The 230,686-nt window shown below is 44.8% G+C and carries 231 protein-coding genes, 2 tRNA genes and 9 pseudogenes (2 of these 242 running past the window's edge); 121 read left to right on the top strand and 121 right to left on the bottom strand.

Translation table 11 applies throughout. The features are described 5' to 3' along the window. Both M5J74_RS01975 and M5J74_RS01970 read right to left on the bottom strand, forming a co-directional pair. Window positions 1-820, bottom strand: the 5' portion of a protein-coding gene (locus M5J74_RS01975) for a DMT family transporter (protein WP_106217477.1). The gene continues 146 nt to the left of window position 1, outside the view; only the first 820 of its 966 coding nucleotides appear in the window; it begins with the start codon at window positions 818-820; the stop codon falls past the left edge of the window. 136 nt (window positions 821-956) lie between these two features. After that, entirely contained in the window at window positions 957-1,991 is a 1,035-nt protein-coding gene (locus M5J74_RS01970) for a hypothetical protein (RefSeq protein WP_250015143.1), read from the bottom strand. A 194-nt stretch (window positions 1,992-2,185) separates the two neighbouring features. On the opposite strand from M5J74_RS01970, the gene M5J74_RS01965 reads away from it, so the two are divergent. Then, a complete protein-coding gene (locus M5J74_RS01965) occupies window positions 2,186-2,518 on the top strand; it encodes a hypothetical protein (RefSeq protein ID WP_015152454.1) in 333 nt (110 codons plus the stop codon). Between the two features lie 44 nt (window positions 2,519-2,562). Here M5J74_RS01965 and gndA read toward each other — a convergent pair whose 3' ends face one another. Continuing rightward, on the bottom strand, window positions 2,563-4,059 hold the full coding sequence (gene gndA / locus M5J74_RS01960; RefSeq protein ID WP_250015141.1) for an NADP-dependent phosphogluconate dehydrogenase: 1,497 nt from the start codon (window positions 4,057-4,059) through the stop codon (window positions 2,563-2,565). A gap of 192 nt (window positions 4,060-4,251) precedes the next feature. Continuing rightward, the gene (locus M5J74_RS01955) at window positions 4,252-6,456 is read right to left on the bottom strand and encodes a transglycosylase domain-containing protein (RefSeq protein WP_250015139.1); all 2,205 of its coding nucleotides are present in this window, start codon (window positions 6,454-6,456) and stop codon (window positions 4,252-4,254) included. 184 nt (window positions 6,457-6,640) lie between these two features. On the opposite strand from M5J74_RS01955, the gene folK reads away from it, so the two are divergent. Together folK and M5J74_RS01945 are read left to right on the top strand one after the other, a co-directional pair. Then, complete coding sequence (gene folK / locus M5J74_RS01950) at window positions 6,641-7,159, top strand: 2-amino-4-hydroxy-6-hydroxymethyldihydropteridine diphosphokinase (protein WP_015152450.1); 519 nt, start codon at window positions 6,641-6,643, stop codon at window positions 7,157-7,159. Window positions 7,160-7,310: 151 nt separating this feature from the next. Beyond that, entirely contained in the window at window positions 7,311-7,862 is a 552-nt protein-coding gene (locus tag M5J74_RS01945) for an NUDIX hydrolase (RefSeq protein ID WP_015152449.1), read from the top strand. A gap of 116 nt (window positions 7,863-7,978) precedes the next feature. Here M5J74_RS01945 and M5J74_RS01940 read toward each other — a convergent pair whose 3' ends face one another. From M5J74_RS01940 to M5J74_RS01885, 13 genes are all read right to left on the bottom strand, one after another. Further along, a complete protein-coding gene (locus M5J74_RS01940; RefSeq protein WP_127024597.1) occupies window positions 7,979-8,614 on the bottom strand; it encodes a hypothetical protein in 636 nt (211 codons plus the stop codon). A 186-nt stretch (window positions 8,615-8,800) separates the two neighbouring features. Continuing rightward, the gene (locus M5J74_RS01935; protein ID WP_015152447.1) at window positions 8,801-9,679 is read right to left on the bottom strand and encodes a serine/threonine-protein kinase; all 879 of its coding nucleotides are present in this window, start codon (window positions 9,677-9,679) and stop codon (window positions 8,801-8,803) included. Window positions 9,680-10,136: 457 nt separating this feature from the next. Next, window positions 10,137-11,123 (bottom strand): tetratricopeptide repeat protein, encoded by a 987-nt coding sequence (locus M5J74_RS01930; RefSeq protein ID WP_250015137.1) that lies wholly within the window; start codon window positions 11,121-11,123, stop codon window positions 10,137-10,139. A gap of 101 nt (window positions 11,124-11,224) precedes the next feature. Continuing rightward, on the bottom strand, window positions 11,225-11,698 hold the full coding sequence (locus tag M5J74_RS01925) for an allophycocyanin (RefSeq protein ID WP_106171632.1): 474 nt from the start codon (window positions 11,696-11,698) through the stop codon (window positions 11,225-11,227). Window positions 11,699-11,858: 160 nt separating this feature from the next. Next, window positions 11,859-12,341, bottom strand: a complete 483-nt coding sequence (locus M5J74_RS01920; protein ID WP_106171630.1) for a 2Fe-2S iron-sulfur cluster-binding protein — start codon at window positions 12,339-12,341, stop codon at window positions 11,859-11,861. A gap of 30 nt (window positions 12,342-12,371) precedes the next feature. Beyond that, window positions 12,372-13,040, bottom strand: a complete 669-nt coding sequence (locus M5J74_RS01915) for a V4R domain-containing protein (protein ID WP_106545317.1) — start codon at window positions 13,038-13,040, stop codon at window positions 12,372-12,374. A gap of 55 nt (window positions 13,041-13,095) precedes the next feature. Beyond that, on the bottom strand, window positions 13,096-13,581 hold the full coding sequence (locus M5J74_RS01910) for a hypothetical protein (RefSeq protein WP_015152442.1): 486 nt from the start codon (window positions 13,579-13,581) through the stop codon (window positions 13,096-13,098). A gap of 12 nt (window positions 13,582-13,593) precedes the next feature. Beyond that, a complete protein-coding gene (locus tag M5J74_RS01905) occupies window positions 13,594-14,115 on the bottom strand; it encodes a hypothetical protein (RefSeq protein ID WP_106217467.1) in 522 nt (173 codons plus the stop codon). Next, entirely contained in the window at window positions 14,112-14,834 is a 723-nt protein-coding gene (locus M5J74_RS01900; RefSeq protein WP_106217466.1) for a V4R domain-containing protein, read from the bottom strand. Before M5J74_RS01900 ends, M5J74_RS01905 begins: the two co-directional genes overlap by 4 nt. Window positions 14,835-15,113: 279 nt before the next feature. Beyond that, window positions 15,114-15,245 carry a hypothetical protein gene (locus tag M5J74_RS32465; protein WP_256498657.1) on the bottom strand — a complete coding sequence of 44 codons (132 nt, stop codon included), beginning with the start codon at window positions 15,243-15,245 and terminating at the stop codon, window positions 15,114-15,116. A 72-nt stretch (window positions 15,246-15,317) separates the two neighbouring features. Next, window positions 15,318-15,542, bottom strand: a complete 225-nt coding sequence (locus M5J74_RS01895; RefSeq protein ID WP_250015135.1) for a DUF167 domain-containing protein — start codon at window positions 15,540-15,542, stop codon at window positions 15,318-15,320. Window positions 15,543-15,835: 293 nt separating this feature from the next. Continuing rightward, on the bottom strand, window positions 15,836-16,381 hold the full coding sequence (locus tag M5J74_RS01890; RefSeq protein ID WP_250015133.1) for a DUF2231 domain-containing protein: 546 nt from the start codon (window positions 16,379-16,381) through the stop codon (window positions 15,836-15,838). 110 nt (window positions 16,382-16,491) lie between these two features. Continuing rightward, window positions 16,492-17,232, bottom strand: coding sequence for a DUF2993 domain-containing protein (locus tag M5J74_RS01885; protein ID WP_015152437.1), 741 nt, complete (start codon window positions 17,230-17,232; stop codon window positions 16,492-16,494). 368 nt (window positions 17,233-17,600) lie between these two features. On the opposite strand from M5J74_RS01885, the gene M5J74_RS01880 reads away from it, so the two are divergent. Then, complete coding sequence (locus M5J74_RS01880; RefSeq protein WP_015152436.1) at window positions 17,601-18,641, top strand: hemerythrin domain-containing protein; 1,041 nt, start codon at window positions 17,601-17,603, stop codon at window positions 18,639-18,641. Between the two features lie 244 nt (window positions 18,642-18,885). On the opposite strand, the gene M5J74_RS01875 is transcribed toward M5J74_RS01880, so the two are convergent. Then, window positions 18,886-19,056: a hypothetical protein gene (locus M5J74_RS01875; RefSeq protein ID WP_250015132.1), complete on the bottom strand. Its 171-nt coding sequence runs from the start codon at window positions 19,054-19,056 to the stop codon at window positions 18,886-18,888. Window positions 19,057-19,515: 459 nt separating this feature from the next. Between M5J74_RS01875 and M5J74_RS01870 the strand changes: the two genes are divergently transcribed. The 4 genes from M5J74_RS01870 (at window position 19,516) to M5J74_RS01855 (ending at window position 26,474) form a co-directional block, all read left to right on the top strand. Continuing rightward, window positions 19,516-22,662: a peptidoglycan DD-metalloendopeptidase family protein gene (locus tag M5J74_RS01870; RefSeq protein WP_250015130.1), complete on the top strand. Its 3,147-nt coding sequence runs from the start codon at window positions 19,516-19,518 to the stop codon at window positions 22,660-22,662. 11 nt (window positions 22,663-22,673) lie between these two features. Beyond that, window positions 22,674-25,868, top strand: coding sequence for a hypothetical protein (locus tag M5J74_RS01865; protein ID WP_250015128.1), 3,195 nt, complete (start codon window positions 22,674-22,676; stop codon window positions 25,866-25,868). Between the two features lie 67 nt (window positions 25,869-25,935). Then, window positions 25,936-26,196, top strand: coding sequence for a hypothetical protein (locus M5J74_RS01860; protein WP_250015126.1), 261 nt, complete (start codon window positions 25,936-25,938; stop codon window positions 26,194-26,196). Beyond that, window positions 26,193-26,474, top strand: a complete 282-nt coding sequence (locus M5J74_RS01855; RefSeq protein WP_250015124.1) for a hypothetical protein — start codon at window positions 26,193-26,195, stop codon at window positions 26,472-26,474. Before M5J74_RS01860 ends, M5J74_RS01855 begins: the two co-directional genes overlap by 4 nt. Before the next feature lie 122 nt (window positions 26,475-26,596). On the opposite strand, the gene M5J74_RS01850 is transcribed toward M5J74_RS01855, so the two are convergent. Genes M5J74_RS01850 through M5J74_RS01835 form a run of 4 tightly spaced genes read right to left on the bottom strand, consistent with a single transcriptional unit; the run spans window position 26,597 to window position 28,872 of the window. Then, window positions 26,597-27,646: a hypothetical protein gene (locus M5J74_RS01850; RefSeq protein ID WP_250015122.1), complete on the bottom strand. Its 1,050-nt coding sequence runs from the start codon at window positions 27,644-27,646 to the stop codon at window positions 26,597-26,599. 3 nt (window positions 27,647-27,649) lie between these two features. Further along, on the bottom strand, window positions 27,650-28,234 hold the full coding sequence (locus tag M5J74_RS01845; protein ID WP_250015120.1) for a hypothetical protein: 585 nt from the start codon (window positions 28,232-28,234) through the stop codon (window positions 27,650-27,652). A 5-nt stretch (window positions 28,235-28,239) separates the two neighbouring features. Beyond that, complete coding sequence (locus M5J74_RS01840) at window positions 28,240-28,503, bottom strand: hypothetical protein (RefSeq protein WP_250015112.1); 264 nt, start codon at window positions 28,501-28,503, stop codon at window positions 28,240-28,242. A gap of 12 nt (window positions 28,504-28,515) precedes the next feature. Further along, window positions 28,516-28,872 carry a hypothetical protein gene (locus M5J74_RS01835; RefSeq protein ID WP_250015110.1) on the bottom strand — a complete coding sequence of 119 codons (357 nt, stop codon included), beginning with the start codon at window positions 28,870-28,872 and terminating at the stop codon, window positions 28,516-28,518. 957 nt (window positions 28,873-29,829) lie between these two features. Between M5J74_RS01835 and M5J74_RS01830 the strand changes: the two genes are divergently transcribed. Next, on the top strand, window positions 29,830-30,105 hold the full coding sequence (locus tag M5J74_RS01830) for a hypothetical protein (protein WP_250015108.1): 276 nt from the start codon (window positions 29,830-29,832) through the stop codon (window positions 30,103-30,105). A 12-nt stretch (window positions 30,106-30,117) separates the two neighbouring features. On the opposite strand, the gene M5J74_RS01825 is transcribed toward M5J74_RS01830, so the two are convergent. The 4 genes from M5J74_RS01825 to M5J74_RS01810 form a co-directional block, all read right to left on the bottom strand. Then, window positions 30,118-30,573 carry a hypothetical protein gene (locus M5J74_RS01825; RefSeq protein WP_250015106.1) on the bottom strand — a complete coding sequence of 152 codons (456 nt, stop codon included), beginning with the start codon at window positions 30,571-30,573 and terminating at the stop codon, window positions 30,118-30,120. A gap of 65 nt (window positions 30,574-30,638) precedes the next feature. Next, window positions 30,639-32,174 (bottom strand): AAA family ATPase, encoded by a 1,536-nt coding sequence (locus M5J74_RS01820; RefSeq protein ID WP_250015105.1) that lies wholly within the window; start codon window positions 32,172-32,174, stop codon window positions 30,639-30,641. 320 nt (window positions 32,175-32,494) lie between these two features. Continuing rightward, a complete protein-coding gene (locus M5J74_RS01815) occupies window positions 32,495-32,842 on the bottom strand; it encodes a hypothetical protein (RefSeq protein WP_250015103.1) in 348 nt (115 codons plus the stop codon). After that, a complete protein-coding gene (locus M5J74_RS01810) occupies window positions 32,839-33,000 on the bottom strand; it encodes a hypothetical protein (protein ID WP_250015101.1) in 162 nt (53 codons plus the stop codon). Before M5J74_RS01810 ends, M5J74_RS01815 begins: the two co-directional genes overlap by 4 nt. A gap of 181 nt (window positions 33,001-33,181) precedes the next feature. Here M5J74_RS01810 and M5J74_RS32460 point away from each other — a divergent pair, with 181 nt between their 5' ends. Beyond that, window positions 33,182-33,316 (top strand): hypothetical protein, encoded by a 135-nt coding sequence (locus tag M5J74_RS32460; protein WP_256498656.1) that lies wholly within the window; start codon window positions 33,182-33,184, stop codon window positions 33,314-33,316. Between the two features lie 24 nt (window positions 33,317-33,340). Beyond that, complete coding sequence (locus M5J74_RS01805) at window positions 33,341-33,700, top strand: hypothetical protein (RefSeq protein WP_250015099.1); 360 nt, start codon at window positions 33,341-33,343, stop codon at window positions 33,698-33,700. Between the two features lie 270 nt (window positions 33,701-33,970). On the opposite strand, the gene xerC is transcribed toward M5J74_RS01805, so the two are convergent. Beyond that, a complete protein-coding gene (xerC, locus tag M5J74_RS01800) occupies window positions 33,971-35,140 on the bottom strand; it encodes a tyrosine recombinase XerC (protein WP_250015097.1) in 1,170 nt (389 codons plus the stop codon). 91 nt (window positions 35,141-35,231) lie between these two features. Then, window positions 35,232-35,318, bottom strand: a tRNA-Ser gene (locus tag M5J74_RS01795). Between the two features lie 129 nt (window positions 35,319-35,447). Between M5J74_RS01795 and M5J74_RS01790 the strand changes: the two genes are divergently transcribed. Continuing rightward, window positions 35,448-35,810, top strand: coding sequence for a 2Fe-2S iron-sulfur cluster-binding protein (locus tag M5J74_RS01790; RefSeq protein WP_015152435.1), 363 nt, complete (start codon window positions 35,448-35,450; stop codon window positions 35,808-35,810). A gap of 21 nt (window positions 35,811-35,831) precedes the next feature. Here M5J74_RS01790 and M5J74_RS32455 read toward each other — a convergent pair whose 3' ends face one another. Then, window positions 35,832-35,966 (bottom strand): hypothetical protein, encoded by a 135-nt coding sequence (locus M5J74_RS32455; protein WP_255409948.1) that lies wholly within the window; start codon window positions 35,964-35,966, stop codon window positions 35,832-35,834. Between the two features lie 36 nt (window positions 35,967-36,002). Between M5J74_RS32455 and M5J74_RS01785 the strand changes: the two genes are divergently transcribed. The 7 genes from M5J74_RS01785 (at window position 36,003) to M5J74_RS01755 (ending at window position 41,620) form a co-directional block, all read left to right on the top strand. Then, window positions 36,003-36,401, top strand: coding sequence for a thermonuclease family protein (locus M5J74_RS01785; protein WP_250015095.1), 399 nt, complete (start codon window positions 36,003-36,005; stop codon window positions 36,399-36,401). A gap of 17 nt (window positions 36,402-36,418) precedes the next feature. After that, entirely contained in the window at window positions 36,419-37,249 is an 831-nt protein-coding gene (locus M5J74_RS01780) for an inositol monophosphatase family protein (protein ID WP_106166189.1), read from the top strand. A gap of 97 nt (window positions 37,250-37,346) precedes the next feature. After that, window positions 37,347-38,306 carry a J domain-containing protein gene (locus M5J74_RS01775; RefSeq protein ID WP_106545312.1) on the top strand — a complete coding sequence of 320 codons (960 nt, stop codon included), beginning with the start codon at window positions 37,347-37,349 and terminating at the stop codon, window positions 38,304-38,306. 10 nt (window positions 38,307-38,316) lie between these two features. After that, window positions 38,317-39,594 (top strand): ATP phosphoribosyltransferase regulatory subunit, encoded by a 1,278-nt coding sequence (locus M5J74_RS01770; RefSeq protein WP_250015094.1) that lies wholly within the window; start codon window positions 38,317-38,319, stop codon window positions 39,592-39,594. An 82-nt stretch (window positions 39,595-39,676) separates the two neighbouring features. Continuing rightward, window positions 39,677-40,660 carry an ROK family protein gene (locus M5J74_RS01765; RefSeq protein ID WP_250015092.1) on the top strand — a complete coding sequence of 328 codons (984 nt, stop codon included), beginning with the start codon at window positions 39,677-39,679 and terminating at the stop codon, window positions 40,658-40,660. Then, complete coding sequence (locus M5J74_RS01760) at window positions 40,657-40,863, top strand: hypothetical protein (protein ID WP_250015090.1); 207 nt, start codon at window positions 40,657-40,659, stop codon at window positions 40,861-40,863. Before M5J74_RS01765 ends, M5J74_RS01760 begins: the two co-directional genes overlap by 4 nt. After that, complete coding sequence (locus tag M5J74_RS01755; protein WP_106166186.1) at window positions 40,811-41,620, top strand: creatininase family protein; 810 nt, start codon at window positions 40,811-40,813, stop codon at window positions 41,618-41,620. The genes M5J74_RS01760 and M5J74_RS01755 overlap by 53 nt, the downstream gene beginning before the upstream one ends. An 89-nt stretch (window positions 41,621-41,709) precedes the next feature. Here M5J74_RS01755 and M5J74_RS01750 read toward each other — a convergent pair whose 3' ends face one another. Next, entirely contained in the window at window positions 41,710-42,576 is an 867-nt protein-coding gene (locus M5J74_RS01750; protein ID WP_015152428.1) for a 6-carboxytetrahydropterin synthase, read from the bottom strand. A 559-nt stretch (window positions 42,577-43,135) separates the two neighbouring features. Here M5J74_RS01750 and M5J74_RS01745 point away from each other — a divergent pair. Both M5J74_RS01745 and M5J74_RS01740 read left to right on the top strand, forming a co-directional pair. Beyond that, window positions 43,136-44,359 (top strand): hypothetical protein, encoded by a 1,224-nt coding sequence (locus M5J74_RS01745; RefSeq protein ID WP_250015086.1) that lies wholly within the window; start codon window positions 43,136-43,138, stop codon window positions 44,357-44,359. 332 nt (window positions 44,360-44,691) lie between these two features. Next, window positions 44,692-45,120, top strand: a complete 429-nt coding sequence (locus M5J74_RS01740; RefSeq protein ID WP_015152426.1) for a hypothetical protein — start codon at window positions 44,692-44,694, stop codon at window positions 45,118-45,120. Between the two features lie 8 nt (window positions 45,121-45,128). On the opposite strand, the gene M5J74_RS01735 is transcribed toward M5J74_RS01740, so the two are convergent. Further along, the gene (locus M5J74_RS01735) at window positions 45,129-46,184 is read right to left on the bottom strand and encodes a potassium channel family protein (RefSeq protein ID WP_015152425.1); all 1,056 of its coding nucleotides are present in this window, start codon (window positions 46,182-46,184) and stop codon (window positions 45,129-45,131) included. Between the two features lie 493 nt (window positions 46,185-46,677). Between M5J74_RS01735 and M5J74_RS01730 the strand changes: the two genes are divergently transcribed. From M5J74_RS01730 to M5J74_RS01700, 6 genes and pseudogenes are all read left to right on the top strand, one after another. Next, window positions 46,678-46,917, top strand: coding sequence for a hypothetical protein (locus M5J74_RS01730; RefSeq protein WP_015152424.1), 240 nt, complete (start codon window positions 46,678-46,680; stop codon window positions 46,915-46,917). 59 nt (window positions 46,918-46,976) lie between these two features. Then, on the top strand, window positions 46,977-47,201 hold the full coding sequence (locus M5J74_RS01725) for a hypothetical protein (protein ID WP_015152423.1): 225 nt from the start codon (window positions 46,977-46,979) through the stop codon (window positions 47,199-47,201). A 306-nt stretch (window positions 47,202-47,507) separates the two neighbouring features. Continuing rightward, window positions 47,508-48,164: a phosphoribosyltransferase gene (locus M5J74_RS01720; RefSeq protein ID WP_250015084.1), complete on the top strand. Its 657-nt coding sequence runs from the start codon at window positions 47,508-47,510 to the stop codon at window positions 48,162-48,164. Window positions 48,165-48,292: 128 nt separating this feature from the next. Then, a pseudogene (locus M5J74_RS33215) lies at window positions 48,293-50,343 on the top strand (FAD-dependent oxidoreductase). Window positions 50,344-50,530: 187 nt separating this feature from the next. After that, window positions 50,531-50,824: an ATP-dependent Clp protease adapter ClpS gene (gene clpS, locus M5J74_RS01705; protein WP_233222595.1), complete on the top strand. Its 294-nt coding sequence runs from the start codon at window positions 50,531-50,533 to the stop codon at window positions 50,822-50,824. A 53-nt stretch (window positions 50,825-50,877) separates the two neighbouring features. Beyond that, window positions 50,878-51,168: a DUF2103 domain-containing protein gene (locus M5J74_RS01700; RefSeq protein ID WP_106166181.1), complete on the top strand. Its 291-nt coding sequence runs from the start codon at window positions 50,878-50,880 to the stop codon at window positions 51,166-51,168. Between the two features lie 69 nt (window positions 51,169-51,237). On the opposite strand, the gene M5J74_RS01695 is transcribed toward M5J74_RS01700, so the two are convergent. The 3 genes from M5J74_RS01695 to miaA form a co-directional block, all read right to left on the bottom strand. Further along, window positions 51,238-51,561 (bottom strand): hypothetical protein, encoded by a 324-nt coding sequence (locus M5J74_RS01695; RefSeq protein ID WP_039717311.1) that lies wholly within the window; start codon window positions 51,559-51,561, stop codon window positions 51,238-51,240. A 143-nt stretch (window positions 51,562-51,704) separates the two neighbouring features. Continuing rightward, entirely contained in the window at window positions 51,705-52,370 is a 666-nt protein-coding gene (locus M5J74_RS01690; protein ID WP_250015078.1) for a DUF2459 domain-containing protein, read from the bottom strand. Window positions 52,371-52,373: 3 nt separating this feature from the next. Then, window positions 52,374-53,351, bottom strand: coding sequence for a tRNA (adenosine(37)-N6)-dimethylallyltransferase MiaA (gene miaA, locus M5J74_RS01685; protein ID WP_371933987.1), 978 nt, complete (start codon window positions 53,349-53,351; stop codon window positions 52,374-52,376). Between the two features lie 128 nt (window positions 53,352-53,479). Between miaA and gyrB the strand changes: the two genes are divergently transcribed. From gyrB to lipA, 3 genes are all read left to right on the top strand, one after another. Beyond that, on the top strand, window positions 53,480-55,417 hold the full coding sequence (gyrB, locus tag M5J74_RS01680; protein WP_015152415.1) for a DNA topoisomerase (ATP-hydrolyzing) subunit B: 1,938 nt from the start codon (window positions 53,480-53,482) through the stop codon (window positions 55,415-55,417). A 41-nt stretch (window positions 55,418-55,458) separates the two neighbouring features. After that, window positions 55,459-56,358, top strand: a complete 900-nt coding sequence (locus tag M5J74_RS01675; protein ID WP_250015075.1) for a tRNA (5-methylaminomethyl-2-thiouridine)(34)-methyltransferase MnmD — start codon at window positions 55,459-55,461, stop codon at window positions 56,356-56,358. A 105-nt stretch (window positions 56,359-56,463) separates the two neighbouring features. Beyond that, window positions 56,464-57,333 carry a lipoyl synthase gene (lipA, locus tag M5J74_RS01670; RefSeq protein ID WP_371934103.1) on the top strand — a complete coding sequence of 290 codons (870 nt, stop codon included), beginning with the start codon at window positions 56,464-56,466 and terminating at the stop codon, window positions 57,331-57,333. A 199-nt stretch (window positions 57,334-57,532) separates the two neighbouring features. On the opposite strand, the gene M5J74_RS01665 is transcribed toward lipA, so the two are convergent. Both M5J74_RS01665 and M5J74_RS01660 read right to left on the bottom strand, forming a co-directional pair. Next, a complete protein-coding gene (locus tag M5J74_RS01665) occupies window positions 57,533-58,228 on the bottom strand; it encodes a TrkA family potassium uptake protein (protein ID WP_015152412.1) in 696 nt (231 codons plus the stop codon). A 140-nt stretch (window positions 58,229-58,368) separates the two neighbouring features. Continuing rightward, complete coding sequence (locus M5J74_RS01660; RefSeq protein WP_015152411.1) at window positions 58,369-59,703, bottom strand: TrkH family potassium uptake protein; 1,335 nt, start codon at window positions 59,701-59,703, stop codon at window positions 58,369-58,371. 131 nt (window positions 59,704-59,834) lie between these two features. On the opposite strand from M5J74_RS01660, the gene M5J74_RS01655 reads away from it, so the two are divergent. The 3 genes from M5J74_RS01655 to psb35 all read left to right on the top strand — a co-directional run bounded on the left by M5J74_RS01655 (window position 59,835) and on the right by psb35 (window position 62,084). Then, entirely contained in the window at window positions 59,835-60,686 is an 852-nt protein-coding gene (locus M5J74_RS01655) for a methyltransferase domain-containing protein (protein ID WP_106217460.1), read from the top strand. Next, window positions 60,686-61,708: a homogentisate phytyltransferase gene (locus tag M5J74_RS01650; RefSeq protein ID WP_106170130.1), complete on the top strand. Its 1,023-nt coding sequence runs from the start codon at window positions 60,686-60,688 to the stop codon at window positions 61,706-61,708. The genes M5J74_RS01655 and M5J74_RS01650 overlap by 1 nt, the downstream gene beginning before the upstream one ends. Window positions 61,709-61,859: 151 nt before the next feature. Further along, window positions 61,860-62,084, top strand: a complete 225-nt coding sequence (gene psb35, locus M5J74_RS01645; protein ID WP_041462317.1) for a photosystem II assembly protein Psb35 — start codon at window positions 61,860-61,862, stop codon at window positions 62,082-62,084. A 175-nt stretch (window positions 62,085-62,259) separates the two neighbouring features. Here the strand turns inward: psb35 and M5J74_RS01640 are convergent, their stop codons facing one another. The 7 genes and pseudogenes from M5J74_RS01640 to miaB all read right to left on the bottom strand — a co-directional run bounded on the left by M5J74_RS01640 (window position 62,260) and on the right by miaB (window position 69,160). Next, window positions 62,260-62,682, bottom strand: coding sequence for a TerB family tellurite resistance protein (locus tag M5J74_RS01640; RefSeq protein WP_015152407.1), 423 nt, complete (start codon window positions 62,680-62,682; stop codon window positions 62,260-62,262). A 64-nt stretch (window positions 62,683-62,746) separates the two neighbouring features. After that, a pseudogene (gene rsmB, locus M5J74_RS33210) lies at window positions 62,747-64,367 on the bottom strand (16S rRNA (cytosine(967)-C(5))-methyltransferase RsmB). A gap of 103 nt (window positions 64,368-64,470) precedes the next feature. Further along, entirely contained in the window at window positions 64,471-65,382 is a 912-nt protein-coding gene (locus tag M5J74_RS01625; protein WP_015152406.1) for an NADP-dependent oxidoreductase, read from the bottom strand. 27 nt (window positions 65,383-65,409) lie between these two features. Then, window positions 65,410-66,282: an oxidoreductase gene (locus M5J74_RS01620; RefSeq protein WP_250015068.1), complete on the bottom strand. Its 873-nt coding sequence runs from the start codon at window positions 66,280-66,282 to the stop codon at window positions 65,410-65,412. 268 nt (window positions 66,283-66,550) lie between these two features. Beyond that, window positions 66,551-66,946, bottom strand: coding sequence for a VOC family protein (locus M5J74_RS01615; protein WP_015152404.1), 396 nt, complete (start codon window positions 66,944-66,946; stop codon window positions 66,551-66,553). A gap of 121 nt (window positions 66,947-67,067) precedes the next feature. Continuing rightward, entirely contained in the window at window positions 67,068-67,709 is a 642-nt protein-coding gene (locus tag M5J74_RS01610) for an antibiotic biosynthesis monooxygenase (RefSeq protein ID WP_015152403.1), read from the bottom strand. Window positions 67,710-67,795: 86 nt separating this feature from the next. Beyond that, entirely contained in the window at window positions 67,796-69,160 is a 1,365-nt protein-coding gene (gene miaB / locus M5J74_RS01605) for a tRNA (N6-isopentenyl adenosine(37)-C2)-methylthiotransferase MiaB (RefSeq protein ID WP_015152402.1), read from the bottom strand. A 211-nt stretch (window positions 69,161-69,371) separates the two neighbouring features. Here miaB and M5J74_RS01600 point away from each other — a divergent pair, with 211 nt between their 5' ends. The 5 genes from M5J74_RS01600 to M5J74_RS01580 all read left to right on the top strand — a co-directional run bounded on the left by M5J74_RS01600 (window position 69,372) and on the right by M5J74_RS01580 (window position 73,253). Then, a complete protein-coding gene (locus M5J74_RS01600; protein ID WP_250015066.1) occupies window positions 69,372-70,406 on the top strand; it encodes a glycosyltransferase family 2 protein in 1,035 nt (344 codons plus the stop codon). Window positions 70,407-70,466: 60 nt separating this feature from the next. Beyond that, window positions 70,467-70,652: a hypothetical protein gene (locus tag M5J74_RS01595; RefSeq protein WP_015152400.1), complete on the top strand. Its 186-nt coding sequence runs from the start codon at window positions 70,467-70,469 to the stop codon at window positions 70,650-70,652. After that, window positions 70,639-71,031: a type II toxin-antitoxin system death-on-curing family toxin gene (locus M5J74_RS01590; RefSeq protein ID WP_106168887.1), complete on the top strand. Its 393-nt coding sequence runs from the start codon at window positions 70,639-70,641 to the stop codon at window positions 71,029-71,031. Before M5J74_RS01595 ends, M5J74_RS01590 begins: the two co-directional genes overlap by 14 nt. A 118-nt stretch (window positions 71,032-71,149) precedes the next feature. Beyond that, window positions 71,150-72,655, top strand: a complete 1,506-nt coding sequence (locus tag M5J74_RS01585; RefSeq protein ID WP_250015064.1) for a UbiD family decarboxylase — start codon at window positions 71,150-71,152, stop codon at window positions 72,653-72,655. A gap of 367 nt (window positions 72,656-73,022) precedes the next feature. Continuing rightward, on the top strand, window positions 73,023-73,253 hold the full coding sequence (locus tag M5J74_RS01580; RefSeq protein WP_250015063.1) for a hypothetical protein: 231 nt from the start codon (window positions 73,023-73,025) through the stop codon (window positions 73,251-73,253). Window positions 73,254-73,378: 125 nt separating this feature from the next. On the opposite strand, the gene M5J74_RS01575 is transcribed toward M5J74_RS01580, so the two are convergent. Continuing rightward, window positions 73,379-73,864: an allophycocyanin subunit alpha-B gene (locus M5J74_RS01575; RefSeq protein ID WP_015152396.1), complete on the bottom strand. Its 486-nt coding sequence runs from the start codon at window positions 73,862-73,864 to the stop codon at window positions 73,379-73,381. A 77-nt stretch (window positions 73,865-73,941) separates the two neighbouring features. On the opposite strand from M5J74_RS01575, the gene rlmD reads away from it, so the two are divergent. The 3 genes from rlmD (at window position 73,942) to M5J74_RS01560 (ending at window position 76,493) form a co-directional block, all read left to right on the top strand. After that, window positions 73,942-75,357 (top strand): 23S rRNA (uracil(1939)-C(5))-methyltransferase RlmD, encoded by a 1,416-nt coding sequence (gene rlmD, locus M5J74_RS01570; RefSeq protein ID WP_250015062.1) that lies wholly within the window; start codon window positions 73,942-73,944, stop codon window positions 75,355-75,357. Beyond that, window positions 75,347-75,538, top strand: a complete 192-nt coding sequence (locus M5J74_RS01565; protein ID WP_250015060.1) for a hypothetical protein — start codon at window positions 75,347-75,349, stop codon at window positions 75,536-75,538. Before rlmD ends, M5J74_RS01565 begins: the two co-directional genes overlap by 11 nt. Before the next feature lie 499 nt (window positions 75,539-76,037). Further along, on the top strand, window positions 76,038-76,493 hold the full coding sequence (locus M5J74_RS01560) for an anti-sigma regulatory factor (protein ID WP_106167451.1): 456 nt from the start codon (window positions 76,038-76,040) through the stop codon (window positions 76,491-76,493). A 155-nt stretch (window positions 76,494-76,648) separates the two neighbouring features. Here the strand turns inward: M5J74_RS01560 and M5J74_RS01555 are convergent, their stop codons facing one another. Then, window positions 76,649-76,942: a DUF6439 family protein gene (locus M5J74_RS01555; protein WP_015152393.1), complete on the bottom strand. Its 294-nt coding sequence runs from the start codon at window positions 76,940-76,942 to the stop codon at window positions 76,649-76,651. A 44-nt stretch (window positions 76,943-76,986) separates the two neighbouring features. Between M5J74_RS01555 and M5J74_RS01550 the strand changes: the two genes are divergently transcribed. From M5J74_RS01550 to M5J74_RS01535, 4 genes are all read left to right on the top strand, one after another. Next, window positions 76,987-77,364: a hypothetical protein gene (locus tag M5J74_RS01550; protein WP_015152392.1), complete on the top strand. Its 378-nt coding sequence runs from the start codon at window positions 76,987-76,989 to the stop codon at window positions 77,362-77,364. A 117-nt stretch (window positions 77,365-77,481) separates the two neighbouring features. Continuing rightward, window positions 77,482-78,870, top strand: coding sequence for an asparagine--tRNA ligase (gene asnS, locus M5J74_RS01545; protein WP_250015058.1), 1,389 nt, complete (start codon window positions 77,482-77,484; stop codon window positions 78,868-78,870). A gap of 111 nt (window positions 78,871-78,981) precedes the next feature. Beyond that, window positions 78,982-79,224 (top strand): type II toxin-antitoxin system HicB family antitoxin, encoded by a 243-nt coding sequence (locus M5J74_RS01540; RefSeq protein ID WP_015152390.1) that lies wholly within the window; start codon window positions 78,982-78,984, stop codon window positions 79,222-79,224. A gap of 333 nt (window positions 79,225-79,557) precedes the next feature. Then, complete coding sequence (locus M5J74_RS01535) at window positions 79,558-80,283, top strand: gamma-glutamyl-gamma-aminobutyrate hydrolase family protein (RefSeq protein ID WP_015152388.1); 726 nt, start codon at window positions 79,558-79,560, stop codon at window positions 80,281-80,283. Window positions 80,284-80,390: 107 nt separating this feature from the next. Here M5J74_RS01535 and hisIE read toward each other — a convergent pair. Continuing rightward, window positions 80,391-81,043, bottom strand: a pseudogene (gene hisIE, locus M5J74_RS01530) (bifunctional phosphoribosyl-AMP cyclohydrolase/phosphoribosyl-ATP diphosphatase HisIE). A 24-nt stretch (window positions 81,044-81,067) separates the two neighbouring features. On the opposite strand from hisIE, the gene M5J74_RS01525 reads away from it, so the two are divergent. Next, entirely contained in the window at window positions 81,068-81,220 is a 153-nt protein-coding gene (locus tag M5J74_RS01525; RefSeq protein WP_158631846.1) for a hypothetical protein, read from the top strand. On the opposite strand, the gene M5J74_RS01520 is transcribed toward M5J74_RS01525, so the two are convergent. Continuing rightward, window positions 81,221-81,409 carry a ChaB family protein gene (locus M5J74_RS01520; RefSeq protein ID WP_015152386.1) on the bottom strand — a complete coding sequence of 63 codons (189 nt, stop codon included), beginning with the start codon at window positions 81,407-81,409 and terminating at the stop codon, window positions 81,221-81,223. Between the two features lie 104 nt (window positions 81,410-81,513). On the opposite strand from M5J74_RS01520, the gene hemL reads away from it, so the two are divergent. Continuing rightward, on the top strand, window positions 81,514-82,824 hold the full coding sequence (gene hemL / locus M5J74_RS01515; RefSeq protein ID WP_106167454.1) for a glutamate-1-semialdehyde 2,1-aminomutase: 1,311 nt from the start codon (window positions 81,514-81,516) through the stop codon (window positions 82,822-82,824). Between the two features lie 216 nt (window positions 82,825-83,040). On the opposite strand, the gene M5J74_RS01510 is transcribed toward hemL, so the two are convergent. Then, the gene (locus M5J74_RS01510; protein ID WP_041462315.1) at window positions 83,041-83,439 is read right to left on the bottom strand and encodes a response regulator; all 399 of its coding nucleotides are present in this window, start codon (window positions 83,437-83,439) and stop codon (window positions 83,041-83,043) included. A gap of 311 nt (window positions 83,440-83,750) precedes the next feature. On the opposite strand from M5J74_RS01510, the gene gyrA reads away from it, so the two are divergent. The 3 genes from gyrA to M5J74_RS01495 all read left to right on the top strand — a co-directional run bounded on the left by gyrA (window position 83,751) and on the right by M5J74_RS01495 (window position 88,295). Next, window positions 83,751-86,264 (top strand): DNA gyrase subunit A, encoded by a 2,514-nt coding sequence (gene gyrA, locus M5J74_RS01505; protein WP_250015054.1) that lies wholly within the window; start codon window positions 83,751-83,753, stop codon window positions 86,262-86,264. A gap of 92 nt (window positions 86,265-86,356) precedes the next feature. Beyond that, the gene (locus M5J74_RS01500) at window positions 86,357-87,430 is read left to right on the top strand and encodes an ABC transporter ATP-binding protein (RefSeq protein WP_015152382.1); all 1,074 of its coding nucleotides are present in this window, start codon (window positions 86,357-86,359) and stop codon (window positions 87,428-87,430) included. A 1-nt stretch (window position 87,431) separates the two neighbouring features. Further along, window positions 87,432-88,295, top strand: a complete 864-nt coding sequence (locus M5J74_RS01495; RefSeq protein WP_015152381.1) for a glycosyltransferase family 2 protein — start codon at window positions 87,432-87,434, stop codon at window positions 88,293-88,295. Here M5J74_RS01495 and cobN read toward each other — a convergent pair. After that, entirely contained in the window at window positions 88,292-91,855 is a 3,564-nt protein-coding gene (gene cobN / locus M5J74_RS01490; protein WP_371933986.1) for a cobaltochelatase subunit CobN, read from the bottom strand. The genes M5J74_RS01495 and cobN overlap by 4 nt on opposite strands. 638 nt (window positions 91,856-92,493) lie before the next feature. Between cobN and M5J74_RS01480 the strand changes: the two genes are divergently transcribed. After that, the gene (locus M5J74_RS01480; RefSeq protein WP_250015051.1) at window positions 92,494-94,518 is read left to right on the top strand and encodes a GAF domain-containing sensor histidine kinase; all 2,025 of its coding nucleotides are present in this window, start codon (window positions 92,494-92,496) and stop codon (window positions 94,516-94,518) included. 47 nt (window positions 94,519-94,565) lie between these two features. On the opposite strand, the gene M5J74_RS01475 is transcribed toward M5J74_RS01480, so the two are convergent. Then, window positions 94,566-95,054, bottom strand: a complete 489-nt coding sequence (locus M5J74_RS01475) for a hypothetical protein (protein ID WP_250015049.1) — start codon at window positions 95,052-95,054, stop codon at window positions 94,566-94,568. Between the two features lie 5 nt (window positions 95,055-95,059). Beyond that, window positions 95,060-95,377, bottom strand: a complete 318-nt coding sequence (locus tag M5J74_RS01470) for a DUF6152 family protein (protein WP_199197539.1) — start codon at window positions 95,375-95,377, stop codon at window positions 95,060-95,062. Between M5J74_RS01470 and M5J74_RS01465 the strand changes: the two genes are divergently transcribed. Continuing rightward, entirely contained in the window at window positions 95,376-95,546 is a 171-nt protein-coding gene (locus M5J74_RS01465; protein ID WP_181245437.1) for a hypothetical protein, read from the top strand. The two genes, M5J74_RS01470 and M5J74_RS01465, sit on opposite strands and share 2 nt — an antisense overlap. Here M5J74_RS01465 and M5J74_RS01460 read toward each other — a convergent pair whose 3' ends face one another. The 9 genes and pseudogenes from M5J74_RS01460 to M5J74_RS01415 form a co-directional block, all read right to left on the bottom strand. Continuing rightward, window positions 95,547-96,416: an NAD(P)-dependent oxidoreductase gene (locus tag M5J74_RS01460; RefSeq protein ID WP_250015047.1), complete on the bottom strand. Its 870-nt coding sequence runs from the start codon at window positions 96,414-96,416 to the stop codon at window positions 95,547-95,549. A gap of 102 nt (window positions 96,417-96,518) precedes the next feature. Next, complete coding sequence (locus M5J74_RS01455) at window positions 96,519-96,938, bottom strand: hypothetical protein (protein ID WP_015152375.1); 420 nt, start codon at window positions 96,936-96,938, stop codon at window positions 96,519-96,521. Between the two features lie 65 nt (window positions 96,939-97,003). Further along, window positions 97,004-97,660 (bottom strand): serine/threonine protein kinase, encoded by a 657-nt coding sequence (locus tag M5J74_RS01450; protein WP_015152374.1) that lies wholly within the window; start codon window positions 97,658-97,660, stop codon window positions 97,004-97,006. 92 nt (window positions 97,661-97,752) lie between these two features. Further along, window positions 97,753-98,001, bottom strand: a complete 249-nt coding sequence (locus tag M5J74_RS01445; RefSeq protein ID WP_015152373.1) for a DUF6737 family protein — start codon at window positions 97,999-98,001, stop codon at window positions 97,753-97,755. Window positions 98,002-98,028: 27 nt separating this feature from the next. Next, a complete protein-coding gene (locus M5J74_RS01440; protein WP_015152372.1) occupies window positions 98,029-98,322 on the bottom strand; it encodes a ferredoxin in 294 nt (97 codons plus the stop codon). A gap of 123 nt (window positions 98,323-98,445) precedes the next feature. Then, window positions 98,446-99,849 (bottom strand): NAD(P)(+) transhydrogenase (Re/Si-specific) subunit beta, encoded by a 1,404-nt coding sequence (locus M5J74_RS01435; protein ID WP_015152371.1) that lies wholly within the window; start codon window positions 99,847-99,849, stop codon window positions 98,446-98,448. Beyond that, window positions 99,846-100,139, bottom strand: a complete 294-nt coding sequence (locus M5J74_RS01430; RefSeq protein WP_015152370.1) for an NAD(P) transhydrogenase subunit alpha — start codon at window positions 100,137-100,139, stop codon at window positions 99,846-99,848. The genes M5J74_RS01435 and M5J74_RS01430 overlap by 4 nt, the downstream gene beginning before the upstream one ends. Window positions 100,140-100,227: 88 nt before the next feature. After that, window positions 100,228-101,399, bottom strand: a pseudogene (locus M5J74_RS01425) (Re/Si-specific NAD(P)(+) transhydrogenase subunit alpha). A gap of 531 nt (window positions 101,400-101,930) precedes the next feature. Then, on the bottom strand, window positions 101,931-102,281 hold the full coding sequence (locus M5J74_RS01415) for a hypothetical protein (protein WP_250015045.1): 351 nt from the start codon (window positions 102,279-102,281) through the stop codon (window positions 101,931-101,933). A gap of 122 nt (window positions 102,282-102,403) precedes the next feature. On the opposite strand from M5J74_RS01415, the gene M5J74_RS01410 reads away from it, so the two are divergent. The 9 genes and pseudogenes from M5J74_RS01410 to M5J74_RS01365 all read left to right on the top strand — a co-directional run bounded on the left by M5J74_RS01410 (window position 102,404) and on the right by M5J74_RS01365 (window position 108,723). Further along, on the top strand, window positions 102,404-102,916 hold the full coding sequence (locus M5J74_RS01410) for a DUF2808 domain-containing protein (RefSeq protein ID WP_015152368.1): 513 nt from the start codon (window positions 102,404-102,406) through the stop codon (window positions 102,914-102,916). Window positions 102,917-103,053: 137 nt separating this feature from the next. After that, window positions 103,054-103,188, top strand: a complete 135-nt coding sequence (gene rpmH, locus M5J74_RS01405) for a 50S ribosomal protein L34 (protein ID WP_015152367.1) — start codon at window positions 103,054-103,056, stop codon at window positions 103,186-103,188. A gap of 150 nt (window positions 103,189-103,338) precedes the next feature. Continuing rightward, entirely contained in the window at window positions 103,339-103,752 is a 414-nt protein-coding gene (gene rnpA / locus M5J74_RS01400; protein WP_015152366.1) for a ribonuclease P protein component, read from the top strand. Beyond that, window positions 103,739-104,131 carry a PH domain-containing protein gene (locus M5J74_RS01395; protein ID WP_015152365.1) on the top strand — a complete coding sequence of 131 codons (393 nt, stop codon included), beginning with the start codon at window positions 103,739-103,741 and terminating at the stop codon, window positions 104,129-104,131. Before rnpA ends, M5J74_RS01395 begins: the two co-directional genes overlap by 14 nt. 152 nt (window positions 104,132-104,283) lie before the next feature. Further along, the gene (gene yidC, locus M5J74_RS01390) at window positions 104,284-105,435 is read left to right on the top strand and encodes a membrane protein insertase YidC (protein WP_015152364.1); all 1,152 of its coding nucleotides are present in this window, start codon (window positions 104,284-104,286) and stop codon (window positions 105,433-105,435) included. 3 nt (window positions 105,436-105,438) lie between these two features. Further along, window positions 105,439-105,957, top strand: coding sequence for a R3H domain-containing nucleic acid-binding protein (locus M5J74_RS01385; RefSeq protein WP_015152363.1), 519 nt, complete (start codon window positions 105,439-105,441; stop codon window positions 105,955-105,957). Window positions 105,958-106,039: 82 nt separating this feature from the next. Beyond that, the gene (locus M5J74_RS01380; protein WP_015152362.1) at window positions 106,040-106,549 is read left to right on the top strand and encodes a DUF177 domain-containing protein; all 510 of its coding nucleotides are present in this window, start codon (window positions 106,040-106,042) and stop codon (window positions 106,547-106,549) included. An 11-nt stretch (window positions 106,550-106,560) separates the two neighbouring features. After that, window positions 106,561-108,074 (top strand): annotated as a pseudogene (locus M5J74_RS01375) (AAA family ATPase). Between the two features lie 157 nt (window positions 108,075-108,231). Beyond that, the gene (locus M5J74_RS01365) at window positions 108,232-108,723 is read left to right on the top strand and encodes an SH3 domain-containing protein (RefSeq protein WP_250015039.1); all 492 of its coding nucleotides are present in this window, start codon (window positions 108,232-108,234) and stop codon (window positions 108,721-108,723) included. Window positions 108,724-108,768: 45 nt separating this feature from the next. Here M5J74_RS01365 and M5J74_RS01360 read toward each other — a convergent pair whose 3' ends face one another. The 3 genes from M5J74_RS01360 to M5J74_RS01350 form a co-directional block, all read right to left on the bottom strand. Further along, window positions 108,769-109,224 (bottom strand): Fur family transcriptional regulator, encoded by a 456-nt coding sequence (locus tag M5J74_RS01360; protein ID WP_015152359.1) that lies wholly within the window; start codon window positions 109,222-109,224, stop codon window positions 108,769-108,771. A 244-nt stretch (window positions 109,225-109,468) separates the two neighbouring features. Further along, complete coding sequence (gene sigC / locus M5J74_RS01355) at window positions 109,469-110,719, bottom strand: RNA polymerase sigma factor SigC (RefSeq protein WP_015152358.1); 1,251 nt, start codon at window positions 110,717-110,719, stop codon at window positions 109,469-109,471. A gap of 440 nt (window positions 110,720-111,159) precedes the next feature. Next, the gene (locus M5J74_RS01350) at window positions 111,160-112,131 is read right to left on the bottom strand and encodes an NAD(P)H-dependent glycerol-3-phosphate dehydrogenase (protein ID WP_051033319.1); all 972 of its coding nucleotides are present in this window, start codon (window positions 112,129-112,131) and stop codon (window positions 111,160-111,162) included. A gap of 315 nt (window positions 112,132-112,446) precedes the next feature. On the opposite strand from M5J74_RS01350, the gene M5J74_RS01345 reads away from it, so the two are divergent. Next, window positions 112,447-113,865: a protein-glutamate O-methyltransferase CheR gene (locus tag M5J74_RS01345; protein ID WP_250017192.1), complete on the top strand. Its 1,419-nt coding sequence runs from the start codon at window positions 112,447-112,449 to the stop codon at window positions 113,863-113,865. Between the two features lie 131 nt (window positions 113,866-113,996). Here the strand turns inward: M5J74_RS01345 and M5J74_RS01340 are convergent, their stop codons facing one another. Then, window positions 113,997-114,533, bottom strand: coding sequence for a P-loop NTPase family protein (locus tag M5J74_RS01340; protein WP_015152355.1), 537 nt, complete (start codon window positions 114,531-114,533; stop codon window positions 113,997-113,999). A gap of 329 nt (window positions 114,534-114,862) precedes the next feature. Between M5J74_RS01340 and rph the strand changes: the two genes are divergently transcribed. Continuing rightward, on the top strand, window positions 114,863-115,591 hold the full coding sequence (gene rph / locus M5J74_RS01335) for a ribonuclease PH (protein WP_106167560.1): 729 nt from the start codon (window positions 114,863-114,865) through the stop codon (window positions 115,589-115,591). A 256-nt stretch (window positions 115,592-115,847) separates the two neighbouring features. Here the strand turns inward: rph and M5J74_RS01330 are convergent, their stop codons facing one another. The 4 genes from M5J74_RS01330 to M5J74_RS01315 all read right to left on the bottom strand — a co-directional run bounded on the left by M5J74_RS01330 (window position 115,848) and on the right by M5J74_RS01315 (window position 117,497). Then, a complete protein-coding gene (locus M5J74_RS01330) occupies window positions 115,848-116,654 on the bottom strand; it encodes a hypothetical protein (RefSeq protein WP_250015037.1) in 807 nt (268 codons plus the stop codon). A 302-nt stretch (window positions 116,655-116,956) separates the two neighbouring features. Next, the gene (locus M5J74_RS01325) at window positions 116,957-117,103 is read right to left on the bottom strand and encodes a hypothetical protein (protein ID WP_250015036.1); all 147 of its coding nucleotides are present in this window, start codon (window positions 117,101-117,103) and stop codon (window positions 116,957-116,959) included. Next, the gene (locus M5J74_RS01320) at window positions 117,100-117,312 is read right to left on the bottom strand and encodes a type II toxin-antitoxin system HicB family antitoxin (RefSeq protein WP_015152352.1); all 213 of its coding nucleotides are present in this window, start codon (window positions 117,310-117,312) and stop codon (window positions 117,100-117,102) included. The genes M5J74_RS01325 and M5J74_RS01320 overlap by 4 nt, the downstream gene beginning before the upstream one ends. Continuing rightward, complete coding sequence (locus tag M5J74_RS01315) at window positions 117,312-117,497, bottom strand: type II toxin-antitoxin system HicA family toxin (RefSeq protein ID WP_015152351.1); 186 nt, start codon at window positions 117,495-117,497, stop codon at window positions 117,312-117,314. Before M5J74_RS01315 ends, M5J74_RS01320 begins: the two co-directional genes overlap by 1 nt. A gap of 774 nt (window positions 117,498-118,271) precedes the next feature. On the opposite strand from M5J74_RS01315, the gene bchB reads away from it, so the two are divergent. From bchB to M5J74_RS01290, 5 genes are all read left to right on the top strand, one after another. Beyond that, complete coding sequence (gene bchB / locus M5J74_RS01310; RefSeq protein ID WP_250015034.1) at window positions 118,272-119,798, top strand: ferredoxin:protochlorophyllide reductase (ATP-dependent) subunit B; 1,527 nt, start codon at window positions 118,272-118,274, stop codon at window positions 119,796-119,798. 121 nt (window positions 119,799-119,919) lie between these two features. Then, window positions 119,920-122,076, top strand: coding sequence for a glycine--tRNA ligase subunit beta (gene glyS, locus M5J74_RS01305; RefSeq protein WP_250015032.1), 2,157 nt, complete (start codon window positions 119,920-119,922; stop codon window positions 122,074-122,076). Window positions 122,077-122,757: 681 nt separating this feature from the next. Continuing rightward, the gene (locus M5J74_RS01300) at window positions 122,758-124,227 is read left to right on the top strand and encodes a hypothetical protein (RefSeq protein ID WP_015152346.1); all 1,470 of its coding nucleotides are present in this window, start codon (window positions 122,758-122,760) and stop codon (window positions 124,225-124,227) included. Window positions 124,228-124,376: 149 nt separating this feature from the next. After that, complete coding sequence (locus M5J74_RS01295) at window positions 124,377-125,903, top strand: hypothetical protein (protein ID WP_015152345.1); 1,527 nt, start codon at window positions 124,377-124,379, stop codon at window positions 125,901-125,903. A gap of 165 nt (window positions 125,904-126,068) precedes the next feature. Next, entirely contained in the window at window positions 126,069-127,139 is a 1,071-nt protein-coding gene (locus M5J74_RS01290) for a glycosyltransferase family 4 protein (RefSeq protein WP_106546552.1), read from the top strand. Between the two features lie 91 nt (window positions 127,140-127,230). On the opposite strand, the gene M5J74_RS01285 is transcribed toward M5J74_RS01290, so the two are convergent. From M5J74_RS01285 to M5J74_RS32450, 18 genes are all read right to left on the bottom strand, one after another. Beyond that, window positions 127,231-128,667 (bottom strand): O-antigen ligase family protein, encoded by a 1,437-nt coding sequence (locus M5J74_RS01285; RefSeq protein ID WP_015152343.1) that lies wholly within the window; start codon window positions 128,665-128,667, stop codon window positions 127,231-127,233. An 85-nt stretch (window positions 128,668-128,752) separates the two neighbouring features. Next, the gene (locus M5J74_RS01280; protein ID WP_015152342.1) at window positions 128,753-129,709 is read right to left on the bottom strand and encodes a glycosyltransferase family 2 protein; all 957 of its coding nucleotides are present in this window, start codon (window positions 129,707-129,709) and stop codon (window positions 128,753-128,755) included. Window positions 129,710-129,736: 27 nt separating this feature from the next. Beyond that, a complete protein-coding gene (locus M5J74_RS01275) occupies window positions 129,737-130,717 on the bottom strand; it encodes a glycosyltransferase family 2 protein (RefSeq protein ID WP_106216865.1) in 981 nt (326 codons plus the stop codon). A gap of 16 nt (window positions 130,718-130,733) precedes the next feature. Beyond that, window positions 130,734-131,855, bottom strand: coding sequence for a hypothetical protein (locus M5J74_RS01270; protein WP_015152340.1), 1,122 nt, complete (start codon window positions 131,853-131,855; stop codon window positions 130,734-130,736). Between the two features lie 105 nt (window positions 131,856-131,960). Further along, window positions 131,961-133,286 carry a lipopolysaccharide biosynthesis protein gene (locus M5J74_RS01265; RefSeq protein ID WP_250015030.1) on the bottom strand — a complete coding sequence of 442 codons (1,326 nt, stop codon included), beginning with the start codon at window positions 133,284-133,286 and terminating at the stop codon, window positions 131,961-131,963. Window positions 133,287-133,584: 298 nt separating this feature from the next. Next, window positions 133,585-134,412: a heterocyst development glycosyltransferase HepC gene (hepC, locus tag M5J74_RS01260; protein ID WP_106546557.1), complete on the bottom strand. Its 828-nt coding sequence runs from the start codon at window positions 134,410-134,412 to the stop codon at window positions 133,585-133,587. Between the two features lie 447 nt (window positions 134,413-134,859). Next, complete coding sequence (locus M5J74_RS01255; protein ID WP_250015028.1) at window positions 134,860-136,035, bottom strand: glycosyltransferase family 4 protein; 1,176 nt, start codon at window positions 136,033-136,035, stop codon at window positions 134,860-134,862. A 1,034-nt stretch (window positions 136,036-137,069) separates the two neighbouring features. Then, the gene (locus M5J74_RS01250; protein WP_250015026.1) at window positions 137,070-138,305 is read right to left on the bottom strand and encodes a glycosyltransferase; all 1,236 of its coding nucleotides are present in this window, start codon (window positions 138,303-138,305) and stop codon (window positions 137,070-137,072) included. 132 nt (window positions 138,306-138,437) lie between these two features. Then, window positions 138,438-139,214 (bottom strand): PIG-L deacetylase family protein, encoded by a 777-nt coding sequence (locus tag M5J74_RS01245; RefSeq protein WP_250015024.1) that lies wholly within the window; start codon window positions 139,212-139,214, stop codon window positions 138,438-138,440. 172 nt (window positions 139,215-139,386) lie between these two features. After that, window positions 139,387-140,391, bottom strand: coding sequence for an NAD(P)-dependent oxidoreductase (locus tag M5J74_RS01240; protein ID WP_106546559.1), 1,005 nt, complete (start codon window positions 140,389-140,391; stop codon window positions 139,387-139,389). 30 nt (window positions 140,392-140,421) lie between these two features. Further along, window positions 140,422-141,780, bottom strand: coding sequence for a DUF4910 domain-containing protein (locus tag M5J74_RS01235; RefSeq protein WP_015152332.1), 1,359 nt, complete (start codon window positions 141,778-141,780; stop codon window positions 140,422-140,424). 216 nt (window positions 141,781-141,996) lie between these two features. Next, complete coding sequence (locus M5J74_RS01230) at window positions 141,997-142,809, bottom strand: sugar phosphate nucleotidyltransferase (protein ID WP_015152331.1); 813 nt, start codon at window positions 142,807-142,809, stop codon at window positions 141,997-141,999. 119 nt (window positions 142,810-142,928) lie between these two features. Next, window positions 142,929-143,471, bottom strand: coding sequence for a dTDP-4-dehydrorhamnose 3,5-epimerase (rfbC, locus tag M5J74_RS01225; protein ID WP_015152330.1), 543 nt, complete (start codon window positions 143,469-143,471; stop codon window positions 142,929-142,931). A gap of 16 nt (window positions 143,472-143,487) precedes the next feature. Further along, on the bottom strand, window positions 143,488-144,762 hold the full coding sequence (locus M5J74_RS01220; protein WP_106166052.1) for a class I SAM-dependent methyltransferase: 1,275 nt from the start codon (window positions 144,760-144,762) through the stop codon (window positions 143,488-143,490). Window positions 144,763-144,847: 85 nt separating this feature from the next. Beyond that, window positions 144,848-145,879 (bottom strand): NAD(P)-dependent oxidoreductase, encoded by a 1,032-nt coding sequence (locus M5J74_RS01215; protein WP_106546562.1) that lies wholly within the window; start codon window positions 145,877-145,879, stop codon window positions 144,848-144,850. Window positions 145,880-145,894: 15 nt separating this feature from the next. Then, complete coding sequence (gene lhgO / locus M5J74_RS01210) at window positions 145,895-147,124, bottom strand: L-2-hydroxyglutarate oxidase (RefSeq protein WP_250015023.1); 1,230 nt, start codon at window positions 147,122-147,124, stop codon at window positions 145,895-145,897. Window positions 147,125-147,235: 111 nt separating this feature from the next. Continuing rightward, complete coding sequence (gene rfbF / locus M5J74_RS01205; RefSeq protein ID WP_250015021.1) at window positions 147,236-148,009, bottom strand: glucose-1-phosphate cytidylyltransferase; 774 nt, start codon at window positions 148,007-148,009, stop codon at window positions 147,236-147,238. A gap of 370 nt (window positions 148,010-148,379) precedes the next feature. Beyond that, on the bottom strand, window positions 148,380-148,505 hold the full coding sequence (locus M5J74_RS32450; RefSeq protein WP_256498652.1) for a hypothetical protein: 126 nt from the start codon (window positions 148,503-148,505) through the stop codon (window positions 148,380-148,382). A 385-nt stretch (window positions 148,506-148,890) separates the two neighbouring features. Between M5J74_RS32450 and M5J74_RS01200 the strand changes: the two genes are divergently transcribed. The 8 genes from M5J74_RS01200 (at window position 148,891) to M5J74_RS01165 (ending at window position 164,667) form a co-directional block, all read left to right on the top strand. After that, window positions 148,891-150,069, top strand: coding sequence for a response regulator (locus tag M5J74_RS01200; RefSeq protein WP_015152325.1), 1,179 nt, complete (start codon window positions 148,891-148,893; stop codon window positions 150,067-150,069). Between the two features lie 107 nt (window positions 150,070-150,176). Continuing rightward, the gene (locus M5J74_RS01195; RefSeq protein ID WP_015152324.1) at window positions 150,177-150,539 is read left to right on the top strand and encodes a response regulator transcription factor; all 363 of its coding nucleotides are present in this window, start codon (window positions 150,177-150,179) and stop codon (window positions 150,537-150,539) included. 62 nt (window positions 150,540-150,601) lie between these two features. Further along, the gene (locus M5J74_RS01190; protein WP_015152323.1) at window positions 150,602-151,180 is read left to right on the top strand and encodes a chemotaxis protein CheW; all 579 of its coding nucleotides are present in this window, start codon (window positions 150,602-150,604) and stop codon (window positions 151,178-151,180) included. Between the two features lie 92 nt (window positions 151,181-151,272). Then, a complete protein-coding gene (locus M5J74_RS01185) occupies window positions 151,273-154,587 on the top strand; it encodes a methyl-accepting chemotaxis protein (protein WP_250015019.1) in 3,315 nt (1,104 codons plus the stop codon). Between the two features lie 141 nt (window positions 154,588-154,728). Then, window positions 154,729-158,235, top strand: coding sequence for a methyl-accepting chemotaxis protein (locus M5J74_RS01180; protein ID WP_250015017.1), 3,507 nt, complete (start codon window positions 154,729-154,731; stop codon window positions 158,233-158,235). A 79-nt stretch (window positions 158,236-158,314) separates the two neighbouring features. Further along, window positions 158,315-161,797: a hybrid sensor histidine kinase/response regulator gene (locus M5J74_RS01175; protein WP_250015015.1), complete on the top strand. Its 3,483-nt coding sequence runs from the start codon at window positions 158,315-158,317 to the stop codon at window positions 161,795-161,797. Between the two features lie 107 nt (window positions 161,798-161,904). Then, window positions 161,905-162,420: a chemotaxis protein CheW gene (locus M5J74_RS01170; RefSeq protein ID WP_015152319.1), complete on the top strand. Its 516-nt coding sequence runs from the start codon at window positions 161,905-161,907 to the stop codon at window positions 162,418-162,420. Window positions 162,421-162,567: 147 nt separating this feature from the next. Then, entirely contained in the window at window positions 162,568-164,667 is a 2,100-nt protein-coding gene (locus M5J74_RS01165; RefSeq protein WP_015152318.1) for a M3 family metallopeptidase, read from the top strand. Between the two features lie 31 nt (window positions 164,668-164,698). Here M5J74_RS01165 and M5J74_RS01160 read toward each other — a convergent pair whose 3' ends face one another. Then, window positions 164,699-165,979, bottom strand: a complete 1,281-nt coding sequence (locus M5J74_RS01160; RefSeq protein WP_371933985.1) for an aspartate aminotransferase family protein — start codon at window positions 165,977-165,979, stop codon at window positions 164,699-164,701. Window positions 165,980-166,213: 234 nt separating this feature from the next. On the opposite strand from M5J74_RS01160, the pseudogene M5J74_RS01155 reads away from it, so the two are divergent. Then, window positions 166,214-167,277 (top strand): annotated as a pseudogene (locus M5J74_RS01155) (TrkA family potassium uptake protein). Between the two features lie 28 nt (window positions 167,278-167,305). Here M5J74_RS01155 and M5J74_RS33205 read toward each other — a convergent pair. Continuing rightward, complete coding sequence (locus M5J74_RS33205; RefSeq protein WP_015152315.1) at window positions 167,306-167,512, bottom strand: hypothetical protein; 207 nt, start codon at window positions 167,510-167,512, stop codon at window positions 167,306-167,308. Between the two features lie 292 nt (window positions 167,513-167,804). Here M5J74_RS33205 and cbiT point away from each other — a divergent pair, with 292 nt between their 5' ends. Next, entirely contained in the window at window positions 167,805-168,407 is a 603-nt protein-coding gene (cbiT, locus tag M5J74_RS01150; protein WP_015152314.1) for a precorrin-6Y C5,15-methyltransferase subunit CbiT, read from the top strand. Window positions 168,408-168,492: 85 nt separating this feature from the next. Continuing rightward, window positions 168,493-169,380, top strand: coding sequence for a phosphatidate cytidylyltransferase (locus M5J74_RS01145; protein WP_015152313.1), 888 nt, complete (start codon window positions 168,493-168,495; stop codon window positions 169,378-169,380). A gap of 32 nt (window positions 169,381-169,412) precedes the next feature. Here the strand turns inward: M5J74_RS01145 and M5J74_RS01140 are convergent, their stop codons facing one another. After that, window positions 169,413-170,120 carry a DUF2993 domain-containing protein gene (locus M5J74_RS01140; RefSeq protein WP_250015009.1) on the bottom strand — a complete coding sequence of 236 codons (708 nt, stop codon included), beginning with the start codon at window positions 170,118-170,120 and terminating at the stop codon, window positions 169,413-169,415. Window positions 170,121-170,298: 178 nt separating this feature from the next. Here M5J74_RS01140 and M5J74_RS01135 point away from each other — a divergent pair, with 178 nt between their 5' ends. Both M5J74_RS01135 and M5J74_RS01130 read left to right on the top strand, forming a co-directional pair. Then, on the top strand, window positions 170,299-171,078 hold the full coding sequence (locus M5J74_RS01135) for a pseudouridine synthase (protein ID WP_015152311.1): 780 nt from the start codon (window positions 170,299-170,301) through the stop codon (window positions 171,076-171,078). 31 nt (window positions 171,079-171,109) lie between these two features. Further along, window positions 171,110-171,913, top strand: a complete 804-nt coding sequence (locus tag M5J74_RS01130) for a RodZ domain-containing protein (protein WP_041462308.1) — start codon at window positions 171,110-171,112, stop codon at window positions 171,911-171,913. A 163-nt stretch (window positions 171,914-172,076) separates the two neighbouring features. Here the strand turns inward: M5J74_RS01130 and M5J74_RS01125 are convergent, their stop codons facing one another. The 8 genes from M5J74_RS01125 to M5J74_RS01090 all read right to left on the bottom strand — a co-directional run bounded on the left by M5J74_RS01125 (window position 172,077) and on the right by M5J74_RS01090 (window position 179,909). Further along, window positions 172,077-172,823: an SDR family oxidoreductase gene (locus M5J74_RS01125; protein WP_015152309.1), complete on the bottom strand. Its 747-nt coding sequence runs from the start codon at window positions 172,821-172,823 to the stop codon at window positions 172,077-172,079. Window positions 172,824-173,043: 220 nt separating this feature from the next. Further along, a complete protein-coding gene (locus M5J74_RS01120) occupies window positions 173,044-174,303 on the bottom strand; it encodes a DNA double-strand break repair nuclease NurA (protein WP_015152308.1) in 1,260 nt (419 codons plus the stop codon). Between the two features lie 97 nt (window positions 174,304-174,400). Continuing rightward, window positions 174,401-175,186: an HAD family hydrolase gene (locus M5J74_RS01115; protein WP_250015008.1), complete on the bottom strand. Its 786-nt coding sequence runs from the start codon at window positions 175,184-175,186 to the stop codon at window positions 174,401-174,403. Window positions 175,187-175,372: 186 nt separating this feature from the next. Beyond that, window positions 175,373-175,444: transfer RNA gene (locus M5J74_RS01110), tRNA-Gln, on the bottom strand. Between the two features lie 62 nt (window positions 175,445-175,506). After that, window positions 175,507-176,124, bottom strand: coding sequence for a DJ-1/PfpI family protein (locus tag M5J74_RS01105; RefSeq protein ID WP_106166886.1), 618 nt, complete (start codon window positions 176,122-176,124; stop codon window positions 175,507-175,509). Between the two features lie 224 nt (window positions 176,125-176,348). Next, the gene (locus M5J74_RS01100) at window positions 176,349-178,112 is read right to left on the bottom strand and encodes a R3H domain-containing nucleic acid-binding protein (protein ID WP_015152305.1); all 1,764 of its coding nucleotides are present in this window, start codon (window positions 178,110-178,112) and stop codon (window positions 176,349-176,351) included. A gap of 49 nt (window positions 178,113-178,161) precedes the next feature. Continuing rightward, the gene (gene ldpA, locus M5J74_RS01095; protein WP_250015006.1) at window positions 178,162-179,319 is read right to left on the bottom strand and encodes a circadian clock protein LdpA; all 1,158 of its coding nucleotides are present in this window, start codon (window positions 179,317-179,319) and stop codon (window positions 178,162-178,164) included. A 101-nt stretch (window positions 179,320-179,420) separates the two neighbouring features. Beyond that, entirely contained in the window at window positions 179,421-179,909 is a 489-nt protein-coding gene (locus tag M5J74_RS01090; RefSeq protein ID WP_015152303.1) for an NAD(P)H-quinone oxidoreductase subunit N, read from the bottom strand. A gap of 696 nt (window positions 179,910-180,605) precedes the next feature. Between M5J74_RS01090 and rplC the strand changes: the two genes are divergently transcribed. From rplC to prfA, 31 genes and pseudogenes are all read left to right on the top strand, one after another. Beyond that, window positions 180,606-181,244 carry a 50S ribosomal protein L3 gene (gene rplC / locus M5J74_RS01085; protein WP_015152302.1) on the top strand — a complete coding sequence of 213 codons (639 nt, stop codon included), beginning with the start codon at window positions 180,606-180,608 and terminating at the stop codon, window positions 181,242-181,244. Between the two features lie 91 nt (window positions 181,245-181,335). Then, entirely contained in the window at window positions 181,336-181,968 is a 633-nt protein-coding gene (gene rplD / locus M5J74_RS01080) for a 50S ribosomal protein L4 (protein ID WP_015152301.1), read from the top strand. Then, window positions 181,961-182,275, top strand: a complete 315-nt coding sequence (locus tag M5J74_RS01075) for a 50S ribosomal protein L23 (protein WP_015152300.1) — start codon at window positions 181,961-181,963, stop codon at window positions 182,273-182,275. The genes rplD and M5J74_RS01075 overlap by 8 nt, the downstream gene beginning before the upstream one ends. Window positions 182,276-182,353: 78 nt before the next feature. Next, on the top strand, window positions 182,354-183,217 hold the full coding sequence (gene rplB, locus M5J74_RS01070; RefSeq protein WP_015152299.1) for a 50S ribosomal protein L2: 864 nt from the start codon (window positions 182,354-182,356) through the stop codon (window positions 183,215-183,217). 122 nt (window positions 183,218-183,339) lie between these two features. Next, a complete protein-coding gene (gene rpsS, locus M5J74_RS01065) occupies window positions 183,340-183,618 on the top strand; it encodes a 30S ribosomal protein S19 (protein WP_015152298.1) in 279 nt (92 codons plus the stop codon). 80 nt (window positions 183,619-183,698) lie between these two features. Continuing rightward, window positions 183,699-184,055: a 50S ribosomal protein L22 gene (gene rplV, locus M5J74_RS01060; protein WP_015152297.1), complete on the top strand. Its 357-nt coding sequence runs from the start codon at window positions 183,699-183,701 to the stop codon at window positions 184,053-184,055. Window positions 184,056-184,160: 105 nt separating this feature from the next. Continuing rightward, complete coding sequence (rpsC, locus tag M5J74_RS01055; RefSeq protein WP_015152296.1) at window positions 184,161-184,907, top strand: 30S ribosomal protein S3; 747 nt, start codon at window positions 184,161-184,163, stop codon at window positions 184,905-184,907. 62 nt (window positions 184,908-184,969) lie between these two features. Further along, on the top strand, window positions 184,970-185,389 hold the full coding sequence (rplP, locus tag M5J74_RS01050) for a 50S ribosomal protein L16 (RefSeq protein WP_250015004.1): 420 nt from the start codon (window positions 184,970-184,972) through the stop codon (window positions 185,387-185,389). A gap of 3 nt (window positions 185,390-185,392) precedes the next feature. Continuing rightward, window positions 185,393-185,626, top strand: coding sequence for a 50S ribosomal protein L29 (rpmC, locus tag M5J74_RS01045; RefSeq protein ID WP_015152294.1), 234 nt, complete (start codon window positions 185,393-185,395; stop codon window positions 185,624-185,626). 6 nt (window positions 185,627-185,632) lie between these two features. Continuing rightward, the gene (rpsQ, locus tag M5J74_RS01040) at window positions 185,633-185,920 is read left to right on the top strand and encodes a 30S ribosomal protein S17 (RefSeq protein WP_015152293.1); all 288 of its coding nucleotides are present in this window, start codon (window positions 185,633-185,635) and stop codon (window positions 185,918-185,920) included. After that, the gene (rplN, locus tag M5J74_RS01035) at window positions 185,917-186,285 is read left to right on the top strand and encodes a 50S ribosomal protein L14 (protein ID WP_015152292.1); all 369 of its coding nucleotides are present in this window, start codon (window positions 185,917-185,919) and stop codon (window positions 186,283-186,285) included. The genes rpsQ and rplN overlap by 4 nt, the downstream gene beginning before the upstream one ends. Continuing rightward, complete coding sequence (rplX, locus tag M5J74_RS01030) at window positions 186,285-186,647, top strand: 50S ribosomal protein L24 (RefSeq protein WP_015152291.1); 363 nt, start codon at window positions 186,285-186,287, stop codon at window positions 186,645-186,647. Before rplN ends, rplX begins: the two co-directional genes overlap by 1 nt. A gap of 105 nt (window positions 186,648-186,752) precedes the next feature. Further along, on the top strand, window positions 186,753-187,301 hold the full coding sequence (rplE, locus tag M5J74_RS01025; RefSeq protein ID WP_015152290.1) for a 50S ribosomal protein L5: 549 nt from the start codon (window positions 186,753-186,755) through the stop codon (window positions 187,299-187,301). An 18-nt stretch (window positions 187,302-187,319) separates the two neighbouring features. Next, on the top strand, window positions 187,320-187,724 hold the full coding sequence (gene rpsH, locus M5J74_RS01020; RefSeq protein WP_015152289.1) for a 30S ribosomal protein S8: 405 nt from the start codon (window positions 187,320-187,322) through the stop codon (window positions 187,722-187,724). Between the two features lie 84 nt (window positions 187,725-187,808). Continuing rightward, complete coding sequence (gene rplF, locus M5J74_RS01015; RefSeq protein ID WP_015152288.1) at window positions 187,809-188,348, top strand: 50S ribosomal protein L6; 540 nt, start codon at window positions 187,809-187,811, stop codon at window positions 188,346-188,348. Window positions 188,349-188,350: 2 nt separating this feature from the next. Beyond that, window positions 188,351-188,710: a 50S ribosomal protein L18 gene (gene rplR, locus M5J74_RS01010; protein ID WP_015152287.1), complete on the top strand. Its 360-nt coding sequence runs from the start codon at window positions 188,351-188,353 to the stop codon at window positions 188,708-188,710. Between the two features lie 87 nt (window positions 188,711-188,797). Then, window positions 188,798-189,325 (top strand): 30S ribosomal protein S5, encoded by a 528-nt coding sequence (rpsE, locus tag M5J74_RS01005; protein WP_015152286.1) that lies wholly within the window; start codon window positions 188,798-188,800, stop codon window positions 189,323-189,325. A 68-nt stretch (window positions 189,326-189,393) separates the two neighbouring features. Beyond that, window positions 189,394-189,840 carry a 50S ribosomal protein L15 gene (rplO, locus tag M5J74_RS01000; RefSeq protein ID WP_015152285.1) on the top strand — a complete coding sequence of 149 codons (447 nt, stop codon included), beginning with the start codon at window positions 189,394-189,396 and terminating at the stop codon, window positions 189,838-189,840. Between the two features lie 62 nt (window positions 189,841-189,902). Beyond that, window positions 189,903-191,210, top strand: a complete 1,308-nt coding sequence (gene secY / locus M5J74_RS00995) for a preprotein translocase subunit SecY (RefSeq protein ID WP_015152284.1) — start codon at window positions 189,903-189,905, stop codon at window positions 191,208-191,210. Next, entirely contained in the window at window positions 191,210-191,776 is a 567-nt protein-coding gene (locus M5J74_RS00990; protein WP_015152283.1) for an adenylate kinase, read from the top strand. Before secY ends, M5J74_RS00990 begins: the two co-directional genes overlap by 1 nt. Window positions 191,777-192,021: 245 nt before the next feature. Beyond that, the gene (infA, locus tag M5J74_RS00985; RefSeq protein WP_006196724.1) at window positions 192,022-192,246 is read left to right on the top strand and encodes a translation initiation factor IF-1; all 225 of its coding nucleotides are present in this window, start codon (window positions 192,022-192,024) and stop codon (window positions 192,244-192,246) included. Window positions 192,247-192,356: 110 nt separating this feature from the next. After that, entirely contained in the window at window positions 192,357-192,470 is a 114-nt protein-coding gene (gene rpmJ / locus M5J74_RS00980) for a 50S ribosomal protein L36 (protein ID WP_015152282.1), read from the top strand. 100 nt (window positions 192,471-192,570) lie between these two features. Further along, on the top strand, window positions 192,571-192,951 hold the full coding sequence (gene rpsM, locus M5J74_RS00975; RefSeq protein WP_015152281.1) for a 30S ribosomal protein S13: 381 nt from the start codon (window positions 192,571-192,573) through the stop codon (window positions 192,949-192,951). Window positions 192,952-193,017: 66 nt separating this feature from the next. Next, entirely contained in the window at window positions 193,018-193,410 is a 393-nt protein-coding gene (rpsK, locus tag M5J74_RS00970; RefSeq protein WP_015152280.1) for a 30S ribosomal protein S11, read from the top strand. 212 nt (window positions 193,411-193,622) lie between these two features. Next, window positions 193,623-194,570, top strand: a complete 948-nt coding sequence (locus M5J74_RS00965; RefSeq protein WP_039714880.1) for a DNA-directed RNA polymerase subunit alpha — start codon at window positions 193,623-193,625, stop codon at window positions 194,568-194,570. Window positions 194,571-194,636: 66 nt separating this feature from the next. Next, window positions 194,637-194,987, top strand: a complete 351-nt coding sequence (rplQ, locus tag M5J74_RS00960) for a 50S ribosomal protein L17 (protein WP_015152278.1) — start codon at window positions 194,637-194,639, stop codon at window positions 194,985-194,987. Window positions 194,988-195,007: 20 nt separating this feature from the next. After that, a pseudogene (gene truA / locus M5J74_RS33200) lies at window positions 195,008-195,924 on the top strand (tRNA pseudouridine(38-40) synthase TruA). Between the two features lie 72 nt (window positions 195,925-195,996). Further along, a pseudogene (gene rplM, locus M5J74_RS00945) lies at window positions 195,997-196,448 on the top strand (50S ribosomal protein L13). Beyond that, window positions 196,448-196,870, top strand: coding sequence for a 30S ribosomal protein S9 (gene rpsI, locus M5J74_RS00940; protein WP_015152275.1), 423 nt, complete (start codon window positions 196,448-196,450; stop codon window positions 196,868-196,870). Before rplM ends, rpsI begins: the two are co-directional and overlap by 1 nt. Window positions 196,871-196,973: 103 nt before the next feature. Next, window positions 196,974-197,225 carry a 50S ribosomal protein L31 gene (gene rpmE, locus M5J74_RS00935; RefSeq protein ID WP_015152274.1) on the top strand — a complete coding sequence of 84 codons (252 nt, stop codon included), beginning with the start codon at window positions 196,974-196,976 and terminating at the stop codon, window positions 197,223-197,225. Between the two features lie 109 nt (window positions 197,226-197,334). Continuing rightward, complete coding sequence (gene prfA, locus M5J74_RS00930; RefSeq protein WP_015152273.1) at window positions 197,335-198,435, top strand: peptide chain release factor 1; 1,101 nt, start codon at window positions 197,335-197,337, stop codon at window positions 198,433-198,435. Window positions 198,436-198,699: 264 nt separating this feature from the next. Here prfA and M5J74_RS00925 read toward each other — a convergent pair whose 3' ends face one another. Next, window positions 198,700-199,098: a transposase gene (locus M5J74_RS00925; RefSeq protein ID WP_199755463.1), complete on the bottom strand. Its 399-nt coding sequence runs from the start codon at window positions 199,096-199,098 to the stop codon at window positions 198,700-198,702. Window positions 199,099-199,551: 453 nt separating this feature from the next. On the opposite strand from M5J74_RS00925, the gene M5J74_RS00920 reads away from it, so the two are divergent. Beyond that, entirely contained in the window at window positions 199,552-200,526 is a 975-nt protein-coding gene (locus M5J74_RS00920; protein ID WP_250014998.1) for a hypothetical protein, read from the top strand. A gap of 5 nt (window positions 200,527-200,531) precedes the next feature. Beyond that, window positions 200,532-201,023, top strand: a complete 492-nt coding sequence (locus M5J74_RS00915) for a hypothetical protein (RefSeq protein WP_250014996.1) — start codon at window positions 200,532-200,534, stop codon at window positions 201,021-201,023. A gap of 232 nt (window positions 201,024-201,255) precedes the next feature. On the opposite strand, the gene M5J74_RS00910 is transcribed toward M5J74_RS00915, so the two are convergent. Next, window positions 201,256-201,486 carry a hypothetical protein gene (locus M5J74_RS00910; protein WP_015152271.1) on the bottom strand — a complete coding sequence of 77 codons (231 nt, stop codon included), beginning with the start codon at window positions 201,484-201,486 and terminating at the stop codon, window positions 201,256-201,258. Between the two features lie 238 nt (window positions 201,487-201,724). On the opposite strand from M5J74_RS00910, the gene M5J74_RS00905 reads away from it, so the two are divergent. The 3 genes from M5J74_RS00905 to secG all read left to right on the top strand — a co-directional run bounded on the left by M5J74_RS00905 (window position 201,725) and on the right by secG (window position 205,555). Continuing rightward, entirely contained in the window at window positions 201,725-203,428 is a 1,704-nt protein-coding gene (locus M5J74_RS00905; RefSeq protein WP_250014994.1) for an ABC-F family ATP-binding cassette domain-containing protein, read from the top strand. Between the two features lie 234 nt (window positions 203,429-203,662). Next, the gene (gpmI, locus tag M5J74_RS00900) at window positions 203,663-205,261 is read left to right on the top strand and encodes a 2,3-bisphosphoglycerate-independent phosphoglycerate mutase (protein WP_250014992.1); all 1,599 of its coding nucleotides are present in this window, start codon (window positions 203,663-203,665) and stop codon (window positions 205,259-205,261) included. A gap of 60 nt (window positions 205,262-205,321) precedes the next feature. Then, entirely contained in the window at window positions 205,322-205,555 is a 234-nt protein-coding gene (secG, locus tag M5J74_RS00895; RefSeq protein WP_015152268.1) for a preprotein translocase subunit SecG, read from the top strand. Between the two features lie 50 nt (window positions 205,556-205,605). On the opposite strand, the gene M5J74_RS00890 is transcribed toward secG, so the two are convergent. The 14 genes and pseudogenes from M5J74_RS00890 to M5J74_RS32440 all read right to left on the bottom strand — a co-directional run bounded on the left by M5J74_RS00890 (window position 205,606) and on the right by M5J74_RS32440 (window position 219,397). Next, entirely contained in the window at window positions 205,606-206,778 is a 1,173-nt protein-coding gene (locus M5J74_RS00890; protein ID WP_015152267.1) for a glycosyltransferase family 4 protein, read from the bottom strand. A gap of 159 nt (window positions 206,779-206,937) precedes the next feature. Then, window positions 206,938-207,066, bottom strand: a complete 129-nt coding sequence (locus M5J74_RS32445; RefSeq protein WP_256498651.1) for a hypothetical protein — start codon at window positions 207,064-207,066, stop codon at window positions 206,938-206,940. Then, a complete protein-coding gene (locus M5J74_RS00885; protein WP_106218725.1) occupies window positions 207,056-208,732 on the bottom strand; it encodes an MFS transporter in 1,677 nt (558 codons plus the stop codon). The genes M5J74_RS32445 and M5J74_RS00885 overlap by 11 nt, the downstream gene beginning before the upstream one ends. Further along, window positions 208,719-209,678 carry a DNA repair protein RecO gene (gene recO / locus M5J74_RS00880; RefSeq protein ID WP_106166650.1) on the bottom strand — a complete coding sequence of 320 codons (960 nt, stop codon included), beginning with the start codon at window positions 209,676-209,678 and terminating at the stop codon, window positions 208,719-208,721. Before recO ends, M5J74_RS00885 begins: the two co-directional genes overlap by 14 nt. Window positions 209,679-209,746: 68 nt before the next feature. Then, window positions 209,747-210,457 (bottom strand): deoxyribose-phosphate aldolase, encoded by a 711-nt coding sequence (gene deoC, locus M5J74_RS00875; RefSeq protein WP_106166651.1) that lies wholly within the window; start codon window positions 210,455-210,457, stop codon window positions 209,747-209,749. A gap of 165 nt (window positions 210,458-210,622) precedes the next feature. Continuing rightward, on the bottom strand, window positions 210,623-211,927 hold the full coding sequence (locus tag M5J74_RS00870; RefSeq protein WP_250014990.1) for a DNA cytosine methyltransferase: 1,305 nt from the start codon (window positions 211,925-211,927) through the stop codon (window positions 210,623-210,625). A 117-nt stretch (window positions 211,928-212,044) separates the two neighbouring features. After that, window positions 212,045-213,223 carry a cysteine desulfurase family protein gene (locus M5J74_RS00865; protein ID WP_127022853.1) on the bottom strand — a complete coding sequence of 393 codons (1,179 nt, stop codon included), beginning with the start codon at window positions 213,221-213,223 and terminating at the stop codon, window positions 212,045-212,047. Between the two features lie 141 nt (window positions 213,224-213,364). After that, window positions 213,365-214,639 carry a glycosyltransferase gene (locus tag M5J74_RS00860; protein ID WP_250014989.1) on the bottom strand — a complete coding sequence of 425 codons (1,275 nt, stop codon included), beginning with the start codon at window positions 214,637-214,639 and terminating at the stop codon, window positions 213,365-213,367. 162 nt (window positions 214,640-214,801) lie between these two features. Further along, window positions 214,802-216,034: a glycosyltransferase gene (locus tag M5J74_RS00855; RefSeq protein ID WP_250014987.1), complete on the bottom strand. Its 1,233-nt coding sequence runs from the start codon at window positions 216,032-216,034 to the stop codon at window positions 214,802-214,804. A gap of 29 nt (window positions 216,035-216,063) precedes the next feature. Further along, window positions 216,064-216,867, bottom strand: a complete 804-nt coding sequence (locus M5J74_RS00850; RefSeq protein WP_250014985.1) for a bifunctional 2-polyprenyl-6-hydroxyphenol methylase/3-demethylubiquinol 3-O-methyltransferase UbiG — start codon at window positions 216,865-216,867, stop codon at window positions 216,064-216,066. 66 nt (window positions 216,868-216,933) lie between these two features. Then, complete coding sequence (locus M5J74_RS00845; protein ID WP_250014983.1) at window positions 216,934-217,671, bottom strand: class I SAM-dependent methyltransferase; 738 nt, start codon at window positions 217,669-217,671, stop codon at window positions 216,934-216,936. After that, window positions 217,668-218,186, bottom strand: a complete 519-nt coding sequence (locus M5J74_RS33195) for a polysaccharide biosynthesis C-terminal domain-containing protein (RefSeq protein WP_371934102.1) — start codon at window positions 218,184-218,186, stop codon at window positions 217,668-217,670. The genes M5J74_RS00845 and M5J74_RS33195 overlap by 4 nt, the downstream gene beginning before the upstream one ends. 24 nt (window positions 218,187-218,210) lie before the next feature. Continuing rightward, window positions 218,211-219,037 (bottom strand): annotated as a pseudogene (locus tag M5J74_RS00840) (lipopolysaccharide biosynthesis protein); the annotation flags it as partial. Window positions 219,038-219,271: 234 nt separating this feature from the next. Next, complete coding sequence (locus tag M5J74_RS32440; protein WP_256498650.1) at window positions 219,272-219,397, bottom strand: hypothetical protein; 126 nt, start codon at window positions 219,395-219,397, stop codon at window positions 219,272-219,274. Between the two features lie 421 nt (window positions 219,398-219,818). Here M5J74_RS32440 and M5J74_RS00835 point away from each other — a divergent pair, with 421 nt between their 5' ends. Both M5J74_RS00835 and M5J74_RS00830 read left to right on the top strand, forming a co-directional pair. Further along, window positions 219,819-220,286 (top strand): MarR family winged helix-turn-helix transcriptional regulator, encoded by a 468-nt coding sequence (locus tag M5J74_RS00835; RefSeq protein WP_041462686.1) that lies wholly within the window; start codon window positions 219,819-219,821, stop codon window positions 220,284-220,286. Between the two features lie 168 nt (window positions 220,287-220,454). Continuing rightward, window positions 220,455-221,726, top strand: a complete 1,272-nt coding sequence (locus M5J74_RS00830; protein WP_127022859.1) for an MFS transporter — start codon at window positions 220,455-220,457, stop codon at window positions 221,724-221,726. A 43-nt stretch (window positions 221,727-221,769) separates the two neighbouring features. On the opposite strand, the gene M5J74_RS00825 is transcribed toward M5J74_RS00830, so the two are convergent. Continuing rightward, complete coding sequence (locus M5J74_RS00825) at window positions 221,770-222,150, bottom strand: hypothetical protein (RefSeq protein WP_015152254.1); 381 nt, start codon at window positions 222,148-222,150, stop codon at window positions 221,770-221,772. A gap of 241 nt (window positions 222,151-222,391) precedes the next feature. On the opposite strand from M5J74_RS00825, the gene M5J74_RS00820 reads away from it, so the two are divergent. Continuing rightward, entirely contained in the window at window positions 222,392-222,922 is a 531-nt protein-coding gene (locus M5J74_RS00820) for an orange carotenoid protein N-terminal domain-containing protein (RefSeq protein ID WP_015152253.1), read from the top strand. 495 nt (window positions 222,923-223,417) lie between these two features. Here M5J74_RS00820 and M5J74_RS00815 read toward each other — a convergent pair whose 3' ends face one another. From M5J74_RS00815 to M5J74_RS00785, 7 genes are all read right to left on the bottom strand, one after another. Next, the gene (locus M5J74_RS00815; protein ID WP_015152252.1) at window positions 223,418-224,155 is read right to left on the bottom strand and encodes an ABC transporter ATP-binding protein; all 738 of its coding nucleotides are present in this window, start codon (window positions 224,153-224,155) and stop codon (window positions 223,418-223,420) included. An 84-nt stretch (window positions 224,156-224,239) separates the two neighbouring features. Continuing rightward, complete coding sequence (locus M5J74_RS00810) at window positions 224,240-225,445, bottom strand: ABC transporter permease (RefSeq protein WP_250014981.1); 1,206 nt, start codon at window positions 225,443-225,445, stop codon at window positions 224,240-224,242. An 86-nt stretch (window positions 225,446-225,531) separates the two neighbouring features. Next, complete coding sequence (locus tag M5J74_RS00805) at window positions 225,532-226,902, bottom strand: efflux RND transporter periplasmic adaptor subunit (protein ID WP_015152250.1); 1,371 nt, start codon at window positions 226,900-226,902, stop codon at window positions 225,532-225,534. A gap of 64 nt (window positions 226,903-226,966) precedes the next feature. Further along, window positions 226,967-227,122, bottom strand: a complete 156-nt coding sequence (locus M5J74_RS00800; RefSeq protein ID WP_250014973.1) for a hypothetical protein — start codon at window positions 227,120-227,122, stop codon at window positions 226,967-226,969. 456 nt (window positions 227,123-227,578) lie between these two features. Next, a complete protein-coding gene (locus M5J74_RS00795; RefSeq protein ID WP_250014971.1) occupies window positions 227,579-227,767 on the bottom strand; it encodes a hypothetical protein in 189 nt (62 codons plus the stop codon). Next, the gene (locus M5J74_RS00790; protein ID WP_015152249.1) at window positions 227,768-228,985 is read right to left on the bottom strand and encodes an ABC transporter permease; all 1,218 of its coding nucleotides are present in this window, start codon (window positions 228,983-228,985) and stop codon (window positions 227,768-227,770) included. Window positions 228,986-229,076: 91 nt separating this feature from the next. Then, window positions 229,077-230,399: an efflux RND transporter periplasmic adaptor subunit gene (locus tag M5J74_RS00785; protein WP_106217945.1), complete on the bottom strand. Its 1,323-nt coding sequence runs from the start codon at window positions 230,397-230,399 to the stop codon at window positions 229,077-229,079. A 248-nt stretch (window positions 230,400-230,647) separates the two neighbouring features. Between M5J74_RS00785 and M5J74_RS00780 the strand changes: the two genes are divergently transcribed. Then, window positions 230,648-230,686 carry the beginning of a hypothetical protein gene (locus M5J74_RS00780; RefSeq protein ID WP_250014969.1) on the top strand. Its footprint extends 216 nt past the window's final position, so 39 of the gene's 255 nt are visible here — the first part of the coding sequence; the start codon lies at window positions 230,648-230,650; its stop codon lies beyond the right edge, outside the window.

Genomic DNA, 230,686 nt, shown 5'->3' with positions numbered 1-230,686 from the left:
GACTGCTAGAACCAATTATCGAGGCAGCGGTTGCACCAATTGCGCGAATACCAATATTATTCAAAATGTGTCCGAGAAAACTCACCAATCCTGAAAAGATTCCGCCAATCCATAAAGGAGTCCAGGCAAGATTGGTATAGGGAAGTTGCCAAAATAGCAAGCTCATGCCAGAAAATAGCAGCGTGGTGGCAAAACTGATCCAGGTGAAGGGAATGGGATGCAGTTTTTCAAAGCATTTTTGGGCAATGACTGTATAAAGAGCATAAACAACTCCAGAGCCGACGCTGGCAAGAATACCGATCGCAATTGCATAACTATTCTGAGTAGGCGTAGATTGAGGAATTGTGAAGGCACTACCTATTAAAATGATGCCCATAACGACCCAGCGAAACAGTGTTGGGCGATCGCCAAAAAACTGCCAAGCTAGTAGCGCCGTGAATATGGGATAAGTAAAAAATAGCGTCATGGCGATGCCAGTTGGAATCAACCCAATGGCAACGTAGAGTGAGGCAACATAGACAAACATCAATCCTCCACAGCCAAATGCCTGCACCAGAACATCGCGGCGATCGCGGTTGAATAAGTTTTGGCATTCTTTCCATGCAGACGGGTACAACTTGGGTGCGAGAAATGCCATGAGTGGAACCACTAACAGCATTCGCATGAACATCAGCAAGAACGAATGAGGCAAATCGGGTTTAACGTATCCACCCAAAAGAAATAAACCGAGAACGAGATGCTCTGCAAATAGAACTCGAACGGTGATGTTGTGGAAAGATAAGACAAAGGAAGATAGGAGAACTATCAGAATGCCCAGCACAGTCAAAAAGTCGAGCGACTTCCCGATCTTAACTGCTGAATCTACAAAGCAAGTCAAAAGTTAAAAGTCAAAAGTCAAAATGTCTAAGGCAAATAGCATTAATTGCCCTGATAATGCAAATTGAATATGTGACAGCTTAGTAGGATTGGCGATCGCCTGTTTGTGTTTCTCCCAATAACTGTGGCGTAGGCGTAATATCTACAACTCGGTGTGGTGTTGTATCCCACTCTACTATTTTAGAAATGCGCTTGCCCAACTTCAAACCCATCTGTTGACCTGGAGAACCAAGCACGATTTTACCAACAGCCCCTCCTACCGTTACTGTTGCGGTTTCACCGACAAACTTTTGAGTTGTCTGAACGAACCATTGCTGAGTCGTTGCTGGCGATCGCTGGGGATTGGTTGCAGTCGCCGTGTCTTCTCCTAGCTGAGCGCCAATAGCTCCACCTAAAATTGAACCAAAAACTGCCCCTGTTGGACCTAAAACTACCTTACCCGCAACTGCGCCAAAAATTTGCCCAGTAGTTTCGCCCATTTTTTCGCTTGCTCTCTTTTGCAGGGTTTGAGCAATTTTTTCTGCTGTTAGTCCAGTTCCTTGAATATTAGCTAATGATACAAACTGGTCAACATGATGAACGGTTTCAGCGCCAATTTGAGCGCCAATAATGCTACCAACAAAAACACCAATCTGACCTCCCAAAATAGCACCTGCGGGTCCCATGACGATCGCTCCCGCTGTAGCACCGATAGCGCCGCCAAACATATCTCCTACCGCTCCACCAACCAAAGTTGCACCAAATGTTCTCAACTGTGACTGAGCCGCGTCAGGCTGGCGATCGGAATTCATGCTATCTGATATATTTGTACCTAAATCTATTTGTAAATTGCTTACCTGTGCGATCGCTGCTAGCAATTCCAAGGGCGGGATAGGAGTGCTTGCAAACTGAGTTACTTCATAAGTAATAGTCAGACAACCCACTGTAGGATTGACTCTAATGCTTTCAACAAATGCTAAAGATCGAATTTGCTGCTCTAATTGAGCATAAGCTGCATCTTCGATTGGCTGGAGCAAGCGCAATCGCAACCGTCCCGCCACTGCGTGAGCGATCGCACTCCTAACTTTAACTACAGTACTTTCCTCAGCAGCATATAACTCAACACCAAGGGACATACATTATGTCTTCCCTAAGATAGATTTTATCTATTGTATATTTAGTCGCGAAGAAGTGAGTAGTGGTAGTTGATAGTTGGTTGTCGATCGCTGTTCCCTGCTCGATCGCTGTTCCCTGCTCCCTAATAACTGATACACTGAGAGTATGAATTAAATCACGTTCTCATCCTCGCCCAGTTTTGAGGTGAGTGGCAATGAAAGCTAAGATTCTTGCACTGACTGCATTACTGACAATTTGCACCGCAGCACCCGCGAAAGCCGAAACTGGCGTAGATTTTGGTGTCACGATTGGCGATCGCGCGGGAATTATTGTCGTTCCCTCCCGATGGCGCGACCGTGACTATCATCGACACTACAGACGCGATTGGCATCGCCGCCCGCGCTATCGACTTTATCGTCCTGATTGGTATGGGTACGATCGCTTCTACGATCCTTATAGATATGGTAAAAGATATCACCGCCGCTACAGGCACGGACGATACTACTATCCACGCCGCAATTCCGTGCAAATCAGGATTGGTTTTTAAGTAAATACTTGTAGGGTGCGTTATCAACGCACCCTGTATCTTCCCTAACGACTTCCCGTTGGCTGAGGAGTCGTCGGCTGATCCGCTTGTAGCGGTTCTGGGGTAGAAGTTTGTACCGATTCCTCAGAGAACTTCGTCCACTCGGTATGGAAGAAGCCTTCTTTGTCAGTACGTTCGTAAGTGTGAGCGCCGAAGTAGTCGCGTTGAGCTTGCGTCAGGTTTTGGGGCAAGCGATCGCGTCTGTAGCTGTCAAAATAATCTAACGACGCACTAAATGCAGGTACGGGAATGCCGAGTTTCGCCGCCGCTGCTAAAACTTCCCGCCATGCATCTTGGCGATCGAGAATTGTTTGTTTAAACTCTGGAGCCAATAGCAAGTTGGGTAAGTTCGGATTTTCAATGAAAGCACTCTGAATTTTACCTAAAAATCCAGCGCGAATAATACAGCCGCCTTTCCAAATTCGCGCCATTTCGCTCAAATTCAGGTCATAAGAATACTCTTTGGATGCTGTCGCTAACAGCGCCATTCCTTGAGCATAAGAGCAGATTTTAGAACAATACAATGCATCCCGCACCATATTGACGAATGACTTCGGATCGCCTTGATACGTTCCTGTAGGACCAGGCAGCATTTGAGATGCAGCTACCCGCTCTTGCTTGTACGAGGACATAATCCGGGCGTTTACCGCTGCCGTAATTGTAGGAATACATACTCCAAATTCCAAAGCACTTTGCACCGTCCAGCGCCCCGTGCCTTTTTGTCCGGCAGAATCGAGAATCATATCGACCAAGTGATTTTTGGTGTCGGGGTCGATATAGCGAAAAATATCTGCGGTAATCTCAATTAGGTAGGAATTGAGTTCGTCGGTAGTATTCCACTCGGCAAAAATTTCGTGCAGTTGCCGATTATCCAAACCTAAACCATCTTTGAGGAGACTGTAGGCTTCGGCAATCAACTGCATATCGCCGTACTCAATGCCGTTGTGAACCATTTTGACGTAGTGACCTGCGCCCCCAGGACCGATATAAGTCACGCAGGGACCGTCTTCTACTTGAGCGGCAATTTTATTAAAAATCGGTGACAAATATTCGTAGGAACTTTTCGTTCCCCCTGGCATTAAGCTAGGACCATTCAATGCCCCTTCTTCACCTCCACTTACGCCCATACCGATAAAGCGGAAGCCTTCTGGTTCTAATTCGCGAGTGCGTCGCGCCGTATCGTCATACAGCGAGTTGCCCCCATCAATGATAATGTCGCCTTCATCCAACAAGGGTTTGAGCTGCTGAATTACTGCATCCACTGGCGCACCAGCTTTAACCATAATCAAAATCTTGCGGGGGCGTTCTAGCGCATTGACAAATTCTTCTAGAGAATAGGTAGCGACGGCGTTTTTGCCCTGCGCCCGTTCCGCCATAAATGCATCAGTTTTTTCGGGAGTACGATTGTAAACTGCGATGGGAAAACCATTACGCTCGACATTTAGGGCAAGGTTTTCACCCATTACCGCTAGTCCAATCACACCAAAGCTTTGCTGTGCCATAAGATTCTACGCTAAGCTCTGCACTTTCCAAGGAAGAGTTCCCCTTCAGTCTAGCTCGTCATGTTTTTTTGGACTCTTACGAATTCCTTAAACGTCAGTTGTCAGTTATCAGTTATCAGTGAGGAGTGGTAATTGGTAATTGGTAGTTGGTAGTTGGCAAGAGAACGCTGATAGCTAGTCGCTGATAACTGGTCACTGGTCACTGTCAAGGGTTGGTTGGCGTGGAATGCGGTTTTGGCGCAAGCGATCCATGAGTCGATTGTAGCGTTGTGGATCGGCGGGGGTTTGACGCTGCAAGCGCGATCGCCAAAGACTGCCCCGCAGTTGGCTTTGTCGATCGCGTCTGCTTCTTCTGCGGGTAGGTTGGTAATTTTCTGAGTTTTCTCCTTGGCGTAGAGAACCACCTTCGCTATTTTGGTCGGTGATTTTGCCAATCGATATTCTTCTGGGTTTAACTGGTTGTCGTTTAATCGTAGGTTTGCGGTTGTCTAAGTTAGGTAAAGCGGCAAATTTCTCTACTTCCATGCCTTCCACGGCTTGCACCATAAACCGATTCCAGGCATAGGCTGCTGTACTGCTACTACCTGCCGTGGGTTGATTGTTATCGTTTCCTAACCACACTCCGGTTACGAGTTGGGGAATATAACCGACAAACCACAAATCGCGGGCTTTATCCGATGTCCCAGTTTTACCTGCAACAGAACGATCTACCAAAGCTGCCGCACCACCAGTTCCAGCAGTGATGACATTTCTTAACATCCAAGTTGCGATCGCCGCGCTGTCTGGGTCTAAAACGCGCCGAGATGTAAACTTGGCATCGTAGATAATATTACCACTGCGATCGCGGATTCGCCGGATGCCATGAGCTTCTGTATGCATTCCCCCAGTTGCCAAAGAACCATAGGCGCTGCTCAATTCCAACAAATTGACTTCTGCCGAACCTAAAGCTAAAGAATAAGCAGGGATTAAAGGCGATTTAATTCCCATCGATTGGGCGAGTTTAATTGTAGGGTCGAAGCCTACATCCATTAACACCTTGACTGCGACTACGTTAATTGAAGCAGCCAGAGCATCCCGCATCGACATTTCGCCCCGAAATCTCTCGCTGAAGTTTTTCGGTTCGTAACCATCGACTTTGAAGGGAGAGTCAAGGTATTGTTTGTAAGGAGAAAGACCGCTAGCGATCGCAGCTGTATAGACAAATCCTTTAAATGTCGATCCTGGTTGTCTTTGGGCTTGAGTAGCGCGATTGAACTGATGTTTGCCGAAATCCGTCCCCCCCACCATTGCCCTGACTTCGCCGTTACGGGGATCGATCGCCACTAGTGCTGCTTGCCCGAATCTTTGCCATTTCCCATTCTCGGTTACAGTTTTTAACACAACTGCTTCCGCTGCTTGCTGCCATTTAGGATTGAGGCTAGTTTCTACAGTCAGTCCGCCTGCTTTAAGGACATCCGCAGGAACGTATTTGGGTAGTTCTCGTTGAATGTAGGTAGTAAAGTAAGAAGCTTTAGCTTGAAGCCGTTTAGGAGAACTTGTTTTTACCGTTAAAGGTGCATTTTTCGCTGCCATCGCCTCAGATGCATGAATGACTCCATCCTCCTGCATCCGCTGCAATACCATGTTGCGCCGCCCAATTGCTGCCGATTTATTCACTGTAGGAGAATAAAAATTTGGTGCTGGCGCTAATCCGGCAATTGTTGCCATCTCAGATAGTGTCAGCTGGTTAACTGACTTGCTGAAATAAACCCAAGCCGCATCTGCTACGCCATAAGCCCCTTGTCCCAAATAAACTGAGTTGAGATAACGCTCTAAAATTTGGTCTTTACTTAAATTCTCCTCAATCTTCATGGCAACGCGGATCTCTTTCAGTTTGCGCCACAAACTCCGCTCTTGATTTAAAAAGAGAATTCGTGCTAATTGTTGGGTAATAGTACTACCACCCTCCACCAAATTAGCCGAACGCAAATTCGCCCAGACTGCCCTGAAAATTCCCTGGCGATCGAAACCGCGATGTTGATAAAAGCGCCTGTCTTCCGAAGCAATAAAAGCTTGAACTAGAGGTTTGGGAATTTGCTCTATTTTCAACGGTTCTCTAGTTGCAGGTCCTTGCTGCTGTAAAATTGTGCCATCTCCAGCCGCGATCGTTAGGGTTTGACTCCGCACAGTAGCCAATAGTTCATTGGCTGGTGGTAGACTACCCTCTATAGATAACCAAACACTACTCAATGCCGCTAGCCCGCCGCCAAAACCCACAAGCAACCAAAACCAGAACCGAAAATAGAGGGGTTTGTAGCGAGATTTAATAGACGATTTCTGGGAACTGCCTGAAGATCGCCCATGATGGCGATCGGAAAATTTTCCAGATGGACTTTGCCCTGTTGAATCTGGTTCCATCAGCTTTGGTTGCTCACTCCTCAAAATAGCGGATAAATCCGATCGCACCAACGCGATCGCGCGTAACTACTACGAATCCCATTTCAAAGCTATAACCGTCTTGCATATTTTAATCCCTGTTTAAGATTTGAGTCTTAAGTGACACACTATTAAACAGTTATCAGTTGTCAGTTATCAGCTATCAGTGACCAACTACCAACTACCAATTACCAATTACCAATTACCAATTACTAATTGCGCGATCGCCCTGGGAAGTAATCTTGGTGATTCTTTGGCTATTGTGGAGGCTGCTTTAGCAACTTTAGCCGAGATGCCTGAGATTGCGATCGCAGCAAAGTCTAGCTGGTATCGCACGAAAGCAGTGGGACCACCTCAGCCAGACTATATTAATGGTTGTGCAGTACTTCAGGTTCAACTGTCTCCCCAGGAATTGTTAGATATTCTACTGGCAACTGAAGCAAAATTTGGGCGCGTGCGCCAAGAACGTTGGGGCGCGAGGACGCTTGACATTGACCTGCTGTTGTACGACGATCTTATTCTCGATACTCCTAACCTTACCCTACCTCATCCCCGCATGAGAGAACGCGCTTTTGTTCTCGTCCCATTAGCAGAAATTGCCCCCAATTGGATCGATCCTGTATCTGGTAAAGCGATCGCCACGCTACTTCAAGCTGTAGACTGTACTGGAGTCAGTTATCAGTGAACAGTTATCAGTGAAAAATGGTAATTGGTAGTTGGTAGTTGGTTGACAGTTGACGGTTGTTAAGTGGTGCGTATTTTAAATGCAACTTGTGACTTGCGACTTGTGCTTGTCCCAATGCGTGAATTTTGAATTTTGTTCCCTACTCCCTCACATGATGCAAGAACCGCCACAATTGCTCAAACATCGCCTGTTTTACCAAGGGCGTAAATTTAGTTTTGAAGTCAATCGCTATCGTTTACCTAACCAAGTTGAAGGCGATTGGGAATGCGTCCGTCACCCGGGAGGCGCTTTAGCTGTTCCTATTACTCCAGAAGGTAAATTAATTTTATTGTGGCAATATCGCTTTGCCACACAAGGCAGAATTTTAGAATTCCCTGCCGGGACTGTAGAGCCAAACGAAGAACCGTTTGACACGATTCAAAGAGAAATTGAGGAAGAGACAGGCTATCGCGCTCAAAAATGGCAAAAACTAGGACAATTCTTTCTTGCCCCTGGTTATTCTGATGAAATTATTTATAGTTTTTTAGCGCAAGATTTAGTTCCTTTGGATGCGCCTCCTAGTCAGGATGCGGACGAAGATATAGAAACAGTCTTCATGACGCCCCAGGAATTTGAACAAGCCATTCTCGTCGGACAACCAATAGATGCTAAATCTATTGCTAGTTTTGTCCTAGCTAAACCGTTTTTATTTCCTTCCCAATAAATAACTTTGTGTTGGGGAGTCGGGAGTGGGGTTTAGTGAGTGGCTTGTGGCTAGTGACTAGTGGAATCAGATTCAATTCTTGTCACTAGTCACTGATGACTGATAACTGTTAACTGTCAAACTTGTGCCGATCGCGGTTTTGCAGCAACCCAGTGAGAGTAAGAAGTAACTTGAGTAATTAATACCCCTTCCGGTAATTCACCAATTTTTTTATATTCAATTGTAGTTGTAAAGTCGCGGATGAACTGAGCGACTTGACAGACGTAGCCAACGATCCATTCTTGTAACCAATTGAGTTGTTCGACATTGGCTACATCCTTTCCTTGTCCAGCAAAGGTGATTTTGCCAAACCGATCAAATTCAAATAAATTTAGCCATTCAAAATCAGGACGAGTTGATTTCCATGTGTTGATAGTCAACGTGCGCCCTATGTAATTGATACTATATTCATTCAATTGAACCAGGGCTTGAACTATATCTTCAATCTTGACAGCTACTCGCTTAAAACCTAATATCCATAAGATCTGGCGTTTAATCTCGCCTAATCCTTGATAGTTATGGGGACTTTCTACAGAAATTCTTTGATGATTGGCTACTAACACTTCCAGTTTTTCAACTTTAGTAGAAATTTCAGTAGTATCGGCATAAAGAGTTTGTAAAAGTTGTTCGATCGTTTCTTCCAGATAAATTCCTCTTAAAAGCTTTTCTAAAGTTTCTTGTGTGTTGAAACAAAAGCCGGCTTTTTGACTCAAGATTGTTTTCAATTCCTCTTCGTTTTGTAGCAAGAGTTTACGAATATAATAACAAGTCGAGAATCCAGGTTTAACTAAGTAGCTCATGATATTAATTGATAGTAAAGGTAACGTGATGTCGTCAAAAAATAAGTAGATTCTTAAACAAAAAATGTGGCGATCGCAATTGATTAGCTTATTAGTTTACTAGGCTTGCGTACTATTTAGGTAAGAGAATGAAGGAATATTAGAAGGTATATTTAGAGGAGGAATATTACCGTACGTTACTTTTTCTACTTCTATGGCTAATTGCACTGACTTCATCATCTCAGCTGCTGATGGAAACCGCTTGTTAGGGAATTTTTGCATGGCAGTGGAGATTGTAGAACGTAGTAAGAGCGGAACAGCGCTAGGAATTTCCACAGCTTGATTCATGTGAGCTGTCATCAATTCTCCTGGCATTCCTGAAAAAGGACGAAAACCCAAAACCAACTCGTACAGCATGACTCCAACTGCATAAAGATCTGACGCTGGAGAAGATTTACCATAAAATCTTTCTGGAGCCATATATGCAGGAGAACCAGTACAGATAATTTTATCTGTAGAAATTTCTTGACAAACTCTTGCTAAACCAAAATCAGAAATCCGAGCTAAGTAGCTAGTAGAACCTATACTAATTAAAATATTTTCTGGCTTAATATCGCAGTGAACGACACCACGAGTGTGTGCGTGTCCCAGTCCAGCAAGAATATCTGTAATAAATTTCAAACCGTGAATGAGATTAAAGTCATCGCTTTGCATGAAATTACGCAAAGTTCCGGCTTCGCAATAGTCCATAACCAGAAATCTTGCATTTTTTATATGCTCTATACCTTGGAAAGAAATGATATTTGGATGCTGCAAGCTAGATAAGAAATGTAATTCTCGTAAAAACTTTTTCGTGGGAAACTTTTGTTGGTCGAGTTCTTTAAGTGCTACAGTTTTACCATTTTTTTTATCAATAGCACAGTAGACTCGTCCGAATTGCCCTTGTCCAACTAGCTTTAAAATATGATATTTGGAGGAAATTGGTAAAGTTTCACTCATAGTTTTTAGGATAAAAAGTATCTTAATTTTTGTGTCGGTTACAACGATTAGAGCGATATAATGCTTTGTATCAAATCTGTTATGACTGCTCTGCTATCTGCTAGTTTTAATTTTAGATATTAGTCTTTTAGCGGAGTTTCTATAAATGCTTGAAATACCAAAACAGGCTCGATCCACTGACTGACAGCTCAAAAATTGAAAATAACTGAGAATTGGGGTCATGTAACCCCAATTCATTTTGGTCAACTTTGCTTTAGTCAGGAGTTACGCACAAGAAAATCTGAGATCTCGATCCCCCTGGTTCCCCTCTTAAAAGGGGGGCTTAAAGTCCCCCCTTTTTAAGGGGGTTTGGGGGATCGACTGCGTAAGTCCTGCTTAGTTTTGGACTAAACAAAAATGACGTTACATAGATCGGGCAGATTTCGTTACGGCGCGATCGCCTCCCAATTGACCTAAATTAAGAGAACAAAGACTCTAAGGCAATATCTTCAAACGATCCTGCCATTGAGCTTTCGTAAGCCACCTCTGTGAGCGCTTCTGCTTCACTAGGCGAATCTAAATCGTGAAACTTCTTACCGAGGTCGCGAGCAATTTGATATTTATCAATCTCACCGCTCTCAAAGAATAGTCTGGCGGCTTCGCGTAAATCCCTTACTGCTGCTTTTTTATCACCGAGATCGGCATGGGCAAGACCGCGACTTTGAAAAGCTTCTGCATATTGAGGATTAACTCGAATTGCTTCTGTAAAATCGCCAACTGCTGCTTCGCGATCGCCTAAGCGTTGGTAACTCAAACCGCGATTGAAGAAAGCATTAGCAGAAATCGGATTGATCCGCAAACTTTGAGTGCAAGTCTCGATATCGCGCAAAGCATCTACAGTTCTAGCAATCTTAGCTTGTTCGTTCATTAAACGGTTGTTTTGCTCCTGTACTAGCATATTAGTTTGTTGCTGGAGCTGCTCTAGCTGCTGGTTGAGCGTTTCTAGTTGCGTTTGTAACTGATTTTGAATGTTTGCGTCTTGCTGTTGGAGTTGAGCAAGAGTGCGATCGCTATTTTCTCGCGCTTGTTGCAAGTTATTATTTGTTAGCTGAAGGTGTTCGTCCAACAACTTAATTCCAGCTTGAGCTTCACCATGCTTTTTCTCTGTTTGTTGCTCAAATGTACCTAATTCTTCACTCAGTCTTTCCAGATTAGATTGAGTTTTTACCTGCTCTTGTAAAACTTGAGCGATCGTGGCTAAATTGTGTTGTTTTAAATAATCTAACAGTATCCGTCGATTGGTTAAATTGAGTGCGACAGTAACAGAGAGTGGAATTGCAGCAACTGCTGCCTGATTTAGCATAAAAGAAGCGATCGCGCCACCAATTGAACCAACGACCGACGCGATTTCTACCTTTTCTAACCAAGGATATTTATTTGCTGGTGCTGTGAAATTATCTTGCATAGTAACTTATTGTGAATTTTCAATTAAGGAAATGGTAAGGGGTAATGGGTAATGGGTAATAGTAATTGACTAACAACCAACTACCAATTACCAACTACCAGTTATGTTTTACCCAAAATCACTTGGTTGAGTCCTAAAACTGGAGATGCAAGCGCTGCTTCTTCAGTAGATAGAAACTGTTTCATCAACTCGTTTAGTAATGGATAAGTGATGTTAGCAATATGTCCGTATTTATAAGCACGAACGATAGTTTGATACCAAAGCAAGCAACTTTCTCGCAGGCGATCGAGATCGCTACTCAACACAGTTGTGGCTGTGTAACGTATCATATGTTTCAGATCGCGTTGGCAGGTTGAAACATTGAGCTTATTGTTACCTTGCCCAAACAGATTCTCGTTAGCAGCCCACTTTGCCTCCAACTGACTGAGAACTTCTGCCTCAGCAGCTTGAATTTTCTGATATGCACTTACACGAGAATCAAGAGACTCAATGTAATCTTTAAGAAACTGAAGTTCTTCTGAAGTAGCGTAGCGACCGTCCGCTTCTACGGTCAAGCGGGCTAACTGACTCAACATAAACTTTTCTACTCCTGGGCAATAATATTGACAACACTATTCGGTTTTAGCCTTGCTAGATATGAATTGCTGAAATTACTATTCTGCAATGTTTCTACAATCCAAAATCTGAAATTCAAAATCTGAAATCCAAAATCTAAAATCTAAAATGGTATGGCGCTTAGGTATCGCTGGCATGATTTAGATATTCGGTAACCTCACTACGAGTATCTTGAAGTTGAGTAATCATCGAACGGGTAACCAACTTACCTGCTTCCACGAGAATTCTACCGTCTAGAGGGTGAAGGATATTTTGTTCTGCCCGCGTGCCAATGAGAGACTCAATATCATCAATTGCACTGACATACGTACCAGAAGGTAATTCAACGACTACGCCTTCACCAATCACTAAAGCTTGACAAGCGAGGCGAGAATTATTGTTAGCAGAAGTAATGACCTCAATGGTACGCCGTTCGCGTCGGCTAGGTGAAGACAAGCCTTCCATGCCACTTTTGATGTAAACATGACAGGTAGCACACATTCCTCGACCGCCACACTCATGTAACACATTCAGTTCATTTTTTAACAGAACAGATAGGATGTTGCCATTCGTTTGAATGGAAGTTTCTTCACCGATTGGTTCTAGTCTGACAGTCTTTGCCATGTTTTCCTAATTGGCTAATTGCTAATTACTTCATTGATTGGAACTATTGCAGAGTCGGTGCATGATAATTTCATGCTCTTGCTGTTCTTCTAACCAAGCATCAGCTGGTTTGATTCGTTGTGCTAAACCTAGAACAAAGTGATTGTACTCAGCTCCTAGAGATTCGCAGGTTGTTTGCAGACAGTGGAGTTCTCGACCTGTCAGTTGGCTGAAGAAAGCACGGAGGATACCTGCTTCAAAGTGACATACTGGTCGTTTGCTTTGGGGTGCTTGCTTGGCGTAGGGAGAATTCTGAGTTTTCACCACCAAAAATCCTTGTTGGTAGTAGCTCAAATCTAATTCAAAAGTTCCCCAGCCATGAGCTTTCCAACACTGTCTGAGACACTGGGTAAACTCAACCATCTCCATTTCGTTGATCGGCTTGGAGTAGTACTCGCTAACTTGTTCGATAAACCGAGCGTAGAAATTTTTGCCCCACCAGCGTCCGCAATTAGCAAGCACTACACCGGAAGCTTGACCTGTTTCTTGGTTAAGCGCGGTATAAATCGATTGAATCAGCGTGTCTGGAATTGCTATGAGGCGATCGCCGTGGCGATTTTCCAGTAAACCTGATTCAAAATCACCCTGAATGTAGGCATCAAAGGCAAAATAATTTCCTGGTAAGCGTTCGTCTTTGATTAAATCGGCGACAGTAATCATGATTTTGTCTGTTGCTTCTGCTTGTTTGATAGTGAGTTATGCTGACGAGTGATACTTATGCTGGCACTGTGGCTGCACTACAAGTTCCCATGACAGCTTGTTCCACTTGAGCTAAGAACGGTTGCAGCAGAGCCATTTGTTCCTCAGCCAAAATTTCTGGCAGGCGAGTTATGAGGAACTGATAAAGGGTTGTATCAATGCCTTGTGTTTGGTGAACTTGAATGATGTCCGTCAGCCATTCCAGCAAACGATGTTGGAGAAACATGGGATTATTCAACAGCATTGCCATTGCACAGTAACGTAGCGTTCCCAGCCAATTTTTTAAGGCGCGTTCGATGGTTTCTTGTTTGTGTTGGGGAAAAGCTACGAGCAGTTGGTCGGCGATCGGTTGAAAAATAGCAATTTCGTTATCCCGCAGCACTTCATAAACTTGCAAGCGTTGGGCAAAGGATGAAACATGATGCTTCAAAGCAACTATTTCTTCTAGCCTAAGATAGCGTTCTTCAGCATCATCAAGTATGGCTCTGATTTCTGGGTACATAAATTTGCAGCTTTAGAATAGATCTGATAAGTCTGAAAAGGTCGGTTCGGGAGCTAAAGGTGGCGGTAGCTTAGTCGCAGACTTGGGCAGAGTTCCAATTTCTGGATTCCCTTCCCAAGGAAGATACCCAAAACAATCTCTGACTCGTTGTTTCATTCGGGCATAGGGGTCTAGTTGTCCCCAGTTAACATCCTCAACTGGTCGCCCTTGCCAATTGCAATGGCTGAAGAATTTTTTGACGGAAAGCCGCAACCAAGCTGCATGAGGATTGGCGATGGGAGTAAAATGCTGTAGCGGCGATTGATTTTGTAGTGGCGCTGGAATCGGCGCATCGCTCTTAGCAGGCTGTTGTCCTCCTTCCCAACCGCAAAGCCGCAAGAATTGTTGAACTGTCAAGCATTCCCAAGAAGAGAGGAATTCCTCGCTAAGTTGATGTTGCGGGTAATCGGCATCCTCAATCTCTTGTCCGTCCCAGTTACAAGAGTGCAAAAATTGCTGTACCGATTGGCACAGCAAAGCATTTCGATTCCTCATCCTAACCGTTCTCCATGACGCAGCCGCTTTTCAATATCGCGAGCTGTAGCACCTTCGTTGTGCCAGAAGGCAGCAGCATCAATTCGGTCTTTTGTACCCAAGAGGAATTTACAGTATGTTTCTCCCATTGAGTAGCACTGAATTTCAATGCAACTCAAGGTTTTTTTAACGAGATCGCTGAAGAATCCAGCAAATAATCCCGCATAGATATGACAAACTGGTTTACCAACATCGCCCAACGTTCTAGCTACGGCAGAATCGAAGATGTTGACGAACATGAACCCGTTTTTATGGTCGCTCATATCGACTTCCCAGTTGCCCCAGCCTTGAGCGGTGAAGGGCCACCACCATGCTTCTAGCATGTACAGGGAATTGACTTCTTTGACGTTCTTGCCATATTCCTGCTCAAACCACTGTTGAAAGAATTTGGCATCCCTGATTCCCCACTCGAAGCCAATGTTGTACATCAAGACTGTAGAAGCACTACCGACTTCTTCTTCCAATCCCTCAATTAATCCTACGATGAAGTCTTCTGTGGCAAATAGATGGCGCTGGTCGTGCCAATCGGTGACAATGCCCGTGTTCGGTTGAAATTGGAAGTAGTCATCAAAGCTGTAATGGTCGTGCTTCTGGGGATACTTCTTCTTTAAGGAATATTCTGCTTGTGTACCTGGTTTTGAGTGAGTAGAAAAGAGCAAATTGTCGGACGAGATAACCATTTAAAAAATACTCCTATGCATGAAAAATCGGGTGATTCTTCCGTGTAGTTTCTAGCGCGAGGCTAACTTTTTATAGCGTTAAAGCCTACAAAGTTCCCTGTTTTACATATTTAACTTTTATATTTAACTGTGCGTCAGTTAGGCGAGCATCCTTGAATTCACTGATTTTTCTATTAATTTTCTGTAATATTAGGATGATTACGCGATCTTACGGAATACAGTTATCAGTTATTGTCGGGGTAGGTATGAAGCACAGATTTACTCGCTAAGGCTGTCCATCTATTTGCTAAACTCGCCCGTACAGTTATCAGTTGTTAGTTGCCAGCGATCGCCTAATTTTGCTGTTTGGTGGAAGATGACTATACTTGCTGCATAATTATTTTTGTAAATTCTGTTTGTTGAGTGCTTCAATTAAAAGTATAGATTTTCGACGAAACTGTTTCTGCATTTGTATGGATATTTTTATTTATGATTTCCAATATTTCAATTCAAGTCAATTTCAATTAATTTTTGACGGGATACCAAGCCGGATTTAATTTTAATTCGAGTTTTTGGAATTTCAAATTTTTTAGCTAATAGTTGAATTAATTCTTGGTTAGCTTTACCATTTATGAGCGGAGATTTCAAATGAACCGTTAAACTGCCATCAGGTTCTTCTTTAATAGCTGGATGCTTGGAATTTGGTGCCACTTTAACTTTCTTCTGCATTTTCTTTCGTCTCTAATTGCCGCAACCACAACCATCCTAAAAAACAGCCTAATATATACTAGGGAAAGTTCCACCAAGAAAAGATGGAGCCGAGTCATGCCTGCTCTAAGAGAGTAGAGCAGCTCTTTTCCAACAGAGAAGGAGGTCACAATAAAAGAAAGCCCATCGTAGAAACGACGAGCATTGAAATAGTTATGTATGTGGTTTGAGTAGAGTTCGGTAACATGGACTCAAAACTAAAGGTAAGCGGCGATCGCAAATATTAGCTTACCTCAAGAATAGATATTTGCTAACTATGGTTCTGAACGGCTACTGTTGCCAATTACAGCAATTTTATGTCGATAGATTAGCTCTGCGCCATACCAGCCGGACAGTCCTAAAAGTGTTGCAGTAATGAGTGAAAGTGTCAAGCCTGTAGGCAAAATAGCCCCTACTACATTGTTAAGCCGGAGTAAGAGATTAATACCCGTCAAGACAATAATAGTAATGTTGAGAACCAAATGCGCCAAACCAGCAGTACGCTTACGCACGCGATCGATTCTCAAGAAGTCCATCAAACCTGTCAGGGCTGCTGGTAAAGTCGTGGCAAACCCAGCCACTACTAACCAAAAAGATGCTCTTGCCCAGAAAGGGTCTTTATTCAACCAATAGACTGTATCAGTGACAGCCAATGCCAATAGAAAAGCGATCGGTAAGGTCACAAGCAATGGGTGGATCGGATGACCCAACACTGCCACTGTACTAGGTATACCAGGATCGCGGTATTCGCGCTCGTCATTCTCAATCAGGGCAGGAATGTCAGGATATGGTGGCGTTCCTGTTTTTTGTTGTGTGTCCATAAGAGTGAGTGGTTATGGGGAGCCAGTGCGTTGCGGGAGTTACCCCGTTATAGCAACTGACGTTTAGGGGTTAGGGGTTAGTGCTAACCCCTAATACCTCAAATTACAGGTTATGCTGATGGAATTTGCGTAACATTAGCCTCTGCAATTAGGGCGATCTTTCCTGCTTCGACCTGTAAATTTTTGATACGGAGGGAGATCCCTTCGAGGTCAAAGTTGCTCAGATTCAAAATTTCACTGGTTGCATCTACTAAAGCCTTAGTTAACTCTGGAGATTGTGCTTGTTCGTCTCCATATTGCACGTCTTTTAAGGTGACAGTTTGCCCTCCAGATGCAACTTCCGGTACGGCAGTAAAAGCTACTTGCTTTGTTTCGTTAGTTTCCTGCAAGCGGATGTTGGCATTCAGGGACACTTTTCCTTCACCTGGTAGTTGGAAATCTACCTGCTGCGGAACTACGGTCATCTGTTGCCCGTTAATCTCAATTTTTGTGGCTTGCAGTTGCTGACGGATGTACTCGGAGTTGAAAGCGCGATTGATGTCTGCTGCTGTCAAAACCACGCGAGCCTTACCTTGGGTTGGTTGAGTAAGTTCGATTTTACCCATTGCCGCACTGAGGGGGTTAATGGCAACGCTATCCACCTGCATATCCATCTTTTCTACTCGCAGGTCTTTTTGCATCACCATTCCTTCACCTGCGATCGCCACCGAGTCTACTTGTCCTTGCAATGCTTTGAGCGGATCTGTTTTAATATCTACATCTAACTTTTCTACTTCATCGAGTTGACTAGACAATCCGATTTCTGCTGCTTTATTCAGCGCTTGTTCTCCCAATCCTTGTTGTTCTGACATCCGAATCTTATACCCTTAGTTTGCTCCTCTTGAGTCAATCTAACGATTTGTCAAACGTTGTGTATCTGTCTTGTGGTGGAGGAGATTCTACGTTGAGTCAACCTATATCAAAACGTCAGCAGATTTTTAGTCAATAGACAAATCTTCCTTAAACAAATTTTAATTTTTTTCTGCTTGAGAAAGCCTGACAAGAAATATCACCTATAAGCCGAATTAATTAGCTATCTCTGAGCCTTTTTCCACCTTTTGACTGGTTTTTTCTAACTATGCTACCGATCCATCAAAAGAAAGATGGAATTGGGCAATCTGCGTGACAACCTAAAAGATGTAGCCGATACATCCAAAAATCTTGAGAGGAACTGGAAAAGATGGTCGTAACATTAGACGATACCAAGCGTTCTGCTATTGCGGTTAAACTAGCTGACGTGAAAGCTCTACAAGAGTTAATTATTTCTAACGAAGAAACACTGCTAGGACAAATCAACGATTCGGAAATTCAAAAGCGGCTTCAAGAAATGCTCGATTCCGATCGCAAGAACTTGGGCGTTATTGAGACTGTCATCGTACAATATGGCATTCAGGGAGAACCCAGAAAGGTTACACAAGAGCTAATCGAAAAGACCAAGCAAATGATGCAAGGGTCTGAATTGTCTTTGTATGACAAGTTCGCTCAGCACGAACTGCTCAAACACGGACAAGCAATGACTGGTATCATGCTGCACAAAGCTGCTCAAGTCGTAGGTGCAGATGTCGATATAGCGTTCGGTCCTTTGAATACAGTTAACTTTGAAAACAGAGCGCACCAAGAACAACTCAAAGGGATCTTAGAGCAAGTTGGGACTCGCGAGCTGACTGGCAAGGATGCAGACCAAGGGCTGTGGGCGCGCGTACAAGATGCGGTTGCGGCTTTCTCTGGCGTAGTCGGTAGTGCCGTTACCCAAACTTCTGATAAGAAGGATATGAACGTCCAAGATCTGATTCGCGCAGATCACAGCAAAGTGAATACACTGTTCACCGAGTTGTTGCAGAGTGACAATCCTCAGAAGATCCAAGAGTACTTCGGTCAAATTTACAAAGATCTGTTGGCTCATTCGATCGCAGAAGAGGAAGTAGTCTATCCTAGAGTGCGTGCTTTCTATCCAGAAGACAAAGTTCAAGAACTCTACAGCGAGCAAGCTGAATTCAGAACCAAATTAGATGAGATTAAAGCGATCGATCCTTCTAATTCGCAGTTCAAAGATAAAGTTAAGCAACTGATGGATGCTGTGGGCGATCACATTCGTCAAGAAGAGTTCGACATGTTTACCGCAATTCGTAACAACCTCAGTAGCGACCAAAGCGAGCAAATGGCTAGCGACTTCAAAGCTGCTAAAGCCAAAGCGCAACAAGAAATGGGCGTTGTCAGCTAGGCTGATGCGGTAAGACCACAGATTAATTTTAGTGGAACGTAAATTTAGTAGGGGCGCATATTTGTGCGCCCCTACTTTTAATCGACGTATGACATTTCAACGGAGAGGGTGGGATTCGAACCCACGTTGAAGTTGCCCCCAAACAGCATTTCCAGTGCAAAGCAAAAATATACACCGAAGCCCAGCTAGATTAGACTTCAGTGTATATCAGTCTTTAGGATGATAGACAAGTTGGTAGAAATCTTTATATTTCTTCCTTTGGTACTTTGTACTCACCGGATTGATTACCACCCGTATCGCTCTCAAACTTGAGATTAGCACCGCTACCCCAATTGGTCTTAGGGTCACGCTTGTGGTGTGGAATTTGTGCTTCAAAGCGTTTGGGGGTGTTACCTGGACTTGAACCTCTAGACACTTGAACCTCTAGACATTGTTTTTACTCCTATTTTCCTATTGGTCTTGGAATTGTTTGGCTGTGTTGTCCTAGTGGGATAAATCGCATTTCTATTCCTCCATTTCTTTATTCATATCTTCTAGTCTCTCACCACATAAAGCTACTCTTATGCATCTCCTAACAGCTAGACCGAAGCTAATACCATTCTCGAATGCATACTGATTTACTAATAATATCAATGGTCGATTCAAGTAAAGAGAAATAACAGAGCTTTCCTTTTTTGTGTGTCTGGCTATGCTAAACCGATTCCCCATATCAATAACTTTGTGTAGCTTCTTACATTAATTATAGTTCAAAAACATAGACCATTAATAGTCAATTTGCTGCTTAAGGTTGTTCGTTGGCATGGACTACTTGTTTGCCTATGTTTTTGTCAATTAATAGTAGATATAATTAAAGTATAGTTTACAGTCCACTATTATGAGTAATGGCTTTGATCCTTACCAATTACGTGTTATCGGGACTGATAGAGCTACCGTTACACCGATAACTACAGATAAAGTAGATTACGCAAAGCTACCAGCCTACAACGATCAGCTATTACCAAAAGCAGGTGAATCGTTGCAGAAAGGCTATCAGTCTTTATCTACTACTCTCCAACAAGAAATGGAGATGAATAGACAGCTTACGCAAGATGCAATTGCAAGAAGTGATGCTAGAGTAGCTGCTGCTTATCGTGCTGCCGATGTAGCAGGAAGAAACCAACAAACTGCATCACAAAACCTTGCTGGCATTGCTCAAACTTTGTATAACCAATCTGAATTAGAGTTTCGTAAAAAGGAGACGAAGAAAAAAGAACTTCAGCAACGACAAGCTAATTTGAAAGACGTGTTGAAAAAGCATGTCATGGATAGGCAAAAAGCTCAGTTTGAAAAAGAGAAAGCCCAGCAGCAAGTAAACTTTACCGTGTCCTACGGAGAGATGCAGGATTTAGTTAATTCTGCTCCTAGCATCATTGCTGAGAATGGCGCTACCTACTACAGACAGAAAGTAAGAGAAACTGTCACGGCTAGGGATGTGTCACCCGAAGATACTGTAAAGCTGATGCAATACGGAAATGGTCCACTAGAAGCTATTTCCAGCAAATACAACGAGCTGAACTTTGACAATGCTCAGAAGATGAGCGGTCATCTAGTCGATCAAAGCGTAGCACTGCTTAAGATTAAGAATTCTGGCGTGTTAGCTCGAATAGTCAATACAGAAGCCGATATTACTCCTCTACTCCAAGAATATGACAGTAACTTTCAAAAGTTTGCTGAAGAACATCCAGAATTAGATGGGATGCAATTATCTGCTATTCGTGCTGAGTCTTTGCAGGAGCTAGAGAAATCAGTCCGCTTAAGTGCGGACAAACACGCTCAGGTAGAAGCGAAGATTAACAACAGCCAAGCATTCATGAATGAGCTTGCCCCATACTACGAGGCTAAGAAGCTTGGAGAGATTGGTCCTAATGAATACGCAGCTATTCAATATCAACTATCCCAGAAGTACAGTATTCCTATTGAAACAGCTAGAGAGTTAAGCGATCCTTATGCAGTTGAAAAAGAATACGAAGAAAACCTAAAGACCAGAGATAACATCTACCAGCTACAGTCTCAGGGTGTTGCCAGGGATTTAAACACGGTAGAAGTTACAAATCAATGGATAGGGCATATGGCTTATACCTTAGCTGAAACCCCAGGAGCATTGGAATCAGCTAAGAAGAATCCACGCATGAAGGATATACGGGCATATCAGCAGGCGTTTGGTGTAGCTGAAGAATACAAAGAATTCAAACAGAAAGAGATCGATCTAAGACAGCGTAAGATCCAAAAGACAAAGGAGCTTGCTGCATTAGACGAGCAGATAGTTAGATTTGAGAATAGCAACGATCCAAAGGTAGCTGCTGATTACAAAGAAAAGATCAAGCAGATGTTTGGATATGAAGCCCCTGGAGATTTATCTGACGATGCTAAAACTTCTATTCGTCAAACATACGATCTAACACGCAACTCTATTCTGGAAGAGATTGCAAATATTGATAACGAATATCTTCGAGCCAAACAAAGACTAGAGCCTTACGGATTGCATCAAGGTAAACAGTCACACGATCAGATGTATGCCAAGTACAGAGCAACAATCGACCAGACCAATACACTGATGAACTCAGTACCACAGTCACCCAAAGCTACAACCCCAGGAGCCAACCCAAATTTTAGTTCTGGGCGTGCTAGTGGTGTTGCAATGAAAAGATTGCAAGTGGAGAGTTCGTCGATTATTACTCCGTTTAGAGCTGATGCCCAAGTCACTGTAACAGATCGTTATGGTGGTACTGGATCGCCCAGACACGGACGTAATAGACCTCATGGTGGAATCGATCTAGCTGCTCCTGCTGGTACGCCCGTGATTGCAATTATTGGTGGCGAAGTAGTCAATAAAGGCTTTGACCCTGCTGGCTATGGTAACTACGTAGATATCAGGGGGGATGATGGTGTCATTCAACGATTTGCCCACATGGAAGGTAAATCTTATGTTGTGGAAGGGCAGAGGGTACAGCCTAATCAGGTAATAGGACGTGTGGGTAGTACGGGAAATTCTAGAGGTCCACATCTTCACTGGGAATTTAGACGTGATGTTAACGGTGGATTTGAAAACACTGTAGACCCAGAGCTAGAGGCAGCAAGGTTAAATCAAGGTTATGGAACTGTACGCCCTAGAGGTAGTTCCAAAGGCTGGGAAGTAACATATAACCCCTACGAGGGAGGACACCCAAACAACATCAATCCCATCCCTGCTGACGCTAAACCCTTGATGGGTGGCTTCTACATTAGGGGAGATAAAATCTACGACAGGTATGGTAAGCAGCCAGCTAGACCAGTTAACAACGTCTATCACAATGGCAATCCGATCAGGAATAGCTACGAGCCAATTGGGAAGGATAACTTCAGTGCTGCTAGGGATAACACCCCAGATAAGAATTATGGCTATGCCGTCCTAGCTAGGGATAAGGAAGCTAGGAAAGCACTATCAGAGATAGCTACAGATTTAGGAATTCCAGCTATATGGATAGCTGATATCGTGCAGTATGAATCTGGATGGGAACCTAATGCGGATAACGGTGTTGGGTATTCGGGACTGATCCAAGTAGGTGATGCAGCAGCCTCAGAGCTAGGATACACCAGACATGAAATTATGAAAATGTCCCGTGCCGATCAGCTAAGGAAGGTAGTCAAACCTTACCTACAGAAGTTTGGTACTGCGCGTTTGAAGACTATAGAACATGTCCTAGCTGCAATCTGGGGTGGTGATGGTTTCTTGAGACGCATAGAGAAAGACCCTAAAAAAGCTGATGCGGTATCAGACGGTAACATTACCTGGGGTGAATACAAGTTGGGCTTAGGTCGCCATGCTGGGAGACAATACGCTACGACTAATTCCAGTCGTGCTAGGCGTGTAGCCAAAGTCATACACGAAAAATATACCTCTGGCTGTACCGTATGCAATCAGTTGGTAGCTAGTAACTCTTCCTTGATCCCACATGAGGGACAGTTTGTGTCTGGTCAGTTGGATATTGTAAACATTGGTTAAGGTAAAACATCATGGGACTAATTGACGATTTAAGAAGAAGCAACGATCCAAGGAATGATGTAAACGTCCAGGTTCCTCCACCTCCTCCACCCCAACCACCAGCCCCGCCTGCACCACCTGCGCTTCCTGAAGAGGATGCAACGTCTCCTTATATTTCCTACGACCAGCCAGAGCCTAGCTTGCAGGAACAGCTACTACTGCCAATGCAGGATTCTGATGTGTCCTATGGGTTGGAAATGCCTCCCACAGTACCTAGAGATGGTCTAGAGGGTGGGCTACTAAGCGGTACTATTCCTACCATGCCTGCTGCTGAGCCAGCCCCACCACCAATTGATGATAGTGTTTACATTGCTGATTCCGTGTATGGTGCTGAAGCAAACTTACAGATTCAAAAGGAACAGTTAGCTTTTCAAAGCCAGCTAGACAGGGATGCACAAAGTATCATCCTGAGAGAGCAGCATTTTCCCGTGTTGTATGAGCGCCCTAGCTTCACTGCCTATAACGAAAATATGAAAGAGCGCATTAGATTGATGCGTGAAAAGGATGCTGCTGCTAGGGCTGCTGCTGAAGATGTACCACAGATTCCACCAGGACAAGGAGTAAGTACGTCATCCAAACAACCACAATTTGATTCCACCAGAAATCCACTTAAATCCGGTGAAATACCAGGGTATCAACGTACAGATGTGTCATTCGATCCTATAAAAGGGACTGTGCAAGGTTTTCAGGAAATAGCTAAGAATCCACTCGATCCTAGAAACTACCTCCAGTTTCCCGTATTGTCTGCTACTGGCGGACAGTGGGGAGAGTGGGGGAAGGGCGTACTAGGTGGACTTTTCTACACCCTCAGTCTGGGAGAGAACGTAGCCAAAGGAGCATTAACCGACATATACAATCAGGTTACGGGAAACAAACCACCTACATCCAATCAGCCACCAGCAACAGTACAAGCAGTAATAGGTAAGAACTATGACTTCTCCCAAGAAAAGACACCGGAAAAGCCACTAGGGTTTGTAGGTTCTGAAACAGCGCCCAAGACAATTACAGAACTACAGAATCGTTCCGTACTCTACAACCTAGTCGCTAACCCTTGGACGTGGGGTGGAATCAAAGCAGTAAAGAAAGCAATCACAGGTAACGAAAACATCAACGTCCCAGATTTTGTTCTTGAAGGATTAGACGGTAAGCCAATCATCAAAGTACCTGGCGGGAAGATGCTTCAGGGTGTTGAAGCTACGGGAGGCTTTATTGCTGATGTGGCTGCTGGTGCTTTAGTAGATAGAGGGTTAGGCGATGTAGCCAAGGTAGCTAACAAATTTAGAACCGTAGAAGAAGCTACGACAGAAGCTATCAAGAAACCAGCATCCAATCTACCAAAGCAACAGGTAAAAGCAGTATCCCCAGTCAACCAACCTCCAGGTTTATTGAGTAGTGGAGGTGTGGTACAGCCAACAGTAACCAAGCCAATAGCCAAAGTGGTAGTAGAACCACGTCCTACGGCTCCTGTAGTACCTAACACTGCTGCTGTGATGGAGAAGGTAGCAAACCCCCCTACTGCCTATCGAGTTAATTCAGATTTACTACATAAGATTCCAAGGTCTAACGAGCAGCTAACGCAAATGGGTAAGTTTGTGGGCATAGTTCCACCTACTAGGACTACACCATACTCTACGGCTCGGCTCAATGTCATGACACAAAACCCAGAGCTAGAGAGTGTTATGTCGAAATATGGTCCCCCTCTAGACGAAACAAAGCTGCTGCCTCAAGAACCACCTACAGTAGTCATTCCCGATCCCGTTCCACCTACCAAAGAAGCATCTAGAAAGCTGGTGATGGAGAAGTTAGAACAGATGAAGACTGCATCGCCAGAGGAGCAAGTCAAGCTACGACACGACATAGACCGACTGCTAGATAACGAGACTAACGTACCGGACGTGTTACAGCCTGGGGTGCTGCGGGAAGTACAGAAGGAATTACCGAAGGAACTACACGCCAGTAGTCCAGAAGGAATGATATCGACTCAGAAATATTTAGTTGCCAAACAAGAATATACCGATGCTTCTGCTATCGAAGCCAAGCTCAGAAGTGAATTTTCTGAAGAACAGGAAATCATGATGCGTGGAATGGATAGCATGATAGACGAACCAAACATCGGCAGACAGGTTTTACTTGAGCAAGTACCAACACCCAAGCCTAGAGACTTCATAGAGGATGGTGGTGAAGTTATCCCACTCAAACGTACTCCCTCACCAATAGCTACAGAGTTGGCTGAGGGTGTCAATAGCCTACGGCTGTATCACGGCTCTAAGGTGAGCGATCTTAACTTGACGCTAGACATGGTAGATCCAATTGAAGGAGCTGCTAGATCTGAATTTGGACCAGCTATTTACTTAACTAGCGATATGGAGGAAGCAGGAGAACACGCCAAGAAGTTTATCAATGACAACCTACCAGCAGCTAATCGTCAATTCGATCAAGTTGGATCGGTGTATGAAGTTACTACCAAGATCCACAATCCATTAGATGGTATGGTAGCTCCTCCTAGAGAAGTCGATATCGTGTTTAGAACGGCAGTAAAAGAGTTCTTTGGTGATGAGGTAGCACAGGAATTCAGCGAGAAGATAGCAGGTAAACCGCTGTCACGCTACTACACCTCCCTTGATGAGATTGTGGGCGATATCAATCCTCATGAATTTCCTGAAGCAAAGGTTCTATCCTTCCAACGCTTAGTAAACCAGGACTTGAGGAATATGGGCTATGACGCGATCGTTGTGAAAGGGAACTACAAAGATAGAGGAACGATAGTAGCCATTCTTGATAATGGTGCTACTCGCGGTATAACGGCTATCAATGACGCTATTACAGCAGGACGAGGCACGATGATAGAGCAGGCTACTGAAGGGTTTAACGTAGCTGTCAGACACAGGGATCTATACCCTGATGACGTGTTTGCTCAGGTGCAGCTTAAAGAGGCTACATCCCGCCTACACTCCCATTTGGTACAGCAGACTGTAAGAAACATAGATGAGGCTGAAGAAGCTGCTCTACGTGCTGCTCATAGGATGGCTGATAGTGAAGACGAACTAATGGAAATCGCTCGAATTGATAAGCAGCAGAAAGAGGTTGTGTCTCTCCAAATGGCTGAAAGACAAACCAAGAAGCAAATTGCTGAAGATGCTAAGCCAGATGTAACGCACTGTATCTAATGTGGTCTAGTCCACTTTTTCAAGCTAGTATATATGTATAGCCATTCAATAGCCATTGAATAACACTATGAAAAGAGAAAAATATGCAACGTACTTGAATGATGAGCTTGGAAGCTATGTCAAGCGTATCCAAGCAGAGTACGACCTCAAGTCAATATCGCTAGCGATAGAACTAATCATCTCCGATCACAAGCTAGCTGGTGAAATGGTTGAGAAGGAAACGAAGAATTTTCAAAGTGAAAAACCTTCATCCCACAACCAAAGCATCAACTTAGCCGACCAAATAGCCATTCTCCATAAACGACTACTTCAAGGGGTGCAGTCATGATACCAGGAGCAGCAAAAGCATTACTTTACCTCTCGTCAGCAATTGAAGCTGATACAACAGAGCAGAGAATGCTGTCAGTAACTCTTTTAGAGGATTACTTATTTCAAAGTAGACTCAACTTAACAAGAATTCTAGATGACTTCTTCATCGAAACCAAATTAGGGGAATGGTCTTTAGTCATCGAAAAAGAAAATCAAACACCATTTCTAAGCGTGTTGTCTGCGTGTGATAAAGCAAAGAAAATCAGGAAGAAAGTTGACCATAAAAAAGAGGTGTAGCAGTAACAGACTCACACCTCCAACCCAACGAACCAACTTTCTATTTTCAATTGTAGACCGCTTTTAAAGCCTCCTAAATTACTGAAGGAGGCTAATTAATTTGTGCAAATGCACTGGGGTCATTACTTCTGTACTAAGCCGTTGGCATAGGCATAGTAGATCTGATCGATATTCTTCTCGTAAGTAGCCATGTCCATAGAATCAATTTCAGATTGGGTAAACATGGGCTTCTGACCTGGTGGTTGAGCTTTACCCCTACTACGCTCAAATGTAGGTACGGCAGGAGCTTTAGGCTTACTGAGCTGCTGTCGTTTGGTTTCTAAGTAAGTCCAAATGACATCAATACCTTGCGGAGTATGTTCCAATGCTTGGATCTCAGGTGGTAGGTAAGGGAATGCTTCTCTCATTTGATCGAGACGATGATTGTATTCATCAGCACTAATCCCTTTCCACAAATCATTCTTCAACTTACTCTCTACCTGCTCCACGTAAGCCCTATATTCCTTCTCCTGCTTAAGTTGCTGGTATTCGTTAGGGTCTACTTGTGATTCAAGATTTTGTTTATCGTGTAGCTGCTGGTGTTGGGCTTGTAGGGATTGTTGCTGGCGTTGTAGGCTTGCACGATTTTGTAACTCCCTTTGCTTATCAGGACGAGCAGCAATATAGTCCAGATACGCCGATACTTCACGCTCTGAGATTCCATACCTCAACCTCGAAAATTCTAAAAATTGTTCGTCTGCTACAGGGTATTGCTCTTGAAAGTATTCAGGAAGAAACTTATCTACGAAATCCTCATCCTGAGTGGCACTCGTCCACATATCATCTAAGAAGTCGATATAAGCTTCTCCATATCTACCGACTAGGTTTTGAACTACAGAATCTAATCTCTGGACTTTCTTATCGTCGAGATGTCCTAGCCCTGCTTCTTGCTTGGATGCACGATCTTGAAAAGCCTGCTGATAGACAGCATCAGCTTGCTTGGCATACTCTTCATCAGATAGCTTGCTGATGTGGTCGTAGAGTGGATTTGATTCCTCTACAGGCTTATCTACTACACGAGTGATATTGGCTTCAGTAACGCGCATTACGTTCTGTTGTGGCGCATCCTCAAGAGGAGCATTGCCATAGGTGTCAGCTTCTCCATTCTGCGGTAGCCATTCTTGGTTGGTCATACTCTAAGCCTTCCTCTCTTGCTTTTGATAGTTATCAATGAATTCGTGTAGGTAGATCTCTAACGCTTGTGATACCCCGTCACTTAAATCAATCTGGTGCTTCTTACACAAAGCCTCAAACTTTCTGAGTAGCGAGACACTACTCATGAAATTAGTGCAGGTGCTTTTCTCTCTGGAAAATTGAATGTGTGCTTTGAATACAGGTATGGTCTTACGAGGAATCTTAGTTACACCCATCATCGGGTATTTGAAGTTGGAGAGAGCAGAGTTGAAGTTTCTTCTTTCTTGCTTCAAGTACCATTCGTGACGCGGCTTGAAAGGCTCCTGACGTTCTATGCCCTTGGTTAACTCCAAGAAGGCTTCTATAGCCGCGCAGACAGCAACATCAAAGGTAGTGTTGTTGTGTTGAACGAAGGCTTTGAGATAGTGCAGCAGGCTATCGGAAAGACACACAGAAGTAGAGATAGAAGTCTCTTGCTCTAGTGCCTGTGTTTGTTTATCAAGTTCTTGTTTCTGCATTCTCCTCTTTGCGCGTCCATTGGTAGGTTCTAGAGGTATGGAAGTTTTACCTAAGTTGACTCTGGGCATAGTTTTCAGTCATCCTGTCCTTTCAAAGAGGGAGCATCGAATTTAGTGATGCTGACACTACCATCTATAGCCACATTCCTTATAACATCAGGGTTATAGTACTGTTTCCAGTGTGGTGGAAGCTGACAAGGATGGTACTTCTTCCCACGGATCGTAATGAAGCCATTGGAATCAGGTGTGAGATCGTTATCGGTAGATATCAGGTCTTTAGGTACTGGTGTCGTGTTGCTATTGACTGTTTTACTGGATTCAGCTTTCTTTCTGGGCATTACACACCTCCGTTATTTTAGTAGTTGGTTGATAATCTCTTCTCTCATGCCATAAGCCTTGAGAATGTCTCTAAGATGCCTATCCCCTGCTCTACGAGCTTTGAGTTCCTTCTCGAATTTGATTCTTTTGCTAGTCTCTAGTGCTAAACGTTTTTGTATTGACTCGACTGTCTGTACGTCATATTGCTCGAAGTCAAACACCGTGAGATTATGGTACACGGTCATATGCTCCGATACTGCGTGCTTGATAAACTCAGCTACACTATCGAATCCTTCTGCCTTTGCTCCAAATGCTACGAGCTTCCTGAATTCAGGAGAAGCATTGAGCTTGATAGGTTCCTTAGAGTTGACATCGAATTCTTTAGGCATGAATATAGCATGGCTATTGAATGGCTATCAATATTGTAGCATTGGATATTGCTGGAAAATAGGTATGCATAACCACACAACCTCAACTATGAGAATGAGGTGCTATGCAATTAGTTGCATATAGTATCTCATAATTCTTTCATAATGTATGGGATTGAGTTCATCATCGCCATGCTTTTCGATGATTATCATAGAGTATTATCTATGGATTATCCTAGTTCAACACACATCTGCATACTGCATACAAGGTTACGATAATGGAAATTTGCGTAACCTAGATTATTGAAAGCCATACACTGCAATACTTTCACTCCCCCCTGATAATTATTGATTACCCTACGGGGGGAAAGATTATCTTGGCTGTACTTGCATTACCATTACTAAATTTGTGCTACCAAATCTGTGCAATCGACTTCGTTCAGCTCGTGTTTCCACACTCACTTCACTCATTACACAAACAAAATTTATGCTACGTGTATTGACACACTCATCTGTCCCAGCTTTACGCTCCGTCCACTACCCCCTACGCCCCTGGAGTGGGGCTACGGGTATCTTGGAAGGACTACGCTTGCTGTTACAGATTCGTGTTGGAGGGAAGAAGGGAGTGTTACAAGTCAGACGCAGTAACACGACTAGAATATCTAAGATATTGAATCTTTGATTATCAGTCGGAGGGACGCAACACTGCGGAACCATTATTAAGACTAAGATTATCTGTCAGCTAATGGTCGTGTCAAGAGGTAGTAGACACTTTATCAACTGGCACAGAGTATAAATACTTCTCGCAAAGTTTGCGGGGTGGATATAAGTCAAGGTTTGATGAATTAATGAATATATAACTAGAAAGTTATACTTATTTGTCAATTTGGATACATTTCTATTGGATTAAGCAAAGATTGTGTTGAGACAGCATATGCAGTTTCAATTACTAAAAACTATAAAATAAGGTTCAATCACATGACAGTTTCTCCAGATAAGCAAAATAGACCTATTCGCATTACATCACCAGCTATTAGGGTTACTGAAACAGAAGAAGAAATCTCAATTGAATTTCTGTCTCTGGAAGATTTGCGTAGTTCATCTCCTGAAACAGCAAACGTTGCAGGTGGCTGCGATCTTTCTGGAAGTTATCCAAACTATGGTTGCAGGAAGACATCCTGTACTAGAAGCTGTGCAGTGAAAAGCAAAACAGAATCCAGCGGAATAAAAATCTACTGGTGTGATTGTGAATAGAAGTTTGGAGCGTTATTTAACTTTCCCCACTCTTTCCATCCTCATCCACGTGTTAGAGCTGGGATACCTATAGACTTGTACCTTATCATTGCCAATCTGCATCAACGTATATCTATCGCTGATGAAGTTGTCTTTGTAATAGTGAGGATGTGGAAGATCTTTGCTAGTCAGGATCGAGATCTCATTTACATTCCAGAACTTCTGCATGTAAAACCACAGGTCATATGGCGTGTCCTCGTCCAATAGCCCCTTAGCTACTTCCTCATTGGGACACAGTAGGACAAAGTTAGTCCCTCCCAGCTTTCCATATTCCTGGAAGTACTGCCATTTACCGCAGTAGATGACAGCTCCGATCAATGCTGCTAAATATGAGTCGTGTATCCCTATGTAGTCGTAGAACTTATCAAATGCAGCTATCTCTAGCTCTGTCTGCGGTCTTAAGGATAGATGTGGTGTGGGGTCTTCCATTGAATTGCCTTCCAGCGTGTAGTAATGGGGTGTAAGGGGTCGCTAGCCACGACCCCCATATTTATCTATGTCAAGAGCTTCTTGGACTTTCTAGGCTCTTGTGTTGGCTCGTAGTCAGCGGACATACCCAGAACTTTCTTGGGCTTATTCTTTCTCTGCTGTTGTGCTTTGCTGTACACGACATCAATCTCTTCTTTGCTATTGATCCTGATGAAGTCGTCGATGTGCCAGTCTAGCTGATGCGATCCAGCGTATTTCTCATGATCTTTAAATTGTAAGTGGAACGATAGCCTGTTGAACTTACCAACACCATCCTCCTCACCTAGACCTATCAACACCATCGGTACTTTGACGTACTCTTCCAAGTCATTCGCTGCTCTAGGATGCAATATACACATCTGACCTATCTCTGTAGGCTTTTCTATTTTGTAATCGTCGTCTTCATCTTCTACACCATCATCATCATTGGTACACAAATCAGGTATAGGGGTGGGGGGTTGTAGCATTGATAAATCTTCATTCTCAATAACACTATCTTCTATCTCATCATTGCTACAAGAATTCTCATGTTGTAGCATTGTTGGAGATATTGATATATATGGATTAGAGGATGATTGATACAAGTCTATCCCCCCCTCCTTAATATCATCTACTGAGGTGTGTTGTTGAGAATTATCAATGCTACAAGTCATAGATAATTCACCATACCCATAGAACCATTTGAGCTTGTGGTGTTTGGAAGTTGGGATATCTGGCTTGATTTTGTTTATCTCGCCATTCGTAACCATTCGGTCTAGAGCCTGACGGGTAGTGTGGTATTTAACTCCCGTACCATTACTGATGGTGTTTGCATCGTGTGGTGTACCAAAGTTAGACATCAAGAATTGACGTACCTTTTCCACGTCTGAGGCTGAGGTTGTGTTATCTCCTTCGATTTCTCCTACGTAATCGAAGCATGAGCCGTGTTCTAGCCACTCACTAGAGTGCATTAGGTTGATGTGGTACTTGAAGGGTGCTATGCCTCTTCCAGTAACCATCAGTACCTTATTTGTGTCTATCTCTAGGCTTTCTTTTTTGTCTCTCATCAGCATTACGCCAGAAGAGTTACTGACTATCCCACCATGACCAGACACTCGATTAGTCCCGAATGCTTCTTTTTTCTTGTTGAGATGGTGTAGTAGTAACCCTCCTGTATTGAACTGGTTACAAAATTTGTGCAACCAGGATGAGAATTCTCCAGCAGCAGAGTGATTCTCGTCAAATCCAGAGCTGTCTAATATTCCGCGTAGGCTATCCACGATGATAAAGTCAGGCTTGAAGAATTCAGCTATTCCCTTGACTTCATTCTTGTTGTGTAGTCCGATAGCGTCTTCTTTAGAGATGACGTGAATATTAGCTAGAGACTCTCCTAGAGTGCTGATGGGGTGTTCTTCAAAGCGTTCCATAATTTCGTCTAGGACTTCATCCGTACTCCACCACAAAACTCTCATTGGAGCTACGGGGTGTATCAAATCTCCTATAGGCTGTCCGGCAAGTCCTGCAAAGGCTAAGTCGGTAGCGAAGCTCGATTTACCTGTCTTAGGTGGAGAAGCTAAAACCATGCTTCTCTTACGCTTTAGTAAGCCGTTAAACAACCACTGGTCATTGGATTTAACGGGTGTGTTAATGAGGTCAAGTAAGCTTCTACCGATTGTCTTCATACTGTTAGAATTTGAATAAGTGGAATTGAGATTGTGTGATTGTGAGTCGTTAGGTTGACTGGAAGTGTTGGAACTTTGAATGGGATGACTGAAGTTTGACATTTCCTACGTTTCCTTTGTGAGTTGTGAGTCATACGGTCAATTCTCCTAACTAACGCTTGGTGTAATCTCCTTGAATTATGGCGTACTCTTCCTCGGTACGCCTATTTTATTTCTTAGCCTTAGACTTTCCTTTCTTCCTCCTCTCGCTTTAAATCATCTAGTACGAACATGATTACATCATGTACTTCTCTCCTACTAATGCCTATACGATTTCCGAAGGCGTGTACCTCGTCGAAGGATTGATTTATTATTTCTAAGTATCTTTCATTATTAACCGCTAGGTTAACTGCTTTTCTGATACTTTCATCAGCTTTAGCAAGCACCTCTGAAAAGGCTAAGAAATAATTTCCTAATCTTTCTTTAGCATCTGGTCTAGTGTCGTGTTCTAGGTAAGTAGCAGCCCAATCATCTACTGCTTTATCAAACCTTTCAAACTCTTTGATGAACTCATTAGCATCTTCTTTCATTGAATTTTCCCTTCCTTTCTGGCTTTTCTAACTGCCTCTTTGCCAAGCGATTCTAGTAAGTTACTGATAGACCGACTCTCTAGCTTGGCTAGTGCTTCTAAGTCTTTTCTTACCTCTTCAGTCACGTAAACTGATAATTTCTTCTTGTCAGTAGCCAAGTTTTACCTCCTTGGTTTTCTTGTACTACTATCATAGCATGGGTAACTCTAGAGTGGAGTCACTTACCTAATCAGGCAAGCACTCAGAGAATACCTAGCTAAGCCTAAGATTGTGGGTAATATCAGAGAGATAGTCACTAAGTATTCCAAGGAATGGGATTGTACTGTGAATTTCAATGAGATGTTGTCTGAGCTAGGTAGACTCTATCGTGTTAAGGGTAAGGGTGACTTCATGCGCGATGAGAATAACCACATCTATATTCCACCTGAAGAGGAGCATTTGGTAGGGTTAGCAATTACGTATCAATTAGTTTAATTACCAAGAGTTAGGAGAAAAGAAATGGAATCGTTAGTAGTTATTACACATGTTGATGGTACGTTGGTAGTAGATTCAAGATTGATTGCTCAAGAGTTAGGTATCGAACATTCAAGCCTAATGAAAACAATCTACAACTACCAATACCAGATAGAGGTTACGTTTGGCGCAGTCCGATTTGAAATCGAGCAGGGTAAACCATTACCACAAGGGGGATTTGCTCAATCAGCTAAGTTCTGCTACCTCACTGAAGACAAGACAACCATAGGTATAAATGCAGAGTCGGGAAACGCGACGGAGGTAGAAATACCTTATAATCAAGTACTAATCAATGAATCGGGTCTATACTCTCTCATCTTTAGTAGCAAGGATAGCTGGAGTTGATGAGTCAACAGTAAGACGCTTCGTAACTGCGGCACAATGGGAACCTAAAAGGGCTGAAATCCCTACTGCTACTGGATTAAAGACTGCGGCATTACTAAACGAAGACCAGATAAGTGAGGTGTTAGAGAAGTACAATCCACACATTAGTAGAGACTATTAGAACCTACCAAGCAACGATAGAATCAGCATTTGGAACCGTGCGGTTTGAAACGGAGGGGTCTAATGGATTACCTGGCTATTCTGTATTCTGTTATCTCACTGAAGACCAAGCTACATCACAGGCACTTGCACCCGATCCAGCACACCACAATAGTGAGTCATGATCATTTCAGCGGAATTACCTACCCACTTCCCTACTTGTGTTGGTGTAACTCCTGCTTCAATAGCCATCGTGATGAATGTATGTCGAGTGTTGTATTGTGGTCTGTACCTCTCCACCTTCCCTTCCTTTACCAGCTTCGACACGATACCTTCGTAGTGTTTCCCTTTGATAGTCGTTCCCTTCCAACACATCGCGCTGAAAGTGTGTGAGTTGATTACATCCCCAGTCAGCGACTTAAACACCAACTCTTCTTTTTTATAGTCCTTGGGTCTAATGCTCAAGAGAAATGCTTGTAGCTGTGGATTGCAGGGGAATCTACGGGCTTGATGCGTCTTGGTATCCTTTTGTATCCCACGGCTGGAAACGTTGACTATAGCCTCGCTAAACACGATTCTGAGGCAATCCTTACTGATGTGTTTCCACCTCAACCCTACGGCTTCACTAGTCCTACATCCAGTCATGAATAGAAACTTCACGAAGTTAGCGTAGTGCTTGTACTTGGGGTGTTCTTCAAAGGCTTGAATAATAGCATCCCTTTCTTCTTTGCTGAAAGGATCGATATCTTGTTCTGGCGCGGTGGGAGCATCTATCTTCCCAGCCATCCCGATAAATGGATTTCTATCGATCAGATTTGAATCCAATGCCCAGTTACAGCAGGCATTTAACTGCGTTAACACCCTCTTAGCCGTGTAAGGGCTAGTTGTATTCAACAGGTAGTCTCTGATCGCTACAGCCCCTTCTAGACCCTTGTACGGGCATTTCTCAATATGACTAGCAATCCGCCTGTAATTCAATTTCAGCGTAGTCTCAGATACCTGTGGTGTCCGGTATTTAACGTATCCTTCCCACAACTCCGATAGAGATATTGATTTCCCAATTTCTATCACGGTTGATAGATACGTTCCACCATCCCGTGGTTTGTATCTCTCTAGTGTGATATCCAGCTTTCCAATAGCAATATCATTTTCGATGATTACTGCTTGCTGCCTAGCCTGCCTCCATCCTTCGTCACTGTCCGGCAGTCTAGTATAAATGTACTTCTTTACTCCCAATACCTTAGAAGGCAAGTACAGACGTAGCTTGCCCCTAAATGACTCAATCCCTACCTCGATATCCATAAACCCGCTCGATAGATGGCTTGATAGAAATCTAGAGCTAGGAGCGTCCATATGTTTTTACCTGACAAAGGCTGAAAGCATTGATATGCAACGGAGAGGGTGGGATTCGAACCCACGTTGAAGTTGCCCCCAAACAGCATTTCCAGTGCTGCGCCTTCAACCACTCGGCCACCTCTCCAGGTGTCGCGATCTCCCATCATACAATAGAAAAGAATATTTTCAAACCAATCTAAAATCGTGTCACTTGCTCTAACGGATGAAACCTCCGCAAGGCAGTGGCTCCAAAATCTAAAATTCAAAATTGCTTATGACACATACAATTCGGATACACGATCGCGCCAACGGTACAATTCATACTGTCGAAGTCCCCGCAGACCAATACATTTTGCGATCGGCAGAACAACAAGGGGTAGAATTACCATTTTCTTGCCGTAATGGTGCTTGTACGACTTGCGCTGTCAGAGTGTTATCGGGAGAAGTGTATCAGCCAGAGGCAATGGGACTTTCACCAGAATTACGCGATCGCGGTTATGCTCTGTTATGTGTTAGTTATGCTCGTTCTGACATGGAAGTAGAAACCCAAGACGAAGATGAAGTTTATGAACTGCAATTTGGGCGTTATTTTGCCAAAGGTAGAGTTAGGTCGGGATTACCTTTGGATGAGGAATAGTCATCAGTTATCAGTTATCAGTTAGTGAGTAGTAGTTTCTCCCGTGTCTTCCTTGTCTCCCTTGTCTTTCTCCCACTCTTGTTTATTCAGGGTTGTCAGTTTCGTGCGATCGATAACGGAATGCCAGCGCAGGTTGTGCGTGTAGTCAGCGGACAAACTCTAGAAGCCATAAGTAGAGGGGAGGCTTTCAAAGTGAGACTTGCGGGAATTGAAGCCCCAGATATCCAGCAACAGCCTTGGGGACACGCAGCTAAACAGCAGCTAGAAGCAACGGTCAACGGCAAGACAGTTACCTTAGAACTTGACGGACAGCCAGATAAATTTGGGCGACAGTGGGCTTATGTGTGGCAAAATGGCAAATTGTTGAACGAGCAACTACTGAAAGAGGGATATGTTTTGTGGGATGGGCGATCGCGCGATCGTAAGTATGACGAGCGCTTGGAAAAAGCACAAGCCTGGGCAAGAATCATGGGGCGTGGCGTGTGGGATGTGAAACAACCAATGCGGCAAACCCCGACTGAATTTCGGCAAATGGCGGGAGTCGGGGAGAAGAGGGATAAGGAAGACAAGGGGGACAAGGGAGAATATTGACAAATGACAAATGACAAATGACAAACGATCGACAACTCCAAACATTCTTAGATGTTGCTACAGAAGCCGCCTTAGCTGCGGGTGCGGTTTTGCTGAGCTATTTAGGTAAGTTAGAAGAAGTTAGAGAAAAAGGACGGGGTGGAGATTTAGTAACTGCTGCCGATAAAGCATCAGAAGTGGTAGTTTTAGAAGTCTTACAGCGGCATTTTCCCGATCATGCCATTCTAGCGGAAGAATCGGGCAAGCAGGGGAATGCAGACAGCGAATTTTGTTGGGCGATCGATCCTTTAGATGGAACGACAAATTTCGCGCATCAATATCCTTGTTTCGCCGTGTCAATTGGGTTATTAGTGGCTGGAGTTCCACAGGTTGGAGTCATTTTCGATCCTTATCGTGATGAATTGTTCCGAGGGGCAAAGGGGGCGATCGCGACCTGTAACCGCAAACCTATAAGCGTTTCAACCACAGCCGAACTGAGTAAGTGTCTTCTGGTAACTGGTTTCGCCTACGATCGCCGCGAAACAGCTGATAATAACTATGCCGAATTCTGTCATTTGACTCATCTGACTCAAGGAGTCAGGCGCAGCGGCGCAGCAGCTTTAGACTTAGCTTATGTTGCCAGCGGGCGCATCGATGGCTACTGGGAACGGGGAATTTCTCTGTGGGATATTGCTGCTGGAATTGCCATTCTCAAAGCAGCAGGGGGTCAAGTCAGTGCCTATGATGGTAGCCCAATCGACCTAGCAACTGGCAGGATTTTAGCCACGAATGGACTAATTCATTCAAGTCTCAGCCAAGAATTACTTCAAGTGCCACCACTCTCAACTTGGAGTCATTATAATCCCTAGCCACAATCTGGGAATTATTAGATTGGTGGTGATAATTAAACCACGCTAATACCACATTCCAGCGATCGTGCAATAGGCAGAGGTGAGACAAAAACATATGTCTTTTAAGATTGATGGCGGATTATTTTTATTTGACTTCACAGATTGCCATGCAATTTTGGGCGTTCCAATTGATGCCGACTTTAAAGAAATTCGCAAACGCTATTTGATTATTGCTCGCTGCTTACATCCCGATACTTGCACGGCTAAAAGTATTTCAGATAAACAAGCGGCAAATCATATTCTGTCTAAGCTTGTCAATCCCGCTTATAAAAAATTATCCCAGGATTACAGTCGTGTTGAATACATGGTGATGCTGCGGGAGATGGGCAAGCGGTTAGCTCAGGAAACAACCAGCATTTCGCTCAAAAACGAACTATCGATCCAGCTTCAACACAGCACAGATATCGACCAAGTCTATCAAAAAGCGATCGCTGAAGTGACAAAACAACAGTATGAATCTCTCGAAAGAATTATCCCTATAATTAGTCAAATCAGCGAATTAAACCTAGTCTACTTAGGGCGTAAAGGTGGTACTGGATTTATGGTTGCTAGAACGACTGTGCCATCTGTGGTTCCCAACCAACATTCTCGACCGGCAGCATCTTCGCCTCCCCCAACTGAGCCAGAGTCACCTCCATCGCCAGCTGAACCCTATCTTCGTCGCGCCCAGTCTTTAATGGAAAAGAATCTCTTCGCCCCAGCGAGTGTAGAGCTGAAAGATGCGCTGAAGCTAGAGCCAAATAATAGTCGCTGTCATAGCTTAATTGGCACGGTTTATTTGAAGCAGAATCAGGCTACTATGGCTAAGGTACATATTAACAAAGCCCTACAATTAGACCCTAAAGATCCGATCGCCCTAGAAGGAAAACAACTGTTAGATCGGCTAGCGAGTAAAGCTGGCACTCAAACAGCCTCTTCTGATAAAACTGCATCTAAAACTGCGTCGAAAAAACCATCAGAGCCATCTGGAAGTGGGGGAATGTTTGGCGGTCTATTTGGAGGCAAGAAAAAATAAACAAAAATCAATGGTCTACCAATCACCTGCGGGAGCAAGAGATTTATTACCCTTAGATGTGGCTCAGAAACACTGGGTCGAAGAACGGTTGCAGCAGGTATTTCATCGTTGGGGCTATCACCGCATCATTACTTCAACTCTCGAACGGTTAGATACGCTGATGGCTGGAGGAGCAATTCAGCGATCGACGGTGATCCAAGTTCAGGATCGCGAGGAAGAATTGGGGTTGCGTCCAGAATTGACAGCCTCGATCGCTCGCACTGCTGTAACTCGGATGGCAGGAGCGACCTTTCCGCAACGCCTCTACTACAACGCTAACGTCTTTTGTCGCACGCCCGATAGCAGTCACAACCGCCAGTTGGAGTTTTATCAAACTGGGGTGGAGTTGCTGGGTAGCGAAGGATTGCTGGCTGATGCTGAGGTGTTATTACTGCTGGCTGAGTGCTTGAATGAATTGGGCTTACACAACTGGCAGCTGATTCTGGGCGAAGCGGAAATTACCCAATCACTATTGGCTTCTTTCCCCGCATCTGGGCGCGATCGCGTTCGACAGGCGATCGCTCACCTCGATCGCGTCACGCTCGAAACTCTACCTTTAAGCGAAGATCTACGAGCTAGAGCTTTAATGATGCTCGATTTGCGCGGACATCCCGCAGATGTATTGCAAAAAGTCACAAAATTAAGTTTAGACGCACCACAACAAGCAGCTGTACACCGACTCAAATCGCTAGTTGAGATTTTGGATCGATGCTTTAGTGTAGACTCAAACCAAAACTCGCAAAACTTTCCAATCATTCTAGATTTGAGCATGATTCGCACCTTTGACTATTACACGGGGATCGTGTTTGAAGTCATCGGCAATGCAGCGATCGACAATCTAACAGCTCAACCGCAAATTTTAGGGCAAGGAGGTCGTTACGACCAACTTTTAGGACTGTATCATCCCCAAGGTAAAACAATTCCGGGGGTTGGCTTTGTCCTCAACACGGAAGATTTACAACAAGCCTTACTGTCTGCCGATCGCTTACCGCAAGCCACACCCGCTAGTGATTGGCTCGTTGTCGCTCGATCGCCAGCAGCTTACGCGGCTGCTTTTGCCTATGCAGAAAAGTTACGCTGTACTCCTGGGTTGCGAGTCGAAATGGACTTAGGCGATCGCCAACCAGAGGAAATCCGCACCTACGCCCGCCAGCGCCGCATCCAACAAATTGCTTGGCTCAAAGATGACGGTTCCGCTGAGATTGAAACGCTGAAGGGGGAGCAGGGACGAGCTGGGAGCAGGGAGTAGGGAGGACAAGGGAGACAAGGGGGACAAGGAAGCAGAGGGACAGAGAAGAATTCACCAACTACCAATTACCAATTACCACTCAATGAATCTAATTCTGGCGCTAGATTTTGGTGGAACTAAACACGCGGCGGCGGTGGTAGCTTCAGGAGAAAAACACCAGTTGAGTGACAAAAGGGTTTTTTCACCGCCAAATCCTCATGCTCAATCCGATCTAGAGATAATGTTGAGTCTGGCACGGGAACTGTTAGCAGGTAGAGAACCAAGGGCGATCGGTGTCAGCTTTGGTGGACCTGTGGATGCTGCAAGCGGTAAAGTCAGACTGTCGCACCACGTCAGCGGATGGGAGAATATACCTTTACAGGAGATCCTAGAGCGAGAATTTGGCGCTCCTGCTAGTGTAGACAACGATGCGAATGTCGCGGCATTGGGCGAACATCGCTATGGTGCGGGGATGGGTTATAACAGTTTGCTTTATATTACTGTCAGCACGGGTGTAGGTGGAGGCTGGATTCTCAACGATCGCCCTTGGCGAGGAATAGAAGGAATGGCAGGGGAGATCGGACATGTAGTCGTCGATCCGACTGGTCCTGTTTGTTTGTGCGGTAAGCGTGGATGCTTAGAACGACTGGCTTCGGGTCCCTACATCGCCCAACAGACCAAGGATCGGTTAAATTTACATCCAGATAAAGGGAAGCTGTTGCGATCGCTTTGTCACGATAACCTAGATGAGATAACGGGACTGATGGTCAGTCAAGCCGCTACCCAAGGAGATGAAATTGCGATCGAGGCATTAGAAACAGCGGGTTGGGCTTTGGGAGTAGCGATTGGCAACGTCGCCAACCTCATCAATCCCCAACGGTTTATTTTAGGTGGTAGCGTCACCAAAGCAGGCGATCGCTTTTGGAATGCTATCCACCACATAGCGCGAGCCACAGCATTACCCGAAGTCCACTTCGAGATCGTCCCCGCCGCCTTGGGAGATAAAGCGCCACTTTGGGGTGCAGTCGCTTTAGCAGAAGATGTACTGATGAGGGAGCAGGGACGAGCTGGGAGCAGAGAGCAGTGACCAGGAGAAAGAGAGCTGAGGAAGCTGAGGGAGCCCAGGGAGCTGAGGGAGAAAAAATTACCAACTACCAACTACCAATTCCCCACACCCCACACCCCATACCCTACAACCTGTTCATCACACCCCACACCCTTTCTTCACTGATAACTGATGCACGGCTACATTTCCCCGAATCGATTTTTTCCCTATCTTTCTTGGGCTGACATTCAAAAGATGCCGGATAAAGAAAATGTCGTCATCATTCAACCTGTAGGGGCGATCGAACAACACGGTCCCCATTTACCGTTAATTGTGGACGCTGCAATTGGTACGGCAGTTTTAGGCAAGGCATTGTCTCAATTAAGCGATCGCATTCCCGCTTATGCCCTACCACCCTTGTACTACGGTAAATCGAACGAACATTGGCATTTTCCTGGCACGATTACCCTAAGTGCGTCAACTTTACTTGCGACTTTAATTGAAGTTGCTGAAAGTATTTACCGTGCCGGATTTCGCAAATTCGTGTTGATGAATTCTCACGGCGGACAACCCCAAATTATGGAAATTGCCGCACGGGATTTGCACGTCAAATATGCAGATTTTCTCGTATTTCCCCTCTTTACTTGGCGAGTTCCCCACATTGCCGGAGAGTTACTTTCCGATCGCGAGAAAGAGTTTGGGATTCATGCCGGTGATGCTGAAACTAGTGTGATGCTGTCGATTTTACCAGAACAAGTCAAAATGGAAGCGGCTGTGACAGAATACCCTCACGGCTTACCTGAAGATAGTCTGCTTTCAATGGAAGGGAAATTACCTTTTGCTTGGGCAACCCGCGATCTGACGCAGACAGGAATTTTAGGCGATCCGACCGTAGCGACAAAAGAAAAAGGCGATCGCATCCTTGCCTCGGTCGCTGATGGTTGGGTTCGAGTCATTGCAGACATCTATGCCTTTCAGCAACCACAAGCTTGGAAGCAGTAAACGGTTAGCAAGCGATTGTCAAGATAGATAGCGATCGAGATGCTTTGATTTAGATCGAGCGCGATCGCTACCATTTCTACTTCTACGACTTAAACTTGGGCTAACGCTGGTTCTCTAGTTGCGCTCTTGATTGAATCAGCTGGAGTACAGTAGACTTCGCAAGAATTATTTGGACTTTCAATCAACTTGACCTTGTGTAGTTCTGCGCCTAACTCTCGCACTGGCTGTTGCAGCACATTTGAGATATATACGGCGATATTTTCTGCCGTAGGCACGACTTTGGCAAAGTAGGCAATATCTTTGTTGAGAAAAGTATGGTCGAGTGGTTCAATAACCAAGTCTTCGATCGCTTGGTTCAATGCACTCAAATCTACAATCATGCCCGTACGAGGGTGAATTTCCCCCTTTACAGTCACTTCTAAGTGGTAATTGTGACCGTGACCGTTTGGACGAGCGCATTTTCCGTAAATTTCTGTATTCTCTTGTTGGTTGAGATCGGGATGAGCTAACCGATGAGCGGCGCTAAAATGAGTGCTAATAGTTAAGTATGCTTCCATGCCATTTCCTTGATATTCTGCCCAAAGTTGAGGATGTTCAAATAACTGAATTTTGACTATCGGTAAGTGTGAGGCAAGCTTTTGCCAGATGACGCGGGCGATATTTTCCGTTGTTGGCAATGTTTGCTGAAATTCTTGCCAAACGTCATTGAGATAGGAAAAATCTAGCTGGCTAGTCACTTCTCGCTTAATTACGTGCTTGACATCAGACAGGTTTAAAACCATGCCATATTCATCTAACTCTCCGAGAAGAGAAACAAATAAGACGTAGTTGTGTCCGTGACCTGGAAAGCGGGAACATAAGCCAAATTGTTGCTGGTTCTCTGTTTCGCTCAGCTCTGGCAACCAATAGCGATGGCTGGCGGAAAATTGAGCGCGGCGGTTAACTATACATTGCATGAGCGCACAGGGAGCAGTATGTAAAATTTCGTAAACTTAACACTTTTACTAGAATAGACCAATTGCTACCGCGATAGCAATGAGTTGGTAGTTGGTAATTGGTAGTTGGTAATTGGTAGTTGGTAATTGGTGAGTTTTATATTCTGAGATATAAACGGACGATTGGATTTAAAGTAAATCATAATAATTTCAATTTTTGGCTCAATAATTTGAGTAATATGAGTCGATTGATTATTTTTTAGTTTTCTGAAAAGTTATTTTTTGGAAAAATATTTAACTCATTCATTAAATGAAATACTTTTTATAGCCACGGGAGAAAAGAGGGATGACGGTACAGCTAAAGAATAAAATCGCGATCGCCCACAATAGAAATAGCCTCGTTGATAGATCGACTTTAACAATTGAGCATCAAAATCTTGAGCGTTGCCAAATTTTTTATATAAAATAGTGCATCTAGCCGGAAAAAGCTTTGGTGAGTTTGTGTCTTTAAATATTGCAGGTTGTTAAATTTTAGGTTCTTGAATTTTATCTAACGACTGAGACACAAAGGATATAGAGCATGGAAAAACAGGAGGAAGATCTATCCGTACAAGTATTGTGGTTGCAAGTATGGGGATTGGCAGGATTGCAAGGGGCGATCGCACTAACTTGGTTGATTTATAGCGTGTATTTGCCTAAATTGCTGGAAGAATCTTACTTTCCCGCCCCTGTTAGTTCTGCTCTACTTGTGGTTGGAAATGGATTGGCAGTGGTACTAGAACCTTTGATGGGAGGCTTATCCGATCGCGATAAACAGCAGTTTGGTAGCCGTTTTCCGCTCATAGCAGCAGGGATCGTTTTGGCATCAACTCTATTTATAGCAATTCCGACTGTGGTTGTTTTCGGCAAGGGTGTAGGTGAATTTCGTTGGGTGTCAATCGTGGTATCGGTAGCTTGGACTCTGGCAATGATAATATTTCACAGCCCAGCAATATCTTTACTAAGAAATTATGCCCCTCCAGAGGGATTAGTGCTAGCTAATAGTTTGTTAGTTCTCGTAGCCGGATTATTGACAGCTTTTAGACCAGTTGCTCACAATTTAGTGTTAAATTTAGATACTATTTTTGCTTTTGCGATTGGTTCGTTTTCATTGCTAGGTACGGCAGCTATTTTAAGATATGTCAATTTGCCAGAAACGTTGGCAAGGGCAAATTTAACCGTTAGAGCAGCAATAGAACACAAAAGCACAGACAATCCACCACTCAAAATCGCTTTAAGTTTAATTTTTTTAAGTGGGATGGCGATCGCTTGGGGAACGCAGTTTTTGACAGTTACTTTGTCCAAAATGCTGATGCTACGACTAGAAATTAATAACGTGGACTGGTTGATGGTAGGAGTGGGGATTATGCTGGCACTTGCAGCTCCGCCAACTGCTGATTGGACGCTGCGGCTAGATAATCGACGTGCTATATGTATAGGTGCGATCGCGACTGCTATCTTATTACAAATTGCAGTATTTATTCCCAGTTGGTTGACTTTGATTCTTGCCATCCTCGGGTTACTAGTTACTTTTAATCTTGTACTGAATGGTGCAATTCCTTTTGTCCTGATGTTAGTAGCACCGCATCAAGCTGGAATTGGCGTAGGAATGTACTTTGGTGGTATAGCTGGGGCAGAAAGTCTATCAGGATTGCTCCTTCCCCCAGAGCAAAGCGTTATCCCTTCTGTAGGAGCCATTGGTGGGGCGATCGCTTTTCTGTGCTTGGCTGCCTGCGTAAGAGTTAGTGGCAGGTGGCGAATCTAAAGTTTCTTCAATATTCATAAATTCTTTGTTTGAAAACATATAGTTTAGCTAGCAATTTTTTATAATATTGGTAATAAATTTGAAACAGTCTTTTCATTCAAACGCCTCGCTTTAGGAAAAACTCAAGTTTGTGGGGTAACAATTTAGTTTGGCTAGAACTTTAGTTTGGCTAGAACTTTAGTTTGGCTATAGCTTGGTAAGGTATCATCCTTGTTTGAAAAAAAACATTTGATAGCAAAGCGATACGAAGTACAGATAACTGATTTGAATACTCCTCAATCTTGACGAACAACTGAAATTAAAATAATTCCTTCACTTGAGAGGAGAATTTTATGGTTGGCTTCAACTTGAAAAAATCCGGTCAAAAAACATTAAAAAAATCTCAGACAAACACAGCTAAGATATACCAGCCATTCGAGAGCGCAATTTTAACTGTTAATCCAGGCGATCGCATTGCTAAAGAGCCACAGACTTTGGTGGACAAAGCTAAACAAATTGCTGTAGATGCACCTGATATTACAGGTGACTGGATTAAGGTTCCAACTTATTTTATTTTTGAATATCCGAATGGCGAAAAAAAAGCATTACATCACGTCAAAGATGCCAAAGAAATTTCTGATGCAATTCGTCTAGCTCGATTTGAAGAAGATGAAAATCTAATTATAGAACCACACAAACCGCATAATGTTAACTTAATCCCTTTCATTCTGGTAGTGCTATTAGTTCTATTTACTATTCCCATACTGATCGGAATATTTTAGGTAGCACGTTATAAGTCTACTGCTAAATAATTGCTGAGGGTTGTTAAAAGGGGTTGCCATTTCCGCCGCAAAGCAACGTATAATTCTGCACCTGCTTCTCGATCTGTTGCTGTTTCTATACCCTCAGCACTCAATCTTTCCACGGCATCATAATATCTTTTTCGCCAGACTAGTTCCATTTGGCGATCGCATTTTATCCGGTGTTTGGGTAGAATCGATTGAGATAGCTCGGAGAGAATATGCGTACTGCCACCCCACAATTCTGCTACTGCTGTAGAGTGTAATAGAGAACGATATTTTTCAGCATTTAATGCGCTTTTAATCAGGCTTGCCGTGTCTATTGCTAAGAGTATGACTCGCGGTAGAGTATAATATGTTTCGCGAAAGCGGAAATAAATCAGTACTGGATAGGAATGTTGTAGCTCTAGTAACTCAATCAAATCTCTCGCCATATTAGAAAGATCCTGCTGAATCCCACTGAGTTCGCCACTAGCTCCCAGTCTTGCTAATAACTCTGCTGCATCCCCCGTGCCATCGGTGCGATGGTATAAGCTGAGAGCAAATGTATTGCGGGTAATTAAAGCATTATAGACTGAGAGTAAGTAGGTAATTGTAATTGTAAAACTAGAAAATCCCAGTGCTGCTTCTAATAAAGTTAGTAATCGATAAGTAGCTGTTTTTGGAACTAGATCGCCTGTTCCTAAAGTAGTGAAAGAAAAGCCGCTATAGTAGAGTGCGGTAATAAAATCAGTGGGCGTTTTTCCTTCGCTAGCTTGAATTGCCGAACCTAATTCGGGGAAAATAATTAAAGCAAATCCACTCATAAGTGAAGCCGCCCACACTGCTAAAATAGCAACTATCATAATAGAACCACTATGAGCAAGTAGGCGATCGCTTTTGCTAGGAATGACTTGCGTTACTAGGCGCAAAAAACACCATATTCCTCGGTTCAAAGGCATACTAACAACACTACTACCGAGGCGATGAAAAAGTACAGTTAGATAAATGTCTAAAAGAGTTAAAATAATTATCCCCGTACCAGCCAATTGTATTAATAAATCCATTCCCTATCGTTTTTATCAACTTTGCTACCATTAGTTGTTCGTAACTAATCGTACTGCATTTTACAGTATTTCACTCCGACTGTACTCTTTCTAGAGGATTAAATTTGCATGTTAAAAGAGAAGGATAAATACATCAAACTTTTTAAACTTGGCAGTATAACTATAAAATCAAATTATGCGATCGCCGATCTAGTTAACTGACTTCCTGCAGTTTGGATAGAACTTAATCATTGAGTAAAGTTTACAAATACTAATAATTGTTATCGATTGAACGTGTTGCTAAAGCATAAAACTCATCCTTTCGGCTACGTTCTTGTGTTGATATTTTTGAACTAGAGATAGATTGAGATTAGCTTCATTTGAATTAGAACTAAATATATCAGTTTCGTCAGAGTAACTACTAAATTTTTTGCTCAATTTTTTACAAATTTGTCAAAACTTTAGTTGTAAGAGTTACAGAATAGAGATTTTTATCAGTCAGGAGGTTAGAAGAATGGCTGGTCAAATGTGTTGGTTTCCTTGCTTAGGTGCTGAAAGCGAAAAGATTTTATATCTACGGCGATCGCCAGATAAACCTTGGCAACCTTATACGAGTTGTCCTGAATATTCTGTTCCCGACTACAAAATAGATGGCGGCTCAAAAGGATGGGCAACTTATCAAAAATTACATAAAGCAGGTTGGCAATTAATTTCTACAGCTCAAGCTCAGAGGACAAACCTAGCAATTCGATAAGCTCTGCTATGAATTCACGATCGCCGTCCAATTGAATAATCAAAATCTTAGGAAAGAATATGAAAAGTAAACTTTGGGTAGAGCATCATTCGCTACCAAAATTCAGTCGCGAGCGCGTAGTTCGATTTATCGGTGGTAGTGGTAAAATCAAGCAATATAAACCTACTGCTGGAAGCTGGTCTTATACTGTTGAAATGGATATGGGAACCCCGCCAGAAATGGGCAGAATAGGTTTTGAAACGACAGTCTTATTAGATGAAGCAGATATTCAAGGAGTAGAGTAAAATCAGAGCTAGATTTCTTCCCTACACTTTTATGTTGGGCTGAATATTCTTCTGAAAGCTCGCCTTAAAACAGATAGAATCAGTTGTTGTGTGAAGACAAAAAAACTCATACTTTTGGTTAAAGACAGAAGCACTTTCAGTCTTTTACGGTAAAAATGTAATAAAAGAAGGTTCATCGCGCTCGACTTGTAGCTAGAGTAGACAGCAAATACAGAACGCAAAAGCGAATGGTAAATCTTGGAGCCGCAAATAGAAAGAAATAACTCCTAAGCTAATAAATATGCAGCTTCAGGACAGGAGAATGCTATGTTATTCCAAAATCGAACTACAGCAGGTCAAGCCCTAGCCGATCGATTGCTAGCCTATGCTAACCGTAGCGATGTATTAGTACTAGGATTGCCTAGAGGTGGTGTACCAGTCGCCTTCGAGGTAGCACAAGCATTACACGCACCCTTAGATGTGTTTTTGGTACGTAAGCTGGGTGTCCCCGGGCAAGAAGAATTGGCAATGGGGGCGATCGCCTCTGGTGGTGTGAGAGTGCTGAACTACGATATTATTGAAGCGTTGCACTTGTCTGAAGCAGAAATCGATCGCGTTACAGCCAGACAGCAACAGGAATTAGAGCGACGGGAACGGCTCTATCGGCAAAATCTTCCTTTTCCCCAACTGCGCGATCGCACGGTCATTTTAGTAGATGATGGTCTGGCAACAGGAGCAACCATGCGGGCAGCTGTGAAAGCACTACAATTACAGCAACCTGCGGCAATTGTCATCGCCGTGCCAGTTGCTTCTCCTGAAACTCAGCAAGAATTAGCCACTCAAGTCGATGAAATTGTCTGTGTAGAAACACCCGCACCTTTTTACAGTGTTGGTTCTTGGTACGCTGAGTTTCCCCAAACTACTGATACTCAAGTGCGCGAACTATTGCAACAAGCTGGCACAGTCGCTAGAAATGTATCGTAGTACTTTAATTGTTAGCTGAGCGATCGCTACCTAGTTTACTTTCACTTACAAAAAACTTGTCACCTCAGCCGTGCAGTGCTAACGTCGATAAGCCAGTTAGCTTTTGGTAGCAAGCCAACTCCAAACTTATGCAGCGCAGACGCTTAGCGGCTTTTATCAGTCTTGTTTTAGCCTCCTTTACTCCACCCCTCATCCCTTTTTCCGTCCTCTCCGCACCACCTAAAACCCCCAACCAAACGGTAGAATGCGAAATTCTCGTTACGGGTGCAGGACTTGCAGGTGTCGCCACTGCATACGAGGGATTGCTAGCAGGACGGACTGTCTGCATGACTGAAATTACCGATTGGATGGGAGGACAAATTTCGACTCAGGGAACTTCTGCCTTGGACGAACGCAGAACTCAACGGTTGCAGTTGTTTTTCTCTCGTGGTTATTTAGAACTAAGAAAACGCATTGCTGATAAATATAATGGCAATTTAAATCCTGGTGATTGCTGGGTGAGCGATTCTTGCTTCCTGCCTCACGACGGTCACGAAATTCTTTATGATATGTTGCAGGATGCGGCAAAAAAGGGTCGCGGTCAGCTGAAATGGTTTCCTGCCACTGTGGTGAAGGAACTGGAAATTAGCCGCGCTGGATCGCAACAAGCTATTCAAGGCGCGATCGCAATTCAACATCGTCCCGCTGCTGGCGTGCCACCTCTCAATACCCTACCTCTATCTCAAACAATTGAAGACTCCTATCGCTACGAAAATTCAGCTCGGTTGAATAAGGAAATTTTGCGGTTTGTACCTTTGGAAAGGAGCGAGGAGCGAGGGGTGAGGAGTGAGGGAGTATCTAAGTGGTATGTGGTGGATGCAACGGAGACGGGAGAATTAATTGCTTTGGCAGATGTCCCTTATCGTCTGGGGATTGATGCCCGTTCTTATTTAGAACCTTCTGCCTCTAGTACGACTAACGATCCCTACTGTACTCAAGGCTTTACTTATACTTTTGCGATGGAGGCGACTAAAGACCCTATAGGTCACAACATTCCTCCACTTTACTCTCAGTATTCCGCTTATTATAGTTACGAACTGCCCCGTTTAGCAAGCTTTCCTTTAGTATTTACCTACCGTCGAATTTGGAGTCCGAAAGACGGCGAACCCATGTCATTCGGGGCATTAATTTTGAAGCTCCCGTACCAGATGATATTTCCATGCAGAATTGGACGTGGGGCAACGATTACCGTCCTGGCACTGCTGCCGATAATTTAATCTATACTCGCGCTCAGTTGCAGGCAAGCGGTCAACTCCTACCTGGAAACTGGTTAGGAGGACTGAGAACAGAAAGCTTGCGTAAAGCGGAAGAACACGCGATCGGTTACTTTTATTGGTTGGTGACGGGTACAACCGATTCGCAACTGGGGGACGGGGTGAAACAACCCCAACCAAACAATCGCTATTTATCTGGACTAGATTCGCCGATGGGAACGGTACACGGCTTGTCTAAGTATCCTTATATGCGGGAAGGACGACGGATTATTGGTAGACCGAGTTGGGGACAGCCAGAAGGCTTTACCGTTTGGGAAATTGATATTTCTCGCCGCAACTACAATGACGATTACTACCGTCAGACCTTATCCCCCCAGATGTATCGCCGTTTGAAAATCGCTTTGGCAGGACTGGAAACCATCAATGCGATCGCCAGTACTAAGCCACCCGAACAAATTGCCCGACGGACTCGTTCCACAATCTTTCCCGACTCAGTAGGGATCGGTCACTATGCAATCGACTTTCATCCTTGCATGACCAAAAGTCCCCCCGAACTTCCAGGAAACACCGAACGAGAAGGGGAACGCCAAGGTGCGGGTGAAGCCTATCCCTTCCAAATTCCCTTACGGGCGATGATTCCTCAAAAGATCGAGAATTTACTCGTAGCTGGAAAAAGTATTGCTACCAGTCATATCGCCTCCGCTGCTTATCGGGTGCATTCCTTTGAATGGTCTGTAGGCGCAGCCGCCGGAACTACCGCTGCTTTTAGCTTAGAAAAAGCGATCGCCCCTTATCAACTCGTAGACGACTTACCCAGACGAGAACCCCTACTCGAACAACTGCAATATCGCCTCCAACAAAACAATAATCCTACAGCCTTCCCAGATACATCCATTTTCAATCTAGATTGGGATGATTGGCGGTGAACAGTTGTCAGTTATCAGTGACTAGTGACTAGTGACTAGTGGCTGGTGACTAGATATGAAAAGATAGTCGCTCACCAATTACCCATTACCAACAACCAACCATTCCTTGTTATCTTGAGAGAATGTATTTTTGTGAAGTTCTGTCTGTCGTGCTATGAACAGGGTAGTTTCTACAACAGTTTACGGGATGGCAACAGCACCGACGATCGCACCTGAGAAATCGTCTAAAGTCGTCAGCAAGCTATATCCTAATTACAAGGTAATCGTGTTGGATGACGATTTCAATACGTTTCAGCATGTAGCTGAGTGTTTGATGAAGTATATACCAGGTATGACGGGCGATCGCGCTTGGGAATTAACCAATCAAGTTCACTACGAAGGTCAGGCGATCGTTTGGGTGGGACCGCAAGAACAAGCAGAACTCTATCATCAGCAACTTCGGCGTGCTGGCTTAACTATGGCTCCTCTGGAAGCAGCTTAGGACAATTAATGATTAAATATTAAAATGAAATATTAAAACTTATTAACCTAATTATGAGTAATGCCAACGGCAGGCTGGTCTGGAATCACTCAACCCACATCTCAGGCTTAATTCCAGTGTTAGAACGCCTGACTCGCATTGATGGAATTCAAACAATTACCCCTGGAGTCATTGGACGGGTAAAAGGTCACTCTCCCAAAATGCAACTTCGTATTTCCGTGCCGATTCGTGGTGGATTTAAACTCATAGCACGCCAAGGCAAGACTGTACAAGAAGTATTCATCCTGACAACTCTCAGCCAGGATGAATTAGTAACAGCAGTGACGAATGTTTTGAAATCGTGAGTGGTAGTTGGTAATGGGTAGTGGGTAGTGGGTTGACAGTTAACTGTTAACTGTTAACTGACAACTGATTTACTCTTCTACTTGTCGCACGGCAAATCGATGTAGGGGTAGACAAAGAATACAAGCAAAGGTAAGAAAGTAGGACAAAGCCGCAGTGAGTTTTAAACTCATTAACAAAACTTCCCAATCTGGTAAGGTAATTTTTTGCAATCCCAAACAGATGCAGTAAAGCAACCAGTAAGTAAAGCTCATCTGCAATAGATTTTGCTCTGCTTCTTCTAGTTCGTTTACCTCTGCTGAATTAGCTCCTGAAAGCAATAGCAGACCAGCAATACAGGCAATGGCAGATATAAAAGCGATCGCGTCTGAAAAGTTTAAATTTTGTATCTGCATATATGTATATCCAAAACTTTCAATTCCCATCAGTCTAAAGGAATAGTGTTTCGGTATACAAAATCAGTTACAAACTGCAACAGAAATAGGTAGTTTGATTAAAATCTTGTAATAAATGTAAATCAGTCATTGGTCATTAGTCATTAGTCATTAGTCATTTGTTGTTGGTTGTTGGTTGTTAGTTGTTGCTCAACAGTCACTGGTAACTGGTAACTGGTAACTGGTAACTGGTCACTGATTTGAAAGTTTGCCCATAAGACAAAACCTTCAACGCGACAGCCTAAATCTTGCAGCCAGCGAACTAGTTCGTGATTGCTATTGTGTATTACGGTATAAGTGCGATCGTAGGGAACTAGGGTCATTCCCGTGTGAGAATTTTTTATTTGCAGAGTAGCGGGGCGATCGAAATATGAATTTAAGACCTTTAGCAAGCGATCGACTTTTGCTTTTTCTACAGTAATGCTCAGCAAAGAACTATCTTTTTGAGTAGCTAATAAATCGAAGCGATCGCAGTTTTTTAACTTGCGTCCTAAAGCTCCTTGAGTTGGTAAAAATAATGCTGCTGCTCCGGTCAACCAATCTTGTTGATTTAAAGCAAAATATCTCCAGTCACCATAGGCATATTCCAGACATTTATCGCGATTAATAGGTAGAACTAATCTTCCGTGAAAGCCATAATCAACGAGATAAATACTAACTGGATTAATGAGATTAGCAGGAGGTATAATAGTAACAGGAGAACAAATCCATCCTCCGAGGATAACGCTGGTAATTGCTAAGACAAAAAAAGCAAAGCGGCGTGTTTTCACATTTTAGAATCGCGTGTTTTTTTTCAGATTTAGTTGAGCCATAAAATCCTGAATTCGCTGCCACACTCGTTCTACTAAATCGGGACTGTCAGCATTAAACCATTCAATTTGAGGATATGCTCGAAACCAAGTTCGCTGTCGTTTAGCAAATTGTCGCGTATGCAATACAGTTAATTCTTTTGCTTCCTCTAGGGAGATATCTCCAGCTAAATATTGCTTGAACTCTTGATATCCTAGCGTATTGAGTAAAGGTAAATCCATGCGGTATTTTTGACACAAATACTCAACTTCAGCCACCAAACCATCAGCCACCATTTGTTCTGTACGCTGAGAAATTCGCTGAGTCAAGGCATTCGATTCACAGTCCAAACCAATTTGTAAAATTGGATAACAGGGGGGATCTTCTCCCTGTTGTGTTGAGATTGGACGACTAGTAACGTAGAATACTTCCAATGCTCTAACAGTTCTGGTTGGATCGTTGGGATGAATTTTAGTTGCAGCTACCGGATCGACTTGCTGTAACATTGCATAAAGCTGCTTTTGACCCAAAGATAGAAGTTGCGATCGCAATTTTGGCTGTGGTGCTACTCTAGGAATCTTCATTCCCCGCACGATAGAACGGATGTACAACCCAGTCCCCCCAACTAAGAGAGGGAATAGGTGTAGAGACGTTGCATGCAACGTCTCTACACCCCTCCATTTTTCGATTAATCCCTGTGCTTGTTCCTGATACTCCGCCACGGTAAAAGTTTCAGTGGGATCGCAAATGTCAATTAAATAGTGAGGTATGAGTTGTTGCTGGCTAGGAGTAGGTTTAGCCGTGCCAAGATTAAATTCGCGATAAACTTGACGCGAATCGGCACTGATAATGACAGAATTAAGTCTTTGAGCGATAGTTATTGCCAACCCTGATTTACCCGTGGCGGTTGCTCCACAGATTGTAATCAAGCCAAATCTATGCGAAATATCAGTTTGGTACATCCCCTAGATAAATTGCTCTTTAGAATGCCCTAGAGCCGTCTTTAAGCCTATTGTGTTAGAATTTTGGTACGATTTCTTATTTTAGATATCATTGGTTAATTTAACCTCATTATCGGAGACTCCCTTGCATGACGAGCAGCTACAGCGCCGAGCAAATTCAAGTTTTGGAAGGTCTGGAACCCGTCCGCAAACGACCAGGGATGTATATTGGAACCACCGGACCGAGGGGACTCCACCATTTAGTATACGAGGTGGTAGACAACTCCATTGATGAGGCTCTAGCAGGATATTGTACTCACATAGAAATCGACTTAAACGCTGACGGCTCAGTACAAGTAGTCGATGACGGTCGAGGTATTCCCACCGATACCCATCCGCAGACGGGGAAATCGGCACTGGAAACCGTGATGACAGTATTACATGCTGGAGGTAAATTTGGTGGTGGTGGTTACAAAGTTTCTGGCGGTTTGCACGGAGTTGGGATTTCTGTTGTCAACGCGCTATCGGAATGGGTAGAAGTTACAGTTTGGCGGGATAAAAAGGTACATACCCAACGCTACGAACGGGGCGTACCGATGGGAGAACTGCAAACCAAGTCTTTTAAAGAAGCGAAGACAGGCACTGGAGTTAGATTCAAACCCGATGCAGAAATTTTTACAGTTGGTACGGAATTCGACTATATCACGCTGGCTGGTCGTCTGCGAGAGCTAGCGTATCTAAATGCAGGGGTAAGAATTACCTTTACCGACCACCGTTTAGAACTACTCAAAAGCCAAGAACCAAAAGTTGAGACTTACGAATACAAGGGTGGGATTCGCGAGTACGTCAGCTACATTAACAACGACAAGCAAGCCTTACACGAAGAAATTATTTTCGTGCAAGGGGAACGCAACAACGTCCAAGTTGAAGTCGCTTTGCAGTGGTGTACGGATGCCTATACCGACAACTTGTTAGGCTTTGCCAACAACATCCGCACGGTGGATGGCGGAACGCATTTAGAAGGGTTGAAAACAGTTTTGACGCGGACGCTCAATGCGATCGCCCGCAAGCGAAATAAAATCAAGGATAACGAACCCAACCTCAGCGGCGAACACGTCCGTGAAGGGTTGACAGCCGTGATTTCTGTCAAAGTCCCAGATCCAGAGTTTGAAGGGCAAACTAAGACAAAACTCGGCAACACGGAAGTGCGGGGGATTGTTGACTCGTTAGTTGGGGAAGTGCTGACGGAATATTTAGAATTTCGCCCCAGCATTGCTGATTCGATCTTAGATAAAGCAATTCAAGCATTCAAAGCTGCTGAAGCCGCACGCCACGCACGGGAATTAGTGCGGCGTAAATCAGTACTAGAGTCTTCGCCCCTACCAGGAAAGCTAGCAGATTGCAGTTCTAGAGATCCTGGCGAATCGGAAATCTTCATTGTGGAAGGCGATTCAGCGGGTGGGAGTGCTAAACAAGGACGCGATCGCCGCAACCAAGCTATCCTACCTTTACGCGGTAAAATTCTCAATATTGAGAAAACCGACGATGCTAAAATCTACAAGAATACCGAGATCCAAGCATTAATCACCGCTTTAGGCTTGGGCGTAAAGGGAGAAGAATTCGATTCATCCCAATTGCGCTATCACAAGATCGTGATTATGACAGATGCTGACGTGGATGGAGCGCACATCAGAACTTTGTTGCTAACATTCTTCTATCGCTATCAGCGACAACTGATCGAGCAAGGCTTTATCTATATTGCTTGTCCGCCACTTTTTAAAATAGAAAGGGGACGCAATCATTACTATTGTTATAGCGAGCGCGAAAGAGATCAAAAAATTGCTGAATTTCCTGCCAATGCCAACTATACGATCCAGCGGTTCAAAGGTTTGGGTGAAATGATGCCACAACAGTTGTGGGATACCACAATGAATAATGAAACCCGCACCCTCAAACGAGTAGAAATCGAAGACGCAGCCGAAGCAGACAGGATCTTTACCGTATTAATGGGCGATCGCGTTGCCCCTCGACGCGAATTCATCGAAACTTATGGTTCTCGCCTCAACTTGGTAGAGTTGGATATTTAGGGTATGGGGGACAAGGGAGATAAGGAAGACAAGGAGGACAAGTGAGCAATTCTAGCCACCAGCCACTAGCCACCAGCCACTCCTCCTACTCCCCCCAAATCACAGCCGATGGTTCTTACACGTTTTTCTCAGCCGAATTTGGCGAAGCATATCACAGTCAGTTTGGGGCGCGTCAGGAAGCTGAGTTTAAGTTTGTGGAACCGACAAAACTACGGCAAAAGGCGCGGCAACAAAAATCTTTACGATTATTAGATGTATGTTATGGGTTGGGTTACAATACAGCCGCTGCTTTAGCAGCTATCTGGGAAGAGAATCCCAATTGTGAAATAGAAGTTGCAGGATTGGAGTTAGATCCAACAGTACCCCAAGCGGCGATCGCCCACAATCTCCTCGATAACTGGTCGCCACTTTTACCCCAATTAACCCAACTTGCAACAACGCATCAAGTTACAAGCGATCGCCTGCAAGCAAAGTTACTACTTGGCGATGCAAGGCAGACGATTCAAACATTACAAGCATCTGGTTTTCAGGCAGACGCAATTTTTCTCGACCCGTTTTCTCCGCCTACCTGTCCTCAATTGTGGACGGTGGAATTTTTAGGGTACGTGGCTCGATGTATGCATAAGAGTGGAATTTTGGCAACATATTCCTGCGCTGCATCCGTGCGATCGGCTTTGCAAGTAGCGGGGTTAAAAATTGGTTCCACATCACCCGTAGGTAGGCGATCGCCTGGTACTGTAGCTAGTTGGCATGATTCTGGCTTACCTTCCCTTTCTCAGGAAGAACGAGAGCATTTACAGACTCGTGCGGCAATCCCCTATCGCGATCCTCAGTTGTGCGATCCAGCAGAGATAATTTGTCAACGAAGAGTTCAAGAGCAACAAACCAGTTGCTTAGAACCAACTTCCCGCTGGCGCAAGCGAAGAAGTAGAGACGTTTAGCAAGTCAGTGACCAACTACCAATTACCAATTATCAACTACCAACTACCAACTACCACTCCCTAACTTGATAAAATCTAGACTAGGAACCTTAGTTGAAGTTAATTGTGACTGTTAAGCCAGAGTGGTTACGGGTAAAAGCGCCGCAGTGGCAGCGCGTCGGTAAAGTTAAAGACATTTTGCGGGATTTAGCCCTCAATACTGTCTGCGAAGAAGCCTCATGTCCTAATATTGGCGAGTGTTTTAATGCAGGTACGGCAACATTTTTGATTATGGGACCAGCTTGTACCCGTGCTTGTCCTTACTGCGATATTGATTTTGAGAAAAAACCTCAACCCCTAGACCCCACAGAACCACAACGCCTAGCTGAAGCAGTTCGGCGGCTGCGGCTCAATCATGTCGTGATCACTTCCGTAAATAGAGACGATTTATCGGATGGGGGTGCATCTCAGTTCGTTGGCTGTATTCAAGCGATTCGTGAGGTATCGCCTCAAACTACGATTGAGGTTTTGATTCCCGATTTATGTGCGAATTGGGATGCTTTGGCGACGATTTTACAGGCGCAACCAGAAGTCTTAAATCACAATACAGAAACCGTTCCCCGCCTGTATCGGCGAGTACGTCCCCAAGGAGACTACGATCGCTCCTTAGAATTGTTAAGGCGATCGCGTACTTTAGCTGCTTCTGTCTACACCAAATCTGGTCTGATGGTAGGACTGGGAGAAACCGATACGGAAATTCGCCAGGTGATGCAAGATCTACGGGCTGTCAATTGCGATATCCTCACGCTAGGACAATATCTTCAACCCAGCCAAAAGCATTTAAAAATAGATAGTTTTATTGCTCCAGAACAATTTGATGCTTGGCGGGAGTATGGTGAATCTTTGGGTTTCCTACAAGTGGTTTCTTCACCTCTCACCCGTAGTTCCTATCACGCCGAACAAGTACGGGAGTTAATGCAGCGTTATCCTCGCTAAAAAGCGATCGCGCGTCTCTACAAATAAAAACCAAAAAAAACCCTCCCGTCGTGGTGCGGAAGGGTTACCTTGAAGTGTGGTGTGAGGAGCAGACATAGAGTCTACTTACAAACATGCTAATGAGTGAATGTGACAAAAAAGTGACACAGAAATGGCGATCGCATGAAAAAAATTATGACATCTATAGATGCAAGCCAAGTTAAATTGGCAAGCGATTAATATCCCTATTACAACCAATTACAACCATAGCAGAACCCTTCTCTAAGCGTTTTCTAGGATCGGGGTTGATTTCAAATTTGCCATCTTGACTCACCGCTAGCAAGTTTAAACCATAGCGGTTGCGAATTTGTAGATCGCCGATTGTTTTGCCATGAAATTCGTCAGGTACGATGACTTCAACAATGCTATTATCTGGGTCAAGGTCGAAGCGATCGAGAATAGCTGGTTTGGTGAGCGATCGCGCTAACTCGCATCCTGCTTCATACTCAGGAAAGACAACGTGATCCGCGCCAACGCGATGTAACAATTTGCAATGAACCCCTGAAGATGCTTTTGCCACAATATGCGGTACGCCACCTTCTTTCAAGTTCAGCGTCGTAATAATACTTTCTTGTATATAGTTACCAATCGCAACAATGACCGTATCAAACTCGTAAATTCCCGCTTCTTTTAACGCTACAGAGTCAGTAGAATCGAGTTGTACGGCGTGAGCTGCAATATGTTCGCTCATGACCTGATTGACGTTTTTCTCATCAATGTCCGTTGCTAATACCTCATAACCCAACCGATGTAGAGTAGAGCAGACAGCACGCCCAAACCGTCCTAAGCCAATGACCGCAAACTGGTGGTTATCTTTGCGGAGACTGCGAAAAAAACCTAAAGACGACAGATTCACACGCTTATACCTTTGCTTCAATCAACCTTACTTCTTATGTGAAGTAAAGTTACTAAATCGTTCCAACTCAAATATATACCTTTACCACTCGAAAACAGCATATTTGCTTAAATCTCTTGGTATATCTCGTTCGTAGCGATTTAACCTACAAGTAAATTTTCTTCGGGATAGTGGATAGCAGTAGGGCGAGGATCTCCTAGTACGGCTCCTATGAGTAACAAAATACCCACCCGTCCGATAAACATGGTGGCGATTAAGACTAACTTAGCCGCAGCAGAGACATTAGCGGTGATTCCTGTCGAAAGTCCTACAGTAGCAAAAGCAGATACGACTTCAAACAAGATTTGAATAAAATCTATGTTCGGGTCAGTCAAGGATATCAAAATTGTTGCTAGTATTACCGTGGCGATCGAACCAACTAGTACGCCAACAGCTTTTAAAATCAGGTTAAGTGGAATTTGACGCTCGTAGAGTAGCACGTCCTCTTTCCCTTGTAGAATTGCCTTGGTACAACTAGTTAACACGCGCAAAGTTGTCGTTTTTATACCTCCACCCGTACCACCTGGACTTGCACCAATAAACATAAAAGCAATAGTAAGAAATAAGCCAGCATTAGTCATTTTGCCAATATCAATTGTGTTAAATCCAGCCGTTCTGGGAGTCACAGACTGAAACCAAGCAGCTAATATTTTATTTTGCCAACTGAGATTACCGAAAGTATTGGGATTTCTCGATTCAATTAAAAAGAAAGCAACCGTACCTGCAATCAATAAAATCAAACTCGTGCTAATTGCTACTTTTAAATCTAGCGAAAACACGACTCTTTCTGACTTGCGTTGGAGGCGATCGCGCAAATAAATATAAATTTGAAAAAGGACTCCGTATCCAATACCACCAAAGATAATTAATCCTGTGACGACTAAATTTAATAAAATTGACGATTGAAAACCGATAAAACTATCTTTAAATAAACTGAAACCAGCATTGTTCCAAGAGTTTACGCTATGAAAAATAGCTAACCAAAGGGCGCGATCGAGTCCATATTGAGGTGTGAAAACTGGTAAAAGTAGAAAGATTCCTGTAATTTCAAAAATCAGGGTTACGCCAATAATCGAACGGATTAAATCGGCACTATTAGATAACCCCGTTCGGTCGAGTGCTTGTTGGATTGCCACTTTATCGCGCAACCCAAATTTCACTCCAATCAAAACTAATAAAAAAGTGGTGGCTGTCATGTAACCCAAACCACCAATTTGCACTAAAGCAACCAAAATTACCTGTCCAAAAAATGAGAAATAAGTTCCCACATCTACTACAGATAGCCCAGTGACGCAAACAGCAGAAGTAGACGTAAACAGTGCCACAATTGGGTTAGTCCAATCACCGCTACTAGAAGAAAAAGGTATCATCAGCAGCAGCGTTCCAACAGCGATCACCGCTAAAAATCCTAAAGAAATAGTTCGAGGAACAGTCATTATTTTTGGTAATTGGTAATTGATAATTGTTATTTGGTAGTTAGCAAGAGGAATTAATTCCGAATTCCGAATTCCGAATTCCGAATTCTTTATGGTAGGCTAATTGCGGGTTACGTTAATACTGAGTTGTGATGAGTGCGACACTTTACGAGCGGATTGGGCAATTTTACGATTCCTCCTCTAGTTTGTGGGAACAGGTGTGGGGGGAACACATGCATCATGGCTACTATGGCACAGATGGAAAACAGAGAAAAGAGCGGCGACAAGCACAAATCGATCTGATTGAAGAACTGCTGCAATGGGCAGATGTAGAGCAAGCACAGCATATCCTCGATGTCGGCTGCGGTATAGGTGGTAGTTCGCTGTATCTTGCCCAAAAATACAATGCCCAAGCCACGGGAATTACTCTTAGCCCATTTCAAGCGAATCGAGCGACTCAACGCGCTCAAGCGATGGGTTTGAGTCAAAAAGCCGAATTTTTAGTTGCAAATGCTCAGAATATGCCTTTTGCGGATAACAGCTTTGACTTTGTTTGGGCATTAGAAAGCGGCGAACATATGCCCGATAAGGTTAAGTTCATGCAAGAGTGCTACCGCGTGCTGCAACCTGGGGGAAAGCTAGTCATGGTGACTTGGTGTCATCGCCCTACGGATGCTAAGTCAGGAGGTATTCTGACAGCAGACGAGCAAAAGCATCTGAACGAGATTTACCAGGTGTATCACTTACCTTACACGATCGCCTTACCGGAATATGAAGCGATCGCCCGCAATCTTAATTTAAACAGCATCCGTACCGCAGATTGGTCAACTGCCGTAGCGCCGTTTTGGGATGTAGTCATCGATTCCGCTCTTAATCCCACGGCAATATTAGGTTTAATTTTATCTGGGTGGGAAACAATTCAAGCAGCACTGTCTCTGGGGCTGATGCAGCGGGGCTACCAGCGTGGTTTAATTCGATTTGGCTTGTTGTGTGGGATTAAGTAATGAAACGTACCGTCAAGACGCAGAGAACGCCGAAAGTAAGGCGATTAAATTTGGCTGAGTGGCTTTACGCTTTTTGGAAGTTCTCGCGTCCCCACACCATTATCGGTACGAGTTTGAGCGTCTTAGGAATGTATTTAATTGCCTTTGATGCGCAGATCGCTCTTTCCCAACTCCCGACTAATGTACGGGCGAGTTTTGCCGATAGTTCTCTCATCGAACGCATGGTTCATTGGCTAAACCCGCCCCTACAGCCACTGTTATTGGCGTGGATTGCTTGTCTGTGCGGCAATATTTATATTGTTGGCTTGAATCAACTAGAAGATGTTGAAATTGACAAAATTAATAAACCCCATTTACCAATAGCATCTGGTGATTTTTCACAGCGTACAGGTCAAATTTTGATAGCCATAACGGGAATTTTGGCGTTGGTATTAGCTGGGGCTGCTGGATGGTATTTATTTGGCATGGTAGCAATAAGTTTAGCAATTGGAACAGCTTATTCTTTACCACCAATCCGATTGAAAAGGTTTCCTTTTTGGGCAGCTTTATGCATTTTTTCTGTTAGAGGAGCGATAGTTAATTTAGGATTATTTTTGCATTTTAACTGGTTATGGCAAGGAGTTTCAGGAATTCCTAGCTCGGTTTGGACGTTAACTTTATTTATTTTGGTATTTACCTTTGCGATCGCAATTTTTAAAGACATTCCCGATTTGGAAGGCGATCGCCAATATCACATTACAACTTTTACCATTGCTTTAGGGAAAGAAAAAGTTTTTAACCTAGCACTTTGGGTAATAACTACATGTTATATAGGTATAATAATTGCCGGAATTCTAGGACTTCCCTCAGTCAACTCAACTTTTCTCATCAGTACCCACTTATTACTCTTAGCTTTGCTATGGTGGCGCAGCCGTCAAGTAAACTTACAAGATAAAAGCGCGATCGCCAGTTGCTATCAATTCATTTGGAAACTCTTCTTCTTAGAATATATTTTGTTTCCGGTAGCTTGTTTGTTGGGTTAGTTAGGTAATGGGTAATTGGTGGTTGATAACTGGTCACTGGTCGCTGGTCACTGGTCACTGTTTGCTGCTTCTTTCCTGGGGAGGATGGAAATGGTACTCTGTTTGTATAGGGTCTAAACAGTAGTATTAGCAATTTGAGGAAATTATGACTATGCAGATATTAATGCAAGCAGCAGCAGATGCGGCAGTAAATCAGCCCCACTTTCCAATCTCTGCAACTCTAGTATATGTAGTTGGTTTTATTGCTGCTGCGACAATTGGTTCAGTTGCTTGGTATAATTCCAAGCGTCCTGTAGGTTGGGAAGATAAAGAGCGTCCCAGCGTAGTCCCAGAAGTGAAAAAAGAAGAAACTCCCGGAGTTGGCGAACCAAAATAAAAGTCAAAGGTCAAAAGTCAAAGGTCAAAAGTCAGTGTAGAGACGTTATATGTAATGTCTGTACAGAGTTATTAGTTATCAGCGATTAGTGACTGGTGAGGAGTGACTAGATCGAGAATTCAGCTACTAACCACCGATCGCTAGCCACTAGCCACTCATAACAAATGACCAACGACTAATTTTGAGTCTCTACCCAACGACGGTAGAGATTTTGGATCGCGTGAATTGCGGAATTGTGCATGGAATGATGCTCTGTTTCCTCTGAATGAGAAGACTCTATTTTGTTAAGCAATTGAGCTTCTTCTACGGCAACGTCGCCATCACTATAAATTAAGCCGCTAATAGCTTCAATCAAACTTTGGTAAGCTGTTTCACTAGGGCGATCGCCTAAATATGCTTGAATCCATTCATAACATTCTGTAGGCTGTACTGTTCGGAGTTCGTTGAGTAAAGGTCGAATCTCTGGATCGTCAGCCAAATTTTTTGCTTGAGCGACTTGCTGAAGATATTTTCTTTCCTCCGGTTGAATTTTGCCGTCCAACCAAGCAGCACCGATCAAGATTTTCATTAAATTTTTGGTATTAGAATTATTAGTCATTTTTGGTAATTAGTAGTTGGTTAGTCTTGTTTCTCTTTTCCAGTCACTAGCCACCAGCCACTAGTCACTGCTCCCTTCTCTTCAATCGAACCATAAAAAAGCCATCCATTTGATGCTGATGGGGAAATACTTTTAGCCAACCTGCGGTAGTGGAAAATGGAGTTGCAGGAGAATTGGGTGGAAGAGGATCGATTTGCCATTGGGAATGGCTTGATAAAAACCATTCCACTACTCTTTCATTTTCTAAAGGATGAAGAGTGCAAGTGGCGTAGACAAGAATGCCACCAGGTTTCACCCAGGTAGCCGTGCGATCGAGTAGTTCTTTTTGTAGGTTAGCAAGTTCTTGCACTGATGCGGGTGTTTGTCGCCAACGAGCATCGGCGTGGCGGTGCAAAGTTCCCAATCCAGAACAGGGAGCATCAAGCAACACGCGATCGGCTATATTCGTAAATTGAGTCAGAGAACGGCTATCGCCGGGACAAATTTTGATCGATCGCAATTGTAGGCGTTCGGCATTTACTTTAAGCTTATTCAAACGAGATGTCGTGCGATCGCAAGCCCAAATTGTTCCACGATCTTGCATCAATTCGGCTATGTGAGTTGTCTTACCTCCAGGTGCAGCACAAGCATCAATGACAACTTCCCCCGCTTGCGGATCGAGTACGTGACTCACAAGTTGAGCGCTACTATCTTGGACAGTCCACCATCCCGCACTATATCCAGGTAAATTCTGAATTGCACCAATACTTCCAGTCAACCTCAAGGCTTGGGGTAGATGGGGAAGCCGAGTTACAGACACCCCTGCTGCTTGCAACTGCGTTTCTACTTCTTCGATAGAAGTTTGTAAAGTATTAACTCGTAGATCGATCGCTGGCGGTTGATTAAACCATTCACATAGTTGTTCTGTTTCTACCAAACCCAACTGTTCCAACCACAATTCAATGATCCAATTAGGGTAACTGTGTAGAATTCCTAGTCTTTCAACTGGATCTTCTGGTAATGGGTAATGGGTAATGGGTAATGGGTAGTTGGTAGTTGGTTGTTTTTCCCCCTTGTCCCCCTTGTCCCCCTTGTCCCCTTGTCTCCCTTGTCTCCCCCCTCTGCCTTGTCCCCCTTGTCCCCCTTGTCCCCCTTGTCCCCCTTGTCCCCCTTGTCCCCCTTGTCTCCCTTGTCCCCCTTGTCCCCCTTGTCCCCCTTGTCCCCCTTGTCCCCCTTGTCTCCCTTGTCCCCCTTGTCCCCCTTGTCTCCCTTGTCCTCCGACTCCCGACTCCCGTACGGACGGGTTTGGAAACCCCCCCTACCGACTCCCGTAAAAACTGACGCAAAATCCCATTGACAAATCCCTTCAATCCGGCAAAACCATTAGTTTTCGCCAATTCCACTGTCGTGTTGACAGCGGCAGAAGAGGGAATTTGAGTCAGATAACATAGCTGGTATAAGCCAATGTGCAGAATTGTGCGTAAGTCGGGGGGTTGTTGATGAGATTTTTTTTTAGCTAAGCGATCGATCAGAACGTCGAGCGATCGCATTCTTCTGACGCTACCGTAGACTAATTCTGTTACCAAACGGCGATCGTTAGGATTTAAATTCGATTGACTAAGTACCCGATCTAAAGCGACATCTGCATATGCATCGCGATGTACTGCCTTGAGAGCGATAAAAGCTAGTTGGCGAGGATTTTCCATGCGCGATTATAAGTTAGCTCGATCGAATACACCAACTCATTTAAGTATAGGTACTAGTATGCAGCGACTTGGCGATCGGAGAAAAATTTAGTGCTTTCTTCCTTTAGTCAACCCGCAGCACGATTTTACCGCGCGTCCGTCCGCTTTGGCTTAACTGGTGTGCTTGTGCGGCTTCGCTCAAGGGTAGTACGGTTTCGACATACGGTTTAACTTGCCCTGAGTCGATGAAAGTGGTAATTTCATCTAATTGCGCCGCATTTGGTTGTACGTGGGTAATCGCAACTCGCACGCTGGCACTTTCTGGTGGTGAACCGACAATTGAAACGAGTATCCCATCTGGTTTGAGAACTTTGAGCGATCGCGCTCTTGTTTCACCACCAATTGTATCTAGAACCACATCGAGATCGCGCACGACATCTTCAAATGGTGTTGCCTGATAATCTATGACTTCGTCTACTCCCAATTTGCGGATAAATTCAGTATTCCGAGTAGAAGCCGTACCGATAACACGCGCACCCTTGGCTTTTGCTAATTGTACGGCGATCGATCCTACTCCACCAGATGCGGCATGAATCAGAATTTTTTGTCCTGCCTCTAAGTGCGCCGTATCAAACATTGCCTGCCAGGATGTCAGCGCTGCCACTGGTAAAGCTGCTGCTTGAATAAAGTCGATACTTTTGGGTTTTAGCGTGACTTCCGATTCTCTAGCAGCAATGTATTCAGCATACGTACCTTCCCGCCGCAAGCTAGCGTAGCCGTACACTTCATCTCCTGGCTTCAGTCGCCGTACTGCATCACCCACAGACTCCACAACTCCCGCAACATCAGCACCGAGAATATGGGGCAAATTGAAGGTTTTACCCACATATCCCTCGCGAATCTTCCAATCTACAGGATTTACTCCTGCTGCATAGATCCGAATCAAAACTTCATCTGCTGCGGGTTGAGGTAGCGGCACGTCTTCGTACTTCAAGACATCTACGCCACCATAAGCGTGCATCCGAATTGCTTTCATAAGTTGTATGGAGTATGTATAGAACAGTTAACCTCCAATCGCGCCGACAGCTGCCCCTTCATAAGCTGTATTCACGGCTACGTCTTTCCAAGCCTCCATCTCTGCCTTGACTGATTCTAGTTTTGTTTCAATTGCATCCACGGCATCTGCACCTAAAGCGAGTCTTAAAGGTGGGTTATCGCTATTTACGGCTTGAATCATTGCCTCGGCTGCTTTAACGGGATCGCCTGGTTGCTTGCCATCCATATCTTGCAGCCACTGACGGAGACCACCAACTATAGGTTCGTAGTCGGCAATTTGAGTATCGGCTAAAACGAGCGATCGCCCGTTGAAATCCGTCCTAAACGCCCCTGGTTCGACAATGATAATTTTAATCCCTAACGACTCTACTTCCTTGACAAGTGCTTCAGACAAGGCTTCTAGAGCAAACTTAGTCGCGCAATAGATCCCAGCGCCAGGAAAAGACACGAAACCACCTACCGAAGAAAGGTTGAGAATGTATCCACTGCGGTGCTGTCGCATCGAGGGTAGCACTGCTCGCATCATGTTCAGCGCCCCAAAAACATTCGTTTCAAACTGGCGGCGAGTTGCTTCATCGCTGAGTTCTTCCAACGCCCCCATCGTACCGTAGCCAGCATTATTTACCAATACGTCAATGCGTCCGAATTTAGCGATCGCCGTTTCTACTGCTGCCTTGACTTGTGCTGGCTGAGTCACGTCTAGCTGCACTGCTAGAGCGCGATCGGGATATTTTGTCTGAATATCTTCAACATGTTGGGGATTTCGTGCCGTTACTACGACTTTCTCGCCCCGATCTAATACTGCTTGGGCGATCGCTCTCCCGAACCCACTAGAACTACCTGTAATCAACCACACGCGAGAATTTTGCACAGATGTCATAAAACTCTCCAATTGCTGAATTGGTTTACTCTATGGCGCGATTGAATTGTCAGTTGTACGTTTTGGTTTGAAATTTTTAACCAAACTCAATTTGGTGCGATACAGCTAGCTGAGAACAAGAAAAGTATCGCTTAATTTTTACACTCGCTACTTTCTTAATTTCTGCTTTGTATTTTCAACGAGCGATAGTTCCTCATGCATATTTCAAGGTAGAACAATGAGAGCTATATTGTCAACTCAATTGCAGACCTATCGATCGTCAACTCGATTAAATCATATATTGATAAATCCCAATTAAGTTTCCATCAGGATCGCGTATATAAGCAGTTTTGAGATCGTAACTAGGATTAGCCATTGGCTCTCTAGTAAATTTAATTCCCTTTTGTTTTAATTCGTGACAAACTGTTTCTACATCGGCAACCACAAAAACTAACACGGCACGATCTTGACATTCTGCGTGAAGTGGGAGGCGATCGCTGCCAATTATTTCTGCCATTTCTTGCCGTTGCGAGATTGCTAGTTTCATATCTCCAGCGGCAAATTCAGCGTACCCTTCCTGAGTAGCATCTACTATTACCTTAAATTCCAAAATATCTCGATAGAAAGCAAAGCAAGCTTTCAGATCGGTAACTAAAAGTCTAGTGTAAGAGGTACGAACTTGCATAATTCAGTTATCAGTTGTCAGTTGTTAGTGTAGAGACGTTACATTTAACGTCTGTAGAAAGTTATCAGTTATCAGCAATCGCTCTATGAGCTTTTGACTTTTAACTTTTAATTTTTGACTTTTACTCATGAGGTTCGGTGAAAACGACTTCGTACAGGTGAAATTCGTTTTCTGATAAACCTTGCCAATATTCCCGCACGGGAGCAAATTTTGGTTCTTTGACTAGTAGTTCAAAATTATCGAGAGTTTGCCAAAATCCATAATTCATCGTGCGCGTTCCGTCAAGCGAACGGTGAAAATTTGCAGATAATAGATCGGGGTGTTCTAACGCAATTGTGACGTTTTCTCGCTCTAGCTCTATCAAGCGAGACTGATTTTCTGGCTTCATTCTAAATTCTCCCAGGTGAATTAAGCGCCCTGGAGAAATTGTGAGGTCTGCTGATTCCGGTAAAGAAATCGTTACCTCGTATACACGGGAGTCTAGTAAATGAAAATTGGCTAATTTAGCTGCTCCCCGCGCTTGTATTTCAGAGTTATTGAGGAAAGCTTTGTAATCTTCTAGAGTTTTCCACTGAGCGTAGTTTAGGACTCTGATACCGTCTAAACTTTTGTGGAGACTCGATGAAACAAAACCAGGTTGGTGCTTTACATCTGCCTCCACGAATTCCACAATTGTATTTATTAGTTCCTGCTGTTGTTCTGGTTCTACAGCAAAAATAATGATGACTGTAATAACCTCGTTGTGTTTGGCAATAGAAGGCATTTTTAAACCTCTACTCAGCTACAGCAATCCTCAATCGATCGCACCTTCGGTTACAGTCAGCTTTCTACACTGATAAGTGTCAACTGTCAACCAACTACCAATTGACGCGCCTCTATCGGTTCTCCTGTCAAACTGAAAGCCCGTACTTCGGTAATTTTGACTGTAACTAATTGCCCCTTAAGCTGGATAATATCGCCATCAAAGAACGTCAAACGATTTCCTCTGGTTCTTCCCATCACTTGCTGGGGATTTTTGGGGTTTTGGTCTTCTACTAAAACTTCCTCAACTCTACCTAAATAACGCTGCGATCGCGCTTGGGCTGTGGTGGCAACTAAATGATTTAATCTTTGCAGGCGATCGCTCTTGACTTCTTCACTTAATTGTGCATCCCACAAAGCAGCGGGAGTCCCGGGACGTGGGGAATAAGCGGCTGTATTCAAATGGTCGAAACCAATATCTGCCACTAATTTGAGCGTATTTTCAAACTGCGCTTCAGTTTCCCCAGGAAAGCCAACAATCGCATCAGCGCTAATTGAAGCATCGGGCATCAATTGCCGAATTTTATCGATAATCCGCCGATATTTTTCGTGGGTGTAACCCCGTGACATCCGTTTGAGGACTTCATTATCGCCCGATTGGAAGGGAATGTGAAAATGCTCGCATACCTTGGGTAACTCCGCACAAGCACGAATTAATCGTTCGGTGAAATAACGCGGGTGGCTGGTAGCAAAACGGAGGCGATCGACTCCTGGTACGTCGTGGACGTAGTAGAGTAAATCTGTCAGCGTGTGTAAGTGTCTGCCTTCTGGGGTTGTTCCTGGTAAGTCGCGCCCATAAGCATCGATATTTTGACCGAGTAAGGTAATTTCTTTATATCCCTGCTTGCCCAACTCTACCATCTCGGCTTTAATCGCCTCCGGCGTGCGAGACTGTTCTACACCACGCACGTTGGGAACCACGCAGTAAGTACAGCGTTCGTTGCAACCGTAGATAACGTTAACCCAAGCTGTTACGGTGCTATCGCGGCGCGGTTTCGTAATATCTTCGACAATTTGAATCGGTTCTGTTGCTACAACTTGATTGCCGTCGAATACTTGTTCTAACAATTCTTCTAAACGGTTGGCGTGTTGGGGTCCCATGACGAGATCGATTTCCGGTACTCGTCGCAGCAGTGTTTCGCCTTCCTGCTGTGCCACGCAACCAGCAACAACTATTGTCAAGTCTGCTTGTTCCTGCTTGCGCTTCGCCTGTCTGCCTAAGTAGGAATAAACTTTTTGCTCGGCGTTGTCCCGAATCGTGCAAGTATTGTAGAGGAGTAAACTTGCTTCATTCGGGTCTTCTGACCACTCGAAGCCCATATCCTCAAGGATGCCAGCCATGCGTTCGGAGTCAGCCTTGTTCATCTGGCAGCCAAAAGTGGTGATGTGATAGCGGCGGTTAGGAGCGATCATTACGTGCAGACAAGTTCGGATTTAGCTTTACATTTACCCATTATAGATTTTTGAACTATAGATTTTTACACGGATTTTTACGGTTCTAGCTCGACTCGCAGCTAAGCCGCAAGCTATTTTAGTAAAAAATATTACTGCAAGGAAGTTTTTCTTACGCAACATTACCGTATGATAAATCTTACTACCCCTAAATTGGGTGCAAAGCTCAAAGATGACAAAAGTTTCTGTTATTGTTTTGGTTTACAAGAGTGAGCCATATATTGCAGCGACAATTCATTCAGTGTTGGCACAGACTTACAAAAACTTTGAAATTCTAGTCATTGATGACGGTTCGCCCGATCGCAGTGTACAAATCTGTCAGCAATTTGACGATCCGAGAATTAGAATTATTCGTCAAGAAAATCGCGGCGTACCAGCGGCACGAAACACGGGAATTCGTCATGCAAAAGGAGAATATATCGCCTTTTTAGATGGAGACGATTTGTGGCTGCCGCAAAAATTAGAAAAACAAATTGCGCATTTAGAATCATCTCCTTTTGTTGGCATGAGTTTTTGTCGTTCTAGTTTTATCGATGAACGTGGTAAGTGTTTAGGAACTTATCAAATGCCAAAACTAAAAGGAATTAACTTATCATATCTAATTCGTTGTAATCCAATTGGAAATGGTTCGGCAGGAGTCATACGTCGTAAAGTTTTAGAAGATATCAAATTTACGCATCAACAACATGGCAATTTTGAAGATCGCTATTTTGACGAACAATTTAGGATATCGGGAGGAGAAACCGATTTTTTACTACGGATTCTGATTCAAACTCAATGGAAAATTGAAGGTATTCCCGCAGCTTTGACGCTATATAGAGTCAATTCTGGAGGGATGACAGCAAACTTATTGAAGCGGTTAGAATCTGCCAGCCAAGAAATTGAAAAAACTCGTTTGTACGCCCCAGAATTAAACTTGCGTTGGCGGGGAGTAATAAAATCTTATTACATCAGGTATTTAGCCCGCAGTGCCGTCCGGTTTCGGAAAGGAAAAACAGCTGTTAAATTAATTCATCTAGCTTTAGCTAATTATGGGAAATTAATATTTGAGGAACCCTATAGAACTCTCTCAACCCTAATAGCCGCTTACTTGCTCCTGCTACTACCGCAAAAATTATATAATCGAATTGAGACTTTAGCTATAAAGGCGATCGGCACTATCCAAGAACGAAAAATTAAACAAGATACGTTAAATATTCGTCATTGAAAATGACAAAAGTGAAAATCATCAATTACCAATTATCAATTACCACTTACCAATCGCAAAATGAATACCAGAGAAAAAATTATCCAAGAAATTGATTCCCTCAGCGAACCTCAGTTGCAGGCAATTTTAGAATCGATCTACTCACTGAAGCGAAAGTCGGAAACAAATCATAGCAAGGCAGTACAAGCTTTCTTAGTTTCTCTTGAAGAACGTCAGGAGGTTTACCGTCGCCTTGCAGAATCCTGAATTTTTAGAACTAAATGATATTTTGATTATTCACCAAATTTTACTCGAACAGTTTGGTGGTCTGCCTGGTATCAGAGATGAAGGCTTACTTGAATCTGCCATCTTCCAACCAAAAGCAACTTTCTTTGGTGAGTTACTGCATCCTACGATTCACGCACAAGCAGCTGCTTATCTCTATCATATTGCCAAAAATCATCCATTTCTAGATGGCAATAAGCGTACTGCTTTTGGTGCAATGGAAGCGTTTTTGCGTTTAAATGGCTGCAATTTAAGCTTTTCTGATGAGCAAGCCTACCAAATAGTACTACAAGTAGCTCAAGGTGAAATTAGTAAGGAAGAACTTACCTTACTATTAAAACAACACATAAAGCCACAGTAAGCGATCGCCAGATATTTCTCGCTCGATTTGTCATATTTTCTCATAATTATAAATAATAGTGGGAGGTGCGATCGCAGACCAACAGACAACCACTCACCACTCACTACTCACTTTCCATATGAGAAATTTGCGGGGATTCATCAAACTTCTAGAAGAAAGAGGACAATTGCGGCGAATTACCGCATTAGTCGATCCCGATTTAGAAATTGCCGAGATTTCTAACCGGATGTTACAACAAGGTGGTCCTGGTTTATTGTTCGAGAACGTCAAAGGTTCGCCCCATCCCGTAGCAGTTAACTTGATGGGGACGGTAGAAAGGATCTGCTGGGCGATGAACATGCAGACACCCCAAGAATTAGAAGAACTGGGGAAAAAGCTGAGTATGCTGCAACAGCCAAAACCACCGAAGAAGATTTCTCAAGCGGTAGAATTTGGCAAGGTGTTATTTGATGTTGTCAAAGCCAAACCAGGAAGAGACTTTTTTCCCGCTTGTCAGCAAGTCGTGGTTCAAGGCGACGAACTCGATTTAAATAAACTTCCCCTAATCCGTCCCTATCCAGGGGATGCAGGCAAAATTATCACGCTGGGTTTAGTCATTACCAAAGATTGCGAGACAGGTACGCCTAACGTCGGCGTGTATCGCTTACAACTACAATCGCGTAACACGATGACCGTACATTGGTTATCGGTACGGGGTGGGGCAAGACATTTGCGTAAAGCCGCAGAAAAAGGTAAGAAATTAGAAATAGCGATCGCCCTTGGTGTAGATCCTTTAATTATCATGGCGGCGGCTACTCCTATCCCTGTCGATTTATCAGAATGGCTGTTCGCCGGACTTTATAGCGGTTCTGGAGTGAACTTAGCAAAGTGCAAAACCGTAGATTTAGAAGTTCCCGCCGACTCCGAATTTGTCTTAGAAGGAACCATTACCCCAGGGGAAGTTTTACCCGATGGTCCTTTCGGCGATCATATGGGTTATTACGGTGGATTGGAAGATTCGCCCTTGGTGCGTTTCCACTGCATGACTCACCGCCAAGATCCAATTTATTTGACCACATTTAGCGGTCGTCCGCCAAAAGAAGAAGCAATGATGGCGATCGCGCTCAATCGGATCTATACTCCTATTCTGCGGCAACAAGTTTCTGAAATTGTCGATTTCTTCCTCCCAATGGAAGCTTTAAGCTACAAAGCCGCGATTATCTCCATTGATAAAGCTTACCCTGGGCAAGCGCGGCGGGCAGCTCTAGCTTTTTGGAGTGCCTTACCCCAATTTACTTATACTAAATTCGTGATTGTGGTGGATAAGGACATCAATATTCGCGATCCGCGTCAGGTAGTATGGGCAATTAGTTCTAAAGTTGACCCTACCAGAGATGTGTTTATTTTGCCCAATACACCCTTCGATAGCCTCGATTTCGCCAGCGAGAAAATTGGTTTAGGCGGACGCATGGGAATTGATGCAACTACCAAAATTCCCCCTGAAACAGAACATGAATGGGGCGCACCTTTAGAATCCGATCCTAATGTAGCAGCAATGGTAGAAAGGCGTTGGAGTGAATATGGTTTGGCAGATTTGCAACTAGGAGAAGTCGATCCAAATTTGTTCGGTTACGATATGCGTTAAATCGGTTTCGTAGGGGCACACAGCTGTGCGCCCCTACAAGTTATGGTGTAGATTGCGATCGCTAAATTGAATTCAATCAAAATTTTTATTGGAAAAAGCGATCGTAATCATAGCTTGTCGTAATCTAAAGGCTGTGCTAATCCTTCGGCAATTTCTTGTTTAGCCTGTTTAGCAGCAGCAATCAATTTGGGTTGAGTTTTCGCAACTAAATTATCCCACTTAAGCTTATCTTCTGAAGGCTAGTAAGTATCTACAACTAATAGTTAGGATGAGCATTGCCCATACGATCTTTACTTCTCATCACTAGAGAAATCTATACATTTCTTTGCGCCTTTGCGTCTTTGCGTGACATTAATAGCTTAAATCTATGCAAGTAGAAAATATGTCTGAGAAATTTAAATCGCAACTTCAGCAAATGACAAACGAGGAACTGATAGACTTTGCCCTAGAACACGTAGGAGAAGAACACGACAGCATTCGCAAAGCTGCACTACAAGAACACTATTTGAGAATTAAAGACGATCCTAATACAGTTACCGCTCCACCAGGAAACATTGAAATTTTAAAATCATACCTATCGCGACTCCAAAACAAATAAAAAAAGTTTCCCCACCACTTGCTAGCAACCTGACATAAAACCTGCCACAGTCACTACCAAGAGTGGGGAGACATTTGCTGATATTAAACCAAAACAAATTTGAGCTACTTTAGCAAACTCAAAAACTATGACATCGCCTGAATGATATAGTCAAAATAAGGTGCTGCTTCTGCTGCTTCTTCCGCACTCAATAGAGACAAAGAAGCATTCTTCAAACAGCGAATTGACTCAACCATACCAGGAACGGGAACGCCCAGAGAATTATACATTTCTCTGACACCGACCAAACCGATCTTTTCAATCGGCTCTTTATCCCCAGCTAGCACGCCATAAGTAATTAGACGCAGATACCAGCCGTAGTCCCGCAAACACAGCGCCCGCTGACGTTCGCCATAGGCATTTCCACCAGGGGCGATAAAGTCAGGACGTTTTTGCCACAGTTTTTTACTTGCTTCCTGAACGATTTTCTTTTCGTTTTCGGCTAGGGTTGCGGCGATGCGCATCCGCTGTATGCCTGTTTGCAAAAAGTTTTTAATGTTTTCGAGTTCGCCAGCGCTGGGATAGCGCAGCTCATCATCGGCTTTGAGAATAACTTGGCTTACTACACTCATGATTATAGGTAATGAGTCAGAATATCATTTGTAGTTTAGCGATTTCATGTCCCCCAAATAAAGGGATCTTTTCAGTTATGTCTGTTACAAGGGGACAAAATTTACAAAACATGAGCGATCGCACTCCCGACCGCTGGCAACAGGGCGACTTGGTAGAAGTATCCATTACCGATCTAAATGATAGTGGTGATGGGGTGGGGCGTGTCAACAGTAGGGTTGTCTTTATTCCCGACACTACCCCAGGCGATCGCGCTAAGGTGCGTTTGGTGCGTGTCAAGCCGCAATACGCCTACGGTAAACTCCAAGAACTACTCGAATCTTCTAGCGATCGCATTCGTCCGCGCTGCATCGTAGCTGATAAATGCGGCGGCTGTCAGTGGCAGCATATCGCCTACGAACATCAACTGGAAGCCAAGCGCCATCAAGTTATCCAGACATTAGAACGAATTGGCAGCTTTGTTAATCCCCCTGTCGATGCTGTTTTAACAGGGAATGCCGATCTCGGTTATCGTAACAAAGCTACATATCCTTTAGGAAAATCGGCTACAGGACAAATCCAAGCAGGCTACTACCAAAAAGGCAGCCATCAGTTAATTAACCTAAATCAATGCCCCGTCCAAGATCCTCGCCTCAACCCTCTGCTAGCAGAAGTCAAACAAGACATTCAACAGCGGGGATGGCGGGTATATGACGAAAAACACCACAGAGGACAAGTACGCCATTTAGCCTTACGAATCGGTCGCCGTACGGGAGAAATGCTGCTAACTCTAGTAGTAAAAGATTGGGACTTACCTGGAATTGAAACCCAGGCGCAAGAATGGTTAAACAGGTATCCGCAGCTAGTCGGAGTCTCGTTAAATCGTCAAAGCGATCGCACCAACGTTATTTTTGGCAGTGAAACCCGATGTATTGCCGGACACCCGTATCTACTAGAAATTTTTGCGGATTTAAAGTTTCATGTGCTACCCGATACATTCTTTCAAGTGTATACGGAGGTGGCTGAGGCACTCTTGCAGGAAATTACTCAACACCTGAATTTACAAGGTGACGAAATCTTAGTAGATGCATATTGTGGCATTGGCACTTTAACCTTACCCCTAGCCCAAAAAGTGCGACAAGCAATCGGTTTAGAAGTTCAATCCGCCGCTGTTGAACAAGCCCAAAACAACGCCCGACTCAACCAGATTACCAACACTACATTTCAAGTCGGAGAAGTCGAAAAACTGCTGCCCCAACTCGAAACGACTCCAGATATTGTACTGCTCGATCCACCCCGCCAAGGATGCGATCGCGCCGTCATTGAAACTCTACTGCAAACCCAGCCGCAGCGGATCGTCTACGTCAGTTGTAAAGCCGCCACCCTTGCCCGCGATTTAAAATTGCTCTGTCAAAATGGCAAATACCGCCTTACCAGAGTCCAACCAGCCGACTTTTTCCCCCAAACCGCCCATGTGGAGTGTGCAGCCTTCTTGGAGAGGGAGAGTGGGGTGTAGGGTGTGGGGTGTGGGGACAAGGAGGACAAGGGGGACAAGGGGGACAAGGGGGACAAGGGGTCCCCGCGACCGAAGGGAGTGGGGATTAGGGGGCGAAGGGGGACAAGGAGGACAAGGAGGACAAGGGGGACAAGGGGGACAAGGGAGACAAGGAAGACAAGGAAGAATTTCTAGTCACTAGCCACCAGCCACTAGCTACTGATAACAATTACCCATTACCCATTACCCATTACCAACTCCCCTATTAGGTATAATTACGATAGATCCGCATAAATGTGTAGGATAGAAGATAACAAAGATGCTAATATTGATTAAGAGGCAGCTGCCAATTTTAATCTCGATCAATACAATTCAAGTGAAAATACAGTCAACGCATATATAACGCATATATAAGGTTGGCTGTTGTTTTTGAAGGTTGGCAGATATCCAAGGGGCTATATGCTGTTGAGGAAGAAAGGCTGGATTCGCTCGATTGGTTGTCTATATGGAGTGGCGATCGCAGATCGTACGCACAAGTTTTTTACAGCTTCGCAGTAGTTCTTTCAGCTATTGCACGTCAGCAACGTTTGCTTTGACTGCACACAAACGAAGTAAATCGTACCTAGCGTTTGTTAATTCGTTATGTTTGTCGCTCAGCAAGTTCGTGTCATTAATAGCCGGAAGCTACGGAGTTTTTTGTAGTGATTACTATCTCATCGCGTCCAGTTGGGCGTAACTGGAGTACGATTAGCTTTGCCTCTACGCTCTATTTGTGTTCTATCCTCGATTTACTCTTAGCAGAAGTACCGTGTCGGTTGCAAGCAGAACTACGCCTGGGTTTGCAGGAAGCACTAGTTAATGCAGCTAAACACGGGAACAAGCTAGATCCCGGTAAGGTTGTCATCGTCCGATTTTCTTACACGGACGACCATTACTGGTGGATTATTTCCGATCAAGGTTGCGGTTTTGAGCGTCCTTGCTGTGAGTGCGACACTCTCGATCCTGAAGCGTATTTGCCTTCAACAGAATCGGAAAACGGTCGCGGTACTTGTATTTTATACAAAATATTCGATCGCGTAATTTGGAATGCAGCCGGAACAGAACTCAGACTTGGTAAGCAAATGGGTAGCCGCTTCCGTTTACCTCTGCTTAATTAGGGGCAAGGAGTGAGGAGCGAGGAGCGAGGGGAATTCAAAATTCAAAATTCAAAATTTGGAAGTCGGAAAACCTCAGAAATTTCTCCTCTGCTCCCCTGCACCTGAAGAAGCTCCTTTGTCCCCCTTGTCTACCCTGTCTCCTGGTTCTTTCTCCCTTACTCCTCACTCCTCACCCCTTTTTGATGAGTAGGGCAAGGTGGAGCAGAGATCGAGCGATCTAACCAGCCAACTGCCTGTTGTAACCTTGGTAATGCTTCTTCTGGTTGGTCTTTAAGTAAAAAGACGATCGCCGCCGCTGCTTGTTCGTTGGCTCTAGCTTTACGATTAGACTTAAGCTTGTGCCACTCATCAGGGGAAATTGACAACCTTTCCAGCAAAGCTTGGGCTAGTTCCTGCGTGCTAAATTCGCTTAACGATGATTTTCGATCCAACTTGGTAGGTTGAAGCATACTGGTGGGCATATTAGTTTCGATCGCTAATCTAACAAATATCGATGCAACCGCCACAGCCATCAGAATCACCTGCACCATCAGAGGATGAGTTGGAAAACTCGATCGCCGAAGTTGAGCGATCGCTTGTTGCCCTGAAACAACGCTACGCTCAAGTAAAACAAGACAAACAGCAGCAAGCAGAACTCCAGCAGCAATTAAAACAGGTTAAGCGAGACATCGAGCGATCGCGATCGCCACACTCAAAAGTACAGTTAAAGGCAGAACTAAAGCAAATTCAAGCACAACTAGAAACTATAGAAGTCAACCTCGAAAGCCAATTATTTTCTTGGGGAAGCCTGAAAGCCCCTTTCTGGCAAGCTGTCCGCTTCGGTGGCTTAGGAGTTATTGTAGGCTGGATATTAAAGTCATGTACTGGGTAATGGGTAATTGGTAATGGGTAATCGGCAAGTCAAAAGTCAAAAATGAACGGTTAAAACGATTGACTACCCACTACTCCCTACTCCCTACTCCCTACTCCCTACTCCCTACTCCCTTTTATGAAGCGACGCATTATTGAAATTTTACGCAACGGACAATCAGATGAGTCTGTGACAGTTCAGGGTTGGGTACGCACCAAACGCGATTTAAAAGGGTTTGCGTTTGTAGAAGTGAACGATGGATCGTCCCTGGCAAGTTTGCAAGCGGTACTGAAGGCGGAAATGCCAGACTACGAAGCAACTCTGAAGCAGATTAATACAGGCGCTTCGGTGGAAATTAGCGGGGTGCTAGTGCCTTCGCAAGGTAAAGGGCAAAGAATTGAATTGCAAGCCGAAACCGTAAAAGTGTTCGGTGATGCCGATCCCGAAACATACCCATTGCAGAAAAAACGCCACTCATTTGAATTTTTGCGGACAATCGGACATTTGCGATCGCGTACCAATTCGTTAGGGGCAGTTTTTCGCGTCCGTAACGCCTGTGCGACGGCAATCCATCAGTTCTTTCAAGAACGGAGTTTCTTGTGGGTTCACACCCCTGTGATTACCCGTAACGATTGCGAAGGCGCGGGGGAACTATTTACAGTTACGAGTTTGGATCTGAAAAAGATTCCGCAGACTGAAAACGGCAAAATCGATTACAGCCAAGATTTTTTTGGCGGACAAGCTTTTTTAACTGTCAGCGGACAATTAGAAGCTGAAGTCATGGCGATGGCGTTTAGCAACGTCTACACATTTGGTCCTACATTTCGGGCAGAAAATTCTAATACATCTCGACATTTAGCAGAATTTTGGATGGTGGAGCCAGAAATGGCTTTTTGCGATTTAGTGGGAAATATGGATTTAGCAGAAGCGTTTTTAAAGCATATTTTCAAATATGTTTTGGAAACTTGTCCAGAAGATATGGAATTTTTCAATCAGCGAATTGATGATTCTGTGTTGGCAACGGCTGATAATATTATCAACAACCAATTTGAACGAATTACTTATACAGAGGCGATCGCGCAGTTAGAAAAAGCTTCAAAAACCTTTGAATATCCGGTTGAGTGGGGATTGGATTTACAATCGGAACACGAACGTTACTTAGCAGAAGAGTTATTTAAAAAGCCAGTTATCGTTACCGATTATCCGAAGCAGATTAAAGCCTTTTATATGCGGGTAAACGATGACGATAAAACCGTTCGTGCTATGGATGTTCTCGCGCCTAAGATTGGCGAAATTATTGGTGGCTCTCAACGGGAAGAACGGTTAGAAGTTTTAGAAAAACGGATGCAATCTCAAGATATCAATCCTGACGATTTGTGGTGGTATTTAGACTTGCGCCGTTATGGTACTGTGCCTCATGCTGGTTTTGGTTTGGGGTTTGAAAGGTTAGTCCAATTTATGACGGGTATGGGCAATATTCGCGATGTCATTCCCTTCCCGCGTGCGCCATTGAGTGCCGAGTTTTAATTTTGTGGTGGGCATTGCCCACCCTACAGCTAAGCTGTCTATAAACATGATTGAGGTTGAGCAAGTGGTTAGTGGCTACTGAGATTTAGATACATTGTTTGAGTAAGACAGATGCTGATAAAATATATTGAAACTGCAATGCATCAAGCAACATATGAGTTGCTAGAAGATGGAACTTTTTACGGTAGAATTCCTGATTGTCAAGGTGTGTGGGCAAATGCAGAAACTCTAGAAGCTTGCCGAGACGAGCTACAAGAGGTTTTAGAAGGCTGGATTCTTTTGGGGTTACAGCTTGGACATCAGCTTCCCGTGCTAGATGATATCGATCTTTCTTTTAAAAAGGAAGCTGCTTGATGCCTCTTTTTGGACCAATTAGCCGCAAAGACTTAATTACCTGCTTGCGTGCTTTAGGTTTTGATGGATCTTATTCAGGCAAAAAACACCAATTCATGATAATAAGGAACCCTGCGCCTACGAATACCTAACCCTCATAGAGGTGACATTAGTAAAGGGTTGCTGGCTCAGATTTTAGCTGAAGCAGGTATTAGTCGCGACGAATGGGAAAGTATTTAAAGTTAGCAGTAGAAGTAGGCAGCGTTACCAACCTACTCGCTGCGATCGGGCAAAATAGCAAAAGGGATGGCAGAATAGCAAAATGCTGCGATCGTACTTAAACTAAAACGTAAGATGAAGTTTCAACCGCCTCTGATTGGCATCACCACATCGGGACAGATGCTTACAGGCAATTTCTCTCTATCTAAATTTTATGTGGAAGCAATACGCTCGGCAGGAGGTGTACCGATACTAATTCCAGCGGGAGAACCTAACCTCGCTGCTATGTTTGCTCAGTTAGATGGTTTAGTTTTCTCTGGTGGAGGTGATATCGATCCCGACATGTATAATGGGGTGTGTCATCCTACGATTTACAATATCGACCCAGAACGCGATCGCTCGGAAATTTCTCTAGCGCAATTGGCTTTGGCTACTGAAATACCAATTTTGGGTATTTGTCGCGGCTTAGAAATACTAGTGGTAGCTACTGGTGGCAGCCTGATTCCTCACTTACCCGATGAGTTTGGCGAAGTTATAGCCCATCGAGCTGACCAAGCGCTTTCAACTGAGCATACTGTAAAAATTGCTCCAGATACTCACTTAGCCCAAATTGTCGGTACGTTAGAAGTACCTGTCGTTTCTTGGCATCATCAAGCAGTTGGTACTATTCCCTCTGAGTGGCGGATTGCGGCAAAAGCACCGGATGGAGTCATCGAAGCTTTAGAACACGGAAATCATCCTTGGGCGATCGCGCTACAATGGCATCCTGAAATGTCTATTCAAGATTCATCCCAATATCGGATCTTTCACGCTTTTGTCACTGCGGCAAGAACGAGAATGGGAATGTGGAAAACTGCTTAATCAACGAATAGGGTGTGGGGTGTTGGTAAATGGTAATTGGTAATTGGTAATTGGTAATTGGAAAGTCGTAAATTGAACTTCACTGGTAACTGGTAACTGGTAACTGATTAGCGGCGGCGCTGTTGGAGTTTGCGGTAAACGTCTTTCAAATCAACGTGGTGATGTGCTAGGGCGACTAAAGTATGGTATAGCAAATCTGCTACTTCCCCGCGATCGCATCTGGTTCGTCGTCTTTAAATGCCATCACCACCTCAGCCGACTCCTCGCCAATTTTCTTTAAAATTTTATTGTCTCCCCCTGCTAAGAGCTTGCAAGTGTAAGAACCTTCTTGAGGACGATCGCGGCGATCGCTAATGATGGCAAATAATTGAGACAGAGTGTCTGCTGGTGGTGGAACAATCTGTCCATCTTCGCGGTGAAAACAACTCCGTTCCCCTGTATGGCAAGCAATATCACCTATTTGTTCGGCACTGATGAGAATTGCATCGCTATCGCAATCGTAACGGAGCGATCGCACTTTTTGGATGTGTCCTGATGTCGCTCCTTTATGCCATAGTTCTGTACGGGAACGACTCCAAAACCAAGTCTCGCCAGTCTCCAAAGTTTTTTGCAACGACTCGCGATTCATCCACGCCAACATCAACACCGTACCGTCTAAATAGTCCTGGACGATGGCTGGTACTAATCCGCGTTCGTCATAGCGAATTTTGTCCAGCGGAATAGCTTGAGCAAAAGAATTTAATTCTGGATTGGAGGACATATAAGAACCCTGACACGATCGACAGTGGCATACTCAATTCAAGATACCACTGCCGATCTATTATCAGTTGTTGATTGTCAGTTATTGATTGTCAGTTCTCAGCCAGCAGCGATCGCTGGCTGGAAGAGTTGGGAGTTAGAGTGTTTCACCCACCACGCACCACTCACCACTGAATGATTAAACACTTGTGACTAAATTTCTGGCAGAATAGATCTTTACGGCAGTTAGAGCTGCTTTATGAGCTTGTGCTGTTTCTCCATACCATTGAATGGTTGAATTATAAGCAGCTCGATACAAATCTTGTGCTGCTTCAGGTAAGCGATCGCGGATTTCCGCAGGTAAATCTTGATTGGTTCGGTATAACATAATTTTATTCTTTTTTTATCGTGTAATTTATTACCTTAGGTGTTTTGAATTGAACCCACAAACCCCAAAAGACAGAGTTTTAATATTCAACTTAGGAGAGAACCTTGGTTAATACCAGCATTAAAACCACCAAATCAGAAGAGATTTTTGCCGCTGCTCAGAAACTCATGCCCGGGGGCGTTAGTTCTCCAGTCCGAGCTTTTAAATCTGTAGGCGGACAGCCGATCGTATTCGATCGCGTTGAGGGGGCATATATTTGGGATGTCGATGGCAATAAATACATCGATTATGTCGGGACTTGGGGTCCCGCCATTTGCGGACACGCTCATCCAGAGGTGATCGCTGCTTTACACGCCGCCTTAGAAAAAGGTACGAGCTTCGGTGCGCCTTCTGTTTTGGAAAACGTGCTAGCGGAGATGGTGATTGATGCCGTCCCTAGCATTGAAATGGTACGCTTCGTCAACTCTGGTACGGAAGCTTGTATGGCAGTCCTGCGCTTGATGCGGGCTTTTACAGGACGAGATAAGATTATCAAGTTTGAAGGCTGCTATCACGGTCATGCCGATATGTTTCTGGTGAAAGCTGGTTCTGGGGTTGCTACCCTCGGTTTACCAGATTCTCCAGGTGTACCTAAGTCTGCTACCAGCAATACTCTGACTGCGCCTTACAACGATCTAGAAACGGTCAAAGCATTATTTGAAGAAAATCCCGATGAAATTGCTGGTGTCATTTTAGAGCCAGTTGTCGGTAATGCTGGCTTTATTTCTCCCGATGCCGGCTTTTTGGAAGGATTGCGAGAAATTACCCGCGATCGCGGTGCGTTGCTCGTGTTTGATGAAGTCATGACAGGCTTTCGGATTGCCTACGGTGGCGCTCAAGAGAGATTTGGCATCACCCCTGACTTAACTACGTTGGGTAAAATTATCGGTGGCGGTTTGCCTGTAGGCGCTTACGGCGGACGCAAAGATATCATGTCTATGATTGCCCCAGCAGGTCCTGTCTATCAAGCTGGAACGCTTTCTGGTAATCCCCTAGCAATGACAGCAGGGATTAAAACTTTGGAATTGCTGCAAAAGCCTGGGACATACGAAGCGCTCGATCGCATCACGAAAAAGTTAGCTGATGGAATGCTGCAAGTTGCCAAAGAAACAGGACACGCCGCTTGTGGCGGGCAAATTAGCGGGATGTTTGGTTTCTTCTTTACCGAAGGACCAGTACATAATTACGAAGACGCTAAAAAGGCAGATTTAATCAAATTCAGCCGTTTCTATCGCGGGATGTTAGAGCGAGGAATCTATCTCGCGCCTTCTCAATTTGAAGCTGGCTTTACCTCTTTAGCTCACACCGATGCGGATGTAGAGCAGACTTTAGCCGCTGCTAGAGAAGTGCTAATGTCAGTGACCAGTTACCAGTGACCAGTGACCAGTGATTAGTGACTCCTGAGTAGTAGCCACTCGCTTTCACAAGTTAACCTGTTGTAACGAAAGCACACCTTTTCCTTTCTTCACCACCGCGATCGCCCAGCGCCTTCGCGGTTTGTTTTCACATCCTGAATTAGTACATCTGTATTAAGATAAAAAACAGAGAGTTCAAGGACTGCAACTCACTCCCTGCTCCCTGCTCCCTACTCCCTATTCTTTCGGCAACATCGCCCAAATTTGTTCGACAAACTGCTGGTGATCCACGACTGGTTTTGAAATGTAACCGTCTGCACCGCTTTGGCGCAGAAAGTTTTCGCGATCGCCTTCCATAACGTGGGCTGTGACGAGGATAATTGGTAACTTAGCAGTTTGCGGATTTGACTTTAGCATTTGGGTAATCTTGATCCCATCCACGGCTTTACCCTGATAAACGCTGCGCGAAAGAGAAACATCCATCAAAATAATATCGACTTGTCCAGATGTCGCAATCTCCATGACCTCTTCTACATTTTCCGTATGCTTTGTCTCTAAGCCACCACGTTTTGTCAAAATTTTGGCAAAAACGCGAGCATTTATAGGGTCATCCTCTACAATCAAAACGGTTTTCATCATAACTTTGTTACAGGAGATTGCATATTAAATTGACAGCGGACGTAAGCTATGACAGCATTCTCTGGCTGTTGTTAAGGTACGAATAAAATTTTCCTTTAGTAGAATTGCATACTTAAAGCGAAAAAACAGGAGTGGGTAGATTGAAATCTAAGCGCGATCGTCGCTAATCCAGAATAATACTGGGAATTACTCATCGGCTACTATTAGTATCTTTTTGTAAGCAAATAAATTAGGATGCTGAGGGTAAGCTTTGTAAAGATACTATTAAATTTTTGGCGTTTGTCGTTATCAAGTAGGAAACATCACTCATGGCAAAACAATTAAACCTTCTCCCAGCGGGACAGGTGATTCCCACAGCCCTGCATACAGAAATGCAACGGTCTTATCTGGAATATGCCATGAGCGTAATTGTAGGGCGGGCATTACCAGACGTACGTGATGGCTTAAAACCAGTTCACAGACGAATTTTATATGCCATGCACGAACTGGGATTAACTCCCGATCGCCCTTATCGTAAATGCGCCAGGGTAGTAGGTGACGTACTCGGTAAGTACCATCCCCACGGCGACCAAGCGGTATACGATGCTTTAGTCCGTCTCGTACAAGACTTTTCCAGCCGCTATCCCTTGCTGGCGGGACACGGTAACTTCGGTTCGGTAGATAACGACCCACCAGCAGCAATGCGTTACACCGAGACTCGCCTCGCACCAGTTGGGAATGAGGCGATGCTGACTGAAATTGGCGAAGAAACAGTTGATTTTATCGGCAATTTCGACAATTCCCAACAAGAACCAGTCGTATTACCAGCTCAACTACCGTTTTTATTGCTCAACGGTGCGTCAGGAATTGCTGTGGGGATGGCGACAAATATTCCTCCCCATAATTTGGGAGAAATCATCGATGGTTTAGTTACGCTGATCGACCAACCAGAATTATCAGACGACAAGCTATTTGAGTTAATCCCTGGACCCGACTTTCCCACTGGGGGCGAAATTATTGGCAGTACGGGAATTCGCGAAGCTTACACCACTGGACGAGGTAGTATTACCATCAGAGGGATTGCTCAAATTGAAGAAATTCAAACTGGGGTCAAGCGATCGCGCCGCACGACAGCAATCGTCGTGACAGAATTACCCTATCAAGTTAATAAAGCAGGTTGGATCGAAAAAGTCGCGGAATTAGTTAATCAGGGTAGGATTGAGGGCATTGGCGACTTGCGAGATGAAAGCGATCGCCAAGGGATGCGGGTAGTGATAGAACTCAAACGAGATGCCGATCCGCAGGTTGTTTTGCGCCAGTTGTACCATCACACTTCCCTGCAAACAAATTTTGGGGCAATTTTCCTCGCTTTAGTAGATCAACAACCGCGTCAACTTTCCTTAAGACAGCTATTACAGGAATTTTTAAATTTCCGCGAACAAACTCTGATTCGGCGCTACACTCACGACTTAAATCGCGCCGAAAGTCGCGCGCATTTGGTAGAAGGGTTGCTGACAGCTTTATCCCATTTGGATGAAGTTATTACAATTTTGCGGCAGGCAAGCGATGGTAGTACGGCTAAAATCACCCTGCAAAATGAGTTGCAATTGAGCGAAGCCCAAGCCGATGCAATCTTAGCAATGCCCATGCGTCGCCTGACGGGTTTGGAACGAAAGAACCTGCAAACTGAATTTGAATCTCTCAGCGAACAGATTCAAACTTTGCGACGGTTGTTAAGCGATCGCCACGAGTTATTAAAAGCATTGAAAAAAGATTTGCGATCGCTCAGACGTAAATTTGCCGACTCTCGCCGGACTCGCATTGGCACTCAAGAAGCAGAAGAACAGAGCAAGAAAAGCTCATCAATTCCGAATTCGGAATTCGGAATTCGGAATTCGGAAGAAGTTGCTTTAGAGTTTACCCAAAAAGGGTATGTCAGAAGGTTAGCTGTTAATGGTAATAAGCCAGGAAGGAAGCCGAAGTCAGACAACGGTTTGATGGAAAATGACTTTGTGATTCAAACCACAACCGCTAAGACAGATGAGAATTTAGTCGTGTTTACCAGTGGTGGAAAGGTTTACCCGTTGCAGGTGGGCGATATTCCTCCTAGTAGCGGGCGATCGCTACGGGGTACGCCATTGATTGGTTTGCTGCCAGGATCGGCTGCTAACGGTACGGAAAGTATTGTGACTCAACTGCTATTACCCGCAGAAACAGAAAACATCCAAGCGCTGTTCATGACTCAATTAGGACGAGTGAAGCGCTTAGCTGCATCGGAGTTACAAAATCTGACCAATCGCGGTTTGACAGTGGTGAAGTTCAAGGATGAAGACCGCTTGTTAGGCGTGCAACCGATCGAACCAGGACAATTTTTGATCCTCGCTTCAGCGGGAGGTAGGCTGTTAAGGTTTGGTATAGATGACGAGCAATTGCCAATTCTAGGACGCACGGCAATGGGAATGCAAGGCTTGCGGCTGCGAAAACAAGAAGAAATGGTTGGCGGAGTGGCAATAGACGATCTCAAAACTAATTTGTTGCTCGTCACCCAAGAAGGATATGCGAAGCGAATACCCGCCCATGTATTGCGTCAAGGCAATCGCGGCGATATTCCAACTCAAGCTTTAGCTTTTAGCAGCAAATCGGATCGGCTGGCAGGAATTGTATCGGCAACAGTAAGTGAGGTCGCTTTGCTTACCAGCAATCAACGGATCGTGCGCCTACCTGTAGATAAAATAGGCAAGTGGGGCAAAGAAGGTACGGGCGATCGCCTCCGCGATATTAAGGACAACGAAAGAATTGTCTCTGTTATTGCCATTCCAGCTACCAACTCATTGATAGAGTAATATTTTTGAAACACAAATCCCAACTCCCATGTTCAAATCCAGTGAGTTTTACAATTTTGACTTTTGACTTTTCACTTTTGACTTACTGAATCGTGATCCAAGTTGCTTTAGAAAACGTCAGTAAGATTTACGGCAAAGTCCAAGCCGTGCAGTCTGTCAGTCTCGACGTGCAGCAAGGAGAATTTTTCACGCTGCTGGGGGCTTCTGGTTCGGGAAAAACAACTTTATTGCGGCTGATTGGCGGTTTTGAAACCCCCGATACTGGCTGTATTTACATTGGGGGCAAAGATGTGAGTCGTCTGCCTGCCTATAAACGTAACGTCCATACGGTGTTTCAGGACTACGCCTTGTTTCCCCACCTATCGGTATTTGAGAATGTGGGTTATGCTTTGCAGGCAAAGCGATCGCCTGTGGCAGAAATTAGCCAACGAGTTACGGAAGCTTTGAAACTCGTCCAACTCGCAGAAATGGCGCAGAGGCTACCTGCTCAACTTTCCGGCGGACAAAAACAACGGGTAGCTTTAGCACGGGCAATTGTCGATCGCCCTGACGTATTACTTTTAGACGAACCGCTTTCAGCTTTGGATGCCAAAATTCGGATGGAACTGCGGCAGGAATTGAAACAACTCCAACGTCAGACAGGAATTAGTTTTATTTATATCACCCACGACCAAGAAGAAGCCCTAGCTTTGAGCGATCGCATAGCAATTTTGAAATCTGGCAAGCTATTACAAGTCGGCACGCCTTTAGAAGTCTACGAACAGCCTGCCGATTTATATGTAGCTGAATTTATCGGACGGGCAAATTTTCTCGATGGCATGTTGTTAAGCGTAGATGGTAATCGGGGAAGAGTGCAAATTGGTGAGACAGCAGTAGTTGAAGGAACAGTAGTTGAAGGAACGACCGCAGCGATTTCTCCTGGTAATGCAGTACGATTAGTCGTGCGTCCAGAAAATATTTGCCTAAATCACGCCAATATTGGTCATGCAGCCACAATTATTCAAAGTCAATATCTCGGTTATGCTACGAGTTATTTAGTTCAGGCGATCGGACTCAATTTTCATGTCATGGAACTGCGACGACGCGGAACTAGCCCCTACAAAGAGGGAGAACGAGTTTTTATCTCTTGGGAATGGATGGAAGCATTGATTTTTTCTACAAACTAAGATGCCAAAACTCAGTATTATCATACCGACACGCGATCGCCCGCAACTATTACCGCGTGCAGTGCAAAGTGCTTTATCGCAAACCATGACAGATCTTGAAGTCATTGTCGTGGACGATGCTTCGACTCAACCGGTGGATTTACCAGCAGATCCGCGTTTGCGAATCATTCGTCTATCTACCCCTCGTGGGGGTGCGGGGGCGCGGAACGTGGGTACGGAAGCGGCGCAGGGGCGCTGGATTTCCTATTTAGATGACGATGACTGTCTTTTACCCGAAATGGCAGTTGTATCCTTAGAGGCGATCGCCAAAGCAACTTTACCTCCACCTGTCGGCGTTATTTCTGGGATCGACGTGGTTGATGATAGCGGGAAAACTCTAGAAACTCGCCTTCCGCCTCCCAGTCGTCCCCGTGGCTGTCATTTTGCTCTAGAAGTTTTGGAACCAGGCAAATCTTACAACACCAAACAAACTTTAGTGGTGGAACGGGATGTCATTTTACAGATAGGAGGCTGGGATGAAACGTTTCGTTCCCGCGTCCATACCGAGCTTTTTTTGCGGCTGAATCCCGTCTGTTCGATCTTGGGTTTACCCATCGTCACATATCAACTTTACGAGCATCCAGGGGCGCGAGTGTCCCGCAATACAAAATTGCGTCAGGAAAGTTTTCAACGTTTGATTGACAAGCATCAGGCAATTTTTCGCGCTCATCCGCAGATGTTTGCAAATTTTGTCTACGATCACGCCCTAATGTCCTATCGGATGGGGCAAAAATCCCAAGCCTTATCCAGTGTTATTTGGGCAATACAGATCGATCCGTTACGGACGATGAAAAAGACGATAAAACAGCTAGTGCAACGCTTTTAATTTTCTTCGATCGCTCCTTCTGCTTGATGGGCGATCGCTCGTAACTTATCTATAATCTCTGGTGTCACTTGCCACAATCCTCGCTGCTTGGCTTCAATTAACCTTTCTGCCATATCTCGCAATGCCCAAGGATTTTTTTGCTGCACGAAGTCTTGGACGGCTGGATCGAATAAATAAGCTTCGGCAATGCCTTGATACATATAATCTTCAACGCAATGAGCTGTAGCATCGTAGGCAAATAAATAATCTACTGTTGCTGCCATTTCAAAAGCCCCTTTATAACCGTGACGCATCACCCCCGCAATCCATTTTGGATTAACGACGCGGGAACGATATACCTTGGCAATTTCTTCTTTTAAATCACGAATGCGAGGGTTTGCCGGAATAGAATTGTCACCAAAATATGTCTGAGGATTTTTACCGCGAACGGCGCGCACGGCAACAGTTAAACCACCTTGAAATTGATAGTAATCGTCAGAATCGAGCAGATCGTGTTCGCGATTGTCTTGGTTGTGCAAGACAATTTGCATTTCACCCAAACGTTGCTCGAACGCTTCTGGGGCGGCTCGTCCTTCTGAATTACGGGAATAAGCGTAGCAACTCCAATTGATATAAGCATGAGCTAAATCGCGATCGCCCGTCCAATTTTGCGCTTCAATTAATCCTTGTAACCCAGCTCCATAAGCCCCTGGTTTAGAACCAAAAACACGGTAAAGCGATCGCTCTTTTGCCTGTTCGGGTGTCAATCCTGCCGAGTACCAAAACTGGGTTTCGTGTTTCACTTTGGCAGCAAGCGGATTTTGCTCTGCTGGTTCGTCCAACTGCGACACGGCAATAACGGCACTATCAAACAAATCGATTAAATTAGGAAAAGCATCGCGGAAAAAACCAGAAATTCTTAAAGTCACATCCACGCGCGGACGCGCCAACACCGATAGAGGCACAATTTCAAAATCTACCACCCGCCGAGAAACCCCATCCCATACCGGACGCACTCCCAGCAAAGCCAACGCCTCAGCAATGTCATCTCCCCCAGTCCGCATAGTAGAAGTTCCCCAAATCGACAAACCAAGAGTTTTGGGATATTCTCCGTTTTCCTGCGTGTAGCGTTCGATTAAAGCTTCAGCTGCTTTACGTCCGATGTCCCAAGCTGTTTCTGTCGGAATGGCGCGGATATCCACCGAGTAAAAATTTTTTCCCGTTGGTAATACTTCTGGACGACCTCTCGTCGGCGCACCCGATGCCCCACTAGGAACGTATCGCCCATCTAAACCACGTAATAAATTGGTAATTTCCTGTGGAGTTTGTGCTAAAGCGGGTAAGAGGCGATCGCGAATCCAATTTAAGGTATTGGTAATGGGTAATGGGTAATGGGTAATTGGTAATTGGGTTTTTTCTCCCTCAGCTCCCGAGAGCCTCCCCAGCTCAAGAGCAGCTCTTTTCTCCGACTCCCGACTCCCGACTCCCGATTCCCCAATCAATACTTCCACCAACTCAGCCGCATACTGTTCTAACACTTCGATCGCATCGCCGATTATATGACAGGGTGTTTGAGTTTTTGCTGATAAAATTCGAGCGCTTGTCTCTGAAAGTTGAGTGCTGAAATCTGTCGTGAGGGGATCGAAATCTAATTCCCAGGCTTGAGCAATTGCGCGAGTGATTCCTGGTTGGTAGGAATTAGGTTGACGGGCGATCGCTACAATTAAATCTCGTAATTGTTCTCCTTGCGGGCATTGTCCAAATATATGCAAACCATCGCGAATTTGAGCTTCTTTGAGTTCGCATAAATAACCGTCGAGTTGGTTAATGGTTAATGGTTGTTGGTTGTTGGTTGTTGGTTGTTTTTCTCCCTCAGCTCCCTCAGCTCTCTTTCCCCCCGACTCCCGCTTCATGCCCAAGTCTAAGTGTAAATTTTCCTGAACGATTAATTGCCAAATGCGATCGCTAATGGCTGGCAATCGAGTCGGATCTAGACTTTGAGCTTCGTAATACTCGTCAACTAAACTTTCTAATTGGTGTAGCGCTCCGTAGAGTTCTGCCCGCGTCATGGGAGGCGTTAAATGGTCGATAATCACTGCTTGAGCGCGGCGTTTTGCTTGCGAACCTTCCCCAGGATCGTTGACGATAAACGGGTAGAAATGGGGCATAGCACCCAAAGCAATTTCAGGATAACACTGACTTGATAGCGCCACACTTTTACCTGGGAGCCATTCCAAATTACCGTGCTTGCCTACATGTACGATCGCATCAGCACCAAAATGCTGTCGCAGCCAATAATAAAAAGCCAAATAAGTATGCGGTGGTTCTAAGTCAGGCGCGTGGTAATTTAATGCCGGATCGCGATCGTATCCCCGTGCTGGTTGAATCCCCACGAAGACGTTACCGAGTTGAATGCCTGGAATTGGTAATTGGCAATTGGTAGTTGGTAGTTGGTAATTGGTTGTTACTCCCTCAGCTCCCTCAGCTTCCTCAGCTCCCTCAGCTCTCTTCTCCCACCGATTGACAATCTCCTGCTGCGCTGCTTCGGGAAGGGTGGCAAAATATTGTTGATACTCTTGCCAACTCAATTGCTGTGGAAGCGATCGCCACTGACTATCAGGATCGTTTGTGACTCCAGATGTCAGGCGTTGGATCAGTTCGTCTCCAGTTTGCGGTAGATTTTCTACTTGATATCCCGCTTGTTGTAAAGATTTGAGAATTTCTATACAACTAGCAGGAGTATCTAATCCAACTCCGTTTGCCAAACGTCCGTCACGATTGGGGTAGTTTGCCAAAATGAGAGCGATTTTGCGTGCTGCTGGCGGACGAGAACGCAGCTGCACCCAACGCTGAGTTAGTTCAGCAACAAATTCAAGGCGATCGCGCACCGACTCGTAAACGACTACATTCGTCTCTAGAGCTGTATTCCAGCTCTGTACTGCTTTAAACGACACAGCACGGCTAATAATGCGCCCATCCACTTCTGGTAGTGCCACATTCATGCCGATATCCCGTGGCGATAGCCCTTGAGAACTTGTCTCCCAGGTTGAAATTGAACTGCTACTAAAAATAACTTGCAGTATTGGTATATCTAGTTGTTGCCACAAGTTAGCGGCAGTCGGGAGTCGAGAGGAGCCAGTCGCTTGCTCATTTTCCCCCGCTCTTGCGAACTGGCGTTCGGGAGTCGGAAAAATACGTGTCAGAGAAAAACTCGTTGTATTTAATAAGACTTGAATTTTTGCCTCATCTTTAGGCTGGAAGTAAGATAGGACATCTGCTTGCACTTGTGGATCGCGCAGCGAAGAAACGAAAACTGGTACTGGTAATAGATTTCTAGCTACTAATGCTTGACAAAGATCGTCAATTACACCCGTGTTACCTGCTAAATAGTGAGCGCGGTAGAACAGAATGCCAATTTTTGGTAATTGGTAGTTGGTAATTGGTAGTTGGTAATTGGTAGCTGGTAATTGGTAATTGGTAATTGGTTGCTCACTACTAGCTCCCTTGTCCCCCTTGTCCCCTTGTCCCCATTTTGAATTTTGAATTTTGAATTTTGAATTTTGTCTCCGACTCCCTTCCACCCATATAGCCCCACACGCGGAACCACCTGCGGAGGTTGAGGATTGTATGAAGTATGAAGGCAGAAATCGGCAGTGAATAGCAGCGCATTGACGGCATTTTCTACTCCACCTTCTAGAAAGTATCGCCACAGTCGATCTCCCACTGCTAACGGAACAGTCGAATGTGCGATTAAATCGGGGTCGATCGCGTCATCTCCTGGGATAACTATCAGTGCTGCACCAGTCCGCCGTGCTGTTTCCCGCACCACTTCTAAACCATAAGACCAATACGATCGTCCCCCCAAAAGCCGTAGTATAATAACTTGAGCTTTTTCTAAAACGTCTTCTGCATAAGTATCTATAACAATCTGTTGCTGTAATTGCAGCAAATTAGCAACTCGAAAAGTAGGAAAGCCCATCGGTAATTTAGTCGCTGCTGCTGCCAAAGTTTGAATATCGGTATCGGTAGCAGTAAGCAATACCAAAGGAGCTGGAGTTTGGGCAAACAAAACGACACCATCAATTTGAGGATTCCAATCTCCAGGGGTGGTACTGATACGATGCATATAACTCTCTGTTCGGCTTAGACTAGTGGTTAAGCTGCATGGGAAAACTTTCTTAGCCTATCATCCAAATCTTATCTATCTCAATCTGCGAAAATGTCTAGTTCTCAGGACTTGAGCTTCCATCAACTTTTGCCCCTGACAATTTTTCAGCAATTAGGGCAACTTCTTCAACAGATGGCTCAAGAATTGGGAAATGAGGCTTTGATAGTTACAGAAGAAGCACTGGTTTCAATTCCGACACGACCTGAAGCAACAGATCTGTTTACATTAGTCGTGTCACAACAATTTAGCGCTTTGCTAGTAGCAGAAAGAAGACAGGAGACAGGAGATAGGAGACAGCAAGAAGAACTTACACTCAAAGAGTCAATAATTTTAAACTCAGTCAATTCGGAACTTGGTACAGAAGCTTACGTTACACTGCAAGAGCGAAACTCCGAATTACTCAACGTCAAATTAACATTTGAGCCAGCAGCGATCGCCCAATTTTTGCAACACCTCAACGGCTGCTTAGAAGACAATTCTCTTGCCCGCGCTACTCTAGCTCGATACAGCCAAGTCATTCAACCCAACAACGCTACCCTTCAAGGGAAATTTACGTTAATGTTGCTATCCGTGCTAGCCCCAAGCTCGCACCAAAATGACGCACAAGAGTCGATTTACCCTTTTGTTTCGGTCTGCCAACCTGTAGAAGAGGCTTTGCACCAACAAATTGCCCACGAGCGTTTGCTCAACCAAGTGACGACTCAGATCCGTCAAAGCTTGGAATTACCGATCATCATCTCAAATGTAGTAGAACGAGTACGAGAGTTTTTGCAAGTCGATCGCCTAGTAGTTTATCAATTCGAGCAACAAGAATCAGCGATCGGGGAGCAGTTACCAGTTATCAGGGAGCAGGGAATCTTCAATTCCGAATTCCGTCAGCCGAAGGCGAAGCGAAGCGTTATTCCGAATTCCGAATTCTCCACTCACGGCTGTGTCATCTACGAAGCCCGTGCTAGCGCGTCAATTGATTCCGTACTCAATTATCGAGAAGAAAATTGCTTCGTTCCCGCTTCTGGGTGTTGGGAGAAATATCGCCAAGGTTTTACGCTGGCGATCGCAGATGTTGACAAAGCTTATGTTTTATCGTCTTGCTTGCTTGCCTTTTTGCAGAAAATTCAGGTACGAGCCAAGCTAATCGCTCCAATTGTATTTCAGCAACAACTTTGGGGTTTACTCATCGCACACCAATGCTACGAACCGCGCTCTTGGCAGGAAAATGAGAAAAATTTACTGCGGCGAATAGCGGAACAACTAGCGATCGCGATCTATCAAGAAGAGTTAATGCGATCGTTGAAGCTGGAAAAACAAACCCTAGAACAAAGAGTGATCGAGCGGACACAAGCATTGCATGATGCTCTACTTGCAGCTCAAGCAGCTAGCCGCGCTAAAAGTGAATTTCTGGCTACAATGAGCCATGAATTACGCACTCCCCTCACTAGTGTCATCGGGATGTCATCTACCTTACTACGTTGGCCCTCAGGAGAAATGAGTCAGCGCCAACGTCAGTTCCTACAAACAATTCACGATAGTGGCGAACATCTTCTAGCACTTATCAACGACATTTTAGAACTGACGCAGTTCGAGTCAGGCAAGGCAGTTTTAAATTTAAGCGAATTTGCTTTAGCGCAACTAGCGGAAGCTAGCTTGCGATCGCTGAGCGATCGAGCAACGCGCCAAGCAGTTAATATCATGCTCGATCTCAAAATCTCTCCCGACTATCGGCTGTTTGCCGATCCCCAACGAGTTAGTCAAATCTTATGGAATCTACTCAGTAACGCGATTAAATTTACTCCCGAAGGAGGAGAGGCAATTTTAAGGATTTGGAGCGAAAACGACTTTGCCGTAATTCAAGTAGAAGATACGGGAATTGGCATTGCTGAAGAACATTTACCTCTGATTTTTGAAAAATTCCAACAACTCGATTCTCCTTACCAGCGTCATTACGATGGGACGGGACTGGGTTTAGCCTTAACCAAACAACTCGTCGAACTCCACCAAGGTCGGATTGAAGTTGAATCGACTTTAGGTAAGGGTTCTATTTTTACTGTTTGGTTGCCTAATAACAGGGAGCAGTAATCAGTGACCAGTTGTCAGTCAACAAATGACCAATGACCAATGACGAATCAAATATAAGCAATCAGGCGACCGCAAACGATCGCCACAGCCCAGAGCAAGAGGGAGAAGATCGCGATCGCTCTCACCCCAACTGGCGCTCGAATACCTCGATTCCACCGCTGAATTGACCTGGAGTAGTATAGGTGAAACATAGCTGCATTAACACCAGCAAGGGCGATCGCCCCTAGTTTCAAACGAAAGGCAGGATTAGCCGCGATCGCTTCCGCGTCAGATGCAAATAAGAGGAAACCTGTCAAGAGGGCGGAGCCAAAACCGATGTAAGTCCAGGGTAAAAGATGCCCTGCCATGTCAGTCACTAGCAAATGGCGAGAAAAGCCTAGCAACCGCAGGTCGAACATGGCGATCGCTCCCACTAGAATGGCAAAGCTGATAATATGCCCGATTTCGACTGCTGGATAGAGCCACGCCCACTGTTGCATTGCCGCAGACAAGGCACTCTCTTGGAGCCAAGTCAACCAGCTTTGATGCTCAAGCATACTGTTTAGCGCAGCGGTATAGTTTTGTCGCCGACTATAATCTGCTCTGCTCGCATCTCATTTTTCTCGCTACGGTGAGGATAGCCTACGACGTTAACCGTTTCTCCAACCTGCAATTGCTTTGGTGGTAGTCCTCGGTTTTGCAGTCGTGAGGGTGGTGCAAGGACGGCTTCCCATAACTGCTCTTTGGTTTGCAGTTGTAAGACAACATGTGGGTTATCGTAGCCTATTGCTTGAATTTTTCCTGACAGATTGAGCGTTTTACTGTTATCGTATTCGCTCCATCCGTGGTGCGCTATTGCCGTGCTTGTCCAAGTAGCCATGAAGATTGCTACACAACAAGCCGTAATTATCATCCGCATCATTTTCGTTTTCAGCATTTCTCTAGCCTCCGACAAGCGTAAGGTACTAGCGGATAATTTTGCGATCGCATTAGGGTCTAGTATGACTGACAAATATGACGTGGATGTGTCAGTTCCAAGTGGAGTCTAATTATGAATTATCTGAAGGCGCGATCGCCTCATATAAAGCAGAATAATCTGTATCGGCTAAGCCTCGATCGATCGCAATTTCTAGTATTTGCCGGACTCCTTCTAAATGATTTACGTTAAGTCCTTGAGATCGCGCTTCGGAAATAAATAAATTGGTATCTTTGAGTAAATGCTTGGTGGGAAAATTGGGATTGTCGTAATTGCGATCGAGCATTCGCTGTAATTTTTTATCAAATGTGGGTGCGTAAAGGGCGCTTTGACGAAGGATTTGCATGAAAATCTCCACATCAATTCCCTGACGCTCGATTAAACTTAAACTCAGGGCAAAGGCACTCGTGAGAGAGGCTATGAGTTGATTGAGTGCTAGTTTCACAGCCGCCGCACTCCCGACATCACCGATATGCAATGGTTCGGAACCAAAGTTTTGTAGCAAACTTAACCACTGCTGAAACTGTGCTGGCGAACTTCCTACCATCACGAGCAATTTTCCGGCTTTTGCTTCGGGAATACTTCCTAGTACGGGTGCTTCGAGGTAATCGCCTCCAGCAGCAACTACTTCTTGTTGAATTTCTTTGCTATCGGTGGGGGTAATAGTTCCCATTTGGATGATAGTACGTCCCGCCAAGTGTTGCTGGGTAGCTGGAGATAACAAGACATCCTGAATAGCACTAGCATCGGTCAACATCAAAATAATACACTCGCAGGCAGCTAACACCTCATCTGGACGAGTTGCGATCGCCACGCCAGCCGATTTGAGCGGAGCTAATTTTTCTGGGGTACGATTGTAGGCAACCAGCTCTATATTGGCAGCTAATAACCTTTGTGCCATCGGCAATCCCATCAACCCAGTCCCGAGAAATCCTACCTTCACTACTTTCCCTCCCAATATAGGGATATTACATGTAACGTCTCTACATGTAACGTCTCTACATGTAACGTCTCTACATAATCTACAATCTCAAATCCTCAAGTCCTATCGCCAATAAGGACGACCTTTCCAAAATACTCCAATGACAATAGCAATCAACTGCATTTCGTTGTTGTATATACTGACTAATCTTTCGGGAATGGGTAGAAATGACCTGACTAACAAGCAGAGAGTCAAACACAACACCAAAGCCCACAGCACGCCAGTGTTAACAGTTATATTGGCGAAAAATTTTTCTAGTAGGTAAACTGCTAATGCTCCAACACCGACAACGCCAGCAAATTGTACTATGACACCTAAACTGCCACCATACATTAAGCCGACGATCCGTGCTAATGCTGGCGATAAGTCAGAGCCGACAATAAAAAAGAAATCTATAACGACAACAATCAGCGTTACAAGGATAGAAAGTAGGAATAGCGATCGCCACGGTAAAAATTTTAAGCGCCGGAGAGGACTTGACATAGTTTAGAGCTGTTATTTAAAGTACTTGAATCATCAACTACCAACTACCAATTACCATCTACCAATTACCAATTAGAAACAAAACGACGATACAAACGGTAGGACTTGCGGACAATATTTAAAATAAAATAAGGCATTCGCAGCCGTAGTGGGTAAAGAATCGGCAGATACAGCCAGTAGTAAGCTTTCTTTAAATCTTGCCATGCCGAGCAAGCTTCTTCGTGCAAGAAGTCAGAAACATCGACTACAAATCCCCTGCCTTCCCACATCATAATATTCCGACCGTGGACATCGTGGGGATGCAGTTTGCGCTTACGGGCGTAGTCTAAAGCTGCGTCGATGTCTTTAATGACTTGCTTTGGAATTGGTATTCCCTGGTGCATACAGTCGTATAGAGTCATGCCATACAACCGCTTCAGAACTAACCAGCCTTCCTCAGCATATAAACATTCAGAAAAAGCAGGATGGGAACCCAAACGGTGGTAAACTTCTACTTCCTCCGTCCAACCCGGACGATTGGGTGCATAGACCTTCACGACTCGATCTGGCTGGCTGGGGTGATAGAATACTGCGGCATAATTCCCCGTTCCTAGTAATTGCCAAGGAGAAGGAACTTTACTGACGACTACAGGGTTATGGGGTTCGATGCTGTCAATCTGTAATCCAGGCAGTAATTCCCGCTCGCTCAGCTCGATTAACCAATCCAGATGCGTTTGTTCCATATACAGTTTGCCAGGGATGGCAAGATTGCTCCCATGCTAACTTGGTGCAGTGCGAGTGTTCTTGTTCGATCGCTTGCCACCGCGATCGCAGTCTATTCATCGTTAGGTGGCAGTGCGTCCAAAATACCATTTTGTATGACTACCCTGGGGTAAATGAAGAGAAAAAAAGTCATCCAGGTGAGTACGGGTATGGCAACGAGAATCGTCAGCCACCAAGTTTTAACTAACAACCAACTACCGCTAATGAGCGTTACACCTGTAAGGAAAATTGACCAAGGCTGACACCACCAAGGCTTATAATTCCAAACGCTGACGGGTTTGCGATCGGGGAGTTGATGCATGGGATTAACTTCTGATGGGATTAACTGCTAATGATGAAACTTCTTGTACAGCATAGCAGTGACGGGTTTCCCCTCTCTAAGGTGGCGTTGGGCGATCGCCAAAACTTCATCAGCACGTACCCCGCAATACCAAACCTCTTCTGGCAAAACTAATACCATTGGTCCCATACCGCATTGTCCCAAACAACTACTACTCTCGATTTCCACCCCAGGAACTAACTGCGCTTGAAATGCTGCTAGCACCTTACGCGCACCTTGCTTGCGACAAGTACGGTTTTGACAGACTAAAACTCGCTGACGAAAATTAGCTCCATTCCCCATGAATTTATCCAAACACAACACGTAGGGGCGCAATATGTAGGGGCGCACAGGTGTGCGCCCCTACATGAAACCAATTATGATGAAATTTGCCTTCAGCTGCGCAAGAACCAAAATTTCAAATTCCTACAGATGCTTCACTTCCGATACTAACTTCGCTACGGCATCTTTAGCACTACCAAAAAACATCATGGTTTTGTCTTTGTAGAATAACTCATTGTCTACCCCTGCAAAACCCGTACTCATGCCTCGCTTAATCACGATTGTATGCTTTGCTCTGTCTACTTCTAAAATCGGCATTCCATAAATCGGACTCGCGGTATCGTGCCGTGCGGCAGGATTGACAACATCGTTTGCACCAATTACCAAAGCCACATCAGTTTGATCGAACTGGGGGTTGATATCATCCATGTCGTACAACTGGGTGTAAGACACGTTTGCTTCTGCCAACAACACGTTCATGTGTCCCGGCATCCGTCCCGCTACAGGATGAATGGCATATTTGACTTCTACACCCAATCTGTCTAGTTGATCGGCAAGCTCCCGAACGGTGTGCTGTGCTTGAGCTACTGCCATCCCATAACCAGGAACGATCACTACAGAACGAGCATAACCCAACATCATTGCGGCTTCTTCAGCATCTACAGAACGGGTAGCTCGATCGCCTGCGGCAGCACCACCAGCACCACTAGCCGAGCCACCGCCACCAAAAGCACCGAATAAAACGCTAATCAGGGAGCGGTTCATCGCTTTACACATGATCTCCGTCAGGATCAATCCCGAAGCGCCTACCAATGCACCAGAGATGATCAGCACGTTGTTCATGACTACGAAACCAGCCGCACCTGCTGCTAAACCAGAAAAGGAGTTCAACAGCGAAATCACCACAGGCATATCGCCTCCACCGATGGGGACGACGAACATCACCCCTAGAACCAGGGAAACAGCGACTAATCCCAAAAATACGGGTAAATTAGTCGGATCGACCAACAAAAAGCCGCTACCTACGATGTAACTAATTAGCAGCAGAGCGTTGATTGGTTGCTGCAAGGGAAATGTAATCGGGGAACCACTAATCAGTCCTTGTAGCTTGGCAAAAGCCAGCATACTACCCGTGAAGGTGATGCCACCGATAAAGACATCTAGCAGCATGGAGATATTGGCATCGAGCGGCACTGGTTCGGCAGTTCCCAACAATCGCCAAAACTCGGCAACTGCCACTAAAGCAGAAGCAGCACCACCTAAACCGTTGAGCAAGCCTACCATTTGAGGCATTTCAGTCATTTGGACTTTGTAAGCCGCGATCGCACCTATTGCCGAACCGATCGCCAAAGCCACTACAATCATTTGATAGTTCAACACCTGGCGATCGAGCAGCGTTGCCACGATCGCCAGTAGCATCCCGATCGCCGCCAACAGATTACCGTTACGCGCTGTTGCAGGCGAACTCAGTTTTTTCAAACCAATAATAAATAAAGAGGCAGCAACTAAATAAGTTAGCTGAATCCCAGTTGGCAGAAAATCGCTCACGCTTTCACCTCTTTTTTCTTAAACATTTGCAACATGCGATCGGTGACTAAAAAACCACCGACAACGTTAATTGTGGCTAAAATCACGGCAATCAAGCCCAAAATCACTGATAAATTTGATTCTTGAGGACCAGAAACCAGCAAAGCACCGATCACCGCAATCCCTGAAATTGCGTTAGAACCAGACATCAAAGGCGTGTGCAGTGTCGGCGGGACTTTATTAATCACCTCAAATCCCGCAAACGATGCCAAAACAAACACAAATAAAGCGGCAATTAAAGCTTCTGTCATGAATTAATCCTCCTTTTGGTAGTCGGGAGTCGGGAGTCGGGAGTCGGAATTATTTTTGACTTTTGACTTTTAACTTTTGACTTTTGTTTTACCCATTACCAATCCCCACTAGTGTTGCCAAGGCTTCCTTTACCCGTGAATTGCGAATTTCTCCAGCGTGGGTAATACAGGCTGCTTCGATGATGTCGTCTTCAAAGTTGAGCTGAAGGCTTTTATCTTCTTTATTAATCATCAACTGCACCAGTGACAGCAGGTTTTTGGCATACAATTGGCTGGCGTGGATGGGTACGGATGAGGGGAGATCGATCGTGCCGATGATGGTAACACCATTGCGCTGTACGTCTTTTCCTGGCTCTGTGCAAGCACAGTTACCACCTTGTTCTGCGGCTAAATCGACCACTACCGAACCTGGCTTCATCTGCGCTACCATTTCTTCTGTCACGAGGATCGGTGCTTTTCTACCAGGGACTTGTGCAGTGGTAATAACTACGTCTGATAGCTTGACGTGTTCCGCGATCGCTTGTTGAGTGCGCTGTTTTGCTATTTCCGAAACTTCCTTTGCATAGCCGCCAGCAGCTACAGTTTCTTCTTCTAACTGCACTTCAACAAACTTGGCTCCCAAGCTTTGGACTTCTTCTTTCACCGCCGGACGAATATCAAAAGCTTCTACAACTGCTCCCAGTCGTCTTGCAGTGGCGATCGCCTGTAATCCTGCTACTCCCGCACCAATTATGAATACTTTGGCTGGGGCGATTGTCCCCGCCGCTGTTGTTAACATGGGAAAGTACTTGGGTAAAGCTGCCGCTCCAATTAGCACTGCTTTGTAACCCGCGATCGAAGCTTGAGAAGACAAAGCATCCATGCTCTGCGCTCTAGTCGTGCGGGGGATCATCTCCATGCTAAAGGCTGAAATTCGCCGTTCTGCTAGCCGCTTGGCGATCGCAGGTTCTCCCAAGGGATTGAGGAAACTAATTAATACAGCTCCTTCCCGTAACATTTCCACTTCCGAGCGTCCATCTTCGCGTTCTTGGGGACTCCTACTTTCAGCAACACGTCTGCTTCCCACCACAGATATCCCGGATCGCTAACGATTTTGGCTCCTGCGGCTTCGTAGGCTGCATCCGAGAAGAAAGCGCGATCGCCAGCTCCCGCTTCTACCCACACCTCTACACCTTGTTTTACCAATCGGGCAACGACATCTGGTACTAGAGCGACCCGACGCTCTCCAACTTCGATTTCTTTTGCCACCGCTATTTTCATGACTTCTCCGTTAACACAACAGCTAAATTCTTCCTCTCGCGCGATCGCAAATCTTTGCGCTTTGTTAGCAGTTTTCTCGCGATCGAGTAATACTTAATCTCCCTACTCCTCTTTTACCAATTGCAATCTATTTTTGGCATCATAACAATGCAAAAATTGCAGATCTTGCGATCGATCCTCACATTTTTTCGATCTTATGTTGCGCTTCAAAGCTGAGATCTACCTCTTTAACTTCTTTTAGGAATTGCCAGATGAAAGTGAATGACTACCTCTGCTGACAAGCCTGCTGTAATCTTTTTTCTTAACATATCAAGCAATTGTAATAGCACCCGATTTAGTCTGCGTTTTGTTCGGGTTTTGTCTAGAACTAAGATAAAACTATTAAATAAAACTTGCTCAAAAGGTATCTTGATGACTGTAGCGTAGACAACTATCAATTGTGTGACTCAACAACTCAATTTTTATAACAAAAAGTTTATATTTCGTAATTTGTAATTTGTAATTCGTAATTGAGCGAGCAATTGTCAGTTATCAGTGACCAGTAAAGAATGGGGGGTGGGAAGTGTGGGAGGACACAAGGGAGAATTTTTTCCCCCTTGTCCCCCTTGTCGCCCTTGTCTCCCTTGTCCCCCTTGTCGCCCTTGTCTCCCTTGTCCCCCTTGTCGCCCTTGTCTCCCTTGTCCCCCTTGTCCCCTTGTCCCCCTTGTCCCCTTGTCTCCCTTGTCTCCCTTGTCCCCCTTGTCTCCCTTGTCTCCCTTGTCCCCCTTGTCTCCCTTGTCTCCCTTGTCTCCCTTGTCCCCTTGTCCCCTTGTCCCCCTTGTCCCCCTTGTCTCCCTGCTCCCTGCTCCCGACTCCCGACTCCCTGCTCCCTGACAACTGCAACTAATAACTAACACGCAGCGTCTGTAGAGAGCGAGCGAGTTCTAGTAAATTAGACTTAGTAACGCACTATTCTTGCTTGTGAGGAGTGCGGCTCATTACAATTGTTGTCCGAAGGAGATTTTATGCGTCGCCTACTTGCCTCGATCGCCGTTTCTGGCTTATTACTAACTGGGTTGCCCCTTGTATCATCCGCTCAGGGTACATCAGGATTTACTCTCTGGAGTGGCGTAAAGCGCGAGAATCAACTCCCCTACAAATTAGACTTTGGCGGACAAACTAGCGGCTGGGATCGCTATCGGTTGAGAATTCCACAGAAAAAGCTGAACTTGGCAGTATCGCAGTTTTCTATTTCCTACCCGGACTATTTTAAAGGTAAATTTGACACCGATCGGATTGAGGTGCGGATTAAAGGCGATAAAGTGCCGTTGCAAGAAGTTGTTTGGGATAAGGAAAATCATAAAGTCGATATTTATCCTAAAGAACCCGTTCCAGCTGGTAGCAGAGTGGAATTGGTCTTCTCGAACGTGAAAAATCCTAGCTCTGGTGGTACTTTCTACTTTAACTGTCAGATTCAAACACCTGGAGACGTACCGCTACTGCGCTATCTGGGAACGTGGATCGTTACTATCAGTTAATCGGCGATCGGCGGTTGTTGTAGAGACGTTACTCGTAACGTCTCTACAACAACTATCTGGTTACGAAGGTTTCATGCTAAAATTGCAGATTGTGACTTTTTTAGCTAAAAATTCCGAATAACTGAGAGAGCAGATTTATGAAACGCACGCTGGAAGGTACTAACCGCAAAAGAAAGAGAACATCTGGGTTTCGCGCTCGGATGCGTACCCCCGACGGACAAAACGTGATTAGAGCGCGCCGCAGAAAAGGTCGTCATCGCCTCACTGTCTAAAGTCCCTAATAGAAGTGACTGAATCAGTGAGTAGTGAGTGGTAATTGGTAATTGGCGCTTTTGCAAGAGACAATTAACTAGCTGCTGACAACTTTTCCCTACTCCCTGCTCCCTGCTCCCTACTCCCGTTCTTCACTGATAACTGGTCATTTGGGTTTGTCAAAAGTAAATCGGCTCTCAAGTAGAGAAGACTTTCGCGCCGTATTTCGAGCTGGAATACGGCGCAACAGCGATCGCATGACTTTGAGAGCTTTGCGAATGCAAAATGCCACAACTTCAGTAGCAGATGGCAAGCTAGCCACAGCTACGCATAAAGTAGGTGCGCCTACACGGATCGGTATTTCCATCAGCACAAAAGTGAGTAAAAAAGCAGTCGTTCGCAATCGGATTAAGCGACAACTGCGGGTTGCCTTTCGCTGTCTATTGCCGCGAATTTCACCTGGATGGTTACTGGTAGTTATCGTTCACCCATCAGCAGCACGACAGGAGTGCGTAACCAAACAATTTCTGCAAGAATTAGAGCAGTTATTGGTAGCAGCCGAGGTGCTTAATGGGAATTCGTGAAGAAGTTTACTACGAAGGTGGTCCTCACGTTGGGGATCTAATTATTAACCTGCTCATCGGGCTGACGCTGATTGGTATCCCCTTAACAGTTGGTGCAATTGTACGGGCATTGTGGTTGCGCTACCGCATCACAAATCGCCGTATTTCTGTTACAGGCGGCTGGATGGGGCGCGATCGCACCGATATCATTTATGCTGAAATTGTCAAAATTGTGAAAGTGCCGCGTGGCTTCGGTTTATGGGGCGATATGGTACTAACTTTAAGAAACGGTAGCCGTTTGGAAATGCGATCGGTTCCCAAATTCCGCGAACTATACGACTATATCAGCGAAAAGGCAGCCGAAAAAAATCCTCAAGTCAAAACCAAAGCTACAACTTGAGAATATTATGTAAGCAATTAGTAGTTCTCTGTTGTTAGTTATCGATCGCTTGTCATTGGTTGGCAAATGACTGATGACAAATGACCGATGACTAAAATCGGATAGATTAGATTCAGACGAATGACAAATTATTTCAGGTTGACTTCAAGATAATGGATTTTGGTATAGGGTTTCTTTCCAACAACGTCATGTTGCCGATCCTAGATTTTTTCTATGGGATCGTGCCGAGCTACGGGTTGGCGATCGTAGCCTTGACACTGGTGATTCGCTTTGCGCTCTATCCGCTGAGTGCCGGATCGATTCGGACGATGCGCCGCACGCGAGTTACTCAACCTTTGATGCAAAAGCGCGTCAAAGAGATTCAAGAGCGTTATAAAGACAATCCTGCCAAAATGCAGGAGGAAATGGGCGCTGTTTACAAAGAATTTGGCAATCCATTGGCAGGATGTTTGCCAGTCTTACTGCAAATGCCCGTACTGTTCGCCCTATTCGCGACGCTGCGGGGCTCGCCGTTTTCGGATATCAACTACAACGTCAACCTGCAAGTCTTTCCCCAAGAACAGATCGAACGCATTCAGCCGCAGGCTTTTACCACTCCGCCGCAAAACATTTACATAACCGATGGCGTTCACGCTCGCGTTGCGGCGATCTTGCCCAGTGGTAATAAATTGGTGGTCGGGGACAAAACTAAAATTGATTTTCAAACTCCAGAGGGCAAGCCTTTCTCAGCCCTAGCAGCAGAGTATCCCGACACCAATCTCGTCCCCAAATGGAAAGTCACTAAAGGGGAAGAAAGGATAAAAATTGATGAAAACGGTACTATCGAAGCCCTCCAACCAGGTGATGTGACAATTCAAGCAACAATCCCTGGACTTGCAGCTAACAAGGGCTTTTTATTTATTGATGCCCTCGGCAGAGTTGGCGCTTTTGATGAAGACGGAACGATCCATTGGGATATTGTGGCAATGGTGATTGGTTTTGGTCTAAGTCTCTATCTCAACCAAGTGCTATCCGGTCAAGGTTCTACCTCTAACAATCCCCAACAAGATACAGTCAACAAGATCACCCCAATTATTTTCTCAGGGATGTTTTTGTTCTTCCCGCTACCTGCTGGCGTGTTGATGTACATGCTGATTGCGAATATATTCCAAACACTCCAGACATACATTGTTTCCCGCGAACCCCTGCCAGAAAACTTACAAAAGCTTGTCGAAGCAGCAGATGCTAAAGCAGGAGACGATGCAGGTCGTCAGTCGCTTCCTTTTGAACCAGGGCGGAAGAAAAAAGAGAAACCTTCAGGCTAAATCATGAGTGACGAGCAGATCGGGCAGCGGGGTCAGCAATGGCTAGAGCAACTCCTGCAACTGTCAGGAGTCTCTACTCAAGTTACAGCTAAACTGCAAACCCCAAAGACAGCAAACAGCGACCCAGAAGAACACGATAGTTATTGGCTGACAATCGAGCAGACTAGTTTACCACCAGAGCAAGTCCAAGCTTTGATTGGTGCGGAAGGTTCGGTTCTAGATGCCATTCAGTATCTTGCTAATGCTACCCTGAATTTAAATCAACCTCAGGAACGGCAAGCCGCTTATATAATTGAGCTGGATGGCTATCGTTTGCGGCGACAAGCAGAAATTCAAGCGATCGCCACCTCAGCGATAGAACAAGTCCGTACCACAGGACAAGAGGTGGAGATCAAATCTCTTTCGTCCGCTGAAAGGAGGCAAATTCATACTTTTTTGAAGGATTTTCCCGATTTAGAAAGTTTCAGTCGTGGCAAAGAACCGCATCGTCAGTTGGTGATTCGCACGATCGGTAGTAGTTAGACTGGAAATGAATTCGGAATTCGGAATTCGGAATTCGGAATTAAGGATTTGAGATTATTTAATTTACAACTTGGCAAGCCCTATGGAGGCAATTTACATTCCTCATCTGACCACAGCACCGCAAAAAACTAGGGTCATCGAGGTTGATGAGTTCTTACCCGATCTAGACACCCTAACTCCGGTGCGTGGTCAGGTGCGCGTGCAACACGGTGGCAACTACTTAGAGGTTTCAGCTCAGGTAGAAACCATCGTTACCTTAACTTGCCATCGCTGTTTGCAACAGTACAACCATCGCCTGAAAGTAGAAGCTTCAGAAATTATTTGGCTAGATCCAGAAGCAGGTAAAGAAGAAACTGCGATCGAGTTAGAAGTCGCATTTGAAGATCTGGTCGAAACTTTACAGCCTACAGGTCATTTCGATCCTGGGGAGTGGTTGTACCAGCAGTTATGTCTAGCCATGCCTCAGCGTCAGTTGTGTGACAGTCTGTGTCAGGGCATTCAACTATCGCCGCAGCCAGAAGAACCGTCAGAACCATCAAGCGATCGCCGCTGGGCATCTTTAGAATCCTTGAAAAATCACTTGTCTAATTAGGGACACCTGATATGAGCTTCCGCGAAGAGTTTGCACTGTTGCTACGCGCCCGCTACCCGATCGTCTATATTCCTACCTATGAGGAAGAACGAGCCGAAGTAGCAATTCGGGAAGAAGCCCGCATCCAAGGAAATCGCGCTGTCTATACTTGGGATTTTGTCGATGGCTACCAAGGTAATCCTAACGATGCTGGTTTCGGTCGTCGCAATCCTCTACAAGCTCTAGAATTTGTCGAGAAACTGCCTGCTTCGGCTCCGGCAGTTTTTATTTTGCGTGATTTTCATCGCTTTTTAGAAGATGTTTCCGTGTCGCGCAAACTCCGCAACTTAGCGCGGGTACTCAAATCGCAACCGAAAAATATCGTCTTGCTGTCGCCACGAATCGTCACTACGGAAGAATTGGGTGAAGTTTTAACCATTTTAGAATTTCCCCTACCCGCAGCCGCTGAGATTAAGTTGGAGGTAGAACGCCTTTTGGCAGCCACAGGGCAATCTTTAGAGGCTAAAACGGTAGATGAACTCGTGCGTTCGTGCCAAGGATTATCGATCGAACGGATTCGGCGGGTACTAGCAAGAGCGATCGCCTCTCACGGAGAGATTCAACCGGAAGATGTCGAATTGGTTTTGGAAGAAAAGCGCCAGACCATTCGCCAAACTCAAATTCTTGACTTTTACCCTGCCACTGAAAAAATTTCGGATATTGGCGGTTTAGACAATCTCAAAGATTGGTTGTTACGTCGGGGTGGAGCATTTAGCGAACGCGCTAGGGCATATGGTTTACCCCATCCACGCGGACTGATGTTAGTTGGAATTCAGGGAACGGGTAAATCGCTAACAGCTAAGGCGATCGCCCATCACTGGCACTTACCTTTGTTACGCTTGGACGTGGGGCGATTATTCGGTGGTTTGGTCGGAGAATCGGAATCTCGCACCCGACAAATGATTCAAGTCGCAGAAGCTCTATCTCCCTGTATTCTCTGGGTAGATGAGATTGATAAAGCTTTTGCCGGGTTGGGAGCAAAAGGCGATGCTGGCACGACTAGCCGCGTCTTTGGAACATTTATCACTTGGTTGGCAGAAAAAACTTCTCCCGTGTTTGTCGTTGCTACTGCCAACGATATTCATGCTTTACCACCCGAGATGTTGCGTAAAGGCAGATTCGACGAAATCTTTTTTGTTGGTTTACCGATTCAGGAAGAACGCAAAGCAATTTTCACCGTCCATTTATCTCGCCTGCGATCGCATAATCTCAAAAGTTACGATCTCGATCGCCTTGCCTACGAAACTCCTGATTTTTCTGGGCAGAAATCGAGCAAACAATCGTGGAAGCCATGCACATCGGCTTCAGTCAAAATCGAGACTTTACTACTGACGACATTTTAGAGGCGGCGAGTCAAATCATTCCTCTTGCCCGTACTGCCCAAGAACAAATTCAGTTTTTGCAAGATTGGGCAGCGGCTGGAAAAGCCCGTCTTGCCTCTAAACACAGCAGCCTGAGCAACCGAATTCAGCGGCAATTGCAGTAGAACAGTTATCAGTTATCAGGGAGCAGGGAGCAGAGGGGCAACTACCAATTACCAATTACCCATTACCAATTACCAATAATTAAAAAATCTACTACATTCAGACGATTATGCTAGGATTCGTGCTGTAGTGATTATGGGACAATAGTAGGGTATCGCCATGACTTTGGCAGGAGCAGCTAAATTTGTCCTGGGTGTTAGCTTAGCGCTGGCGATCTTGGCTGGTGGTAGCGCCGCAATTGCTTTATATTTTATGTATAGAGTCACAACTCATCCGCCTAAGCCGACTTTTGCTAACGAACTCAACCAAAAACCAAAAGCTGTGCCTGCTCCGAAACAGCAAGCACAGCCTGAAATATCTAATCCCGATAATACTAATAACGCTGAATCTACGATCGAGAAAGCGGATTCTGACACTAATTCTACTGAGCCTCTAGCGCCAGGAACCTATAGAGCTAGGGTGTCTTGGGAAAAAGGCTTAAGTCTCCGTGCCGAGCCTGGAGCGGGTGCTGAACGCATCGGCGGGTTGGAATACAATCAACAAATCGTAGTTTTAGAAGCAAGTCCAGATAAAAATTGGCAAAGAGTTCGCTTATCGGATAGCGATCGCGAAGGCTGGATCAAAGCAGGTAACATTGAGAAAATCCAGTGAAGAGCAAGCTGCGCTCGACAACCGACAACCAATAACACCAAGATTCTAGATCGGCAACAACGCTCTTTGACAAGAAGGACAAACAGCATGAATTGTTAGTTGGCAATCGAGCAAATGATACCCTTCCTTTTCAGCTGTTTTTGAGCCAATTTTTAAGATGGAATCGTTTTTAAACTCGATTGTTTTATTGCACCTAACACAAATTAAATGGTGGTGGTGGTGAGGGTAAGGCTGATTGATCTCGTAATGTTTATGTCCCTCTCCTAACTCCAGCTCACGCAGAATTCCCATCCGCGCCATTAACTTTAGAGTGCGATAAATCGTTGACAGACTGATTCCTGCTGTTTGAGTTTCTAATTGTTGGTAAAGCTCTTCCGCACTTAGATGTTTTCCTCTAGGCAGTTCTTGAAAAACCTGTAGGATCGTTTCGCGCTGCGGTGTGAGTCGCCAACCCCGCTCGTTGAGTTCTGCCTTAAGTGAGGTAGCTGAGTATGCAGTCATAACCACCTTTTTAAGCAAGCTTAATAATTGATAAGTATAGTCAATTATTGGTTGAAGTGTCAACAAGCTATAACTATTGAGAATGATTTTTAAGAAAAGAGAGTCGTAGTTTACAGATAATAAAAATCTTCTGGCTAAAAAATAGGCAGAAGAGGTGAAGAACGAAGAATGAAAGTGAATCTAACTAGGTTGTAAAAAACACGGTCACGATCCTTCACCCGATCGATGTTGTTAGCTCAAATTGTTAGCTCAAGGACTCTAAGTAATCCCGCACGCGATTGCGTCGTTTGGGTTGTCGTAGCTTTTGTAGTGCTTTAGATTCAATTTGACGCACTCTTTCCCGTGATAAGTCTAAAGCGCGTCCAATTTCGGCTAGAGAGTAACAGTGTCCGTCTCCCAGACCAAAGCGCATCAAAATAACATCCCGTTCGCGATCGGTTAAATCTGCTAAAAGTTGCTGTAAATCTCGATGGAGAGCTTCACGCATGAGCAACTCTTCAGGGGAAATACTGTCGTTTTCGAGTAAATCTCCTAACTCAGTATCTTTTTCCTTCCCAACTTTTGTTTCCAAAGATACGGAACGAGGAACTCTCAGTAGCACTTCCCGTACTTGAGGCGCAGTCATCTCCAATTCGAGCGCAATATCTTCGATTGTAGGGGTACGACCTTTTTCTTGCGCCAGTTTTCGCTGAGCTTTCTTAATTTTATTCAGTTTTTCTGTAATGTGAACTGGAAGACGGATGGTACGGCTTTGGGTGGCGATCGCGCGGGTAATACCTTGACGAATCCACCAATAAGCGTAGGTGCTGAAGCGATAACCTTTGGTAGGATCGAACTTTTCTACCGCTCTTTCTAACCCCAGAGTACCTTCTTGAACCAGATCTAGCAGTTCCAAACCGCGATTTTGATACTTTTTCGCAACTGAAACAACTAGGCGTAAATTCGCCTTGATCATGTGTTCTTTGGCATGAATCCCGTCGTTTTGAATTTGCTCTAATTCTTCGACGGTAATTTTGGCAATTTCAGCCCAACGGCGCTTCCCAACTGCCAAAGCGGGTTTGAGTTCCATCACGGATATACCAGCGCTAGCAGCCCATCGTTCTAAAGAGGGGCGGTGTCCTAGCTCGGAGGTCAGGCGCTCTTGGGCTTCAATTAGGGTGATGTATGTTTTGATAATCGAGTCGTCCTTTGCTGCATGACTGACGCACAGCGCCCGCATTCGCAAATAACGCTGCACTTTTTGAGCTTCGGAAACTTCTTCATCTCTTTCTAGCAGGTGGACGCGACCGATCTCTTGCAGGTATAAACGAACTAGGTCTGTAGTCCGACGGGTAACACCAGGTTGTAGGCTCTCCCGCTCGTTAGAGTCAATATCCAAAGTCAGCAGGTCATCTACGCCCAGATCGGTATCATCTTCTGGATAATCTGACCGAAAGCGCTGGGGTGCTGATTGGGGTTCGTAGGCTGCGTCCGCGTAAAAAGATAGTGCTTGCATAGGGGTTATCTCAACTGCTCCAGGTGACAATAGACTTCACTCGGTTGCTTCTTGTTGCTGATGCTATTGTTCCCAGCGATCTTGGCGAACTAACATCTTGCTGCTAGATTTACGAGGAAACTTGACGATCGCGCCCACTAACTTCAGGAATAACTCCAAATTTTCTAGTGAATTCAAGTACGAACTGATACTGCTACGGATGTTAGGATTGCGGATACTTAAAGCAGCAATTTGGTTTCAATATCTTGTTGAAAGGCTGAAAAGTATCGGAAAATAAGCGTTTCAAGAATAAACGCGATTTAAGATAAATGTGTGAGATCGCACCCCAGTGTAAACTACAATTTTTGCCTGAGAAATTTCGGAGAATCAGCCGCGATCGCGTAAAGTTTTATGAAATTTGTGTGGATTTACGTAGGAGCGATTCGGTCGAACCATCGCCTCTACAATAATTCCGATTTGAGGTCGCGCAGCATCAGTGCTTCCAGCGCTTGCTTGGGTGTAATTTCCGCTTGCAGGAGACGATAAACTTCAGCCGTAATCGGCATATAGATGTCTTGCTGGCGAGCGCGTTGCATGAGTACCTGAGTCGTATTCACGCCTTCAGCTGTTCCTTCTAGGTGAGCGAGAATTGCGGACAGGGTTTTACCTTGGGCGAGTTGATATCCAACTTGATAATTACGACTGAGGGGACTGTTACAAGTTGCCAGCAGATCGCCCAAACCAGATAGACCGTAAAAAGTTTCTGTTTTTGCTCCCCAGCTGTTGCCGATGCGGATAATTTCCGTCAGTCCACGGGTAACGAGTGCAGCTTTAGCATTTGTACCCAACTGCAAACCATCGCAAACACCCGCCGCGATCGCCATCACATTTTTCAGCGTTCCCCCCAACTCTACGCCCAAAGGGTCGGAATTGGTATAAACGCGGAACTGCGGTGAAGAAAATACTGCTTGCACTGCTACTGCGGCGTTGTCGTCAGTACTACCAGCAACAGTTGCAGCGGGTAATCCTTGTTGAATTTCCTTGGCTAAATTAGGACCGCACAGTACAACTACCGAGCGATCGGGAAAAGCCGCCTGCCAAATCTGGGCTGGGGTGAGAGTTGTGACCGGATCGAGTCCTTTGGTTGCCGTGACAAAAATTGTTGTCGGCAAGAGTGGTAAAGTCTGAATTTCTCGAACGACTGTTGCTACACCCTGCATTGAGACAGCAGAAACAACTACATCCGCACGTTCGATCTCGCTAGGCGAAATTGCCCCATCGCGCCGCGATCGCACTTGCACGCGATGACCATTAGCTGCTGCGAGAGATGCTAACGTCGTTCCCCAAGCCCCAGCACCTAGAACCACCACCGATCTTGGATTTTGAGTTGAGTGTTGGCGATCGCTAGCGAGAGACTGGGATTTTGGATGAATCACAAATCTAAAATCTCAATTATGACTCAATTTTTAGAGCGGATTTTACCTGAGAGCCTCGCTCTCTAGTCTAGGTTAACTCGATCGATCCGCCCCAGTCTATTGAGGGTAACGAAAGAAAACTGGTAGAGCGACACAATGTCAGTGTCAGTAGCATAGAGACACCATACTCGGTCGAACTCCACAATGGGACGTTCCATGTCGAAAGTTTGGGAGTTGAGTCAGGAGCAACCGCGATCGGCTGGCTATTTTCGCTGAAGTCGCAATAAGTTTTGTATTAAGAATTTTAAACTACCAAGATAAACTTTAAAATTTATTAATGAAGCCCCCGAACTCGATCGAGATTTTGAAGCGTTATTAGACTACCTCAAACGCAACCAGAGTTGTGACTTTACAGGCTACAAACGCCCTACCTTAATGCGGCGTTTCTCTTGCCGAATGCAGCAGCTCCACATTGAGCGCTATCAGGACTATTTACAGTATTTGCAAAGCCATTCTCAAGAGTGGATTGAGCTTTTAGACTCCATACTGATTAACGTTTCTAGTTTCTTTCGCGATCGCGAAGCTTGGGATTATCTAGCCAGCAATATCGTGCCTCAAATTATTGCTAGCAAACAGCCTGACGAACCGATTCGCGTTTGGAGTGCGGGCTGTGCTTCTGGGCAGGAAGTTTACAGTTTACTCATTTTGTTTGCAGAAGCTTTGGGAATTGAGTCGTGTTTGCAGCGAGTTCAACTCTATGCTACCGATGTGGATAAAGTTGCCCTTCAACAAGCCCGACAAGGGGTCTATCGCGCGAATGAAGTGAAAGGACTTGCTCCAGATTTACTCAAGAAATACTTTGAGCCAACCGAGCAAGGCTATGCGTTCGATCGCAGACTTCGCCGTAGGGTCATCTGTGGTTGTAATAACCTAGCTGAAGATGCACCGATGTCCAAAATCGATTTGCTGGCGTGCCGTAATACCCTAATGTATTTCAATCCAGATATCCAAGCAAGAATTCTGGTTCGCTTTCATTTTGCGCTGAAAAACAACGGCTTTCTCTTTCTAGGTAAGCATGAAACACTGACCGCTCAAAGACCGATTTTCATGCTAGACAATATCAAGCATCGAATTTATATCAAAGGACTACATTTGGAGTTAGGCGATCGCCTCTCAATCACTCCTAAATTTCGCCTAAAGGAAGCTAGCGATTCACTAGTCTCCCAACTATGCTTTTGGCAAGCTGCATTTGAGACAAGTCCTTTTGCTCAGCTATCGGTCGATCTGAATAATCGTTTAGTTGCTGCTAACGAACAGGCAAACTTTTTATTTAGATTAACGCTCTCCGATTGGAGCCTTCCGTTTTCAGAACTTTTACCCGGAAAGTTAGTGAGTTCCCATGTTGCGATCGGCAAATTTTACTGCGATCGTCGTCCAGTCAATTTGAAAAATATTAAGTGGATAACTTCAGAAGGAACAAAGTATCTCGATATTTTTATCGCACCTGTTTTCAGCACAAATAATGATTTGCTGGGAGTTAACTTGACGTTCATCGATGTCAGCGATCGCCAACAAATCATAGAAAAACTAGAATACAAATATTCGGAATTAGCCAGAGTTTCGGAAACATGTCAGGAAACAAAAACGGCACTTGATACAACTCGCATTGAGCTGGAAGAGACTCACAAAGAATTAGAAGCCTTACATCAAGAAATACAATTTATCGAAAGAGATATGCAATTTAGAAATTGATGGCAATTGCGATCGCTCTGCCTGACTTCATATCTTAAATTACGGGACTGGTACGTCTCGAACGCGCGACATAGCGCTTTAGGAGGCACTATTTATATAAGAAATTCACAGGCATTCTAGCCTAGAAAAACTTACATCTGGTGGCTGCGCCGTACTTCTGTAATCTGATCTGCCACATCGAGTACGGGTTGAGGCATATTCGAGCCAGTCAAAATCACATCGACGTGCTTGGGGCGATTTTGAATAAAATCTAAGACTTCTGCCAGAGGGATTAAGCCAAATTCGACAGCCACGCTTAATTCATCTAATACTACCAATGAGTACTGCCCTTGGGAAACAACTTGGCGCGTATGCTGCCACAGTTCTTGTAAAGAACGGTTTTCGGATTCGTCTAATTGTGGCGTGTCAATGCAACGGGGAAGATTGCAGCGAATCCAATCCAAGTTTTGCCCCAACTTAACTGGATGACAATGACCCTGATTTATCCCACCTTTAAGAAATTGGACGATGAGCGCTGGAGTCCCTTGACCGGAAACCCTTAAAGCCTGTGCCATCACGCTTGTCAAAAAGGTACGACGAGAGCAAGTAAAGACTTGTACTAATCCTTCAACTGTGTATGGTGGTTGGCAAGGAGAATGAACGGTTGGGGTCTCTAGCTGAGCAATCATAAAGTCACTTTTATCCAGATGCTTGAGTTAAAGCTGAGTTCGGAGAAACTGCAATATGCGATATATAGTGTAGTCTTGCAGAATACTCCTTAGTGAAACACTACATCTATGTTTTAGTCAATAGGAAACTATCCTCTGGGTCGCAATATCGCTACTATAAGTCCCAGTTGGCGGAGATTCTGTTGCAGCATTTTGACTTTTGACTTCCCAGCATAGCGATCGCCCTCCACATGTTCCACGCCAAAAGTTTACAAAAAATTAAGCCTAGCGAAAGTGTTAACTGTATGCTCGACCCTGTATTCTGATTTAGGTCACTACAGCTAAGAACCATGACCTGGGAGCGTTTGGATAATCGGTTAGCAAATCAACTGCGTCCTATCAGTTTTACACGGGATTTTACTCGTTTTGCCACTGGCTCTGTTTTAGCTCAGTGCGGCGATACTCAGGTGTTGTGTAACGTATCGATTCAGCCTGGAGTCCCTAGATTTTTGGAAGGTTCGGGCAAGGGTTGGCTGACGGCTGAATACAGAATGCTTCCCACTGCTACCCACCAACGCCAAGAACGAGAAACCTACAGGCTGTCTGGACGGACGCAGGAGATTCAAAGGTTAATCGGACGCAGCTTGAGAGCCGGACTCGATTTAGAAGCATTGGGAGAGCGTACAGTCACCGTAGATGCTGACGTATTGCAGGCGGATGCAGGTACGAGAACCACAGCAATTACAGGCGGGTTTGTGGCGCTTGCCGATGCGATCGCCAAGCTTTTAGAACGGGGAGATCTGACGCGATCGCCCATCCGTCACCAAATCGCCGCCGTTTCTGTAGGTTTGCTTGAAGGTGTGCCATTTCTAGACCTCAACTACCAAGAAGATGTCGCTGCCGATATCGATTTCAACGTGGTCATGAACGACCAATTAGAAATTATCGAACTCCAGGGAACCGCCGAAGCAGGTAGTTTCAGCCGCACTCAATTGGATCGAATTATGGATTTGGCAGAACTTGGAATTAAAGATTTACTAGCAGCACAACGTCAAGCCTTGGGCGATTTCAATCTTTAGGTGCAAGCTATTGTTGATAGGTTAAAAACATAAGGGGGCGGGATAGAATATGGTTCGCAGTTGTGGTATTATCTACTTTATAATGGGAATATTTTTGATTTTTAAAAAAATGCTTAGATTTCCATTATGAAGTAAACCATCTAGGTAATTGATAATATAGTATCACGAGCGATCGCATTACTAATTACATATTTGTACAGGAATATTGTCATAGAAATCCTAGAGTAGGGTGAGCAACGCCCACCTTACTAAATGATTATTTCACGCCGTCTAAATCGGTAGAAAGCGTCTTCAAGCTAGTCAAAACAGTATCTCGTGGAGGCTGTGCTTTGCTCAGTCCAGAATTCACATCTTGCACCCCTGCTTCTAGCCTTTGGTAAGTATCGGGAGATTTTTGTTTCACGCTACCACCAAACTCATACCAGGTTTGGCGAGCAGCACCAAAAGCAGTTTTTGCAGTTGCAAAATCCTGCGATTCTACAGCAGTAGTTGCCTTAGCCAGTTCATCTTTCATGGCTAATAAGTTGCTTTGAATAGCCGTAGCATTGCTATTTGCTGTCTCCGTGGTGCTAGTGTTAGTAGCAATTGCAGAAGTGCTATTAGTTACAAGACTATTGAATGCAGTTGAAAGTCCCTGCAATTCTGTCGTGAGTTTTGCCACATTTGGCGAACCCGATTTCAGATCTGTGGCAATAGTTGTAATTTTCTCGCCAATCGTTTTGGTAGCATCGGGGGAGACTGTCTTCAGAGTACTTTCTAATCCTTTCCAGCCATCTTGCAGCTTAGTAAATTCCGTTTGTGCTGCTGTAAAGTTACCAGCTTTTACAGCAGATAAAGTTTGCGCTGCGCCGTCAGTCAAAGGACTAATGGTTTCTTTAAGATTTCCCAAATTACCCAGCGCGCTAGTTGTTTTGCTAGCCACATCTTGTGCTTGCTGAGCCATGTTTTGAGCTTGATTGGCTTTGTCTTTAAGTTGTGAAGCTTGTTCCTGTACTCCGGTACAGGATGCGAGGAATAGCGAAGTAGCTAGAGTTAAACCTAAATTTGGGCAAATTTTCTTCATAATTCAAGATTTTGTCAGAATTTTCACTCTAGACGAGCATCTTACAAAATGAATTATGGTTTGCATATAGTTGATTGATTAGCTTGATTTATCAGTCATTTTTTCATTTCAAAATAAAAACTGCTTAGATTTAAAATGCCGCAAATTGCAGTACATGTATGACTATTTTGCTAGGATTTGAGCGTTCTAGCTAAGCAATCGATTGGAATTTCTTATAGAATGCTTTTAAGAGAAAGCTTATAAGAAAATCTTCAAGTTTTTTAGTTAAAATTTGCCCGAACTTTTGAATCTAAAAACTCGAATCAGAATCTCCCTTTATTTCCCTGGATGCGATCGCCTAGATGTAAAGATTTATACATTAGCTGTAAGCGATCGCTACAGGTTCGACTCGATAATAAGTCTTTCGTCTGATGGTGATGACTCAGCCGTAGCAAGATAAATTTAATCAAGCTGCTACTTCAATATAAACAGATGACGTAGACGGCTGAGGAATTTTGTAACCTTCTAACTTAAGTCCCTCTAAATGAAACTCTATTGCTTCGCGCATATTTTGCTCCAACTCTTCACGAGTTTCACCAGTGGAGACACACCCAGGTAAATCGGGTGAATATGCTGAATAACCAGTTGTTGTTTCCTCAATAATAATTAGATACCGCATTACTTTAAACCTGCCTGCTTTAAAATACTATCTAATGTTCCTGGTGCAAGATCGTCGCTCAGCTTTCCTGGAACAGTAACTAAGCCAGATTTTGTAGGGTGTTTGTATTGACGATGGCTACCTCTAGTTCGAGCTAAATACCAACCATTTTCCCCGATAAGTCTAATTACTTCTCTAACTTCCATTCGCTAAGCGTAGAAATGGATATGAGATCGAACAATAATTTCATATAAATATTTATCAGACTGGTTTTATCCTACAAGTTGGACATATCTAAAAAACGCTCTGCTCTCTTATATGAATTTATAACAACAACTGACAGAAATATACAGACTCCAGGCACTGCAAGTTGAAGCAGAGTATTTCAGCAATCGATTGGCAATTATCAAAATCAAAAGCAAACCTAATATCTCAGCTCCCAAAGTGAAAATCCTGTCCAACTCAAGAAAAAATCCAGCCAATTTTCTTCTAGATAAATTTTAAAAACTTGAAGATAGTGGTGAAAGGGAAATGTTTTTTATTAGCTAATAGTGTAGCAAGCATAGAACCAGCAGTTATCTAGTGTGGTTTTAAGGGTAACTTCCGAACAGTTTGTATCGTAAATTCCCAAGCTACAGAAACAATATTAACCTCGAATGTGAATAAGTTAAAATCACCCATTACTTTACTCCTCGAAATGAAGCAAAAGATATAAATACAATCTTAGTCAAAGACTTTCAAGGCAGCATTTTGAATACAACAGAATATAACTAAACATCAAGAATCATTGCGGGAATCAAGCGATCGCTTGCCACTTGAACATCCCAATTCATTGTCCCATCATAATTACAGCCATTCTTCCTCGCGTACAGTCATTCAACGCCCCGTGTTTAGTGCGATCGCAATGTTTGCGACAATCAACAAACAAACGGACTTTAATATTCAACGATTCGCATTTCACAGAGGGGAGTATCGTAGATATGAAATTGGCTTACTGGATGTATGCTGGTCCCGCACATATAGGAACCTTGCGTGTCGCTAGCTCGTTCAAAAACGTCCACGCAATTATGCACGCGCCTCTAGGCGATGACTACTTCAACGTCATGCGATCGATGTTGGAGCGAGAAAGAAATTTTACCCCAGTTACAGCTAGCATTGTAGACAGACATGTCCTTGCCCGTGGTTCTCAGGAGAAGGTAGTAGATAATATCACCCGTAAAGATGCGGAAGAACACCCAGACCTGATCGTATTAACGCCTACCTGTACCTCCAGCATTTTACAAGAAGACCTCCAAAACTTCGTCGAAAGAGCGTCGTTAGAAGCCAAGGCTGACGTATTACTAGCAGATGTCAACCACTACCGCGTCAACGAACTACAAGCAGCCGATCGCACTTTAGATCAAATCGTCCGCTACTATATCGAAAAGGCACGCAAAAAAGGCGAACTACCAACAGCCAAAACCGAGAAGCCTTCAGTCAATATCATCGGTGTGTCTACTCTAGGTTTCCACAACCAACACGACTGCACCGAGTTGAAGCGGTTAATGGCTGACTTGGGAATCAAGGTAAATGCTGTTATTCCCGAAGGTGCTTCCGTCCACGAATTGAAGAACTTACCCCGTGCGTGGTTTAACCTCGTCCCATATCGGGAACTCGGCTTGTTGACAGCAAATTACTTAGAGCAAGAATTTAGCATACCCTATGTCAATATTACTCCGATGGGCGTAGTCGAGACTGCTCGTTGCCTACGTAAAATCCAGCAGGTTATCAATGCTCAAGGTGCTAATGTTGACTACGAAGAGTATATTAACAACCAAACTCTCTACGTATCTCAAGCTGCTTGGTTCTCGCGTTCGATTGACTGCCAAAACTTGACGGGTAAAAAAGCTGTCGTATTTGGCGACAACACCCACGCCGCCGCCATAACTAAAATTCTCGCACGGGAAATGGGAATTCACGTTGTTTGGGCTGGAACTTACTGCAAATACGATGCTGACTGGTTCCGCGAACAGGTCAGCGAATATTGCGATGAGGTGATTATTACAGACGATCACGGCGCAATTGGAGACGCGATCGCCCGTGTCGAACCTTCTGCTATATTTGGGACTCAGATGGAACGCCACGTAGGTAAGCGGTTAGATATTCCTTGTGGTGTCATTGCTGCGCCAATCCACATTCAAAACTTCCCCATCGGCTATAAGCCTTTCGTCGGTTACGAAGGCACGAATCAAATTGCCGATTTGGTGTATAATTCGTTTACCTTGGGCATGGAAGACCACCTGTTAGAAATCTTTGGCGGACACGACACCAAGGAAGTTATTACCAAGGGAATATCGGCTGATTCGGATTTAGCTTGGACGAGAGAAGCTCAAGCAGAACTAAATAAAATTCCTGGCTTCGTGCGCGGAAAAGTCAAGCGGAATACCGAAAAATTTGCCCGCGATCGCAATTTTACCGAAATCACTGTCGAAGTGATGTACGCCGCTAAAGAATCTGTGGGTGCGTAAGATTAGTAGGGTGCGTTAATTAATGCACCCTACCAATCGTCCATCATACCCAATAGGATTGCAGGCACGGTAAACTGTTGAAACTAGGTCTTTTATGAAGCCTCGCTCAATCTAGGGTGCTATGCCTAATTTCCTATTAGAAGTCGGAACCGAAGAACTCCCCGCCAGTTTTGTCGATAGCGCAATCGCGCAATGGCGATCGCGTATTCCCCAAAGTCTTACCAATCATAATCTTACGGCAGAAGCAATCGAAGTTTACGGTACTCCCCGCCGCCTCGCCGTACTCATCAAAGGTCTACCATCGCAACAACCAGACCGAGACGAGGAAATTAAAGGACCACCCGCGCAAGCTGCATTTAGAGACGGGAAACCCACAAAAGCTGCTGAAGGCTTTGCCAAAAAGCAAGGGGTAGAATTAGATGCTTTAGAAATTCGTCCTACGGATAAAGGCGAGTTTGTGTTTGTCCGCGTCTCTTATCCAGGTCGTCCTGTCGCAGAAATCTTGTCTCAACTCGTCCCTGAGTGGATTTTCGGCTTAGAAGGGAAGCGGTTTATGCGTTGGGGAGACGGCGATTTAAAGTTTTCCCGTCCGATTGTGTGGTTGGTCGCTTTATTAGATACAGAAGTCTTACCAATTCAAATTGAAAATAGTTCCGAAATAATTAAAAGCGATCGCATTTCGTGGGGACACCGCGTTTTACATCCAGAATCAATATCCATTCCCCAAGCCACTGATTATGTCTCTTGCTTGCGTTCTGCTTTTGTCGATGTCGAGGTCGAACAGCGCAAAGCAAAAATTGAAGCACAAGTCAATGCGATCGCGCAACAATTAAATGGTAGCGTTACGATCTATCCCGAATTATTAGCAGAAGTGACGAATTTAGTTGAATGGTCTACTGCTGTAGTCGGAAAATTCGACTCAGAATTTTTGAACTTACCTCCAGAAGTGATTACTACGGTAATGGTAAGCCACCAACGATATTTTCCCATATTTCAGGTAGGGGCGCACAGCCGTGCGTCTCTACTACCGAATTTTATTACTATTTCTAATGGAGATCCTGCTAAATCGGATATTATTGCCGCAGGTAACGAACGAGTGATTCGCGCCAGGTTAGCTGACGGACAATTTTTCTACAAAACCGATTTGGCAAAACCTTTAGAAAGCTATTTACTGCAACTGGAAAAAGTTACATTTCAAGAAGATTTAGGCTCAGTTGGCGACAAAGTTGGACGCATTATTAGTATCGCGCAGCAAATTAACGAACAGTTGCAAGTAAGCCAACAAGAACGCCACCAAATCGAACGCGCTGCTAGCTTGTGTAAAGCAGATTTAGTCACCCAAATGGTGTTTGAGTTCCCAGAATTGCAAGGCGTAATGGGACAAAAATATGCTATAGAAAGTGGTGAACCGGAAACCGTAGCTACAGCTATCTTTGAACATTATCTACCACGTAATGCAGGCGATCGCCTACCTGAAACTTTAGCAGGTCAAGTTGTCGGAGTTGCCGATCGCCTCGATACCATAGTCAGCATTTTCGGCTTAGGAATGCTACCTACAGGTTCCTCCGATCCTTTTGCTCTGCGCCGTGCGGCAAATGCGATCGTTTCTATTACATGGGCGGCTAATTTACCAATTAATCTTTACCAATTATTAGAGCAAACGGCAAGAGATTTTATTAAAACTTATGCCAAAACTAGTATGGAGACGTTAAACGCATCTCTACAGGAATTTTTCATTCAAAGAATTCGCACGCTATTACAAGAAGAACGAAGTATCGACTACGATTTAGTCAATGCCGTACTGGGAGAAAGCGACGCTGAATACAGATTACGGGCATTACAAGACTTATTAGATGTACGCGATCGCGCTCTTTTCTTACAATCTATTCGTAATAACGGCACTCTAGATAAAATCTACGAAACCGTCAACCGTTCCACCCGTCTCGCGGCTCAAGGAGATTTAGATTTCACGCAGTTGCAGCCAGAAAACTTAGTCAAGCCAAAACTTTTTCAAAAATCTTCCGAGCAAGCTTTCTACGATGCTTTATTGCAACTCGTTCCCCAAACTCAAGCCGCTAGAGAATCGCGGAACTATCAACAATTAGTAGATGCTTTGATTCAAATTGCTCCTACTGTTAGCAATTTCTTCGATGGAGAACAAAGCGTTTTAGTTATGGATGCCGATCCAGAAATTAGGCGCAATCGCTTGAATCTACTCGGTTTACTTCGCAATCATGCTCGCGTGTTGGCAAATTTTGGCGAAATTGTAAAGAACTAAAACATTAGGCGATCGCTCGATTAAGTTAGTAGCGATCGCAAATTTACAAGATTTTACTAGGCTTTGTACGGATGCAGAGCCTAAATTTTTTTATTTTAAAAAATTCCAAGATTGTATTCTTACAATTTTAAAATTTCAAGATAGCTATAACTATATTTCCAGTGAGATTGCTCAATAATATGCTCTGCATCCCTCGATTTAACAGTATTTTCACTAGTAGTATTTTTACGATAAAAGTTATATAAAACAAGGCTATCGGGGAAATCTCGGCTAGTAGGTAGATCAGTAAAATTCCTCTTGAATCCACATCTGAGTAAGCCTACTTTAGTTGTAGATTGGTCATGTAAAGCTCTTGTAAAGCATTCTGCTTTTTTCAGAAACTTCATTACCAAGTCCAAGTGTAATGACTTAAATTCTTTCCATTTCACTACACTGCTCTATTGCATAACCATACTGAAATAGTTCTTTCTTTAACTACTGGAAAAGCTATTTGCATAAAGCGCTGCTTCACTTTCCTTAGCCAGCTAACCCTTCCCTCTAGCTTGCCAATCTTGCAGCGCGATCGCCAGCAATAAAGCAGCTTTCTGCACGATTGACTTCTCGTCTACTCAAACCGCATTGAGTAGCAGATGAAGTGCGATCGTCAACTCGTGCTGCATTAATTCCATTTAGAGGTAAACAATGAAATTCTACCAGAAACTACAAAACATAGCTCCAAAAAAGTTATCAGAACGACAAGCTAAATCGTCTAAGTCAATTGTTTCAGTATTAATTGCTTCAGCTCTCCTCTACACGTTGCCAGCAGCAGCCTTGACAAGTTTTCTGGGCATGAATAACGGCACTGGCTACAACATGGACTCAGGATACGTCGATCGCTCCATCCAACACACCAAAAACCTGGGATTAGAAGTCGTCCGTATGGGTATGGATAGCGTTTGGGGTAATACGGAGGGTGCAGGGTTTCATTGGTCGGGCAGAGATATGGTTGTCGATAAATATCGCAATGCTGGACTCAAAATTCACGCCGTGTTATCAGCACGGATGCACGTCAATCGAGACGGTAACTACGAGAAATGGAAAGCAAACTTCCGCTATTTTACTCGTAACGTCATGATGCGCTACAAAGGCAAAATCTTTTACTACATCATCGATAACGAACCCGATCTCGACTATGGCAACGGTAAAATGTCAGCTCAAGAATGCGTTGACATGACTCGGATTGCCTACGAAACAGCCAAATCCATCGATCCTAATATTAAAATTGAGTCGCCACCCGTGATGGGAATTGAATCCGGTCTGCTCAATGAGATGTTAGATCGCGGCATCGATAAGGTCAGCGACTATATCGGCTTGCACGCCTATGGCGGACAGATTTCCGAGAATCGTCTCGGTCATCCTTGGAGAGTCATGGAAGCACGCGGCATCAGAAAGCCCCTTGCTATTAGCGAATCGGGATCGATTAACGAGTATTGCAACGGTTCCCAATTTGAAACCGAAGACTGTCGCCGCCGCTGGTTCCTCATGTTCGGGCTACAACTAAAAAGATTTGGTTACGACCACGCCATCCTATTCGATCTCGACGGTCACGATAGCTGGGCTGTTGCGCCAGACTTTAACCCCACGAAAGCTTATTACCAAATTAAAGATTTACGTCTAAATAAGACTTTCTCGAATGGCGGTTTTGAGTCAGCGAATAACGTTGAAAATGAGTGGACTCCTGCCGATAACAACGACGAGTGGATTTATAAAGGGACTTCACCTCATATCAACTTCGTCCAGAATGATAGCAATCAAGGAGGGCGTAACGGCAGTAAAGGCTATGTCAAGTTAGAGAGCGGTCGGGCTGGATCTGGCACGCCAATTAGAATCCGGCGAATTTTAGGCGATATGCCAAAAAACAAGAGGGTAGCAATTGGTGCTTGGGTCTATGTCAGTGGCGGAGCCTCAGCAACGCTAAAAGCTTTGGGGTATGACTTTAGAAATGGTGATGCCGAGATCTCGAAGACTTCAACTCAGAAAAACGGTTGGGAGTATTTAGAAATTACCGTTCCTATCTCCAGATATTGGGCAGTAGTCGAACTGGGAACGACGGGAACTGGCAGAGCAGGCGACTCTGTGAAGTGGGATGACGTGAGCGTCCGCGTACTCTAAGTGCGGACGTGCCATAGCTTAACTTAGATTTTCTCAGCTTACCCGTGGAAAAGGCGATCGCCTTTTCACGGGTAAGTTATTATTTATGATGTTATCGTGACAGCAAAAAACTCTCAAATCGATTGCATAATAGCTCGACACTAATTGAAATGTTGAAGAGATCTAAAAAAAATTCGACTAAGTTTAAACAACCTGCTCGTCGTCGCTTGGGATTTAAGCTTTTATTGAGTGTCATTGCTGGGTTGATTATTTTTAGTTTAATTTCTATTTATCTCATTCCAAATTTATTCTCTGTCACATCTAATAAACCTCCAGCGCGATCGCCCAGCGCTAGTGTCAGAGCTACTCCCAGCGGTCCATATCTGGGAATTAATAACGGTACTGGCTATAACACCGATCCAGCATATGTGGCGCGATCGATCAAACATACGAAGGATCTAGGCTTAGGCTTAGTTCGTATGGGGATGGATGGTGTTGGTGGTAAGACGGAAGGCTCATCCTTTGATTGGTTTGCTAGAGATATCGCCGTGCAGAAGTATCTCGATGCAGGGCTGAAAATTCATACAGTTGTATCTCCTCGATTGGGAGTCGATCGAGATAGCAACTACGAGCAATGGCAAGCGAACTTCAATTATTTCGTTCGCAATGTCATGGCACATTACAAAGGTAAAATTTTCTATTATATTATTGACAACGAACCAGAATTAGACTACGGCAATGGCAAGATGTCAGCTCAAGAGTGCGTAGACATGACTCAGATTGCCTTTAAAGCTGCTAGAGCCATTGACCCGAGAATTAAGATCGAATCACCCCCAATTTCAGGAATTGAATCCCATATCCTAGATGAAATGCTCGATCGCGGCATCGATAAGGTGAGCGATTACATCGGCTTACATGCCTATGGCGGACAAATCGCCGACAATCGTTTCGGGCATCCTTGGCGATCGCTAGAAGCACGCGGCATCAGAAAACCGCTTGCCATTAGCGAAGCCGGAGTCATTTCAAGCTGGTGTCCTGGTTCGGCGGCTGAGAAAGAAAACTGTCGTCGTCGGTGGTTTGCGATCTTCGGGCAACAGCTCAAAAGATTCGGTTATGACAACGCCATACTATTCGATCTTGACGGTCATGATGAGTGGGCGATCGCCCCAAATTTTAAGCCCACCACAACTTATCAGAAAATCAAAAGTATGCGTCTGAACCAACCACTCGCCAATAAAGGTTTTGAGTCTGCCAACAATCCTGAGACTGAGTGGGTACATTTTGGTGCTGGCGACATCGGCGATATGGGACCTTTACCTTACGTAACTTTCGTGCGTAACGATGCTCGTGGAGCGCACAAAGGTAAGGGTTACGTCAAATTGGATGGCACCGCAGCGGGTACGCCAGTCCGAGTCCGACGAATTGCCGGTCAGCTGCCACTAGGCAAAAAAGTGGCGATCGGTGCTTGGGCATATGTCAACGGCAATGCCAAGGCGACGCTCAAAATTCTCGGCTATGACGATCGCGACGGAGATGCAGAGATGTCAAAAACTGCCACCAAGAAAAATGGTTGGGAATATTTAGAAATCACCTTACCCATCTCCCGAGACTGGGCAGTCGTAGAGTTAGGAACCACGGGAACTGGAAAAAAAGGAGACTACGTGAAGTGGGATGATGTGACTCTCCGCACGTCCTAAGCTTGCGCATAAAACGCTCAAAAAATAGACAAATCGCAGCTACTATGGTGAAGGATTTATTTGCTTCTAGTTTATGCATAAATAACCTTCACTTTTTCAATCTTGTTCGTGCATATGGCACGCATTCATAACTTATCTGACATTGTAGAAATTGTAGGGATATAAATGCACGTACTGCATATTTTGAATCACGTGCTAGAAGCTGGTAACGGCATAGTTAACGTAGCGGTAGATTTAGCGTGTTTGCAAGCACAGGCGGGTTGCAAAGTGGGTGTAGCTTCTGCTGGGGGAGGCTATGAGAAGTTACTCATGCAACATGGTGTCAAGCACTTCAAACTAGACCAGACGAGAAAACCAATCGAGTTGATCGAAGCTGCTAGAGGTTATCGAGCCATTGTCAAAGAGTTTGACCCCAACATCGTTCATGCTCATATGATGACGGGAGTTGTCTTAGCAAGTACTTTGAGATTTCAGTCGCAATACGCTCTCGTATCGACGGTACATAACGAATTTCAGCGTAGTGCTGTTCTGATGGGTTTGGCAGATCGCGTCATTGCAGTCAGCAAGGCTGTGGCAGACTCTATGGTACGGCGTGGTATTCCAGAGCAAAAACTGCGGGTGATATCTAACGGTACGCTAGGTAGCCCTCGGACTTGCCAACTCAAAGAGTGCGTCCCCGTAACTCTAAAACACCCAGCGATCGTGACCGTGGCGGGAATGTACAAACGCAAGGGGATTGCTGAGTTAGTTGCTGCCTTTGCCCAAATTGCTGCTGATTTTCCTACAGCTCATCTTTACTTAGTTGGGGATGGTCCCGATCGCGAACTATTTGAAGCTCAAGCACGGAACACGCCTGTTAGCGATCGCATCCACTTCGAGCGGTTTCAACCACAACCGCAACGCTATTTAATGGCTGCTGACATTTTCGTACTGGCTTCCCACCGCGATCCCTCTCCTTTGGTGATTCCAGAAGCGCGGGAAGCAGGATGTGCTATTGTTGCCACTCACGTCGATGGCATTCCTGAAGCTTTGGACGGTGGGAAGGCAGGCATCTTAGTCCCAGCAGCAGACAGTCATGCTTTAGCAGCTGCTCTGACTGAATTACTGAACGAGCCGCCAATTCTCCACGCTTGGAAAGACAAAGCACGACAGAATATAGAACGTCTGACGGCGACTAGAGTTCATCAAGAAACCCTAGCAGTCTATGACGAACTTGCCATGCGTGAAGACAGTTGACAGTTATCAGTGAAGAATGGGGTGTGGGGAGAATTCGCAAGCGCGGAATTCAGAATTAATCGATCGGTGGTCGCTGGTCACTGGTCACTGGTCACCGATCCCTACTCCCTACCATATTCGTTGACTGCGATCGCTTCTGCTGCTGGTAGTAGTTACGTGCTGCCAAACACATAGCCACAAAGCACCAAAAAACCATACCCGCAAGCGAAACTATGGTATTTCCCAGTGGCATCTGAACGAGAACGCCAATACTAATCGCACGGGCAGCACTAGCAAAAGAGTCCAACCGCAGTTCGGAATTTTGCAGCAGCGTATAGATAATAAGAACAATGCCCCCCAAGTAGGGGATCGCACCAAACCAGCCTAGGGTGAAGAATAAATCGAGAACGCCACTGTCGAGGATAACTTGTTCTAACTGACCTTCACTGTTAGTAGCGTACATCCCTCCCAACCCTTTACCGAGAAAATCAGATAGGGCAAGATTGAGTTGTTGCTCGTAGGTAGCAGCGCGATCGTTAGCACTGGTATCTTTTTGAATCTCTGAAAAGGACTGTAAGCGAGTATTAATGACTTCCGAGAAAGGCTCGATCGTTGCCAACGGGATCACGCACACAGACATCACTAAGATGGAAATAATTAATCGTCGCTGTAGGCGTGCTTTCATGGAAGTCAGCAAGGTGATAAGTGCCACTAGCCACCCGCCCCATGCCGCTCTTACTGCCGATAGCAGAAAAGCCAAATACCCCCCTACAGAAGCAGGGATACGCAAAGTTCCTTTCGTGTTAAATAACAACACCAGACCCGCCATCATTGCCACGGCAAAAGGAAAGGGCGAATGCATGGTACTAAACACGCGAATGCCAAGTGGTTCTGGTCTGCCATTTGTCACCAATTCTGTTTCAATAATCCAGAACCGATCCCACATTGGTGCAACTAAGTATTGCACGACACCATAGACACCGGAAACTAGCACGCCCCAAAGGAAAGTCTGCTGAATTATCTTGCTGAGCTTGGGATAATCGCGCCAGTTGATAAATAGATGGAAGCCAAACAGGATTGGCGTGAACCAGTCCAGACTCGCTCGCGTTGCTGCCATAGGCGAATTCTTCACCAATCCGATTAGAAAACCATAGAGTACGGCAACAAAAGCCAAGATCAAGGGTAAGCCGCCTTGACGATATGCTTTAGGTAAATAGCGGATGAGAGTAATCCCGCTTAGCAACGAGACGAGAAAAGGCGTGACCAGCATTAAACGCTGTGCATCCCAGCCGCTCTTAAAATCGACGATGCGAGCAAGCAACGGCGTGAGAAACCAAATCCACCAAGTAAAGCTGACGTAAAAGACAGGATAGCGAAAATAGAGAAACGCACCCACAACAAAAGCACTTAGGGGAAAAGCATAGCGGGCGATCCCGCTAGCAGCAACCAGGCACAGTGCTGTAATCAGTGAAAATCCGATAATTGCCATCCAAGCTGGCGCTGGTTGCAATCCGAAAGTAGGAGTTGAAAGTGTTTGCTTAGAGTTCACCTAATAGCATCTCCATGATGACAGCATTTAAACCAAGGCAGATTTCTCAATTGATAATTACGAATTACGAATTACGAATTACGAATTACAAATGCTGCGCCCATACCTCTGAGGAGCGATCGCCATTGCTCCAAGTTAACCACGCTTGCCAGCGCCCGTGCATGGAGGCAAGCCACTTTTGCCAAGCTAATTTTCTTTGACTCGGTAAGAACCGCAATAACTGTACTAAACCCCAAGCATCTCGCGTTCCTACCAAAACCGCCCAGATCGCGAAGGCTGTTCGCCGTATCGGGCTTAAATGTTCCAGCAAAGATAAGGTTTCATTATATGTCATGTTGCTAAAAGCAATTGCATTAAACTGGTTGCGCCGATCTTCATCAAACCGCTGCCCGAGGTAGTGATCGACGACTATTTGAGGATCGTAAATCAGCTTCCAGCCAGCCCGTTTTAGAGTTAGGCACAACATCAATTCGTGATGTACCTGCGCCCCCGTACCCCGCATCCGCTCATCAAAGCGAATATGAGCGATCGCCGAACGCCGATAACTGGAGTTTACCCCTTTCAGTATGTCAACTTCACGGGCATTTCCTACGCCAAGATGGTGGTTGCCAATTGCCCGTCCAAACCACTGCAATCGACCCACTACATGAGATTGACCTTCGACGAGCTGCGTTCCGTAGTGCATTCGATCGCGTCCGCCAACACCACCCACTTTCTCATCTGCTAAATAGTGAGCTTCTATCCGCTCCAGCCAATCGGCGTGAGGTGCGGCATCGTCATCGGTAATGGCAATAATCTCTCCTTTTGCCACATCAACGCCTGCATTCATGGCTGCTACTACCCCTGGTACGCCTACCTTGACAGTGCGTATCGGTAAAGCATGAGGGTCTAATTCTGCTAGTAGTTGCCAAGTTTCCGTATCGCTATCGCGGACGACCACCAGCACCTCATCCGCCGGTCGAGCTTGCTGTTGTAAAGCTACTAAACAGCGTGCCAAGTCTTGCGAACGGCGATAAGTAGGTATCAAAACAGAAATCATCATGACTTGCTAACTCCACGACTCACCCGATTAGACTTTTAATAGCTTGACGATTGACCCAGGCGTAAAGCTCAGGGTCAGTGCAGCTACACTACGCAAATTTAATTGGTATTGGATTGCTTTCCAGAAATGGGGGCGTGCTGCCGCAATTTGTCCAGACCGCATCAGACCAATTCCCAAAGTCGTGTGAGATTGTGCTAATTTGGCTCTAAAATACGGGCGAAATTGTTGTAAACGCTCATCTGCGATGAATTGCTCGTAACAAAAAATTCCTGCTTTACCCGTGCGAATCTTCGCCTGCACGTTTTTTTTGCCGCTGATTTGCGTCTCTGATTGGGGGTGAATGCGGTAGCGCGTCAATCTTTCGGGATAGTAGTAAGCACCCTTACCAGATCGACAAGCAAGATACGCCAAGTAGAGATCCCAAAACAATCCTACTTCCAGCGGGATGCTATCCCAATCGATCGCATCTCTACGGATGACAGTTGCTAGGGCGATGAATACGGACTGATCGACCACACTCAACTCGTAAAAAGGTTGATAAACTCCTTCTTTAAGCCGCGATCGCTGCCAATACCGCGTATTTTCCTCAGTTTTTAGATAATCGATTTTATCCTCTGAGTCAATCACGTAATGATCGCAAAAAGCGACAACCAAATCTGGATTAGCATCGAGATACGGTACGAGTTTTGCTAAATAATCTTCATTCCACAGATCGTCATCATTTAAACTCGCAACATACTTGCCTTGTGCTTCTTTAAATGCACTCGTGACATTTAATGCAATGCCTAAGTTCTGTGGATTGCGGCGTAACCGAATTCGGGAGTCTTGAAACTCGTCAATAATTGCTTGAGGATTGTCAGGACTGCAATCGTCAGATACGATGATTTCGATATTCCGATATGTTTGGCGTACCGCACTCGCGATCGCTTTTCTCAAGTATTCTGGGCGATTGTAGGTAGGAATAATAACACTAACTAACGATTCTGGCGCTGTTATATTAGTAGACATAGCTGGTTAATAATTATTATAATTTTTCGCTGACTGTATTCAGAAAGCGTAACGCTGTAGGTACGGGGCTATAATTTTCTAGCGCCCACTGTCTGCCTTCAATAGATATCTTTTCTAAAATTTCTGGTTCGCTGGCTATTCTATCCACAGCTAGTTTGATATTGCTCAGATCGATCCCAATGTAGTGTCGCCAGTTTTCTGGCATGACCGGAATCATAAAACCGTACTTGTCAAAATCCTCGCGCACGCTAACGCATCCTGCTGCAAGAGACTCCCAGTAACGCCAGTTATCCCAATCTGTAATTCGATTTGATTTCCACTCCAATTTGCTGAGAATTTTTTTGAGCAAACGACTTGTTGCCGTAGAAGGATCGCGAGGTACAGGAGTGACAAAAAAGCCACCAAAACAGGCGCAAGCAGCGTAATCTTTTAAACTTTGGAAATAACCTGGCGAATGTCTTCTCCCTGTTTGCGACCAATTCATGTAGTGATAAGGCTCTGTAGAAAAGTTATCCAGACCTTCAACGACATTATTAACTGGTAGAGCCGCATCGATTTGAGGCAGCAGTTCTTTACGAACTATTCGCCTGACAGAGTGCTTAATTTTGTGCGGTTCTCTAAAGTTCACTAATAATTGTCTTTTTCTTGCCTGGATCGGTAGAATGTTTTCTAATTCTCGCAACATCCGGCTAGATATTCCCTGCGCCCAAGGGTGAATATTGCCGGGATATTTAAAGTAACGGTTACAACTAACTTTAAAAATAAAATCGAACTGGCGAAATTCGGGTTTGTAAGCGTGCGTTTTACTACCATCATCGCTGTCTAGATAGACAGTAATATATTTTCGATTGGGATGAAATAAATGTTGTGGAAAAGGCTTATTTGCCACTTGAAACCAATCTTGATTGAGGACAACAATTGAGCAGTCATCTGGTGTAATTTCAGGGTCGTGGCGAAACAGGTACTCTTCTGTCTCTGGAGCTAGCCGCCAATAGTTGATATTGGCGTAAGCATCTATTCCTAAAGTTTTTAATCCATCACCCAAGCAAATCATCGTGTGGGGATAGCCTGTTTTTTCAGGAGTATCCGGTGGAATGCAATAAAAATAGACTTTGCCACTAAAATTGGTCGATTGCATTCAGATGCCTCCAGTTATGCAACTTATCTCTTGTCGAGGGTCTTTTACTAAGCATAATTTATACCTTATAATCGGTCGCGATCGCGGGAACAATTTGAGCCATCCTCACTGATGAAAAAATACCTGCCGTAAAAAATCTATATCATTTCTAGTCGCAATCAAACTGGGAGGACGTACTTTCAAGAGTAGTGGGTAGCCGGCAAGCAAGCAAACTAGGCGAAAGATAGTCGAAATTAACAATGACCAGCCCGCACCTTCTAATCCGTAGATGGGAATGAGTATTAACAAAAGGGGTACAGTCACCAACACGCTGATTGCTTCTACAACCGTCAGCGCTCCTGGTCTACCTACAGCCATAAAAGCTTGAGCCAAAACCCAAGCTGCGCCTCCAATCGCGATCTCTGCGCTGAGAATGCGAAAAACACCAACAGCCTCGACAAATTTGTCACCATAAAGCAATTGAATCAAAAAAGGAATTGGGATTGAAACCGCTAGGGCAACGACTACAGTGACAGCCGTACTGACACGGACTGCTCGTCCCGTTAAAGCCACTACCTCTTCAATCGGACGTGCGGCAATTTTGGGTAGCAAGACGGTAATCGTCGAACTGTGGAATAAACCCAGCATTCGGGAGACACTCAAAGCTAGCGTATACAGACCCATCGAAGCAGGAGATAGCATAGTCACCACTAATGCTTGATCGATCTTCTCGGCTAGAGTTCCTAGTAAGTTCATGCCATAAGCACGAATGCCGTAACCGACTAGCAATCGATAGGCACTGCCTAACCCTTTCCAACGGGGGTGAAAGCGCTGCCATAAGTATCTCCACATCCAAAAAAATAGAGGTAACCCAGGAATGCTGTAGGCTAGAGCAGCCGTCAAAGGAGTCAGCCACTCGGTCAACGCTAATGCGCCCAAAATAGCTAGAGTAAATAATGGTTGTAGGGAACGAAGTTGATTGACAAAGGTAAATTCTTGGTTTGCTTCTAGGATTGAGAAAAAAATTTCTGTTAAAAGGACGATCGGAGCTAGGAGCATGTACCATTGGGCAAAGCGAATCACATCTGCCGAGTACTGTGGAAGGAACCTTGGCATGAATACGATGCCGAGCGTCATGGCAAACAAACCCAGTACCATGCTCAATCCGAGAGCTGCTGAAAAAAGTTCCGATTCTTTTTCTGGGTGACGCTTGAAGTTGTATTGTATGGCGGATGGTAAACCCAACATTAAGAGGTAAGCTAAAAACTGAGGCCAAAGGGCGATCGCATTATATTCTCCTCTTCCTTGCGGCTCCAAAGCTCTAGATGTAATGATTCCAGTTCCCATGTTGGCGGCTAGCACGAGTATCCTTGCCATGACTGTCTGCAAAGTCGCAGCAGTAGAGCTACGTCCGTTCAAAACCCACTGAACTCGACTTCTGATTGCTTTCATTTACTAAACTCCAAACCATCAGTACTCGATACTCGATCTGGGTTTATGGCTTGCTGTTGAAGCGATCGATATTGCTGCTCAGAATAGGATTTTCCCATCCTAGCTGGTTCAATCCATCCGAATGTATCTATTCTCATGTTGCTATTAGAGCTTGGTTGATCGCTGTGCTAGCTGCTAGCTAGTAGCTAACAGATCGAAATTGTATATGAACTGAAGATTCAGTTGTGTATTTTCTGACAACACCTAAATCAAAAACTGCTAAACAAACAACTATTGGTGCTTAGTGCTTGTACTCCACTCATACCGAGTGCAGTTTTTCTATGCTGCGTTCGGACTGTGGTTCTTGGTGTCGCGCTTCTAAAAGTTGCTTTTTGTCAAGTGCTTTTTTGTCTAAACTCAGCCTTACCACCTGCTCCAAAGTCAGATAGCGTCGTTCGACAATCCCGATCTCTCCTCGCAAAGCATTGAATAGCTTCGGCAGTCTATCGAAATGATATTTACGCAGCCATCGATCCACATCTTCGAGTCGAAAGCGTCCGTAACGCTCCAGCAGACTTTTTGACTCGTGCTGTGCGTCGTTTTCTCGTAGTCTAGAATTGGCTGTTGCGATTAATTGAAATTTGTATAGTCTGAATAGCTTACCTTGCTGGCTCACGTACCACTGCCGATCGCAGGTGAATGGGTTTGGCGATCGCCAGCAGGATATGCAGAGCAATGCGAGTAGTGCAGGACTGAGCAATAAAATTAACAGAGCCGCGATCGCTCGGTCGAGCAGCTCCTGCAATCTCCCACCCATCAGATTTTGTCGCTTTGCTCTTTTGAGTTGAGGTGGTAAGCGCAGAAATGCTGTTTTGTTTGTTTGAGCGCACGCATCAGCCCATAGTTCGATCTCTGCCTCCCCAAGATTGGGATCGAGGCATACTCCCTTTAATGATGACAGCTTTAAACGGTCTACCAACCATTCCTGACTGTCAAGGCTAGAGAGATACATTTTTCTTGTTGATGCTAAATTTACAACCAGATATTGTTGTCGCCACCTCAGTTTATAGCGCAAAATTTGATTAGTTTGGCGCTCTCGCTCGATAGTAGAGCTATTAGGCATAATTCCAGCTTTAGATGTTGACATGTAACGGCTATAGTGTTTCAATTCCCCAAGCAGGGATGAGATCCAGAATTAAATGCAAATTGGCATCTCTAATAGAGATATGTATTTGCTTACAGGCGAATTGACTTACAAATCAATCTGTCCAAGTATTTTCAAGAGTATGACCTCAACTTGTGTAAACTGGCAATTAAAAAGTTTTAGATTTGTATGTCTTAAATTAAGATGACACGTTGAACTTACGTGATTTCGGAAACGATCGAGCAAATTTATACTTATGTTATGCAAAATCCCCTAAAACCACCACGATATTAGCCAGCTTTCACTGTTTCTTTACAGTCAATACTCGAACTATATAAAACTTTTATAAAAAATATATAAAGCCTACGCGATACCACTAATCCTTTCGATTAGCAAGTACTAACTTTCCTAGAGCAGAACTTAAAAATTTGAGGTTGAATAATTGGCACATTATCTTAACAAGACTTGGCGCACTTGTAATACAATTTTCTGCCAATCAAAATGAGTTGCAGCATACTGCCGACAAGCATCTCTAGAAGGTAACGAACTCGGGTCGGTCAGTAATTCCGCTAATCTCCAAGCGATCGCAGTTGCCTCGCTTGTATCAGTAATTAATTCTGGTGAAAACGGAGCTAAAATTTCTGGCATTCCGCCTATAGGAGTACATAACACGGGAGTACCGCAAGCAAGAGATTCTAAAACTGTTAAACCAAAACCTTCCAATGATTGGCTGGGCATGACACAAAGATCTGCTGCTTGGTAAGCAATCGGTAATTGCTCGTCTGGTAAAAAACCTAGAAATTTTACGTGTTCTTGTAGTTCCATCTCTGCGACTTGTTGTTCTAAAACTGGTTTGAGCGGTCCTTTACCAGCTATAGCCAACCAGACATCAGGGATTTTTGGCTTGATTTGTGCCAGGGCTAGCAGTAACTTGTCTAAACCCATGCGGTGAACCAAGCGACGGGGCGCGAATAGAATCAATCGTTCTGAAGGAAAGTTTAAATGTGTCCGAGCTTGTTGCCGCGATAAGTTGGGCTGAAAGCGTTGTAAGTCAACCCCACCTGGAATGGTACTAATTTTGTGCCACGGAACTTGATATGTTTGATGCAAAATCTCGCCAAAGGCACGGCTGAGAACGATAAAGCGATCGCAACGACGATAAACTGTTTTTTCTACTAAGTGCTTTTTTAATAACACGCTCAGTTGACTGCCGCCTTCCTGAGCGCTTTCTAATGCCCAGGGACCGTGAAAAGTAAACGTCACTGGTACGTTCTTAGGTAAGTTCTGCAACAATGGCAAACTGTACAGCGCGAAATTTAGGTTAATTGCATCTGGTTTTTGCAGTTGCCGCTCGGCAAAGTTGCAACGGGTTGACCACAATCGCTTCCAGAGGGGACGGTCGGGTGCAGCTAAATTGACTAACTCTACTGCTGAGTTATCTAGTATTGGCAAACCCAGACCATATAGGGTAACGCGATCGCCTGCCGCAGCTAGATGATGCGTTAGTTCGTATACGTAGCGGTCTAGTCCTCCTGGCGCGTGCGGAAACCACCCCATACCAACGCAGTCAATACGTGCAGGTGTAGCTACAGAGTTATCTTGTTTTGGCAAACGATCTGATATCATCTAAGCCCATGACCAAATTAACAATTAATATTACGCTCTAGCGAGAGCCTTTACGCCTGCTGCCGTCACATTTTGGCACTTACAAGCTAGTGTGGCGCAATCCAACCTAGCATGGGAAGAACTTAGCATTGTCAACCAAAGCTAACAAGTCATTTGCATATCATGTTTCTTGAGAGAGCGAGTTGCTTACGGGCGCACCAAGCTTCGGAATTGGCGATCGCGTCAAGCAAGTCAGCATTCATAGTCAATTTCAGCCTCTCAATCGGTATAAAGTCGGTATAAGCGGATTATACAGATATGATTGCCCATCTCTCTAGCGCAAAATTCTCAGTTATAATCCCATTCTTCTTCGCAATATAGCAGATGCCTGAAATAAAATCGAAGAATTTTTCCATATTCTCCAAAGTTACTCTGCTCAAAATAATTGCTCCTAAGAAGAACAAGAATATTTGTCACTTACTATGACAGATGTTTTAGAAAGCACCAGCATTAGCTACACAACCATAAATCGATTACGAATCGCTCACCAATTTTAATTGTATGACAATCCGTTTACCTCTTCACAAAGTCGTAGTTTTTCTCGGTGAGATAGGGTGCATTTAGAGTCTAGCTATTTTGCCCTTGAGATTTTTGCGATCGCGATGAGCATGAGTTATGTCAGTTATACAAACTCTATAACTATCCTCACTTCAAAAATCGCCCGCTTATGCGGTCTAAAATAACAACCTAGATCGCCTGGGAAATTTTCGATTTATTGAGAATTATTTGCTATTCTGTTGCAGCTCGACTTCCTCTATTCAGTTATGCCTATTTCGATTTCAAGAAGCGAACCCAAAAATAGTACTAATCGATTGTCTGTTTTAGAATCTATCGTTTTTGAGACACTTGCCTCAACAAAAAATCTTGGATTGACTGCTAAAATCCTATAAGTTGTCACTCAAGAAATAGCGATAAGCTAATTTTACCCAACCTAATTAAACTATTATTTCCCTGACTCAAAAGCTAGTTGAGATAAATTAAATAGCAGTTTCCAATTAATTTAAATCTTTAGATTTTCCAAAATTATCAATAATTTCTGTTATTACCCTACGATATTCTTGAGAATACTTCTCTCGTGTATGATTTGCCCTCACAAATTCCCACGATCGCCGTGCCATTGCCTTTAAGTCTGCTGGAGGTAGGCTAGAGATTTTCTGAATCTCTTTTTTAATCTCTGCTATGGAAGCTTCTTTTAAAATAACTCCATAATCATCTCTGACATCTACACTAGCTTCGTAAGTCACAATTGGGATTAAACCAGCGTGCATACAGGTAATTACACAACCGCCGCCACCTTCAGAACATGAAGGATAAATAATGCCAAGACAAGAATTAGCAATTTTTACAAAGTCAGAACTACTAACATCAATCCATCCATAAGTATGAATATTAGGAGTATGATAAAGTTCTTTATAAAAGGCTTTTTCAAAATCTAATTCTTTGCTAACTGGACCGCAGATAGTTAAGTGGCAATCTGGCATTTCTGCAAAAGCTTCTAAAACTAGATCTAATCCTTTATGAACTGCTCCATTACTACCAAACCATAAAAAACGCTGGCAACAAGTAGCAAAATCTTTCTCTTCGGGAAATGGATAAATTTCAGTTGTCGAAATTGGCACGCGATATATCGGTTTGCGAGCATATTTAAAGGTATTAATCGTAAATTCATTTCCTAAAACAATAGTACAGTCCGCGTACTCAACTCCTTTATTCGGTAGCTCAAACCTGTTATTGCGTAAAGTCATACCTCTTCTTTGTTGCAAGGCATATAATCGATTGCACTCCGCCGCATTATGAAATATGATATGGGCTGTATCAGCGTACAAAACTCTGATACAATCCCGATCGAGCAGTGGAGCTAATCTTTCTAGATTGTGCCGACTATCGATCGCGATAGAATATTTTTTTTTGGGTATGAATAAATCGTTAAATAAGGTAATCACGTCAACACAATAACCTAAATCTAACAAGATTCTCACCATCTCCACAGTTTCCCAATGATGGGTGTGCTTATTACAAACTGCTTCAGTAGATTTGGCGAGAAATGGATCGAGGTTATATGAAATTAGAGCGTTTCCTTTGGCAATGCCTTCTGGCTTGAAAGAAGCAACTTTAATCCGATTAATTCGACCTCTAATTTTATCAAGAATAAAATTGAAGTAGTACCCCAGACGATGCAAGAATCTAGCAATCATGACTGTTCTATTGCTATCTATAATTAGAATATTCATATATCTGAACTCTGTTTTTAGGTAAAAATAGAGTTCCTATTTTAGTTTACTGCGAACATTCGGGCTACTCTTTTAGTTTACCGCGAACATTATCTGTTCTTAATAACTTGTAACTATAAAGTCGAAATGACTTTATTGTTTGAAAAATAATTCGTATGGCGAAAAAAATCGTCGTAAGAAACCACGACTGAGACCGGGAATCTGCGATTGATAAGTTTCTATAGCTTGATGTTTTCGATCGCGAACGGAATTAATCGGTAGTCGATAAGCGCCGTCGAGATCTCTCCCCTGAAGTTGAAATGACAGAGGATTTTGCCAGAAGATCCAAATGGGATATTGTAGTAGCTCTACCTGCATTCCAGACTGGGCGATCGCAGTCTGGACTAGATCGTAAGTTGCTTCATGATCGGCGTGAACATCTTTGCGATGAGGAACGTACACTTCTCCTGGCGTAGTTTTCTGTAACAACTGAACGATTTGCTCGACTAAATTTTGGCGCGATTCACTGGTCAAGCTAGCCAAAGTCCCGTCGATTTGGTCGAGAAAAATAATCTCTGAATCAGCAACCCCAAGAGCATTAAGCGCACTCTGAGCTTCTTTTTTACGCAAGCTGATAACTTCTGCCGTTTCCATACGATCGAGGAAACCATAGCGCCCGTCAGTCATAAACACGACTTTCACTGGGACTCCCTGCTGCCGTTTGAGGGCGATCGCGCCACCACAGCCTAAAGTTTCATCATCTTGGTGAGGAGCAAAAACAATTGCCGATTTCTGGCTGGGCGCTAAAGGTTTGCTTTTCCTCGCCACAATCCATAAAAATAATAAATAAGAAGTTAGATTTCTGAGGTGCAAGCCAACAATAACTTTTAGCCTATTGATAATTTCTTGTACTCTTTGTTTACTAGTCATATTTTTTACTATTTCTGACTAACTATTTTTTACTAGCTATATGCGAGCGATCCCCTGTTTCAAACTTAGAATAACAAATTGCATATGCTACAACTAGCCAAGACTACGGCGATCGGTATGAATTTTTCATCCATCGGGCAATCAAGGCTAAAAGTATAGAGCTACGAGCGCTTTAAGTGCGCTCGGCTTTTGACTGCTGACGAAACCAATCAACTGTAGAAACTAAGCCTGTTTCTAGAGCAATTCTCGGCTGCCAGCCTAATTTATCTGAAGTCAAGGTTATGTTTGCTACTCGCACTTTTTCTACTGGTCGGTCGGGTAAAGCACCAAACAAAGGTTCTATTTGTGGATTAATTATTTGCGTCAGTTGTTCTACAAGCGAACGAATAGAAACTAAGTTACCCGAACCTAGATCGAAAGTATATCCTTCAACTCCAGGTACTCTTGCTGCCGCTAGCATACCGTCAATCACATCATCAACGTAGATCCAGTCAACTTCTCGCGTACCACTGGCTAGCTTGGGAGCTTCGCCTTGGAGTAGAGATAGGGTAACGGAAGGAATAATTTTATGAATGGGTTGCCTGGGTCCGTAGGTCATAAACGGGCGCACCAGAACTACAGGTGTTTGGTAAAGATGGTGAAACATCCGGCTGTAAGCAACACTAGCCCACTTAGCAGCAGAATAGGGTGAAATTGGCGCAATTTCACCTTGTTTTGGCTCTGGTTCCTCTAACGAGCCGATCGTGACTATGCGATCGCACTGCATTTGAGTCGCAACTGTCAAGATATTGACAGTACTCACTACTAAGCTGTGAAATGTGGGCAACACCAACTCTAAACCAGCAACACCAGTAATCAGCCCAGATAAATGAAAGACTATCTGGGGCTGAATTGTCTGAAATAGATTTTGCACGACTTCTAAATCTTCCACATTGCCTTGCCACCAATGCAGTAATTCACGATCTGTCGTGCGTTCTGTGCGAGAAATAGCATGAACTTCCGCACCATTTTGACATAGGCGATCGCACAAATGAGAACCCAAAAATCCACTCGCACCCGTGACTAAAATTTTCTTTCCCGATAATTCCGCCAGCGCATCACTCATCTTAACTTCAACTATTTGGGCAATAGATTCATCTTCTTTGTCATAGTCTAGATCGCAGTCAGATTGACTCATCTACATATAGATGTATTTTACGAAAATTCTTTATGCTTTCATAACTGGTTCTGGCTTAGCTTTCAACAGTTCGCAGCCCGCTAGAGCATCTGCTGCTTGCTTGATGACATCAAAACTGAGTTGCGATCGCTCGGCTATGTCTAATAAACTGTATTCGCCATCAGATAAGTTGAGAACCCATAACAAAGCTAGCTCATTCACTTGTTCTTCTGCATGACCGCCTACAGCTCTGTACAGTCCTCTTTTACCGAGGCGTGGTTCGCATTTAGGATTTTGATTTAAGTAAGTGCGATTATTTTCTAATACGTGCAAAATTGACAAAAATTTGGCAAACGAATCACCTAAATACTCGGGCTGCACGAAGCTCAAATTATCTGCGGAAGTATGATATTCAGAATACTGACCGTGGGAGGATCGCATGAAACAACCTACTGGCAAATTAAACCCAGGAGAACAATATTGCCGTTCGTCGTAGCCGTAGGGAAAAAAGTCAATAACTTGATATTCCGAACCAGAGTGTTGCATGACGTGGATTGCAGCTCGATCTATCTGCGTATCACCCCGGCGACTTCTTTTATAAGTATATTTTCCTGCGTCACCTACGCCAGTAACAACTAAACCGTGAGCAATTTTATTGACATTTTGCTCGTTTAAAGCCAACCAGGTAACGGAACCAATCGTACCTGGAATAAACAGAAATCTATAAGAGTATCTTCGTTGTTGAATTTGACTGAGGTGTTTAGCTAATAATGTAGCTAATGAGATACCAGAAAGATTATCGTTACATAAAGATGGATGGCAGGTATGGCAGGAAATTAAAATTTCTTCTCGCGTTTCGCCTGGTAAATAATATTCGCCATAAGTCAAATATCCAGGTTCTAAACTCGACTCGATACAAATTTCGTATTCTTCCTCTTCCAGCGATAAAAATTGTGTGTGACTTAAGCAAAATCCCCAAGTTTCTTTGTAGTACGAAGTTCGATATGGAATGCGATCGGGATATTCTGGGAGCGTATGTAAATGTGCTTTTAATTCAGATAAGCTGACAGTTTTATGTACGGGAACGCTATAGTTCACAACGTGCAAATTGCATTCCTGAAAATCTACGATCTTCTCACCTCTTGAGTTTTTGATATATGCATCTTTAATATTCCATTCTTTTGGTATTGTCCAGTCAAAGACTTCCGTACCTGTAGGAATTTCTGCTATTTCTAGAGGAATGTGTTCTTGAAGAATTTTTAGGGTTTCTCGGACTCCATTGCCTGTAATACTACGACAAATTGGATATAACCGAGAGATCGTTTGATAAATTTGTCGTCCTATCTCGTTTGAGTTGAGGGATTTCCTTAAAGAAGATAAATTATGAATGCTCGGACTAACTTGAACCATAATTTTACTCCTACAACAAGTTTGTTACTAATTTTATATATGTATTCAAAATTATTTTAACAGGTTCTGCAAATCAGAACTATTTTCGACCAAAATGTAGAAGATTAATCGAAATCGGATGATTCGATCTATTTTAGAGACTTAAGATATTTATATGAGATCTAAGAATCAAATTGAACGAATAATACGTGAGGAGCTTTTCATCAATTTCAAACGCTACATTTCCTCAGATGTTAAGTAGCGTATGGCTCGCTGTAAATCTGCTGGAGTACCGATATCTAAGTACGGTTGGCGATCGCAGATTTCTGCTTCTACTTGCAAACCAGCATCAATTGCTGCTTGAAAAACATCTCCAATCGGAACTTCGCGGGGTGGAGAAGAATTATTCTGTCGCTCTATTTCTAACTTAGCAACAAATTGATGGAGAAACTCTGTAAAACTTGGTTTCCAGACAGCCGCACACCAGCTGTATTGCAATTCACTTTGGGCGGGTTTTTCAATAATTTGTCGTACCCGTCCTCGCTCGTCGAAGTCTACCATACCACCTTTGTGCGAATGCTCGAAGGGTAGCAAGTTGATTGCTACATCTGCATTGCCAGCATAAAGCCTTGTCAGCAAACGTTTGTATGTATCATCTGGTTGAAAGAGAATATCGGGAAACCCGATCGCGATCGCTGCATCTTTAACAAAAGGATACGCGCGATCGAGGGTATATGGCACGCCAAAGGGTAAACCGACTACCAGATAGCCTAAATCCAAACCTACGATGTCGCCATCGCCAAAATAGGCAGGAATATCCCATTTTCCAGGGCGTAGGAGAAAGAAAGCCTTCCGAATCCCTGCCGTTTGCATCTTTTCCAGCAAGTAATGAGATACAACTTTGGGACGCAGGCTACCATCTACTTGAGAGCGAAAGCCAATCGGATACAATTCCTTGCTACAAGGCAAGGGAGAAATGCGGGTTGCTTGTCCCCCTGCTGGTAACAGCCCGATGACTTCCTGCTGTGGATTGTAGTTATAAGTTGCCATTTATAGTTATCAGTAGTCAGTTATCAGTTGTCAGCCTCGCCTTACCTCTTAACCAACTTCCAACTACCAATTGCCAATTGCCAGTACCCACTACTCACGACTCACTTCCAACAGGATGACTATTTAATTAAAACCGTTTCTAGCAAATCCCATTCCAGATCTTTGCGAGAAATTTCGCTCACTGGTAGCCGCCACTGAATATCCAAAATCGGATCGTTGTAGCGCAACCCCCGCTCGTATCCAGGCGTATAAGACTTATTCATCTGATACGCTATCTCTGTATTATCGTCAAGAGTTTGATAGCCATGAGCGAACATTTCTGGAATGTATAGCGCCCTATGATTATCGGCAGTCAATTCCACACAGATATGAGATAAGTATGTGGGAGAATCGGGGCGCAAATCGACAATACAATCGTAGATTGCTCCTTGAGTGCAGCGAACTAACTTTGCCTCTGTTGCTGGAGCCGCTTGGTAATGCATTCCTCGCAACGTACCTTTTTTATGATTGAAGGCAATGCTGCACTGGACGTTAGTAATTTCTAAGCCAAGCGCAGCAAATTCGCGATCGCAAAAAGTCCGCGCAAAAAAACCCCGACTATCCTCTTTTGGCTCTATGTCAATGATATAGGCTCCCTGGAGCGCCGTTTCAGTAAAAAGCATAGGCTTGATAGTGGCATTAGCTAGCTATAGTAGACAAAACCTGTTGCTGAATCGCTGGATAAACTTGTACTTCTGGAATCGGCACGACGAACTGTCCGCCCCATTCAGCAATATATGCCATCTGGGTCATAATCTCTTCTTTCAAATTCCAGGGTAAAATCAACACGTAATCGGGCTGTGTTTCGCGGATTTTATCTGGATGCAGAATTGGAATATGAGTTCCAGGTAGGAATAAACCTTGTTTGTAAGGACTGCGATCTACGGTATAGTCGATGAAGTCCTTGCCCACACCGCAGTAATTCAGTAGGGTATTGCCTTTAGCTGGCGCACCGTAGGCAGCGATTCTCTTTCCTTGAGATTTAGCTTCGATCAGAAATTTTAGTAGCTTGCGCTTGGTTGCTTTGACTTGTTCGCCAAATGTCAAGTAAGTTTCAATATCTTCCAACCCAGCAGCCGCTTCTTTTGCCTTCAGTTGCTTGACGCGGTTGCTAACTACTGGCTCTACTGCATCGCTATGCTTGCCGTAAATTCGTAAAGAACCGCCATGCGTCGAGAGTTCTTCGACATCAAATAACGTTATCCCATGCGCGGCAAACATTTTCTCTACTGTAATGAATGAGTAGTAAGAAAAATGTTCGTGATAAATCGTGTCAAACTGATTTTGCTGCATTAGTTGCAGTAAGTGAGGAAATTCCATTGTCAAGATGCCATTTGGCTTCAGGACTATTTTCATGCCACCGATAAAGTCATTCACATCGGGAACGTGAGCCAGAACGTTATTTCCTAACAATAAGTCTGCCGATTTTCCTTCTGCTACCATTTCTTTAGCCGTATTTACGCCAAAGAATTTTACCCAAGTCGGAATTCCTTTTTCGGCTGCTGCTTTGGCAGTGTTTGCGGCTGGTTCGACTCCTAAAACTGGGATACCTTTTTGATGAAAATATTGCAGCAAGTAACCGTCGTTACTAGCAATTTCAACGACTTGGCTAGCCGAATTAAATTTAAATCTTTCTACCATTAACTCAGTGTAAGCTTTAGCATGTCTGAGCCAACTCTCGGAATAGGAAGAAAAATAAGCATAGTCACCATCGCCAAAAATGTGTTCTGGAGATTCAAATTCTTCTAACTGTACCAAAAGACAGCGATCGCAGACGTATGTATGAAGTGGATAAAACTTCTCGGCGCGATTCAAGTGTTCTGAAGTTAAATTATCATTTGCTATAGGTGACATACCTAAATCTGCAAAAGTATATCGCAGTTCGTTGCCACAAAAACGACACTTTTTACTCACTATCCGATCTCTCCTACGATTCAGCTACTAAATTACAAAATAAATTCCACTCAAAGAGTGGAAACTGAAGTTTGCGCAAACAAGATTATTTTGGTTGATTCCAAAAGAAATCTTTATCCAACTGTCCTGTTTGCAATAAATACTCCAATTGCTTCAAGCGAGTAAACCCTCTGGAAGTAAATACATCAGCAGTCATTTGAATTCCACTAAATAACTCAAATAACTGTTTTGCTCCCCGCCGTGCATCCCACTCACACTTAAACCCTGGTAAGGTAGAGTTAATCTTCTCAAAACTGACTCGGTAACTGCGATTATCCGATCCACTGTCCCCGAAACTCACCTGACAGCCAGGAAAAGCTTCTGCCACAATTTCGGCGATTTCTCGTACCTGGTAATTGTGCGCCGTATCTCCGACGTTGAAGATTTGATTGTGAATGATGTCCCGTGGTGCTTCTAAGGCACAAATAATCGCTTTACATATATCTAGTGCGTGTACTAAAGGTCGCCAAGGCGTACCGTCACTCGTCATTTTAATTTCCTTTGTCGTCCATGCTAATCCAGCTAAATTGTTCAGGACGATATCAAAGCGCATCCGTGGCGAAGCACCAAATGCTGTAGCATTTCTCATGAATGTAGGCGAGAAGCTGTCATCTGCCATTGCCGTTAAATCCCGCTCTACTAAAGCCTTACACTCGGCATAGGCAGTTTGCGGATTCACGGGAGAAGCCTCTGTCACATCTCCCTCGGTGGCAACACCGTAGACGCTGCAAGAGGACATGTACACGAAACGACGAATACCAGCAGCTTTAGCTAAATTTGCTAACCGTACAGAACCTTTGTGGTTAATGTCATAAGTAATATTGGGTGCGAGCTGTCCGGTAGGATCGTTGGACAATTCTGCCATATGAACGATCGCCTCTACACCCTGCAAATCTTCTGTAGTAATGTGGCGAATATCTTTATTTAGGGTTCGAGCAGTCGTATCAGTCCCGTTATACAACCAGCCAACTTTGTAGAATCCGGTGTCTACTCCTAGAACTTCATGTCCTCGTTTGATTAATAGTGGTGGTAGTAAACAGCCTAAATATCCTTCTGTACCTGTGACTAATACTTTCATTTATAATTATTCTTCCTATACTTTGACTGTGTTTGCCTGGGAGGGGGATTGGGAAATTGCGGCAACAATTGCCTTCCCAATCTCTAGCGAAGAGGTAGCGGCTGGAGAAGGAGCATTACAAACGTGCATGGCATTTTTTCCTGGCACGAGTAAAAAGTCATCCACCAAACTACCATCAGCTTTGAGTGCTTGCGCTCTTACTCCCGCGTGAGTTGGCACGACATCTTGTTCTCGCACCTCTGGAATCAATTGTTGTAGACTCCTGACAAAGGCAGCTTTACTCCAAGAACGAACGATCTCTTTAATTCCTTCATCGGCGTGTTTGGCAGCTAATTTCCAAAAAGCTGGATAGGTTAGCACTTCTGCCAAATCCTTGAAGTCAAAATCTGTTTTGTGATAGCCTTCACGCTTGAAACTCAAGACTGCATTAGGTCCAGCGTGAACGCTGCCATCAATCATGCGGGTAAAATGTACGCCCAAGAAGGGGAAAGCAGGATTGGGTACGGGGTAGATCAAGCCTTTGACTAAGTAGCGTTTTTCTGGTACGAGTTCGTAGTATTCGCCACGAAAAGGTACGATTTTGGCTTGGGGATCGACTCCGCTCTTTTTGGCAATGCGATCGCTTTGCAGCCCGGCACAATTGATCGTAAACTTTGTCTCAAAGCTACCAGAGTTAGTGTCTAGCACTGTCCTGTTGCTCGTATGTCTGATTCGTTCTACCTTAGTACCGAGCTTTAATTCTCCACCCTGAGCTTGAATTATTTCGACATACTTCTGCGCAACCTTTTTGTAGTCCACAATTCCGGTTGTAGGGACGTGGATTCCTGCCAAACAGCTGACATGCGGTTCGTATTCCGCAACTTCTGCCGCACTCAACTTTCTCACGCCCAAGCCATTAGCTATACCTCTTTCATAAAGATTATCTAGTAATGGCAGTTGCGCGGTAGTCGTGGCAATAATGACTTTGCCGCAAACTTCATGAGGAATATCGTGCTGCTGACAGAACTCTACCATCGAGCGACTGCCTTCTCGACAGAATCTCGCTTTGAAGCTACCTGGCTTGTAGTAAATGCCCGAGTGGATAACGCCGCTGTTATTCCCAGTTTGATGAGATGCCCAATCGTTTTCTTTTTCTAAGACTAGAATTTTGGCCTCGGGATAGCAATCGCCTAGCGTCATGGCTGTAGCCAACCCTACTATCCCACCACCAACGATCGCGAAATCATACGTGAGATTATTATTCATGCGATTGAAGTGACTAATATTACACTTGTCAAGGCGAGTTTAATGCTCGATGGTCAATCGTTCACCTAAGAGTTGAGACATCAACCCGCCCCTACTTAACTTTTGACTTACTTACCATACCTTCCAAGGAGCGCTGCCACTATTCCAAAGTTCTTCAAGCAGGTGTTTGTCTCGCAGCGTATCCATCGGTTGCCAAAAACCAGGGTGCTTGTAGGCTGATAGTTCATCCATCTGCGCCAGTTTTTGTAATGGTTCTTGTTCCCAAACTGTATTATCATCTTCAATCAAGTCAATCGTTTCTGGTTCTAGAACAAAGAAACCACTATTGACCCATGCTCCATCGCCATCTGGTTTTTCTCGAAAGCTAGTAATCTTGGTCTGATCTCCTTCCAGATGAATTGCACCAAAGCGTCCCGGTGGTTGGCTGGCGGTTAGAGTTGCTAAAGTATTTTGCTCTTTGTGAAATTTGACTAACTCTTTGATATTTACGCTACTCACGCCGTCGCCGTAGGTGAAGCAGAAAGTTTCATTACCAATATGTTCTCTGACGCGCTTGAGTCTTCCACCAGTCATGGTTTTATCACCCGTATCTACTAGAGTGACTCGCCAAGGCTCGGCATAACCACAATGAACGTTCATTTGATTAAAACGCATGTCAAACGTTACGTCGGACATATGCAAAAAATAGTTAGCAAAGTATTCCTTGATTAAGTATCCTTTGTAACCGCAACAGATAATAAAATCATTAATACCAGAGGCAGAGTAAATTTTCATAATGTGCCACAAGATCGGTCTGCCACCAATCTCCACCATCGGCTTTGGTTTGACGGTGGTTTCCTCACTCAGACGAGTCCCAAGCCCTCCAGCCAGTATGACTGCTTTCATGCAAGCACCTCAAAACTTTGCAGGTTTCCTCTTGTCTTTCCAATCGATTGCTTTGTCACTGTTTTGCTAATTTTATAAACAAGTATAAATTAACCATCTGCGTAACAATAGTAGTATGCAGATTGCTTATATAGTGTAAAGACACAGTAAATATACTTTATGGTATATAAAAACTTAGTAAAGAAGTTGTCGAACCAAAGCTAAGTTTGTAAACTTTCTGACCTTGTAAATAGCACGATTGGAAGTGTTTAATTCGACGCTCCAGACTTGCGGGCGCGGCTAAATAGCGTCGAACCCTCACTCATGCTGTTTCTCAAGCTTCTGCTGTCATGCGATCGCAGCCACAAAAGCACTCTCCTCATAGCTCTACTCACACCCTACCTGAATAGTTGTTCGATCGCAACTCTGTTGCTGCTCCTTCATTGTTGAGCAGCGGTTTGAGACGCGATCGCCAACTTGCAACTTTAACTGAGACTAGTACGAGTTCGATCGGCAAACTACAAAAAAACTCCTCTTTGCGAACTTCTATTACTAGATCAATACCTTTTATGCAGCTAAAAAGCCAATGAGAACACGTACGTGATGCTATTTCGGCTCGATAAATTCAGTATTCATACGGTTACTTGCTACTTTGAGCTAATGTCATGATCGAGGCTACATTATGACGGGAGTTTAATTAGCTTTATTACCGATCGTTTTTCTTTTTTGCTTTCACATCTGAGCTTAACAGAAAGTCAAACAACAGAGTAAATTTACTCATTATTTTTTAAATTTGGAAGTTTTTTCATATTATTACTACATTTTGAATAAACTACGATTTTCTATTGATATTCCGAACTTGACAACGATCGCAAAATTTTTGTAAGTCAATAAATTATCTTATGATGACAGAACCGATAGCAAGCCATGATTTTGTCAGTCATCTTAATACTTTAAAACAAGAGAGGTTCAGCGGGCAATTATTACTAAAAAGCTCTGTAGGACAAGAGTGGATTATTTATCTATTTCTAGGAAGAATTTTATACGCCTCTGGGGGAAATCATACCGTTAGACGTTGGTATAGAGCTTTAAAATCGCATTGTCCGCAAGTCGATATTCAACAGTTAAAGCTATCTGCCGTTCTCTCTAACGCTTTAAATAGCTCAGATAATTGCTGGGAATGCCACTTGCTCAATGCAGGAATAGAGAAACAGCAAATTACCAGAGAGCAAGCAGGAAAAACGATCGCGGCGATTGTCTCTGAAGTCATGTTTGATATCACTCAAGCCATGCACGTAACATATCAGAGCAAGACAGATAACATTGCATTACCACAATTAGCACTACTCGATCCAGGGCAATTATTATCAGAAGTACAACAAGTTTGGCAGCTCTGGCAAAAAGCAAAAGTTGCCGATCGCTCGCCAAATAAAGCCGCAGTTATTAACCAACCAGAACAGCTTCAGGAACAAGTATCGCCTGCTGTTTATCAAAATCTAACTAAACTGCTAGACGGACAGCGGACATTGCGAGATCTATCAGTAGTCATGAATCGGGATGCCAAAGATGTCGTTTGTTCTTTGCTACCTTACATTCAAGCAGGTTTAGTCGAACTGATTGATATTCCAGATTTAGCACCGCCAGTCGCTCCAGCAGCGCCAGCCACAACGCCGCCATCTACACCTTCTGGCAAAGGACCGCTCATTGCTTGCGTAGATGATAGCCCGTTAGTCTGTCAAAGCATGGAACAAATTTTGACAGCCAACGGCTACAGATTTTTTGCCGTTCAAGATTCTCTCCGCGCGATCGCTGGTTTGTTGAGCCGCAAACCAGACTTAATTTTTTTAGATTTAGTCATGCCAAATACCAATGGATATGAAATTTGCAGCCAGTTACGTAAAGTTTCTGCTTTCCGTATCACTCCCATTATTATCCTCACTGGTAATGATGGCATTATCGATCGAGTTCGTGCCAAAATTGTCGGGGCTTCAGATTTTCTGAGTAAGCCAGTAGATGCAGAAACAGTTTTGTCGGTAACGTCTAAACATCTTAACAGTAATTCTTTAGTAGAAGATCTTTAAAATGACTCATTATGATGTAGCTGTCCTCGTTTGCACTGCCTTAAATCCGATCGCTTGTAATCGATCTAAATACTAGTTTGTTTTCATTTGTTCTAGAGGTTGAAGCCATGAGTACAGTTTTAGTCGTCGATGACTCAATGACAGAAATGCAAGTCATCACTAGTTGCTTACAACGCGGCGGTTTAAGCGTTCAAACAGCAACCAGCGGAGAAGAAGCTTTAGTTAAAATTAGCAGTCAAAAACCAGACGTAATTATTTTGGATGTCGTGCTACCAGGTCGGAGCGGTTTTGAACTTTGTCGCGATCTCAAATCAGAAGCAGGAACGAGCATGATTCCTGTTGTCATGTGTTCTACAAAAGGTAGCGAAATGGACAAATTCTGGGGCATGAAGCAAGGTGCAGATGCTTATATTACCAAACCTATCGATCAAGAAAAACTACTGCAAACTGTCAAGCAACTGTTGAAATGATTGGAATTAATATAACGATTGCTTGGCACATTTGCTAGCCAAGAACTGCTAGGAGAGCGGTCATGATATCGGAATTTACAACCAGGGGTGTAGTAGCAGGAAATCCAAATGCAGAAGAAGCTGCTGGCTTAAAACAGCAGTTTTTGCGATTGCATTTGCCACCAGATACGACTGCCATATTGCCACTAGCCCAAATCGCAGAAGTACTGACCGTACCCACTGCTCAAATTGTACCTATTCCCCACTTACCCGCTTGGGTCATGGGTGTTTATAACTGGCGAGGCGAGATTTTGTGGATTGTCGATCTCGGTCACAAGATCGGACAGGCTCCCCTATACCAACAAGGAACTAGTCGCTCTAGTTACACAGCAGTGGTAATTCACAGCACTCAGCAGGTTGCTGAAAGACAAAGCGATCGCAAAACAGGTAAAAAAGTGCTGGGATTATTAGTGAATCAGGTGGAAGACATGGAATGGTGCAACCCCGATAACATTCAATCTCCTCCCGCGTCTGCTGTCACCCCTGAGTTAGTGCCGTATTTGCGTGGTTATTTTCCCAAACCGAATGGCGAAATCTTGGTGGTGTTAGATGGCGACTCCATCATCGCTGGAATGCCTCAGTCAAAAACCGAGGCTAGTTGAAATGCTTGAGCTAATTTCATCTGGCATCATTACCGAACTTGCAGATGAAAGTTTCCGTCTCGCCACTGATTTCTAAGTTAACGACTTAAACTATGAACTCTCCTTCCCAACCAAACTCAGCTAAAAATACTCATAAAGGTAACTACAACGAGCCTTTTCATGACGATACGGCATTTGAAGAGCAGCCAATGTCTGAAATTGAAGGTCGGCAAAACTTTAGTCAAAATCATAGCGATCTGGAGCCGAACAAACAACCACGCCAATCTCACAAAAAAGGACGCAGTTTAAGGTTCAAAGCCACAGCAGTAGCAGTTGCCCTGAGTACGATTCCTGTAATGGTAATTGGGGCAACTGCTTATTTCTTCACCAATCAACAATTACATAAAGATGTTACGGAAAGTCAGGTATCAAGAAACGACGCTCTGAGTAAAGAACTATCAAGTTTCATGATTGAGCGGTATGGCGATATTCAAGTGCTAGCAAATTTACCCATCCTAGCAAATCCTAAAGTAGTAGCAATCACAACGCCCCAAGAAAAGCAGAACTTACTAGATCGATATATCAATGCTTACAAAGTGTATAACAGCATTGCTATGTTCGATCTCAATGGCGATACTGTGGTGCAATCTAAAGGTAAACCAATTGCCAATCACAAAGATGCGGAATACTTTCAGCAAGCGCTGAAAACTGGTCGCCCTGTCATTAGTCAACCAGCGATCGCTAAAACAGCAGGAACATTAAGTTTCAATGTCGCCGCACCTGTGAGAGATTCTCAGACTAACCAAATTATTGGTGTGGTGCGCGCTAAAATTCCCGCAGAAGCAGTAAGCAAATTGCTAGAAAAATATGGTACGAGCGAACAAGAATTTTTTGTAATTGATGCTAACGCAAAAATTTTGGGTTCTCAAGATGCTGCCGAGCTAGGAAAAGAAGCTAAATTGGTTTTTCCAAAATTGCAACAAATGCAAGCAGCGCATGTGAGTGCAGCAACAACTGATATACATGCCACTCACCAAGAAGAACACATTTTGACATATGCTCCTTTACCAAAAGTAGAGGAAATCCCAGATTTAGGTTGGAGTACTGCGATCGCTCGAGAGTCAGCTCAAGCATTCGCTGCCCAACAAGGGATATTGTTAACTTTTGCTGTTGGTACGGCAATCGTGGCATTTTTGGTCAGCGCGATCGCTGCTTATATGGTTAACCGCGTGACTCGTCCTATTTTAGATGCGGCAGATGCCGTAGAGAAATTGGGTCAGGGAGAGTTAGATACTCGCATTGCTGTAGAGGGAGAAGACGAACTAGCAATACTGGGAACCAACATCAACCAGATGGCAAGTCAGTTACAACAACTTCTCCAAAATCAAACCACTCAAACTCAACAAGCTAACTTTCTCTCCGAAATTGCCTCTGCCCGCGATGGTGGTTCGGAAGATTTAGAAACTGTCTTCAGCCAAGCAGTGCAAGGAGCCAGAGAACTTTTACAAGCGGATCGAGTCGTCGTCTATCGCTTTAATCCCAATGGGAGTGGTTATATTGCGGCTGAATCAGTGTTACCTGGCTTGCCGCGCGCTCTCGATAACAATGTTGACGATGCTTGTATTAGCGAACAACTATTGGAAGAATACAGGCGCGGTCGCGTCGTTCCTACTAGTAACGTCATGGCGGCGGGTTTCCATCCAGAACACCTGCGTTTAATGGAACGATTACAAATTAAAGCCAATTTAGTTACGCCAATCTTGAAAAACGACCAGTTATTTGGTTTATTAATTGCCCATCACTGCGAACAAACCCACACATGGCAACAAGAAGAAATTAACTTCCTCAAACAGCTAGCATCTCAGCTGGGAATTATCTTAAATCGCTTATCATTCCTAGAACAAAAGCAAGCTGCGGTAGAACGAGCATCAATGGTGAAAGATATCACCATTAAGCTGACTCAAGGACTTGGCGTGCAGGAAATTATGGCAACTGCGGTACAAGAACTGCGCCAAGCACTGAATAGCGATCGCGTTGTTATTTATAGTTTCAACGACCAATGGAAAGGCAGAGTTATCGCTGAATCCGTAGGCGAGGGTTTCCCCAAAGCTTTAGGAGCAGATATTGACGACCCTTGTTTTGCCAAAGGTTATGTAGAACGCTATCGTCAAGGGCGGGTACAAGCCACAGAAAACATTTACGATGCAGGTTTAACTGATTGTCATATTGCTCAGTTACAACAGTTTGCAGTCAAGGCAAACTTGGTTGCTCCCGTAATTCGTAGTGGCGAACTCTTGGGTTTACTGATCGCTCACCAGTGCGATGCTCCCCGCAAATGGCAACAAGAAGAAATTGTCATGTTCTCGCAGGTCGCTACCCAAGTAGGACTCGCGCTCGATCGCGCTTCTTTGTTAGAACAGCAACAGAATGCCAAAGAATTCTTACAGCGCCGCGCTTTAGAACTCCTAATGGAAGTCGATCCCGTCAGCCGAGGCGACCTGACAATCCGCGCCAACGTCACCGAAGACGAAATCGGGACGATCGCCGACTCCTACAACGCGACAATTAACAGCTTGCGGAAAATCGTGACCCAAGTACAAACCACTGCCAAACAAGTAGCTCATACAACGACGAGTAACGAGCGATCTGTCGGCGAACTATCTCAAGAAGCACTGCGGCAAACTGAAGCAGTTACTGCGGCTTTGGAGCGGATTCAGCAAATGTCAGATTCAATTCTGGCTGTAGCCAATAGTGCTTTTCAAGCGGAAGCAGCAGTGCAGCAAGCAACTCAAACGGTAGCAGAAGGCGATACAGCCATGAACCGGACTGTGGACGGGATGATGGCAATTCGACAAACAGTAGCAGAAACCTCGAAAAAAGTGAAGCGATTGGGTGAGTCGTCCCAGAAGATCTCCAAAGTCGTGAACCTGATCGGTACATTTGCCGATCAAACTAACCTATTAGCACTTAATGCTTCCATTGAGGCGGCTCACGCGGGAGAACAAGGACGAGGATTTGCGGTGGTAGCTGACGAAGTACGAACCCTAGCACGGCAATCGGCAGAAGCAACTGCAGAAATTGAAAGCTTGGTGAAGGATATTCAGACAGAGACAAATGAAGTGGTAGCAGCAATGGAAGCTGGTACGGAACAAGTGGTGACGGGTACTGTACTCGTGCATGAAACGCGGCAAAATCTGCTCAAGATTACGGAAGTAAGCCAACAGATTAGCGAACTCGTAGCGGCGATCGCTTCTGCTGCGGCGTTGCAATCTCAGACATCGCAAGTCGTGACGGCAACAATGACAGATGTAGCCGCGATCGCCGACCGCACTTCCAACGAAGCAACTGTAGTATCTGCGGCATTTAAGGAACTCTCAACGCTAGCGCAAGAACTACAAACTAGCGCCAGTCAATTCAAAGTTAGTTAGTGGTGAGTGGTGAGTGGCTAGTAGCTGGTGGCTGGTGGCTGGAATTGCTCCCTCAGTTCCCTCAGCCCCCGATCGCTCCCTCAGCTCTCTTTCCCCTACTCCCTGCTCCCTACTCCCTACTCCCTCGAAAACGTATCTGCTATGCTAAATTCTCGCCTCAAACAAACTCCCCAAGTCTCAAACTCTGAGGTCAAAACATTCTCGCAGCCACCGCGATCGCCAAATGGATCTGCTGTTGGCAAGCAGCGCCGCAGTCAACCGTGGAACAATTTTAGCTTTCGCACCAAGCTAACTCTATTGTTAATGCTGAGTGCGGCACTGCCTATAGTCGTAGTGACGCAGAAAAATGCTGCTGTGACGCGACAAAGAGAAATACAGAACGCTCAAACATTTTTACAAAAAGCTCAAGCTAGTTTCTTATCTAACTATGCTACGTGGGTTGTTACGGAATCAGCTACAGAAGCGAATACGGTCGCCGAAGTCGTACAAGCAATGAAGATCGATCTGCGCGATCGGCAGCAGGTAGCAGCTCAACGCCAGTTTCTCAATACTTTTCTGGGCAAATTTAGCGTCACAGATGGTAGTGGTTCTGTAGAAAAAAACCTCCGTGTCATTGTAGGTGCTGACGGAAAAACAATTGCTCAAAGTATTCGTACCTTATCAGAAGAATATTTAAATTTACCTGTAGATAAAGTAGAACTCAATCCTCCCTACCGCCAAGTTTCTCTGCCAACTGGTATCAATTTAGGGGATGTGCCGATCGTCCAACACGCTTTGCAAACAGGAAAAGTTTTAAGCGGTCTAGAACTTATTAATAGTAGTGTTCTCAAACGCTTAGGGCAAGATAAGCAAGCGAATATTGGTATTCGTTCCCAACCGACAGCAGGTTTACCACCAAGCAAACAACCCTCTCCCAATGGGACTTACAACGTTGATGCGGGGAAAATCGGATTGGTAGGGATGACAGTACAGCCAATTCTAGCAGGTAAAAAAGTTGTAGGTGCTGTCATCGTCGGTTCTGTAATCAATCAAGCACCAGGGCAGGTAGATAGTTTTAAAGACTTTGAAAAAGTTTCCTTATCAACAATCTTTGCTCAAGATTGGCGGGTGACAACGACTGTCCCATATACAGACGGTAAATCTAGAGCAATTGGTACGCGAGCTGCCAGAGAAGTAGCACAGCAAGTCTTAGATCGGGGGCAGGAATTTAACGGTCAGACAAATATCTTGGGGCAAACGTATCTTACAGCATACAGTCCTCTGTACGACCATGAAAAAATTTTGAATCCAGACAAAGCCAAGCCTGTTGGAATGGCTTTTGTCGGTACACCTTTAGATGAAATAGAAGCTCACATTCGCGAACAACAACTCTTCGCCTATGGCGTTTCTGGGGGAATGTTACTATTAATTGGTTTAGTTGCAATTCCAGTAGCAGGCTCTTTTTCTCGACCGCTCAAACGTTTAGCAAGTTTCGCACAACAAATTGGGATTGGAGAGACTGGCACGAGACTGGAAGAAGCCAGCGATCGCCACGATGAAATTGGCATTCTCTCGCAAGAATTGAATCAGATGGCGGCTAATATTGAAGCCAATCTGGAAGCTCGTCGCCAAGAAGCAAAATACGCTCAATTTTTTGGCGATTTGGCAGCAAAAACACGAGATTTTCAAACAGTTGAAGACGTGTTAGCTCATACAGTCAAAGCCACCCGCGATGCATTACAAGTAGAACGAGTAGTAGTCTATCGCTTCCACCCTGATTGGAGTGGAATAGTTGTTGCCGAGGCAGCCATTCCTGGTTTATCGTCCTGCCTCAACACGACGATTGCCGATACTTGTATGCAGGCAAAAAAAGCTGAAGAATACAAGAAAGGTCGGGTGAGGGCGATCGACGATATTTATCGAGCAGGCTTAACTGATTGCCACATTCAATTACTTGAAAGATTGAAAATTAAAGCAAATTTAGTTGCACCAATTATTAAAAACGACGAGCTTTTTGGTTTAGTATTTGCTCAATATTGCTCAAAAGCGCATCTTTGGGAGCAAGCAGAAATTAATTTTCTAGAGCGCTTAGGATTACAATTAGGGTCATCTTTGCACCGGATCGATCTATTACAAGAACAACAAGACGAAGCTAAGCGCGGCGAGCTACTAAAAGATATCACGCTCAAAATTGCTCAAATCAGCAACCTACAAGATGTACTGAATGTTGCTACTGATAATATCCGGCAAGCGATCGCCACAGACCGAGTGGTGGTTTACGGTTTAGACCCGAATAACTGGAAGGGGACAATTATAGCTGAGTCGGTGGCTAATGGTTTTCCAGTAGCAATGGGAGCTGAGATTGAAGATCCCTGCTTGAAGAAAGGTCAGGTAGAACGCTACAAGAAGGGACAAGTCACGAGCATTAGCGATATATACAAGGAACCGAGAGTGACTGCTTGTTATCGCAAACAACTCGAACAATTTAGCGTCAAAGCAAATTTGGTCGCGCCAGTCGTGCAGGGCGATCGGTTATTTGGTTTATTAATTGCTCATCAATGTTCGGGTGCGCGTGTTTGGCAGCAGCAAGAAATGGACTTTTTCCGGCAATTAGCAACGCAAATTGGCTACGCTCTCGATCGCGCATCTCTGTTAGAGCAGCAAAAGAACGCTAGAGAGTTCATGCAGCAACGTGCTTTAGAACTGTTGATGCAAGTCGATCCAGTTAGTCGCGGCGACTTAACAGTACGTGCTAACGTCACCGAAGATGAAATCGGCACGATCGCCGACTCTTACAATGCCACAATCAACAGCTTGCGAAAAATCGTGACGCAAGTACAAACTGCCGCTCGACAAGTAGCCAGCACAACAACTAGCAGCGAACGATCTGTGAGCGAACTGTCTCAAGAAGCGCTGCGGCAAACCGAGGTCATTACTGCCGCACTAGAGCGAATTCAACAGATGTCCGACTCAATTCGTGCTGTAGCAGCAAGTGCTTCCCAAGCAGAAGCAGTCGTACAACAAGCAACCGAAACGGTAGCAGTAGGAGGTACGACGATGAACCGAACAGTGGAAGGAATGATGGCAATTCGGGACACAGTGACGACAACCTCGAAAAAAGTGAAGCAGTTGGGTGAATCCTCTCAAAAGATTTCTAAAGTCGTGAACTTAATTGGTAGATTTGCCGCTCAAACCAACTTATTAGCATTAAAAGCTTCTATTGAAGCTGCCCGTGCTGGAGAAGAAGGACGAGGATTCGCCGTACTAGCTGATGAAGTGCGCGTCTTGGCGCGGCAATCAGCAGAAGCAACCGCAGAAATTGAAAGTTTGATTGCCAACATTCAGGCAGAGACAAACGAAGTGGTAGCAGCAATGGAAGCTGGCACAGAACAAGTTGTTTCTGGAACCAAGTTAGTCGATGAAACTCGTCAAAGCTTGAACCAAATTGCCACAGCGAGTCAACAGATCGGCGAACTCGTAGCCGCGATCGCTTCTGCTGCGGTGTTGCAGTCCCAAACATCTGAAGTAGTGACTGCCACCATGACAGATGTAGTGGCGATCTCCGACCGCACTTCCAACGAAGCAACCGTAGTTTCTAGCTCCTTTAGAGAACTCTCAGCACTAGCACAAGAACTGCAAGCCAGTGTCAGTCAGTTCAAAGTGAGTTAGCGATCGGTGGCTAGTGGCTAGTCACTAGTCACCAGCCACTAGCCACTTATCTTCCCCTACTCCCTACTCCCTATTCTGTATGGCGATCGACTCTGATATTCGCGACCAGGCTTATCAATTCTTCATTCAAGAAGCTCCAGAGCTATTGCAGCTCATTGAAGAGGAATTGCTGACGCTCAGAACGGAACGCAGCACCGCCAAAATTCATAACATGATGCGGGCTGCTCACTCAATTAAGGGAGGGGCGGCGAGTGTTGGTCTAGACACGATTAAAACCCTAGCTCATAGCCTAGAAGATATCTTTAAAGGGTTGCACAACCCAGAGTTAGATATTAATGCCGAAGTAGAAGGCTTGTTACTAGAAGCATATGACTGTCTGCGTTTACCATTAATCGAGCAGATTGAAAACGGTCAGTGCAACAACGAGCAGGCAATGGCAACAGCAGAGCCAGTGTTTGCTCGGATCGAATCTAGTATAGGAAATTTCTTGAAAGGAGCGGCGGAGTTACCTAGCTCTATCGATCTAGGGGTAGATATTGCACTCTCGATTTTTGAGGTGGATGTTGCCCAGGGAATCGAGCGACTCTCGGCTGTCATAACCGATCCCACAGGTAAAGAAATTGCGGGAGAATTACGAGCGCAAGCAGAAGTATTTGCAGGTATTGCCGAGTTGTTAAACCTGCCAGGATTCGGCGCGATCGCCTCTACCGCAATCGCCGCAATCGACGCTCATCCAGAGCAAGCTTTACAGATTGCTCAACTCGCTCTAGCTGACTTTGAGACAGGTAGACAAGCAGTGATGGCAGGCGATCGCACATCTGGTGGCAATCTCTCCCCAGCTTTAGCAGCACTAGTAGAGGCAGCTGCCCCAGCCGTTTTCAACATGCCAGTGGACGATGTTTTTGGCGCTTTGGCAGAGGTAGATTTGGCATCTATGCCATTGCCAGCAATTCCTGACTCAACGGTTGAAGATATATTTGGCGCATTAAATGCAATCGGCGATTTGACGGCAGTTCCAACTGCACAAACATCTTTAGAGAATGTATTTGGTACGTTAGTAGAAACTGATGTCCCCGCAACACCGATTGCTACCCCTGCAACTACGCCCGAAATTACAGCGCTTCCCAATCTGGACGATATTTTCGGTAGTATCGGTCAAGACAGCGCGATCGCAGATGCCTCGCCAAGCGCCGTACCTCAAGCAGATAGCGCCTCTATTCCATCACTAGATGATATTTTTGGTGACTTGAAATTAGCAGAAGAGCCAGCTGCGCCTGCTGTCGTTGCTGCTTCTGAGCAAAAAGCCACCGATCGCAGCGCTCAGGAAAATCCATCAGACGCAATTCAATCAGTCGAGCAGATATTTGGCAATCTACCACCACTAGAAGATCTTGCCCTACCGACTGGGCGATCGGCTTCTATAGTACCAACCACACCCAAGGTACCGACAGTTGTAGAAAAGACTACCGCGATCGCCCCTAGCAATCCAGCTCCACTTAAAATTTCTGGGGTAGCACGCCAAGCACCAGAAACAAGTAAAGCTGGTAATAAGGCTGCTACTCCTCAGCTATCTCAGCTTTCAGTGCGCGTTGACCTAGAGCGACTGGAACGAATGAACAACTTAGTTGGTGAATTGGCAATTAACCGCAACAGTCTGGCACTGCAAAACGATCAAATGCAAGCAATTATCGTTGCTTTACTGCGTCGTTTTGCTAAATTCAGACAAATCGCTCATAACTTGCGAGATTTTGCCGACCAGATGTTAGTCGCTCCTCAGAGCTATAGAGGGTTATCCAGTAGTGCCGTAGGAAAATCTAATTCTGGAAATATCACTGCAATCGCACCTACAGGACTTGCCTCATTCGGACAAACAAGCTTTGATTCTTTGGAGATGGATAACTATGGCGAGTTACACTCCCTGGTACAAACCACTCTAGAAGAAATCATGCAATTGGAAGAAACTGTGGGTGACGTGGTGTTACTGGCAGGACAATCTAGTCAAACGCTAGAAAGACAACGCCAAATGCTGAGTCATTTGCGGGATGACTTGATGTGGGCGAGGATGTTGCCTTTGAGTGAAGTTCTCAACCGTTTCCCACGCATGTTGCGCGACTTGTCTAATTCGTACAACAAACCAGTAGAACTCAAGTTAAACGGAACGGGGGTTTTAGTAGACCGAGCCGTGCTAGAAAAACTCAACGATCCGTTAGTACACCTAGTTCGCAACGCTTTCGATCACGGGATTGAAATGCCAGAAGATCGACAACAACGGGGCAAACCAGAGCAAGGGACGATTGAAATTCGTGCCTATCACCAAGGTAGCCAGACGATGATTGAAGTGCGAGACGATGGGCGGGGTGTTAACCTAGACCGGATTCGAGCAAAAGGAATAGACATGGGGTTATTAACTCCAGAACAAGCAGCCGTTGCCGAGCCATCGCGGTTGTTAGAATTGCTATTTGAACCAGGATTTTCTACAGCAAGTCAAGTCAGCCAGCTGTCCGGTCGAGGTGTAGGACTGGATGTGGTACGCGACCAATTGCGATCGCTTAAAGGTAGCGTGACGCTTAACTCTGAACCAGGGCGCGGCACTGCTTTTACCTTACGCATTCCACTGACATTATCGATCGCCAAACTACTCGTTTGCTTTGTTGGTTCCACTGCTCTGGCGCTACCTTCTGACAGTATTGCTGAAATTTTAATTCCCCAACCCGATCAGGTGAGAGTCAGTAGCGGCAAGAGATTTTTGCATTGGCAAGGTCATATTGTCCCTGCCTATCACCTATCCCAACTTCTGCAATATTCTTGCCCGTTACCGGAAACTCAACAAAATCAAAGTTTGGCAACTGTGCCTACCCCTGATGACTGGGCAGCACCGATTCTGTTGTTAGAACAAGACGACCAGCTGATTGCTATTGAAGTCGATCGCTTGGTAACCGAGCAAGAACTCGTCATTAAACCTTTCAGTCCCGCGATCGCGCCACCAATATATATTTATGGCTGTACGATTTTGGGTAATGGTTGTTTGATCCCAGTCGTTGACGTATCTGGGCTGTTGCAATCCTTCTTTGGCGACGGACGGCGTGTTGGTGACGTTTCCGCATTACCCAGCTTGCCTGTTGCGGAACTGCCAGATGATAGTACTTCTACTCCATCAGCTCCCCCAGTTAAAACTGTGACTCCAACTGTTCTGGTGGTAGATGACTCAATTACCGTAAGGCAGACTTTGGCGCTGACTCTCCAAAAAGCTGATTATCGCGTTTTACAAGCTAGAGACGGTCGAGAGGCAATCAACCAACTACAACAAAATCTACACATTATCCAACTTGTAATTTCCGACGTGGAAATGCCAAACATGAATGGCTTCGAGTTCCTCAGCCATCGTAGGCAAGACCCACAACTCTCAAAAATTCCTGTGGTGATGCTCACTTCCCGTAGTAGTGAAAAACACCAACAGCTAGCTAAACATTTAGGCGCTAAACACTACTTCACCAAACCGTACATCGAGCAAGAATTCTTAGCAGCCGTTAAAGAACTCCTGGCAGAAGGTGTTGCTCCTTAGTCATTGGTCATTGGTCATTGGTCATTGGTCATTGGTCATTGGTCACTGATAACTGCTCCCTGCTCCCTACTTCCTACTCCCTGTTAACTAGATAACTGATAACTGATATGGCAAGCGCTCTAGTTAGATCGAAAATTCAAGCTACAGGACAGATTGCTCAAGAAACAGCTACGTCCATAAAAATCGTGATGTTTCAAATGGGCGAGTTTAACTTAGCTTTGCATATTAATAGCATTGTAAAAGTACTGCCACAGACAGTAGTTTATGGTAGCGGGCAACATGGAGTCGGATTGATTCATCTGAGCGATCGCGAAGTCACGGTGGTCGATCTCCAGCGGCGATTATTTCAGTCTAGCGGCAATCTCGATCCAGCAAAGCGGGGTTATTTGATGCTCGTCCAAGACAGACAAAGAGAACTTTATGCCATTCCCGTTGCTCAAGTTCCTACTTTGATGGACGTACCCTTGTCTTGCGTGCGCATTTTGCCAGAATCTTACCGCAATGCCGATATATTCGGCTTTGCAACTCACGTAGCCGTGATTCCAGCAACAGAACCACCACTGACAATATTCATGTTAGACGTGGATCAACTGCTATTAGTCAGGAATGTAGAAATTGTTTAGGTGAGTCATTTGTCATTCGTCATTCTTGGTATTTTCACTAGTGACTCATAGCCGACGAGCAATGTCAGCTTACGGCATTCAACACTCGGCGGTAGTTGTAGGTGTTAACGATAATGGAGGTAACACTAATACAAAGTAGAACCGCTTATGAGTGCGATCGCTACAGTTGACAATCCATTATTAAAAGGTCAGGGATTGCCACCATTTGCAGATATTCAGCCAGAGCATGTGGTTTCAGCCATGACACAACTGCTGGCGGAACTAGAATCAGAACTAGCGAATTTAGCAGCAAACGTCACGCCAACCTGGAGTGGGTTGGTAGAACCTATAGATCGCTTGTCAGAGCGCTTGCGCTGGAGTTGGGGTATTGTCGGGCATTTGATGGGCGTAAAGAATAGCCCGGAACTGCGGACAGCTTACGAAACTGTACAGCCACAAGTCGTAGAGTTTTATAACAAATTTAGTCAAAGTCAGCCGCTTTACGCAGCTTTTAAAGCATTACGAGCTAGCGAAACTTGGAATACCTTAGTAGATGCTCAAAAACGGATTGTGGAAGCAGCAATTCGAGATGCCGAGCTGTCGGGCGTAGGTCTAGCAGGAGAGCAACGCGATCGCTTTAATGCGATTCAATTAGAGTTAGCTGAACTTACCACGAAGTTTTCTAACAACGTTTTAGACGCAACCAAAGCTTTCAGCCTGACATTGACATCACCAGATGAAGTAGAAGGCTTACCTCCTAGTTGGTTAAGTCTAGCAGCGCAAGCCGCCCGTGCCGCAGGGGAAGAAAAGGCAACACCGGAAATTGGTCCTTGGCGCGTGACGCTGGATTTTCCTAGTTACTTGCCTTTCATGCAGCATGGCAAACGTCGGGATTTGCGAGAAAAACTATATAGAGCATTTATTAGTCGCGCTTCCTCTGGAGATTTAGATAATACTCCTTTGATTGAAAAGATTTTACAACTACGACGCGAAAAAGCCAATTTGCTTGGGTTTAATAGCTACGCAGAATTAAGTCTAGCTAGTAAAATGGCTCCCAGCGTAGATGCAGTAGAGACTTTATCAGAGGAATTGCGACGCGCTAGTTACGATGCTGCAAAGCAAGATTTAGAAGACTTGAGAACTTTTGCCGCGTCTAAGGGAGCGCCAGAGGGCAGCAACTTGCAGCATTGGGATATTGCATTTTGGGCAGAACGCCAACGAGAAGAAAAATTTGCTTTTAGTGCAGAGGAACTGCGCCCTTACTTCCCCTTACCCCAAGTCTTGGACGGGCTATTTACTCTAGTCAACAAGCTATTTGGGGTGACTGTTACTGCTGCGGACGGTCAAGCACCAGTTTGGCATGAAGATGTGAGATATTTTCAGATTGCTGACGAAACAGGAGAAGCAATCGCCTATTTTTATCTAGACCCCTACAGCCGTCCAGCGGAAAAGCGAGGCGGTGCGTGGATGGATGATTGTATTGGTCGGGCAAAAATGACAACTCACGAGGGTACAGTTGCCACTCGTAAACCTGTAGCTTATTTGGTATGCAACCAAACTCCTCCTGTTGATGGCAAGCCCAGCTTGATGACTTTCAACGAAGTGGAGACTTTATTCCATGAGTTTGGTCACGGGTTGCAACACATGTTGACTAAAGTAGACGATGCAGGGGCAGCTGGGATTAATAACGTCGAATGGGATGCAGTTGAGTTACCTAGCCAGTTCATGGAAAACTGGTGCTACCATCGAGAAACCTTGATGGGAATGGCAAAGCATTACGAAACTGGCGAGACTTTGCCAGAACATTACTACCAAAAACTCATTGCTGCCCGCAATTATATGAGTGGCAGTGCAATGCTACGACAGTTGCACTTCGGTTTAGTCGATTTGGAACTGCACCATCGCTATCAGCCTGGTGGTACGGAGACAGCCAGTGACGTACGCCAGCGCATCGCCAAGACGACAACCGTATTACCACCATTACCAGAAGATGCCTTTTTGTGTTCTTTTGGACATATTTTTGCTGGCGGATACGCTGCAGGATACTACAGCTATAAATGGGCAGAAGTCCTCAGTGCTGATGCCTTCGGTGCATTTGAAGAAGCTGGATTAGATAATCCCCAGGCACTGACTGAGACGGGGAAACGATTTCGCAATACCGTGCTGGCTTTGGGTGGTAGCCAACATCCAATGGATGTGTTTAAATCCTTCCGAGGTCGAGAGCCGAGTACAGAGCCTTTGTTGAGGCATAGTGGTTTGGCTGCATAGTTTTTGTGAGGTGGGCGTTGCCCACCCTACTTTATGCTTGCACTGCTGCGATCGCCTTTTCCAATATTTGTAGGGCAAGATTGACTTCTGTTTCGGTAACAATCAGGGGTGGTACGAAGCGCAGCACTTTTGCTCCGGCTGGCACGAGTAATAAACCTTCAGCGATCGCCGCTTTAACTACATCCGCTGCGGTAATTTCGCTGTCGGCAGCTAACTCCATCCCATGAATTAAACCCCAACCGCGCACGTCAGTGATGAGGGCAGGATATTTGGCTGCCAGCGCCCGCAAGCCCGTTCTGAGCTGTTCGCCACGGGCGCTGACATTTTCTAATAAATTCTCTTTGGCGAGCGTTTCGCACACCGTCAAGGCGACTGCACAGGCAAATGGATTGCCGCCAAATGTACTGGCATGATCTCCTGGTGCAAACACATCGCAATGCTGCTTGCACATCATCGCGCCGATGGGGATACCACCACCTAAACCCTTGGCAGAAGTGAAAATATCTGGTTCGATGCCTAAATTCTCGTAGCCCCACAATTTCCCAGTTCGTCCCATTCCCGCTTGCACTTCGTCCAGAATTAGTAAAATTCCGGTTTCGTCACAAATCCGCCGAATTGCTTGGAAGTATGCCACTTCTCCGGGGCGCACCCCGCCTTCTCCTTGCAGCGGTTCGAGCAGAATTGCACTCACTGCCCGATCGCCTTCATCTAGTTCTGAGATGGCGGCTTCGATCGCCTGAATCTCGTTATAGGGGACGTAATGGAACCCTGGGACTAAGGGGGCAAAGTTTTTCTGATATTTCGGTTGTCCGGTAGCGGTTATCGTGGCTAGGGTTCTGCCGTGGAAGCTGGCGTTGGCCGTGAGCATGACTGGATGCTCGATGTTTTGGACTGTATGGGCGTATTTGCGCGCTAGTTTAATTGCCGCTTCGTTAGCCTCCGCTCCAGAATTGCACAAAAAGACTTTCTCGGCACATGAATGCTGAACTAGCCATTGTGCTAGTTGCCCTTGCACGGGGATGTAAAACAGGTTGGAGACGTGGTGTAGCGTCTGAATTTGGCGCGTCACTGTTTCCACCATCGCTGGGTGTGCGTGTCCCAGGGTACATGTTGCAATTCCGGCGACCAAATCGAGATATTCTTTTCCTGTGCTATCCCAAACTCGACAACCCGCACCCCGTTCTAAGGCAATCGGGAAACGGGCATATGTGTCCATGACTGACTCTTTGAAGTTGTCTGAGTCGAAGGATTTTACCACAGTGGCAGCTGATACTGACAAGTTATGGTTAGAAATAAGAGTATCTATAGTCACTATTTACGCCTCAATCAAAAATTTATTTTTTAACTTTCTGCTGTCAATTTAGCAGCAATGCCTAAAACTTTCCGTCGCATCCGACTCAGATCGCACATAATCTAAACTAGCTCAGATTTATCATTTGTCATTTGTGATTCGTCATTTGTCATTCGTGAGCCTGAAGTAGGGAGCAGCTATTTTCTCCCTTCACTTTCTTTCCCTAGCCCGTAACCTCTAAACCCAATCCCTCTCTTGTACTCAACCCCAGAGAAAATATATCGTCGAATTCAAAAAGAGTTACTAGCGGGGGCGATCGCGCTTGTAGGTGTCTTGCTGTTGGGGACTCTGTGGTATCGCTTTATAGAAGGTTGGTCGTGGGAAGATGCGGCTTACATGACGGTAATTACCCTAGCTACCGTCGGTTATGGTGAAACTCGACCGTTGGGCGATCGCGGACGATTATTTACCATCGGTCTAATTTTAATGGGAGTGATTACGATTGGTTACATCGTCAATCGCTTTACAGAAGCAGTAATTCAAGGGTACTTTCAAGAAGGAATTCGATTGAGGCAGCAACGGCGGTTAATGAAATCGCTCTCTGGACACTACATTTTATGTGGTTTCGGGCGCACGGGTCAGCAAATTGCCCTGGAATTTCAAGCTGAAGGGGCTAATTTTGTTACGGTAGACTTAGATGATGCTTCAGTGGAAAAAGCACGGCAGCTCGGTTATGTAGCAATCCAGGGTGATGCGACGTTAGACGATACTCTGCTACAACTACGAATAGATCGAGCAATTTGTCTGGTTGCAGCCCTGCCTTCTGATGCCGAAAACCTCTATACGGTGCTGTCAGCCAAAACCCTTAATCCGCAAATTCGAGCGATCGCTAGAGCAAGTACGAGAGAGGCTTTACAAAAGCTACAAAGGGCAGGAGCTGATGCAGTCGTATCTCCCTACATTACGGGAGGTAAACGCATGGCAGCAGCGGCATTAAGACCCCAAGTATTAGATTTCGTCGATGGCATCCTCACGGGAGCAGACAGGGAACTGTATATGGAGGAATTTCGCCTCGATCCGGCAGCGTGTCCCTGCATTGGTCAAACTTTGAGAGAAGCAAAACTGCGATCGCAAACTGGAGCGTTAATTTTAGCAATCCGCCGCGTCGATGGTACTTTAATTGGCGGTCCCACGGCAGACACTATGTTAATGGCAGGTGATTTACTCATTTGTATGGGGACGGCAGAGCAATTGCGCCAGCTCAATCAAATTTTGGGACCAATTCGCCCCCAGCAACTCCCCGTCCGCCCAAGCATTAGGTGTGGGTTGCTGGATAACCGTTTCTCGTTAGTCCAATTTCAAAGCATTAACTGGCACGTCGTCCCACGATTCTACCGTTCGCAGTCTGGCTTCCCAACCGGATTCTTTTTGCGTTTCGGTCAAATTTTGCAAGTAGGATTCGTGACAAGCTTGCGCCTGCATTTCGTCACAGCAAGCAATGCAAGCGTGTATCATTCCAGACGGATCGATCTGCTCGTTAACCCAAATTGTCATCTTGCCTCTGGTGTAAACTGACGCTAATTCAAAGTTGACATTTGTTAGCTTAACCTGTTGTATCCTTTCGTTAACCACCAGATTTCCCAATCTTTGCTAGCAGTTTTCGCCTGCTTACTCCTTATGACTTAACAACAGACAAGGGAAAGAGGTAAGGAGTGTAGAACTTCTCTCATCACCACTCACTCCTTACTCCTCACTTTATGTATTAAAGTGCGAGTGATGTTAAGTTCTTATTGTTGAGAGCTTTCCTTTACTGCTGGGGCAAGCTGATGTCGTTCATCTAATTTCTATGCCTTCCCAACTCTGGCCCTATATTACACCAGGTATCCCTGACGATTTATTCGAGCGCTTGCCAGGAATTCCCTTGAGTAAGCGGGAAATTCGGTTATTGCTGATTTCTCAGTTGCGGTTACAACCAAACTCCTTGGTGTGGGATATTGGCGCAGGAACAGGGACAATTCCAGTTGAAATTAGCTTGTTGTGTCCGAAAGCCCAGATTATTGCTGTCGAGCGAGATGACGAAGTTGCTAGCTTGATCCGTCGCAACTGCGATCGCTTTAATGTGAAAAATGTTGAAGTCGTAGAAGCTAGCGCCCCAGAATGCTTACCAAATTTACCTCAAGCTCCGCACCGAGTTTGTATTGAAGGTGGTCGTCCTATCAAAGATATTCTCAAAGCTGTTTGGCAATATCTGCCACTACAAGGTAGAGTCGTTACCACTGCTGGGAATTTGGAAAGTTTATATGCTATTTCTCAAGGTTTAGCTGAGTTACATGCTAGAAATATCGATGTCGTGCAATCATCTGTCAATCGCTTAGAGCAAAAAGGTAATCAGCAAATCTTTGCTGCTGTCGATCCTATTTTTATTTTGAGTGGAGAAAAGCTAGACTAATCCCATCCGATTTTAGATTTTAGATTTTGGATTGAAGTCAAAGTCTGTAATCGAAAGTTCCAAATCCTAAATCCAAAATTGCTCTATGCCTTGGTCTCGAATTATTAGTGGAATTATCGCGATCGCTCTTGCCCTAACCGCCAGCGTCTTAGGAGGGTGGTATTTTACCTTTATGTTTATGGCGATCGTTTATTTGGGTCAACTAGAATATTTTGAGTTAGTCCGAGCCAAGGGAATTGCACCTGCTGCGAAAACAACGATAGTCGTCAGTTTGGCTTTACTCGCGATCGCTACAGTTTCTTCTAACTTGGCTGATGCCGTGATGCCAGTAGCAGGAACGTTTATTTGTTTCTATCTCCTATTTTTACCAAAATTAGCCTCGATCGCCGATATTTCTACTTCTATTTTGGGACTATTTTATTGCGGTTATTTACCGAGTTATTGGATTAGATTGCGATCGCTGGGCAATCCTGCTGTTAGCAACATTCCATTCGATGGCTACTTACCAGATATAGCGACTATTAATCTCATCAAGCATGGAAATTTTGCAGCTTTACCGCAAGGTTTGACAGTTACTCTTCTAGCTTTTTTTTGTATATGGGCAGCTGATATTGGAGCGTATACTATTGGTAAATTTTTTGGACGCACGCGCCTTTCTGATATTAGCCCCAAAAAAACTGTGGAAGGGTCTGTATTTGGAGTTGCTGGTAGTATAGCTGTAGCTACAATTGGCAGCTGGTTTCTTCATTGGGCTGGTTCGCCTTGGACGGGTATAGCTTTGGGATTGTTAATCGGGATTACCAGCTTGTTAGGCGATCTCACAGAGTCCATGATGAAGCGCGATGCTGGGGTTAAAGACTCAGGACAATTAATTCCAGGTCACGGTGGCATTCTCGATCGCGCCGACAGTTACGTTTTTACCGCCCCCCTAGTTTATTATTTTGTCACTCTGTTGTTGCCGTTATTAGATTGAGTGGTAATTGGTAATCGATCGCAGATAACTAATTAAGGCATGACGGTAATACTACCACGACAGACAATCTGTCCTGGTTCTAAGGTTAGTTCTTTTAAATTGACGTGAGAACCTAAATCTATAACATAGTTTTCTAACTCTTCCCATGAGTTAGAAATTTGGAGTTGGGGTTGAGTTAGAAGCAATTTGCGACCGCTAGAAAGCTGCAAGCCGCACCTGAGAGTAATAGGTGTAGTGTGGCTAGAATTAACTAAATTACCCTGCAATAACAAGCTTCCTGGGGCGATCGCGATTTGTTTCCAGTCAATTTGTCCTCGCACAGCATTGTTGCTAGAAGCTAATTTTGATAGTAACTCCGTTAAAGCACTAGACAGTAAATCCGACTTCAGGGAAGCATTGAGATCTGTTTCCTGTAGTATTGCTTCCCCAGAGACAACCATAGGTTCTAGCAGTTGCAGCGGTTGTCCTCTCATCACTTGATGTAAATTTGTCTGCATTCCCTCCCCCATTAGGCTGATTTTTGCGAAATGTAAACCTTTATAAACAATGCGATCGCCAGAGATAGATAGGCGGGGAATACTACCAGAAAGGATTTGTCGATCGCTGCTGGCGATTTGTACCTCTAAATGAGATACTTGCTCAACTTGCGATCGGACAAACAGCCATAGTGCCGGAGACAGCACTTTACTAATTAGGCGATGCTTAGCGGTCTTGTCTTGCTCTAAGTTGTTCGGATTCAAGGGAAATATGTCAGTGTAACAGTTGCTCAAATTAGTGTAGTTAATATTTGTTCGGTTATCAGTAGTAAAGGAGCTGAGGGAGCAACTCAAAATTCACGCATTCACGCATTAATTCCGAATTCCGAATTCCGAATTCTCAGCGTATATATTGGTATTACCTGGGTCTAAGGATCGACAAATGGAGGAACGGATACAAAAAATTCTTTCTCAGTGGGGAATCGCTTCGAGACGGCAAGCGGAAGAGATGATTAAGCTCGGTCGCGTGCGCTGCAATGGTGCGATAGTAGAGTTAGGGCATAAAGCCGATCCGAGCCGAGACGCGATCGAAGTGGATGGAAAGCCTTTGCGATCGCCTCATCGTCCCCAGCCTATCTATTTATTGCTCAATAAACCAACTGGTGTAGTTACAACTTGTGACGATCCCCAAGGTAGACCCACAGTGATGCAACTGTTACCACCTAATCTACGTCAAGGTCAGGGTATTCATCCTGTCGGACGTTTGGATACTGAATCTACAGGTGCATTATTACTGACGAATGATGGAAACCTGACATTTGCTCTCACCCATCCCCGTCATGACATTTCCAAGACATATCAAGTCGTAGTTGCGGGACATCCGCCAGAATCGGTGTTAAAACAATGGCGACAGGGAGTTGTTTTAGAGGGGAGAAAGACCAGAAAGGCACAAGTGCGCGTGTTGTCTCGCGATGCCAATCGCACGTGGTTAGAATTCATTTTATGGGAAGGCAGAAATCGGCAAATTCGCCGCATGACAGAACAGTTGGGTTATCCCACGCTCCAGTTGCATCGAACTACAATTGGTTCGATTCAACTAGAACCAACCGCAGGTGCAGCTTTGCCTCCAGGTTGCTATCGTTCGCTCGAAAAACGCGAAATTGATTATTTACAAAATCAACTACAAAATCAACTCAAATCTACAACAAGGGTGCAGGTGTAAGGTGCTATCAAGAAGTGCAACAGATAAATCTATGAAGCGGTGGAAACAGCAACAGCAGCAACAACAAGAACCAATCGTTTTGACGCTCGAACAACAAAGAGCTGAAAAGTTGGCGCAAATAGGTGCTACTCTGCGCCGCAGGCGAGAAGACAAACAAATTTCTCTAGAGCGAATTGAATCTACAACGCGAATTCGTCAGAGTTTTTTACAAGCGATCGAAGCAGGTAATATTGATAAATTACCTGAGCCAGTTTATATTCGAGGCTTTATTAAGCAATATGCCGAGGCACTCGATCTAGATGGTACGGAATTAGCTGATTCTTTTCCTTTAGAAGACTATCGGCAGAGTTTGAAGCCAGTAGGAGTTAGCCTACCTCCAGCTCAATTACAAACTTCTCATCTCTACGCTATATACATTCTTTTAATTATTGGTGCAGTCAGCATTTTGTCTCAAACATTGAGTAATTCTGACTTTCAAATCGGTCAAACTACTCAGTCACAACCTCCTTTACCCGTTGCTAATGTCGCTAAGCCTAAAGCACCAGCTAAAGTCAAACCAGTTGCTACTCCCAAAAAGCAAACCAAGCCAGTTGAAATTGGTATGACTTTTAAAGAAAAATCGTGGATTCGGGTAATTGCAGATGGGAAGAAAGCCTTTGAAGGCGAGTTACCTCAAGGAACGCAGCGTACTTGGACTGCTAACAATCGCCTGTCGTTCAGAGTTGGCAATGCTGGCGGGGTATTGGTTAATTACAACCAAGAAGAAGCTAAACCCTTGGGAGAGTCGGGACAAGTACAAGAAGTTACATTTGGAGCGAATAATCAGAGACTTTAATTCGTAACTCGTAATTCGTAATTCGTAATTCGTAATTTCTAACTAAATACTGGCGATCGCGCAAGTAAAGCACTCGCTCGATATCCGATCGATTGATACAGAAATTCGATTCAAGTGCTTCATTTTTAAATGTCAATACTATTAGAATTCATGACAGGAGGAGCTACCACAGAATTTCTCCATCATCGTCGAGAAATTTACCCGTGGGTGGATTCTCCATCGTAGCAAGTTTGACAATAATTGATGCTCCTTGTTCGACAGTACGCGGTGCATTATCTGTACCCATGTCAGTTTTTACCCAACCAGGACAAATAGAATTGACGCTGATTTTGTCCTCTACTAAATCTTTTGCTAAGGCAACAGTTATAGCATTAAGTGCAGATTTGGAAGAGTTATAAGCAACGGTATTAACTCCGTAGTAATAATGTTCTGGGTCACTGAGAGAAGTTAGGGAACCAAGTGTTGACGAAATATTTATGATTTGTGGTTTCAGGATTTGTGCTGTTCCAGCTTGCTTGAGTAACGGTAGAAAATGGTGAATTGTTGCAAATGCACCAAAAACATTCGTGAGAAAAGTATCCTTGAGAACATCTACACTCAGCGTAGATGGTCGAGTTGCTGGTGAAAAATCATAATTGACAGCAGCATTATTAATCAGCACAGTAACTTGTTTCCACTGTCTAGCCACAGTTTCAGCAGCATCTTTAATTGACGATTCATCATTGATATCAATTGGTACAAAATGAACGTCAAATCCTTCAGCACGGAGTGTTTCTGCTGCTGCTTCTCCACGTTGTACGTTACGTGTACCAATCAAAACAGTGAAGTCATGCTGGGCAAGCTGTCGTGCAACTTCATTTCCAATTCCTTTATTTGCACCTGTAATGAAAGTAACTGGCTTTGTTGTCATTGTCTCAAATCCTTTCTTGTCTAGGCTTAACTACATCGATCCAACGCTATACAATTCAGTAGCTCCATCTCGTGATGTCATAAATTTCAATCGAGACGATCTAAAGCGAGCTTTATTTTGCTTTGTTTGCTGTTATAGCATGGCAAAAAATCAGCGCGATCGCCACAACTGAAATAAGTTTGTCATACTCTAATAGAAGTTAAGCTATTAATGATAGATATTAAGCAATACTGCCGCGCTTACGCGCTTCCTTATAGGAAATTCCGACATTTCTCAAGCCTGCTTTGATCATTTGTTGTTCTAGCATCGCAAAGAAACGAGCGCGATCGCCTCCCCTTACAACTGCTTGATTGTGCGCCTCTGCTAACACGACAGGGTAGCCATAGCCTTTCTGTACTTGAGCTAACATCAAACCTAAAGATTGATTAAATAAAGCTTCATCCTCTGCTACCCAAGCCGGAACTTCTACCCGTGCAATTTCCGTACCGACATGTACGTAACAGAAATAGATTGTACAATCTCCATATAATTCTGTTATGCGGGCAGAACTACGCCATAAAGTGCTTCTTTGTCCTGGCTGCAATTGAATCGACCATAGTGCTGCATCCCGCAATGGTTCGAGGACTTGACAAGGAACTTTTTCAATTTGATTCGGACAAAAACTGGCGCAGTCTGGTACTTCATGAATGCAAGCTTGCAGACGTAAAAAATTCAAGCTTTCCATACTACGAGAAGCGCTGAGATAACCCATGATGGGAATACTCAAGGCTTTAAGCTGTTCCCAAGCCGTCAAAATTGGTGGCAAAATGCGATCGCGTGCTTCTAAAGGCAATTGTTCTAAAAACCAATAGATTAACGATCCATCGACCATAGCTAGTGTAGGAGTGGTAATTGGTAATTGGTAATTGGTAATTGGTCGTTCTCCTCCTTGTCCCCCTTGTCCCCTTGTCCCCTTGTCCTCTTGCTCCCTGCTTCCTACCACAGCAGCAGCCAACTCAGCCAACACGGTAGCTTCAGAAGCAGTACGACGATAACCCATCCATTCTTCAGTGCGGATACCCCATTGACGCGAAATATATAAATCTTCGGGACGGTAGAATACTTCTGGTAGGCTATCGAGCAAAGGTTGGCGATTTTGTCCGTAGTGCAAGACTACCCGACCGATATTGAGTAGATAACAATAAGCGATTTCGTGATGATTGGGAGCAATCTGCGAGCCATCCGTGGCGAGAACGGTATGAGTTTTAGGTGGTACTGGTAGATCGATACAGGTGTTAAGCGGTTCCATTGGTACAGCGGTGCTGAATAAAATGCGATCGCGCCACTGTTTTTGTCGCTGCATCAATTCTGCTTGATTTTTGTAAGCTGCTGTCATGAGATCTTGCGCCAACTCCAACCGTTGGCGACTTGCAGCTACTTCCGTGCTTAAATGTTGGCTGATGCCTTGCATCGCCTTCGCTACTTTTGTCAGATCGAGCATATCGAGCTATAAGCTTTCGGCTATTAGTCAGCTTATATTCAATTTTTATTTTTTGTGAGTTTTTGATGATAAATATTCAAAAATCATCATTTACAATTTAGCCCCAAGCCGAAAAATCTTCAGCAAACTGAGCCAGCGATAGCAACTGAATACGGGGGTTTTGCTGCGCCAGTTCTCTCTCGGCTGAGGTATTATATCCCCAATCAGCTAGAAAAAGTCTCACATCTTCCAAGTCTGCTTGCTGTTGCACGAGTTGCAAAGTCTTGAGTCTGTCTTCCACAAACCAGAACACGACTGGTGTTTGAGTGGCGATCGCAATTAACTCTCTGATAATTTGATATTTTGGACGCTTGATTTCTTTGCCTAAAACCGACTGACTGGGTAATTGTATACCTTGCCGTTGCAAAAGTTGCTCGACAAAACGCCCTTCTTTAGTCGTAATAATCAGCGGTTTAACCGGACTATCAATCAATGAGTGCAATCTTTCCAAAACCCCTGGATAAAACCGATGCAGGTCTAGCCAACTATCGAGATTGGTAGAAATCCATTCATCTCGAATTGCATCCAATTTCTTACCGATCTCAGCAGCAGTTAAGTTATCTTGTTGCAAGAATTTTTGCGCGATCGCACTCCAATTTTGCCATATTTCTGCTTCTGTCACCCCGGATAACAAAGCTCTAATCAACACTGGCATTTCCCAACCCGTCTCAATTACCGGACGCAAGCGATCGAATTGCGATGTTAAATTTTCAGGTGGGGTTTGAGAAGATGGTAACCAAATTTTGCAGTACGTTCGCCAAGCCGTAGCGAAATATTCTGGTAGACCGTCACAAATTACGCCATCAAAATCCAGAGCTAAAATCGTGGGAGCGTTTACACTCATTTTTCCCAACTGTGAGATTCCAACGGCAAGCTTAGCCCATCTAGCCCTTCAATAACAGAAAATCTCTACACAAAAACGCTGCTTAACTCTATGCAAGGGAAATCAACCTACTCTTTCTCCCCCAGCCTCCTCAGCTTCCCCAGCTCACCCCTACAGGAAGCCTCAAAATAAGAATTAAGATCTAAACTGGGGCGCTAGGATTCGAACCTAGGGATGGCGGGACCAAAACCCGCTGCCTTACCGCTTGGCTACGCCCCATCGTTTGTTAGCCTTAACCATGATAGCAGTTACTACTGCTATTGTGTCAAGAACTTTTACGGCTATTCCAGATAATTTTCTAACTTTCCACTTAGCTGCCAGTCATATTCCATGTACTCCGCAGTCTCTCTCGCTTGTTGTTCTCCCAAAAGCTTAGCGACTACATACAACGACATGTCAATCCCTGCTGAGATTCCAGCCGATAAAATTATGCTGCCGTTGTCTACAAACCTTTTATCTGGTTTAACTTGTGTATTCGGTGCAACCTGCTTGAGTAAATCGATCGCGCCATGATGGGTGGTAGCTGTAAGTCCTTCCAGCAAACCAGCTTTAGCCAAAAGTAACGCGCCCGTACAGACGGAAAGCAATAACTCTGCTTGTTGAGAGCGTTCTTTAATCCAGTCAATTAAAGCTGAATTGTGCATTTCTCGCCGCGTGCCAAAGCCACCAGGCACGAGTAAGATATGCGATCGCGGACAGTCGAGGAGAGTGTACTGTGGATTAACGCTTAACTGATTTCGAGCGATTATCGGTCGGCGTTCCTCTGCCACCGTGTAGACGTTGAAAGGCTCAGAGCCATTGCGTTTTCCCGTCACTCCAAAGACTTCGTAGGGACCGCAAAAGTCCAAAATCTCTACCTCATCAAAAATTAAGATAGCAACGTTCCTTCGCTGTGTCATATCTACCTCAGTATGGGTGTGAGAGGACTTGGCGATCGCTCATACAATTGCTTTTACACTCACACAATAGCGTTACATTTGAAAATATACAGATGAGCCAACTTCAGCTATTACAAAGCGATCGCGGTATATCTGTTAGAGGCGTAAAGCTGTATTCAACTGGGTGAAATACAGAACTGGTAGGGGCGCACAGCTGTGCGCCCCTACATTTACCAAAAAAGGCATTACGCCGGATAAATCCGCAAGCGCCGATTTGGTTCGTCACCAAAACTATCCGATTTCAGACGATAGTGTTCTACCAGTTCGTGCTGCATCTTCCGCACTTTTGCCGAACGGGGTAACAACTCCACGGGTTGTCCCTTGGGAATGACGATTTGTTCCACTGCTAACCGAGCCTCTTCTAAAGCATCGAGTTCGTCCTCGCTGCCATTTTGGATGAATAAACTCAGTTCCCGTTCGTCCGGTACGACTGGCTCGTCCATATCCAACAACCGCCGCAACGTGCGGATAATTTGTGGAATCGTATTTGACTTGAGCGTGTGGATTGGGACGTGACGCGCCTTAGCGACATGACGTAACTTAGACTGATTTTTGACGTGCGATCGCAAAGCTAAAATTGCATCGGCACTGTCAATATCTTTCGTCAGTACCACGGGTAAACTCAGCACTTGGATTGCTTGCTCTAACTGGTGGCGACTCACACCGTAGGGATAAATATGCAAGGGTAAATCTTCCCCATTCGGACCCGCATTCACCGCCAAATCGCTGTTAAAGCGATCGCTTCGAGCCAGAGATTCATCCAACAGGCGCTCGAACTCTTGTTCTCGCGTGGCTGGTTCTGGTACGGCAGCGAGTGGGATCATTCGTCCAGTCGAACGCCACCCACCTACAGTCATAGTGGGTGATAGTTTCGATTCTTCCTCTTGCCTGGGATTGCCCACCTCGTAGCCCCGCCCAAAGCCATCTTGCCCTACTCCCCGAAGCGGCGTAGGTGACTGCCGTACAATCGTGACTTTACCATCTGCATCGACAGTTCTAAGTTGTGGATTTGGTATGCGTCCTCTCAGCAAAGCATCGACGGTATCAGCAACGCTTTCATGGATCGTCCAGCGTTGTCTTTCCAGCATTTCCACGGCAATTTCAAACGTTGGTGGAGCTTTACGTTCTAAAACAGTTTTCTGCGTCCGCCGCCGTCTGGCTTCATCATCGCCTAAAGTGACAGACTGGATACCACCCACTAAATCTGATAGAGTCGGGTTCTTGATCAAATTTTCAATCTGATTGCCATGCGCCGTTCCTACCAGTTGTACGCCCCGTTCGGCAATGGTACGAGCCGCTAGAGCTTCCAACTCCGTACCAATTTCATCAATCACGATGACTTCTGGCATGTGATTTTCTACTGCCTCAATCATCACTTGATGCTGAAATTCTGGACGCGATACTTGCATTCGTCGCGCCCGTCCAATGGCTGGATGAGGAACATCTCCATCCCCTGCAATTTCGTTTGAAGTATCGATAATGACGACACGCTTATTTAAGTCATCGGCTAACACTCTGGCAATTTCTCGCAAAGCTGTGGTTTTACCCACCCCAGGACGACCTAATAGTAGAATTGACTGTCCGGTTTCTACTAAATCGTGGATCATGCCAATCGTGCCAAAGACAGCCCGTCCGACACGACAGGTTAAACCGATAATATCGCCAGCACGGTTCCTAATCGCACTAATCCGGTGCAGAGTTTGCGCCAGTCCTGCCCGATTATCACCACCAAAATGTCCCACGCGCTGTATGCTATATCTAATTTGATCGTGGGAAATGCCAGACTCAGCAAGGTACTCGGCGCGATCGGGAAAACGAGCTTCTGGGCGACGACCTAAATCCATCACCACTTCAATTAAGCTGTCCCGTTGTGGGTGTTGCTCTAAAACATTTTTAATGTCTAGTGGCAAAATATCTAACAACTTCTGGAGATCGTCTGTTTTTGTCATGCTGGCTAGAGCTATTCAGTCAACAATAGCGAGAAGGTTTAGCAATTTTCTATGGCAACTCCATAGACTTCAGTTGAGATACCAGCGAATAGGCAAGTTCTACTGCTTGCCATAGTAATTCCGGTACGTTTTCCAAGCGGGCGATCGCTCTTTCATTGGCTGGATTTACCTCCATTTGTTCTAATTGGTGCAAAATCGGCGACAGCAAAACGCGGGCATAACTGCCATAGGCAACTCCTGAAATGAATTCCGAATTCGGAAGTCGGGAGTCGTCATTGTTTTGACTTCTAACTTTTGACTTTTGACTTAACATTCCCACCGCCTGCAACTTAGCAACGGTATAACTGTTCGTTCCACCTGCAAGTTGAACGTATCCAGGTAAGCCAGCTGCCAAGACTTTTTGACCTAATTTCACGGCGGCTAAGGTCGTACCGTCGCCAATATCACCGCTCATCGGTCGCCCGTCAGTTTGCCAAATTATCGGACACTTAAGGGGAGAAATTAGACGATACAGGCTGTGGAGATATTCTATTAACCCATCACCATCAGGACAGCTAATTGCCACAAGTTTCAAGCGCTCGATCCAGGGAGCTATACTTAACCATAAACGCTTAAATTCTGCTGTTCTACCTACCTGGGTATGAATTTCTACCGCATCGACACCAGTTGCAAGTACGAGCGGCGCGATCGCTCCTGGTGTCGATACATAAGAGCGAGTGTAAATAATTTGCGGCGGACAAACAGGCAAGCACCGCCCGCAGCCGTAACAACTTTCCGATATAACTCCAGAAGAGACAACTTGAGAATAATCGTCCTTGGGGGGATGAAACACAATTGCTTGGGCAGGACAAACTCGTTCGCACGGGCGATCGCATTGTGAGGGACACTCAACCGCATTAAACTCTGCTTTGCGAAAGTGTGGGTCTTCGCCATCGTTGAGGCTTACCATCAACCAAGGCAACTTTCCTCGACTGCCAAAGCCGCGCTGTCGAGCTTCTTCCATTAACGTACTTGCCACGGCGATCGCGGCTTGCGCTGACGCAATTACAGATGGGTCTGCTGCCACATCAATGCAATCAGCACCAGCCAGAGTATACGCTAAGCTAAGATTTCTTACCGCAGGCAGATGCTGGTAGCTGGCTCCGCAAATCAATTTGAACCAGTGACCTTCCTTTAATGAGCGTAAGGCGTTGTCAATCTCAGTCACACTTCTATGCTAATGTGCAACTGATAAAAAAGAAGATTTCCTCGATTAATTTCTGTTGTTTATCGATCGCCAAATTTTTTGCTCTTACGACAAATAAGTATTTATACGGCTTGGTAGCTAGGTGCAAGGGTATCTCGGAGAGGTTGCCAGCGAAAATAGCGCTCTCCTCCTCTTTCTATGACGATTTTTACTCGCGGATCTAGGCTAGGCAAATTGACCAAAAATTCAATTTCTTGATTCGAGAGAATGTGTCCTTCAATAATCCACAGTACTAATCCTTTAGACTTGGGTGGGAGTTGTTCCAAGTTGTAGCTGACTATTGGTGGCAGGTAATAAACATATCCCACTGCTGCCCCTTGACCTACACTCTTCTTCCCCAGATGTGGCGGACGCACGCCATGAACTCCAGTTAGATAAGCCGATACATCTCCTAGCCCCCTAGCAGTAATATTCAGGGTTGTGTAGCCAGTAGCACGTAGGCGGCGACGATAACGACCTTCAAACCCACCTTCTAGCGGAGCGTAAACGCCCAGCGCCCCGTGCTTTTCTAAGTCGCGAATTAATTTGCTACCAGTAGTAAAGAGTGGCATCGTTAAGTATTGTTGTTTAATTCCATTCTTATCTTAATATTCAGTTGCCAGTTATCAGTTGCCAGTTATTAGTTGTCAGTTATTAGCGATTGGCGATCGCCTTGAAAAAAATCCTGTCAACAGTTGTCATTTGCGATCGCATAGTTTAAACTGTTAGATCGTGACCAAACAAGGTAGCTAGACAAAACTCATTAATTGTTTTTGACAGCTTGCTGGAGTCCTTCGGGAAGAGGATGAGACCCTCTAAGAGGCAAGCTATTTGTTTGTGAGTGTCTGACTACATTTTTTAGCTCATGAGTGGCAGTCTGGCGCGTGAGGCAGTTGAATTGCCTTACTAGGGCTTCCCTGGATTCTGAGAACGTGGGTTGATGAAATCTCAGAGAAGCTAAATCTAGAGAACTATTCAGGTTCTCAAGAATGGATACTAAGTAGCTTGCTACTTAAGTCCTACTCAAGCTAGACAGTGCCGGAGCAAATTCTCTCGCCATTGGCAACTGCTTCGCAGTAGAGTGTTTTGCGAGTTACAGCGATGAAGTGGGTTTAAACCAATTAAGCCGATTGCTCGCTACTCCAACCTGAAAACCTTTTGAAGGCGAACGGGCTGGACAGATACTGGCAGCAGAGATAGTAAGAACCGAATCCCACCTTTGCAATCCGGTTCCGATGCAACTGAGTTAAATAGGAGAAACAATTCCCGTGTCCATTGGTATTCTTGGCACTAAACTGGGCATGACCCAGGTATTTGACGAGACAGGAAAGGCTATTCCCGTTACTGTCGTTCAAGCGGGTCCATGTGTTGTCACCCAGATAAAAACTAAACAAACTGACGGCTACACCGCCATTCAAGTCGGATTTAAAGAAGTAAAACCCAAAGCACTGAGCAAGCCAGAATTGGGTCATTTAGCAAAATCTTCTGCTCCTGCTTTACGTCATCTGCACGAGTATCGCCTCGATAATTTAAGCGAATACACGCTAGGGCAGCAAATCACAGCAGATATATTTAATTCAGGACAAATTGTTGATGTCAGTGGAAATAGCATTGGTCGCGGCTTTGCTGGTTATCAGAAGCGGCATAATTTCGGTCGCGGTCCGATGTCTCACGGTTCTAAAAATCACCGCCTCCCTGGATCTATCGGAGCTGGTACGACTCCTGGTCGCGTCTACCCAGGTAAGCGGATGGCAGGGCGTTTAGGTGGTTCGCAAGTCACGATTCGCAAACTGACTGTCGTGCGGGTAGATGCAGAACGCAATCTATTGCTGATCAAAGGAGCAGTTCCAGGTAAACCAGGTGCTTTGCTCAGTATTGTACCTACTAAGAAAGTTGGGAAGGGGTAATAGGTCATAGGTAATAGGCTTGCAACTACCAAATACCAAATACCAATTACCAATCTAAATTCCAGAGAAATCTAATCAGGTAAAGCCCAAAATGGTTGAGTGCGTAGTCAAAAATTGGCAAGGTGAAGCAGTCGGACAGGCGACGCTTGAATTAAGAGTGGCAAAAGAAACAAGCGCTTCTCATGTCGTTCACCGCGCCTTAATTAAACAATTAACAAATGCCCGTCAAGGAACTGCCAACACCAAAACCCGTGCGGAAGTCCGAGGCGGCGGTCGCAAACCTTGGAGACAAAAAGGCACGGGACGCGCTCGTGCTGGTTCGATCCGATCGCCCCTCTGGCGTGGTGGTGGTGTCACCTTCGGACCCAAGCCGAGAACGTACAACTTGAAAATGAACCGCAAAGAGGAATTGCTGGCATTGCGCACGGCTTTTGCGAGTAGAGCTGATGATATGGTCGTCGTAGAAGACTTTGCCGAGCAGATCTCGCAACCAAAAACAAAAGAAATGACAGCCGCGATCGCGCGTTGGGGAATAGACCCAGGCACGAAAGTTTTATTAATTGTCGCTGAAGAAACAGAAAACGTTTACTTGTCAGCCCGTAATATCGCCAAACTGACTTTAATTTCAGCCGATGAATTAAACGTTTATGACATCCTCAACGCTGACACAATTGTCGCTACATCATCCGCCCTTAATATGATTCAGGAGGTCTACAGTGCTTAAGATCGACCCCCGCCAGTTACCAGATATCGTCCGCCGCCCAATTTTGACTGAAAAAGCCACGCGGTTGATGGAGCAGAACAAATATACATTTGACGTGACTCCTCAAGCTAGCAAACCGCAAATTAAAGCCGCGATCGAAGACTTATTTGAAGTTAAAGTCGTACAAGTCAACACCCTGCTCAAACCTCGAAGAAAAAAGCGGGTAGGTAGGTTTGTGGGATTCAAGCCCCAGTACAAGCGAGCGATCGTTACCGTAGCACCTGGGGATGAAGACAAGATCAGACAAGTTCTCTTCCCAGATGTTTAAGCCGGTCATCCGTTATTCGTGATTCGTTATCGCCACAAATGACAAATGACTAAGGAAAAATGACTAAGGAAAAAAATTATGGGTACTCGTTCCTATAGACCATACACCCCTAGCACGCGCCAACGGATCGTTTCCGATTTTGCTGAAATTACCAAAAGCGAACCAGAAAAGTCGCTGGTAAAGTACGTTCACAATCCTAAAGGACGGAACAATCGCGGTGTCATCACTTCTCGTTTTCGCGGTGGCGGACATAAGCAACTCTACCGAATCATCGATTTCAAACGCGACAAGCGCAACATTCCAGCCAAAGTCGCAGCGATCGAATACGATCCCAATCGGAACGCTAGGATTGCCTTACTTTATTACCAAGATGGAGAAAAGCGTTACATTCTTCAGCCAAACGGCTTGAAAGTAGGAACAGTCGTGACAGCCGGAGTGGATGCGCCTATTGAAGACGGTAATGCATTACCTTTAGCTAACATCCCCCTTGGTACGACAGTCCACAACGTCGAACTAACACCAGGACGCGGCGGACAAATTGTCCGTGCTGCTGGTGCTAGCGCCCAAGTGGTAGCCAAAGAAGGTAATTACGTCACCCTCAAGCTCCCTTCCGGCGAAGTCCGCATGATTCGTCGTGAATGCTACGCCACAATTGGACAAGTTGGTAATACCGACGCGAGAAACCTCAGCGCAGGAAAAGCTGGTCGCACCCGTTGGAAAGGTAAAAAGCCCCACGTTCGGGGTAGCGTTATGAACCCCGTCGATCACCCACACGGTGGTGGTGAAGGTAGAGCGCCCATTGGTAGATCGGGTCCAGTTACCCCTTGGGGTAAGCCAGCATTAGGTATGAAGACTCGTAAGCGGAAAAAACCAAGTTCTGCTTTAATCGTCCGTCGCCGTCGTAAATCCTCCAAGCGTGGACGTGGCGGTCGCGAAAGCTAAATTTGGGTAATGGGTAATGGGTAATAGGTAATGGGAAGTCAAAAGTCAAAATTTGCCTCTCGCCTCTTGCCTAAATCGCCAATTACCAACTACCAACTACCAATTACCAACCACATAAAACTATGGGTCGTTCTTTAAAAAAAGGTCCTTTCATTGCCGATAGCCTACTCAGCAAAATTGAAAAGCTGAATTCACGAGGCGAAAAACAGGTCATCAAAACTTGGTCGCGAGCATCGACAATTCTGCCACAGATGGTCGGTCACACGATCGCAGTTCACAACGGCAGACAGCACGTTCCCATCTATGTTTCCGAACAAATGGTAGGACATAAATTAGGTGAATTTGCTCCCACCCGCACCTTTCGCGGTCACGCCAAGAGTGACAAAAAAGCAGGTAGGTAGTCATTTGTCATTAGTCATTAGTCATTTGTTTCTAGCTAATGACAAATAACAAATGACGAATGACAAAAACGGAGAAAGTTATGGCTACAAACACAACTAATACACAAGAAATCAAAGCGATCGCCCGTTACATTCGCATGTCTCCTTTTAAAGTGCGGCGCGTCCTCGATCAAATTCGGGGGCGATCGTATCGGGAAGCATTAATTATTCTAGAGTTCATGCCTTACCGTGCCTGTGAACCAGTATTGAAAGTGCTGCGTTCTGCCGTTGCTAATGCCGAACACAACGCTGGATTAGAACCATCCGAGCTAAAAATTACCCAAGCCTATGCCGACCAAGGACCAGTGCTGAAGCGCTTCCGTCCGAGAGCGCAAGGGCGAGCGTATCAGATTCGCAAGCCGACCTGTCACATCACGATCGCCGTAGCAGCTCAATAAAGAGAGCTGGGGAAGCTGAGGAAGCTGAGGGAGCTGAGGGGAAAAACCTCTTGCCTCTCGCCTCTTATCCCTTACCCCTTACCCCTTACCCCTTACCCCTCAACTATGGGACAAAAAATTCATCCAGTCGGTTTTCGCCTCGGCGTTACCAAAGAACACCACTCTCGTTGGTTTGCCGAGCCACAGCGATATCCTGAAATTCTCCAAGAAGACTATAAACTACGGCAATACATCGAGCAGAAGCTAGGTCGTTATGCTGCCAATAATGCCGGAATTGCTGAAGTTAGGATCGAGCGTAAAGCAGATCAAATCGAGCTAGAGTTACGCACTGCTCGCCCTGGTGTAGTCGTCGGTCGTGGTGGAGCTGGCATTGAAGCCTTGCGTAACGGACTTCAAGAACTTCTGGGCAGCCAACGCCAAATTCGGATTAACGTTGTCGAAGTCGCCCAAGTTGATGCCGATGCCTTTCTAATTGCCGAGTACATTGCGCAACAGTTAGAGCGTCGCGTCTCCTTCCGCCGCGTAGTACGCCAAGCGATTCAACGCGCTCAAAGAGCAGGCATTCAAGGGATTAGAGTTCAAGTTGGCGGTCGGCTTAACGGCGCAGAGATTGCCCGTACAGAATGGACGCGCGAAGGTAGAGTGCCATTACACACCTTACGGGCAGATATAGACTACGCCTACTGTACCGCAAAAACCATTTACGGCATTTTAGGAATCAAGGTTTGGGCGTTTAAGGGAGAAATTATCCCTGGACAAGAACCACAGCCTACCCCTGGAACCAATCAACCCCGCCGCCGTCAACAGCAGCGCCGACGGCAGCAGTTTGAAGACCGTTCTAACGAAGGTTAACTGTCATTCGTCATCAAATGACAAATGACAAATGACAAATGACAAATGACGAATGACAAACCATGCTAAGCCCTAGAAGAACAAAATTCCGCAAACAACAACGCGGACGAATGAAAGGACTTGCCACCAGAGGTAGCAACATCAACTTTGGTGAATTTGCCCTACAAGCTCAAGAACCAGCTTGGATTACCTCTCGGCAAATTGAGGCAAGCCGTCGCGCCATGACTCGCTATATCCGTCGTGGTGGGAAGATTTGGATTCGGATTTTCCCCGATAAACCCGTTACCATGCGTGCGGCTGAAACCCGTATGGGTTCGGGTAAAGGTTCGCCTGAGTTTTGGGTAGCTGTAGTTAAGCCAGGACGAATTTTGTTTGAAATCGCTGGCGTACCAGAAGCAACTGCTCGCGAAGCAATGCGGTTGGCTTCTCACAAACTACCAATTCAAACAAAGTTTATTATGCGCGAGGAGGAGCAAGTATAAGTCATGCCCCTACCTAAGATTTCAGAAGCTAGAGAATTAACTGACGAACAGTTAGCAACAGAAATTATTGCGATTAAAAAGCAATTGTTTAGCCTGCGCTTGCAAAAAGCAACTCGCCAGTTAGAAAAGCCGCACCAAATCAAGCACGCCAAACATCGGTTAGGGCAATTGCTGACGGTGGAACGCGAGCGCCAACTGGCAAACACGAATGAAGCTGAACCCGCAACAGAAGAGTAAGTAACGATGGCAGTCAAAGAAAGAATTGGCTTAGTCGTGAGCGACAAAATGCAAAAGACTGTGGTAGTTGCGGTAGAAAACCGCTCTCCTCACCCCAAGTACGCCAAAATTGTCGTGCGTACTCGGCGCTACAAAGCTCATGACGAAGAGAATAAATGTAAAGAGGGCGATCGCGTCCGCATTCGCGAAACTAGACCTCTCAGCCGTACGAAACGCTGGGAAGTGATAGAGATTCTCGATAGTCCCACCACCGCGATCGCTGCTGTAACTACCACAACGGGAGAACAACAGTGATTCAACCCCAAACCTATCTCAACGTCGCGGACAATAGTGGGGCGCGAAAATTAATGTGTATCCGCGTCCTTGGCGCTGGTAATCGTCGTTACGGGAACGTCGGCGACGTAATTATCGCCGTCGTTAAAGATGCCATTCCCAATATGGGAGTCAAAAAATCCGATGTCGTGCGAGCGGTGATCGTTCGTACCCGCAAAGGTTTGCGACGTGATAGCGGCATGAGCATTCGTTTTGATGACAATGCTGCCGTGATTATCAACCAAGATGGCAACCCCAGAGGAACGCGGGTATTTGGACCTGTAGCTAGAGAGCTGCGGGATAAAAACTATACCAAAATCGTTTCTTTAGCGCCGGAGGTGCTGTAATGGCAAAGAGAAAAGGAGCCAAAGAAAATAAACCAGTTCGCCACAAAATGCACGTCAAAACTGGCGATACGGTACAGGTAATTTCTGGAGCAGATAAAGGTAAAGTCGGCGAAATTGTGCGATCGCTTCCAGAAAAAAGCCAAGTGATTATCAAAGGCGTAAATGTCAAAACTAAGCACGTCAAGCCCAAAGAAGAAGGGGAATCGGGTCGGATCGTTACCTTAGAATTTCCCATCCACAGTTCCAACGTCATGCACTATTCCACCAAGCAAAACGTCGCTAGCCGAATTTGCTATACCTTCAACCAAGAAGGCAAAAAAGTGCGAATGTTGAAAAAAACTGGTGAAATCATCGACAAATAATTAGTCATGGGTCATTAGTCACTAGTCATTAGTGATGAGTGATTGACAAGTGACGAATGACAAATATAATTCCCTGACCAAGACCAGGGTAAACAAGGAAAGACTATGGCATCGTCAAAACTCAAAAGCATATACCAAGAGAAAATTGTGCCGCAATTGGTGGAGCAATTTCAATACAAAAACGTCCATCAAGTCCCCAAGCTAGTGAAAATCACCATAAACCGAGGTTTAGGTGAAGCAGCACAAAACGCTAAAGCAATGGAATCGTCTTTGACTGAGCTAGCAACGATCGCAGGTCAAAAACCCGTAGTCACGCGAGCAAAAAAAGCGATCGCGGGCTTTAAAATTCGTCAGGGGATGCCAGTAGGCATTATGGTAACTCTACGGGGCGATCGCATGTACGCTTTCCTCGATCGCTTTGTCAATCTTGCCTTACCTCGGATTCGTGACTTTCGCGGCATCAGCCCCAAAAGCTTCGACGGACGCGGTAACTACACCCTTGGCGTAAGAGAACAGCTAATTTTCCCCGAAGTCGAATACGACAGTATCGACCAAATTCGCGGTATGGATATTTCCATCATTACCACTGCCAATACTGACGAGGAAGGTCGTGCCTTACTCAAAGCATTTGGTATGCCCTTCCGAGATCAATAAATTCTACAAGAGGAAACGATGGCGGCTAACGACACAATTGCTGATATGCTGACGCGCATCCGCAATGCTAATATGGCGCGGCATCAGACAACAAAAATCCCTTCTACCAAAATGACTCGCAACCTTGCCAGAGTCTTACAAGAAGAAGGTTTTATCGCCCAGTTTGAAGAAGAAGCGCAAGAAGGGGTAAAACGCAATCTGGTAGTTACCCTCAAGTACAAGGGTAAAAATCGCCAGCCGATCGTCACGGCGCTCAAAAGAGTCAGCAGACCAGGACTGCGAGTTTACTCCAACCGAAAAGAATTACCGCGAGTATTAGGTGGTATTGGCATTGCTATCATCTCCACCTCGCACGGCATCATGACCGATCGCGAAGCCCGCCGTCAAGGTCTAGGTGGCGAAGTTCTCTGCTATATCTGGTAAATTCGTCACTTGTCATTTGTTATTTGTCATTTCTATTCACCAATGACCAACGACCAATGACTAATGACAAACAAGGAGTTCATCATGTCTCGAATCGGCAAACGTCCCATTACCATCCCCAGCAAGGTTACCGTCACCATTAACGGCTCCCACGTTGCCGTCAAAGGTCCTAAAGGGGAACTCGCTCGCGTCCTTCCCAGTGCCGTTACGGTGGAACAGGAAGGAGACACAATTTTAGTCAAACGGCAAGATGATTCCCGCCTCTCGCGCCAACTCCACGGTTTATCCCGCACCCTAGTGGCAAATATGGTGGATGGAGTTTCGCAAGGATTCCAAAAGCGGTTAGAAATTCAGGGAGTCGGCTACCGAGCGCAAGTTCAAGGACGCAACTTAGTCCTCAGTCTTGGCTACAGCCATCCCGTACAAATCGAGCCACCCGAAGGCATCCAACTTGCAGTAGAAAACAACACGAATGTCATTGTCAGCGGCTTTGACAAAGAATTAGTTGGCAACGTCGCCGCTCAAATTCGCGACAAGCGCCCGCCCGAACCCTACAAAGGTAAAGGCGTTCGCTACGCCGGAGAAGCCGTCAGACGTAAAGCTGGTAAGGCAGGTAAGAAGTAATTATGAAGCTCAGTCGTCAAGAATCCAGGGAAAAACGGCATCGTCGGATCAGAAAAGTTGTCGTAGGCAGTACGGAACGCCCGCGCCTAGCAGTGTTTCGCTCTCACCAGCATATCTACGCTCAAGTCATAGACGATTCCCAACATCATACTTTGGTAGCTGCTTCTACTTTAGACCCAGATTTAAAATCCCTCGAATCTAAAGGAACGTGCGAAGCATCAGTGGAAGTCGGTAAATTAATTGCCCAACGCGCTAAAGCTAAAGGTATATCACAAGTTGTCTTTGACCGAGGCGGAAACCTCTACCACGGTCGAGTCAAAGCACTAGCTGACGCAGCACGGGAAGCAGGATTAGATTTTTAATTTGTTAATAGTTAATAGTTAATAGTTGATGGCAATTAACAATGAACGATTAACAATTAGCAATTAACATTTTTAGAGGCACTCAATATGGCAACAGGTCGTCGCAAAGCTAATCGCACTAAAGAAAAAGAAACAACTTTTCAAGAGCGGGTGATTCAAATCCGGCGGGTGAGTAAGGTCGTCAAGGGAGGAAAAAAACTCAGCTTCCGTGCCATTGTCGCTGTCGGTAACGAGCGCGGTCAAGTTGGGATCGGAGTAGGTAAAGCTGGAGATGTGATCGGCGCTGTGAAAAAAGGCGTAGCAGATGGCAAAAAACATCTCATTGATGTCCCATTGACCAAATCTAACTCGATTCCCCATCCAACTAATGGCACTGGTGGCGGCGCAAAAGTCTTAATGCGTCCAGCCGCACCTGGAACGGGTGTAATTGCGGGGGGTGCAGTCAGAACCGTACTGGAATTAGCAGGAGTGCGGAATATTCTAGCCAAACAGCTAGGTTCCAACAACCCCCTGAATAATGCTAGAGCTGCCGTTAATGCCCTTGCTACACTCCGCACTTTTGCTGAAGTCGCAGAAGAACGCGGCATTCCAGTAGAAAAGCTCTATATCGTCTAATCGTCATGCGTCAAACAAATGACCAATGACTAATAACCAATGACCAATGACAAACTAACAAAAAAGTTATGAGACTAACTGACGTTAGACCCCAAAAAGGCTCAAAAAAACGCGCTCGTCGTCTCGGTCGAGGAGTTTCTGCCGGACAGGGCGCGAGTGCCGGCAAAGGGATGCGCGGACAAAAAGCCCGTTCTGGTGGTGGCACTAGACCAGGATTTGAAGGCGGACAGCAGCCCTTGTATCGCCGTCTACCTAAGTTGAAAGGCTTTCCAATTATTAATCGTAAAGAATACATTACGATTAATGTAAGCAAGCTGTCTTCACTTCCTGCTGATACGGAAGTAAACTTGTCCTCGTTAAAAGAGGCGGGAATAATTAAAGCTGCTAAAGGTTCGCTTAAAATTTTGGGAGATGGGGAATTAAACGTTGCTCTCAAGGTACAAGCGGCAGCTTTTACAGCATCAGCTAAAAGCAAGATAGAAGCAGCTGGCGGGAGTTGTGAAGTCGTTAAGTAGCCAAAGTTTTTCACTGAAGTTATTTAACGCAAATGCCTATGGCAGTAGAAAGGTAGCCGTTTATGATTAGTCGAGATAAAGCCCCAACAGCTCAAGAAACTTTCATGCAAATGGCACAGGCAGCCGGACTGAGAGGACGGTTGCTCGTGACTATTGGCATGTTAATTTTGGCTCGCTTGGGTGTATTTTTACCCGTACCAGGAATCAATCGCGAACAGTTCGCTCAAAGCGTACAAAATAATAGTGCTGTCATCGGTTTTTTAGACATCTTTTCCGGCGGCGGACTTTCAACTTTGGGAGTTTTCGCCTTAGGAATATTGCCTTACATTAATGCCTCAATCATAATTCAATTACTGACGGCTGCGATTCCAGCTTTAGAGAATTTACAGAAAAATGAGGGTGAGGCAGGTAGACGACAAATTTCTCAAGTCACCCGCTACGTCGCTTTAGGTTGGGCAATTCTACAAAGTACGTTTATTGCAGCAATTTGGATCAGACCGTTTGCCCTTAACCCAGGACCAGTATTTGTGATTGAAACCGCGATCGCACTCACAGCTGGTTCGATGTTTGTCATGTGGGCATCGGAACTGATTACGGAGCGCGGTGTCGGTAACGGTGCATCACTGTTGATTTTTGTCAACATTGTTGCCTCTCTACCTAAATCTTTGGGCGATACTATTACTCTGGCACAAACTGGAGGCAGGGAAACCATCGGACGAGTCATCGTTCTGTTGCTGGTATTTTTAGTCATGATTGTCGGAATTGTCTTCGTCCAAGAAGGCACGCGCCGCATTCCGATTATTTCAGCTCGTCGTCAAGTAGGACGCAAGCTTTATCTAGAGCGGAGTAGCTATCTACCTTTGCGGTTGAATCAAGGCGGTGTAATGCCAATTATTTTTGCTTCTGCCGTCCTAATTCTGCCAGCTTCACTCGCTAGGTTTACCCAAAACGAATACGTGATTAACATCTCCAATGCAATCAGTCCTGGCGGTTCTACGCCTTGGCTCTACGCCCTAGTGTACTTCGTAATGATTGTTTTCTTCAGTTATTTCTACTCCACGTTGATCGTGAATCCGGTTGACTTGGCACAGAACTTGAAGAAGATGGGTTCTAGTATTCCAGGAATTAGACCAGGTAAAGCAACCAGCGAATACGTCGAGCGGGTATTAAATCGATTGACATTTTTGGGAGCTGTTTTTCTTGGCGCAGTGGCGATTATTCCTACAGCAGTAGAAAGTGCTACTAGAGTTCCGACTTTCCAAGGATTAGGAGCGACTTCGCTGTTGATTCTGGTTGGTGTGGCAATTGACACGGCAAAACAGATTCAAACCTATGTGATCTCCCAGCGTTATGAAGGAATGGTGAAGTAGTGCCGCGATTGATTTTTTTGGGACCGCCAGGAGCAGGTAAAGGCACGCAAGCAAAACACCTTGCCAATTCCTGGCAGATCCCTCATATCTCGACTGGTGATATTTTGCGCCAAGCTATGCGCGATCGCACGCCTTTAGGAATTCAAGCTCAAGGCTATGCCGACCGAGGCGAACTCGTCCCCGACCAGCTAGTAAACGATCTCGTTGCCGAACGCCTTCAGCAATCAGACGCGCAAGCGGGATGGATTCTAGATGGGTTTCCTCGCAAGCTCAGCCAAGCAGTATTTTTAGACGAACTGCTGCAAAAGCTTAACCAAGGTTCTACGCGAGTGGTGAATCTAGAAGTACCAGAAGCGATCGTTGTAGATCGGTTGCTGAAACGGGCAGAAAAAGAAGGACGAGCTGACGACACTGAAGAAGTGATTCGCCGTCGCTTGGAAGTCTATCACCAAGAAACTTCGCCCTTAATTGATTTCTACCGCAATCGCCAACAACTCGTTTCAGTAGATGGCGATCGCTCGATGGAAGAAGTGATGGCTCACCTGCAAACAGCAGTTCATAGCTAACTATTGGGGATGTTGTGGGATGTGGGTAATTGGTAGTTGGTAAGAAGTTGGTGCGCGGTGCGCTCTTGTGTTGAAGCGAGCGGTGCAGCGCCTTCTGCGCCTGAAGCCCCTCTGCTTCTTCAGTTCTCTTCTTCCCGACTCCCGACTCCCGATTTTCGATAAGATATATTAACGGTGGAAAAATATGTCCAAAAGTGCTAGAGCTAATTCCACAGAAAAATCAGTAGAGTTGAGGAATCAACAAGTTGTCTAAACAAGATTTAATTGAAATGGAAGGCACGGTGACAGAATCGCTGCCTAACGCTATGTTTCGCGTCGATCTGGACAACGGCTTTAACGTACTCGCCCACATCTCCGGCAAAATTCGCCGTAACTATATCAAGATTCTACCTGGCGATCGCGTGAAAGTCGAACTCACGCCATACGATTTGTCTAAAGGTAGAATTACCTATAGACTGCGCAAAAAATAATTGAAGTTAATTTTTAGCAACATCCAAGTCCGAAAACTCAGTAGGAGTGCTAAATTCTTGCGGAAAATCCAATCGTAGTATTATAATATAGAGTTTGTAATGTAAAAGTCATGAAAGTTAGAGCTTCTGTAAAAAGAATTTGTGAAAAGTGTAACGTTATCCGCCGTAAAGGTAGGGTAATGGTTATTTGTTCTAACCCGAAACACAAGCAACGTCAAGGCTAACTATAAAATGATTGGCGGCGATCGTCGCCATATGGTGTCTCAGTTAACACCATGAAAGAGTGAATATTGTTGCAGCAAAGCAAGACTAGGGAGAAACAGCGTGGCACGGATATCTGGTGTAGACCTTCCGCGAGATAAGCGGATTGAGATCGGTCTGACCTATATTTATGGGATCGGCTTAACGAGATCGAAAGAAATTTTGGCGACTACAGGTGTCAACCCAGATACCCGCGTCAAAGATCTCGGCGATGCCGATGTAGCAGCTCTGAGAAACGAGATAGAAGCAAACTATCAAGTTGAAGGAGATTTAAGGCGTTTGGAGACGATGAACATCAAGCGCCTGATCGATATTGGTACGTATCGGGGTCGTCGTCATCGGATGGGCTTACCCGTTAGAGGACAACGCACTCGTACCAATGCTCGTACCCGTCGAGGCAGACGACAAACGGTAGCAGGGAAGAAAAAGGCTCCAGGGAAATAAATAACTTCCTAGCAATATAGAGCATTTTTGAATTGAGTAGAGCAAAATTAAACCGATCGTAACCCTATGGCGCGACCAACTAAGAAAAGCGGTACGAAAAAGCAAAAACGCAACGTACCAAATGGCATGGCATACATCCAATCCACATTCAACAACAGCATAGTCACCATTACAGATCAAAATGGCGATGCGATTTCGTGGGCATCGGCTGGTTCTAGCGGCTTTAAGGGAGCGAAGAAAGGCACTCCTTTTGCCGCGCAGACTGCCGCTGAAAGTGCTGCACGACGCGCAGTTGACCAAGGTATGCGTCAGATCGAAGTCATGGTCAGCGGACCTGGAGCAGGCAGAGAAACAGCAATTAGAGCGCTGCAAGGGGCGGGATTAGAAATTACTCTAATTCGCGACATCACGCCTATTCCACATAATGGCTGTCGTCCGCCCAAACGCCGCCGAGTGTAAACTCAAATGTCCAAAAAGATGTGGAAATTTCTGCAACCTGCGCGTTCGTCCAGTGGGCGATCGCGTTATCTTGTCCCAAAAGTCAGCTAGAAACTGAAACGGCGGAACGGATAAATCAAGTCAGAAATTCAGGTAAAAAAATTCAGGCATGTAATTCAGGCAAGCGGTTGCTATGCCAATTTATAGGAGCTAACAATAGGGGAGGTTACTCCGTGGCGCAATTTCAAATCGAATGTGTTGAGTCTATTACGCAGGAGAATCGGAGTCAATATAGTAAGTTCGTCTTGGAACCTCTCGATCGCGGTCAAGGAACGACAGTAGGTAACGCCTTAAGGCGAATTTTACTCTCTAATCTAGAAGGTACAGCAGTCACAGCCGTCCGAATTGCAGGAGTAAGCCATGAATTTGCTACAATTCCTGGCGTGCGCGAGGACGTAATGGAAATTCTGATGCAGATGAAAGAAATCGTCCTCAGAAGCCACTCCTCGCAAGCCGTAACCGGTCGATTGCTCGTCCACGGGGCTACTACAGTTACTGCGGCTCATTTCGATCTACCAGCAGAAGTAGAAATTATCGACCCCAATCAGTACGTAGCTACCCTAGCAGACGGGGCGAAATTAGAAATGGAATTTCGGGTCGAACGGGGAAAGGGCTATCGCACGGTCGAACGAGGGCGCGACGAAGCTACGTCCATCGATTACCTGCAAATTGACTCGATCTTTATGCCAGTTCGTAAGGTCAACTACAGCGTTGAAGATGCGCGGGTAGACGGCTCGCTGCAAAAAGATCGGTTGATTATGGAAATTTGGACAAATGGTAGCCTAACACCGCAAGAAGCCCTTTCTTCTGCCGCAAATATTCTCGTTGACCTGTTCACACCCTTAAAAGACATCTCGCTGGCGGCGATGAAAGACGAAATTCCCGCCGACGAAGACCCGACTAGTCAGATTCCAATTGAAGAATTGCAACTTTCCGTTAGGGCTTACAACTGTCTCAAACGAGCGCAGGTGAATTCGGTAGCTGACTTACTAGACTACACCCAAGAAGATCTACTAGAAATTAAGAACTTCGGTCAGAAGTCCGCAGAGGAAGTGATCGAAGCCTTGCAGAAGCGTCTAGGCATTACCTTGCCGCACGAAAAATCTTCTAAACCTACCTGAAATACTCTTTGAAAGAAGGATGTAGCAATCCATCCTTCACCCCCGACCCTACATCCTTTTACGATCATGCGTCACCGCAATAGCATTAAAAAACTTAGTAAACCAGCAGACCAACGCCGCGCCCTACTAAGAGCGCTGACCACCGAACTACTCAGACACGGACGAATTACCACGACTAAAGTAAGAGCAAAGGTCGTACAGTCTGAAGCAGAAAAAATGATTACCCTAGCTAAAGACGGCTCTTTAGCAGCTCGTCGTCAAGCTATGGGATATATCTACGATAAGCAACTCGTACACGCTCTCTTCGAGCAAGTCCCCGATCGCTATGGTAGCCGCGCTGGTGGTTACACTCGCGTTTTACAAACGATACGCCGTCGGGGCGACAACGCAGAAATGGCAATTATCGAACTCGTTTAAAATACTGTGGCGCTTTGGAAATGGCTGTTCGGCAACCTGAATTGACAAGTAGAGTCGCCCTGGTAATTCAATACCTGGGTACTCGTTTTCATGGATGGCAGCGACAGCCGCAGCAGCGTACGGTTCAGGAAGAAATAGAAACTGCGATCGCCAAGGTCTTGGGTTATCCAATTGTCATTCATGGAGCAGGCAGAACGGATGCTGGGGTTCATGCTGCTGCCCAAGTCGCTCACTTTGATGTAGTTGATTGTCCGATTCCAGCTCATCGCTGGGCAGCAATTCTCAACAGTCGTCTGCCAGAAGATATCTTAATTCGCGCTTCGGCTGAGGTGAGCTTGGATTGGCACGCCCGCTTTTCTGCTAAGTGGCGGCGCTATCGCTACACTCTCTACACCGACCCCGACCGAATTTGTTTGCCAAAGCTTTTAGCTGGCACTATTATCACGTACCTCTAGATGAATCATTAATTCAAGCAGCATTAAAACCTCTACTCGGCAACCACCATTTAGCAGCTTTTCATCGGGCGGGTTCTAGTCGCGCTCATTCTTGGGTAGAAGTACAAGCAGCGGAATGCCATCGTCAAGGTTCGTTCGTGCAAATTGAATTGCAGGCAAATGGCTTTTTGTACGGCATGGTGCGGTTATTACTGGGATTGCTGGTTCAAGTGGGTAGCGGACAGCGATCGCTAGCCAATTTTACCGAGATTTGGCAGCAGCAACGCCGCGCCGAAGTCAAGTACGCCGCCCCTGCTGCTGGCTTGTGCCTGCTGCGAGTTGGCTATACTGAATTTCCTTTTCCTGCTGAAGTTTGGTATGATACGCAACCCCAGTTTTTCTTACCAGATGTAACCGCTGCCCCAACAGAACAGACAGAGCCGATTTCTACTCCATCCTGTATAGCATCTGCTCTACTTTCTCAGGCTGCCGCACAAACATGAACCCAAATTATTTCAAGTAAATTATTTTAGGGTAAATATTCCAGTAGATTATTTCAGGATAGTAAAACCACCATGACCAAAACCTACATCCCCCTCAAGATACGATTAATCAGCAGTGGTATCTGGTCGATGCCGCTGACCAGCGTTTAGGCAGGCTCGCCACTGAAATTGCTAATATTTTGCGAGGCAAAAATAAGCCAGAATTTACTCCACATATGGATACTGGTGATTTTGTCATCGTTGTTAACGCTGAGAAGATCAAAGTTACAGGGAAAAAACGCAGTCAAAAAGTTTACCGCCGTCATTCTGGAAGACCTGGCGGAATGAAAACCGAAACCTTTGCTCAACTTCAAGCACGGATACCAGAGCGCATTGTAGAACAAGCTGTTAAAGGTATGCTGCCAAAAAATAGCTTGGGCAGACAACTCTTTACTAAGCTCAAAGTCTACGCTGGTGCAGAACATCCCCATCAAGCACAGAAACCAGAAGCAATTAAAATTCAAACCATCCCAGGAGACAAGTAATGCAAGCAACACAAACCCCTGCCACTAACGGGCGAGTCATGTACTGGGGTACAGGACGACGCAAAGCGTCTGTAGCTAGAGTTCGTCTAGTTCCAGGTAACGGTCAACTCGTCGTCAATGGTAAAGCTGGCGACTTATATTTTCAATTCAATGCCAGCTACCTTGCAGCCGCTAAAGCACCTCTAGAGACGCTAGGTCTAGAGAACGAATACGACATTCTCGTAAACGCTCACGGCGGCGGCTTAACCGGACAAGCCGATTCAATTCGTTTAGGAGTTGCTCGCGCCCTTTGTCAATTGGAGCCAGAAAATCGCTTGCATCTGAAGAAAGAGGGTTATTTAACTCGCGATCCCAGAGCTAAAGAACGGAAGAAATACGGCTTACATAAAGCACGGAAAGCTCCTCAATTCTCGAAGCGATAAATTGGTAATGGGTAATTGGTAATGGGTAATTGGTAGTTGCCTATTACTTACTAGCTATTACCAGCCAAAAGCTACAATAAGATTAGAAAAATAGGAAAAAAAGATGGCAAAACCAGATATTCATCCGCAGTGGTATCCCGAAGCTAAGGTTTACTGCAACGGGGAACTAGTAATGACTGTTGGTTCGACCAAGCCAGAACTCCACGTTGATGTCTGGTCTGGCAATCACCCGTTCTATACTGGAACTCAAAAGATTATCGATACTGAAGGGCGCGTAGAACGCTTCTTGAGAAAATACGGCATGATGGATTCCTCCCAAGCAGGCAATACAGAAGGAAAGCCCAAGAAGAAGTAGCGCGGTCAGTTCAATTTTGGATTTTAGATTTTGGATTTAAGTTAGAAAAATCTGAAGTCTAAAATTTTCGTATATGACCCAATCTACTATTTGCTGAGCGATCGCAATTATGGCGGAACCTTACCTGCTAAATAAGCTCAAATCAGTCGAGCAAACCTACAATGAATTGACTCGTCGCCTTGCCGACCCAGATATTGCTACCGATCCGGTAGAGATGCATCGGGTCGCGAAGGCTCGTTCTTCTTTTGAAGAAGTCGTCAATACTTATGAAACTTGGAAAACCGCTCAGGAAGAGCTTAAAGGAGCGCGTCAAGTTTTAAAAGAAGCAGCTAGCGATCCAGAGTTGCAGGAAATGGCAGCTTTGGAGGTGCAGGAATTAGAAGCGCAGTTGGAACAGCTAGAAACGCGCTTGAAGGTTTTGCTGCTACCCCGCGACCCGAACGATGACAAGAATATTATGTTAGAAATTCGGGCAGGTACTGGTGGCGATGAAGCAAGTATCTGGGCTGGAGATTTAATTAGAATGTATTCCCGCTATGCCGAAACTCAAAACTGGCGCGTCAAGCTAGTGAGCGAATCTCTGGCAGAAATGGGCGGATTTAAAGAAGCAGTGCTAGAAATTCAGGGCGATTCTGTCTACAGCAAACTCAAGTTTGAAGCAGGGGTTCACCGCGTTCAGCGCGTACCAGTCACGGAAGCAGGGGGACGAGTTCACACATCTACTGCTACTGTCGCGGTGATGCCAGAAGTGGATGACGTTGAAATTCACATCGATCCGACTGAGATTGAAATGAAAACAGCTCGTTCTGGCGGTGCTGGCGGTCAAAATGTTAACAAGGTGGAGACAGCGGTAGACTTATTCCACAAACCAACGGGAATTCGGATTTTCTGTACGGAAGAACGCAGCCAGTTACAAAACAAAGAACGGGCAATGCAAATCTTGCGAGCTAAATTGTACGAAATGAAGCTGCGGGAACAACAAGAAGCTGTTACTTCCATGCGGCGATCGCAAGTTGGAACGGGTTCGCGATCGGAGAAGATTCGCACCTACAACTACAAAGATAATCGGGTCACAGATCATCGTTTGGGACAGAATTATTCTCTGAACCCAGTCCTAGAAGGTGACATAGAAACAATTATTCAAGATTGTATCGCCCAGGATCAGCAGGAACAGTTAGCAGAGTTAGCTGCATCGAGTGCGGGTGCTTAAGAAGGCGATCGCGCTTGGTTTGGTAGGGTAAAATATGATTGCATAATCCTTCCTAAGTTTAGGGGGGATTAATTTTTTGGTATGTGAAACTATGGCACAGAAAATTCTCGTGATGGAAAAATGCGATCGCGCTTTGGAATTTGCGGAGGGAGGAAGTGCGATCGCAATCTTTATCAATTTTCTTTTGATTACCATATATTTGTAGGGACGTACAGCTGTGCGCCCCTACAGATCTGATATTTCATACAATAGAAAATAGCTATATTACTGTGAAGCAGGATTACCTAGATTTTCTGAGTCGTAGAGCCAATTAGAAGGATTATTTATAATGTATTGCTGAATTTTATTTAGAGATGCTTCATCTCGAATAATTTGTTCATAATAATTTCGCTGCCAGACAGGTATTGTTTGAGTCTGACGTATTTCGTTGATCCGTTTAGTAGTAGCTGACTTAAACCCAGCAATCAATGACGATAGAGAACGCGGTTTCCGACATAGCATCTTTTGTAGAGATGTGTCATCGGGTAGGGGCGTACAGCTGTGCGCCCCTCCTAGATCTGATATTCCTACAGAAGAGGTGAATACAACGATCGCGTGTATGTGATTAGGCATGATAACCCATTCATCTAATTCAATTCCTGGTCGAATTGTGGGCGATCGCAACTATTCTTCAGCTACTATACATCCAACTTTATTCAAGTGCATTTGACAATCCACAACTTCGCCAAATATACATTCTTTTTGGTAGGTACAAATGGTGATAAAGTAAGCACCTGCTTGAGAATAATCATAACCACGTAAACGAATAGACTGACGGCGATGAATTTTGGAATTATACGAGGTCATTGTTAGCTTTTTTCATTGGATGTAATACATGGCTTGTAGGGGCGCACATCTGTGCGCCCCTACAATATGCCCGCAGTAATTTATTAAACATAATCTCGATCGCTCGACTTTATATAAGCTTTTAATTACCTTCATTCAAAGCTCAAATTTTATAAATTATTAGCATGTAAATTAAGAAGATATTTAGTGATTCTTAGCAGTACGCAGAACATATTTGTAGGAGCGCACAGTTGTGCGCCTGGTTGTATATAAATAAAAATAGGAGTCTTTGTGATTCCAATTATTCTTGGTGCTATTGCTTTAGGTACTACAGCTTTTGGTGGGCTTGCGTGTGTCGCAGGTATGGCTGATATGGATCTAGCAAAAAAAATTGGTGAACGCGCTCAAAAACGCTACAAAAGTAAAGTTAGTCAATTGCAAGCAGACTGGGAAACTGCTAACCAGATAGCAGAGGAGTACAGTCAACTTCAGATTGATATCAAAATGCGCACAGTTGGACGTTTTGTTGATTTTATCGAGCGGCGAATTGGTCAGCAAGCTTCGCAAAGCGATCGGCAGATTTTAGAAGGACTAGAAATTTCAATTCAGCAGCTCAAACAGTATCAAGTTATGGCTATAGAGGCTGAAGAGTGGGTTAAAGGCGGTTTATCAGCAGCAGCTACAGGTGCAGCAGTAAGTTCTGGGACAATTACAATCGCAAGATCTGTTGGAACTGTTACGGTTACAAGATTTTTTGGTTTGTGGGCTACTGAAGTAGGTATTTCTCAATTGAGTGGTGTTGCTGCATGGGACGCAACAATGACATGGTTAGGTAGCGGTAGTATGGCGGCTGGAAATCTTGTTCTAGGAGGAATTACGCTCGGTTCTGCTTTATCTATTATCGGTTTTCAGCTTGCTGGTAAGGGTGAGGAAGCTTTAACAAAAGCACGAGAGTATGAAGCCAAAGTTAATACTGAAATTGCCAAAATTGAAGCAGCTAGAGATTTCGTGCAACAAGTAAAACGGCAAATTTTTGAATTAAGGCATTTAGTTAAATTGCTTAACGATCGAGCTGTTCTTGGTCTTAATGAACTTGAATCAATGCCATCATTTAACAAAGATAGGGATGCTTGTAAATTTCAGCAGCTAGGGCTTTTAATAAAAGCACTTACAGAAATTATAAAAACACCTATTTTAGACAAAAAAGGACTATTGAATCAGGATGCCGTGACTGTCCACGCTAAGTACCGTTATCTAGGAGTTTAGTAAAAATGCCTTTGCAATATATTGGCGCAGTATTAACTGCGCTTGAAGCAGCACAATGTTTATCTAGCATTGTTTCAGATTATCAGCAAGTTACAGAACAACAAGAAATTAGGCGGCGTGAAATTGAGGCGTGGGAGAGAACGACGTTTATAGGGACAGCGGTTTCAGCGTATATAAACTACAAAGAAATTACCGAACAAGAGCAGACAAAGCGGCGTGAAATTGAGGCGTGGGAAAAAACTACTATCGCGAAAATTAACGCTCAGCGAGAAATATTGATAGGATATCTCAATCACTCGTTTGACGAACGAGCAGAAAATTTTCGGGCTTTGTTCAATGTAGTCGATCGCGCAATTATAACAGGTAATAACGAGGAACTAGAAGTAGCCTTACATTCAATTACAGAAATAGCTAAATCTAGCCCATTTAAAGAACTTGCTAATTTAGCTTCAGTAAAAGCGGCGCTAGACGATCCAAATCACAAATGGACATTTTGATATACATATTGAAATAATACAGATTTTGTATGGACGCACGATGGATATTTTGAAATAATACAGATCTTGTAGGGGCGCACAGCTGTGCGCCCCTACATCATTTATGCGCCCGTACATCTATGCGCCCTAACTGATTTATTACCAACACGAATAAATTTGACATTGGAAATTCCGATCGCTACCACGAACCCAAGTAGAGCGATCGCCTCCTCCCCATCCAACCAACCACAAACTACTGCTGAATCTCTCCCCGCGCCAAACGTGTTTCGTACTCTTCTGGATTCCTTGAATAATCTGATAAATCTGAAGTGCTAATTTTCAATGCTTCCGTAGATTGCATCCATAAAGCCGAGCGAGTGTTATCTTTGTCTAGTCGCAAAGAGTCTACAAAATGACTTACTTCCTTAACAAGCGGTTCTGGCAGTTGGAGAATTTTGGAAATTGTCTCATCATACAAGCTCATTTGTTATTCCTTGTTTGAATCAATTTGATGCACCGAATTTGCGTACCAACAGCCTAATGAAGATAATTCAATATAGAGGTGTGAGGGCTGCGCGTCAATCATGTTAGTCATCTTAGGTGACTTCAACCCAGAAATTAAGATTCTCAAAATCTTTCCCCTGTCTTGAAGAACGTACCCTACATTTCGCCATTAAATTTTGTTACGATGTCGATGAAGCGATCGCCCCTGGAGATAATGAATGCTGCGACTGGAACACATTAGTAAAATTTATCCTACTGGTGAAGTCCTCAAAGATGTGAATTGGGAAGTCAAAGCAGGCGATCGCATCGGTTTAGTAGGTGTCAACGGAGCAGGCAAGTCTACCCAACTGAAAATAATTGCTGGAGAGATTGAGCCAACCACTGGAGAGGTGATTCGTCCTGCTAGTTTACACATAGCATACTTAACCCAAGAATTTGAAGTAGATCCAACTCGTACTGTAAAGGAAGAATTCTGGCGTGCCTTTGTTGAGGCAAACGAAGTTCATGAAAGTTTGACAAACGTACAACATCAGTTAGAAACCGCAACACCCGAAGAATTAGATAAACTTCTGCGACAAATGGATCGCTTCCAGCGCCAGTTTGAAGCTTTGGATGGTTACAGCTTGGAGGCGCAAATCGATAAAATCTTGCCAGAGCTGGGATTTGAACCAGGAGATGGCGATCGCCTTGTCAGCGCTTTTAGTGGCGGTTGGCAGATGCGAATGAGTTTGGGAAAGATTTTACTACAAAAGCCCGATTTATTACTGCTAGACGAGCCAACTAACCATTTAGATTTAGAAACTATTGAGTGGTTGGAAAATTACCTGAAAGGGTTAATTACACCGATGGTAATTGTTTCTCACGATCGCGAATTTCTCGATCGTCTTTGCACTCAAATTGTCGAAACTGAAAGAGGGGTTTCCACCACATATTTAGGTAACTATTCGATTTATCTACAACAAAAATTTGAAGCTAAGGAAGCACAACAAAGTGCATACGAACGGCAACAGAAAGAACTTGACAAACAGCAAGCCTTTGTCGATAAATTCAGAGCTAGTGCTACTCGCAGTACACAAGCAAAAAGCCGCGAAAAACAATTAGATAAAATCGAGCGTGTCGAAGCACCGATATCTGACTTAAAAACCCTGCATTTTCGCTTTCCACCCGCACCCCGTAGCGGACGAGAAGTGGTGAAAATTCAAGATTTAACCCATATATACGACGACAAAATCTTATTTTTAGGTGGAAACCTCTTAATAGAAAGAGGCGATCGCATTGCTTTTCTCGGTCCCAATGGTGCGGGTAAATCTACATTACTGCGTCTGATTACGGGAATTGAGGAACCGACAGAAGGAGTAGTCGAACTGGGCGCTCATAACGTGATTCCCAGCTATTTTGAGCAGAATCAAGCAGAAGCCTTAGATTTAAACAAAACCGTCATGGAAACAATCCATGATGAAGTTCCCGACTGGACGAATGAAGAAGTTCGCACATTGTTAGGAAGATTTTTATTTAGCGGGGACACGGTATTTAAAAAAGTTGCAGCCTTAAGTGGAGGCGAAAAAGCCCGTCTTGCCTTAGCAAAAATGCTGTTACGTCCAGCAAATTTATTGATTTTAGACGAGCCAACAAATCATTTAGATATTCCAGCGAAAGAAATGCTGGAAGAAGCAATTCAAAACTACGATGGTACGGTACTGATCGTTTCTCACGATCGCTACTTCATCTCTCAAGTTGCCAACAAAATTATTGAAATTCGCGATGGAGAATTTCGAGTTTATTTGGGAGATTACCATTACTACCAAAATAAATTAGCAGAAGAACGAGAACAGGAAAGACAAGCTGCGATTGCTGCCGAGCAAGCTGCTAAAAAAGCTGCCAAAGCCGCTAAAGCTGCCGCTAAGAAAGGGAGTAGGGGTTAGAAAAAAAGACAAGGGAGACGAGGGAGACAAGGGAGCATTCGGAATTACAATCCAAAATCCAAAATTCCCTCACTCCTCACTCCTCACTCCTCACCCCTTCCAGAAGGCGATCCCCATTAGAAAAGCTGAAAGATATAGTAGAGAAAATGACAAAATCAGCAAAAAAACCCTTGCAGAGACGATCGGTAGTGGTATCATGACGGGTGAGTTAACAAAAGTAAAGGGTAACATCGTATGACCCAAGCACCTGTTGCTCCCGTGGTGCTAGTGATATTAGACGGATGGGGTTATCGCGAGGCAGCAGACGGTAACGCGATTTCATCTGCAAAAACTCCTGTAATGGATAGCCTCTGGGCAGTCTATCCAAGAACTCTAATTCGCACTTCAGGCAAAGCAGTAGGGTTGCCAGAGGGTCAAATGGGCAACTCGGAAGTCGGACACCTGAATATTGGTGCAGGGCGAGTTGTACCGCAAGAATTGGTTAGAATTACAGACGCGGTCGAAGATGGTTCAATTGGACAAAACGCCGCGATCGCTCAGTTATGCCGAGAAGTCAAAAACAGAAATGGTAAACTGCACCTAATCGGCTTATGCTCGGAAGGTGGGGTACACTCTCATTTAAGCCACTTGTTAGGATTGCTAGACTTAGCAAAGGCGCAAGAGATCGCTCAAGTATGCATCCATGCAATTACGGATGGACGCGATACAACACCTACAGAAGGCATGGAAGCTCTCAAACAGATTCAAGAACACGCAGATTCAATTGGTGTTGGTCAGATCGTCACTCTAAGCGGTCGTTACTACGCAATGGATCGCGATCGCCGTTGGGATCGCGTTAAACGTGCTTACGATGTGATGACTCAAGACGGTGTAGGCGACGGGCGATCGGCAGTTGAGGTCTTACAAGCTTCCTACGATGAGGGAGTCACTGATGAATTTGTCATCCCTACCCGCATCGCTCCGGGAGCGGTAGAACCAGGTGATGGCGTAGTCTTTTACAATTTTCGCCCCGATCGCGCCAGACAGCTCACTTATGCTTTTGTCAAGCCAGACTTTGACGGCTTTGAACGGCAGCAGATCGAGCCTTTATCATTTCTCACGTTTACGCAATACGACTCCGAACTTTCCGTCCCCATCGCTTTTGAGCCGCAGAATCTCGATAACATTTTAGGCGAAGTCATCTCCCAGCATGGACTCAAGCAGTTTCGCACCGCAGAGACAGAAAAATACGCCCATGTCACTTACTTCTTCAATGGCGGCTTAGAAGACCCATTTGCAGGTGAAGATCGGGAAATGGTGATGAGTCCGATGGTAGCGACCTACGACAAAGCGCCAGCCATGTCCGCTGAGGCGGTGACTGATGTAGCGATCGCTGCAATAAAGCAACAAGTTTACTCCCTGGTAGTCATGAACTATGCCAACCCTGATATGGTAGGTCATACAGGTGATATAGGTGCGACTGTAGAAGCAGTTGAAACTGTCGATCGATGCTTGGGACGGTTATTGGAGGCGATCGCTCAAGTAGGAGGCACGGCATTAGTCACAGCCGATCACGGTAATGCTGAATCCCTCCGCGACGAACAGGGAAATCCTTGGACGGCACACACGACTAATCCAGTCCCCTTCATTTTAATTGAAGGTGAAAAAGCAAAGATCCCCGGTTACGGTACAGAAGTAACGCTCAGAAGTGATGGCAAGCTTGCCGATCTCGCACCGACGATTCTAGAAATCTTGCAACTGCCACAACCAGCAGAGATGACTGGTCAATCTTTAATCGCCCCAGCTATGTATGAAGTACAATCTTCCCGTACTCCTGTCAGAATGGGCTGGTAAAGTTAAATAAGTAAGCAAGTAAGCTACACTTTTTTTGCGCTATCCGAGCTAATTCGCACTATGACAGTTACTACAGTTCTTGAAGCTATCTGGGCATTCTCTGCCGTGGGTTTGATTGTTTTGGTATTACTGCACAGTCCCAAAGGTGATGGGATCGGTGCAATCGGCGGTCAGGCACAGTTATTTAGCAGTACCAAAAGCGCCGAAACAACCCTAAACCGCGTTACTTGGGCATTGGTAGTGACGTTTTTAGGTTTAACAGTAGTTCTAAGTGCTGGTTGGTTGAATAGATAAATTGTAGAGGCGTTCCCGGGAACGCCTCTACAATTTATCTATAGTCTTATCTATAGTCGAGCGCGAAACTTAGAACTGAAAATTTTTGAACTTTGCCGTTGTGACAATACGCTGTCATAAAGCTGCTCTAGCCGGTCGATATTCTGACTCAGGGTATAGCGCTCTAATACTCGCTGTCGCGCTTTTTGCCCTAGTAAGATGGTAAGTTCTGGATGATCTTGAAACAAAGGTAGCAGAGTTGATAATTGTGACGTGACGCGCCTGGGAGTGAGGACTACACCAGCGCCATTCTCTAACACTTCCCCATCTGCACCCACATTTGTAGCTAAACATGCCAGACCACAAGCCATTGCCTCTAACAAAGAAATTGACAATCCCTCTACCAAAGACGGCAAAACAAACACATCGCTACCACGCAAAATCTCCAACCGTCGATTTTCATCGGCAATATATCCTAACCAGTAAATGCCAAATTCTGCGCTGTAGAAAGGTCGTAAAGAAGCGGTAAGGGGACCATCACCTACCATAAGCAATTTACTACTAGGTTTCATATCCGCTTGCTTCCAGGCGCGAAGCAATGCTTCGATATTTTTTTCCGCAGCAATTCGACCTTGATAGACGAATAGTCGTTCGGCGTGGAATTCTTGCTTGATACGTGAAGTCCCAGGACTATATTTCTCTACGTCTACGCCGTTGGGGATCACTGCTACTTTGTCAGCAGTCAAACCCATTTTGGCAAACAACTCTCGCTGGACTTCCGAAAAAACGATAACGCGATCGTAGTTGATTAAAAATGGAGCATACAGTTGATATGCCAGCAATTGAGTACCCGATACGAGTTTTGCCCCTTTACCAGCATAGGGAGTGTGGAAAGTTGCAATAAGGGGTAGGTTCAGCTCCTCGCAAATCTCTGGCAGGATGAAATCTAGGGGAGATAGCGTTAAAGATGCATGAACTAAATCTGGTTTTAACTCCCGTAGCGACTGAGTTAAAACCTTTGTTGCCCCTAAAGTCGGGATTGTATAGACTTGAGACTTATAGAGGAAAGGTAGAGGGACTTCTGGGCAGTCGGGCCAATTATCCCGCTTAGCTTCTTCTTCTTCTTGAGTGAAGTGAAGAAAACTAACCTGATTTCCTCGGTCTAGCAAGGCATTAGTAACTTCTCGACTGTAAGTAACATTGCCACAAAAGGGTGATTTTTTTCCAATCCAGGCAATATGCATTCGGTTGCGGCTCGATTTTCCGATCTAGTAAGAGACTTAGGGAGTTGGGAGTCGGGTGTGAGGTGTAGGGTGTGGGGTATGGGATGTGGGGGAGCCATTGCGGTGCGGGGGTTTCCCCCGTTGTAGCAACTGGCGTTGTGGGGTGTGGGGTGTGGTGAGTCAATTCTCTCCCTCAGCTCCCTCAGCTCCCGATCGCTCCCTCAGCTCTCTTTCCCCTGCTCCCTGCTCCCAGCTCGTCCCTGCTCCCTTAATTCCCCCCAAAGCCTCTCGTTGATAACTAACTAACAATCTGGGTCTCTGTACGGCAAATATACCAGGTTAAGAGACCTCCTGCGATCGCGATTACGGCTAAACTTAGAAAAACTGCCTGTAAACCAATTAATGTCTCTGCTAAACCAGCCAGTGCTAGCGGTAGAGACAAAGCAATATTGATGGCGTTATTTTGGAGACCAAAGACTTTACCATGCATGTCAGGCGGAGTCTCTTTTTGAATTGTGGTCTGCATGGGGATCGCTACTAAGGCAGCACAAGCCCCTAGTAGCGCAATCAATGCTAAAGCAAACCACAGTTGGTGGGAGAACATCGATAGACCGACTAAGGAGGCTGCTACGCCCACAGAACCCCATAAACTTAATTGAGCGTGGGAAAAGCGTTGACCGAATTGACCGAGGAGAGTTGCACCAGAGGCAATTCCAACTCCGCCAGCCGCTAACAAAAAGCCAAATTGAGAAGATTTTAACCCTGGAATGACTTCTGCTAGCCGCACGGCAAGCACGGTTAGAGCGGCAAAGATGGAAAATAGAATGATTAGCTGGAGGAGGGCATTGCGGACGCGACGATTATGTTTGAGATAGCTGAGTCCATCACGTAGATCTTGCAAAACGTGGGGCGGTTCTCGATCGCTATCGGGTAGGCTCTCGCCAGTTTTGAGAAGAAATAAAATCAGTCCGGCGATCGCGTAACTCCCGCCAACAACGATTTCCTTACCCATACCCGTACCGATCCCAATCCGATCGGTAATTGTATCGGCGATCGCCAGTAATGGTTCTCCTACCGCAAATCCCACAACCACCAAAGCCATCATTGTCGTGGTATAAAGCGAGTTAGCTGAGAGTAAGTGTCTTCGCTCCACGACTAAAGGAATTGCTGCTTGTTCGGCTGGAGCAAAGAACTGTGTCAGTGTCGAGATCGCAAACGATAATCCTAAAAGAATTGCAAAGCCTACGGGCAAATTAAAAATTGAATGCCAGTCTTGCGTGAACCACAGCAGAAATGGGACTGACAACACAAAAACGCCCCGTAGCAAGTTTGTCACTACAAGTACAATCTTTTTCGACCATCGATCGACAAATACCCCTGCAACTGAGCCAAATAAGACTGCGGGGATGGTAAAAGCCATCATAATCGCCGAAACCCACCCGCTGATACTTTGATCGCTGGCTTGAAAACGACTGGAAATGATGGCGATCGTCATCACTAAATAAACTTTATCGGCAAGTTGAGAAAAGACTTGACCGCTCCACAAAGAGAGAAAATTGCGGTTGCGCAAAACGGGCAAAAATCCTTGTGACTCATCTGATGGCGGCTCGTCTCCATACTCTTGAGAACTGCCGTTTGAGCCACTCGACTCCGTGGCGATCGCGCTATCTTGACTTGCTGGCATTTTTGTCATTACGCCATTTCTGACAGTTTCATTTAACTGCTCTATTTTTGGCAGCTTGTCGTCTGCCTCTCCCATAGAAAATTCGCTTTTTTCTTGAGTGTATGTTTTTTCTGGAATATTTGTGCTTTCAGCTACAGAATTATGAGATATTTGCTTTTTACTAGATAGATATTTGGGCGTAGATGGCGTAGACCGCGAATTAGCAGCGTGACCTCCAACTTGACTTCTGAGGGAATTAGCCTGAGAAGCGGATGGCTTGGTATTTCTTGTATCTAAATCAAACGGTTGCATGATCTTCTGTTAAAGGACTCGGCAGGGAAGCAAAATAACTATCGATCAGGGCAGCTGACCGAATGGGGCGACCGAAGTGATACTGTACGTACTGACGCAAAATGCGTTCGATTGACAGCCAGTTATGGCGATCCAGAACGGCGATCGCAGGTAAATTAGCCTGAGACAGTTGTTGCAATAAAGCTAGTTCTGCGGCATTTATCCGCCGATCGAGTACGAGTTTCTCTTGTTTGTGGGCGATCGCCCGATAACCCGTACCCATCGCCTCTGCCACTCTGCCCGTGGGTGGCAAAATATTGGTATTAGTAACATCATCAGATTTTATAGATTTGTTGCGATCGCTGTTTTTGCCTATAGCCGTGGCATTTTCCCAAGCAGACAAATTTACCGTTCCCCCTGCTGAGGTACTAAATCCTACTTGCCAGTTAGGAGTAGAAAAATCTGGAGTCAGGGAATTTGCCGTTAAAGAACAAGCTTGAACTTGAGGCGCAACCCCTGCCAAAGCCAACAGATGAAACGCTGCATGGCATAAGTGAGCTAAAGTCGAAGATCCCGCAGATTTAGGCAATTGCTCTAGGCGTTTGAGATGCTCGTTGAGCAAGAAAAATAATTCAGTTTGGGGTTGTTCGCTCAAAGCTTGACACATCGCCATTTCTGCCAAATACTGGCTAGCTGCGAGCTTACCTAAATCTTGACTCAGAGCAGGGTATGACTCTATGGTCTCAGCTTGAGTAATTTTATCGAGCGATCGCCCCTGAGCAATCAACAGTTCGTTGACGACAAACAACCCGCTTCTACCACCAATCTTGGAATTTTGCTTTCTCACCCCAGGCGCAACAGCTCGGATCAAACCAAACTCCTGAGTCAAAATCGTCAGCAACCGATCCGCCTCGCCCAAAGGCATACTCTTTAAATTAATTCCGGTGGCTTTGTAGGTACGACTCATCTAGGAAAGAGTTAGGTGTTAGGAGATAAAGAGACAAGGGAGCAATTCTATTCACTAGCCACCAGTCACTAGTCACTGATAACTGTTCGCTGATAACTGCCTTTTTCCAGGTTATCGCGCTGGCGGAGTAGATCGACGCTGCGAGATGTACCCAATCGCGTCGCCCCTGCCAATATTAGCTCTATTGCCTGGTCTATAGTGCGAATTCCTCCCGATGCCTTAATACCGACTCGTTCCTTAGCAATTTCTTTGAGCAAGCGCACATCCGCCACTGTTGCACCCCCATTCCATCCCGTACTTGTTTTGAGAAACGCTGCCCCCGCATCCATACATATATCTGCGGCAAGTCGTTTTTCTGCCTCTGTCAGAAGGGTAGTTTCTAAAATAACTTTGACTGTTTGCCCCGTTTCTTCGCAAATTTCGGCTATTTCTCGGTGTAGTGCTTCTGTTTTCTCAGCTTTAAGCCAGCCCAAATTGATGACGACATCTAATTCAGTTGCCCCGCTGTCGGCTGCTTCTTGCGCTTCGTATAACTTCACGGCTGATGTCGTGGCTCCGGTAGGAAAGCCAATCACCGTACAGACTTTCGGTTTTTTGCCGTGGAGTAGTTCTGCTGCTTGCCGCACGTAGACAGGGTTGATACATACTGCGGCAAATCCAAATCTGTCTGCTTCCATACACCACTGTTCCACTTGGGCGGGTGTTGCCGTTGGAATCAGCAAGGTATGGTCGATTAATGGGGCAATGTCAATCTCGCGGTAGTCTGCTGCTGCCACCATCACTGCTGCTCTCAGTCACCTCTGTTTTAAGTTTTATCAGAATTCCGAGACATTATTTAAAGTTTTTTTAATTTAAAGTTTTTGACTGGCACGATCGCGCATAACTCTTGGCTAGCGCGAAACAAATAGCCTACCAATTCCAGTCAACAATACCGAAAACAACACTCATTCTCTTCGCTTCTGTCTTAACCTTGGCGCGATCGCATTTGCCGCTACACCGTAAATTCGCGCTGCTTGAGTCATATTGAGTTGCAGTAGGCGATCGCATCCCAGTTGTTGTGTTTCTTTTGGTTTAACTGGAACTACTCCTAAAACGCGGAGAATTTCTCTAGCAATTGCTTGAGCTAAAAGCGGTGGAACAGAATTTCCCACTTGGCGAAAACCATGCCATTTCGTCTGATGAAATCGAAACCAGTCGGGATAGGAATGCAATCGGGCAGCTTCTCTAACAGTAATACATCTGGGCTTGTAGGGATGAATCGGGCGGGGTGACGTAAAAGCACCCAAATTACTCGCCGTCCCAGCTCTTAAAGTATTGCAAATACCTTCAGGTGCAAGTTTATAAAAGTGACTGATTGGCTCTACTTCCCCCCAATTGGTAGTAGCAAATCTAGCAATAGAATTGTCACCGTGTCGAGTTCTCAAACTAGAAGTTAATAAGCGCAGATCGAAGTGGCGATCGCCAGCATAGTTATCATTGTTAGCAAAAATACTACGCATTTTACTACTATAATGACTGGGTTTACCGTACTCAACGATCGTCCAATCTTGCCGAAATAATTCCGGATACATTTCTACTACTGGAAGGTCGCACAGGGCATCCCAAATTGTGGGAGTTGGTTTTAAATGAGGTAAATTTAAAATATATTTTGACTTGCGAGAGAGCGAGGGTTTCGTTATCGGTTGAGGATATTCAGGCAGAGGTAAACCGTAACGACAGCCAAGCAGAAATAATCTGGCTCGATCTTGAGGTACACCATAGTTTGCCGCATTTAAAACTCGATAATCTGTTTTAACTTCGTATCCACCAGCGCCAAAAGCTGCAATTAATTCTGAGAGAAATTGGCGATGATTGCCAATAGTTAATCCTGGTACGTTTTCAAATACGAAATATTTTGGTTTTAGCTCTAGTACCAATCGCAAAAAGTGATGTACCAATGCATTACGCGGATCGTCCAAAGCGCGTTTGCCGATTAACGAAAATCCCTGACAGGGTGAACCGCCGAATACAACATCAATATCGCGATCGCCTATTGCCGAACAACTTCTAACTTCCGTACTTGTAGTCTCGGTGACACTCTGACATAAAACCTTGCAAAACGGAAAATTAAACTGATGGGTTGCACAATGGATCGGATCGATTTCCACAGCTGCCAGGACATCAAAACCTGCTTGTTCAAAACCAAGCGTCATCCCACCAACACCTGCAAACAAATCTACACCGATAGGTCGTCCGCTATCCATTTCCATTGTTCAAACACACCACGTTCAAACACACCAAGTTCAAACACACCACAGTTTGAAGTCAATTATCGCCCGTGGCTTGTCTTTTTTTCCTATTCATCTTTACCAATAACTGTTAACTGTTCACCGATCGCCGATCGCTGATAACTGCTTTTGTCGCCGCAGGCTAGAGATTGTCGCCACAACATGTTCTGCTACGCGATCGATCTCCTCTGTAGTATTAAACCGCCCAATCCCAAATCGAATTGAGGCATAAGCTAGCTTTTCCAAGCGCCCCAAGGCGAGTAAAACGTGAGAGGGGGCTGTTTTGGCAGAAGAACAAGCCGCGCCGGAAGACACCGCTACAACAGGCTGTAACCCCAAGTGTAGGGCAGTACCGTCAACTCCTTCGACGCTAATGTTTAAATTACCAGGCAACCTTTGGCTGGGATGTCCGTTTAAATACACCCCGTCTAATTGGCTTAACTTTTGCCACAGCCGATCGCGCAATTGAATTTGGCGCTTTGCCTCTGTCTCCCGTTCTGCCAAAGCGATCGCGACTGCTTGACCAAAACCAACAATCTGCGGCGTATACAAAGTCCCAGAACGCATTCCCCGTTCTTGTCCGCCGCCGTGTAGCTGTGGTGCTAGTTGGACTCTAGGATTGCGCCGTCGCACGTACAAAGCACCAATCCCTTTTGGTCCATGAACTTTGTGCGCCGTCAGCGACATTAAATCGATCTGCATCGCCTGCACGTCGAGCGGAATTTTGCCGATCGCCTGCGCTGCATCAGTATGAAATAAAACTTGGCGATCGCGACACATTTTCCCAATCTCTGCCAAGGGTTGCAATACACCAATTTCATTGTTTGCTGCCATCACCGAGACTAAAATTGTATCGGGACGAAAAGCCTGTTCTAATTTCTCTAGATCGATCAACCCATCTATTTGCACGGGTAAAAAAGTGACTTCAAAACCGAGCGATCGCAAATATTCGCTAGGGTCGATAACAGCATTATGCTCTGTTGCTAGCGTAATAATGTGCCGTCCTTTCTGAAAATAAGCCTCAGCCACCCCTTTAATGGCTAAATTATTTGCTTCCGTCGCTCCACTCGTAAAGACAATTTCTTCTGGCGTAGCCGCGATCGCCTCTGCCAAGATTTCCCTTGCTTGTCTCACCGCCGCCTCTGCTTCCCAGCCGTAAGCGTGGCTGTTACTCGATGGATTACCAAAATGCTCCCGAAAATATGGCAACATCGCCTGCAAAACTCTTTCATCTAGCGGCGTAGTCGAGTGGCAATCTAAGTAAATTGGGCGAGACATGGCAATAGTGGTAATTGGTAATTGGTAATTGGTAGTTGGTAGTTAGCGAAGTCTCCCTTGTCCCCCTTGTCCCCCTTGTCCCCTTGTCTCCCCCCTCTCCCTTGTCCCCCTTGTCCCTTATTCTTACCTAGCCTCTAGCCTCTAGTTATCACTTTCCGTGACGCGCCAGCTGAGTTTGAGGTTGATCCAGAAGTTCCAGAACGTGACGATCGCGATCGCGAGAAGATTGGCAATTTGATAGTGGACGTGCAAAGTGTTGTACAGGACATTCAATAATAGGATATTCAATACTAAACCCATCAAGCAGACGATATTAAATTTCAACAACCGCTTGATCCGCTTGCGCCAACCGCGTTGCTGTCGGGACATATCGCTGAACGTCCAAGCATCGTTCCAGAAAAAGTTATTGATAATAGCAGCTTCCGCCGCGATCGCTTTACTGCGCGTCAACCCCCACCCCAATCCACTCGGATCGTGGAGGAGATATAAAACTGCCATATCGACAAATACCCCGCTAAAACCAACCGCACCGAAGCGGATAAATCTGCCAATCGGGAAATTAATTTTTTGTCGAATTCTGCCGATCCGTCCTCGCGAAACTCGCAGTCCGATCAAGTGCTTGATGTAGTCTACATACTGCTTCCACGTAACCTTACTTTCGCCTTCGCGCCGTTCTTGGAAAACATAACCAACTTCGGCAATTTCTTTAATGTCTCCCCGTCCTAAAACTTCAATCAAAATTTTGTAGCCTACAGGACTGAGGGCTGCTCCGGCGATCGCTTGTCGCTGTACCATAAAATAGCCGCTCATGGGGTCAGACACGCGCCCCACGACTTGCGGTAAGATTACCAAACCTAATAGTTGTGCGCCTCTTGACAAAAAGCGACGTACCGCACTCCAGCTACTCACTCCCCCACCTTCAATGTGGCGACTAGCTACAGCTAAATCTGCACCATCGTTCATTGCAGCTAAGAGTTTCAATAAAACTTGCGGTGGGTGTTGTAGGTCGCCATCAATTACGCCTAAAACCTCTCCATTGGCTGCTTGCCAACCGCGCACTACAGCTGTTGAAAGTCCCTTTTCCGTAGTCCGTCGCATCACCCGCAATTGGGGGTACTCTACCATTAAGCGCTGAGCAATTTCCCACGTCCGATCCGGGCTATCATCGTCAACGACGATTAATTCATAATCTTCTGGCAAAACTGGATCGAGCAAATTCGTGAGAATGCTGACGATCGCGCGAATGTTTTTTCCTTCGTTATATGTTGGTATTATCAGAGAAAAGCGTACCGAATAGCTTTTTTGTCCTCTATTTGTCTGAAAGTCTCTATCTGAGGTAGCGGCTGGCGCAGTTTCAGGTATGAGTAAAGAGCCTGTAGGAACTGGTAATAGGAAGCTTTGTTGTCCGAGTGCCATAAATCTTTTTGTGTGTATTTTATTACTTTGTTCCGATAAAACCTAGACAATCTTTGTCAGCGCCGCCATGCTATTTCTCTGCTTCTTCCTGGGTGAATTATATCTAATCGCGATTCAGAAGTTTTTCTCGCTACTCTTGCTTCAAAGCTAAATGTTGTGTCCTCAAGCACCTAATAGTTTTTGATAGACATCAACGAGTTGTCCGTTAAGTCGATGGATATTGTAGTATTGTTCCACACAGGCTCGACCTACTACCCCCATTTCTTGCCAAATTTCGGGATTTTCTAGTAGATAACTCAATTTTTCAGCTAAAGCATCTGCATCTCGCTCTGGGACTAAAAATCCCGATCTACCATGTTCGACGAGTTCGGGAATGCCGCTATGCATGGTACTCAAAATCGGCATTCCACAAGCCATTGCTTCCATTAAAGAGACTGGAATACCTTCTCGATCGCCATTTCTACTTGTAACGCTGGGAGCCATATAAATGTGAGCTTGAGCGAGAAGTTCGGTAATTTCTTGCTGTTGTTTCCAACCTAATAGTTTCACTTTATTGGTTACTTTAAGTTCTTGAATTAGACTCTGTAACTCTTCTTTTAAACAGCCGTCTCCTACTATTTGATATTCTATTTGGGGAAAATCTTTTGCTAGTTTTGCTACAGCACGAATTCCATATTCTACGCCTTTTTTTTCGACGAGACGCGCAATAGTAATTACCCGCACTACGCGATCGCTGTATTGACGTGGTTGAAAGGTAAATTGCTCGCAATCAATCCCCATGTGGTGAACGACAATTTTCTTTTCATCGCCACCTAACTCCATGAGTTTTTGCTGCCACAACTTGCTAATTGGCATTAATAAATCTGCTGTTGATAGCAAGCGATCGTAAACGCGATCGCCGACTTGCTGAAGATAAAGAGTGATATCAAATCCGTGAAATACGGTAATCAATCGTCCTTGAATTGCCCCGATTTCTTTTAATACAGCTGCTTTAACACCATTCATTCCAAAATGACAGTGAATGATATCATACGATCTACTACGTTTTAGCCAAGGAGTTAACTCGTAAATTAGCGTGAGTCGGCTAACTTTTCTGACAGATTCAGAATAGAGCAATCGCGCGATCGCCTGAGGTGCTTTGTGAAAATTAGTTGCGATTAACCCCAATCCTTTCAGCCATTGTTGCCAGCGATTATCGGGCATTTTAGCAGCATAAAAAGTCCGCGATCGCAAGTCATATTTTTCCACATCTGGATGCACTTTTGAATCTTGCGATCGCGGCTGAACGGCATAAATATCTACCTCATGTCCTAGATCGATTAAACCTGAAATTTGATTCAGGATAAAGGTTTCAGACAAAGCTGGAAATTCCTGCACGACAAAGGCTATTTTCATCTAAAACCAAGTAGAAACAACTCTATTATCTAAGCGCGATCGCCCTCAACTAACTTTTGTACCCGTTGGCGCTTCCACCATCTTGTAGCCCGAACAATTCCAGGTAGATTTGTGAGGGCAACTAAGCCACGATAAGATATATTTTGTCGCAGAGAACTGAACCCTTTAATTGGTAAATAATCTTGTTGAGCAATCCTCCCTATTTCTGCCGCTCCTCGTTCGATAACCGCGTGGATATAATCGTTTGTATTCCATACAGAAATTGTACTCCAATAGGTCAGCGTTCCTTCAACGGCTTTTCCGACTTCGACCAAATCTTCTAGTGTGACAACTTCATCAACGACTTGTAAACCTTCTCCCGATGCGTAGAGTGCGGCTTGCTTTCCTGGACTAGGAATCGTAAACAAAATTTTGCCTTGAGGACTTAGCAAAGCGTTGAATTTACGATGTAAATCTCCCCTTGCTGCTAGAGGAATATGTTCGTAAACATCAGGTAAAACAATCGCATCCCAATTTCCTTCAATTGCTTCCGTCACCACGTTAACTTGGCGATATTCAATGCGAGGATGACTAAATAAACTCCGAGCCAAACGGAGATTTTCCGAACTAATGTCTACTGCTAAAATTTGAGCTTTTTTTGCTATCCATTTAGCAATAAAATGAGTCCCCTGTCCCGAACCACAACCAATAACTAATATTCTTGCCGTATCGGGATGAATTGCCTTTGTAAAAAACTCTAGCTGGCGATCGATCCGTTCGTTACCGTAAACGTAGTCCCGAATAAAAGTTGGAGAAAAATTGTTGTAGAAAGTTTCAACTGGACTAACCACCATAGATTTGAATTTCTCCTTTTTTTGCTGAAAATAATACAGTAAAATTCTTCACTAGAAAAGCTACAGTTAAGAGAAAACCTTCTCCTCTCCTCTAGATTTTTTGGCAAGGATAATATACACTGCTGCATCGTTAGATAACCGTTCGGGATGGCGCGATTCAATCCCAGCGATCGCCCGTTGAAGCAACCAAATGTAGAATTTGCGCAAACGACCCGGTATTTTCTCTTCTGTAGCATCTTGCCAAAGTTGCAATCCAGCAGATGCCATCCCAAACACACTTTGCACCGATACAATCTCAAACCCAGCTTGCACGATTTCCCGTTGCAAACCAGCAGCCGTCCAGCGCCAGTAATCGCAAGGATCGGGGTGATATCGCCAAATTCCGTGAGTTGAAAGCACCAAAGCGCTACCTGGCTTGAGAACTCGATAAGCTTCCTTCAAATAGACTTGAGGCTGTTCTACATGTTCCAAAACCTGAGAAGAGAGGACGCAATCAATACTTGCATCGGCAATTGGTAGCTGTCCTTGGCAACCAACCGCAATTTCGGCGCGATCGTTACCTGGAAAGTCAGCCCCAATGTAGCGAGCGAATTTTTGTTTAAATAAAGATTCGTAAGGCTTGTTACCACAACCGTAATCGAGTAACTTTTCTCCCGGTACGAGCAACTCAGATTCAACTAGATACTGCAATTTTTCTAGCAGCAATTTGAGAATTGCATAGCGGGAGTGAAAGCGGTTGGGACGCAAGCGATCGCCCCGTTCTTGAACTTTGTAAGTATACCGAGAAGGTGTCGCTACTTTCATCGTCGTTGTTTAAATTCTCGCAGGAAGGACAGATAAAAAGATTTCTTGCCAAACAAATAAAACACGATCGCGACGTACAATCCTGCCATCACTAACGTGCAAGCAATCGCGATGCCCCACACTGGTAAAATCGGATTGAGTGCAAATTTAATTCCTATTGTGGCAAGCCCCGCGATCAGAGCAGCAACAAGCGATTGGGCGATCGCCGAGAACAAATCGCTCGTCGTAATTTCTAGACCGCGAGTCGCATAATACATACAAGGATAGACTTGTAAAAGCATCGCTACGGCATAGCATAAAGCAACTCCCCGCGCTCCATAAGGCAGACCGATAAAGAACGATACCACTGTCAAACTAGAAGCAAACACGCCCCATTTCAACATCCGGTCTGTTTTGCCTGTGGCAATGTACAACCAACCAGCCGTATTGCAAAGCGGTTGAAATATGGCGGCGACACCGAGAAACCGAAACAGAAAACTAGCTTCTCGCCATTGAGAACCGAGAATTAGCGTCACGACTTCTTCAGAGATTGCGATCGAAAGGATAACTAAAGGTAACGTGAGAAACGTAACCAGCGAGACTGCTTTAAGGTAGTAGTTGCGAAATTGCTGCGGGTCTGCCTGTAATCGACTTAGGCTTGGGATTGCCACCGCAGTAATCGGCGCGTTAATTTGTTGCAATGGTAAGAGCAACAAGCCATAAGCTTTGGCATACAGCCCTAATTGTCCCGCACCCAAGACCGACCGATTAAGATGTTATCTAGGTTGCGGGCAAAGTAATTAATCACGTTGAAGCCCGTGAGATGGCTGCCAAAAGTCAATAATTCGCGAATATTAGCGTGTCGTTTCGGTAAACTCGGTCGCCAGCTACACAGCAACCACGCACCTCCCATTTGACCGATCGCGATCGCGATTTGCATGACCACCAATGCCCAATATCCCGCACCATACCAAGCTAAAACTAGAGCGCTGACGACTCCAAAACCCATAGCAACAATATCAATTGCTGCCAAAGCCGTAAATCGCATCTGGCGGTTGAGCAAAGCTTGATGCTGGACTGTTAAGCCTCCAAACAAAAAACCAATTGCCGAAACGACGGTAATTAAGGTTAAACGCGGTTCGTTGTAAAATACGGCGACAACGGGAGCGATCGCCCAAGTTACGAGAGTGAGTAACAGGCTAACAAAAATATTTACCCAAAACAGGTTGCTAATCTGGCGGTGGTTAATTTCTGCCTTTTGGATGGTTGCCATCGACAACCCCATATCTTTAAATAAGGCGACAAAACCCGTTACGGCAGTCACCATCCCGACTAAACCGTAATCCTGCGGCGCTAGCAGGCGGGCTAAAATGACTGTAGAACCCATTTGCAAGGTAAACTTGCAAGCTTGAGCTACCAGCGTCACTGCTCCGCCGCGTATAGAACGCTTTTTGAGATCGGCATTGAGATGATCGGTACGAAAGTGTCTGTCGCGATCGCTCTGTTTGGAGCTGGTTTTTAAAGACTCTGGCAAAGGCTCTGGCAAGGCTGCACCTGGATAAATTAACGGGATCGATCTGGCGATCGTGGCATTAGTGACTCTGACTTCTGAGCATCATAATCAAAAGTTTGAATTCGGGCAATTGTATCCTAGAGTTGTCTTTTCAGCAATAATTCCCTGACGAATAACTGCGATCGCGCTATTTTGATTTTTTCCATCTCGCACGATAACGTATTTTTTTTGCACCAGGTAAACTTACGCCGAACTCTGGACTTACTCTAAATCTTCCGTAGGTCTGGAATCGGTTCCTGTCACACCAGCAGCAATACATTTTAGTTCAAAGCATTGAGCCTCGGAGATCCCTCCAACCCCCCTTAACAAAGGGGGCTATGATTCCCCCTTTTTAAGGGGGCTAGGGGGGATCGTCTTATCTAAACTGTATTGACACCAGCACGACTAGCGAATTAAGCCTAGTCACAAAAATACTCCGAAAGTTATATTTGTGCGAGCAAAACGCACGATCTACAAATAAATGCAACAATCCATACTCTGCTATACGAAATTACCCGCTTGCTTTGTGGTTACATTTTTAGAGACAGTTATGACAGATTGTCAAACTCAAAAGAATTTAGCTAAAATAATATTACGTATGCGAAATATCCCCGACATGCCTTCTACTTCTACCGAACGAAAAATTGCCGAGCCATTGCGAGAAATTTTAGCGCCGTATAGCGTTGGCTACCGGATTAAGCTGTTAGGTCAGTTGGGGAGCCGCAGATTTCAAGAACGCCTCGAACCCTTTGGTCTGACACCCTTTCACTGGGTCGTGTTGTGCTGTTTGTGGGAGGAAGATGGCTTAGCCACTTGTAGTATTGGGGAGAAATTGCAGCAGGTAGGAGGAACTTTAACGGGAGTACTCGATCGCATGGAAGAACGAGGACTGATCCGCAGAGAACGCGACCCTCGCGATCGCCGCATTTGGCGGATCTGGCTGACGGGTGCTGGTCGAGAACTAGAAAATATACTACCTCCAATCGCTTTAGATCTGAGGGAGCAAGCCATGCAAGGCTTTTCTCTGGAAGAACGCCAACTATTTTCCAGGTTAATTGACCAAGCGATCGCCAATCTTTCCTAAAAACTCATAACTCCACTGTTACTCGTACACAGCGATCGCTGGAAGCAGAGAAATTGTTAGTATCAACATACTCCAATCCTATGTTTCAACAATAGTTCTCTGGATGGTGTTCCGAGGCAACAAAGTATTTATTTAATAAATAAGTGCTTTCCTGAATCTAGATAAAAAATGAATAGAATTGCAAATATTGCGGTCGTACCTGCTTTAAGATCGAGAAACTACCGTTTATTTTTCTTTGGACAAGGGGTTTCATTAATTGGTACGTGGATGACGCAAACGGCAACAATTTGGCTTGTGTACAAACTCACAAATTCAGCGCTGATGTTAGGCATTGTGGGATTTTCAAGTCAAATTCCCAGCTTCTTTTTAGCCGTTTGGGGTGGAGTTTTAGTAGACCGATTCAATACACATAAAATTTTAGTTATTGCTCAAATATTAGCCATGATCCAGTCTCTAGTGCTAGCAGTGTTAGCGCTATCAGGCACGATCCATATTTGGCATTTTATTATTTTGAGTTTATTTCAAGGCGTGATTAATGCTGTAGATGCTCCGGCTAGACAAGCATTTGTGCCAGAAATGGTCGAGAAGAGAGACGATTTAGCCAGTGCGATCGCGTTGAATTCTTCTCTAGTTAATGGCGGACGGTTAGTTGGACCTGCGATCGCGGGAATTTTGATTGCTAGAATTGGCGCTGCTTACTGTTTTTTAATTGATGGTGTAAGCTATATTGCTGTCATTGCGGCTTTAATGGCAATGCGCTTAAAACCAAAGAAAATAGTCGTTACAACCGCCAATCCATTGCAAAGATTACAAGAAGGATTTGTTTACGCCTACAACTTTTCTCCAATCCGCTCGACCTTGCTATTACTAGCTTTATTTAGTTTAATGGCAATGCCTTATATTACCTTAGCTCCCATATTTGCTACCAAAATTCTAGGTGGAGACGCGCGCACTTTAGGCTTATTAATGGCAGCCTCGGGAGTGGGAGCAATTGGCGGAGGAATTTATTTAAGCACTCGCAAAACAGTTGTCGGTTTGGGCAAAATCATTGCTTTAGCTCCGGCACTTTGCGGCACGGGAATTATCTTTTTTTCCCTATCAAGAATGCTATGGTTATCCACCCTTATGTCCGCGTTAATTGGACTTGGTTCTATTCTGACTATTTCCTCCAGTAACACTGTAATTCAAACTATTGTTGAAGATGATAAACGCGGACGAGTCATGAGTTTATTTACCATGTCCTTTTTAGGAATGGTTCCATTTGGTAACTTATTTGCTGGATTTTCTGCCGATCGTATTGGTGCTACCAATACTTTACTTATTGGTGGAAGTTTTTGTATTATCGGCTCGCTATTATTTGCCAGACAGTTACCTAAACTCAGACAAGCAGCCCGTCCAGTTTTGCAACAAAGAGGTATATTATCCCAGACAAACACGTAGAGACGCTCGCGAGAACGTCTCTATTTCACCTCTCTATTTCAAACTATGAATTTACGTCCTTTGCCATGTCCATGTAATCAGCCGGATTTCCGGTTGACTTGGAGTCTTTGTTGATTTCCTGCGAAGGAGAATTCACATCCTTTGCCATATCCATGTAGTCAGCAGGATCTCCCGTTGGCTTGGCTACTGTTTGCTGTTCGTCTGACTCGGAAACTTGAAATTCAGGTTGAGTCACCTTTTCAGCTGCCATCGCACCTTCACCCTGACGATCGATTTCGCTGACGCTGTATTGCTGGGCAGCGGCATAATCTGCATCAAAATCTACTGTAGGTGCTTTTTCGACTCCAGTAGCTATATTCTCAGCTGCTAGCTGAGCATCTTGTGTAGGAGTTTCATTAGGGTTCGATTTAATTTCTTCTGGCATGGGTCACTCCTATTGAAATTATTTTATGTTGTAAGGCAATCCTATCAATGCGATCGCCTACTCTCATAACCCCACTAAGATAGATTTTTCTCTCATCCTTCTCTTACTAATGTCTCTGCTGTCTCTGCTACTAAAGATATAAATTCCCGCTAATTAAAACTATCTCTCTCGGAGGGCGAATTGCGTCCCCCAACTCTGATAACCCTAAGCTTGAGAGTTTAAATTAACTGGGATATCAGCAATGACATCAAGCTTCAATCCAGATCGGTCTCAAGCGCTTTCTGCCGAGACTCAAAACATCATAAAAGCTTTTGATGCCTTAGACACCGACGCTAAGTTGGCTTGGTTTTATTTGGTTTACAAAAAGATGGGAGATTCAATCACTCCAGCTGCACCAACTGCTGCCGAACCTGAACTAGCACCAAGACTACTAGGAGACTTTTACGAATTGTCAGACGACGAGCAGCTTGCAATTATGCGGCAAATTGTCAACAAAGAAAATACAGACTATTCTCACGCCTACGGTGCGTTGAAAGAAAATAATCAATTGATGGTTTGGTATGCTTGGGCTCAAGCTATGGGCGATACTGTTGTCGGAATGCCTTCAAGCTATCAAGCATCTGAACCAATTAAAAATTTACTTTCCCAAACTGAAGGACTTGAATTTGAAGATCAGATTTCTATCTTCCGCACAATTTCAAGTAATATGGGTTACACAGATATTAAGCCTATAGAAACACAAGCTCAAACAGGCAAAACTTCTAGTCTTTAAGTTGTCATTTGTCATTTGTCCTTCGTCATTTGTTGTTGGTAAGACGTTTCTTATTTACGACTGTTCCTCCCTTTTTTAAGGGGAGCTAGGGTGGATCTTTTGATGAGTGGCACATCCCCCCTTTTAAGGGGGCTAGGGGAGATCTTTTGATGAGTAGCACATGTTCCTCCCTTTTTTAAGGGGGGCTAGGAGAGATCTTTTGGTGAGTGGCACATGTTCCCCCCTTTTTAAGGGGGGCTAGGGGAGATCTTTTGGTGAGTAGCACATGTTCCCCCCTTTTTAAGGGGGCTAGGGGGATCTTTTGATGAGTAGCACAGTTTTTCGATCCCCCAACCCCCTTAAAAAGGGGGCTAAAAAAAAGCACACATGGAGCTATTAGCAAATTTGACGTAGCAAAAACAATTGGCAATTTGCATTTGTGCAATTGCGATCGCCACCCGCTAATGCGGGTTTTTTTCATGCAACAAAGTTCAATAAATTCCTCAAGATTGTCTACTAAGAAGCTGCAACTTGACCGATATCATCGGGAGTCAGGTGCGAGTGGATGACTTGACCGTCGCGAAACCAAACAATTCGGTGAGTTTGCTTTGCTACCTCTGGTTCGTGCGTCACCATAATAATTGTGATCCCACTAGCATTGAGTTCGCCAAATATCTGCAAGACTTCTTGAGTCGTGCGCGAGTCGAGAGCGCCAGTCGGTTCGTCTGCTAGGAGCAAAACTGGTTGATTCACAATCGCCCTAGCAATTGCTACCCTTTGTTGTTGTCCGCCAGAAAGTTGATTGGGCTTATTGTGAAGGCGATTTTCCAAACCAACACGCTTGAGTGCAACCGTAGCGCGATCGCGACGTTCGGCTGGTTTGATCCCAGCGTAAACCATCGGTAGCATCACATTTTCTAAAGCGCTGAGTTGGGGCAAAAGGTGAAACTGTTGGAAGACAAAGCCAATTTTGAGATTGCGAATATGTGCTAAGTCAGCATCATCTAACTGAGCGACATCCAAATTATCTAAATAGTAGTGTCCGCTGGTTGGGCGATCGAGACAACCAATCATATTCATAGCTGTAGACTTACCAGAACCAGACGCACCCATAATCGAACAATATTCGCCTTGTTCCACAATTAAATTGACATCTACTAGCGCCCGCACCTCTGTTTCTCCAAAACCATAAATCTTAGAGATATTTTCCAAGCGGACGATAACTGGTTTAGTAATACTTTTTAGATTAGTCATTTTTCAGTTAACAGTGGCTAGTGGCTAGTGGCTAGAACTACTCCTTTGTCTCCCTGGTCTCCCTTGTCCTCCTTGTCCCAAATCTTAACTATTTTTCAGGGCGATAATCGGGTCGAGTTGAGCGGCGCGACGGGCGGGAACTACGCCAAAGATTAATCCAACACCACCAGAAATCCCTACAGCTAGGGCGATCGCAGCAATGGGAACGCTGGGTTGGAGAGGGGTTAATACACCAACGATCGCCACACCACTGATGCCGATCGCCGTACCAATTAAACCACCCGATACAGAGAGAATAATTGATTCGACTAAAAATTGTGCCAAAATTGCTTGGGGAGTGGCTCCAATTGCTTTGCGCAAGCCAATTTCTGGCGTGCGTTCGGTGACTGACACCAGCATGATATTCATGATGCCTACGCCGCCAACAAACAGCGATACACCTGCGATCGCTCCCAGCATCAGCGATAGCACTCCTGTCACCTGCGAGACTAATTCTTGAAAAGATTTGTTGGCAACCACTACAAAGTCTTTTCTACCGTGCAATCGCGTTAGTAAGTTAGTAATTTGAAAAGCTGCAACTCGCACGTTGTGTTTATCTTTTGCCGCAACTTGAATGTGGCTGATTGGTGTTCCAAACGCCGATCTTCTGCCATCAATTTGAGTTGCCATTGTCGTAATGGGAATGTAGGCAACATTATCTTCATTTTCTCCGGCAAAAGAACCCTTAGCTGTCATGACTGCAATCACCTGAAAGCTAGTGTTTTTGATTTGGATATCTTTGCCAATTGGGTTTTCGCGATCGAATAGTTTTTCTGCTAATTCTGCACCCAGAACGACCACGGGAGAACTTTGACGCATTAAAGAAGTATCAAAGAACCGACCGCGATCGACCATGAGATTTCTAATCTCTCGTAGTGCTGGTGTTGTTCCTTTGACTTGGGTATAAGTTTGATTGTTACGGTAAGAAATTAATAAGTTATTTTCAATGACTGGAGCCGCTGACTTAACCGCTGATGCTTGTTTTTTCACTGCTTCTGCATCCGATAGCACTAGCCCTCGTTGTTCGGAAATAAATCCTTCCGAATCGTCGCGACTAGAAAAAACCAACAGTCGATTTGGTCCGAAAGAATCGAGTTTGTTAAGAGTGTAGTTCTGCGCTCCCTGTCCTATGCCTACCATTGCAATCACAGAAGCATTACCGATGACAATTCCTAACATAGTTAAGCTACTTCGCAGCTTATCAGCCGTCAGAGTAGCAACTGCCATTTTGATACATTCAATGGGATTCATGAAGAATTGGTAATTGGTAATTGGTAATTGGTAATTGGTAATTGGTAATTGGTAGTTGGGTGGACAACACCCACCACAGCTTACTCCTAGCTCCTAGACTCTTCATCCACGCCAGGAATGGCTTGACCGGGGGGAGGGGTAATCAGGACGCGATCGCCTCGATTCACGCCTTCGAGAACTTGAGCGTGAGTGCTGCTACTCGCGCCTAGAGCAACTTCGCGAAATCGGATGTGTCCTTCTCGATCTGGCATAAATACCCCTGTTTGACCGTTTTTCTTGGTGACAACTGCTGTCAGGGGTACGACAACTGCATCTTTAATTTTGTCGCTAAGGAAGGTGAGTTTGATATTCATGCCTGATTTGAGCTGGTTTTGCCCTGTTTGCAGGCTCACTTTGACGCGAAAGGAGGTGACATTATCTTCCCTAATTGCTCTGGGTGCGATTGTGCGGACGCGACCTTTAAAGGTTTTATTGTAGGCATCGGAACGGATTTCTACTGGCTGATTGGGGGTAATCCGCGCAATGCTGGATTCTGGGATTTTGGCTTCTACTTCTAAACCGCTGGAGAGTTCGGCGATCGATGCGGAAGTAGCGCCATCCGAGGAAGAAGCGGATGTTGTGGGAGTCACGAAGTCGCCTTGTTGAGCGTAGCGGCGCGTGATCGTGCCTGCAAAAGGTGCGCGGACTAAAGTGTTTGATAGTTGAGTTTGGTAGTACTTCAGTTGGGCTTCGGCTTGAGCGACTTCGGCTTCAGCTTGGGTAATTTCTTCGCTACGATACCCCTTCATTCGCAGTGTCAGCTCGTGTTTGGCAACTGCTAAACTCGCGATCGCCCGGTCGAGGTTTTCTCTGGCTGTACGTTCTTCTGTCAAAGCTTGGTCTAAATCGTCGCGAGAAATTGCTCCTTCTTTCGCTGGTCTGAGTTTGCGCTGCACTTGTTCCCGACGTAGCGTTAACTGCGATTTCGCTTCTCGGACTTGGGCTTCGTTTTCTGCTAATTCAGCTTTAGCCTGCTCGATTTCTTCGGGACGATTGCCAGTCTGCTTTTTCGCTAGTTCTGCCTTAGCTTTTGCTAAGCCTGCTTGATATTGTTTAACTTGTGCCTGAAATTCTTCGTTGTCCATCCGGGCGATGAGCGTACCCTTTTTCACCTGAGAGCCTTCATCGACATACAATTGCTCAATTCGCCCTGCATCTTTAGGACTGAGATTAATTTTTCTGACTGCCTGAACTATACCATTGGCTTTGATTTGAACTTTTAAGTCTTGAGATTCGACCATTACTGTTTGGAGATTGGCAAGGTCGATTTCAGGGGTTTGGGTACGGGCGATCGCAAAAGTAACGGCAGCACTGCCCAGCAATCCCAATGTGATGAATCCTGCCAGCCACGACTTACGGCGCTTAGCTTTTCCGAATGGTAAGGATACGGCTTTATTTGGCGCTTCAGGGTTAATCATAGATAAATAGTTTAGGTTTATGGTCTATGAATTTAGTTTTTATATTCAGTAAATATTCAGTTTTCTATTGTCCGCTTGCAGCACGCAACCTCATGACAAAATAAAAGGCTACGGGCAAGCGTATCAGATTTACAGAATTAGCACGACAACTTTTGCCAAGGGTTGGTACGTACTCCCAAACTTTAGCAGTTGGGCGATCGCAGCCATCAGTGACAGACACGCCTCTACCTTACCTCAAGCTTCAAGTTCTATCTACTCCTTGAGGAGAAAGTTCGCTCTCACAAAACAACGTGTATTTAATACCAAACTGATTCCGATCGCGTGGCGATCGCGCCTTTTCACTTGGTGTTATTCGCTATGTTATTCGCTCTCAACAGCCTGTTTCACCTCGCTACAGTCATCTTTACTATTGACTACAGCCATAATTCCAGGGATTTGTCAGAGGCAGCATCAAGCTGTCGTTTATTTTAGAAAATTTTAATCAACGCTCAAATTTTTTATTATTTTTTGCGATCGAACTTCAACAAAACTACAGCCAATCTCACAATTATTAACATGACAACCCGATTTGAGTCGGGAAATATTCGTTGGGTTGTCATTGGTCATTGGTCATTGGTCATTTATTATTGGTGGTACATTAATAACCGCTCGATCGAGTTGCTGTGTCTTGGCTAATCTAGATCGCTAACCTATCGGACACCAACGACGGAGCGAGCAGAAAAAGTGTTCCCAACGAAAACCACTCCCTTATCCCCCTTGTCCCCCTTGTCCCCCTTGTCCCCCTTGTCCCCCTTGTCCCCTTGTCCCCCTTGTCCTCCTTGTCTCCCTTGTCCCAATTTTGAATTTTAAACCTTCGCCTCCCCAATCAAGCGCTTCTCAAAGCAACAATCGGATCGAGTTGGGCAGCGCGACGGGCAGGAACGACACCAAAGACAACGCCAATACCCCCGGAGATACTGACAGCTAATGCAATTGCCACAGGTGAAATACCCGCTTGAAAGGGAGTAAACGCACTAATTAGTAAGATACCACCTACACCCAGGGCAGTTCCCACGATGCCACCAGCTGCCGACAACATGACAGCTTCAATCAGAAATTGAATCAAAACGTCGTGCTGGGTAGCGCCCAAAGCTTTACGCAAACCGATTTCTTGCGTGCGTTCGGTAACGGAAACGAGCATAATATTCATGACCCCGATGCCACCCACGAGTAAAGAAATACCTGCGATCGCTGCTAGCATGACCGTTAAAGCACTCGTGACAGTTCCCGCAATTTCTAGTACATCTTTTTGACTTTGAACGCTAAAATCGTCTTCTCTTGTGATTTTGTGCCGCAATCGCAGCAGGTTTTGAATTTGAAATTGAGCTGCTTCTACACTGGCATCGCTTTTAGCTGAAATCGAAATAAAAGTTAGACTCACTCCATAGGGAGAATTTTCGCCGACAATCCGGCTTGCCATAGTGGTAATTGGCAGCAACGCGCTATCGTCATAATTGGTTCCTAAGACAGATCCCTTTGATTCCATCACGCCAATCACTAAAAAGCGCACGTCTTTAATGCGGACGTATTTACCAATTGGATCTTGGTTGATAAACAATCGTTTTGCTAAATCCGAACCCAAAGCAACAACTTGATTGTTTCGCTTCACATCAAGCTGGGTAAAAAATCGTCCTTCTTCTGGATTGAAGTTACGAACAGCAGTATATTCTGGAGTCGTACCGACAACTGAACTATAGGTATTTTTGTTGCGATACGTGACTAATTCTCTTGATTGAAGCTGAGGCGCGACTTTAGCCACTGTCGGTACTTGGGTAGCGATCGCCTTGGCATCTTCTAAAACTAAAGTTTTTGGCAAATCTACCGTCGTTCTTTGAGCATCCCGATTACCTGGGATGACAAATAAAACATTAGTTCCTAAAGATTCAAATTGTTCGGCGACAAATCTTTGCGCCCCCTGTCCGATTCCCACCATCGCAATCACTGAAGCATTGCCGATGACGATTCCTAACATCGTTAAGGCACTACGCAACTTATTAGATAGCAGCGTTTTCGTTGCCATCTTGCCACTTTCTAAAACATCCATTTTCAGTTATTGGTTATCTAGTTATCAGCGATCGGTGGCTAGTGGCTAGTGACTAGTGGCTATAAAAGAGCCTAGCTACTAGTCACTAATCCTACTCACTTTCTTGTTCTGGTTGTTGGTCTTTTGGTAGGTCGAGAAAAACGCGATCGCCTTGTTTTAAACCTTGTAAAATTTGCGTTTGGTCTTGAATACTAGAGCCAATTGTGACCGGACGAAATTCGGGTTTGTTCTTTTCTCCTGGGACTAAAACCCCAGTTTTACCTTGTTGAGTGACAATCGATACTGTAGGTACGACTAAGGCATCGTTGAGATTTTGACCCAAGAATGTTAAGTCTACATTCATGCCAGAAAGTAATTGATTTAGACCAGAATCGAGTGCTACTCGGACTTGAAAAGAGGTTACGTTTTGATCGACAACGGCTTCGGGAGCAACTAAACGGACGTGACCTTTAAAAATGCGATCGGGATAAGAATCAGCTACAATTTCAACTTGCTGTCCCGATTTAATTTGTCCAACATCAACTTCTGGAACTTCTGCCAAAACTTCCAAACCTTTCGCCAGCACGACAATCGAAGTTGAGTTGGCTAGCGATGAATTCGAGCTAGACGTGCCGCTAGATGCCGAAGTTGTGGGGGTTACAAAGGCTCCTTCTGAAGCATTCTTTTGCGTCACCAAACCCGTAAAGGGAGCGCGAATAATTGTATCGTTGAGCTTAACTTGAAGAGCTTGTAACTCACCTTGAGCTGCTTGCACGACTGCTTGGCGTTGGGCGATCTCTTCTGGACGACTACCGCTTTTTAGCAGCGATAGCTGGCGTTGTGCTTCCCGTAGGTTAGCTTGAGCGCTTTGGCTTTCACTGACATATTGATCTAACTCGTTTTGGGCGATCGCACCTTGTTGCGTTAATCTCCGATAACGTTCTAGTTTTTCCCGTGCGAAGTTTGCCCTAGCTTGGGCTGCATCTACCTGAGCTTGAGCGCGATCGATTTCTTGTATGCGATTTCCCGCACGGGCTTGCGCTAATTCAGCTTGGGCTTGAGCAAGTTTGGCACGTACTTGGATCAGTTGCGCTTGCAAGTCAGCATCATCCATTTTGGCAATAATCTGTCCGGCTTGGACGCGATCGCCTTGTTCTACTAATAAATTCTTTAGCACTCCTGCTACTTTAGGGCTGACATTGACGCTTTGGATCGGTACGACTTTGCCACTAGCATTAATCCGCAGCGTTAAGTCTTTAGCTTCAACTGGTACGGTTAACTTAGCCAAGTCGATCTTAGGTGTCGATCGATCTACGATGACGTAAGTTGCAGAACCAGCCACTACGACACCAGCAGCCACTAGCCCAACTAACCAACGCGCTGGATGCTTAATTTTACCAATCAGGGGAAGTTCTATAGGCTGGGTAGCGGTCATATTAGGAGCGAGGGATAAGGAGTGAGGGATAAGGGAAGAAGCAAGCAAAATTTATTAGGTGCAAGTCATAAATCATTTATACGCCTGCGCATTTGCCGCACGATCTTGCTGATATTGTTCCCAGTAATAAAGAAGCATTAATAACTAAAATGTTTCGTACACTTATTATCGTAACGACTGTTACCGTGTAATCATCTCTAGCAAAAGGGCGATCGCTCCCAATCAAGATTAGGGTTATCCGCTCTTTTTTGAGAGACAAGGGGGAGAAGAGAGCTGAGGAGGCTGAG

The sequence above is a fragment of the Chroococcidiopsis sp. CCNUC1 genome (genome assembly GCF_023546805.1).
GTDB lineage: Bacteria > Cyanobacteriota > Cyanobacteriia > Cyanobacteriales > Chroococcidiopsidaceae > Chroococcidiopsis > Chroococcidiopsis thermalis.
The sequence above is the reverse complement of the archived record's forward strand: the minus strand, read 5'-3'. Positions and strand labels throughout refer to the sequence as shown.

Coding starts and splice junctions, on each gene's coding strand:
- M5J74_RS01540 (WP_015152390.1), top strand. CDS start 78,982: ATGCTGATAAAATATATTGAAACTGCAATGCATCAAGCAACATATGAG.
- M5J74_RS00860 (WP_250014989.1), bottom strand. CDS start 214,639: ATGGCACTCGGACAACAAAGCTTCCTATTACCAGTTCCTACAGGCTCT.
- M5J74_RS01595 (WP_015152400.1), top strand. CDS start 70,467: ATGAATACCAGAGAAAAAATTATCCAAGAAATTGATTCCCTCAGCGAA.
- deoC (WP_106166651.1), bottom strand. CDS start 210,457: ATGGTGGCAGCAGCAGACTACCGCGAGATTGACATTGCCCCATTAATC.
- M5J74_RS01555 (WP_015152393.1), bottom strand. CDS start 76,942: ATGCTTCAACCTACCAAGTTGGATCGAAAATCATCGTTAAGCGAATTT.
- rplP (WP_250015004.1), top strand. CDS start 184,970: ATGCTAAGCCCTAGAAGAACAAAATTCCGCAAACAACAACGCGGACGA.
- gyrA (WP_250015054.1), top strand. CDS start 83,751: ATGGCAAAACAATTAAACCTTCTCCCAGCGGGACAGGTGATTCCCACA.
- hepC (WP_106546557.1), bottom strand. CDS start 134,412: ATGTCAACATCTAAAGCTGGAATTATGCCTAATAGCTCTACTATCGAG.
- cbiT (WP_015152314.1), top strand. CDS start 167,805: ATGCCTTCCCAACTCTGGCCCTATATTACACCAGGTATCCCTGACGAT.
- M5J74_RS00805 (WP_015152250.1), bottom strand. CDS start 226,902: ATGATTAACCCTGAAGCGCCAAATAAAGCCGTATCCTTACCATTCGGA.
- M5J74_RS01895 (WP_250015135.1), bottom strand. CDS start 15,542: ATGCAGAAGAAAGTTAAAGTGGCACCAAATTCCAAGCATCCAGCTATT.
- M5J74_RS01445 (WP_015152373.1), bottom strand. CDS start 98,001: ATGCATCAACTCCCCGATCGCAAACCCGTCAGCGTTTGGAATTATAAG.
- M5J74_RS01965 (WP_015152454.1), top strand. CDS start 2,186: ATGAAAGCTAAGATTCTTGCACTGACTGCATTACTGACAATTTGCACC.
- M5J74_RS01730 (WP_015152424.1), top strand. CDS start 46,678: ATGGCTGGTCAAATGTGTTGGTTTCCTTGCTTAGGTGCTGAAAGCGAA.
- M5J74_RS00865 (WP_127022853.1), bottom strand. CDS start 213,223: ATGTCTCGCCCAATTTACTTAGATTGCCACTCGACTACGCCGCTAGAT.
- M5J74_RS01655 (WP_106217460.1), top strand. CDS start 59,835: ATGAGTGCGACACTTTACGAGCGGATTGGGCAATTTTACGATTCCTCC.
- M5J74_RS01805 (WP_250015099.1), top strand. CDS start 33,341: ATGGAATCGTTAGTAGTTATTACACATGTTGATGGTACGTTGGTAGTA.
- miaB (WP_015152402.1), bottom strand. CDS start 69,160: ATGATCGCTCCTAACCGCCGCTATCACATCACCACTTTTGGCTGCCAG.
- M5J74_RS00885 (WP_106218725.1), bottom strand. CDS start 208,732: ATGCAACCGTTTGATTTAGATACAAGAAATACCAAGCCATCCGCTTCT.
- M5J74_RS00905 (WP_250014994.1), top strand. CDS start 201,725: ATGCTGCGACTGGAACACATTAGTAAAATTTATCCTACTGGTGAAGTC.
- rplO (WP_015152285.1), top strand. CDS start 189,394: ATGAGACTAACTGACGTTAGACCCCAAAAAGGCTCAAAAAAACGCGCT.
- rph (WP_106167560.1), top strand. CDS start 114,863: ATGACCTGGGAGCGTTTGGATAATCGGTTAGCAAATCAACTGCGTCCT.
- M5J74_RS01340 (WP_015152355.1), bottom strand. CDS start 114,533: ATGATTGCTCAGCTAGAGACCCCAACCGTTCATTCTCCTTGCCAACCA.
- M5J74_RS01275 (WP_106216865.1), bottom strand. CDS start 130,717: ATGTCTACTAATATAACAGCGCCAGAATCGTTAGTTAGTGTTATTATT.
- M5J74_RS00785 (WP_106217945.1), bottom strand. CDS start 230,399: ATGACCGCTACCCAGCCTATAGAACTTCCCCTGATTGGTAAAATTAAG.
- M5J74_RS01825 (WP_250015106.1), bottom strand. CDS start 30,573: ATGGAAGACCCCACACCACATCTATCCTTAAGACCGCAGACAGAGCTA.
- M5J74_RS01125 (WP_015152309.1), bottom strand. CDS start 172,823: ATGACAACAAAGCCAGTTACTTTCATTACAGGTGCAAATAAAGGAATT.
- M5J74_RS01450 (WP_015152374.1), bottom strand. CDS start 97,660: ATGGAACAAACGCATCTGGATTGGTTAATCGAGCTGAGCGAGCGGGAA.
- M5J74_RS01870 (WP_250015130.1), top strand. CDS start 19,516: ATGAGTAATGGCTTTGATCCTTACCAATTACGTGTTATCGGGACTGAT.
- M5J74_RS00845 (WP_250014983.1), bottom strand. CDS start 217,671: ATGAAAGTAGCGACACCTTCTCGGTATACTTACAAAGTTCAAGAACGG.
- M5J74_RS01440 (WP_015152372.1), bottom strand. CDS start 98,322: ATGGGGAATGGAGCTAATTTTCGTCAGCGAGTTTTAGTCTGTCAAAAC.
- M5J74_RS01380 (WP_015152362.1), top strand. CDS start 106,040: ATGGAGGCAATTTACATTCCTCATCTGACCACAGCACCGCAAAAAACT.
- M5J74_RS00810 (WP_250014981.1), bottom strand. CDS start 225,445: ATGAATCCCATTGAATGTATCAAAATGGCAGTTGCTACTCTGACGGCT.
- M5J74_RS01720 (WP_250015084.1), top strand. CDS start 47,508: ATGTTATTCCAAAATCGAACTACAGCAGGTCAAGCCCTAGCCGATCGA.
- M5J74_RS01830 (WP_250015108.1), top strand. CDS start 29,830: ATGACAGTTTCTCCAGATAAGCAAAATAGACCTATTCGCATTACATCA.
- M5J74_RS01245 (WP_250015024.1), bottom strand. CDS start 139,214: ATGACTAGTAAACAAAGAGTACAAGAAATTATCAATAGGCTAAAAGTT.
- rpmJ (WP_015152282.1), top strand. CDS start 192,357: ATGAAAGTTAGAGCTTCTGTAAAAAGAATTTGTGAAAAGTGTAACGTT.
- M5J74_RS01165 (WP_015152318.1), top strand. CDS start 162,568: ATGAGTGCGATCGCTACAGTTGACAATCCATTATTAAAAGGTCAGGGA.
- M5J74_RS00830 (WP_127022859.1), top strand. CDS start 220,455: ATGAATAGAATTGCAAATATTGCGGTCGTACCTGCTTTAAGATCGAGA.
- gndA (WP_250015141.1), bottom strand. CDS start 4,059: ATGGCACAGCAAAGCTTTGGTGTGATTGGACTAGCGGTAATGGGTGAA.
- rplE (WP_015152290.1), top strand. CDS start 186,753: ATGGCATCGTCAAAACTCAAAAGCATATACCAAGAGAAAATTGTGCCG.
- M5J74_RS01185 (WP_250015019.1), top strand. CDS start 151,273: ATGAACTCTCCTTCCCAACCAAACTCAGCTAAAAATACTCATAAAGGT.
- M5J74_RS33205 (WP_015152315.1), bottom strand. CDS start 167,512: ATGACAATTTGGGTTAACGAGCAGATCGATCCGTCTGGAATGATACAC.
- M5J74_RS01880 (WP_015152436.1), top strand. CDS start 17,601: ATGGTCGTAACATTAGACGATACCAAGCGTTCTGCTATTGCGGTTAAA.
- M5J74_RS01815 (WP_250015103.1), bottom strand. CDS start 32,842: ATGAAAGAAGATGCTAATGAGTTCATCAAAGAGTTTGAAAGGTTTGAT.
- M5J74_RS01430 (WP_015152370.1), bottom strand. CDS start 100,139: ATGACAGAAGCTTTAATTGCCGCTTTATTTGTGTTTGTTTTGGCATCG.
- M5J74_RS01765 (WP_250015092.1), top strand. CDS start 39,677: ATGAATCTAATTCTGGCGCTAGATTTTGGTGGAACTAAACACGCGGCG.
- M5J74_RS01270 (WP_015152340.1), bottom strand. CDS start 131,855: ATGCAATCGACCAATTTTAGTGGCAAAGTCTATTTTTATTGCATTCCA.
- M5J74_RS01910 (WP_015152442.1), bottom strand. CDS start 13,581: ATGTACCCAGAAATCAGAGCCATACTTGATGATGCTGAAGAACGCTAT.
- M5J74_RS01195 (WP_015152324.1), top strand. CDS start 150,177: ATGAGTACAGTTTTAGTCGTCGATGACTCAATGACAGAAATGCAAGTC.
- M5J74_RS00910 (WP_015152271.1), bottom strand. CDS start 201,486: ATGAGCTTGTATGATGAGACAATTTCCAAAATTCTCCAACTGCCAGAA.
- M5J74_RS01120 (WP_015152308.1), bottom strand. CDS start 174,303: ATGCTCGATCTGACAAAAGTAGCGAAGGCGATGCAAGGCATCAGCCAA.
- M5J74_RS01230 (WP_015152331.1), bottom strand. CDS start 142,809: ATGGCAACTTATAACTACAATCCACAGCAGGAAGTCATCGGGCTGTTA.
- rplQ (WP_015152278.1), top strand. CDS start 194,637: ATGCGTCACCGCAATAGCATTAAAAAACTTAGTAAACCAGCAGACCAA.
- rpmH (WP_015152367.1), top strand. CDS start 103,054: ATGAAACGCACGCTGGAAGGTACTAACCGCAAAAGAAAGAGAACATCT.
- M5J74_RS01625 (WP_015152406.1), bottom strand. CDS start 65,382: ATGAAAGCAATTCGGATGCACGCTTATGGTGGCGTAGATGTCTTGAAG.
- M5J74_RS01855 (WP_250015124.1), top strand. CDS start 26,193: ATGATACCAGGAGCAGCAAAAGCATTACTTTACCTCTCGTCAGCAATT.
- M5J74_RS01925 (WP_106171632.1), bottom strand. CDS start 11,698: ATGTTGAGTCAGTTAGCCCGCTTGACCGTAGAAGCGGACGGTCGCTAC.
- M5J74_RS01935 (WP_015152447.1), bottom strand. CDS start 9,679: ATGAGTGAAACTTTACCAATTTCCTCCAAATATCATATTTTAAAGCTA.
- M5J74_RS01775 (WP_106545312.1), top strand. CDS start 37,347: ATGTCTTTTAAGATTGATGGCGGATTATTTTTATTTGACTTCACAGAT.
- M5J74_RS01090 (WP_015152303.1), bottom strand. CDS start 179,909: ATGCCACTCTTTACTACTGGTAGCAAATTAATTCGCGACTTAGAAAAG.
- asnS (WP_250015058.1), top strand. CDS start 77,482: ATGAAGCGACGCATTATTGAAATTTTACGCAACGGACAATCAGATGAG.
- M5J74_RS01585 (WP_250015064.1), top strand. CDS start 71,150: ATGAGAAATTTGCGGGGATTCATCAAACTTCTAGAAGAAAGAGGACAA.
- M5J74_RS01290 (WP_106546552.1), top strand. CDS start 126,069: ATGCACGTACTGCATATTTTGAATCACGTGCTAGAAGCTGGTAACGGC.
- M5J74_RS01745 (WP_250015086.1), top strand. CDS start 43,136: ATGGAAAAACAGGAGGAAGATCTATCCGTACAAGTATTGTGGTTGCAA.
- M5J74_RS01365 (WP_250015039.1), top strand. CDS start 108,232: ATGACTTTGGCAGGAGCAGCTAAATTTGTCCTGGGTGTTAGCTTAGCG.
- rplR (WP_015152287.1), top strand. CDS start 188,351: ATGAAGCTCAGTCGTCAAGAATCCAGGGAAAAACGGCATCGTCGGATC.
- M5J74_RS01885 (WP_015152437.1), bottom strand. CDS start 17,232: ATGTCAGAACAACAAGGATTGGGAGAACAAGCGCTGAATAAAGCAGCA.
- M5J74_RS32460 (WP_256498656.1), top strand. CDS start 33,182: ATGTTGTCTGAGCTAGGTAGACTCTATCGTGTTAAGGGTAAGGGTGAC.
- rpmC (WP_015152294.1), top strand. CDS start 185,393: ATGCCCCTACCTAAGATTTCAGAAGCTAGAGAATTAACTGACGAACAG.
- M5J74_RS01660 (WP_015152411.1), bottom strand. CDS start 59,703: ATGACTGTTCCTCGAACTATTTCTTTAGGATTTTTAGCGGTGATCGCT.
- M5J74_RS01600 (WP_250015066.1), top strand. CDS start 69,372: ATGACAAAAGTTTCTGTTATTGTTTTGGTTTACAAGAGTGAGCCATAT.
- M5J74_RS01235 (WP_015152332.1), bottom strand. CDS start 141,780: ATGGTTCAAGTTAGTCCGAGCATTCATAATTTATCTTCTTTAAGGAAA.
- M5J74_RS01865 (WP_250015128.1), top strand. CDS start 22,674: ATGGGACTAATTGACGATTTAAGAAGAAGCAACGATCCAAGGAATGAT.
- M5J74_RS01845 (WP_250015120.1), bottom strand. CDS start 28,234: ATGCCCAGAGTCAACTTAGGTAAAACTTCCATACCTCTAGAACCTACC.
- M5J74_RS01820 (WP_250015105.1), bottom strand. CDS start 32,174: ATGGTTTTAGCTTCTCCACCTAAGACAGGTAAATCGAGCTTCGCTACC.
- M5J74_RS01835 (WP_250015110.1), bottom strand. CDS start 28,872: ATGCCTAAAGAATTCGATGTCAACTCTAAGGAACCTATCAAGCTCAAT.
- rpsI (WP_015152275.1), top strand. CDS start 196,448: ATGCAAGCAACACAAACCCCTGCCACTAACGGGCGAGTCATGTACTGG.
- rplB (WP_015152299.1), top strand. CDS start 182,354: ATGGGTACTCGTTCCTATAGACCATACACCCCTAGCACGCGCCAACGG.
- secY (WP_015152284.1), top strand. CDS start 189,903: ATGATTAGTCGAGATAAAGCCCCAACAGCTCAAGAAACTTTCATGCAA.
- M5J74_RS01615 (WP_015152404.1), bottom strand. CDS start 66,946: ATGCAAGTTCGTACCTCTTACACTAGACTTTTAGTTACCGATCTGAAA.
- M5J74_RS01750 (WP_015152428.1), bottom strand. CDS start 42,576: ATGCAATGTATAGTTAACCGCCGCGCTCAATTTTCCGCCAGCCATCGC.
- rplX (WP_015152291.1), top strand. CDS start 186,285: ATGGCAAAGAGAAAAGGAGCCAAAGAAAATAAACCAGTTCGCCACAAA.
- M5J74_RS01255 (WP_250015028.1), bottom strand. CDS start 136,035: ATGATATCAGATCGTTTGCCAAAACAAGATAACTCTGTAGCTACACCT.
- gpmI (WP_250014992.1), top strand. CDS start 203,663: ATGACCCAAGCACCTGTTGCTCCCGTGGTGCTAGTGATATTAGACGGA.
- gyrB (WP_015152415.1), top strand. CDS start 53,480: ATGACGAGCAGCTACAGCGCCGAGCAAATTCAAGTTTTGGAAGGTCTG.
- M5J74_RS01535 (WP_015152388.1), top strand. CDS start 79,558: ATGAAGTTTCAACCGCCTCTGATTGGCATCACCACATCGGGACAGATG.
- M5J74_RS01250 (WP_250015026.1), bottom strand. CDS start 138,305: ATGAATATTCTAATTATAGATAGCAATAGAACAGTCATGATTGCTAGA.
- M5J74_RS01315 (WP_015152351.1), bottom strand. CDS start 117,497: ATGGAAGTTAGAGAAGTAATTAGACTTATCGGGGAAAATGGTTGGTAT.
- M5J74_RS01890 (WP_250015133.1), bottom strand. CDS start 16,381: ATGGACACACAACAAAAAACAGGAACGCCACCATATCCTGACATTCCT.
- M5J74_RS01580 (WP_250015063.1), top strand. CDS start 73,023: ATGCAAGTAGAAAATATGTCTGAGAAATTTAAATCGCAACTTCAGCAA.
- clpS (WP_233222595.1), top strand. CDS start 50,531: ATGGCAACAGCACCGACGATCGCACCTGAGAAATCGTCTAAAGTCGTC.
- rplF (WP_015152288.1), top strand. CDS start 187,809: ATGTCTCGAATCGGCAAACGTCCCATTACCATCCCCAGCAAGGTTACC.
- bchB (WP_250015034.1), top strand. CDS start 118,272: ATGAAATTGGCTTACTGGATGTATGCTGGTCCCGCACATATAGGAACC.
- M5J74_RS01190 (WP_015152323.1), top strand. CDS start 150,602: ATGATATCGGAATTTACAACCAGGGGTGTAGTAGCAGGAAATCCAAAT.
- M5J74_RS01135 (WP_015152311.1), top strand. CDS start 170,299: ATGGAGGAACGGATACAAAAAATTCTTTCTCAGTGGGGAATCGCTTCG.
- M5J74_RS01850 (WP_250015122.1), bottom strand. CDS start 27,646: ATGACCAACCAAGAATGGCTACCGCAGAATGGAGAAGCTGACACCTAT.
- M5J74_RS01970 (WP_250015143.1), bottom strand. CDS start 1,991: ATGTCCCTTGGTGTTGAGTTATATGCTGCTGAGGAAAGTACTGTAGTT.
- M5J74_RS01240 (WP_106546559.1), bottom strand. CDS start 140,391: ATGAGTCAATCTGACTGCGATCTAGACTATGACAAAGAAGATGAATCT.
- M5J74_RS01945 (WP_015152449.1), top strand. CDS start 7,311: ATGATGCAAGAACCGCCACAATTGCTCAAACATCGCCTGTTTTACCAA.
- rpsK (WP_015152280.1), top strand. CDS start 193,018: ATGGCGCGACCAACTAAGAAAAGCGGTACGAAAAAGCAAAAACGCAAC.
- M5J74_RS01920 (WP_106171630.1), bottom strand. CDS start 12,341: ATGGCAAAGACTGTCAGACTAGAACCAATCGGTGAAGAAACTTCCATT.
- M5J74_RS01610 (WP_015152403.1), bottom strand. CDS start 67,709: ATGCCTTCTATTGCCAAACACAACGAGGTTATTACAGTCATCATTATT.
- M5J74_RS01725 (WP_015152423.1), top strand. CDS start 46,977: ATGAAAAGTAAACTTTGGGTAGAGCATCATTCGCTACCAAAATTCAGT.
- M5J74_RS01115 (WP_250015008.1), bottom strand. CDS start 175,186: ATGAGTGTAAACGCTCCCACGATTTTAGCTCTGGATTTTGATGGCGTA.
- M5J74_RS01100 (WP_015152305.1), bottom strand. CDS start 178,112: ATGACAAAAACAGACGATCTCCAGAAGTTGTTAGATATTTTGCCACTA.
- M5J74_RS00850 (WP_250014985.1), bottom strand. CDS start 216,867: ATGGTGGTTAGTCCAGTTGAAACTTTCTACAACAATTTTTCTCCAACT.
- rfbF (WP_250015021.1), bottom strand. CDS start 148,009: ATGAAAGCAGTCATACTGGCTGGAGGGCTTGGGACTCGTCTGAGTGAG.
- M5J74_RS01740 (WP_015152426.1), top strand. CDS start 44,692: ATGGTTGGCTTCAACTTGAAAAAATCCGGTCAAAAAACATTAAAAAAA.
- M5J74_RS01320 (WP_015152352.1), bottom strand. CDS start 117,312: ATGCGGTATCTAATTATTATTGAGGAAACAACAACTGGTTATTCAGCA.
- M5J74_RS01300 (WP_015152346.1), top strand. CDS start 122,758: ATGAAATTCTACCAGAAACTACAAAACATAGCTCCAAAAAAGTTATCA.
- rpsC (WP_015152296.1), top strand. CDS start 184,161: ATGGGACAAAAAATTCATCCAGTCGGTTTTCGCCTCGGCGTTACCAAA.
- M5J74_RS01550 (WP_015152392.1), top strand. CDS start 76,987: ATGCAACCGCCACAGCCATCAGAATCACCTGCACCATCAGAGGATGAG.
- M5J74_RS01470 (WP_199197539.1), bottom strand. CDS start 95,377: ATGGCTACTTGGACAAGCACGGCAATAGCGCACCACGGATGGAGCGAA.
- M5J74_RS01455 (WP_015152375.1), bottom strand. CDS start 96,938: ATGTCAAGTCCTCTCCGGCGCTTAAAATTTTTACCGTGGCGATCGCTA.
- M5J74_RS00915 (WP_250014996.1), top strand. CDS start 200,532: ATGCCTTTGCAATATATTGGCGCAGTATTAACTGCGCTTGAAGCAGCA.
- M5J74_RS01130 (WP_041462308.1), top strand. CDS start 171,110: ATGAAGCGGTGGAAACAGCAACAGCAGCAACAACAAGAACCAATCGTT.
- rfbC (WP_015152330.1), bottom strand. CDS start 143,471: ATGCTTTTTACTGAAACGGCGCTCCAGGGAGCCTATATCATTGACATA.
- M5J74_RS01905 (WP_106217467.1), bottom strand. CDS start 14,115: ATGAGGAATCGAAATGCTTTGCTGTGCCAATCGGTACAGCAATTTTTG.
- rpmE (WP_015152274.1), top strand. CDS start 196,974: ATGGCAAAACCAGATATTCATCCGCAGTGGTATCCCGAAGCTAAGGTT.
- M5J74_RS01955 (WP_250015139.1), bottom strand. CDS start 6,456: ATGGAACCAGATTCAACAGGGCAAAGTCCATCTGGAAAATTTTCCGAT.
- M5J74_RS01915 (WP_106545317.1), bottom strand. CDS start 13,040: ATGATTACTGTCGCCGATTTAATCAAAGACGAACGCTTACCAGGAAAT.
- M5J74_RS01180 (WP_250015017.1), top strand. CDS start 154,729: ATGCTAAATTCTCGCCTCAAACAAACTCCCCAAGTCTCAAACTCTGAG.
- rpsQ (WP_015152293.1), top strand. CDS start 185,633: ATGGCAGTCAAAGAAAGAATTGGCTTAGTCGTGAGCGACAAAATGCAA.
- M5J74_RS01770 (WP_250015094.1), top strand. CDS start 38,317: ATGGTCTACCAATCACCTGCGGGAGCAAGAGATTTATTACCCTTAGAT.
- M5J74_RS01900 (WP_106217466.1), bottom strand. CDS start 14,834: ATGGTTATCTCGTCCGACAATTTGCTCTTTTCTACTCACTCAAAACCA.
- M5J74_RS00870 (WP_250014990.1), bottom strand. CDS start 211,927: ATGGAAATGGATAGCGGACGACCTATCGGTGTAGATTTGTTTGCAGGT.
- M5J74_RS01575 (WP_015152396.1), bottom strand. CDS start 73,864: ATGAGTGTAGTAAGCCAAGTTATTCTCAAAGCCGATGATGAGCTGCGC.
- M5J74_RS01860 (WP_250015126.1), top strand. CDS start 25,936: ATGAAAAGAGAAAAATATGCAACGTACTTGAATGATGAGCTTGGAAGC.
- recO (WP_106166650.1), bottom strand. CDS start 209,678: ATGAGTCGTACCTACAAAGCCACCGGAATTAATTTAAAGAGTATGCCT.
- M5J74_RS01695 (WP_039717311.1), bottom strand. CDS start 51,561: ATGCAGATACAAAATTTAAACTTTTCAGACGCGATCGCTTTTATATCT.
- M5J74_RS00890 (WP_015152267.1), bottom strand. CDS start 206,778: ATGCATATTGCCTGGATTGGAAAAAAATCACCCTTTTGTGGCAATGTT.
- M5J74_RS01175 (WP_250015015.1), top strand. CDS start 158,315: ATGGCGATCGACTCTGATATTCGCGACCAGGCTTATCAATTCTTCATT.
- rpsH (WP_015152289.1), top strand. CDS start 187,320: ATGGCGGCTAACGACACAATTGCTGATATGCTGACGCGCATCCGCAAT.
- M5J74_RS01215 (WP_106546562.1), bottom strand. CDS start 145,879: ATGAAAGTATTAGTCACAGGTACAGAAGGATATTTAGGCTGTTTACTA.
- M5J74_RS01145 (WP_015152313.1), top strand. CDS start 168,493: ATGCCTTGGTCTCGAATTATTAGTGGAATTATCGCGATCGCTCTTGCC.
- M5J74_RS00820 (WP_015152253.1), top strand. CDS start 222,392: ATGACATCAAGCTTCAATCCAGATCGGTCTCAAGCGCTTTCTGCCGAG.
- M5J74_RS01395 (WP_015152365.1), top strand. CDS start 103,739: ATGGGAATTCGTGAAGAAGTTTACTACGAAGGTGGTCCTCACGTTGGG.
- M5J74_RS01650 (WP_106170130.1), top strand. CDS start 60,686: ATGAAACGTACCGTCAAGACGCAGAGAACGCCGAAAGTAAGGCGATTA.
- M5J74_RS01385 (WP_015152363.1), top strand. CDS start 105,439: ATGAGTGACGAGCAGATCGGGCAGCGGGGTCAGCAATGGCTAGAGCAA.
- M5J74_RS00835 (WP_041462686.1), top strand. CDS start 219,819: ATGCCTTCTACTTCTACCGAACGAAAAATTGCCGAGCCATTGCGAGAA.
- M5J74_RS01105 (WP_106166886.1), bottom strand. CDS start 176,124: ATGACACAGCGAAGGAACGTTGCTATCTTAATTTTTGATGAGGTAGAG.
- M5J74_RS01475 (WP_250015049.1), bottom strand. CDS start 95,054: ATGCTTGAGCATCAAAGCTGGTTGACTTGGCTCCAAGAGAGTGCCTTG.
- M5J74_RS01840 (WP_250015112.1), bottom strand. CDS start 28,503: ATGCCCAGAAAGAAAGCTGAATCCAGTAAAACAGTCAATAGCAACACG.
- M5J74_RS01640 (WP_015152407.1), bottom strand. CDS start 62,682: ATGACTAATAATTCTAATACCAAAAATTTAATGAAAATCTTGATCGGT.
- M5J74_RS01480 (WP_250015051.1), top strand. CDS start 92,494: ATGTCTAGTTCTCAGGACTTGAGCTTCCATCAACTTTTGCCCCTGACA.
- yidC (WP_015152364.1), top strand. CDS start 104,284: ATGGATTTTGGTATAGGGTTTCTTTCCAACAACGTCATGTTGCCGATC.
- M5J74_RS01620 (WP_250015068.1), bottom strand. CDS start 66,282: ATGACATCTGTGCAAAATTCTCGCGTGTGGTTGATTACAGGTAGTTCT.
- M5J74_RS01265 (WP_250015030.1), bottom strand. CDS start 133,286: ATGAAAGCAATCAGAAGTCGAGTTCAGTGGGTTTTGAACGGACGTAGC.
- M5J74_RS01360 (WP_015152359.1), bottom strand. CDS start 109,224: ATGACTGCATACTCAGCTACCTCACTTAAGGCAGAACTCAACGAGCGG.
- lhgO (WP_250015023.1), bottom strand. CDS start 147,124: ATGAATAATAATCTCACGTATGATTTCGCGATCGTTGGTGGTGGGATA.
- M5J74_RS01280 (WP_015152342.1), bottom strand. CDS start 129,709: ATGATGATTTCTGTTTTGATACCTACTTATCGCCGTTCGCAAGACTTG.
- rpsE (WP_015152286.1), top strand. CDS start 188,798: ATGGCAACAGGTCGTCGCAAAGCTAATCGCACTAAAGAAAAAGAAACA.
- rplD (WP_015152301.1), top strand. CDS start 181,336: ATGGTTGAGTGCGTAGTCAAAAATTGGCAAGGTGAAGCAGTCGGACAG.
- secG (WP_015152268.1), top strand. CDS start 205,322: ATGACAGTTACTACAGTTCTTGAAGCTATCTGGGCATTCTCTGCCGTG.
- M5J74_RS01735 (WP_015152425.1), bottom strand. CDS start 46,184: ATGGATTTATTAATACAATTGGCTGGTACGGGGATAATTATTTTAACT.
- M5J74_RS01170 (WP_015152319.1), top strand. CDS start 161,905: ATGGCAAGCGCTCTAGTTAGATCGAAAATTCAAGCTACAGGACAGATT.
- M5J74_RS01780 (WP_106166189.1), top strand. CDS start 36,419: ATGACAAACGATCGACAACTCCAAACATTCTTAGATGTTGCTACAGAA.
- rplV (WP_015152297.1), top strand. CDS start 183,699: ATGGCTACAAACACAACTAATACACAAGAAATCAAAGCGATCGCCCGT.
- M5J74_RS00825 (WP_015152254.1), bottom strand. CDS start 222,150: ATGCCAGAAGAAATTAAATCGAACCCTAATGAAACTCCTACACAAGAT.
- prfA (WP_015152273.1), top strand. CDS start 197,335: ATGGCGGAACCTTACCTGCTAAATAAGCTCAAATCAGTCGAGCAAACC.
- M5J74_RS01465 (WP_181245437.1), top strand. CDS start 95,376: ATGAAGATTGCTACACAACAAGCCGTAATTATCATCCGCATCATTTTC.
- psb35 (WP_041462317.1), top strand. CDS start 61,860: ATGCAGATATTAATGCAAGCAGCAGCAGATGCGGCAGTAAATCAGCCC.
- xerC (WP_250015097.1), bottom strand. CDS start 35,140: ATGGATATCGAGGTAGGGATTGAGTCATTTAGGGGCAAGCTACGTCTG.
- M5J74_RS01495 (WP_015152381.1), top strand. CDS start 87,432: ATGCCAAAACTCAGTATTATCATACCGACACGCGATCGCCCGCAACTA.
- M5J74_RS01410 (WP_015152368.1), top strand. CDS start 102,404: ATGCGTCGCCTACTTGCCTCGATCGCCGTTTCTGGCTTATTACTAACT.
- rpsS (WP_015152298.1), top strand. CDS start 183,340: ATGGGTCGTTCTTTAAAAAAAGGTCCTTTCATTGCCGATAGCCTACTC.
- M5J74_RS01520 (WP_015152386.1), bottom strand. CDS start 81,409: ATGTTATACCGAACCAATCAAGATTTACCTGCGGAAATCCGCGATCGC.
- rlmD (WP_250015062.1), top strand. CDS start 73,942: ATGTCTGTTACAAGGGGACAAAATTTACAAAACATGAGCGATCGCACT.
- glyS (WP_250015032.1), top strand. CDS start 119,920: ATGCCTAATTTCCTATTAGAAGTCGGAACCGAAGAACTCCCCGCCAGT.
- M5J74_RS01510 (WP_041462315.1), bottom strand. CDS start 83,439: ATGAAAACCGTTTTGATTGTAGAGGATGACCCTATAAATGCTCGCGTT.
- M5J74_RS01930 (WP_250015137.1), bottom strand. CDS start 11,123: ATGCAAGATAATTTCACAGCACCAGCAAATAAATATCCTTGGTTAGAA.
- M5J74_RS01330 (WP_250015037.1), bottom strand. CDS start 116,654: ATGAAGAAAATTTGCCCAAATTTAGGTTTAACTCTAGCTACTTCGCTA.
- miaA (WP_371933987.1), bottom strand. CDS start 53,351: ATGTACCAAACTGATATTTCGCATAGATTTGGCTTGATTACAATCTGT.
- M5J74_RS00790 (WP_015152249.1), bottom strand. CDS start 228,985: ATGGATGTTTTAGAAAGTGGCAAGATGGCAACGAAAACGCTGCTATCT.
- M5J74_RS01200 (WP_015152325.1), top strand. CDS start 148,891: ATGATGACAGAACCGATAGCAAGCCATGATTTTGTCAGTCATCTTAAT.
- M5J74_RS01790 (WP_015152435.1), top strand. CDS start 35,448: ATGACACATACAATTCGGATACACGATCGCGCCAACGGTACAATTCAT.
- M5J74_RS01755 (WP_106166186.1), top strand. CDS start 40,811: ATGCACGGCTACATTTCCCCGAATCGATTTTTTCCCTATCTTTCTTGG.
- M5J74_RS01295 (WP_015152345.1), top strand. CDS start 124,377: ATGTTGAAGAGATCTAAAAAAAATTCGACTAAGTTTAAACAACCTGCT.
- M5J74_RS00855 (WP_250014987.1), bottom strand. CDS start 216,034: ATGAAAATAGCCTTTGTCGTGCAGGAATTTCCAGCTTTGTCTGAAACC.
- M5J74_RS01700 (WP_106166181.1), top strand. CDS start 50,878: ATGAGTAATGCCAACGGCAGGCTGGTCTGGAATCACTCAACCCACATC.
- sigC (WP_015152358.1), bottom strand. CDS start 110,719: ATGCAAGCACTATCTTTTTACGCGGACGCAGCCTACGAACCCCAATCA.
- M5J74_RS00815 (WP_015152252.1), bottom strand. CDS start 224,155: ATGACTAATCTAAAAAGTATTACTAAACCAGTTATCGTCCGCTTGGAA.